At 36.2% G+C, this 168,174-nt stretch carries 195 protein-coding genes, 3 tRNA genes, 1 other RNA gene, 6 pseudogenes and 1 other annotated feature; of the genes and pseudogenes, 163 read left to right on the forward strand and 42 right to left on the reverse strand.

Features of this window, described 5'->3' with window-relative positions; all coding sequences use genetic code 11:
- The first annotated feature begins 55 nt into the window (after positions 1–55).
- The 4 genes from ACY9Z2_RS09925 to ACY9Z2_RS09940 all read left to right on the forward strand — a co-directional run bounded on the left by ACY9Z2_RS09925 (position 56) and on the right by ACY9Z2_RS09940 (position 899).
- Positions 56–130 (forward strand) — tRNA-Gly (locus ACY9Z2_RS09925).
- Positions 131–141: 11 nt separating this feature from the next.
- A tRNA-Cys gene (locus ACY9Z2_RS09930) sits at positions 142–215 on the forward strand.
- An 18-nt stretch (positions 216–233) separates the two neighbouring features.
- Positions 234–317, forward strand: a tRNA-Leu gene (locus ACY9Z2_RS09935).
- 264 nt (positions 318–581) lie between these two features.
- Positions 582–899, forward strand: a complete 318-nt coding sequence (locus tag ACY9Z2_RS09940) for a hypothetical protein (RefSeq protein ID WP_463609483.1) — start codon at positions 582–584, stop codon at positions 897–899.
- Between the two features lie 123 nt (positions 900–1,022).
- Here the strand turns inward: ACY9Z2_RS09940 and ACY9Z2_RS09945 are convergent, their stop codons facing one another.
- Positions 1,023–3,332: an ATP-dependent DNA helicase gene (locus ACY9Z2_RS09945; protein WP_463609484.1), complete on the reverse strand. Its 2,310-nt coding sequence runs from the start codon at positions 3,330–3,332 to the stop codon at positions 1,023–1,025.
- Between the two features lie 262 nt (positions 3,333–3,594).
- Between ACY9Z2_RS09945 and ACY9Z2_RS09950 the strand changes: the two genes are divergently transcribed.
- Together ACY9Z2_RS09950 and ACY9Z2_RS09955 are read left to right on the forward strand one after the other, a co-directional pair.
- Positions 3,595–4,047: a hypothetical protein gene (locus ACY9Z2_RS09950; protein WP_463609485.1), complete on the forward strand. Its 453-nt coding sequence runs from the start codon at positions 3,595–3,597 to the stop codon at positions 4,045–4,047.
- A gap of 127 nt (positions 4,048–4,174) precedes the next feature.
- Positions 4,175–5,248, forward strand: a complete 1,074-nt coding sequence (locus tag ACY9Z2_RS09955) for an aminoglycoside phosphotransferase family protein (protein WP_463609486.1) — start codon at positions 4,175–4,177, stop codon at positions 5,246–5,248.
- A gap of 281 nt (positions 5,249–5,529) precedes the next feature.
- Here ACY9Z2_RS09955 and ACY9Z2_RS09960 read toward each other — a convergent pair whose 3' ends face one another.
- A complete protein-coding gene (locus tag ACY9Z2_RS09960; protein ID WP_463609487.1) occupies positions 5,530–5,751 on the reverse strand; it encodes a hypothetical protein in 222 nt (73 codons plus the stop codon).
- A gap of 240 nt (positions 5,752–5,991) precedes the next feature.
- Between ACY9Z2_RS09960 and ACY9Z2_RS09965 the strand changes: the two genes are divergently transcribed.
- The 5 genes from ACY9Z2_RS09965 to ACY9Z2_RS09985 all read left to right on the forward strand — a co-directional run bounded on the left by ACY9Z2_RS09965 (position 5,992) and on the right by ACY9Z2_RS09985 (position 7,756).
- Positions 5,992–6,117: a hypothetical protein gene (locus tag ACY9Z2_RS09965; protein ID WP_463609488.1), complete on the forward strand. Its 126-nt coding sequence runs from the start codon at positions 5,992–5,994 to the stop codon at positions 6,115–6,117.
- Between the two features lie 214 nt (positions 6,118–6,331).
- Positions 6,332–6,688: a glyoxalase superfamily protein gene (locus ACY9Z2_RS09970; protein WP_463609489.1), complete on the forward strand. Its 357-nt coding sequence runs from the start codon at positions 6,332–6,334 to the stop codon at positions 6,686–6,688.
- Positions 6,689–6,837: 149 nt separating this feature from the next.
- On the forward strand, positions 6,838–7,089 hold the full coding sequence (locus ACY9Z2_RS09975; protein WP_463609490.1) for a hypothetical protein: 252 nt from the start codon (positions 6,838–6,840) through the stop codon (positions 7,087–7,089).
- 129 nt (positions 7,090–7,218) lie between these two features.
- Positions 7,219–7,404, forward strand: coding sequence for a DUF4083 family protein (locus ACY9Z2_RS09980; protein ID WP_463609491.1), 186 nt, complete (start codon positions 7,219–7,221; stop codon positions 7,402–7,404).
- Positions 7,405–7,549: 145 nt separating this feature from the next.
- Positions 7,550–7,756, forward strand: a complete 207-nt coding sequence (locus ACY9Z2_RS09985) for a hypothetical protein (RefSeq protein WP_463609492.1) — start codon at positions 7,550–7,552, stop codon at positions 7,754–7,756.
- A 306-nt stretch (positions 7,757–8,062) separates the two neighbouring features.
- On the opposite strand, the gene ACY9Z2_RS09990 is transcribed toward ACY9Z2_RS09985, so the two are convergent.
- On the reverse strand, positions 8,063–9,619 hold the full coding sequence (locus tag ACY9Z2_RS09990) for an ABC-F family ATP-binding cassette domain-containing protein (protein ID WP_463609493.1): 1,557 nt from the start codon (positions 9,617–9,619) through the stop codon (positions 8,063–8,065).
- A gap of 359 nt (positions 9,620–9,978) precedes the next feature.
- On the opposite strand from ACY9Z2_RS09990, the gene ACY9Z2_RS09995 reads away from it, so the two are divergent.
- The 16 genes from ACY9Z2_RS09995 to ACY9Z2_RS10070 all read left to right on the forward strand — a co-directional run bounded on the left by ACY9Z2_RS09995 (position 9,979) and on the right by ACY9Z2_RS10070 (position 22,228).
- Complete coding sequence (locus tag ACY9Z2_RS09995) at positions 9,979–10,680, forward strand: DUF4145 domain-containing protein (protein ID WP_463609494.1); 702 nt, start codon at positions 9,979–9,981, stop codon at positions 10,678–10,680.
- 13 nt (positions 10,681–10,693) lie between these two features.
- The gene (locus tag ACY9Z2_RS10000) at positions 10,694–10,819 is read left to right on the forward strand and encodes a hypothetical protein (RefSeq protein WP_463609495.1); all 126 of its coding nucleotides are present in this window, start codon (positions 10,694–10,696) and stop codon (positions 10,817–10,819) included.
- A gap of 329 nt (positions 10,820–11,148) precedes the next feature.
- Positions 11,149–11,841: a helix-turn-helix domain-containing protein gene (locus ACY9Z2_RS10005; protein WP_463609496.1), complete on the forward strand. Its 693-nt coding sequence runs from the start codon at positions 11,149–11,151 to the stop codon at positions 11,839–11,841.
- Positions 11,825–12,415: a PIN domain-containing protein gene (locus ACY9Z2_RS10010; protein ID WP_463609497.1), complete on the forward strand. Its 591-nt coding sequence runs from the start codon at positions 11,825–11,827 to the stop codon at positions 12,413–12,415. Before ACY9Z2_RS10005 ends, ACY9Z2_RS10010 begins: the two co-directional genes overlap by 17 nt.
- Positions 12,416–12,977: 562 nt before the next feature.
- Positions 12,978–14,018, forward strand: a complete 1,041-nt coding sequence (locus tag ACY9Z2_RS10015; protein ID WP_463609498.1) for a DUF3231 family protein — start codon at positions 12,978–12,980, stop codon at positions 14,016–14,018.
- 243 nt (positions 14,019–14,261) lie between these two features.
- Positions 14,262–15,053, forward strand: coding sequence for a hypothetical protein (locus ACY9Z2_RS10020; RefSeq protein ID WP_463609499.1), 792 nt, complete (start codon positions 14,262–14,264; stop codon positions 15,051–15,053).
- Between the two features lie 202 nt (positions 15,054–15,255).
- Entirely contained in the window at positions 15,256–15,699 is a 444-nt protein-coding gene (locus ACY9Z2_RS10025; RefSeq protein WP_463609500.1) for a DUF3888 domain-containing protein, read from the forward strand.
- Positions 15,700–16,248: 549 nt separating this feature from the next.
- Positions 16,249–16,602 (forward strand): YolC/YozM family protein, encoded by a 354-nt coding sequence (locus tag ACY9Z2_RS10030; RefSeq protein ID WP_463609501.1) that lies wholly within the window; start codon positions 16,249–16,251, stop codon positions 16,600–16,602.
- Positions 16,603–16,879: 277 nt separating this feature from the next.
- Entirely contained in the window at positions 16,880–17,083 is a 204-nt protein-coding gene (locus ACY9Z2_RS10035; protein WP_463609502.1) for a hypothetical protein, read from the forward strand.
- 421 nt (positions 17,084–17,504) lie between these two features.
- Positions 17,505–17,948 carry a carboxymuconolactone decarboxylase family protein gene (locus ACY9Z2_RS10040; protein WP_463609503.1) on the forward strand — a complete coding sequence of 148 codons (444 nt, stop codon included), beginning with the start codon at positions 17,505–17,507 and terminating at the stop codon, positions 17,946–17,948.
- Positions 17,949–18,069: 121 nt separating this feature from the next.
- Entirely contained in the window at positions 18,070–18,210 is a 141-nt protein-coding gene (locus ACY9Z2_RS10045) for an NUDIX hydrolase (RefSeq protein WP_463609504.1), read from the forward strand.
- 3 nt (positions 18,211–18,213) lie between these two features.
- Complete coding sequence (locus ACY9Z2_RS10050; RefSeq protein WP_463609505.1) at positions 18,214–18,723, forward strand: GNAT family N-acetyltransferase; 510 nt, start codon at positions 18,214–18,216, stop codon at positions 18,721–18,723.
- A gap of 323 nt (positions 18,724–19,046) precedes the next feature.
- Positions 19,047–19,736, forward strand: a complete 690-nt coding sequence (locus tag ACY9Z2_RS10055) for a class I SAM-dependent DNA methyltransferase (RefSeq protein WP_463609506.1) — start codon at positions 19,047–19,049, stop codon at positions 19,734–19,736.
- Between the two features lie 61 nt (positions 19,737–19,797).
- On the forward strand, positions 19,798–20,568 hold the full coding sequence (locus ACY9Z2_RS10060) for a class I SAM-dependent methyltransferase (RefSeq protein WP_463609507.1): 771 nt from the start codon (positions 19,798–19,800) through the stop codon (positions 20,566–20,568).
- A 135-nt stretch (positions 20,569–20,703) separates the two neighbouring features.
- Positions 20,704–21,288 (forward strand): hypothetical protein, encoded by a 585-nt coding sequence (locus tag ACY9Z2_RS10065; protein ID WP_463609508.1) that lies wholly within the window; start codon positions 20,704–20,706, stop codon positions 21,286–21,288.
- A gap of 139 nt (positions 21,289–21,427) precedes the next feature.
- A complete protein-coding gene (locus ACY9Z2_RS10070) occupies positions 21,428–22,228 on the forward strand; it encodes a toll/interleukin-1 receptor domain-containing protein (RefSeq protein ID WP_463609509.1) in 801 nt (266 codons plus the stop codon).
- A 262-nt stretch (positions 22,229–22,490) separates the two neighbouring features.
- Here ACY9Z2_RS10070 and ACY9Z2_RS10075 read toward each other — a convergent pair whose 3' ends face one another.
- Together ACY9Z2_RS10075 and ACY9Z2_RS10080 are read right to left on the reverse strand one after the other, a co-directional pair.
- Entirely contained in the window at positions 22,491–22,796 is a 306-nt protein-coding gene (locus tag ACY9Z2_RS10075) for a hypothetical protein (protein WP_463609510.1), read from the reverse strand.
- A gap of 146 nt (positions 22,797–22,942) precedes the next feature.
- Positions 22,943–23,236: pseudogene (locus ACY9Z2_RS10080) on the reverse strand (ATP-binding cassette domain-containing protein); the annotation flags it as partial.
- A gap of 222 nt (positions 23,237–23,458) precedes the next feature.
- On the opposite strand from ACY9Z2_RS10080, the gene ACY9Z2_RS10085 reads away from it, so the two are divergent.
- From ACY9Z2_RS10085 to ACY9Z2_RS10100, 4 genes are all read left to right on the forward strand, one after another.
- Complete coding sequence (locus ACY9Z2_RS10085) at positions 23,459–23,821, forward strand: GrpB family protein (RefSeq protein ID WP_463609511.1); 363 nt, start codon at positions 23,459–23,461, stop codon at positions 23,819–23,821.
- Positions 23,800–23,973 (forward strand): GrpB family protein, encoded by a 174-nt coding sequence (locus ACY9Z2_RS10090; protein ID WP_463609670.1) that lies wholly within the window; start codon positions 23,800–23,802, stop codon positions 23,971–23,973. The genes ACY9Z2_RS10085 and ACY9Z2_RS10090 overlap by 22 nt, the downstream gene beginning before the upstream one ends.
- 140 nt (positions 23,974–24,113) lie before the next feature.
- Positions 24,114–24,923, forward strand: a complete 810-nt coding sequence (locus ACY9Z2_RS10095) for a multinuclear nonheme iron-dependent oxidase (protein WP_463609512.1) — start codon at positions 24,114–24,116, stop codon at positions 24,921–24,923.
- A gap of 141 nt (positions 24,924–25,064) precedes the next feature.
- Entirely contained in the window at positions 25,065–25,301 is a 237-nt protein-coding gene (locus ACY9Z2_RS10100; protein WP_463609671.1) for a DUF3977 family protein, read from the forward strand.
- A 295-nt stretch (positions 25,302–25,596) separates the two neighbouring features.
- Here the strand turns inward: ACY9Z2_RS10100 and ACY9Z2_RS10105 are convergent, their stop codons facing one another.
- Positions 25,597–26,730 (reverse strand): DUF4179 domain-containing protein, encoded by a 1,134-nt coding sequence (locus ACY9Z2_RS10105; RefSeq protein ID WP_463609513.1) that lies wholly within the window; start codon positions 26,728–26,730, stop codon positions 25,597–25,599.
- An 11-nt stretch (positions 26,731–26,741) separates the two neighbouring features.
- Entirely contained in the window at positions 26,742–27,251 is a 510-nt protein-coding gene (locus ACY9Z2_RS10110; RefSeq protein ID WP_463609514.1) for an RNA polymerase sigma factor, read from the reverse strand.
- A 311-nt stretch (positions 27,252–27,562) separates the two neighbouring features.
- On the opposite strand from ACY9Z2_RS10110, the gene ACY9Z2_RS10115 reads away from it, so the two are divergent.
- Both ACY9Z2_RS10115 and ACY9Z2_RS10120 read left to right on the forward strand, forming a co-directional pair.
- Positions 27,563–27,901 carry a hypothetical protein gene (locus ACY9Z2_RS10115; RefSeq protein WP_463609515.1) on the forward strand — a complete coding sequence of 113 codons (339 nt, stop codon included), beginning with the start codon at positions 27,563–27,565 and terminating at the stop codon, positions 27,899–27,901.
- Between the two features lie 619 nt (positions 27,902–28,520).
- The gene (locus tag ACY9Z2_RS10120; RefSeq protein WP_463609516.1) at positions 28,521–29,579 is read left to right on the forward strand and encodes an HNH endonuclease; all 1,059 of its coding nucleotides are present in this window, start codon (positions 28,521–28,523) and stop codon (positions 29,577–29,579) included.
- A gap of 33 nt (positions 29,580–29,612) precedes the next feature.
- On the opposite strand, the gene ACY9Z2_RS10125 is transcribed toward ACY9Z2_RS10120, so the two are convergent.
- The 5 genes from ACY9Z2_RS10125 to ACY9Z2_RS10145 form a co-directional block, all read right to left on the reverse strand.
- Positions 29,613–30,554 carry a DNA cytosine methyltransferase gene (locus ACY9Z2_RS10125; RefSeq protein WP_463609517.1) on the reverse strand — a complete coding sequence of 314 codons (942 nt, stop codon included), beginning with the start codon at positions 30,552–30,554 and terminating at the stop codon, positions 29,613–29,615.
- Position 30,555: 1 nt separating this feature from the next.
- The gene (locus ACY9Z2_RS10130) at positions 30,556–31,515 is read right to left on the reverse strand and encodes a DNA cytosine methyltransferase (RefSeq protein WP_463609518.1); all 960 of its coding nucleotides are present in this window, start codon (positions 31,513–31,515) and stop codon (positions 30,556–30,558) included.
- A 326-nt stretch (positions 31,516–31,841) separates the two neighbouring features.
- Positions 31,842–32,384, reverse strand: coding sequence for a sigma-70 family RNA polymerase sigma factor (locus ACY9Z2_RS10135; RefSeq protein ID WP_463609519.1), 543 nt, complete (start codon positions 32,382–32,384; stop codon positions 31,842–31,844).
- A 55-nt stretch (positions 32,385–32,439) separates the two neighbouring features.
- Positions 32,440–32,682 (reverse strand): helix-turn-helix domain-containing protein, encoded by a 243-nt coding sequence (locus ACY9Z2_RS10140; RefSeq protein WP_463609520.1) that lies wholly within the window; start codon positions 32,680–32,682, stop codon positions 32,440–32,442.
- A 624-nt stretch (positions 32,683–33,306) separates the two neighbouring features.
- Positions 33,307–36,969 (reverse strand): ATP-dependent DNA helicase, encoded by a 3,663-nt coding sequence (locus tag ACY9Z2_RS10145; RefSeq protein WP_463609521.1) that lies wholly within the window; start codon positions 36,967–36,969, stop codon positions 33,307–33,309.
- 555 nt (positions 36,970–37,524) lie between these two features.
- Between ACY9Z2_RS10145 and ACY9Z2_RS10150 the strand changes: the two genes are divergently transcribed.
- A complete protein-coding gene (locus tag ACY9Z2_RS10150; RefSeq protein ID WP_463609522.1) occupies positions 37,525–38,631 on the forward strand; it encodes a hypothetical protein in 1,107 nt (368 codons plus the stop codon).
- Here ACY9Z2_RS10150 and ACY9Z2_RS10155 read toward each other — a convergent pair.
- The 3 genes from ACY9Z2_RS10155 to ACY9Z2_RS10165 form a co-directional block, all read right to left on the reverse strand.
- Positions 38,628–39,461, reverse strand: coding sequence for a DNA-methyltransferase (locus tag ACY9Z2_RS10155; RefSeq protein WP_463609523.1), 834 nt, complete (start codon positions 39,459–39,461; stop codon positions 38,628–38,630). The two genes, ACY9Z2_RS10150 and ACY9Z2_RS10155, sit on opposite strands and share 4 nt — an antisense overlap.
- 366 nt (positions 39,462–39,827) lie before the next feature.
- Positions 39,828–41,639 (reverse strand): UvrD-helicase domain-containing protein, encoded by a 1,812-nt coding sequence (locus ACY9Z2_RS10160; RefSeq protein WP_463609524.1) that lies wholly within the window; start codon positions 41,637–41,639, stop codon positions 39,828–39,830.
- Positions 41,633–43,777, reverse strand: coding sequence for an AAA family ATPase (locus tag ACY9Z2_RS10165; RefSeq protein ID WP_463609525.1), 2,145 nt, complete (start codon positions 43,775–43,777; stop codon positions 41,633–41,635). Before ACY9Z2_RS10165 ends, ACY9Z2_RS10160 begins: the two co-directional genes overlap by 7 nt.
- Before the next feature lie 442 nt (positions 43,778–44,219).
- Here ACY9Z2_RS10165 and ACY9Z2_RS10170 point away from each other — a divergent pair, with 442 nt between their 5' ends.
- From ACY9Z2_RS10170 to ACY9Z2_RS10200, 7 genes are all read left to right on the forward strand, one after another.
- Positions 44,220–44,402 carry a helix-turn-helix domain-containing protein gene (locus ACY9Z2_RS10170; RefSeq protein WP_463609526.1) on the forward strand — a complete coding sequence of 61 codons (183 nt, stop codon included), beginning with the start codon at positions 44,220–44,222 and terminating at the stop codon, positions 44,400–44,402.
- A 51-nt stretch (positions 44,403–44,453) separates the two neighbouring features.
- A complete protein-coding gene (locus tag ACY9Z2_RS10175; protein WP_463609527.1) occupies positions 44,454–45,200 on the forward strand; it encodes a DnaD domain-containing protein in 747 nt (248 codons plus the stop codon).
- Positions 45,197–45,532 carry a replicative helicase loader/inhibitor gene (locus ACY9Z2_RS10180; protein ID WP_463609528.1) on the forward strand — a complete coding sequence of 112 codons (336 nt, stop codon included), beginning with the start codon at positions 45,197–45,199 and terminating at the stop codon, positions 45,530–45,532. Before ACY9Z2_RS10175 ends, ACY9Z2_RS10180 begins: the two co-directional genes overlap by 4 nt.
- A complete protein-coding gene (gene dnaB / locus ACY9Z2_RS10185; protein ID WP_463609529.1) occupies positions 45,516–46,793 on the forward strand; it encodes a replicative DNA helicase in 1,278 nt (425 codons plus the stop codon). The genes ACY9Z2_RS10180 and dnaB overlap by 17 nt, the downstream gene beginning before the upstream one ends.
- Positions 46,794–46,967, forward strand: coding sequence for a hypothetical protein (locus tag ACY9Z2_RS10190; protein WP_463609530.1), 174 nt, complete (start codon positions 46,794–46,796; stop codon positions 46,965–46,967).
- Positions 46,968–47,064: 97 nt separating this feature from the next.
- Complete coding sequence (locus ACY9Z2_RS10195) at positions 47,065–47,454, forward strand: hypothetical protein (protein ID WP_463609531.1); 390 nt, start codon at positions 47,065–47,067, stop codon at positions 47,452–47,454.
- A gap of 124 nt (positions 47,455–47,578) precedes the next feature.
- Entirely contained in the window at positions 47,579–47,980 is a 402-nt protein-coding gene (locus tag ACY9Z2_RS10200) for a DUF4181 domain-containing protein (protein WP_463609532.1), read from the forward strand.
- 414 nt (positions 47,981–48,394) lie between these two features.
- Here ACY9Z2_RS10200 and ACY9Z2_RS10205 read toward each other — a convergent pair whose 3' ends face one another.
- Positions 48,395–49,402: a DUF3231 family protein gene (locus ACY9Z2_RS10205; RefSeq protein ID WP_463609533.1), complete on the reverse strand. Its 1,008-nt coding sequence runs from the start codon at positions 49,400–49,402 to the stop codon at positions 48,395–48,397.
- A gap of 322 nt (positions 49,403–49,724) precedes the next feature.
- A complete protein-coding gene (locus tag ACY9Z2_RS10210; RefSeq protein ID WP_463609534.1) occupies positions 49,725–50,102 on the reverse strand; it encodes a hypothetical protein in 378 nt (125 codons plus the stop codon).
- 96 nt (positions 50,103–50,198) lie between these two features.
- Here ACY9Z2_RS10210 and ACY9Z2_RS10215 point away from each other — a divergent pair.
- The 4 genes and pseudogenes from ACY9Z2_RS10215 to ACY9Z2_RS10230 form a co-directional block, all read left to right on the forward strand.
- Positions 50,199–50,297, forward strand: a pseudogene (locus ACY9Z2_RS10215) (RsbT co-antagonist protein RsbRB); the annotation flags it as partial.
- Positions 50,298–50,366: 69 nt separating this feature from the next.
- Entirely contained in the window at positions 50,367–51,005 is a 639-nt protein-coding gene (locus tag ACY9Z2_RS10220; RefSeq protein WP_463609535.1) for a YczE/YyaS/YitT family protein, read from the forward strand.
- Positions 51,006–51,205: 200 nt separating this feature from the next.
- Positions 51,206–52,663: a SulP family inorganic anion transporter gene (locus tag ACY9Z2_RS10225; RefSeq protein ID WP_463609536.1), complete on the forward strand. Its 1,458-nt coding sequence runs from the start codon at positions 51,206–51,208 to the stop codon at positions 52,661–52,663.
- A 50-nt stretch (positions 52,664–52,713) separates the two neighbouring features.
- Complete coding sequence (locus ACY9Z2_RS10230) at positions 52,714–53,136, forward strand: universal stress protein (RefSeq protein WP_463609537.1); 423 nt, start codon at positions 52,714–52,716, stop codon at positions 53,134–53,136.
- 318 nt (positions 53,137–53,454) lie between these two features.
- On the opposite strand, the gene ACY9Z2_RS10235 is transcribed toward ACY9Z2_RS10230, so the two are convergent.
- A complete protein-coding gene (locus tag ACY9Z2_RS10235) occupies positions 53,455–54,471 on the reverse strand; it encodes a DUF3231 family protein (RefSeq protein ID WP_463609538.1) in 1,017 nt (338 codons plus the stop codon).
- 509 nt (positions 54,472–54,980) lie between these two features.
- Between ACY9Z2_RS10235 and ACY9Z2_RS10240 the strand changes: the two genes are divergently transcribed.
- The 5 genes from ACY9Z2_RS10240 to ACY9Z2_RS10260 all read left to right on the forward strand — a co-directional run bounded on the left by ACY9Z2_RS10240 (position 54,981) and on the right by ACY9Z2_RS10260 (position 58,767).
- Positions 54,981–55,331 (forward strand): universal stress protein, encoded by a 351-nt coding sequence (locus ACY9Z2_RS10240; RefSeq protein ID WP_463609672.1) that lies wholly within the window; start codon positions 54,981–54,983, stop codon positions 55,329–55,331.
- Between the two features lie 253 nt (positions 55,332–55,584).
- Positions 55,585–55,971 (forward strand): hypothetical protein, encoded by a 387-nt coding sequence (locus ACY9Z2_RS10245; protein WP_463609539.1) that lies wholly within the window; start codon positions 55,585–55,587, stop codon positions 55,969–55,971.
- Between the two features lie 262 nt (positions 55,972–56,233).
- Complete coding sequence (locus ACY9Z2_RS10250) at positions 56,234–56,722, forward strand: DinB family protein (RefSeq protein ID WP_463609540.1); 489 nt, start codon at positions 56,234–56,236, stop codon at positions 56,720–56,722.
- A gap of 123 nt (positions 56,723–56,845) precedes the next feature.
- A complete protein-coding gene (locus tag ACY9Z2_RS10255) occupies positions 56,846–57,688 on the forward strand; it encodes a nucleotidyltransferase (RefSeq protein ID WP_463609541.1) in 843 nt (280 codons plus the stop codon).
- A 113-nt stretch (positions 57,689–57,801) separates the two neighbouring features.
- Complete coding sequence (locus tag ACY9Z2_RS10260) at positions 57,802–58,767, forward strand: ornithine cyclodeaminase family protein (protein ID WP_463609542.1); 966 nt, start codon at positions 57,802–57,804, stop codon at positions 58,765–58,767.
- Between the two features lie 124 nt (positions 58,768–58,891).
- Here ACY9Z2_RS10260 and ACY9Z2_RS10265 read toward each other — a convergent pair whose 3' ends face one another.
- Both ACY9Z2_RS10265 and ACY9Z2_RS10270 read right to left on the reverse strand, forming a co-directional pair.
- Positions 58,892–59,224, reverse strand: coding sequence for a hypothetical protein (locus ACY9Z2_RS10265; protein ID WP_463609543.1), 333 nt, complete (start codon positions 59,222–59,224; stop codon positions 58,892–58,894).
- A 12-nt stretch (positions 59,225–59,236) separates the two neighbouring features.
- On the reverse strand, positions 59,237–60,184 hold the full coding sequence (locus ACY9Z2_RS10270) for a helix-turn-helix transcriptional regulator (protein ID WP_463609544.1): 948 nt from the start codon (positions 60,182–60,184) through the stop codon (positions 59,237–59,239).
- Between the two features lie 110 nt (positions 60,185–60,294).
- Between ACY9Z2_RS10270 and ACY9Z2_RS10275 the strand changes: the two genes are divergently transcribed.
- The 9 genes and pseudogenes from ACY9Z2_RS10275 (at position 60,295) to ACY9Z2_RS10315 (ending at position 67,607) form a co-directional block, all read left to right on the forward strand.
- Positions 60,295–60,720: a hypothetical protein gene (locus ACY9Z2_RS10275; RefSeq protein ID WP_463609545.1), complete on the forward strand. Its 426-nt coding sequence runs from the start codon at positions 60,295–60,297 to the stop codon at positions 60,718–60,720.
- Between the two features lie 440 nt (positions 60,721–61,160).
- Positions 61,161–62,122 (forward strand): annotated as a pseudogene (locus ACY9Z2_RS10280) (helix-turn-helix transcriptional regulator).
- 75 nt (positions 62,123–62,197) lie between these two features.
- A pseudogene (locus tag ACY9Z2_RS10285) lies at positions 62,198–62,829 on the forward strand (type 1 glutamine amidotransferase family protein).
- 398 nt (positions 62,830–63,227) lie between these two features.
- Positions 63,228–63,749, forward strand: a complete 522-nt coding sequence (locus tag ACY9Z2_RS10290) for a cysteine hydrolase family protein (RefSeq protein WP_463609546.1) — start codon at positions 63,228–63,230, stop codon at positions 63,747–63,749.
- A 157-nt stretch (positions 63,750–63,906) separates the two neighbouring features.
- A complete protein-coding gene (locus ACY9Z2_RS10295) occupies positions 63,907–64,581 on the forward strand; it encodes a 5'-methylthioadenosine/S-adenosylhomocysteine nucleosidase family protein (protein WP_463609547.1) in 675 nt (224 codons plus the stop codon).
- A 141-nt stretch (positions 64,582–64,722) separates the two neighbouring features.
- A complete protein-coding gene (locus ACY9Z2_RS10300) occupies positions 64,723–65,271 on the forward strand; it encodes a hypothetical protein (RefSeq protein ID WP_463609548.1) in 549 nt (182 codons plus the stop codon).
- Between the two features lie 84 nt (positions 65,272–65,355).
- Positions 65,356–66,117: a GNAT family N-acetyltransferase gene (locus ACY9Z2_RS10305; protein ID WP_463609549.1), complete on the forward strand. Its 762-nt coding sequence runs from the start codon at positions 65,356–65,358 to the stop codon at positions 66,115–66,117.
- A 140-nt stretch (positions 66,118–66,257) separates the two neighbouring features.
- Positions 66,258–66,914: a Type 1 glutamine amidotransferase-like domain-containing protein gene (locus ACY9Z2_RS10310; protein ID WP_463609550.1), complete on the forward strand. Its 657-nt coding sequence runs from the start codon at positions 66,258–66,260 to the stop codon at positions 66,912–66,914.
- Positions 66,915–67,043: 129 nt separating this feature from the next.
- Complete coding sequence (locus ACY9Z2_RS10315) at positions 67,044–67,607, forward strand: DUF6434 domain-containing protein (RefSeq protein WP_463609551.1); 564 nt, start codon at positions 67,044–67,046, stop codon at positions 67,605–67,607.
- 60 nt (positions 67,608–67,667) lie between these two features.
- Here ACY9Z2_RS10315 and ACY9Z2_RS10320 read toward each other — a convergent pair whose 3' ends face one another.
- From ACY9Z2_RS10320 to ACY9Z2_RS10330, 3 genes are all read right to left on the reverse strand, one after another.
- The gene (locus ACY9Z2_RS10320) at positions 67,668–67,940 is read right to left on the reverse strand and encodes a hypothetical protein (RefSeq protein WP_463609552.1); all 273 of its coding nucleotides are present in this window, start codon (positions 67,938–67,940) and stop codon (positions 67,668–67,670) included.
- Positions 67,941–68,359: 419 nt separating this feature from the next.
- Positions 68,360–68,956, reverse strand: coding sequence for a hypothetical protein (locus ACY9Z2_RS10325; RefSeq protein ID WP_463609553.1), 597 nt, complete (start codon positions 68,954–68,956; stop codon positions 68,360–68,362).
- A 95-nt stretch (positions 68,957–69,051) separates the two neighbouring features.
- Positions 69,052–69,636: a GNAT family N-acetyltransferase gene (locus tag ACY9Z2_RS10330; protein ID WP_463609554.1), complete on the reverse strand. Its 585-nt coding sequence runs from the start codon at positions 69,634–69,636 to the stop codon at positions 69,052–69,054.
- Between the two features lie 533 nt (positions 69,637–70,169).
- Here ACY9Z2_RS10330 and ACY9Z2_RS10335 point away from each other — a divergent pair.
- The 21 genes from ACY9Z2_RS10335 to ACY9Z2_RS10435 all read left to right on the forward strand — a co-directional run bounded on the left by ACY9Z2_RS10335 (position 70,170) and on the right by ACY9Z2_RS10435 (position 87,020).
- Positions 70,170–70,430 carry a metal-sensitive transcriptional regulator gene (locus ACY9Z2_RS10335; protein WP_463609555.1) on the forward strand — a complete coding sequence of 87 codons (261 nt, stop codon included), beginning with the start codon at positions 70,170–70,172 and terminating at the stop codon, positions 70,428–70,430.
- Positions 70,431–70,605: 175 nt separating this feature from the next.
- On the forward strand, positions 70,606–70,905 hold the full coding sequence (locus tag ACY9Z2_RS10340) for a rhodanese-like domain-containing protein (protein ID WP_463609556.1): 300 nt from the start codon (positions 70,606–70,608) through the stop codon (positions 70,903–70,905).
- Positions 70,906–70,918: 13 nt separating this feature from the next.
- A complete protein-coding gene (locus ACY9Z2_RS10345) occupies positions 70,919–71,491 on the forward strand; it encodes a sulfurtransferase TusA family protein (protein WP_463609557.1) in 573 nt (190 codons plus the stop codon).
- A 33-nt stretch (positions 71,492–71,524) separates the two neighbouring features.
- The gene (locus tag ACY9Z2_RS10350) at positions 71,525–71,923 is read left to right on the forward strand and encodes a DsrE/DsrF/DrsH-like family protein (RefSeq protein WP_463609558.1); all 399 of its coding nucleotides are present in this window, start codon (positions 71,525–71,527) and stop codon (positions 71,921–71,923) included.
- A 15-nt stretch (positions 71,924–71,938) separates the two neighbouring features.
- Positions 71,939–73,072 (forward strand): MBL fold metallo-hydrolase, encoded by a 1,134-nt coding sequence (locus ACY9Z2_RS10355; RefSeq protein WP_463609559.1) that lies wholly within the window; start codon positions 71,939–71,941, stop codon positions 73,070–73,072.
- A 16-nt stretch (positions 73,073–73,088) separates the two neighbouring features.
- On the forward strand, positions 73,089–73,316 hold the full coding sequence (locus ACY9Z2_RS10360; RefSeq protein ID WP_463609560.1) for a sulfurtransferase TusA family protein: 228 nt from the start codon (positions 73,089–73,091) through the stop codon (positions 73,314–73,316).
- Between the two features lie 48 nt (positions 73,317–73,364).
- Positions 73,365–74,147: a sulfite exporter TauE/SafE family protein gene (locus ACY9Z2_RS10365; RefSeq protein ID WP_463609561.1), complete on the forward strand. Its 783-nt coding sequence runs from the start codon at positions 73,365–73,367 to the stop codon at positions 74,145–74,147.
- 30 nt (positions 74,148–74,177) lie between these two features.
- On the forward strand, positions 74,178–74,540 hold the full coding sequence (locus tag ACY9Z2_RS10370) for a rhodanese-like domain-containing protein (RefSeq protein WP_463609562.1): 363 nt from the start codon (positions 74,178–74,180) through the stop codon (positions 74,538–74,540).
- 12 nt (positions 74,541–74,552) lie between these two features.
- Positions 74,553–74,852 (forward strand): rhodanese-like domain-containing protein, encoded by a 300-nt coding sequence (locus ACY9Z2_RS10375; RefSeq protein WP_463609563.1) that lies wholly within the window; start codon positions 74,553–74,555, stop codon positions 74,850–74,852.
- 19 nt (positions 74,853–74,871) lie between these two features.
- Entirely contained in the window at positions 74,872–75,447 is a 576-nt protein-coding gene (locus ACY9Z2_RS10380) for a class I SAM-dependent methyltransferase (RefSeq protein WP_463609564.1), read from the forward strand.
- Positions 75,448–75,475: 28 nt separating this feature from the next.
- Positions 75,476–75,859 carry a DUF302 domain-containing protein gene (locus ACY9Z2_RS10385; protein ID WP_463609565.1) on the forward strand — a complete coding sequence of 128 codons (384 nt, stop codon included), beginning with the start codon at positions 75,476–75,478 and terminating at the stop codon, positions 75,857–75,859.
- An 822-nt stretch (positions 75,860–76,681) separates the two neighbouring features.
- Positions 76,682–77,326 carry a hypothetical protein gene (locus tag ACY9Z2_RS10390; protein ID WP_463609566.1) on the forward strand — a complete coding sequence of 215 codons (645 nt, stop codon included), beginning with the start codon at positions 76,682–76,684 and terminating at the stop codon, positions 77,324–77,326.
- A gap of 2 nt (positions 77,327–77,328) precedes the next feature.
- Entirely contained in the window at positions 77,329–78,087 is a 759-nt protein-coding gene (locus ACY9Z2_RS10395; protein ID WP_463609567.1) for a cytochrome c biogenesis CcdA family protein, read from the forward strand.
- 17 nt (positions 78,088–78,104) lie between these two features.
- Positions 78,105–78,695 (forward strand): peroxiredoxin family protein, encoded by a 591-nt coding sequence (locus ACY9Z2_RS10400; RefSeq protein WP_463609568.1) that lies wholly within the window; start codon positions 78,105–78,107, stop codon positions 78,693–78,695.
- A gap of 31 nt (positions 78,696–78,726) precedes the next feature.
- On the forward strand, positions 78,727–79,338 hold the full coding sequence (locus tag ACY9Z2_RS10405) for a redoxin domain-containing protein (RefSeq protein ID WP_463609569.1): 612 nt from the start codon (positions 78,727–78,729) through the stop codon (positions 79,336–79,338).
- Between the two features lie 39 nt (positions 79,339–79,377).
- Positions 79,378–80,061 carry a response regulator transcription factor gene (locus ACY9Z2_RS10410; protein WP_463609570.1) on the forward strand — a complete coding sequence of 228 codons (684 nt, stop codon included), beginning with the start codon at positions 79,378–79,380 and terminating at the stop codon, positions 80,059–80,061.
- Positions 80,051–81,130, forward strand: a complete 1,080-nt coding sequence (locus tag ACY9Z2_RS10415; protein WP_463609571.1) for a sensor histidine kinase — start codon at positions 80,051–80,053, stop codon at positions 81,128–81,130. The genes ACY9Z2_RS10410 and ACY9Z2_RS10415 overlap by 11 nt, the downstream gene beginning before the upstream one ends.
- A 215-nt stretch (positions 81,131–81,345) precedes the next feature.
- Positions 81,346–81,888 carry an RNA polymerase sigma factor gene (locus ACY9Z2_RS10420; RefSeq protein ID WP_463609572.1) on the forward strand — a complete coding sequence of 181 codons (543 nt, stop codon included), beginning with the start codon at positions 81,346–81,348 and terminating at the stop codon, positions 81,886–81,888.
- The gene (locus ACY9Z2_RS10425; RefSeq protein WP_463609573.1) at positions 81,875–83,044 is read left to right on the forward strand and encodes a hypothetical protein; all 1,170 of its coding nucleotides are present in this window, start codon (positions 81,875–81,877) and stop codon (positions 83,042–83,044) included. Before ACY9Z2_RS10420 ends, ACY9Z2_RS10425 begins: the two co-directional genes overlap by 14 nt.
- A 154-nt stretch (positions 83,045–83,198) precedes the next feature.
- Complete coding sequence (locus tag ACY9Z2_RS10430; RefSeq protein WP_463609574.1) at positions 83,199–83,507, forward strand: YolC/YozM family protein; 309 nt, start codon at positions 83,199–83,201, stop codon at positions 83,505–83,507.
- Between the two features lie 726 nt (positions 83,508–84,233).
- Positions 84,234–87,020, forward strand: a complete 2,787-nt coding sequence (locus ACY9Z2_RS10435; RefSeq protein ID WP_463609575.1) for a TrlF family AAA-like ATPase — start codon at positions 84,234–84,236, stop codon at positions 87,018–87,020.
- 713 nt (positions 87,021–87,733) lie between these two features.
- Here ACY9Z2_RS10435 and ACY9Z2_RS10440 read toward each other — a convergent pair.
- Positions 87,734–87,913 (reverse strand): hypothetical protein, encoded by a 180-nt coding sequence (locus ACY9Z2_RS10440; RefSeq protein ID WP_463609576.1) that lies wholly within the window; start codon positions 87,911–87,913, stop codon positions 87,734–87,736.
- 87 nt (positions 87,914–88,000) lie between these two features.
- Positions 88,001–89,116, reverse strand: coding sequence for an NAD(P)/FAD-dependent oxidoreductase (locus ACY9Z2_RS10445; RefSeq protein WP_463609577.1), 1,116 nt, complete (start codon positions 89,114–89,116; stop codon positions 88,001–88,003).
- A gap of 87 nt (positions 89,117–89,203) precedes the next feature.
- On the opposite strand from ACY9Z2_RS10445, the gene ACY9Z2_RS10450 reads away from it, so the two are divergent.
- Complete coding sequence (locus ACY9Z2_RS10450; RefSeq protein ID WP_463609578.1) at positions 89,204–89,716, forward strand: tetraspanin family protein; 513 nt, start codon at positions 89,204–89,206, stop codon at positions 89,714–89,716.
- A 24-nt stretch (positions 89,717–89,740) separates the two neighbouring features.
- Here ACY9Z2_RS10450 and ACY9Z2_RS10455 read toward each other — a convergent pair whose 3' ends face one another.
- Positions 89,741–91,243, reverse strand: a complete 1,503-nt coding sequence (locus tag ACY9Z2_RS10455) for an FAD-dependent oxidoreductase (protein ID WP_463609579.1) — start codon at positions 91,241–91,243, stop codon at positions 89,741–89,743.
- 160 nt (positions 91,244–91,403) lie between these two features.
- Here ACY9Z2_RS10455 and ACY9Z2_RS10460 point away from each other — a divergent pair, with 160 nt between their 5' ends.
- Complete coding sequence (locus ACY9Z2_RS10460) at positions 91,404–92,327, forward strand: manganese-dependent inorganic pyrophosphatase (protein WP_463609580.1); 924 nt, start codon at positions 91,404–91,406, stop codon at positions 92,325–92,327.
- 490 nt (positions 92,328–92,817) lie between these two features.
- On the opposite strand, the gene ACY9Z2_RS10465 is transcribed toward ACY9Z2_RS10460, so the two are convergent.
- Positions 92,818–93,018: a cold-shock protein gene (locus ACY9Z2_RS10465; RefSeq protein WP_463609581.1), complete on the reverse strand. Its 201-nt coding sequence runs from the start codon at positions 93,016–93,018 to the stop codon at positions 92,818–92,820.
- Positions 93,019–93,637: 619 nt separating this feature from the next.
- Between ACY9Z2_RS10465 and ACY9Z2_RS10470 the strand changes: the two genes are divergently transcribed.
- The 15 genes from ACY9Z2_RS10470 (at position 93,638) to ACY9Z2_RS10540 (ending at position 103,175) form a co-directional block, all read left to right on the forward strand.
- Positions 93,638–94,039 (forward strand): HIT family protein, encoded by a 402-nt coding sequence (locus ACY9Z2_RS10470; RefSeq protein ID WP_463609582.1) that lies wholly within the window; start codon positions 93,638–93,640, stop codon positions 94,037–94,039.
- Positions 94,040–94,110: 71 nt separating this feature from the next.
- Positions 94,111–95,448, forward strand: coding sequence for a dihydrolipoyl dehydrogenase family protein (locus ACY9Z2_RS10475; protein WP_463609583.1), 1,338 nt, complete (start codon positions 94,111–94,113; stop codon positions 95,446–95,448).
- A 72-nt stretch (positions 95,449–95,520) separates the two neighbouring features.
- Positions 95,521–95,886: a rhodanese-like domain-containing protein gene (locus tag ACY9Z2_RS10480; RefSeq protein ID WP_463609584.1), complete on the forward strand. Its 366-nt coding sequence runs from the start codon at positions 95,521–95,523 to the stop codon at positions 95,884–95,886.
- Positions 95,886–96,332, forward strand: a complete 447-nt coding sequence (locus ACY9Z2_RS10485) for an SgcJ/EcaC family oxidoreductase (RefSeq protein WP_463609585.1) — start codon at positions 95,886–95,888, stop codon at positions 96,330–96,332. Before ACY9Z2_RS10480 ends, ACY9Z2_RS10485 begins: the two co-directional genes overlap by 1 nt.
- A gap of 108 nt (positions 96,333–96,440) precedes the next feature.
- Positions 96,441–96,818, forward strand: coding sequence for a large conductance mechanosensitive channel protein MscL (gene mscL, locus ACY9Z2_RS10490; protein ID WP_463609586.1), 378 nt, complete (start codon positions 96,441–96,443; stop codon positions 96,816–96,818).
- Between the two features lie 52 nt (positions 96,819–96,870).
- The gene (locus ACY9Z2_RS10495) at positions 96,871–97,422 is read left to right on the forward strand and encodes an SLOG family protein (RefSeq protein WP_463609587.1); all 552 of its coding nucleotides are present in this window, start codon (positions 96,871–96,873) and stop codon (positions 97,420–97,422) included.
- A gap of 419 nt (positions 97,423–97,841) precedes the next feature.
- Positions 97,842–98,015 carry a hypothetical protein gene (locus tag ACY9Z2_RS10500; protein ID WP_463609588.1) on the forward strand — a complete coding sequence of 58 codons (174 nt, stop codon included), beginning with the start codon at positions 97,842–97,844 and terminating at the stop codon, positions 98,013–98,015.
- A 15-nt stretch (positions 98,016–98,030) separates the two neighbouring features.
- Complete coding sequence (locus ACY9Z2_RS10505; RefSeq protein WP_463609589.1) at positions 98,031–98,351, forward strand: hypothetical protein; 321 nt, start codon at positions 98,031–98,033, stop codon at positions 98,349–98,351.
- 18 nt (positions 98,352–98,369) lie between these two features.
- Entirely contained in the window at positions 98,370–98,972 is a 603-nt protein-coding gene (locus ACY9Z2_RS10510) for a hypothetical protein (RefSeq protein WP_463609590.1), read from the forward strand.
- Positions 98,973–98,987: 15 nt separating this feature from the next.
- On the forward strand, positions 98,988–99,428 hold the full coding sequence (locus ACY9Z2_RS10515) for a hypothetical protein (protein ID WP_463609591.1): 441 nt from the start codon (positions 98,988–98,990) through the stop codon (positions 99,426–99,428).
- A gap of 15 nt (positions 99,429–99,443) precedes the next feature.
- Entirely contained in the window at positions 99,444–99,830 is a 387-nt protein-coding gene (locus ACY9Z2_RS10520) for a DUF4440 domain-containing protein (RefSeq protein ID WP_463609592.1), read from the forward strand.
- 19 nt (positions 99,831–99,849) lie between these two features.
- Entirely contained in the window at positions 99,850–100,353 is a 504-nt protein-coding gene (locus ACY9Z2_RS10525; protein WP_463609593.1) for a hypothetical protein, read from the forward strand.
- Positions 100,353–100,955: a Dph6-related ATP pyrophosphatase gene (locus tag ACY9Z2_RS10530; protein WP_463609594.1), complete on the forward strand. Its 603-nt coding sequence runs from the start codon at positions 100,353–100,355 to the stop codon at positions 100,953–100,955. The genes ACY9Z2_RS10525 and ACY9Z2_RS10530 overlap by 1 nt, the downstream gene beginning before the upstream one ends.
- A 126-nt stretch (positions 100,956–101,081) precedes the next feature.
- Positions 101,082–102,326: an aminopeptidase P N-terminal domain-containing protein gene (locus ACY9Z2_RS10535; protein WP_463609595.1), complete on the forward strand. Its 1,245-nt coding sequence runs from the start codon at positions 101,082–101,084 to the stop codon at positions 102,324–102,326.
- Positions 102,327–102,719: 393 nt separating this feature from the next.
- Positions 102,720–103,175 carry a CPBP family intramembrane glutamic endopeptidase gene (locus ACY9Z2_RS10540; RefSeq protein ID WP_463609596.1) on the forward strand — a complete coding sequence of 152 codons (456 nt, stop codon included), beginning with the start codon at positions 102,720–102,722 and terminating at the stop codon, positions 103,173–103,175.
- Between the two features lie 537 nt (positions 103,176–103,712).
- Here ACY9Z2_RS10540 and ACY9Z2_RS10545 read toward each other — a convergent pair.
- The 3 genes from ACY9Z2_RS10545 to ACY9Z2_RS10555 form a co-directional block, all read right to left on the reverse strand.
- Positions 103,713–103,799 carry a putative holin-like toxin gene (locus ACY9Z2_RS10545; protein ID WP_390351090.1) on the reverse strand — a complete coding sequence of 29 codons (87 nt, stop codon included), beginning with the start codon at positions 103,797–103,799 and terminating at the stop codon, positions 103,713–103,715.
- A 552-nt stretch (positions 103,800–104,351) separates the two neighbouring features.
- Positions 104,352–104,783 (reverse strand): DUF6376 family protein, encoded by a 432-nt coding sequence (locus tag ACY9Z2_RS10550; RefSeq protein ID WP_463609597.1) that lies wholly within the window; start codon positions 104,781–104,783, stop codon positions 104,352–104,354.
- Between the two features lie 54 nt (positions 104,784–104,837).
- The gene (locus ACY9Z2_RS10555; protein WP_463609598.1) at positions 104,838–105,716 is read right to left on the reverse strand and encodes a phosphotransferase family protein; all 879 of its coding nucleotides are present in this window, start codon (positions 105,714–105,716) and stop codon (positions 104,838–104,840) included.
- Between the two features lie 116 nt (positions 105,717–105,832).
- Between ACY9Z2_RS10555 and ACY9Z2_RS10560 the strand changes: the two are divergent.
- The 7 genes and pseudogenes from ACY9Z2_RS10560 to ACY9Z2_RS10585 form a co-directional block, all read left to right on the forward strand.
- A pseudogene (locus ACY9Z2_RS10560) lies at positions 105,833–106,282 on the forward strand (GNAT family N-acetyltransferase); the annotation flags it as partial.
- Between the two features lie 30 nt (positions 106,283–106,312).
- Entirely contained in the window at positions 106,313–106,858 is a 546-nt protein-coding gene (locus ACY9Z2_RS10565; RefSeq protein ID WP_463609673.1) for a GNAT family N-acetyltransferase, read from the forward strand.
- Between the two features lie 80 nt (positions 106,859–106,938).
- Positions 106,939–107,040, forward strand: a complete 102-nt coding sequence (locus tag ACY9Z2_RS19645; protein WP_491737603.1) for a hypothetical protein — start codon at positions 106,939–106,941, stop codon at positions 107,038–107,040.
- 116 nt (positions 107,041–107,156) lie between these two features.
- Positions 107,157–108,032, forward strand: a complete 876-nt coding sequence (locus ACY9Z2_RS10570; RefSeq protein ID WP_463609599.1) for a DUF4037 domain-containing protein — start codon at positions 107,157–107,159, stop codon at positions 108,030–108,032.
- Entirely contained in the window at positions 108,022–108,279 is a 258-nt protein-coding gene (locus tag ACY9Z2_RS10575) for a hypothetical protein (RefSeq protein WP_463609600.1), read from the forward strand. The genes ACY9Z2_RS10570 and ACY9Z2_RS10575 overlap by 11 nt, the downstream gene beginning before the upstream one ends.
- Positions 108,280–108,363: 84 nt before the next feature.
- The gene (locus ACY9Z2_RS10580) at positions 108,364–108,834 is read left to right on the forward strand and encodes a GNAT family N-acetyltransferase (RefSeq protein ID WP_463609601.1); all 471 of its coding nucleotides are present in this window, start codon (positions 108,364–108,366) and stop codon (positions 108,832–108,834) included.
- 24 nt (positions 108,835–108,858) lie between these two features.
- Positions 108,859–109,665, forward strand: coding sequence for a helix-turn-helix domain-containing protein (locus ACY9Z2_RS10585; protein ID WP_463609602.1), 807 nt, complete (start codon positions 108,859–108,861; stop codon positions 109,663–109,665).
- Here the strand turns inward: ACY9Z2_RS10585 and ACY9Z2_RS10590 are convergent.
- Positions 109,606–110,838: an MFS transporter gene (locus ACY9Z2_RS10590; RefSeq protein WP_463609603.1), complete on the reverse strand. Its 1,233-nt coding sequence runs from the start codon at positions 110,836–110,838 to the stop codon at positions 109,606–109,608. The two genes, ACY9Z2_RS10585 and ACY9Z2_RS10590, sit on opposite strands and share 60 nt — an antisense overlap.
- 172 nt (positions 110,839–111,010) lie before the next feature.
- Here ACY9Z2_RS10590 and ACY9Z2_RS10595 point away from each other — a divergent pair, with 172 nt between their 5' ends.
- The 5 genes from ACY9Z2_RS10595 to ACY9Z2_RS10615 all read left to right on the forward strand — a co-directional run bounded on the left by ACY9Z2_RS10595 (position 111,011) and on the right by ACY9Z2_RS10615 (position 113,553).
- Positions 111,011–111,214 (forward strand): LytS/YhcK type 5TM receptor domain-containing protein, encoded by a 204-nt coding sequence (locus tag ACY9Z2_RS10595; protein WP_463609604.1) that lies wholly within the window; start codon positions 111,011–111,013, stop codon positions 111,212–111,214.
- A gap of 119 nt (positions 111,215–111,333) precedes the next feature.
- Entirely contained in the window at positions 111,334–112,788 is a 1,455-nt protein-coding gene (locus ACY9Z2_RS10600; protein WP_463609605.1) for an RNA-guided endonuclease InsQ/TnpB family protein, read from the forward strand.
- 63 nt (positions 112,789–112,851) lie between these two features.
- Positions 112,852–113,148 (forward strand): histidine kinase, encoded by a 297-nt coding sequence (locus ACY9Z2_RS10605; protein ID WP_463609606.1) that lies wholly within the window; start codon positions 112,852–112,854, stop codon positions 113,146–113,148.
- Entirely contained in the window at positions 113,114–113,323 is a 210-nt protein-coding gene (locus ACY9Z2_RS10610; RefSeq protein WP_463609607.1) for a histidine kinase, read from the forward strand. The genes ACY9Z2_RS10605 and ACY9Z2_RS10610 overlap by 35 nt, the downstream gene beginning before the upstream one ends.
- Positions 113,320–113,553, forward strand: coding sequence for an ATP-binding protein (locus ACY9Z2_RS10615; RefSeq protein ID WP_463609608.1), 234 nt, complete (start codon positions 113,320–113,322; stop codon positions 113,551–113,553). The genes ACY9Z2_RS10610 and ACY9Z2_RS10615 overlap by 4 nt, the downstream gene beginning before the upstream one ends.
- A 94-nt stretch (positions 113,554–113,647) precedes the next feature.
- On the opposite strand, the gene ACY9Z2_RS10620 is transcribed toward ACY9Z2_RS10615, so the two are convergent.
- Positions 113,648–114,190 carry a hypothetical protein gene (locus ACY9Z2_RS10620; RefSeq protein ID WP_463609609.1) on the reverse strand — a complete coding sequence of 181 codons (543 nt, stop codon included), beginning with the start codon at positions 114,188–114,190 and terminating at the stop codon, positions 113,648–113,650.
- A 330-nt stretch (positions 114,191–114,520) separates the two neighbouring features.
- On the opposite strand from ACY9Z2_RS10620, the gene ACY9Z2_RS10625 reads away from it, so the two are divergent.
- The 17 genes and pseudogenes from ACY9Z2_RS10625 to ACY9Z2_RS10705 all read left to right on the forward strand — a co-directional run bounded on the left by ACY9Z2_RS10625 (position 114,521) and on the right by ACY9Z2_RS10705 (position 124,439).
- Positions 114,521–115,018: a DinB family protein gene (locus tag ACY9Z2_RS10625; RefSeq protein WP_463609610.1), complete on the forward strand. Its 498-nt coding sequence runs from the start codon at positions 114,521–114,523 to the stop codon at positions 115,016–115,018.
- A 156-nt stretch (positions 115,019–115,174) separates the two neighbouring features.
- A complete protein-coding gene (locus ACY9Z2_RS10630) occupies positions 115,175–115,651 on the forward strand; it encodes a GNAT family N-acetyltransferase (protein ID WP_463609611.1) in 477 nt (158 codons plus the stop codon).
- A gap of 2 nt (positions 115,652–115,653) precedes the next feature.
- The gene (locus ACY9Z2_RS10635) at positions 115,654–116,088 is read left to right on the forward strand and encodes an NUDIX hydrolase (protein WP_463609612.1); all 435 of its coding nucleotides are present in this window, start codon (positions 115,654–115,656) and stop codon (positions 116,086–116,088) included.
- Entirely contained in the window at positions 116,085–116,621 is a 537-nt protein-coding gene (locus ACY9Z2_RS10640; protein ID WP_463609613.1) for a DUF1697 domain-containing protein, read from the forward strand. The genes ACY9Z2_RS10635 and ACY9Z2_RS10640 overlap by 4 nt, the downstream gene beginning before the upstream one ends.
- 11 nt (positions 116,622–116,632) lie before the next feature.
- Positions 116,633–117,145, forward strand: a complete 513-nt coding sequence (locus ACY9Z2_RS10645) for a DinB family protein (protein WP_463609614.1) — start codon at positions 116,633–116,635, stop codon at positions 117,143–117,145.
- Between the two features lie 302 nt (positions 117,146–117,447).
- On the forward strand, positions 117,448–118,014 hold the full coding sequence (locus tag ACY9Z2_RS10650; RefSeq protein ID WP_463609615.1) for a hypothetical protein: 567 nt from the start codon (positions 117,448–117,450) through the stop codon (positions 118,012–118,014).
- A 419-nt stretch (positions 118,015–118,433) separates the two neighbouring features.
- Positions 118,434–118,946: a phosphotransferase gene (locus ACY9Z2_RS10655; RefSeq protein ID WP_463609616.1), complete on the forward strand. Its 513-nt coding sequence runs from the start codon at positions 118,434–118,436 to the stop codon at positions 118,944–118,946.
- 103 nt (positions 118,947–119,049) lie between these two features.
- Entirely contained in the window at positions 119,050–119,478 is a 429-nt protein-coding gene (locus ACY9Z2_RS10660; protein WP_463609617.1) for a DUF3995 domain-containing protein, read from the forward strand.
- A gap of 291 nt (positions 119,479–119,769) precedes the next feature.
- Positions 119,770–120,201 (forward strand): annotated as a pseudogene (locus ACY9Z2_RS10665) (cytidine deaminase).
- Positions 120,202–120,488: 287 nt separating this feature from the next.
- A complete protein-coding gene (locus ACY9Z2_RS10670) occupies positions 120,489–120,941 on the forward strand; it encodes a VOC family protein (protein ID WP_463609618.1) in 453 nt (150 codons plus the stop codon).
- Between the two features lie 181 nt (positions 120,942–121,122).
- Entirely contained in the window at positions 121,123–121,338 is a 216-nt protein-coding gene (locus ACY9Z2_RS10675) for a PF20097 family protein (RefSeq protein ID WP_463609619.1), read from the forward strand.
- 113 nt (positions 121,339–121,451) lie between these two features.
- On the forward strand, positions 121,452–122,000 hold the full coding sequence (locus ACY9Z2_RS10680; protein ID WP_463609620.1) for a DUF4240 domain-containing protein: 549 nt from the start codon (positions 121,452–121,454) through the stop codon (positions 121,998–122,000).
- 79 nt (positions 122,001–122,079) lie between these two features.
- Positions 122,080–122,304: a hypothetical protein gene (locus ACY9Z2_RS10685; protein ID WP_463609621.1), complete on the forward strand. Its 225-nt coding sequence runs from the start codon at positions 122,080–122,082 to the stop codon at positions 122,302–122,304.
- Positions 122,305–122,417: 113 nt separating this feature from the next.
- Positions 122,418–122,849: an NUDIX domain-containing protein gene (locus ACY9Z2_RS10690; RefSeq protein ID WP_463609622.1), complete on the forward strand. Its 432-nt coding sequence runs from the start codon at positions 122,418–122,420 to the stop codon at positions 122,847–122,849.
- A gap of 81 nt (positions 122,850–122,930) precedes the next feature.
- The gene (locus ACY9Z2_RS10695; protein WP_463609623.1) at positions 122,931–123,554 is read left to right on the forward strand and encodes a DJ-1/PfpI family protein; all 624 of its coding nucleotides are present in this window, start codon (positions 122,931–122,933) and stop codon (positions 123,552–123,554) included.
- A 125-nt stretch (positions 123,555–123,679) separates the two neighbouring features.
- Positions 123,680–124,144 carry a GNAT family N-acetyltransferase gene (locus ACY9Z2_RS10700; protein ID WP_463609624.1) on the forward strand — a complete coding sequence of 155 codons (465 nt, stop codon included), beginning with the start codon at positions 123,680–123,682 and terminating at the stop codon, positions 124,142–124,144.
- 112 nt (positions 124,145–124,256) lie between these two features.
- The gene (locus ACY9Z2_RS10705) at positions 124,257–124,439 is read left to right on the forward strand and encodes a hypothetical protein (protein ID WP_463609625.1); all 183 of its coding nucleotides are present in this window, start codon (positions 124,257–124,259) and stop codon (positions 124,437–124,439) included.
- Between the two features lie 133 nt (positions 124,440–124,572).
- On the opposite strand, the gene ACY9Z2_RS10710 is transcribed toward ACY9Z2_RS10705, so the two are convergent.
- Entirely contained in the window at positions 124,573–125,001 is a 429-nt protein-coding gene (locus ACY9Z2_RS10710) for a DUF3888 domain-containing protein (RefSeq protein ID WP_463609626.1), read from the reverse strand.
- A 287-nt stretch (positions 125,002–125,288) separates the two neighbouring features.
- On the opposite strand from ACY9Z2_RS10710, the gene ACY9Z2_RS10715 reads away from it, so the two are divergent.
- The 11 genes from ACY9Z2_RS10715 (at position 125,289) to ACY9Z2_RS10765 (ending at position 130,839) form a co-directional block, all read left to right on the forward strand.
- Positions 125,289–125,435 carry a hypothetical protein gene (locus ACY9Z2_RS10715; protein ID WP_463609627.1) on the forward strand — a complete coding sequence of 49 codons (147 nt, stop codon included), beginning with the start codon at positions 125,289–125,291 and terminating at the stop codon, positions 125,433–125,435.
- 223 nt (positions 125,436–125,658) lie between these two features.
- Entirely contained in the window at positions 125,659–126,093 is a 435-nt protein-coding gene (locus ACY9Z2_RS10720) for a DUF4064 domain-containing protein (RefSeq protein WP_463609628.1), read from the forward strand.
- Positions 126,094–126,378: 285 nt separating this feature from the next.
- Positions 126,379–127,491 (forward strand): DNA polymerase III subunit beta, encoded by a 1,113-nt coding sequence (gene dnaN, locus ACY9Z2_RS10725; protein ID WP_463609629.1) that lies wholly within the window; start codon positions 126,379–126,381, stop codon positions 127,489–127,491.
- A gap of 12 nt (positions 127,492–127,503) precedes the next feature.
- Entirely contained in the window at positions 127,504–128,010 is a 507-nt protein-coding gene (locus ACY9Z2_RS10730; RefSeq protein WP_463609630.1) for a GNAT family N-acetyltransferase, read from the forward strand.
- Between the two features lie 86 nt (positions 128,011–128,096).
- Entirely contained in the window at positions 128,097–128,846 is a 750-nt protein-coding gene (locus ACY9Z2_RS10735; RefSeq protein WP_463609631.1) for a hypothetical protein, read from the forward strand.
- Positions 128,847–128,928: 82 nt separating this feature from the next.
- Positions 128,929–129,348, forward strand: coding sequence for a hypothetical protein (locus tag ACY9Z2_RS10740; protein ID WP_463609632.1), 420 nt, complete (start codon positions 128,929–128,931; stop codon positions 129,346–129,348).
- Entirely contained in the window at positions 129,345–129,611 is a 267-nt protein-coding gene (locus ACY9Z2_RS10745; RefSeq protein ID WP_463609633.1) for a DUF4190 domain-containing protein, read from the forward strand. Before ACY9Z2_RS10740 ends, ACY9Z2_RS10745 begins: the two co-directional genes overlap by 4 nt.
- A 25-nt stretch (positions 129,612–129,636) precedes the next feature.
- Positions 129,637–130,053: a VOC family protein gene (locus tag ACY9Z2_RS10750; protein WP_463609634.1), complete on the forward strand. Its 417-nt coding sequence runs from the start codon at positions 129,637–129,639 to the stop codon at positions 130,051–130,053.
- An 18-nt stretch (positions 130,054–130,071) separates the two neighbouring features.
- Positions 130,072–130,308: a hypothetical protein gene (locus ACY9Z2_RS10755; protein ID WP_463609635.1), complete on the forward strand. Its 237-nt coding sequence runs from the start codon at positions 130,072–130,074 to the stop codon at positions 130,306–130,308.
- A gap of 15 nt (positions 130,309–130,323) precedes the next feature.
- A complete protein-coding gene (locus ACY9Z2_RS10760; RefSeq protein WP_463609636.1) occupies positions 130,324–130,536 on the forward strand; it encodes a hypothetical protein in 213 nt (70 codons plus the stop codon).
- A 21-nt stretch (positions 130,537–130,557) separates the two neighbouring features.
- Positions 130,558–130,839 (forward strand): hypothetical protein, encoded by a 282-nt coding sequence (locus ACY9Z2_RS10765; protein WP_463609637.1) that lies wholly within the window; start codon positions 130,558–130,560, stop codon positions 130,837–130,839.
- 4 nt (positions 130,840–130,843) lie between these two features.
- Here ACY9Z2_RS10765 and ACY9Z2_RS10770 read toward each other — a convergent pair whose 3' ends face one another.
- The 3 genes from ACY9Z2_RS10770 to ACY9Z2_RS10780 are packed head-to-tail and all read right to left on the reverse strand — an operon-like array spanning position 130,844 to position 133,071.
- Entirely contained in the window at positions 130,844–131,302 is a 459-nt protein-coding gene (locus ACY9Z2_RS10770) for a GNAT family N-acetyltransferase (RefSeq protein ID WP_463609638.1), read from the reverse strand.
- A gap of 1 nt (position 131,303) precedes the next feature.
- Entirely contained in the window at positions 131,304–132,278 is a 975-nt protein-coding gene (locus tag ACY9Z2_RS10775; protein ID WP_463609639.1) for a quinone oxidoreductase family protein, read from the reverse strand.
- A gap of 19 nt (positions 132,279–132,297) precedes the next feature.
- Entirely contained in the window at positions 132,298–133,071 is a 774-nt protein-coding gene (locus ACY9Z2_RS10780) for a methyltransferase domain-containing protein (RefSeq protein WP_463609640.1), read from the reverse strand.
- Positions 133,072–133,609: 538 nt separating this feature from the next.
- Positions 133,610–133,861, forward strand: a binding site (T-box leader).
- Positions 133,862–133,928: 67 nt separating this feature from the next.
- Here ACY9Z2_RS10780 and ACY9Z2_RS10785 point away from each other — a divergent pair.
- From ACY9Z2_RS10785 to ACY9Z2_RS10830, 10 genes are all read left to right on the forward strand, one after another.
- Positions 133,929–135,143 (forward strand): MFS transporter, encoded by a 1,215-nt coding sequence (locus ACY9Z2_RS10785; protein WP_463609674.1) that lies wholly within the window; start codon positions 133,929–133,931, stop codon positions 135,141–135,143.
- 72 nt (positions 135,144–135,215) lie between these two features.
- On the forward strand, positions 135,216–135,773 hold the full coding sequence (locus ACY9Z2_RS10790; RefSeq protein ID WP_463609641.1) for a DUF6241 domain-containing protein: 558 nt from the start codon (positions 135,216–135,218) through the stop codon (positions 135,771–135,773).
- 266 nt (positions 135,774–136,039) lie between these two features.
- Positions 136,040–137,452, forward strand: coding sequence for an MDR family MFS transporter (locus ACY9Z2_RS10795; RefSeq protein WP_463609675.1), 1,413 nt, complete (start codon positions 136,040–136,042; stop codon positions 137,450–137,452).
- 440 nt (positions 137,453–137,892) lie between these two features.
- Positions 137,893–138,315, forward strand: a complete 423-nt coding sequence (locus ACY9Z2_RS10800) for a hypothetical protein (RefSeq protein ID WP_463609642.1) — start codon at positions 137,893–137,895, stop codon at positions 138,313–138,315.
- Positions 138,316–138,404: 89 nt separating this feature from the next.
- Positions 138,405–139,310, forward strand: a complete 906-nt coding sequence (locus ACY9Z2_RS10805; RefSeq protein ID WP_463609643.1) for a DUF4349 domain-containing protein — start codon at positions 138,405–138,407, stop codon at positions 139,308–139,310.
- Positions 139,311–139,409: 99 nt separating this feature from the next.
- On the forward strand, positions 139,410–140,144 hold the full coding sequence (locus ACY9Z2_RS10810; RefSeq protein ID WP_463609644.1) for a Bax inhibitor-1/YccA family protein: 735 nt from the start codon (positions 139,410–139,412) through the stop codon (positions 140,142–140,144).
- Positions 140,145–140,171: 27 nt separating this feature from the next.
- A complete protein-coding gene (locus ACY9Z2_RS10815) occupies positions 140,172–140,537 on the forward strand; it encodes a cupin (protein WP_463609645.1) in 366 nt (121 codons plus the stop codon).
- The gene (locus ACY9Z2_RS10820; protein WP_463609646.1) at positions 140,530–141,090 is read left to right on the forward strand and encodes a GNAT family N-acetyltransferase; all 561 of its coding nucleotides are present in this window, start codon (positions 140,530–140,532) and stop codon (positions 141,088–141,090) included. The genes ACY9Z2_RS10815 and ACY9Z2_RS10820 overlap by 8 nt, the downstream gene beginning before the upstream one ends.
- Complete coding sequence (locus ACY9Z2_RS10825) at positions 141,083–141,877, forward strand: class I SAM-dependent methyltransferase (protein WP_463609647.1); 795 nt, start codon at positions 141,083–141,085, stop codon at positions 141,875–141,877. The genes ACY9Z2_RS10820 and ACY9Z2_RS10825 overlap by 8 nt, the downstream gene beginning before the upstream one ends.
- Before the next feature lie 18 nt (positions 141,878–141,895).
- Positions 141,896–142,090, forward strand: a complete 195-nt coding sequence (locus ACY9Z2_RS10830) for a DUF3951 domain-containing protein (protein ID WP_463609648.1) — start codon at positions 141,896–141,898, stop codon at positions 142,088–142,090.
- 35 nt (positions 142,091–142,125) lie between these two features.
- On the opposite strand, the gene ACY9Z2_RS10835 is transcribed toward ACY9Z2_RS10830, so the two are convergent.
- Positions 142,126–143,097: a S8 family peptidase gene (locus ACY9Z2_RS10835; protein WP_463609649.1), complete on the reverse strand. Its 972-nt coding sequence runs from the start codon at positions 143,095–143,097 to the stop codon at positions 142,126–142,128.
- 165 nt (positions 143,098–143,262) lie between these two features.
- Here ACY9Z2_RS10835 and ACY9Z2_RS10840 point away from each other — a divergent pair, with 165 nt between their 5' ends.
- From ACY9Z2_RS10840 to ssrS, 6 genes are all read left to right on the forward strand, one after another.
- Positions 143,263–143,874: a 3'-5' exonuclease gene (locus ACY9Z2_RS10840; protein ID WP_463609650.1), complete on the forward strand. Its 612-nt coding sequence runs from the start codon at positions 143,263–143,265 to the stop codon at positions 143,872–143,874.
- A gap of 23 nt (positions 143,875–143,897) precedes the next feature.
- Complete coding sequence (locus tag ACY9Z2_RS10845; RefSeq protein WP_463609651.1) at positions 143,898–144,608, forward strand: YwaF family protein; 711 nt, start codon at positions 143,898–143,900, stop codon at positions 144,606–144,608.
- A 696-nt stretch (positions 144,609–145,304) separates the two neighbouring features.
- Positions 145,305–146,147, forward strand: coding sequence for a pyrroline-5-carboxylate reductase (gene proC, locus ACY9Z2_RS10850; protein ID WP_463609652.1), 843 nt, complete (start codon positions 145,305–145,307; stop codon positions 146,145–146,147).
- Between the two features lie 117 nt (positions 146,148–146,264).
- Entirely contained in the window at positions 146,265–147,860 is a 1,596-nt protein-coding gene (locus ACY9Z2_RS10855) for an acyl-CoA synthetase (protein ID WP_463609653.1), read from the forward strand.
- A 53-nt stretch (positions 147,861–147,913) separates the two neighbouring features.
- On the forward strand, positions 147,914–148,054 hold the full coding sequence (gene sspL / locus ACY9Z2_RS10860; RefSeq protein ID WP_463609654.1) for a small, acid-soluble spore protein L: 141 nt from the start codon (positions 147,914–147,916) through the stop codon (positions 148,052–148,054).
- A gap of 48 nt (positions 148,055–148,102) precedes the next feature.
- Positions 148,103–148,286, forward strand: a non-coding RNA gene (ssrS, locus tag ACY9Z2_RS10865) — 6S RNA.
- Positions 148,287–148,385: 99 nt separating this feature from the next.
- On the opposite strand, the gene ACY9Z2_RS10870 is transcribed toward ssrS, so the two are convergent.
- Positions 148,386–151,610 carry a M36 family metallopeptidase gene (locus ACY9Z2_RS10870; protein WP_463609655.1) on the reverse strand — a complete coding sequence of 1,075 codons (3,225 nt, stop codon included), beginning with the start codon at positions 151,608–151,610 and terminating at the stop codon, positions 148,386–148,388.
- 526 nt (positions 151,611–152,136) lie between these two features.
- Here ACY9Z2_RS10870 and ACY9Z2_RS10875 point away from each other — a divergent pair.
- The 4 genes from ACY9Z2_RS10875 (at position 152,137) to ACY9Z2_RS10890 (ending at position 156,752) form a co-directional block, all read left to right on the forward strand.
- Positions 152,137–153,957 (forward strand): GAF domain-containing sensor histidine kinase, encoded by a 1,821-nt coding sequence (locus ACY9Z2_RS10875; protein WP_463609656.1) that lies wholly within the window; start codon positions 152,137–152,139, stop codon positions 153,955–153,957.
- Positions 153,958–153,960: 3 nt separating this feature from the next.
- Positions 153,961–154,626, forward strand: a complete 666-nt coding sequence (locus ACY9Z2_RS10880; RefSeq protein WP_463609657.1) for a response regulator — start codon at positions 153,961–153,963, stop codon at positions 154,624–154,626.
- A 145-nt stretch (positions 154,627–154,771) separates the two neighbouring features.
- Complete coding sequence (locus tag ACY9Z2_RS10885) at positions 154,772–156,223, forward strand: S8 family peptidase (protein ID WP_463609658.1); 1,452 nt, start codon at positions 154,772–154,774, stop codon at positions 156,221–156,223.
- 157 nt (positions 156,224–156,380) lie between these two features.
- On the forward strand, positions 156,381–156,752 hold the full coding sequence (locus ACY9Z2_RS10890) for a VOC family protein (protein ID WP_463609659.1): 372 nt from the start codon (positions 156,381–156,383) through the stop codon (positions 156,750–156,752).
- Positions 156,753–156,794: 42 nt separating this feature from the next.
- On the opposite strand, the gene ACY9Z2_RS10895 is transcribed toward ACY9Z2_RS10890, so the two are convergent.
- Positions 156,795–157,409, reverse strand: coding sequence for a PH domain-containing protein (locus tag ACY9Z2_RS10895; RefSeq protein WP_463609660.1), 615 nt, complete (start codon positions 157,407–157,409; stop codon positions 156,795–156,797).
- 228 nt (positions 157,410–157,637) lie between these two features.
- On the opposite strand from ACY9Z2_RS10895, the gene ACY9Z2_RS10900 reads away from it, so the two are divergent.
- On the forward strand, positions 157,638–159,068 hold the full coding sequence (locus ACY9Z2_RS10900; protein ID WP_463609661.1) for an MDR family MFS transporter: 1,431 nt from the start codon (positions 157,638–157,640) through the stop codon (positions 159,066–159,068).
- 459 nt (positions 159,069–159,527) lie between these two features.
- Here ACY9Z2_RS10900 and ACY9Z2_RS10905 read toward each other — a convergent pair whose 3' ends face one another.
- Positions 159,528–160,481: a DMT family transporter gene (locus ACY9Z2_RS10905; RefSeq protein ID WP_463609662.1), complete on the reverse strand. Its 954-nt coding sequence runs from the start codon at positions 160,479–160,481 to the stop codon at positions 159,528–159,530.
- 360 nt (positions 160,482–160,841) lie between these two features.
- Here ACY9Z2_RS10905 and ACY9Z2_RS10910 point away from each other — a divergent pair, with 360 nt between their 5' ends.
- From ACY9Z2_RS10910 to ACY9Z2_RS10925, 4 genes are all read left to right on the forward strand, one after another.
- Positions 160,842–160,994, forward strand: coding sequence for a small acid-soluble spore protein P (locus tag ACY9Z2_RS10910; protein ID WP_463609663.1), 153 nt, complete (start codon positions 160,842–160,844; stop codon positions 160,992–160,994).
- A gap of 99 nt (positions 160,995–161,093) precedes the next feature.
- On the forward strand, positions 161,094–161,651 hold the full coding sequence (locus tag ACY9Z2_RS10915; protein WP_463609664.1) for a GNAT family N-acetyltransferase: 558 nt from the start codon (positions 161,094–161,096) through the stop codon (positions 161,649–161,651).
- A 202-nt stretch (positions 161,652–161,853) separates the two neighbouring features.
- Positions 161,854–163,320 (forward strand): RNA-guided endonuclease InsQ/TnpB family protein, encoded by a 1,467-nt coding sequence (locus ACY9Z2_RS10920; RefSeq protein ID WP_463609665.1) that lies wholly within the window; start codon positions 161,854–161,856, stop codon positions 163,318–163,320.
- Between the two features lie 357 nt (positions 163,321–163,677).
- A complete protein-coding gene (locus ACY9Z2_RS10925; RefSeq protein WP_463609666.1) occupies positions 163,678–163,851 on the forward strand; it encodes a hypothetical protein in 174 nt (57 codons plus the stop codon).
- Positions 163,852–163,873: 22 nt separating this feature from the next.
- Here the strand turns inward: ACY9Z2_RS10925 and ACY9Z2_RS10930 are convergent, their stop codons facing one another.
- Complete coding sequence (locus ACY9Z2_RS10930; protein ID WP_463609667.1) at positions 163,874–165,904, reverse strand: metallophosphoesterase family protein; 2,031 nt, start codon at positions 165,902–165,904, stop codon at positions 163,874–163,876.
- Positions 165,905–166,042: 138 nt separating this feature from the next.
- Here ACY9Z2_RS10930 and ACY9Z2_RS10935 point away from each other — a divergent pair, with 138 nt between their 5' ends.
- A complete protein-coding gene (locus ACY9Z2_RS10935) occupies positions 166,043–166,537 on the forward strand; it encodes a DUF4871 domain-containing protein (RefSeq protein ID WP_463609668.1) in 495 nt (164 codons plus the stop codon).
- A 329-nt stretch (positions 166,538–166,866) separates the two neighbouring features.
- On the opposite strand, the gene ACY9Z2_RS10940 is transcribed toward ACY9Z2_RS10935, so the two are convergent.
- Positions 166,867–167,802, reverse strand: coding sequence for an NADP-dependent oxidoreductase (locus tag ACY9Z2_RS10940; RefSeq protein ID WP_463609669.1), 936 nt, complete (start codon positions 167,800–167,802; stop codon positions 166,867–166,869).
- Positions 167,803–168,174 lie beyond the last annotated feature (372 nt).

Raw genomic sequence — 168,174 nt, forward strand, 5'->3', positions numbered from 1 at the left:
CAGCGGGTTTTGATCCCGTCATTCCCAGGTTCGAATCCTGGTAGCCCAGCCATTTGCGGAAGTAGTTCAGTGGTAGAACATCACCTTGCCAAGGTGGGGGTCGCGGGTTCGAATCCCGTCTTCCGCTCCATGACTTCATCCGGCGGCATAGCCAAGTGGTAAGGCACAGGTCTGCAACACCTTTATCACCGGTTCGAATCCGGTTGCCGCCTCCAATATTATATTTTCTACATGCCAGTGTGGCGGAATTGGCAGACGCGCGGGACTCAAAATCCCGTTCCTTCACGGGAGTGTCGGTTCGACCCCGACCACTGGTATCAATTTTATACACGAGTTAAACTCTCGTAAAAAAAGACAGGAAAACTCCTGTCTTTTTTTGTTATACATCCTTAAAAAATTACTTACATATTTGTCCTTTTATCAGCTTTAACATACTATTATGGTAACTTAATCAATCTGCTAGTATTCCACAAATAAATTTCGACAAAACTAGGTAAGCTACAGTGGATCAAAAATCTAGATTAAACTTCTTTTCAAAAACAACAATGGTATATATAATAGATGTAATTGGAGGTGAGATAATGGAACAATCAGGAATAAAGGAAATATTAAATGCTTTGGAGCTTCATTCGAGACAAATTGACAAAAAGTTGCACCAATACTTTGAGCAAAATGATGAAAATATGGAAGGTCTTAACACAAGGTTTGAAGGACTTGAAAACAGGTTTGAAGGGCTTGAAAACAAAGTCAACAATCTTGAAAAGAAGATGGACAACCGGTTTGACCGACTTGAGAAAAAGTTTGATGGGCTGGATGTAAGCTTGAGGGAAACACAAGAAACAGTCGACTTTCTTTCTAGTAAATATGTACAGCATGAGAAAAAACTTCGCAATATCTAACACGTACTATCAAAGGAGTTCCCCAAAAAACAGCTCTATTATTTTAAATTCCCAAAATGCTATAGTTAAACTTAAAACACTACTAAGCTATTAGCATAGTAGTGTTTTATCAATAGTTAAAAATTAACGAGGTGATTGCCTCCAGTGCTGCCACTCATAAGGAAGCATTGCCTGATATTTCGGCTGGAGGAAGCGGTCGTCGATAAGTGCGATGGTACCACGGTCTGTGTCGGTGCGGATGAGTCGGCCGCCTGCTTGTAGCACTTTGTTCATGCCAGGGTAGACGTATGCGTAATCGTAGCCATGGTGTCCGTTAGCTTGGAAGTAATCTTTGATAATGTCACGTTCCAATCCGATTTGGGGAAGCCCTATGCCAACGATGATTACGCCTTGTAGCCGGTTTCCTTTCAGATCGACACCTTCGGAAAAAATACCGCCAAGAACAGCGAAACCAACGAGACGCTCTTGCTGATCATCTTTTTCCTCGAATGCTTCCAGAAACACTTCTTTATCAATCTCAGACATTTGTGCATGTTGTACAATCGTCTGCACTTCTGGTGCAGTTTCGGCAAATCGCTCATATACCATCTTCATATAGGTATAGGACGAGAAAAATACTAGAAAATTACCTTGCCGTTTTGCCAGCAAATCCGTAATAAAAGTGACCATCGGCTCTAGCGTGCGTTCTCTGTCACGAAACCTTGTCGATAGTGGCTGGATGATCACCTCAGCATTCTCCCGCTCAAAAGGGGAGGGGATAGACAGAACATAGTCCTCTTCCTGCCCTCCAAGTAAATCCATATAATAGCCTGCAGGCGTCAGCGTTGCCGAAAAGAATATTTTCGAGCGGAAGCCTTTCCCCATACGTTTGAGCTGATGGGATGGATCAAGGCAAAACAGTTTTAGCGCAATATCGTCGTCGTCGACTGTCACGTAGCTCGTGAATCGTTTATCATACAAATCCGCAATTTTTACAAATGACTGTGCCGCGAAATACGTATTCAATAACAACTCATCAGCATCACCGCCACGTGCCAACTCTTCTTCCGCATCGTAAGCAAATGCATCAACTGCACGAACAAGCTTTCCATCTAGTTCTTTTTCTGGCATCTGGTTCTCTTTCTTTTTATCTACCAGACGATCACTTACAGCTTTAGCCGATTTGGCAATAACCTCTTTACTTCCTTTATATTCCTTATACAAGGCAAGAAAGTCCGCTTTATTCACTGTTGCAGAATACATCTCCCGCGCACGGTCTACCAGGTTATGCGCTTCATCTATTAGCAGTGCTGTCTTTTTCCTCTGTTCTTCAAACAGGCGCTGCAAGGAAACTCTTGGATCGAAAATATAATTATAATCACAGATAACGACATCCGCGGCATACGCTAGATCCAATGAAAATTCAAACGGACAAACCGTGTGCTTGCGGGCATACGCTTCGATCACGGGCCTTGTTAGTAGGGATTCGTGTTGCAAAATATCCAAAACAGCTCCGTTGATGCGGTCATAATAGCCATTAGCAAATGGACATTCCGCTTTATCACAGTTCACTTCATTCTGAAAACAAATCTTTTGCTTGGCTGTAATCGTCACGACCGTTAATTGAAGTCCTTTTTCCTGCAGAATCCGGAACGTTTCTTCAGCTGCAGTACGCGTGATTGTCTTGGCGGTCAAATAAAAAATTCGCTCCAGATGTCCTTCGCTAATCGCTTTTACAGCGGGGAAAACAGTTGAAATGGTTTTGCCGATGCCAGTCGATGCTTTGGCAAACAGTGTTTTTTTCTCTTGAATTGTTTTAAATACAGCACCAGCAAGTTTACGCTGACCCTCGCGGTAATTACTAAAAGGAAACGCCAAGTCTTTTGTGCTGGCATTCCTTTTTTCCAAAAGTTCCATGCGCAATTTTGCATAAGGCGTATATTGGGAAATCATATCCATCATGAAGTCAGCCAATTCTTGCCGCGTCATGTTTCGTTGGAACCTTTTTTGTTGTTCCGACTGAACGTGTACATATGTCAGTTGGATCGTGATGTTTTCTAGCTTGTTATCCGTCGTATAGATATAACCGTAAACACAGGCCTGGGCCCAGTGCACGGGATACGTTTCCTCCGTGATCAGGTCCAATGGTCCGGATGTCGATTTGATTTCATCAATAACAATGGAAGAACCGTCGTCATTTTTCAGCAGGCCATCACAGCGCCCGTCTATTTGAAAGGTGATATCTTCCGAGGTAATCTCCGTCTGCAAATAGACTTCTTTCTGATCGTTCTTCCCATAGGTTTTCTGGATTTTTTGATGTGCTTTGGTGCCATCTACCAGTGGTGTCGTCGAACGAAATCCTGTTTCGATACTGCCACTTCGAAATACATATTCCACAAGTCCTCTGGCAGACAGATGGAGGTGTTTCGCACTTTCTGTTTTTGGTTTATTCATATTGAAATTCATTCCCCAATCTATGTAAAGGGTAGTATGTGATTTTTCATTTTTTATAACTTATGGTAGACCTTATAAGATTCGCTATTAAGGAAGAGGTAAATGCCGAGTTTTTCTAAAAAGTGAGTTATCATTCGTGCCTGAAATTTTTCCTATTTCAAGTATAATATGTTTAGAGATATTTTTCACGTGAATGAGAACATTTGTTTCAAAGTCTGGAAAGAAAGTTAAATAAAGTAGTATAAGGAAAGAGGAATAGATGATGGTTTTTTTTCGCAAAAGGAAAGAGAAAAAGTGGTTTCATTATAAAGAAAAGTTAACGCACATAATGAATGAGGAGCTTGAATTGAAATCATGGTTGCAAGATATAATCATGTCGATCGTTGAAAAAGAAGAACAAAGACGTCCGAATGAGGAAATGGTAGTTTGGTTTAAAAACTGGGTGGATGAAGGTAGATTACCCAAGTTTTTAGAGGATGAGAAGTTACTAGCTGATATTTATTACAATCATACGAATTGGGTGGAAGAAACAGCGCAGTTTCATGTTGAAGTGCGGGATGCCGATGACGAAACGTTGGAGTCTTTAATTAACGGTTTTGGGGAACCGATGACAACCTTTACATTGAGCAATCAAAAAACCTACCTTGCCCTTTGGGGAGAAATTTTTAATGCGACCAGTCAGGTATTACCAGATCCTGGTAAAATTGATTGGTGATTTGACTGCTACCTGATAGCAACATTTATAAAAATAGGGGAATAAATTATCTAGATATTATGAAGAGCCTGCATAAACTCGGGTAACAGTTTGTTAGTTTCAAACTGTTTTAGAAGGGATAGTAAAAATGAAAAACAATGATCTCCATAATGCCATTAAAAAATTGAAAATAGAAAATGTAAAGATGAATCATATTTCAAGAATTGGTGAAGGTGCTTGGCACGATGTATACAGAATAGAGAGGGATTTTGAAGATGACATTGTGTTAAGAATAAAGAAGAAGAAAGCTTATGGTCAAATTCAAGAATATGATGAACTGGGCCTGATTACTGAATATGAATCTTCAAAAGCTTATTATCAACAGGCTAATCAGTGCTCTTTTGACATATGTCCCTCATTCTTTAAGTATTACATAGATGAAGCATTAGTATTTACAGTCGAAAGTTTTATGGGTGGGGGAAAAACACTTCAAAGTCTGACCAATTCTGAAGCATATACAATTGGAAAAAGGTTAGGTGAATTCTTTTTTGAAATGCATAGTAAAACCCCTGAAATAAAAGGGAGTGGTAATTTATTATGGAATGGTACACATCTTGAAGGTAATTTGCAACAAGACGCTGACCGAGTTTGGCAAAAGGATAACGATTTTTATGAGCGTGTCCTGAATAAATTAATTGCTACCGATTTAAAAATTGATAGAAACACAATAGTTGATAAGATACTAAACTTAATTGAAAACAGGCGAAATAAGCAACAAAATTTATCATTAGTAAATCAAGATGTAACGCCGGAAAACATCATCCTTAATCCGGATAACGTTTCTTTAGTTGATCCATTTCCAATGTTAGATTTCGATTTAAAATATGCTGGGTACTTTGTCTTTTGTTACAAATTTCTCCTTCCAGCTTATTCTACCGCACCAAGATACCGAAATAATGGTTATGATCAAAATAGTAACATTCTGAGTAAAATTGCAGATGGTTTTACTAATGGTTATATAGGTGATAATGAAAATTTGCTTAAATGTATAAAGAACGAATGTATCTTATGGACATTAGTAGAAACATATGACCACTATGAAATATTGAATAAGAATGAATTAAGCTATAAGACTATACAGCAAATGGGAAGTAAGAATATTATTAATAAAAGACTAACATTATGTTTAAAAGAGTTAGAAAATTTGTGTTCTACTATATAATCTGATTTGAATCCTACAGTTCAAATAGAAAGTCATTACCTCACCCTAATGAAGTGGCTAAAAAACTGGGGCTAAGTTGTCACTGCAGATGGCGGTTGGATGACTGGTTTTTAAACTTTTAGGCATGAATTATTTCCCTTAAGCCCTATGCCTTTGATTATACCCCGAAACAAAAAAACGTTGGATTCCTATTTAGTGGAATCCAACAATACCATGGCCTACTAAGCCATCATGTCTAGGAAAGGGGTAATTTAGCCAAATAATAGGTTTGGACAAATTGATTAATAATAGTAGCGTCGACATTTATTACATTTACAGCAACATCTTTTATTTTCATCTTCAGCAGCCAGTACTCGATTGTCTATACAGCGATTTACCGCACGGCAAAAATCCTCACCATCAATATATGAACGTACTGGAACCCTAAAGTCATAAGCCCCGGCAACGTCATTACAGTGACCTCTACGAGCACCTGCTACATTATTGTTTCGATAGCATCCCATAATAATCCTATCTCCTTTTCAATTAAATTGATCTTACGCTTTATACTACGTAAATAACAACAAGTTGCGTAATGAAATCTACTAGTTTATATCAAAAATATGCTAAGTGCTATGAATGATATAACTAGATGAGATGGTAAGGATAGTGAACCTGTCTCTATGATCCTCCTGGTTAAATAACAGAAGTAATATACCAAAAAACACGACTATATTGTTTCTGCGCAGGCGTTGGTGCTTTAATTGAAAAAGGTCTTCAACGATCAAGAGTACGGTAAGGCTGTGAAAGCCTCAGTTGAGGAAATGCAAATAGCTGTAATCGTTGCTTGTACAACGGTTGTCATGGTTAGTACAATTAATACTAATTGATATGCATAAGGGATATAGAGTTTATCAACGAAGTCTGAATTAAATCTTAATTATATTCTTCCGCAAAAGGTGCCTATCTTGAATAAGGTAGGTGTCTTATTTTTGTGAAAAACATTGAACTGGATTAATTGTTTTGGAATAATTGGTATTAGCAATAGGGTAGGATAATCCAGTTCATTGATTGGTAGTAAGACTTATATGAGGAGGCGTTCATTTGCAAAATGTGATTCCTGCATTACGCATAACTGATTATGCAGAAAGTAAAGCATTCTATGTGGAGGGGATGGGTTTTCAAATTGATTGGGAACACCGATTTGAACCGCAATTTCCTATTTTTGTTCAGATCAGCAAGGATGAATTGACTATTTATTTGACTGAACATACTGGAGATTGTCAGGTAGGTGGATTAGTCCACTTTTTTGTTCCCGATGTTGATAACTGGTACAGGAAATTAAAGAGCAAAAGAGAAATTCATAATATAGAACCCCCAAATGAGGACATCGAAGGGCTTCGCATGATGACAATCGTAGATCCTGATGAAAATCAATTACGCATATGTACTCGTTTATAAAAAGCTGATTGAGCTAATAGAGATCTTTTTGCAATAAGTGTAAAGCGCAGGTACTGGAAACTGAACTTTCGTTATAGGTCACATTTCTTGATTAAATAATCTTATTATTACTGTGAAATCGTATTATTGAAAAAAGGGAGTAAGATTTTTTGAAAGTATTACGAAAAATAAATTTAATCATTGTAATAGGAATCTTGTGTACAATTTTTTACCATTATTTTATTGATAGTATCGACTTGTCGATGACTGTAATCTATCCCTTTACAGCTTTAGTGTTTTTACAACTCGGAATAGAAAACGTTAAAGAGAAAGACGGTGACAAGAAACTCGGCTATGCCTACTTAATTGTTGCATTGACCTCTTTTAGTGTGCTGACATGGGAGTTATTTAAAATCCTTTAATTAATCAGGGCTGAACTTTATTTCACATTTAAATTTAATTGAATTTTTATTGCGTTATCGAACGCGAATGGAATAATAAAAGGACCAGCATTAGATAAAAGAGGCAAATCGCAAAAAGGAGAATTTATTATGTTGATAGCAGCTGTAGGTGGTATACACATAGGTGATTTGATCATTCAATTGATTTTTTTCTTGATTATAATTGGTCTTTCGATAGGAGTAGTATTACTGATTGTAATGTTAAGCAAAAAAAATAAACGAATGGATCGAATTGAAGAAAAGGTAGATAAGTTACTATCGAAGGAAGAAAAATAGAAGCGTGTGTATCTGTTAAGTAATACCAGCCAATACCACGGAACTTTATACCGCAATCGGGCGCAATTGTTGCATAACCACTATAACCGAATGAATCCAGATTGTTGAATGATTCTGGAAAGGTTTCTAGGAAGGTAGGAATAATATGGATGAAAGGTTAGAATCATTTCTGTACGGAATTTTAGGTGTAATTGTAGGAATATCAATTGTTAGTCTCATAAAAGATGGGGAAATTGATTGGAATCAAATTGGTTATACGCTTGGAATATCCTTTTTAATATTATTTTTTATCTTGGGATTCAGTTTGTATAAAAAAACAGGTAATGTTATTTCTTCTGCAATCTGGCGGTAGAGTAGAATAAAAATTATAAGTGAGGAGAAGCAATCTTCTTGATGGTCTCTTTTGCAAGTCTGATTGTAAACAATTCTGTCAAATCAAAAAAATAACCACCTTATGTTAGCTTTGAAGAGCACTTAGGGTAGTTATTTTATCTCTATACATGAGCCGCCCCTTTTAAGGGCTATTGCACTCAAGCTGAATGGTGTTAGTTGCACCGTTCAGTTTTATTAATTGTACTTCCAGTATATCTAATTCTTACTATTTTTGTTAAACAATTTACTCAATCATTAAAACTTGCCGAAAAACCCAATCCTCTATCTAAAAAACTCTAGTTGTCCAATCCTCACAATTCCAAACGTCTGTGACGATGTCTTGATAAAAGTCAGGCTCGTGTGATATTAGCAAGACACTGCCATTGTACTCTTTCAATGCATGTTTGAGTTCTGCTTTTGCGTCAACGTCCAGGTGGTTGGTTGGCTCATCAAGTATGAGTAAATTAGTCTCTTTGTTCAATAATTTACACAGGCGGACTTTTGCTTTTTCGCCTCCGCTCAATACGCGAACTTTACTTTCAATATGCTTCTTGGTGAGGCCACATTGGGCTAAGGAACGACGCACTTCTTGTTGTGTGAAGTGGGGGAAATCTTCCCATACTTCTTCAATACACGTTCTGTTGGTTGTTTCTTTTAATTCTTGTTCAAAATAACCGATGTGAAGGTGCTCGCCTAGTTTGACTGAACCAGAAACCGGCTTAATTTCTCCAAGAATACTTCGTAATAGGGTGGTTTTCCCGATTCCGTTCGCACCTGATAATGCTAACTTTTGGCCACGTTCCATGACCAGGTTAAGTTCTCTTGATAGTGGCTCCTCATATCCGATGACGAGGTCGTTTGTCTCGAACAAATACCTTCCAGCTGTCCGTGCTTCATGGAAATGAAATTTGGGTTTCGGTTTTTCTGAATCTAATTCGATGACATCCATCTTATCCAGCTTCTTTTGACGTGACATCGCCATTCTGCTCGTTGCCGCATTCGCTTTATTTTTTGCAACGAAGGTTTTCAAACTGGCGATTTCCTTTTGTTGCTTCTTAAATGCCGATTCAAGTTGTTGTTTTTTCATATCATAAACACGAAGAAATTCATTATAATCCCCTGGGTAACGGGTGAGTTCTTGGTTCTCCATATGATAGATCAAATTGACGACGCTATTTAGAAACGGTATGTCATGTGAGATCAGAATGAATGCATTTTCGTATTCTAGTAAATATTTCTTTAACCATTCGATATGTTCTACATCAAGGTAGTTAGTTGGTTCATCGAGCAGCAAAATATCAGGTTTCTCTAAAAGGAGTTTGGCAAGTAGGACTTTCGTGCGTTGCCCACCACTCAAATCGTGAACATCACGCTCTAAACCAATTTCATCCAGACCAAGTCCATTGGCAACCTCGTCAACTTTAGCATCGATGGTGTAAAAGTCATTGTTTGTTAAGGTATCTTGAAGCCGACCAGTTTCTTCCAGTAATTCTTCCAGTTCCTCTGGCCCAACTTCCCCCATTTTCGCAAAAAGTTCGTTCATTTCTGTTTCTATGTCAAATAGATATTTAAAAGCCGTCCGGAGTACATCGCGCATTGTCATGCCCTTGCTAAGATCGGCATGCTGGTCTAAGTAACCGATGCGTACGTTTTTAGCCCACGTGATCGTTCCCGCATCAGGCTCCAATTTCCCCGTAATGATATTCATAAAAGAGGACTTACCTTCACCATTAGCACCTATAAGCCCAATATGTTCACCCTTTAATAAACGAAAAGAAACATCCTCAAAAATAGCCCGATCACCGAAGCCATGGGTCAAATCTTTCACTGTTAGTAAGCTCATGTAAAACACCTTTTCTTTCGATAAGTTTCGCTTATCTATTATAAAGGTCTTTGGTGAAAAGTGATAGTAGGGAGGGGGTGATTCACCTTATATTTATTGTTTGTTCACTCTTGTCCTTACTACCAGTGGAATCCTAATATCTTCACAAACTTCAAGAACGGGATCAAGAAGGACAATAAAATGTTAGCGGCTATTTACCGATTACCGTAAAGGAATATGAAGCTAATGCCATGTTGAAAGGTTATAGAAATTAGTAAAAACAAATCTTGAAGAGCTTCTAAAGTAAGGCATATTTTTTATGTTACAAATACGACTGTCGTTCAAATATGAACATTGTAACATTTTTGATAGAATAGGAGATGAGAATTAATGATTATGGGGGTGTTAATATTACAAGAACGATAACTTACGGAGGAATTGTCCACCAAAAAAGTAGTCTTCAAGTAGATTCATATCCGAGTTATTGTGGATTATGCCATAAAAGCGTAGATCCCACTTTTATTGGTACGAATTTGATAAACATTTCAGTTATTCCCAGTAAAATAGAGGCAGCTTTCCAATGTACCAATAGTGAATGCAACAGTATTATTATAGGTTATTACAGGAGAGAATCAGTTAATAAAAGTTATAGCTTAATCGATTTTGCCCCAGTAGAACCAATAGAAAAAGAATTCCATGAAGAAATAGTTAAATTATCTCCTAACTTTATTGAGATATATAATCAATCATTTTATTCAGAGCAAAATAAACTACAGCTAATATCAGGAATCGGATATCGTAAGGCATTAGAATTTTTAGTCAAAGATTACTTGATATTTCTTAACCCAGATGATGAAGATAATATTCTTAATAAACCTCTTGGTCAATGTATCAATATGATTGATCACGAAAAGATTAAAGAGATTTCTAAAAGAGCAGTTTGGATTGGAAACGACGAAGCACATTACGTTAGAAAATGGGCTAATAAAGATGTTGAAGATTTAAAAAAGCTAATAGAAGTAACAGTTTTTTATATTACTATGGAATTAACCACAAGCAGGTATTTAGAAGAAATGCCTTAGAGTTTTTTTTAGAATGGCAACTAATAACACTTGTAAAAGTGTCGAGATACAAGAGGTAATAAAAGTTATTGTAACAGAAGGAGCGGGGTTATCTGATAAAGTTCCATACAAAGAAGTAACCCAATATTGGTCAAAATGATGGGAGCTGCTAAAAGATTAGTAGAGCCCTAAACTGTCCCCCTATAGAGTAGACACATAAAAAAAGTCTACCTATAGGCTCTTTTTTTATGTATTTAACCCACACAGAGATAAAACAGAACTTAATCTGAAGGGGGAATTGAAAATGAATAAGGAGCGATTAGAATGGTTGATTTAGCTTGGAACATTTAGAAGCTGCACGTATGTATTTTTTTATTAGTTTGTTCTAATAGGCTGTTATTATTTTTATTTAGTTATTTGTTAACCTTGTTGCGTTTGTTGATTATGTTGAATGGGGTGGGGTATAATAAATACAGGAGGTGAGATGCCATGACACACATTGTAAACCATGAACAAGATAAAATGTGGGAAGGTATTCATACGTTAGCTAAGATTGATGTAGAGCAAGCAAGATCGGTATTCAAGGCTGTTATTGAACGATCGCTACAGCAATTGGGTTTACGTACCCCTGTAATAGCTCAGATACATCTATCACTACCGAGCACAGATGATCTAATTCAACTTCAAAGCATCGATAAAAGTATGCGAAACGCTTTTTCGAATCAAGATGAGGAAAAAACCTACGAATTGTTAGTGGACTACATTGAATACCTCAGTCTGGTAGTGGACGATGACTCTCGTTCCATTCGAAAAAAATTGCTAGCCTCTTTGCTACTAGAAAGACATACAGTAAAGGAGTACCCTGAAATGTATCGTTTATCTACTATGAAGACAGCAGCCGTTAAACAAAATGTATCACTAAATCCTACTGTTCAAATAGAAAGCCACTACTTCACACCTAGTGAAGTGGCTAAAAAATTGGGGCTAAGTGGCCAAACCGTTCGAAGACTTTGTGATAAGGGGAAATTTGAAGGAGCCTATAAAACGGATGGTGGTCATTGGAAAATTCCCCAAGATGCTTTTATTACCACAAATGAACAAGATAAAAAAGCAGAATCTGTATTGAGGAATATTGATGCAAAAAATCAGGAAGCGGGGGAAGTTGATGAATTTGATTTATGACTCCCCATATCCGAAAAAAGTGTTCATTGATACAACTGTACTATGTGGCGCTTTACGGGTTGATGGTGTCAATAGAAAAATTCTTAAATCGGCTCGTTTTCCAAAATTGTTTCAACCTGTAATATCACGAGTTTGTTTGTTTGAATTCATTCGAAATGCTTCAAAAGGTCTTGGAAAAGGAAAAAATATGGTTATTTATAGCCAAGAAGAAATTGAAGCATTTCTGAATGAATTTTTATATCCTATTTTCGATCATTATTTACATCTTCCAGTTAATAGTTTAATAGGAAGATACAGTGTGGAAACTATTATTCGTGAGCATCTCCCTATTGGGGAAGTATTAGTAGAATTAAGCGGTTGTAACCATGAAGTTGCTCAAGAAATTGCATCAACTCAAGAAATGTCTGAACCACTAGGACGATTTGATCAAGACGACTTTCACGTGTGGATTACAGCTATAAAAGAAGAATGTGATTACATATTAACAACCAATCATCGTCGTTTCCCATTACTAATCGGAAATATTCAACGTATTCATCCAAGTGACTTTTATAAACACTTATTAATTCCTTAACCTATGTATTAAAGGAAAATCTAGCACAAACAAGAAGTGGACTTATCTAGATATAGTGTAGAAGAATTATCTGTTCTAAGTAGTCTTAGAAAAGTTTAATCAGTTGAGAAGAAAAATATTCGTGACTTATGCACGAGGAAATCGCCTTCCAAGCAACAACTGGAGGAGAAACCGTTCCATATAAATTAGCGAAAGAAATTTATTATTTATAGAGGGACAATAGGAACATGTCCGCTTGTCCCATTAGATACAAAGAGAAGGACTTCCCCAAAAGCTTACTGGTAGTCCTTCTCTTTTTGTTAAAATACTCTAGTTGTCCAATCTTCACAATTCCAAACGTATGTGACGATGTCTTGATAAAACTCTGGCTCGTGTGATATTAGCAAGACACTACCATTATATTCTTTCAATGCAGTTTTACATATCCATTATTCCAACCGTGATCTACTTCAGATTGTGGAAAAAATCCTGTGTAATTTTTGTAAGCGTGAATAATAAATGGGGTAATTACCATCTTACTAGTATGAAGAGATATGGCGATCGTAAGGAGAGAACTTATAAAATGACAAGTACGAATAGTGATGAAAAAGAAATAAAGGAACATAATATTCCACTAACTGCGGCGGAAATGGGTTTTCTTTGGACGCAATATATAAACGATAGTTTAGCTATTTGTGTCAATAAATATTTCAAAAACATTTGCGAAGATGAAGAAATTCTTCCTATTATTGAGAATTCATTAAGTATAGGAGAGAATAACAGAATAATTATTACGGATATTTTTACTAATGAAAATTTCCCTTTACCAGTAGGATTTACAGACCAAGACGTAAATGTGAACGCACCGAGGTTGTTTTCAGATGTATTTATCCTTTGGTACATACAAAAATTGCAGGTAATTGCAATAGCAGCTATTGGCATAGCTATAGGCCTTTCTGCACGTTCAGACGTAAGTAAATTTTTTCAAGACTTACTTGCTTCATCATCTGATTTACATGATAAAACAAGAAAGCTTTTATTATCAAAAGGGGTATATGTCCGTCCACCACAAATAGCACATCCTAAAAGCGTTGATTTTGTGGAAAAACAGGGATTCTTATTTGATTTTTTGGGAAAACATAAACGACCTTTATCGGTAATTGAAGCTACACAACTTTTTATGAACAACCAAACGAATGCAATGGGTAAAGCAATGATGATGGGGTTTGCACAAGTCTGTAAAAATGAAGATGTAAGAAAATATATTATACGAGGAAAAGAAATCGCACATAAACATATGAAGAAATTTGGTTCCATTCTAGTTGACAACGACCTTCCCGCACCCATGAGCTGGGATGGAGCTGTTATGAATAGCACCGTTGCCCCTTTTTCAGATAAATTAATGCTGTTTCATACTACTTTCCTAATTGGTATTGGAATAGGAAATTACGGAACCGCCGCGGGAACTAGTCAAAGAATGGATTTAAGTGCTACATATGTACGCCTTGCAGGTGAAATTGGTTTGTATGCGGAGGATGGGGCTAATCTTATGATTAAAAAAGGTTGGTTAGAACAACCACCGTTAACAACTGACCATAAGGGACTTGCGAAAAAGAGGAAGTAGCGGGTTAACATAAGGAATGCTGAAGAAGTTGAAACCGACAAATTAAATAACGTATACAAAAAGCTTTCTATTGAATTGTGAAGGAAGGAAATCTTAAAACAAATGATTATATACAATGATACAGAGACCAATAGATACGAGGCTTACATACAATGGTAAATAGAATAGAAGAACATTTTTTAGGATAATTGTACCTCTTTAGCGAATAATAACCCACATATTGATGTTAAGGAGGTAATATTCTTGAAGCAATCAGAACTACTAGGTAAATTAATTACCATTTTCGTAATTTTACTCGTAAGCATTAGCTCGGGTTTTAGTTCAACTGTTAGTGCAGCAGCAAAAGAAGATGCATTAAATGCTGTTATTCATTTTTTAAATGCCCAAAAGAATTGTAATGCCACTGAAATGATGAAAACCTCAGAGCATTCACAAAAAATAAGTAATATCAAAGAGTTCTATACTGGCTTTTGTAAAGAACATCCTTTAGAAAAGGCTAAAATTACTAACTTTAGTATGGTGAACGAGAATGTGGGTATAGTGTCTATTCAGTCCACTTATAATGATGTAATTCGTATTGGCACAATGCCTGTGGTTAATAAAAATGGACAGTGGAAAATTATCAGAGGTGTTGCAGGTTCTGGGTATGTTAAGTTTTTGGAAAACACAAACCAAAATTCGGAAGAAATTGCGATTCAAAAAGCAATCAATAATTTCTCAATGTCACTGAAATCAGGTGAACTAAATAAAGTGAAAAAAAATTTAAAACCATTGCCTGAAATGGATAGGAGCAAATTTGAAGGTTATCTTAGGGCACTAACTGAAGGACCAGCTCCAGAAGTTACTGCGCTTGGGGTAAGAATGTTATCTGATTCAGTGGCTATGGCTCAAATAGAAACCAAATATGATCACTTTAGTTCCACACAAAATCTTATCGTTTGTAAGGAAAATGAACAATGGAAGATTATTTTTGGCAGTCGTTTAGAGAATGCAGGCATTCCAAAAAGTGAAAAACCAGTAAAGGTAATAAAATAAAAGTGGTAGTAAATCAATATTTAGCTACCAGGCGCATATCCAAGGATAAGCGCCTATTTTTGTTTTAAAGTATATACTGAATAAATCTAAACAACCGGGCTCGATAATCTAATAAGAATCGTGCCATAAAAACCAATACTTGAATATCAAAAAACAAAAATGGAATACTAACCGGAAAATATGATATTTGAGGTGAAAATATATGCTGAAGAAGATTGTAGTATCCTTACTTGTTCCACTTATAATGCTGTCTAGCGGTGTCATGGTTAACGCAAAGGAGGATACTTCAGAAAAAGTTGATAAGTATTATTCAACTGAAGATATTTTATTGGCTCTGGTTGGTCCTAAGATACATCAAATTGTAAAAGATCAATATGGTAAAGAGATGATTGTCAATCCTCTCAATGTTATTGATGTTACCATGATTCAAAAAGTTGCCGATACAAAGGGGAAAGATGCTATTGAAGGTTGGTTCCAGTTGGACATGTTCATTTTAGTTGGTGACCCAAGTGAAGACCCGAAAATAGATAGAATAACCTTGAAAATAGATGCACCACATATAGGCGGAAGTGCCCCTCCACACCATTTAGTTAATGGTCAAATAGGTAATGTGGAAGTAGAATTAGTAAATTTTATAAAAGGTTAATTAAAGAGGTGTTACCCTTGAACAGTAGCACCCATAACTCTACGATAGGGCACACTTGTCAAAAAAACGCCCTTCTGAATTAAGCAAGATTGTGAAGTAATTGACTTAATTAGAATATAATAAGATTAACGCAGTAAGTCTACCTATGGGGATGGTAGTATGTTGCAAAAATATTTCTATGGTACATTAGCAATATTGGGTTTCATTGCTTTGTTCGTAGTTGATTTTACGATGTTTGTTCCACTAACCACAAACCCGATAATCGTTTCAGCCGTGGTATGTGTGTTCTACCTGTATCTTTTATATCTCATTATATTTCGAAAAATAGTTTAAGACAATCGAGTCCATTTCTGAAGGGAGAAATGGGCTCATTTTTTCATTTCTGACCCATATTGTGGTGTGGTATATGCTAAAATCGAAGTAAATAGGTTAATGTGATATAGCAATAAGATGGTGAAGTTGCGAAGTAAAAGTGGTTCCTATTTTGGTTCGTCGAACACATAATGAAATAATGCTTGTAATAAATAAACAAAAATGGAGGGTAGAAATATGAGTGTAAAGAGCAAGACTAGCATATTTGTTTTAGCGTGTGCTGTTATTGGGGTCGCAGCTTTTGGATATGGACAGACAAATTCGTATAAGTACAGTACGGGAGCAGTTGTTGATTCGCTATGGGATAATTATGAAGATGAAGTTCAAAGCACACAAGTGCCCAGTGAAGATTTCCCTGTTATTGACGTATCGGTATACGATAAAAAAGATATAACCGATGTTATAAATTATTTGGAAAGTAATTTATCCAAGAAAGATTTAGAACGATATAAGCTCAATGTATACCAGTATTCCTCAAACCCAATGGAATTTCGCGATAATGCACAAGAAAATTTAGATTCAGTCAGTTGATTTATTTCTAAGATAATTACGATGTTACTATTCTTCCAGAAAAGGCGCAAGAACGGAGCAATAATGTACCCTTATTAATTAATTGAATCCGATTGTTAGACAATAGAAAGTGATTATTTTAACCCAATTGATATAATTTTTGTAAAGAGAGGTGAATTTTCTGGGGAGGAAAAATCTGAAGATATTCACGAAAATTTCGTTCTTTACAGCTTTAGTTACAATTATTATCTTACCAACAACGTACATATACATATCATTAAGAACCTCGGATGATGGTGTGGAGCCTATCATATGTGTCTTTGCAAATCTAGCATTTTTTGTTTCCGTGTTTGGTATTCCTTTAAGCTTTGTTTCAATGTTCAGTAAAGAAAATTTAGCTAAAAGAATTTTTGCCTTAATTGTAAATTTATTACCTATGAGCCTTATTGTTTATGCTTTCCTTATGGAATTTATAAGAGAATTTTCAGAAACTCCACCTTAATGAAAAGAAACAAAATTCACGGGAAGCTCCTCAATTGAATCCTTCACGGACTTTGATATAAAGTGTAGTCTGCGGCGTCCGAGTGGAAGATATGGAGGAACCTCAAAAGTAAAGTAGGGTTATTTTATATGACGGAAATGTAACAGGGGAATTGTTCTATGGAGATGTATATAGCATGGGAATTGAGTTTTTAGCCCCAAGCTTGGTTAGTAAGATATTTAACTTAGTTATTCTAAATAGAGAATAATGTTCATCGCTCTTGCAATCGACTTCGTTTAACCATGTATCGGGAAAATGATTAGGGAAAACCACTAATACTACATTGTTACTCAATTGATACAGATTTGTGGAGCAAATCCGTATGTAAAGATTTCTTGTAAAGATATAATATTCTTATACTAAATCAAAGGAGTTTTGCTTTATGAGTCAAAGAGTTTCTTACTACGAAATTGCATCTGATGGTATGAAAATTATGATGGATATGGAAAAATACACAAAAACGACGACAATCGAACGAAAACTTCGTGAGCTTATTAAAATTCGTGTTTCCCAAATTAATGGCTGTGCATTTTGTTTGAATATGCATACAGCAGATGCACGAAAAATGGGTGAAACAGAACAAAGAATATACTGTGTTAATGCTTGGGGAGAGTGTGAATTTTATACAGAAGCAGAAAAAGTAGCCTTAGAGTTGGCAGAGCATATAACATTAATCCCGACAAAGCGTGTTCCAAATGAGCTCTATCAAAGAGTGCGTGAACACTATGATGAGAAACAGTATGTTGACCTTGTTCTGATAATCAATCAAATTAACAGTTGGAACAGAATTGCTATTTCAATGGGGAATATAGCAACTGAAAAGTAATTACTCTAAATTGTACTTTCAAAATTCAACAAACGGGCGCGATTATCTAATAAAAGATCGCGCCATTATTACTTATTAGGGCAATATCGTGGAAGAAAAATTTCAGTTTGGGGGAATATTAATGAAAAGTTGGTCAGGTCCAGCAGCAGTTTGTTTTAATGAAAATGATGAATTATTAATGGTAAGAACATTTGACTCGGATGAATGGGCGGTTCCTTCTGGAGGAATAGAAGCTGGTGAAACCCCAGAAAGGCTGGAATAAATCATGACAAAAAAAGAAGCACCGAAAATTCAAACAGAACGATTGGTTTTACGTCCGAGATCGGAAAAAGACATTCCCAATATGCTTAAAATGTTTAACAATGATGAAGTAAGAGAATTTCTTGGAATTAATCCCCCTCGTGATGAACACTCAATGTTAGAAATGGTTAGGAATCGTACTGAAACAAAATGGACTGTCGCATTAAAAGATACTGATGAATTTATCGGTGATGTAATGATTCCAGAAATAGCAGAAGGTTATCTTGGCGAAATTGGTTATCGCTTCATGAGGGAGCATTGGGGAGGCGGCTTTGCGTATGAAGCGGTTTCTGCGGTCATTGAGCATAGTAAAAGCACATTAAACCTTAAACGCCTATGCGCGACTATAGATAATAAAAATATGAAGTCAAAAAAGTTAATTGAAAGACTCGGATTTACTTTGGTAGCGGTGTTGCCTGAATCGCATTTACACGGCAGAGTTGCCGATGTAGCTTACTATTCTCGTAGAGTATAAGCATCCTTACGCTCTCTGAGAAAAATGAACAAACAAGTGAGTGTTAAATGGGGTATTTTTATGGTCAAGCGATATGATTTTAGTGAAGAGGATTAGGCGGGAAGATATTGAAAGAGTGATTAAACAACTAATAATAGATGGTGAATTTGAAAGAGTATTTAGTCGTTGTGAATTATAGGCTTGTTCCACTAACGGGCCATTATGTTGAACAATACATTAAAAAGTAACTCTGCTATTTATGCTAAGATATAGAAAAAGATTATATATACTGAAGTAGTAGGTTTATTTTTATTTAATAACCAAAATGAAAGGAAGATGGTTTAATGGTCTATCGTAATTCTGAATTTTACGATGATAAAATAGTTTTTGAAAAGTATATATCTCAAAGAAGAAGTGAAGACAATTTAAATGATTTGATTGAAAAGCCTGTTTTGGTAGAACTAATTGGTAATGTTAAAGGTAAGACAATTTTGGACTTAGGATGTGGTGATGGTGAAATTGGTTTTGACTTTTTAAATCAAGCTTGTTTAAGTTATACGGGTGTAGATGGTTCTCAGAATATGATAGATTTTGCAAACAATAACTTTGCTAACGTCAATAATGTAAAATTTGAAAGTTCAATGTTACAAGATTGGGATTTTCCAACGAAAAAATATGATTTGGTTATTTCAAGAATGAGTCTTCATTATCTATCGAACTTGTCTGAGTTATTCAAAAAGGTTTATGAATCCTTAGAAAACGGGGGGCAATTTATATTTTCAGTAGAACATCCTTTTTTCACATTTAATAATTACTCAAAAGATTATTATAACATTGGGGAGCAAGTATGCTATTGGCTTGAAAATAAAGTAGTAAAAAACCATAGAAAAATAGAAGATTACTTTAGTGATTTACAAGAGGCTGGTTTTAGTATTACTGGCCTACGTGAAAATCGTAATATGAATGAACTTAATGAACTCGAAGATAAAGAAAAGAAAATGCCTTTAGTTCTTTTTATGAAGGCGGAAAAATAATTTTATTGAACTATAACTGGATTATAAAAAACGACCATATGCGAAAATTAGGAGGCATTCAATGAAAAATTTATTTGGAAATGTTGCTAAAGATTTTATTAAATATCGTTCTGGTTACCCCAGTAAATTCTATAAGAAACTAGAAGACAATTACAATTTTGTGTTTCAAAACAAAAAAGTATTAGATATTGCTACATCCAATGGTTTGGCAGCTAGGGACTTAGCTGCCAAAGGATGTTTTGTAACTGGATTAGATAATTCTCCGGAGCTTATTGAAGAAGCCAAGAAAACAAATGATATTGAAAGATTAAACATAGATTATGTTATCGGGGACGTTACTAAATTGCCTTTTAGTGAAAGCTCCTTTGATATAATCACTGCAATCCATTGTTGGAAAGTCCTACCTAGTAATGAAACTAGCAAAGAAGTATTACGTGTTTTAAAAGAGGGTGGTAAGTTAATTATTGCTCAATTTGATCAACTATCTACAAAAAACAATATTGTATTTGAAACTGAGAAACTTGTTTCTAAATATAATCCTGCGTCGAGTCAAATGAACAGTTACGGTATTTACCCCCAATGGACAGAAGAAATTAATAATGTTGGTTTTTCAAATATTGAAACCTTTACATTTGATGTAACAATCACTTTTACTCCTGATGAATGGAGAGGGCGAATGAGAGCATCCACGGACATTGGAGGAAGTTTACCTCAGGAAAAGGTACTTGCTTTTGATCAGGAGTTAGCAAATCATTTAGAAAAACATTATACGGGAGAAATACTAGAAGTACCGCACCGAATGTTTTCTATTGTTTGTGAAAAAAATTCTTAATTTTGGACTAACCATAATGTTAGCAGTATTACTTAAACGGGCGCTGTTCCGGAATAAAAACAACGTCCAAAATGCCATTGCAGGGCCAGATTGCGAAAAATTAGACCAATTAAATTTAAAAGGGAGATAATTTTAATGATGGACAATCCAGAAGTAATGAAAGCAAGTGTGGAGCTTGGGAAATTTTTATTGCAAAATACTACCCAAACAATAATGGACAAGAAAAAGTTGGCTAAAACAAAAGGTAGTAATGAAGAAACAATTAATAATTTGGAAGAAATCATTAACACTTTGATTTCAGAGAAAAACCAACTAATTGAAATTGGTCAAGTATATGATGAGCACCTTGTAGCGCAGAAGGTATCAAAAGAAGATATCGAGTACATAACCACTAGTATTTTACCTTTACTAGAGAAGGTTCTTGAAAAGGATGACACAGAAAATGGTATGACAAATAAAGAAAACCTTGAAATGTTAAAGCCGCTTTTATCATCAGAAACTTTTAATATACTTCAACTTTTAGGTTTTAATTTTAAACACGCAATAGGTGAACCATTAACAAATTTGATTAATAGTTTAATTTCTTCCCAAATTCCTGATTCTTCGGGAAAAGCAGTAGAGCTTGAAATACTAACTGCCAAAAAGGAGATTGAATACTTTAAGATCCTACAAGACGAGGAGGCTTATCAAAGACTTTTAAATATTAATGGTACTGAATAAATTCTTTAAATGAAAAAGCTTCGATGAGTTACTGATTTATAAAGAAAATAGTTAAGCTACGAACGGGTGTTGAAAAGATTCGAGCCTGAATTGGCCAGATTACTAAAGAAAAAAATCTATCTAAAATGGGGGAGTATTCATGATTTTCATAAGCCATCAGCATAAAGATAAAGAATTTGTAGGAGATATTGCACAAACTTTAAGCGATATATTTGGTGAAGAAAAAGTATTCTTTGATGATTGGTCAATAAAGCCAGGGGAGAATATAGTTAATCGAATGAATACTGGATTAGAGGAATGTAAATATTTTTTCTTTTTTGTAACCCGTAATAGTCTTGCGAGTGAAATGGTTAATTTAGAATGGACATCTACATTAATAGCTAAGGCTAATCGTCAAATTGAATTTATACCTATTCGCGCCGATGATGTCAATATTCCTCAAATACTAAAGTCAATCAAATATCTTGATCTATATTCGAATGGAATGGATACAATTAAGACTCAAATTATAGAAATAATACAAGGGCAGGAAACGAAAAAAAAATATCCAACATATCAAAATCTAGAAGCGTACGTACTAAGGGAAAGTGAAGAAGAGTTAAAGTTCTTCATTAAAGCTAAAAGATTTTTTGAACCTAATGGTAAATTTGTTCTGGTAACTAAATTAGATGACACACAGGCAGAATTTAAACTTATTGGTGGAGGTATGACCCGTCAGTCTTTTAATCCAAATGCTGCACAATTAGGGGGAGAAAATGCTAATGTTTTCTTCCTGGAGATACCTGAAGGAGTAAAAAAGGGATTCAAAATTGGATTAAGCTTTATAAAAAAAGTTCCTAGTGATGTAGATATAGCATTATTTCATATGAAGACTGAAAGTAAATTCGAAAGAATACCCACAACTTTGATTAACTCTGAAACCGATATACCAACATCTTAAATTTATATAGCGAAGTTTATTCAACAATCTCCGCCAATAACAGAAAGGACTCTTCCATCGAGTGCGATTGTTGAACATCAAAAGCCTAATTCCTACTTGTTTTTGGAGAGGAATTAGGCTTTTATGTCCTTCGTAATTTTTGCAAGTCTGATTGTAATGCTTCTGTCAAATCAAAAAATAACCACCCTATGTTAGCCTTGACGACCAATTAGGGTAGTTATTTTATCTTTAAAAAGTAGACAGTTATGGTTCATTCTAGCCCTTACTCAACCAACGGAATCTTAATCTCTTCCCCAACTTCAAGAACGGTATCCTGACGATCCTTAACTGGAGCGAAAATCATGATATACTCATCAGGGTCACCCTCGACTTCACCCTTGCTAAAAATCGGAACAACTCTTTCGCCAACTGATTCTAAAAATATTCCAGATTTACCTTCATTTACGATATAGCCGAATTCTTTATCAACTTTTCTTGCGTTGAGAAATTGATGTTCCAGTTTACTCATCATTCTGTACGTGTTGCCCTGTTCATCTGTATGCAGTGAAATGTCGGATCCAGTAACCACAACCCTTGTTTCTAATCCAGAGAACTCTACTGTCTCAACCTTGTACGTTTCATTATTGAAAGTAATTCCTTATTTACTTCCATAGTCTCTCTGTCCGAAGTAGCGGATTTATCAAGTTTAAATTTAAAAATTTCATACATTTCCTATTCTATATCAAATAAATATTTGAAAGCCGTCCGGAGTACATCGCGCATTGTCATGCCCTGGCTAAGATCGGCGTGCTGGTCTAAGTAACCGATGCGTACGTTTTTAGCCCACGTAATCGTTCCCGCATCAGGCTCCAATTTTCCCGTAATGATATTCATGAAAGAGGACTTACCTTCACCGTTAGCACCTATAAGCCCAATATGTTCCCCCTTTAATAAACGAAAAGAAACGTCTTCAAAAATAGCCCGATCACCGAAGCCATGGGTCAAATCTTTCACTGTTAGTAAGCTCATGTAAAACACCTTTTCCTTCAATAAGTTTCGCTAACTATTATAAAGGTCTTTGGTGATACAATTAAATAAAAAGCCAGACGTATATTCAATTATGAATGTTATACTTGTTGTACGGATTTGATTGGTTTTAATAAGAACTGTATTCAACAAATGGGCCATTTAACGGAATAAAGCTAACAGAGACTTTTTAGATATAAATTTGGAAGATGACGGGGGAACGATATGGATAAACCAGTTATTATCGAAAATTATAATGCAACTTGGTCAAAGGAATATGAACAAGAGAAAAAGAAGTTACTAAAGGTACTGGACGGAAAGATTATAGAGCATATTGGCAGTACATCTGTTAAGGGATTAGGCGCAAAACCAATCTTGGATATTATGGTTGGTGTCGATGATTGGAAGAGGTTAATCACCTCATCATTCCCCTTGAAAAAATGGGGTATGAGCATGTTATCCATAAGGAATTTCCCAATAGAAGATTTTTCAGAAAGGGAGCATGGAGAGCAGGAACACACCATTTACAATTCTATAAATACAGAAGTGAAGAATGGAATAATTAAATTTTTTTTCGAGACTACTTAAAAGGGGATTCATTTCTTCGAAAGCAATATCATCAGTTAAAGAAAAAATTGGCAGAGGAATATAAATTCGATAGACCTGCTTACACAAAAGCAAAAGAGATGTTTATTCACGATATTATTGAAAAGGCAAAAGATGAAAAAGCTTATAAATAAAATGCCGCAATCGGGCGGGATTATCTAATAAAAGGTCACGCCATTATCGCATATTTGGACCATTTAATGAAATAAGAAACCAAAATAAACTGGATAAGTATTTATATTAAGAATTAGGTATACATACAAGGAGGAGTTTGATGAAGTATGCTGTAAATTATTCACCAGAAACATATAAGTTATTGAAGGATAACAGAATACAGATTGATTTGTTTAAATGCCCTGATTTTGATTGGAACCTTATTAAGACTGCACAAACGAGTAGGCCAGCTTATGTACACTTTAATTTGAATGCGGGCAGGGGAGATCTTGATACGGTTGACTGGGGAAGTATAGTCAACCTAGTAGAAAAAACAGATACACCTTATATTAATGTACACTTGGTAGCCTTTGCAAAGGATTACCCGCATATTGACATAAACACAAAAGATGTTAAGCAAATTAATGAAGTGGTTGAACGAGTAATAAATGATATTCATATTGTTACTGAACGTTTTGGTGCAGATCGAGTGATTGCCGAAAACGTGATATACAGAAGTTATGATGGTAATATGCTTAGACCTATTATTGACCCCGACATAATATCAGAAATAGTCAGGGAAACGAAATGCGGGTTTCTGTTAGATACGGCACATTCACAAATGACCTGTAAATATCTTGGAACGGATGTGTATGATTATATTAATAAGCTACCGCTTGATCGATTGAAGGAATTGCATATTACAGGAATACAGGAAGATGGTAACCAAAGATTAAGAGATAGTATGCCAATGACAGAAGAGGATTGGGATTTAGCGGATTGGGTGCTTAAAAATATCAAAGGCGATAACTGGTCAAAGCCTTGGGTAGCTTCGCTTGAATATGGTGGGGTCGGTCCAGGCTTTGAGTGGAGAACAGATTCTGAGATTCTGGCTTGTCAAGTTCCCAGGCTTGGGAACTTAATTGAATAGCATATCTTCTTAACTTAGCTATTTGATAAATGTTAAAACGATGGTTGCCAATTTAAGCAATCCACGCAGTTCTCGAATAAGAGTCGTACCTTGTGTGCTCATAAGGGCAAGAATGAGGAAGAAATGAAGAGAGATGACACTTTGAAATTTATTGAGTTTGGGATAGGAAACACTTGGCTTGTTAGGACTGAGACAGAGTTGGCAGATGGAACTGAATATGAGGAAAAAGGAATCGTAGGACCTATAAAGTGTCATTCTTTATATTTAAGGGTTTGGATTGGTAAAATTGTTCTGATAATAGACTCAAAAGAAGGCTTTAAACGAAGCAAAAAGAAGCGAAACGCAATTAAATTAATTTTCGGTTTGGCTAGTCGTTAAATTACCTTGTTCAATAAAAGGGCGCGATTGTTGTATAAGTAGTCACAATCGCCCTTTAATAATTAGGTGGAAACGGGTATATATATTCATTGATGCATGTATTCAATGAAAGAACATTGATTAATTCACATTTTTTATAAAAAGGTATTGTTAATTTTTTGATGATTTCTTTTGCAAGTCTGATTGTAACACTTCTGTCAAATCAAAAAAATAACCACCCTATGTTAGTCTTGACGACCAATTAGGGTAGTTATTTTATCTCTAAACAGTAGACAGTTATAGTTCACTTTTGCTCTTACTCAACCAACGGAATCTTAATATCTTCCCCAACTTCAAGAACGATATCCTGGCGATCCTTAACTGGAGCGAAAATCATGATATACTCATCAGGATCACCCTCGACTTCACCCTTACTAAAAATCGGAACAACTCTTTCGCCGGCTGATTCTAAAAATATTCCAGATTTACCTTCATTAACGATATAGCCGAGTTCTTCATCAACTTTTCTTGCATTGAGAAATTGATGTTCCAGTTTACTCATCTTTCTGTACGTGTTGCCCTGTTCATCTGTATGCAGTGAAATATCGGTTCCAGTAACCACAACCCTTGTTTCTAATCCAGAGAACTCTACCGTCTCAACTGTGTACGTTTCATTGTTGAAAGTAAATTCCTTATTTACTTTCATGGTTTCTCTGTCCGAAGTAGCAGATTTATCAAGCTTAAATTCAAGTGGCCACGTTGTCTCTACACTCTCCATGCCCTCATCCCAGATGGTTAAGTTTTTAATTTCCAGCCGGATTTCCTGTCCTTCGTATTCTTTGATGGACTCAAACGATAGGGCTTCTGCCTTTTTGTTTGTTTCACTATTGTAATAGTCACTTCCCCAACCTACATTATCCAGTTTCCGCGTTTCTCCATTTTCAGTAATCAGATGTATCGAACTAACACCCTCAAAAATGTCGATATAATAGTTCTTTAAATCTGTTGAATCACTTTGATAGGTTAAGAGGAGCTTCGTTTCCTTATCATCCGTCATGACGCTTTCAAAGTGGACCGTAATATCATGTTCCTTATCATAATAGGTTTGATCAATAAATTGACCTAGCCCCTTATCAATGGCGGTTGTCACACCAGCATCATCAATATGTTCATCTGAAAATATCTTGTCATATAACCCTTGAAGAGACGCTAATACCGGGGTGAATGAAATGGCCATAATACAAATTATACAGGCCACCGCAACGATCGATAATCGTTTGTACCGTTTTTTCTTTTTGTTTATCGCATTGTAGTTACGAGGTGTAACAAATTCTTCATGAGATCCAAGCTTTTCCGAATGATGCATCCTATTCTCAATTTCCTCCCAAACATCCGGGACTTGCTTTTCTAAAGCATTATCCAAATGCTTTTGTATTTTTTCTTTATCCATCAAAATTCCTCCTATCCTAAAGATTTTCTAAGCTTATTCAGTGCCACACGATATTTCCAAAGTACGGTTCCCAAAGGCATTTCCACAATTTCAGCAATTTCCTTGTGCTTCATCCCCGAAATATCCTTCAAAATGACAATCTGCCTCTCTCCGCTATCAAGTAATTCTAGGTATTTTGCCAACACCATTTTATCTAAAGGATCTTCCGACAAATATTCCATCCGTTCAAAATAATCAGCTTCAAAACCCGTTAACTCACGCTTCTTCTTTCGATACAAATCTAGTGCTGTATTTCTGGATACTGAAATTAGCCATGCTTTAACATTCGAAATCACATTGTTTTTCTTATACTGGAAAAGTTTGATATATACTTCCTGTAGCACATCTTCAGCTAACTCGAAGTCCCTAAGGATGGATAGTGCCATCGCAAATACATCTTTCTTATGTTTACAGAATAACTGTTTAAATTCTTCTATGTCGTTAATGGATTTATCTGATTGCTGAAAAATTGGATCGTTCATTTTGTGCCCCCTTTCATATAGTAGACGGTTGAATGTTTGGTTTTATTGGTGAAAATTTACTTTTTTCTATGAAAATAGTTAAACCAGTTTTTGTCAGTGTAATATAAAGATATAAAAAAGGAATAAAAAAGTATACAGTTCTAATTAATCGCGACAATTAACGTGGAAGTGATAGCATTGAAAGACTACCAAATGTTATTTGCGTATTTACCGTACTTCGAATAACTGTCTCGAGACAGCACTGGATTATCGGAAGAAGAAAACCCTTTTGTAAACGAATCGAACCCTCTGTATACTGAGTATTCAAAAAGATGATGGAGTTCGCTGAATGTGTCTATGAAGTATGCTTTGTTGATGCAGCTTACTCGAATACATTAGAGGAATTTGGTATTACAAATGTTGACGAAATGGATAGAATAATTCCAAAAGAGGATAAACAACTAATTAAAGCCATATTAACAAAAGTGATTAGGGATGAAAGGTTTACATCTGGTGCGTGGATATCCTATGCAAGAAATGGGCTGATAAAGTGCTTCGGCGGATTGGGGAGATTTATGGGATTGCTAATGATTGAAACAAGGGACGAGATGGCCAAGTTTCTTGTATCGAAAAAAGATGCATATTATTTTCGAATATACCAAACCCAATGACACTTTTTCCTAAGTACAGACGATAGTAATAGTACAACATCTTATATGTATACAATCGAATCTGAACTAGAATAGGTGTCAAAAAGCTTTAAAATGAGAAGTAATTCGCAATTCCTAAATATTACTATAGAACCAAACAATGTATTTACTAAAGGTTATTATAATATACTAACTAATCTAGTAGAGTAAAAGATAATTGCTAGATTTAGAGGTAAATGACGAGATTAGACGGTAAAGTAGCGGTTGTAACAGAGGCGGCACATGAAATGAGGAACTAGCGTAACAAATATCCCTATTATTGCATCTTCTTTTATTACTACCGCATACTGGAGGGTATCAAACTAGTGGGTAAGGCGTGAAAAATCCAAATGGAAAGACATACCTTCCAAATAAAAAAGGTAAGGTATCAGAGGGTTATACAGATGATATTAAAAAATTTATTCCAATGCTGTTGTAAATAAAACAACTGTCCAAAATGTTATGGATATTTTCACATATGACAGGACAGATAACCAATATGAATAATTAGAGTGTTGTATCATGATTATTTTGTTTGTTTATAAAAGAATAAGTTAAAAATGTGGTATAATTTATTGAGTTAGTAGTCGGAGGGATTCAAATGCATATTGAGGATAATGTCAGTAAACTTGAAAGTTTGCTTAATGAAGAACTTGGCGAAGAAGGTGAAAAAGAAAAGCTCTCAACTGGTGAAACTCAGTTAAAATGGAAATTATTCAATAAACAAAATATTAAAAACACATTGTTTTCAATATTTATAGAGGAAGATGGAAAGGTAAATTTCTTTCTTGATAGCACAAAAACTGTTATAAATAAAATCATTGAAGTATGTGAAGTCGTTGATTTAAATAATTCGATGCTAAAGATCGATGATAGGCAAATTAAATATAATAAGACATTAAACATTAATGAGGAGTTTCCTGTTTTATTTGGTGAATTCATAAAGTTCATTCAAAACACTTCAAATATTTTTGCGAATGACATAATTGTGGTACCTATTGATGGAAATGAATATGCATTTATTGAAAAAAGAGCAATCCATGCTTTTATGTTGCTGAAGGACTTAAGTTGGCATTCAAGAACAGAGCTAGAAGCAACAGGTGAGGATGGGGTTAGGAGATATGGTGATCCTAGCAGAACCATAACCGCTTTAGAGGAATGTGGATTTGGACTCCAAAGGGAATACACTGTAGAAAATGGTCAAAGGATGACCCAATACAGACTTGATAACTTAACACAAAGCAGAGATTCGATGAAGAAGAGGACAAATATAACTAAAAAAATGAAAAAACAAATTTATGAAAGGGATAATTACACTTGTGTTGCTTGTCAACAGCAATTTGAAGAACATGAGCTTGAACCAGATCATAAGGTTCCGATACAAATTGAAGCTGATCAATTAGATACTAGTACAAATGATTGGTTAGACAAACTACAAACAATGTGCAAAATTTGTAACGGAAGAAAAAGGGAAATATGTAAAAAGTGTACGCATTTTGATTGTGTAAATTGTCACTGGAGCGATCCGAAGAAATTCGGAAAGTATATTGTAAGAGTAGAAGATGATGTTTATTATGTTCTAAAAGAAAAGGCAGAAGAGTATGGTGTATCGATAGATGATTATGTTAATGAAGTGATACCTGGATACATTAAAAATTAAGTGTATTAATAAAATCCCCCAAAGGGGGGATTTTTAATTAACTACCAAGCTATTAATTTGAATGCCCTTAGCAACATGTTCTGCTAATTTGGGAGGAACTGCATTTCCAATTTGTCTATAAGCTGAAGTTTTTGACCCAATAAATTCGTGATTCAAAGGGAAGCTTTGAATAATTGCAACTTCTCTAACTGAAAGTCTTCTATGATTATTAGGATGATGATTAATAACCGCACCACCTTTATTATCCCCCCGGGCAGTTATAGTAGGAGAGGGCTTATCGGGATCTGTACGACGATGTCCTATATAACCATTGAATTTTAACCTGTATTGACTGTATTCATGATTAAATAGCTCATGTTCATCTTCTGGTTCTGGAATGTTAGCCAATGCCTGACCAATTGTAACCCATGGTTTATTATTTAAAATAATATTGGTTGGTGGTTGTGCATGTGTAGGATTTGGAAAATTATATTCCTCATTAACATCATTACGAATACCTACGATGAATACCCTTTCTCTTTTTTGCGGCACGCCGTAGTCTGCTGCATTTAAAAGTTGGTATTTAACTCTATACCCTGCTTCTTCAAAGTCACCAATGATTTTTTTAATTACTATCCCTTTTCCAAGACTTAGAATACCTTTAACATTTTCAGCTACAAAATATTTTGGTTGTTTATCTTTTATTACCCTAAGCATTTCTAAATATAAGGTATTCCTTTCGTCCTCAACTGTTCTTTTCATATTAGCAACTGAGAAACCTTGACAAGGAAAACCACCTATTACAATATCTCCGTTCGGTATATCATCACTTTTGATATTATTTAGATCTTCAAGATAAATATGATCTCCGATGTTTTTCCTATATGTCTCTACTGCCTCTTTATCAATATCATTAGCCCATATTATTTCATGCCCTGCCTTAATAAATCCCAGATCCATACCTCCTGCACCCGAAAACAACGATATTACCTTCATGTTATACAGTTTCCTCCTTTTCAACTTTAAATAGTTTTTTGGCTAACATGTTTGCAAATAAAGGCGGGACAGCATTTCCTATTTGTCTGTAGCATGATGTTCGAGACCCTTCAAAAATAAAATCCATAGGAAAAGTTTGAATTACAGCAGTTTCCCTTACTGACATTCGACGTTTATTACTTGGATGATGTATAACAACCACTCCTCCCTTTCCATTTCCTCTTGCAAGAATTGTAGGAGAGGGTTTATTAGGATCAACCATTCTATGCCCCGTAAAATTTTTATTTGTAACAACTTTATAGTTTGAATAAACATGATTTGGTATTGTAGAATCATCCGATGGTTCCGGAATACCTGTGAGAGCTTCGCTGATGGAAACCCATTTTTTAAGAGGAAACAACGATTCTTCAGGGTGTTGACTATGTGTTTCCTCTGGAAAATCTATATTTTCATCTATGTCTTTTCGAACACCAAGAAAGATAACTCGTTCCCTCTTTTGGGGAACACCATAATTAGCCATGTTAAATAGCTTATATTTAACTTTATATCCCGCTTTTTCAAAGTCCTTTAAAATCATTTCTACGACTTTGCCTTTACCTAAACTTAAAATACCTTTAACATTTTCAGCTAAAAAATATTTTGGTTTTTTTTCATTTATTACTCTGAATAATTCAAGATAAAGTTGATTTCTTTCATCATCTTCAGACCTTTTTGTATTAGCCATTGAGAATCCTTGACAAGGAAATCCGCCAATTACGATGTCACCATAAGGTATATTCTCACTACTAATATTTTTTATATCCTCTAAACAGATATGTCTTCCAATATTTATTTTGTAAGTTTCAACAGCATCTTTATCAATATCATTAGCCCAAATTATCTCATGTCCTGCTTGAATAAATCCGAGATCCATGCCTCCAGCACCTGAGAATAGAGATATAACCTTCACTTGAATCACCATACCTTACAATTAATCTTTAAGTAGTAGTCTACTAAATAATTATATCATACTTTCTGATAAGAACGTATGTTTTCACTTAGGATTATTTAGCTTGATACATCTTTGTTATAAGTTATGATATATGGTTTCAAAAGAATATACCTTCTGTATCTTCTAGAATCAATTATTTCATTGATTAGTTTGATTACTTCTTATGTATATCTTTCTGATAGGTTGCTTCAATAGTTCTCAAATTAAATTAAGCTGTATTATTCTTCGTCATCTTTATTCTAATAAATTGTTTAATAGATAAGGTGCATATACTGTTTATTAGCAAACCCTTTTAGTTATTTTTTGTCATTCATAGCCTCCAGGATCTGCTCCCGAAATTCACTATTCCGTAACTTTTTCCGAACCTGCTTAGACCAACCCTTTACCGCATCAACCGTAGTATTTTCCTGAGCAGCAAGATCTTTTAATGACATACCTTCCATCACAACAAAATATAGCCATTTCCGTTGATTAGAATTTAACTGTGATCGAATTTGTTTCCAAAGTAGCGAGTTGTCCATCAGGATGGGGTTTTCGAAATTGGTGGATGAAATTGAAGTTAATTCAGTGGTGTTTTCCTGGAGGTAGGTTTGTACTTTCTCTGCATATCGGTTTTGCTTTCGGATTAAATCGATGAGGCGATTGCGGATAGTGAAATTGAAGTAAGTAGAAAGTGGACCTTTATCGGGATTGTAGGTTTCATAAGCATTCCACATGGCACAAAGGCCTTCCTGGAAAAATTCCTGATGAGGGTCATGGATGTTCAGCTTATGAATTTGGTAATGGATGCGTCTTTCGTTTTGCTTGTAAATTTCTTCGAATGTAAACTGCTTTGTCACGTGGTATGACTCCTTTATGATTAGATAAAGGCGGGAGTGTGGGGTGTGTCGCTGTTTAGGCTTTCTTATTTTTGTAGAGTTGCTTCATTTCCTCATAGAAATCACAAGGGATATCTAACTGCACAGCCAGGTTCATAAACGTGTGAAGTGTTGTATTGTATTCACCACGTTCAATACGCCCCAGGTGATTCGGGCTTATTTCCACTTGCTCAGCTAATGCCTCGATAGTGAGCTCTTTTTCGTGTCGGTATTTTCTTAAGTGTTGTCCAATCAGTTGCTGAAGCTGCTTGTCTACCACACGAATCCCCCTTTTCAGAATTATTATCCATTCAAGGGGGACAAAGGTACACAACGTATATGTTGTATTTAGAAGATTAATATATTTAAGTTAGAAACCTGGTGATTACAGTCGCAAGAATGTACCATCACTGCCATGTGGTTTTACCGAAGGATGCCACCGAATTTACGACTTGAAGTAAATGACGTTTACAATGGAAAAGTTAAAAAGCCTAATCCTCCTTATTTTTACCGGAGAATTAGGCTTATGGTCTTTCGCAATAGCGTTCGATTGTTGGAGACCAATTTCTATTGAATAGTATCGTTGTGCTGGGCAGCAATGACCTTGTTTTAGATTTTCTTCTCGATTAAAGCTTTAATAATTTCGTTGAATAGCAGGGTAATATTCAACATCTGTCATTGCTTTTACAATTTTGCTTTTCCACTCAGCGGCTTCGTCAGTTATTTCAAGTTTATCTGACATACCTTATCCCTCATTCTTTTTCTTAGTGTTCGCATATACTATACCTTATGATTATCAAACTCGCTCCATCATTGTTACACACTACATGGCTCGATTTGATGAATTAGATAACAGGTATGAGGAACCTAGTGAGTTATCTAATTATGTGTTGTTGGAAATAAATCAACTATTTTTTATCCATGTTTGAATTTTACTCTCTATTAGTGTTGCATCCAAGCTTCCGTCTAATCCATCCTCTGTAATTATCAAGTTTCCATGAGTTTCCGAAATTCCCACGCTTTCATAATTTGTTCTTTTCTCGTCCCATTGCTTTTTATATGATTTATTGCTTAGCATTCCAAGATGCTCTAAATATGCAGTTTTTCCTTGGTAGCGTAAAGTAAAATCAGGAATATAGGTTTTACCATTAACATCTACTGAATCTTCATAGGTGTATTCAATTTTCATCTTATCAAGTATATTAGCCACAATTACTTCGGACTTTGATCTTACCATTTCACCACGAACCGTTTTATGGATTAGTTTTTCTTCAAAGTACCGTATTTGTTTACTAGACTCTATCTCAATGATGTTTGGAACTTCAAATAAGTCCGTATACCGTTGTTTGGTATCCGAATACCAGTCATTGGAATACTGAACTAATTCTTGAATTGATAAATCACTTAGTATAATTAGTTTTTCTTTTTGACGAGAAAATGCGGTGTACAAAAGTTCCTTAGTAACAAATGAACTTTTACCATTTATGACTACTATGGTTTTACCAAAGCTAGAACCTTGTGATTTGTGAACTGTAAGAGCATAAGCAAGTTCTAACTTAGAATCACTATTATCACCACCAAAGTCACCTTTAGTATATGAAAATACTTTTCCTTCAAATGAGCCGAAACGGAACTTATACCAACTAGTATTCTTATCATTTTTGCCATAGTGGCTTGGGTAATCTGCCATAATACCAATTTCACCATTTGCAATATATGCTTTCCCCAATGAACCATCCCAGTAATCCTTCTCACCATTTACATTAGATATGACTTTATCTCCGTATACGATGTTTTGAACAGATTGAGGACTGTTATTTGACCATGGATATGCATTCCATTTCTCAACTATGTCTTGACGGTATTTTTGGTGAAGTTGATTATTCAAATAATAGCTTCCTGCACCAATAAATTTAGTTGGAGATAAAATTTGCCAGTCTTCTATATGTTCACTAGTTAGATAATTTGTATATTTCCCTACAGTAGCTCCCAAACTTTTGTTGAAACCATCAATATCATCTTTATTTGTCATATTTGCAACTTCTATTACTTGTTCAGAGAACATTATTTCTAACTCGTCTAAATCAGTGTAATGAATATATTTAAGACGATTATCTGTTTGATTACTCTGAATACGGTAAATTACATCTTTATCGACTGCATTCGAATTAGAGAATACTTGAGCAAATGATAAATCATCACCACCTGCACCTTGTCTCATTTCAATCTTCAACGTTGACACCTTATCTGGATGGGAATTCTCTAAATAATTGATTAAATCAACAAAGGGGCGCCCTGCACCTATTGGAGGTAATTGATTTGGATCTCCTATAAAGATAATTCTCTCTGCATGAGAATCAACAAGCTTTAATATGCCAGCAAACATATCTTCAGTCAGCATTGAACTTTCATCGATAATAACAGTTTTAGCAATACTCGAACTAGGTTTGCTTGGCATCTTATAAGCCATTGTGTTCCAACTGAAACCCTTTGAACGAATTAAAAATTGTGCAACAGTCATAAACTCAGCTTCAACATTATTCTTCTTAACGGAATTCTCAAGTTGAACTCTTGCTTTCCCAGTGGGAGTTAATGCTAATACTCCACCAGCCTTAATTTCTTTTGAAGAAGCTAAAATCCCCAATGCTGATGTTTTACCTGTCCCGGCTCTTCCCAATAAGACAGATATTCTAGATGACTCAAGAATCGTTAACGCTGTCGCCTTTTCATCACGAGCCAATTGATCTTTTTCTTCATTACCTTCTTGAAGTTTTCCAAATTGGTCGTTAATAATTTTTTCCCAGTTTTGTTCACTCGATAAATTAGTTTCTAAACGGCTATTCACTATATCGACTACCAATTGTTTATAATCTTGATATTCTTTCAGCTTTATGTAAGTATTTTCCACATCAACATACAATTCACCATCCTGCAAAAACTCTATTACACCTTCAATTTTTTCAGTTTGAAAATCCGTTTTTTGATCTAATGGTAATTTGTTAATTTCTTCAACAATTTGATCATAGCTAAGTAAAGTATGGCCTTGATTTGCAGCTTGATCCAAAACAAATATCACCAATGCTCTAAATCGACGCTTATCGCCTTCAGTTCTCATTTTGGTTGGTTTATTTAGAGGATACCTATTTTCCATCAACGGATTCACAAACATTGCATTGTCGATTTGAGAGATAGTAACCTGATGTTCGTCCTTTTCTTTTCGTGTAAGTTCGAATAATCGGTATGGGTTTTCAACAATTTCAGAAGCATAACTTTTTAGGTGACCCCAAGCATAAATAGCTTGTTCAACAGAAAGATTCAATCGGGACAAAAGTTCGAAATACCGAGTCTTGATTTCATCTCTTAATAAACCAGTAAACTCATCCTCTTTCTCAGCCAAGCCTTCATCCAGTTTTTCGTTGCCAGTTTCTTTCTCCCCCGAAAAATATAACTTCAATTCAGTAATCAAGTTGTTTTCAGAAGTATCAACATGCTGAGCAACATCGAAACCATATCTAACACCGAAAGCTGATAAAATCGAACCTAAACCTGGGAAAATACCACGTTGATTCCAAACCCTTTTTAATTGATTATCAATATATTCAAGTTGAACATTAACCCATTCATGATTGGCTACTTTTAACTTGAGCTTAGCAATATTTTTCAATGCATTCTTGGCTTGATTTAGCACATCAATAGCCGCATCGTAGCTGACCCATTCAGCTGCATATGAAAATTCCGATCTAAAACCTGTCGCTTCAAACAAAGTGACACTCGACACATCAAAATCAGGATGCTTTTTAACATACTCGGAAATTTCATGATATGGCATTAAAAAGCCTTCTTTGCCATTAACTCTTATTGAATGAGCTGCATTTGTCTCCCAAATGTAGTTTTTTTCGTCGCTGCTTCCATCAGATTCATACTCATGAATTTCTACATTTGATACTATATTTCCTATTCCTGCAATTACACGCCGATTATCCTCGACAAACGGAACTTGTTTGTAATATGGAAATATCAATGAATTGTGTGGTTTAACTCCGGAAAAAAAGTAATCGAAAATTCCTTTTTGAGATTCGCCATGCGATACCCACGAACTTGACCAGCTCAGCATTTGTTCTGTTTTTTCTAAGTCAAAGTAGAAATTGTAATACTTTTGTTTTTCATTGGCATTATCCTTTAAAGTCCATGAAAAGGGGCGCAATAAGAATGAGTAGGGGTCCATATCAAAATTCGTTTCTTCAAAATGCTTAAACTTAGCATTTCCCTTTTTGTATGGATGGTTCATTTTAAGTTCAAGTTTTGTATCACTCATGAATGCAGCGTTCTCTGTAATCCAGCTTTGCATTCTTACTGACCCTACTTGTTCGTAACTTTTACCTTTATTCGTTTCTTCAAACTCCAAATCCCGTGTCGATGCAATGTTTGAGATTACTTGAGCAGCTACATTATACCTTGGGTTATTATCAATTCGTCCAGTATAATCGTTATCCTTCCACGGAATTCTTGTTGAAAAATGTTGTACATAGTTAGTTTGTGGTTTATCTTCCTCTTCTTTATCAATCATTTGCCATATCCTCCTAAATGTCTATCAATAGTACATGCCGTAAAATCGTTCTCCAGAAAAACACGTATATTTAAACTAATTATCTTTCAAAAGTCCTGTTGGTTTAAAGATTTAACCATAAACCGCAAACTCTTCTCGGAAGTATCTAGAAATGCCAGCTGAGCTTTATCGACAGTTTCTACTTTATTAAGTCTCTCATATATACTCATCGATATCAGTCTTTCAATCTTTCTACTATACCAGTAAACTTATTTTTCATTTTTTAGAATCTCGTCGATTTCACAAGAATTATTCGTCTAGGTTTGTTTTCTTAAATAGATTTTTTTATATGAAAGCAATTCAAGGATTAGTAAAGTACAAATACATTTTACACCATAATTATCCATACATCATCATTAATACAAAATACTAGTAATTCTAATAATTAAGTTGAAATAGTTTTCATATTGCTTTTTCCTTTACTAACCTTTATCCATCTTGTTTAAGCACATTATAAGCAATAGTATGCTCTTCCAATTTATTGTAAATAATACTTCCAAGGAGGGATTATCTCCAATGGTAGTTGGAAAAGCATACTTACAGGAAAGAGTTTTATATGAATATATGTACCATAAAAATAATAATGGTAAGCTTACTCTTAATTTAGTTGTTAAAGAAGGGAAAGTGCAATACAAACCTAAATCTTTCATCGTGGATGACGTAAATATAATAAATGGAAATTTCCCGGATGTTGAAAAGATTAAATTTAAACGAGATGCCACATATAAGGATGGGCGACAGGCAGAAGTTAAGTTTCTCACGTCAGAATTTAATTATCATAAAGAACCAAAATATGTAGAATCCTTTAAAGAGTTTTTCAAAGATGGCGGATGTATAATAGTTCTCAGACACGATAATCCACCAAAACATTTATTTGAAAATTATCCTATAGATGTTTATGAATTAGATTATGAGGACTTTAACAATTATGTAAAAGAAAACCATGATAGATTATTACACAAACAAATACTTGGTAGAAGCGGCAAGGCGCACAAAAATTGGCTCTTTAGTGCTACAAAGAAAAACTTTTATGGTAAGAAGATAAAGCATAATGATAAGATAATATTTCCTGCAATAGATTCACACATTTGGTGCCCTAAAAATCTTACTGACCCTTATGAAATTGCCCTAAAGGATAAAGTTATATTTGTAAGGTTTAGTGGCCCTCAGAGTACCCAAGCAGCAGTAAATAAATATTGGGAAAAAAACAATTTGATTCATCCAAAATGGATAATTAAAGAAATCTGGATATGTGAAGTAAGCTTGCCTTTAATGAGTCGTGATCAATATTGTGAACGAATAGGCGTTGATGTACGGGAGCCTCTATGGCCGAGTGAAATAGCAACTAAAAACGGTGTAAGAACTAAGTATTGGCCACAAGTTTTCGGATTTAATGTAACGAAAGTAATTGAGAAGGAAATAAATTTGGCAGATGCGTACGAAGAGCTTGGTGAATTGATATATCCAAAATTCTTCAATTTATTCATTCAACAACATGCTATTAATATTACTGATGTTGAATATATTAATTTTTTGGAATGGTTAATGACTTATAAGTCAGATTTAATATCACCTCATATAATTAACGATGATTTCACCGATCCCCCACAGCTAGAACATTAGCCATTTCTATAATACTTATAATCAGTACAATCCAGCTCATACTGATCAATGAATGGTTTTATATAATCGAAGTTTAGTTCATAACCAATTGAATTTCTCTTATTCTCACTTGCACCTATAAGTGTTGTTCCCGTTCCAACGAAGGGATCCAATACTGTTTCTCCTTGAAGGCTAAATATTTTAATTAGCCTGTTTACAATTTCTTTTGGAAAAGTGGCTTTATGTTTTCCTTTTCTGGGAGAATTTATGTGCCATACTGGTTTAAGCCAATCTTGTAACAGTTCTTTATCGAGTAAATTATACTTATTACTTTGTCGCTCTTCCAGTGTAGGGCGTTCTCTAATTCCTGGTTTTCGAAAAACTAATATATGTTCTGTTGTAAGATCTGTATATAGAAAAGGGGGTACAGCATAACCTTTATATTTATCCCTACAAACAGAACCGTGTATTTTCTTCTCCTTTTTAACACTGTGTTTTTCCCAGATAAAATGTTGATATAAATCGAAGTCCATTTCTTCAAAATATCGGATTATAGATGATTGAAGTGAATATATTCTAGGTCGTCCACTTTGTTTATAACTACCCGTTCTAACATCTCCAACATTTATACAGATAAATGAATCTACTTTTATTACCCGCATGCATTCTAAAAAGACTTTTTCCAATTCCTTTAGGAAATGTTTGTAAGTCAAATTTAAACCCGTCTGTTGTGGATGTTTATAGTCTTTTAAGTTCCAGTACGGTGGGCTAGTAATTATTAAGTCAATTGTTCCCGTTGCGATTTCTTCCATTCCTTTTGTTACATCTTTATGGTAAACATATATATTCATTTACATTGTCCCCCAGCTGTTTTGTAATTTAATCTATGTGGGAGATTGCTTGTCCTATTACCAGTACAAGAGAATTTTTTTTGGTTATTTTTTGTGTTTGTTACAAGTATTACGCGTGATTGAGGCTAGATCTTGACCAATAAGTAACAAAACTAAGAAGCAAGGCTATTATTCGGATAACAGAAAAAAGCAGAGAATCCGATTAGTTCTCTACTTTTTATATATTATCAAGGAAATAATATAAAATTCGGGTGCTTTACTTTTATTGCTTAAGAATACCTTCGCCATCCAATATTGAGTGTTTTTTAATAGGCAATTTGATCCCCGCAAAAGTACCATAAAAGGAATCAGGAATGATATTCATTTTTATAAGCTTGAAGTGCTATCGGCGTGATAATAGATTTTATCATAATGAAACCTAGTTTGTGCTAATTGCTCGTTTATTTTGTATTCAAATCCTGATTTTGCCTTTCTTCCTTGTTCAGCAAATAAATGCAAATTACTTTTTGCTCTTGAAGCAATCACATATAATAATTTTTTTGAAGCAGATTCTGAAATATAGTATGGTTGATCTATTATAGAACTCCAATGAGGAACATATCCCCATAGTAACCCGAATGCAATTACTGTTTCGAATTCTTCACCTTTAACACCATGACATGTATTTATGACAACGCCAGTTGAAGGCTTAAATATACTTTTGAAATAATGTACGTCATCGGGGGTTTCAATAAAATTAGCTGATTCGTATCTAGACTGAATACCATTAAAGAATAATTCCCATTGTTCGATTAGTACATAGTGGTCATTGATGTCTAGATTCAGTTTATTCAAGAAACCCTTAAAGGCTTCTTTCAAATAAAGTATGCCTATTGTTTCAGAAGGATTAATTGAATTTATTAACTTTAGATATCTGCGGCAATCTATATGTTCATTCCCTAAAGAGCCATTTGTGTAAGTGTTGAGTTCATCAATCACTTGACTCATCCATCTAAATCTACTCATAGATGTTTCAGGTGTAATTTCGGTTAAGAAAAGCCTTGATAATTTCCACCAAAAATTTTCTCTATTTGTAGGTAGTGGTGAAACTCCTGGTGCATCAAAAGGAACGTCTGGTAATAACGATTTTAATTTTTGTGCGAGCGGGGTAAGAAAATACCATTGTGGTGCAATAATACATATTTCACTTGGCTTTACACCGTTTTTTAGATTATGAGTAATAATATCGGCAAACTCTTTGTAAAGGTTATCTTTATTTGTTGATGTATCAAGTGTGATTAATCCATTTACATTTGCATTCTTACCAAACGCTTCAATGTTCACATTTGTAGACTGAAAATTTTTAAAAAAATCAACCATCCTTTGAGTTGAGCGATAGTTACCTGGTATATCTTTTAACTCTATTTCTTGATTACCAATTTCTACTTGTATTTCATATAAACTTTTAGGTATTCCTCCTAAGGAACCGTAAATTGCTTGATCGGGGTCACCTACAAGAAACAATTTACATTTATGGTTGGCTTCAGTAATGATTTGTCCAATAATAGCGTATTGAAGGTCTTGAGTGTCCTGAAATTCATCAACAAAAATATAAGAAAATAGATTCGCTAGATGTGAGCGTATTTTTCTATTATTTTTTAACATTTTATAAGAATAGTAAAGTAATAAATCAAAGTCTATTTCCTTATTTACTAGGATACTGTCATGAAACTCTTTTGCAATTAAATTATTGTTAGAGTCATAGTTCAGATATTCTCCTTCTCTGTTTAACGCAGTATTAATATTGTTATAATAAGAGAGTGAGTGCTTTTCATTAAGCTGCTTTAATATTTTTTTCTTTTTATTTTCATCAATTATGGAAAAACCGTTCAGTAATGATGGATCATAAGCCGCATATGGTTTAATAATCCACTGATAACAAAACGAATGAATTGTACCAGCCCAAAGTTGTTCTTGGGGAATTCCCATTTCGTCTAGTCTTCGTTGTATTTCCTCAGCTGCTCGATTAGTAAAAGTGAGGGCAACAATAAACTTCCTTTTACTTTCTAGCCTTTCCAACTCATAATTAATCTTTTGAGTTAGCACTCTTGTTTTTCCGCTTCCAGGACACGCTATTACGAGTGCATTTTTATTCGTTGTTACAGCATCTAATTGTTGGCTGTTTAAACCTCTTAACATAAGTGATACCTCTCATGTAGGTCGATAAATAATAAAAAATCGTCATTACTTTCCAAATATTCGCTAGTTAATTCTTCTAATTTACTATATGTTTTCTCTTCTTCATTCACTGCATCTAGATCCTCTATAAATTCATATAATTCGTCGTGATTGCAATGTTTTTCTACTCGGTATTTAGCCATTTTCTCAAAATGATTATAACCAATATGACCTGCAGCAAACGCAATAGCTTCTAAGATATATTCTGGAACAAACGTTTCAAATGTAATTTCTTCTGCAAGTGTAAGTGAAAACCATCCTTTACCAACCTTATTAGCTAAGCGAAGGGTCTCACAACCTATTTTAATTTCATCTCTTGACGATAATAATGCTTTTGAAGCGTCTATTGAATTTTGTGATTTGTAAATTTTGTTGAGTGTTTGTATTATTTCTGGTTCATTACTGTTTAAAACAAAATCAACTTCGAAAGTATAGCTTGCATAAAAGGCTTCAACCCAAGGATTACCTTTACAGTATGAATCAAGCTTTTGTCTTCTTTCCTCTCCTTTAATTTCAGAATTACGAGATTTTTTCTCTTCATCTGTGTCATTTGTTCCATTTTCTTTCAAGGGAATTAGTGATTTGTCATAATCGGTAATGATGGAACAATGTCGTCTTATTCTTTGATTATGGAATAAGTTTGCAATATGTTCAAATACCGTACTGTTCATATTTATTAAACTGATCCCAATTTCATCAAGACTTAAACCAAATACACTTTTGAAAAGAGTGGGTATAAGGATTAATTCCGCGTCGCCTTCAACTAAGATAACCCCTTTAGCAAATAATAATGTACTCCGCGTAGCATCAAGGTACCGTTCAATTTTGTTAGATTCCTTTTCATCAAGTCCAATGCTTGGATGACAGACGATAGTTTCATTATCCTCTTTACATAAAATATTTACCGACTTTATTTTATTTGCTGAGGAAATATGAGTCGAATGCGTTGTTGTAATAACCTGTGTGTTTTGAAACTTGTAATTATCAAACATCGTTTTCTGGATATGAGTATGGATGTGTGCTTCTGGCTCTTCGATTAATAGGAAATGAGCGGCTTTTTCTTCAGATGGTTGCTTGTACTCATATTCTAATAATTTTAATGTAATATAGATCAAATTTGCTCCACCTAAGCTTAAATCTTCTAATTTACCTTGATAACTTGCATCCTCACCATCTCCAACCCAAAGTGCTAACGATTGAAACAGTTTATTAATATCTTCAGGTAGCTCAGAACGGATACTTACATTTGGTGCATACGTAAAACCTATAGTAGAATCAATTGTCTTTTTCACCTTTTTAGCTAATTCCTTAATCTCTGAAAGGTTACTAATTGTTTCATTTAAATCTGTTACCTTGTTTGTAATATCTGTGGCTGCTGATACATGAATGTTATTAGCGCTTCCCCTTAATAAGCTTAACAACGGGCTTTGCCTTTTTTTGCGTAACTCAGACATTACATCTCGAAGAGCTTTGATATATGTACAAGTAATCTCTGATCGTACTAAAAAAATTTGGGATGTAGTAATACCCAATAAATCCTTTTTTTCATCATCAGGATTAGGGAAAATAATATTTTCAAAATCACCAACTAGTTCTTTATATATTGATTCATCAGAAAAATCAGCTGTGCCTCGAAAATGATATACACCCTCATAATCGTTTATTGTTATCTCATTTAAAATTTCGTTAAGCTTTTGCTGATTTTTATCATCGTCTAGAGAGAGCTCGTAAAGTTTCTTTCTATACTTTTTATTCGGTCGAAAATAAAAATGATAGGAACCGCTACTTACTGTTTCATCTATATGCTCAAGTTTATGCGCTAGTATATTTGCTCCTTCACTTGAATCTAAATCTTTAAATTGAAGCGATACAATAATCCAATGCCCCTGCCATCTAGTTAATTTTCTGTTAAAATCTGTTTCTATGAGCTTAGAAGCACTTATTGGTAACTTATTATCAATCATAATTCGTAAGGCAAAAAATGCATTTGTCTTTCCAGATCCATTCTCTCCTATAATAGTATTTACTCCTGGTTGGAATAAGAAGTTCTGTGAACAGAAGTTTCTGAAGTTTCTTATATACATTTTTGATATATACATAATCTACTTCCCTCCTACTTTTATTAGTTATTATTAACATTTTAACACTTTCATTACATAATAGTTGAACATTCGTAATTTAAAGATATTGAAAAGTGGATGAAAAACGTTCCATATCTGAAATGCAAACCATCAGAGAAGAATTTGAAAAAGTTAGCTGATTGTCAGGCGTATATGACTTAATTCACTTAATACTAAATTTATAAAGACAATACTTACTTTGCGAGATGGAATAAGTAATTATTTGGTGCCCAATCCTCGAAACTATTCTAAATTAGTTCAAGTGACGGGCATTTTTATTATCTTTAAGAAAATTTAAAATTTTTCCTACCACCATGCCACCAAACCGACCTCTCTATTCGATTATAGAGATAGAAAGTGTTTTACTCCGATAGAATTCGGTTAAATCCACTTTCATCTATCGAAATGGGAGGTTTTTCATATGGAACGGCAAACGTTAACGGTTAAAGAAGTTGCGAATTACCTGGGGGTTCATACCGATACCATTTATGCAATGGTTCATGCAAAAGAGATTCCGCATCTGAAGATTGGAAATCGCATTTTGTTTACGAAAGCTTCTATTGATTTATGGATACAAGATCAAGAATACACAAACCTACGTTAATTGCGTAGGTTTATTGTGCTTTTATTTTACATACCGGAGAGGGAAATGATGATGAATTATATTAAAGAACTAAATGCATTTAAGGATTGGGTGCAGGTTAATGAACTTTCGGCTAATGCAACACTCTTGTGGCACACGTTGATGATGATTAATAATACGACGGGATGGAAACATCAATTTAATGCGCCGAATGCTTTGGTGGGTAATTTGACAGGCTTGTCGGTACAAAGGATAAACGAGGCTCGAAAACAGCTTATGGAACATCGGTTAATCACTTGTGAAAACGGCAAAAAAGGGAAGGCGCCAGTATATGGAATGATTTCATTTTTTCATACAACGGAACAATCACTGGAACTTTATCCGGAACAATCACAGGAATCATTTCCGGAACCATTTCAGGAGCAATCCCGGAACATACGTAAACATAAAGAAAAAGAAAATAAAGTAAGAGGACGAGAAGAAACGCGTGAAGAACGACTTGTAACTATTTATGAAGAAAATATCGGAAAGCTAAGTCCACTGGCAAAGAGCGAATTGGTTAAGTGGTGCGATCAGCTTGGGGAGGAAGTAATCCTTGAGGCAATTAAGCTGATGACGAAGCATGATGGTCGAACGTTTCGATACTTGGAGAAAATTTTGCAGGAATGGGCAGGTGCTCATGTTGACTCCGTTGCGGCTGTTAAAACGTATGAAGATCAGAAAAGAAACATGGAGGAAAATACGGTTCCATTTCGAAAGCATCCTGCAGCGAGAAAGCTATCGGTATTTGATGAACTTAGAGCGGAGATGGGGCTATGAATAAACAAGAGGCAGTTCACGTACTGGAAACGATTTGTGATATTTATCCGAAGTTCGAAGTGTCCAAAAGGAAAGCGCACATGCTGATTTCACAGTTGGTTCAAATGGATTATGAAGCCGTGATGGAGAAATTGTCTGCATATGTTGGGACACATCCGTTTGCACCGACACTTGCAGAAATAGCTGCATATCCGCCAGTGTGCAACAACCATCTGGAAAACATCAGTATGTGGCGGGCTGAGGCGGCAAGCGTTTCAATCGAAGTGAAACAGGCTTTCCACAAGCAACTGACGAAATTATTAAGGGACAAGACCAATGATAGGCTTAGTTAATTTTGAAGCAGAAGTGTCGGTATTAGGATCGGTGCTGTTGGAAGGGTCACTGTTTAACGAATTAGAACTGCAGGAAGAGCATTTTTATCATGTGGAACATCAAGTGATTTACCGTGCTATGAAACAAGTTTCGGATGCTGCGAGTAGAATCGATCTGGTTTCTGTCGTAACGCAATTGGGAGATGCGCTAACACAGGTGGGGGGATCGAGCCGATTAGTGGAAATGGCAGAGTCTGTACCTAGCCTCGCGAGTTTGAAGCATCATGAACGGCTGATTTTCGATGCATACCGAAATCGCATGGCCAGAACGTGTGCATTACGATTTGCGGAAAATCCAACAGATGAGGAGCTTGATCTGTTGATTAGTCAGTTGGAAGGATACCGTGAACTTGGTGTAAGTAAGCAGGAGAAAACGACATATGATTATTTACTCGAAATCACCGATGAAATGTGCTTCCCAACAGATGAACAATCGGGTTTTAACACGACATTTCATGATTTGGACGATATGACGGGCGGACTACAGCGTGGCGAATTGATTATTGTTGCTGCACGACCATCTGTAGGAAAGACTGCATTTGCCCTGAATCTAGCAGCTGGGCATTCGAAAAACGGTGGATCATCATTGATTTTCAGTTTAGAGATGGGGACAAAGCAGTTATTGCAGCGAATGATCTCAGCAGAAGGATCCATCAACAGTCAGAAATGGCGCAGCATGATTTTTTCTGAAAAAGATTATGAGAATGCATTACAGGCGATTGGCACAATCTCAAACTGGAGTCTGCAGCTATATGATAATGTTCGAACCTCAGCTATGATTCGATCCACAGTTAGGCAAGCAGTTCGTGATAATCCAGGTGAGCGCCATGCTGTATTTATTGACTATTTACAGCTGATGACACCATCAAGTAAACAAGAGCGCAGGGATCTAGAGATTGGTGAAATAACGCGCGAGCTGAAACTGCTTGCGGTCGAACTAAATATTCCTATCGTGCTACTATCACAGCTGTCACGTGGGGTCGAGTCACGACAAGATAAACGCCCGCTCATGTCGGATCTGAGAGAGTCAGGAAACATCGAGCAGGATGCAGATGTTATTTCATTTCTTTATCGTGATAATTATTATAGTCGGGAGAGTGAAGAGATTACTAGAGTAGAAGTTATTATAGCCAAGCAGCGGAATGGTCCTACTGGAACGGTGGAGTTGGAGTTTGATAAGGAGTATGGGCGGTTTGGGAATAGGAAGAGGGAGATGGTCTAGATGGAAAATCAAGTGTTTGTGATGTTGAGAAATTGGTATGAAGAAAGTGGAGAAATTCTATCAATTGGAGAGTTGCAGAAGCAGTTGGCGGGGAAGTACGCAGTGGATTATGTGGTGGAAGGGGTTTATATGTTTGATGGGTATTTGGATGTGCGGAGAGGGAGTGTAGGATAGGCGAAATTTTAAAAAGTGATTGGATGAAGATTACTAGCTTGTCAAAGAAATGATTTGAATATAATATTAAACTCAGAAAATCAAACGAGGTGACAAAATGAAAAACATCCAACAATTCGCCAAACAATACAACCAAGAAATGAACTGGCATATGGATAAAGGAAGCGCAGAACAAACCAAATCCGCCTTATTAGGCAATTATATGCGTCTTACGACCGAAGTTGCCGAGGTAGCAGAGGAATTACGTAAAGGCTTCAATATGGCTAACACCTATATCAATGAAGGTATGGATGAAGAAGAGGCATTTGAAATAGCGATGGACTCTATTAGTGAAGATCTTGGAAAAGAGTTAGCTGATTGTCTTGCGTACATAACTAAATTCGCTAACTACTTTGATGTAGACTTAGAAGAGACATATTTTGCAAAGATGGAAGAAGTGAAGAATCGGAAAAATAAGGATGTCGCAATAATTGGTAAACACAATTAGATTTTAACAGAATATTGAAAGGTGTGCTTTGTCCTTCATCCAGGAAAAAAATGCTACTGAAGCTGCATGTGAGAGATAAAGAGATAGATGGATTGAAGGGTATTTATTCAGGAGGAACAACATAATGAATAGTTGGCTGGGATTGGAATTATTTGTCTTAGTGAAGTTAGTAATCTTAATATTTATTGTTTATATTTTAATTATTGGTTTTGAAAAATTACTAAGAAATCTACTGAAGGTTCAAAAAGAGAATAAATATAATCCTAAAGAGGGTCTTATTCGCTTAGTAAATATAGGACAAACAATCTTACTTTTAATATTCTTTGGATTTATTTTATATGGATATTCTACAAGAACAATAATAATATTACTTATTTCATTTACAGTGATCTTATATGGAACTCAGGCTTTCATACAATGGAAACTTCTTGTTAATTCAAGAGAGTATATAGTAAGTATCGGAACAGGATTTTTTGTACTCGCATTAATAACTATACTTGCTAAGTTTGACTTCTATTTGGTTTAGTTAAAATACCTCAAGTGAAGTTTACATTATGTTAGGGGGAACCGTCCCTTTGCTTCATGAAAAAGCCACTCCCATTAAGGTTGTGACTTTTTCTTAATACACGTCATAAATGAATACCCTAAAACAATACAAAAGATGAAATAAAATAAGGCATCCCACATTGCAAAAAAAATAAACAGGGTAAAACAGGAGCCATTGATAATTCGCTTGTTGCGTTGCATTTTCAGTTTATCCATGAAAACTTGGAAGTATGACCTCGTTAATATTCCCAAGTACATTTACCAGAAGCTCTAAAAAAGTCAATACAAGCCTTTCATATAGTTACCGTTTAATAATTGACCAAATCCAGGTAATGAGATGCTCCACATTAGTTTTCAAATGGACGCTTTTTCATTTGTACATATCCAAAGGTTTTTATGACTTATTTTTTGCAATTTCTTTTCTATTAGGAGCAAGTGGTGGTTGTTCTAGCCATTTATTTTGTACCATAAGATTAAACCATTTTTTTGTTACCGATATATTTTTTAGAATGATGCTTTCATAAGTTGCTACAAGGTCTGTTCGCATTGCTGATGCTAATCCTACCCCTTGATAGGCCTGTGCAGTTTGGAATAAGAAACCAATATGATATAACATTAACTTATCGGAAAATGGAGAATCCGTTGAAACTGTTACTTCTGTTTCCATTGACTTAGGAATTGGTAAATTATCTTTGTGCATTATGTTTGCAAGAGACTGTATTTGATTATCAGTCGTTTTCTCAGCATTCTCTAAAAACTTTCTTACTTCCTTTGACTGCGTAACCTGACTAAAAGCAATAGAAAGAGATTTAGCCATAATGCTTTTTTTAAGGTTGAAAGAGATACTGATGACTTCAGTGGCAGTTAAACGTCTGCCTTTTCCTAAAATACCATCCTTAAAGTCCTGAGTAGAAACAAATTCTGGCTTTTTTTCAGGATAAAATAGAGGGTCCCTTTGAAAAATTCCTTTCTCAAGCATTAACTCTATGGTTTGATGATACATTCTTTTACCGTCATTATCACATGAATCGTAAAAATCTCTTAAGTCCTTTCTGACAGAAACGCTTAATGAAGTTGTGTGACCTAACAACCCATGCAAAGTCATTACATGTAGATAATATAGACAAAATGCGTCAGTAAATAATCTTTCTGAACCTATATATATGTCAGATTCAGTAAATCCTATTGGAACTGGATATCCCTCATTCTTTATAAAAGTTGTTATTTGATTCTTTTGTTTTTCAAATGTCTTGATAGCGTCATCAAAAATACTTTTTATTGCATCATCTTCAATAATTGAATACATGTATCGATTTACCATATCTGTCATTGTACCGTTTACATACTCTCCCCATAACGAACCTATCTCGGAGGATGTTAGTTTTAATTTTTCCTTATCCACGTCATCACCTCTTTAATAAGATGCCAACTTTAATAAAAAATATGACTTTTTATTTCATTGACGAAAAGGATTCTAGTGCGAGCAAATACTTTCCGAAACAATACGTTATGCTAAACCAATTGGTAAATATGAAGGTAACAGTGGTAATCTCTATGGTAGTAACGGGTAAATAGAGATGACACAAGGGTACATTTCATTGAAAAAAAGCTTCGGAACGGTTCTTCTGCTTCATTTACAAGCAATTTCAACCTGAAAATTTATAATGGTTTATGTCAGGTAATATATCAAATGATGGAGTAGGTAGGAAGCAAGAGAACCGTCCCTATGCTTCTGACTTTTTCTTAATACACGTCATAAATGAATACCCTAAAACAATACAAAAGATGAAATAAAATGAAGGGGTTATCAGTTTCCCAACCCCCATATATGGAAATAATGAGATAATTGCAACCGGAACTGTGATAGTGAAAAATTGCGCCCAATTAAAGGTCAAATTGACCTTATCCTTTTTTCTATTAATAAGCATTTCCAAAACACTAAACAAACTTAAATACACCCCAATTAATAAAGGGAATATATATAGATAGATTCTCATTTTAGTTGGATCAAAGGTACGTTCCAAATCTGTTTTTAACCAGGCTTCAATCTCAAATCCAACTCTTAAAATAAGATATAACCCAATAACAAGTAATATATTCACCAAATATTTTTTTACCATCCTATTCCTCACCCTCCTCTAAATATGATATGTAAAAATTATACTATTTAGATTTTTTTATATAAAGATAAAGTTCACATAAGGTTAGAAATTGCACAAACGGCTGTTCAATTAGGGCTATCATTTGAAAAAGTTGCAATCGCTACTACCCTTAATCGAGCTATTAATCTGAAGTAAACAATTCTCTTGCATATCCTTCCAATATCCTGCACTATAATCATATTGCGATGAGAAAGAAGGATGCATATGCAAAAGACGATACGTTGGTCAACTTTTGTTATTGGCGTAATGTTTTTTAGTCTTGGTATCTCGATAACGATCAATGTTCAGCATTTAGGTATACACCCTTGGGACGTATTAAATGTTGGGCTATACGAGAAGTTTGGTTTTACCATTGGCACGTGGAACGTTACGTGTGGGATCGTTCTTATTATTATTTCTTATATCCTTGATAAAAGCTATATTCGGCTTGGCACCTTTCTTAATGCCTTTCTTGTAGGGGCATTTGTCGATTTGTATCTTTGGCTAGATATTTTGCCAACAGCAAGTCATTCGTGGATGGATATTGTTATTATTCTAATCGGTATCTTCTTTATGGGATTTGGTGGCGGCATGTATAATGCTGCGGGCGTAGGTTCAGGGCCGCGTGATGGGTTCATGCTGTCTATTTCAGACAAAACCGGAGCACCGATACGTCGGGTCAGAATAATTACCGAAACGAGTGTCCTAGTAATTGGCTTACTCCTAGGTGGACCAGTATTCATCTTTACATTTTTATTTACGTTCATCCAAAGTCCATTGTTTCAGTATTTTTACTTAAAAATAAAATTTCTTATCGAACATATAGAAAAGCCGATAGTAGAGAGACAGAATCGTTCGGCGTAATATTCGTAATCCGAGTAGCTCGTAGCTTACTCGGATTTTTGTATGAAAAATAGAGGAAATGCGCGTATTTTAAAGGATAATCCAAATGACCACGCTTACACGGCGTTTTCAGCATTCTCTGAAATATGGTATGATACAAAAGTTGTGTTCGGTTAAAGCCTTGTAGAAGGCTTAAAAAAATATAGAAAGAGGTATCGAGTTTGACTATAGAACAGTTAAAAAGAGAATGGTTTGGCAACATCAAGGGAGACATCCTTTCTGGGATGGTAGTGGCGATGGCACTTATTCCTGAAGCGATTGCGTTTTCGATTATCGCTGGTGTTGATCCAATGGTTGGTTTGTATGCATCGTTTTGTATCGCCATTGTGATTTCCATTGTTGGTGGTAGACCTGCGATGATTTCGGCAGCTACTGGGGCAATGGCATTACTAATGGTTACGCTGATAGCGGAGCATGGCTTACAATATTTATTGGCAGCGACGATTTTGACAGGTGTCATTCAAATTTTGTTTGGTGTGTTTAAGCTAGCGAGAGTGATGAAATTCGTACCACGTTCGGTGATGGTCGGTTTCGTTAATGCATTAGCAATACTAATTTTTACGGCACAGCTACAGCATTTTGTTGGAGAAACATGGGTGATGTATGCACTCGTTGCGTTAACTCTAGCAATTATTTACGTGTTTCCTAGATTTACAAAAGCGGTTCCGTCAACGTTAGTTGCAATCATCGTTATTTCGTTAATCACGGTATTTGGTGGAATCGATATTCGCACAGTTGGTGATTTGGGGAACCTTTCATCACAGCTGCCGGTATTTTTAATCCCATCTATTCCATTGACATGGGAAACATTGATGATTATATTTCCGTATTCCTTATCACTAGCAATTGTTGGGTTATTGGAAACACTACTAACTTCAAGTATTGTGGATGATATGACAGATACAGAGGGGAATAAGAATCGAGAGAGTAGCGGTCAAGGAATCGCGAATATTGTGGCAGGATTTTTCGGTGGAATGGCTGGATGCGCAATGATTGGTCAGTCCGTGATCAATGTGAAATCTGGCGGAAGAGGTAGACTTTCCACATTTGTCGCTGGTGCATTTTTGATGGTATTAATTATCGTACTTGGTAATGTAGTGGTTCAAATTCCAATGGCAGCATTAGTTGGTGTAATGTTTATGGTATCAATTGGTACTTTTGACTGGTCATCGGTTAGGAATTTGCACAAATTGCCAAGAACGGATGCAGTCGTGATGGTTACCACAGTTGGTATCGTTTTGATAACGCATGATCTGTCAAAGGGTGTTCTAGCTGGCGTACTATTGAGTGCAATTTTCTTTGCAGGTAAGATTTCAAAGGTAAAAGTGACGGAAAAAATCGTTACAAATGAAAAACGTATTTACTATGTACATGGGCAATTATTTTTTGCATCCGTTAGTGACTTTCCGAAGAAGTTTAATTTCCTTGATTCAGTGAAGGAAGTGGAGATTAACTTGAATAATGCTCACTTATGGGATGATTCCGCAATTGGTGCTTTAGATAAAATTGAAACGAAATTTGAACAACAAGGTATACACGTTACCTATACCGGATTAAATGAGGACAGTATGCATTTGAAAAATCGTATTGGTGGATTATCAAAAGCATCTGGACACTAAACGACCTTCTGGTATGATGAAAAGAAATTGGATTCGATAGGAGAGAGGTGTTGCGCTTGTTTAGTAAGATTTTGTTAGCAACAGACGGTTCTGAACACTCGTTACGTTCAACGAAACATGCAATTGAACTTGCTCAGAAATTTGAAGGTAACATCAAGGCTATCTATGTCGTAGATGGACAGACGTCAAAAGCAGATGTACTTCACCATGCAGATAAATTTGAGGTTGAAAAGAGTCGTATGGAAAAAATTCATCCTGTGGAGGAGTTGCTTCATCAAGCAGATGTTCCCTATGAAGTGGAAGTGCTTCATGGTGAAGCAGGTCCGACTATTGTCAAGTACGCAAACGATGGTGATTATGACTGTGTTGTAATTGGGAGTAGGGGATTGAATAATTTACAGACGTTTATTTTGGGCAGTGTTAGTCATAAGGTTGCTAAGCGTGTTAATTGCCCAGTGTTAATAATAAAGTAGTAGAAACCCGGGTCGGTTGATCCGGGTTTTAAATTTGTATTGGGGGATGGAGGTTGAATAAGGAGACAAGGTTATTATGGTCTATAGATGTAAAAATGTTAGATCTACTTTTTTACACTTAATAAGAATTAAATTAAGGTGAAAAAGATTTATTCCTATATGTTGATTCAATAAATTCATATTTTATTAGGTGTCATAAATGAGTAGTAGCAAAAAATATTGCTACTACTGGTATTTTGTAGCGCTACTATTAAATCATTGACTCAAAGTTAAACGTTGGTTAATCTACATGAACCTGTTTGAGAAACTATAACAAATCTAATATCCGTTTTCTTTTGCTAATTCTTTACGGTTCGGAGCCATAGGCGGCTGTTCTAACCACTTATTTTTAATCATGATATTAGCGCCATCCTCTGACACTTTCTGTATCTCAACTGATAATCTGTTATACATGACACCTAAATCTATTCTAGGACTTTGAGCAACACTCGTACCATAAAATCCAGTACTCAAAGCAATTAAAGCACTTGTATAATACATCATTAATTTATCGGAAAATGTATAGGTTGTACTTTTTGTTATATCTGCATCCCACGTCATTGGTGCAGGAAGATTACTTTCCTTTAATTTTTCTTCGAATAATGAAATGTGTTTTTGACCAACTTCTATACATCTTAGCATGAATTTTGTTACATTTTTTGATTGGGCAACTTGACTAAAACCCGTTATGGTAGCCGTGCCTATAGCGTTTCGTTGAATATTAGCATAAAGGTTAGACACTTCTTGTCCAATTAACGGTCTTTTTTCACCTAAAACGTCCCATAAAAAACCTTGCTTTTCTACAAAGTCAACTTCAGTGGGACTAGGTAAATATGGTGCTCTGACATACAACCCCTTTGCCAACAATAAATCTTTTGCCATCTCATACAATTCCATTGTCTCTGTTAGACATTCTTTATAGTAGGCAGTAATATCTGATCTTACTGAAAAGGACAAGCTAGATCCATATGTCGTAAGTCCGATTGCAGCCATTTGATGGATAAATGTTAATGCAAAACTGTCGGCGTATAATCTCGGGGCGGTTAAATCAACATCTTCCTCCACCTTAAAGCCATGAGGAACTTCATTTTTTTCCTCAATAAGTATAGTAGTAATTCTTTGTAAATGTGATTGTGATAACTTTAGAGCATGTTCAATGATTGGCTTTATTTCTGTATCCTCAGCCTTTTCCAGAAAAAAACTTAGTGAACATACACTTGCACTATCGTTCATGTATTGCATCCAAAGCTGTGTGATTTCACCCGAGGTTAGTCTGATCTGTTTTCCCTGTTCCATTTAAGAGCCTCCGTTATACAAAAGAATAAATTTCTTGTTAAATATTTTCTGTTATAATACGAAAAGTATGCAGGTTATGTATTTCAAGACATGTAAGCTTGTCCAATTGTTATTACATATAATTCTAGATGTAGGATTGCTAAATTCATTGAACCAACATCACTTAATTATTTTCATAAGTATCAATCTAATAAATTTTCGGAAAGAGAATTCCAACTGGTATAGACAAAAGTGGTAAATGATGAGGTTCAATTAAAACTGTTCAAATAGGAAGCTTGGTGGTAATTTTCCTCTACTGTTAGGAAATATGCAGAAGGAAGTAATAACTCTATCACTCGAAAAAAAATCACTTTTCTAATCAACTTTTAATCTTGTTTACAATGAAGTTTATCAAAAGCATCTGGACACTAAACTAGCTACCAGTGTGATGATTAGAGAGAGCTGTTGCTCTTTTTTGTAGGATTTTTTTAGCAACAGATGGTTCAGAACACCCATTATGATCACATGCAATTGAACTAGCTCAGAAATTTGAAGGTAACATTAAGGCTATCTATGTCGTAGATGGACAGACATCAAAGGCAGATGTACTGCATCATGCAGACAAATTTGAGGTTGAAAAGAGTCGCATGGAAAAAATTCATCCTGTGGAAGAGTTGCTTCATCAAGCAGATGTACCCTATGAAGTGGAAGTGCTTCATGGTGAAGCGGGTCCGACTATTGTCAAATATGCAAATGATGGTGATTATGACTGTGTTGTAATTGGGAGTAGGGGATTGAATAATTTACAGACGTTTATTTTGGGAAGTGTTAGTCATAAGGTGGCTAAGCGTGTGGATTGTCCAGTGTTGATAATAAAGTAGGTAAGCCCGAGTCGGTTGATCCGGGTTTTAGTTTTGTCTTGTGGGTTTGGGAGCAGAGTTGGATTAAGGAGGTAGGGTGATTTCAGCCAAAAATGTATCAATGTTGGCATACTTTTATCACCTAAATGTTATAATTGTTTGTAATATTCTGATCTATATTCGATTGGTAAATATTCAGCAATCGGACCATTTTGCGGAATAAAATATGTTAAATTCAATCAGAGTAGTTAACACGACAGGGGGGATGTTAAACGTGAAGAAACTAAGTCTTTTGCTCCTTATTTTTTTAGTGCCTACCAGTTTCATTGGTTGCCAAAGTAATAACCTTAATCTAACCAACGACATATCCAGTATAGAAGTATATGAGTGGGATAGTGATAAATTAGTTACAACTATTGACGATAATGAATTTATAGAGGAACTTGTAAAGAAATTAAACAGTGCCAGCACAGTTACAACAGCAGCAAATATGGATTATGTATTCCCTGATTACGAGTTAGTCTTTAAAAGTGTTGAGGATGAGGATATATTCAGTATTAGTTATTACAATAAAATAATGGATTTTGGAGTAAAAGGACGTTATTTGGATGCAGATGAAGGTGTAATGTATAAAGTTGAGCTTCAATTACCGACTGATTAAAAATCTATATTCAATTAACGGGCGCTATCCTTGAATAAAGGTAAACGCTCTTTTTTCTGTTTAGGGCCATTTTGCGGAATAAGCAGGAGTCTTCTGAGGGTTGTCGAAGTAGTATTTATAGCTGTTCTTTTTTGCGTCAAACAGTTTATTTTATTTTCTTAGGAAGGTAATAAGGAAGGTTCATCTTGAAATTGTAATTTATGCCAGTACAACACGCCGCAAATGATTTTTGATTAAAGGGATTAAATTGGAGGGTATAAAAATGGATGTAAGGACACTTTTGTTACAACAATGGGCAAGTTGCTTAGATGAAGAAGACTGGTTTCCACCACTTGAAAAAGTACTAGAGAATATTACTTTGGAACAGGCAATTTGGAAACCAGTTGAAGAGGCACATTCCATTTGGGAATTAGTTTGTCATTTACTTTTCTTTGAAAAGAGAATTCTGTTACGCTTTCTTGGTGAAACGGCAAATGAACCAGTGGCAGAAAATAATGACGCTACATATCGATTACCAACTGAGACCTTTCAAAATTGGAAGGAAACAAAACAAGAATACTTTTCTGTTCATCGTGAACTTGAAAAAATACTAGCAAAATCAGATATAGAAGATTTGTATAGACCGATTCCTGATGACAATCCATTAGTGCCAGAACTGAAGAGTTTAGCAATGCACGACGCATATCATATTGGGCAAATTGTATTCCTAAGTAAACTGCAAGGAGCTTGGCCAGGGAAACGCAGCTTCTAAAAAAGCCTCTTTAGCTTTACGTTATTCATTTAAAGGGCGCTTATCTCTAAGAGCATTGTACCGTGTTGCGGACTATATTTTTCGAATAAACATAATCAAAAAGGAAATGGGGGATTTTAGATAATGACCGAGATTAAAGAAATAGGATCCTTATGTTCTTTGGATGACAAAGGCTATATAATAAACGAGTCTGATTATGAAAAAATTAATCATAAATTTCTACAAGCAATCCAGCGAATAAAAAAGCGTTGCCTTTATGTTTTACCAAGGGAAACTCATAGTATTTATATAAGAGGATCTTTGCCAAGAGGATCAGAGATTGAAGGTGTATCTGATGTTGATGTAATAATAGTAACCTATTCGGATCCTCAGAATATTGACCTTAATTGGGTGGAAGAGGCTGAGCAACTCATTGATCAAGAGTTCCCTTTTATAAATGGAGTAGAATTAGGATTCTACCCTTTGAGTGAGGTAAAGGAAACCAAATATTGTTCCATGATTCCGTTTATTTTAAAGACCTATGGTATTTGCGTTTATGGTGATAGTCTAATAAGTGAACTTCCTGATTATAAACCCGACAGCTCCTTGGCAAACGAACATCTCATTCATTTATCATCTTTGATTGATAAAGCCAGGAATGATTTAACGGGAAATGACGACATTGAAGACATTAAGGATTGTTGTGCATGGATTATGAGAATTATCGTGAGGGCTGGGCTCGCGCTTGTAATTGTTCAAGAACAGTCGTACACAAGAGATCTATTTCCAGCTTTTAAACTATTTTCAAGACATTATCCTGAAAAAAAGCAAGAGATGAGAACAGCACTTTGGTACGCGATCAATCCCTTATCAAATTCGGAAGAAATACTGAAATACCTAGATAGCTTTGGAGATTGGATGGAGTCAGAAACGGAGAACTGGCTCAAGGTCTATAATCCAACAAAAGAAATACATCTTCCACTTTGATAGGGTGCCCACTATTCATTAAACGGGCGCGATGTAAAATAGATTGTTTTTCTTTTGTTGAAAGGCACAGACTATGGAATGATGAGACAAAACAGCAAAGGGAGAAAAAACAAATGACTTTATTGTTGAAAAATACGGAAATAAAAGGTCTACTTTCCCCACACGAACTAATTACTGAATTAAAAGATGGATTTGAAAAGTATTCCATAATGAGAAGCATTGATGGACAACGTGCAAATTCACCACTTCCGAATGATTTTTCAAGTTCTATGATTCTTTTTCCTGGATTGTTAAAAGATATACCCGCATATACCGTGAAAGTACATGCCAAGTTTCAAAATCAATCACCATCTATTAAAGGAGTAATCCATCTATATGATGTAAATAATGGTGACTTGCTTTCAATCATGGATTCACCTTATTTAACAGCTGTTCGAACCGGTTTATCTGGAGCACTTGGTACACATATACTTTCACGTTCGAACGCTAATAAAGTTACAATTATTGGTTGTGGAGTTCAAGGAGAGTTGCAACTAAGATCATTAACATATTTTCGTAACATCTCAGAGGTGTATGCTTTTGATTCAATCCCAGAAAAAGCCCATTTATTCGCCAATAAAATGGGTAAGGAATTAAATGTAGCGGTATTCGCTTCTGAAAGTTTAGAGGAAGCTACTAAACAAGCAGAGATTATTATTTCTGCAACTTGGTCTAAAGAACCCTTTCTATTTCCGGAAATGATACAGCCAGGTACACATTTAACCACGCTAGGAGCTGATCAACCTGGAAAGTGTGAAATCAGTGCTGACCTTATCCGACAATCTGTTATTATTTGTGATGATGTTTATCTTTCAGAAAAAATGGGTGCTATTGGTGGTGCTGGCTTGACAGTAAAAGATGTAAACGCATCTGAACTAGGAGAGGTTCTTGCTGGTCATCGAACTGGACGCACCAGTTCGGAAGAAATAACGGTTTTTGGTTCTGTTGGTTTAGCTTTTCAAGATCTCATTGCCGCATGGAATGTGTATCGAAGGGCAATTGAAAAGGGAATCGGAGACAGTATAAATTTTAAAATGTAAGAAGGTACGGATTTATCTTTGGTTGAGTTTTTAAAGTACACAACCTACTTCAAACGGAAGTATTAAAAGGTCAATCAGGAATTTTTATTCAGGTTGACCTTATATATTGAACCCATCAATATCACTAGGGGTGTTTAAGAATTTCTCCCTTAAAATAATCTGCGAATGAGGCAGCTATTGGCTCAATGAGTTTTAAATTCCATTCTGAACGCCTGTTGTCATGTATGTCAAGCCAGAATTTACTCTTTTGTGGCCAATAGGTGACTTCCATAATTCCCCTTTGGTTTCTTTTTTTGAAATGCCAATGATAGGACCCTTTTTTTGTACTTAAAGTGGTTTTTTGCGTGATTAATAAACCATATTCCTTTGCTAGTTTTTCAACATCCTCGCAAATTAGTTCTTCATCAAATGGTTTTACCTCATACAATCTTGATCTTACAACTTCATAAGTTAACAAATGAATCACTCCCTAATTAATATAGTTCATATATAACCTTTTTGATTTCTCAACCAGCTGTTCAATCATTTTTTTTGGTTCCTTTACCGTGGCATTTTCCCCGAGTTCCCATACCATTTCTGTGTAAAAAGGTAGTTTTTCTTTTTCAAACTCTGTAGCTATAATACCCGTTCCGTCTTCGTATTTAGTTAATGATTCTCGAAGCCACAAATTCCCTTCACATTTTCTTACACCTTCTTCAGTTAACGTTAATTTTAATGGATATGTTGGAACATTGCTTTGTTTCGGATAAAGCCATTCGTCCATGCTGATGTTAAGATTGTCTTTGGGCATGGACCCCGGTTGTCTTTCCGCTCTAGTTATCCTATCCAGCCTGAATAAGCGATAATCACGCCTTAAACAACAGAAAGCTGGACAAAACCAATAACCTTTATAGGAATAGATTCCAAGTGGGTAGATGTTTCTTTTCGTTGAACCGTGCAATGAATGGTAACGTATAATTACCTTATCCTGATTAATGGCAGAGTCTAGTAATACTCTGAGATAGTTTGAATTTTGTTCTATCGTTGGATGCCAATAAACAACCTTGTCTTTCATGAGATCAATTTTTGTTCTTACATCCTCAGGTAATATTGTGTAAAACTTATTTAAAGCAGTTGAGTTAGATTGTTCAAATGGTGTAGCCCCAAAATATTTTAATGATTCGCAGGCGAAGTAAATAGCCATTGCTTCATTTTCTGAAAGCATAACGGGGGGTAAAAGACGGTTATTTAATACACGATAGCCGCCTTTGCGCCCCAACTCAGAGTAAACTGGAAAGTTCAATTCGCTTAGATCTTGCAGGTCTCTGGCTATGGTTCGTTCCGAAACCTCATGTTCCAGTGCCAATTCTTTTATAGTGACTTGTGTTCTATTATTTAGGGTTAACATAAGGTCAATTAATCGTTTCGCTTTGGACATTTTTGATCTCCCTTAAAAAAATATCATAAAAGGATGACATTAGTTGTCATCTTTTTTTGGTATATTGATATTGTAATACAATTTGTTAGAAAATTTAAGGAGGAACTTACATGAAAAGTTTAGAATTTCAATCAGAAAATGGTCAGAAAATCGGAGGTTCATTAACTGTGAGCGATGAGGAATTGACTGCCCGGTTACTATCGGAATATCTTGTTAAAAAAGGTGTCGTTTATGAAAACGCAGGTTCATTTGAAACCAACAATTCATTTGTTATGACTCTGAAAAAAGTTGAGGATGAAGTACCTTATCAAGAAGTAGAAGTTAACAAAACTGGTAAGGCTCTCATAGAGTACAGAGTTTGGAATGATGACATTTCACAAAGGAGGATAGTGACAAAATTAGAATGTGAAAGTCTGGGGGAAACATTGCCAAAAGTGCTTTTGTCCAAGCCTCTTTCTGACAAGAAATCTTATAAGCATATGAGTCTGGAATATGACGAAGATCGAGACGTCTTTGTCATTTATATGGGCGAATAACTTATTTAAATCTTATGGGGCAGGGAATTAGCTAAACCAAATTTTGTTTGGTTTAGCTAATTCCGCATAAACGGTTTTCGCCGTTTAATATAGAGGTAACCTTTCGCGTTACCAAGGCAGACTTGAGAAAACCGCACCTTTCAACGGAAGAATGTGGCTTTTGACATTCTATATTAAACGACTTTATTTTCATTGAACATCAGGCTCAAGGGATAAGATATTATACATATTAATATTGCTGACTCTTAGAAATGATGTAAAGTTCCGTGGTAACAGTTTATAAAAAGTTGCACGGTTCTACCCCTTTGGATATAAAATGTCCAAAGGGGTGATTTTATGCTTAGAATAACATAACGATATTCCATTGACGGGCGCTGATTGTAGAATATCACTGTTAAACATACATAACGGAAACAAATTCCATGTAGAGGTGGAGCTGTATGCCTAAAATTGACAATATGCTAGCAATTCTATGGATGCTTCGTTCAGGTGAAAAAATCACTGCAAAACAAATTTCAGAAAAGTTAGAGATGAATATAAGAACTGTGTATCGTTATATTGATACACTTTCAACAAGTGGTGTACCTATAATTTCAGACACGGGACATTACGGTGGATACACTTTATTGAATAATTTTATTGAAGCTCCTCTTTTTTTCGATTTTGAGGAACAAACCTCACTATTTCACGCTGCTGTTTTTGCAGAAGAAGCCGGATATTATGGAGGTGAAGCGCTACATAGAGCTATTTCAAAGCTAAGCAACTATTCAAATCAAGAACAGGAAACAAAGATAAACCAACATTTAACCAGTCTTGAAGTAATAAATCGATTAAGTTCCTACTCTGTAGAACCTTTCTTAAAGGAGTTGGAGGAGGCCGTAGCTGATGGATGCTCTGTAAAAATGCTATACCATAAAAGTGGCGAAGAGCAATCAAAGTGTAGATTGGTTGATCCTTACAGAATTATCTATTGGAATAATAAGTGGTATGTGGTTGGATTTTGTCATCTTAGGAAGGATATTCGTAGTTTTAGAGTAGATCGAATGGAAAATCTAATGCTAACCGAAAATAAGTTTAACCGACCGGAAAATTTTTCAGCACGTGACTTTTTTATGAAAAACCTTCTCCCAACTATAGAAGATAAGGAGGGGATTATTTCTTTAGTTATTACTGGAAATACAAGAACGTTGGATAATCTTTGTCAACATTGGTTTTAGGACATTATTTACAAAAACGGACTTCAAATCAAGCAGTATTTCATCTTGAAAAAAATATGATGTATACATATGTACCTTATTTACTTTTGCCTTATGGTAAATCAATTCAAATTGTTGAGCCAATAAGTCTTAAGAAAAGACTTATTGAAGTTCTGTCAGATTTAATAAAATTTTATCAAAAATGATAACTTCCCTGACGTTAGCTGTCAGGGAAGTTATTTTATAATAGGCTATATCAATTGTAATGGGAGTGTTATTGAATGCAAGCAAAAAAAGTTTATCTTTATGTATTTGATTCAATGTCAGATTGGGAATACGGATATTTAATTGCTGAACTAAACTCAGGAAGATATTTCAAAAGGGATTTAGCACCTTTCAAAGTAATTACAGTAGGCGCTAATAAAGAAATCATTACTACGATGGGAGGACTGAACATAAAACCAGATATTTCCCTAAATGAGTGTACGCTTGAAAGTAAAGATCTTTTAGTTTTACCTGAAGGGAAAACTTGGGGAGAAGATATCCATCAACCTATCTTGAAAAAAGTAGGCAATGCTTTAAAGCTTGGGACTATTGTTGCTGCAATTTGTGGTGCAACTGAGGGACTAGCGAATTTTGGGTACCTAGATTCAAGAAAGCATACAAGCAATGATTTAGAGTATCTTAAAATGGTTTGTCTAATTATAAAGGAGAAAAATTTTATGAAATGAGACCTGCAGTATCTGGTGAGAATTTGGTTACTGCATCAGGAGTAGCCCCTCTGGAATTTACGATGGAAGTACTGGAAAAATTAGATGTATTCGCACCAGATACATTGCATTCATGGTATAACCTAAATAGAACGCATAAACCTGAATACTTCTTTCAGTTAATGAATTCAATAAACGGATGAGCTAAAAATTAACTTAGCAGATTATATTAGTTTAAAAAATTACCATGCTTTAGACGATGTCAAAGCATGGTTTTTGTACATTAGTTAAAAGTGTCTGGGAAGTAAAAACTTAGAAAGCACAGCATCCAGACTTTTAATTTTATTGAACAACGTTAGGCTTTTTTCTTTGATAATAATGATGGAACGATCTTCAGGAATTGGGCAAATAAAGTCAGGAATCCATAATCTCTTTCTGACAATGAAAGCACTTCTGTAGAAAACGCTGCTATATAGAAACAGATTATTTATGGAGTGAACAAATATAATCAATTTCTTTTTTTTCAAAACAATTTGGGAGGATTATGATAAAGAATGTCGAATACTTGTTCTATACTATTAATTGAAATGGAGAGGTAAAAATGAAAAACACTGCTTTATTGGTTATTGATGCACAAAACGAGATGTTTGACGAAGCTAACCCGGTATACAAGTGGAAAGAGCTACTGGAAAATCTTCAAAATTTAATTGAAAAGGCTCGTTCAGCTGATGTTTCAGTTGTTTTTGTCCAACATAATGATGGTGGACTTGTAAAGGGCACTAACTTCTGGGAAATCCATCCGTCTATTAGTCCGAAAGAAGGAGAAACCGTTATTCAAAAATGGACACCGGATTCATTTCATGAAACGAATCTTCATGACGAATTAAATATAAAGGAAATCCAAAATCTTGTTATTACCGGCAATCAAACCGAGTGTTGTGTAGATACTACGTGCCGCCGCGCGTTTAGTCTCGGCTACAAAGTTACACTTATCAAGGATGCCCACGGGACATGGGATTCCGATTCCCTAAGTGCGAAACAAATCATTGATCATCACAATAAAGTGTTGGGTAATAACTTTGCTGAGCTTAAAGAGACTAGAGAGATTCAGTTTTCTAATTAGAAGCTTTAAATAAATAATCGGGGGCTGAACGGAATAATAATCTGCGCCCGTCTTACATATTAGGGTCAGTTTGTTAATAATTTATATCGAGTGCGTTGAACGCTCCATAAGGAAATAAATGCATATGTGACAAATTTATTTGTAGGATGATAATTGGATGATTGGAATTAGCATTGCAACGAAGTGGGAATACGAAGCAACATTGGGCTACTTTAGTGTAAAGGATAACGAACGTTTCGATTATCCATATGGTGAGTATTTCATAAGAACAATTAATGATACTGAACTTGTTTTTTATAGTACCGGTGTAAGAAAAGTAAATGGTGTTGGTGGTAATCAGTATATGATTTCTAAATTTAATCTAACTAAAGTAATCGTTGCAGGAACATGTGCAGGAATAGATGATAAGTTTAGTAATTTAGATATTTTTGTACCCGATAAAGCCGTTCAATATGATTGCACAGTAAAAGAAGTTGAGCCTCTTATTAAACAATCCTTTATAGTCGATATTAATCTAGCAAAATACGGAAATGACTTTTATACTGGAACAATTGGTACCGCTGATAAAGCAGTAGTCATTTGGAAGGACTTTTTAGAACTTAAAGAAAACGAAATAACAATAGCCGATACAGAAGCGGGCGCAATTGCTTATATCTGCAAGAAAAATGATGTTGAATGCATCATCATTAAAGGGATATCTGATTTTCCAACGGAAGAAAGAAACGCTGGTAAATTACTCGAATCGAACCTGGAACAAATTAATGTTTATTTAGAAAACACCCCAAAAGTTATGAAAAAAATATTTGGCGAGTATTTAAATAGATTTATTTAAAAAGTAAAGGTTAATAGAAAGGTTATGATTTTTGTTGATATGAAATACCTCAATAAACGCCACTCCTAAAACCAATACTTTTACCATAAAGAGAGAGTGTGAAATGATTTGAGAATTAGTGTAGTAATGATATTCTGTACATTGTTTTTATTAGTAGCTTGTACAGATAAGGAGAATATAGATAGTGAAGTAGAAAACGATACTGAGAGAAAAATAATAGAAAAAGTAGAATATGAAGAGTACAATGGTGCTCCTCTTAAAATAGGAATTATAGGTGAAAAGCCAGATAAAAAATTTGTAAATGTGATGTTTTACTCGGAAAAACCAAGTGCATTAAAGGAAAATGGTAAGTATGATGCATTTTTTATTACAGAAAAATATTTCAAAGAATTATCGACTGATGGGTGGACATCTGTTTTTATGAATAGTGAAATCCCTGTATTTTTTATTAACCTTAATAAACAAAGTTTTATATTTAGAGTAGACAATATGGATTATGATGAAAACAGCCCAAATGCAACAGAACATACAAGAGGATTTGTTAGGACTGAAAAAAATGATATGGATAGTATAAAGGGGTGGGGTTATGGTGACCCAACAAAGTCAACGGATCCCAAAGATACCCCTGAATGGATTTATCATCATATATTTAAAGACATTCAAAAATATAATAAAGATAGAAACATCTAGTCATTTGAGAAAATTTGTGAACGTGCCCCCCGGTTAAGACGTAATTTGGGTGCAAACGACCGAAAGGAATGGGTAATGATGTTTATGACACAAAAAGAAATGCTCAACACTGTGCAATCCCAACTTGCAATTGACTTGAATTGCACGATTGATGATCTGAATGGCGAAAAGGATAGCATTATTTTTGTTGAAGCTAAAGAAAATCCCGGATGCAGGCCATTTTGGCGGAATTCACGTCACTTTGAAATTGTATCTATGGGGAAATCAATAGTGGTATCTGCAACGCCAGAACGGTTGTTAATTGCCAAGACTTGGATGAAAGGTAAGGACAGGGATACAATATTTTCTTTGCCATTTATCAGAGGTCTTTATTTGCATTTTCTGCCTGACATGAAAAAAATACGACCCATTTCACCACCTGGAAATTTTACAATTGAACTGATAGGACGAAGTGGTGAAGTGATCAGTTTGGCCAATTTACCTGAAGTTACAAAATTCAAAAATGCTATCATCAGTGATGGGAACCATCCTTGGCAGACTGACCTAGCTGTGCTTGTAAAGAAAGACGGTGAGATTGTTGGTGCGGCAGGAGCAGGTAAAACCTGTGCAAGATTATGGCAAATTGGCATAGATGTATTACCGGAATATCGTAACTTGGGATTGGCAAGTTATCTTGTGAACAAGCTAACCTTCGAAATATTGGAACGTGGAGATGTGCCAAGTTATGACGTAATTGCCAGTAACCTTGCCTCTCAAAGAGTAGCTCAACGATCTGGATATTTTCCCGCATGGGTGTCTGATTGGAAATGCAACTTTGAAGGATTAGAAGCTTTACCGTTAGAATGATTTTTTCTGCTCTACTATCTCTTTAACTCAAGAATAGAAAGATTTGCTGTAGAAGGAACCATATTGAAAGATTGTGTTAGCGACGAGAAAACAGAATGCGCAACGCAGAAAATTAATCTTACTTAGTAACGGAGGTACTTATGAAAATTCACTATTATTTAGGTTGGTTTACTAATTTTTTACCAGAGAATCTGGTCAGGATGTTACAGGATGATATAACTGATAGAAAATCACTTGTTATGATTAGCGCGAATCCATTTTCTTATGAAGAAGATGGGACCACTGAACGCTCTTGGCTTGACCAGGCAGGCATTAACTTTGATGAATATCATGTAATCAATTATTCCATGCAAAAGGAAGATGCCTATACGTTAATTCAACATGCTTCAGTCATTTTCTTGCTGGGTGGACATACGCTTAAACAAAATGACCTTTTGATGGAATATGAATTGTCTGATTTGATTAAAAGAAGTAGAGCTGTTGTAATGGGGGCAAGCGCTGGTGCGATTAATATGTCCGCTAAGTGGTTATGCTCAAAAAACTTTGGAGATGAAGTTGAAGGAAGCTCTGTTTACGAAGGAATCGGCCTTGACGAGTTTTCCGTATTAGCTCATTTTGATCTTGAAAATAACATGGAGCTTGTTCATAGAGAACTGTCTCCCTTATCGGAAGAAATGAATATTTATGCGTCGAACAAAGACTGCGCTGTACGTAAAAAGGGAAACAAAATCGACATTATTGGCAATGTATATTTAATCTCTCATTCAAAGATTCATAAATTGGATGAGACGCTTTAGTTGTGGTGGAGGAAGCGAGAGAACCAATCAATAGCTTCAGGGAACAAAGAGATGGCAAAATTTCTTAGTAATGATAGCAGACATAAGTATACATTAAATTAATGATAGCTTTGAACGGAGAGAGAATAATTGAGATCTGAACTAACAAAAAATTTGAATGTAAACGATTTTCATGATTATTATTGGTTAAAAGAGGAATTGCAAACTTTTTGCAGGGAAAATGGAATAAGTGCTTCTGGATCTAAAATAGAAATTACGGATAGGATAGCAGTGTTTCTTGAAACAGGAAAGATACAAAATTCAATGAGAAAAAGAAGTTCTTCCTCGAAAAAAGTAAAATTGATGGACTTAAGCTTGGATACGTTTATTACAGAAAACCATCGTTGTAGTCAGGTAGTTAGGGCTTTCTTTGAATCGGTGATTCCAAAATTTCACTTCTCAACCTATATCCAAAATTACTTTAAAGAAAACGTAGGAAAAACATATCGGGACGTTGTTGATGCGTGGTATGAGGAAGAAGAAAGAAAAAAAGACCCTTCCTATAAAAAACAAATAGGTTCCCAATTTGAATACAATCAATTTACTAGAGATTATTTTGCAGATCCCAAAAACAAAGGTAAAAAAAGAGAAGATCTAATTAAAGCTTGGAAAGAAATTAAAGCCCTGCCTGGTAACAATAAATATAAAGGATAAATATTTTACACTTGCCTTAAAACACTACTGGAAAAGGAATTCTATGTTGCGATCATAAAACTATTTTGGATTTATAAACCACCAAAGTTCTATTGCTGATATACCTAAAGCAATAATTGTAACTATAGAATACAAGATTGCATCTTTTCTTTTCTTTAAAACTAAACTTTCAACAAATCGAATCGCATAACTTAATCCTAAGGAAAAGGTCATAGCAAATAATAAAAATCCTGGAAAATTATCTGAGTAATTTTTACTTTCTAAAGCATGTTTGGAAATAAGTAATACTTGAACAGCAAAATAGATCGTCGATAGCGTAAAAAGAACATCCAAAGCTAAAAAATACTTATTCCTTTCTTTGGCTTTTTTTGAATCTTACTAATTAAATTCACTTTATTTTCCCCCTGTATTTCAGATAAGCGACCGATTGCGATATTAATATAATGGTTCATCTTTATCGCTCAATTTAATACGAAAAAGAAGAAAAGGAACGAATATAAGACTAAGATAACCTAATCTAAATAGTCTTTGGGTTTCTGCAGAAATGTATTGTCTATGTCCGCAATTAGGACAGTCTTTTTCATTCTTTGAAAACCCAAGAGTCATTATATCTTTAACTTTTCAATTGTAATTACAGTTAGTACAACGTGGCATAAAATCCTCTCCTATGTCCTTTAACAATACAGCCCAATTAGCGCAAACTTTTATTCTGGATTCGCACCTGATAATAGAAAAAATCTCAACTTTTCCTATTACTCTATGTATTGTATACCTACATCGACAAGTTTTTCGAATAGTTCATCATTCATATAGACTAATGCAGACGTTGAGAAACCAAAATCATCTGCTCGTTCATAAACTAACCACTCTTTACCTAATACATCTGTAAATCTATCTGATCCAATATCGTTATAAGTATCTTTCGAGTACTTATACGATAAACTTGGTTTTTCCATATCTTCATAAGGCTCAATATACATTTCTGTTTTAATTGATGTTAACTCATTATTAGTATCTGCTTTAAATGCCAAATCAGTGATCAGTATTGTATAAATAACATTATCATTCATTTTACTTATCTCAGATTCAAAGATCAGAGTTAGTTCTCCATTTGAGAATCTATAATCTCTAAGTAAATCCATGTCATCATCATATGTTTCTAATAAGTGGTCTCCTACCTCACTACTTTGACTAAATATTCCATTTAAATTTGGTATAATAGGAATAAACAAAGCGATTACAGCAGTTATTAATAATAAGTTACGAAATGTTCTTTTTTCTTTGTTCCTCCAATTTTTAACAATAATTATAATAATAATAATCTCAAATAATACTAATACTTCAACCACCAGAATTCCTCCTAAAGATAGATACTGTTATTATGAACCCGTATTAGCGTCACTCCTTATTAGTGAATTGCGACCTATTCTGGAAGCTTATGCTGTTAGAATTCATCTGTATCTGAACGATTGACGGCATTTAGGAAAAAATGTGGCGCACGAGCAGTCTCAAGTTTTTCAAAATCAGACCGCGGCATATATTTCTGTAATATGGGCAAGCACTCGTCTAAATCATTTTGTCTGTTGCCTATCACAGGATCTGATAACAAGCAAAACCCGAAATCAGAATATAGTTTAATTGCTCGGTAACTTGATGGTTGGGTATGAAGAAATATCGGATATTCGTCTTCAGATATGCTCTTCATAACTATTGAAAGTAACGCTCTACCTATACCTTTTCCCTCATACTCTTTTAAAACTTTAAACCAATGTAAAGTCCATATTGCGTTGTACGCTTTCCATAGAAAACAAGTCCCGATTGGCTTATCGTACTGATCACAGACAAATATACAACTTTGGTAAAACAAATCTCCTTTTGGCAAGTACACATCATTAAAGTATTCTGTCATAAAGTCATAATATTCCGCTGCTAATTCAGTAGTATCAAAGTGCATTGCCTTTCCATGTATATAACTCATTTTTCTTGCAATTACGCACATAAAAGCCTTTCGATAATTCATTTGTTGCATCGTTTTCTAATTTACGACACATCATAAATAAATTCTTATCTGGTATTTGTTCTTCCATCTTATAGTCAGTCCTTTTTATACAACTGTATTCCGCAAAATGACTCGCTTCAGAAGGGTGCGCTTATTCGATAGCGCGCCAAATTCAATTTTTGTTGAGATTCTTCCTCCATTATGGCCCGATTACAAAACTGCATAATTCATCTTGTCAATGTAATTGTATCAAACATTTTAATGAATTCCGGACTTTATTATAAATATCAAACTTTTATTTTGAGACTACATGCCCGACCAGCGGTAGCCTTCACTTATCATACTACGTAACACAATGAATACAGTTGTATAAATAAAAAAATATCACTCATTTGACAAAATACCTATAGGGGTATAATATATAACTCATAGTTCATATAGTTAGAAAGAAGAGGTGGTATATGTTTATACTAGAATGAAATGAATTAGACGTGTACACGTATTAAAAATGGTACCAGCGATGATTTACAAATATAAAGAATTTATTAAATGGAGCGATTAATATGAAATACGATGCCCAAACGAAAAATAGATTGAAGCGTGTTGAAGGACAAATTAGAGGATTACTAAAAATGATGGAGGAAGAAAAAGATTGTCGCGATGTTGTGACACAAATGTCAGCTGTCAGAACTGCAATCGATCGTACTGCAGCGTTGATTGTTAGTAAGAATCTAGAAGAATGCATTCGTGAGGAAAAGGAAAATGGTAGATCATCAGAGGAACTAATTCAAGAAGCAGTAAACTTACTTGTTAGAAGCAGATAAGAGACCTTGGCTTATTAGCGATTTCCTATAAAAAGCGGGTTAAACAGTTAACCCATTTTTAAACGATAAAATAATACCCCAACCCGTATAAATATGGTTTGGAATAATTTTTTACCAATTTTAATACCCCTACCAGTATTGGTATATACGATGGTGAGATTTGGAGGAAGTAGTAATGAAGGAAATAACAGCAAAAGCACTCGAAATGAAATGTAAAGATGGAGAAGCGTTGAGCATTATCGATGTTCGAGAAGACGAGGAGGTAGCACAAGGGAAAATACCTGGTGCTCTTCATATTCCGCTAGGTCAATTACCTGATCGTCTTGATGAACTAGACAAAAGCCAGCAACATTATCTCGTTTGTCGTTCTGGCGGTCGAAGTGGAAATGCTTGTGTATTCCTAAGTGGTCATGACTATGACGTTACCAACATGGTTGGCGGCATGTTGGATTGGGAAGGCGAAGTAGAGAAATAAAGGAGGAACCTAAATGAGCATTACAGCAAACGAAACGCTTGATGCAAAGGGATTAGCCTGCCCAATGCCGATTGTAAAAACCAAAAAAGCAATCGCAAATCTGCAACCAGGTCAGGTAATAGAAGTTCAAGCAACCGATAAGGGATCAACTACAGACATTCAGGCATGGGCACACAATACTGGACATCAGTATCTTGGGACTTTGGAAGCAGAAGATGTCTTGAAGCATTATTTGAGAAAAGCATCCTATGAGGAAACAAAGGATGAGACGAAGCATGAGGATGTCATTCATTTAGAAGAATTACAAAGAAAAATAAAAGAGGAAGAACCTATAACCATACTTGACGTTCGGGAACCTGCTGAATTCGCATTTGGCCACATAGCTGGAGCTGTAAATATACCCCTTGGGGATCTAGATGCAAGGTTTTCCGAAATCGATAAAGATAAAGAAATTCTTGTCATTTGCCGTACTGGCAATCGCAGTGATTTGGCTGCGCAAAGGTTAACGGAAAAAGGTTATAAAAATGTAAAAAATGTTATACCTGGTATGACGAAATGGCAAGGTTCAACGGAAAAAAACAAGTAAAATACGTTATGAAAAATTAGGAGGAAATGAAAAATGGCAAACACAAAAGTAGCAATTATTGCGGCGAACGGAACTTTATTTGATGCGTATAAGGTATTTAATGTAGCAACTGCAGCAGCGGCGTCTGATGCGGAGGTAGGAATTTTCTTTACATTTGAAGGGTTGAATTTGATCCATAAAGAAGCACACAAAAATCTAGCCTTACCAGAAGGAAAAGAACATTTTGCAGAAGGTTTTAAACAAGCAAATGTCCCATCTATTGAAGAATTAGTCGGGATTGCACAAGAACTAGGAATTAAGTTGATTGGCTGTCAAATGACAATGGACGTTATGAGCTTGGAAAAGGATACCTTTGTCGATGGTATCGAAGTCGGTGGTGCAGCAACATTTATTGACTATGCCAAAGATGCCACTATCACATTATCATTTTAAGTTGGAGGGTAAATGATGTCTAAAGCAATTACAACGAAGGATTTGGCAAAAAAAATCATTAACCAAGAAGAAATTTTAATTTTAGACGTACGTAATAATGACGAATTTGATAATTGGAAAATTGAAGGCGGGAAGGTTGAAATCATTAACGAGCCCTATTTTAACCTGCTGGATGGCATTGATCCAGTTGCTGACGAGTTAAAGAAAGACCAGGAAATTATTGTGGTTTGTGCGAAAGGCGGTTCATCCGATATGATTGCTGATTTCCTTGAGGAAGCAGGTTTTACCACTGTTTATAATTTGGAAGGTGGCATGAAAGCATGGAGTGAACACCTGGAGCCAGTTAAAATTGGTGATTTACGTGATGGGGGAAGTATTTATCAATTTGTCCGTCTTGGTAAAGGCTGTCTATCCTATTTTATTATGTCAAATGGGGAAGCGGCGATTGTGGATGCAAACCGTATGACGGATGTTTATGAAAGGTTGGCTGAGGAGCAAGGGGTGCAGATTAAGCACGCAATTGACACGCATTTACACGCGGATCACATTTCCGGTGGACGAAAATTGGCTGAAAAAAAAGAGGGAAGAACGTATCACTTACCAGAAAAAGATGCAACAGAAGTGACGTTTGATTATACACCGCTAGAAGAAGGTAGGGATATTATCGTGGGAAATACCTCCGTGCAGGTACAGCCCGTATATTCTCCAGGTCATACGATTGGAAGCACGTCATTTATTGTTGATGACACCTATCTATTAACAGGTGATATTCTTTTTGTGAAATCAATTGGACGCCCAGACTTAGCTGGAAAAGCGGAAGACTGGGTGGGAGACCTTCGTCACACGCTTTACTCACGATATAAGGAATTGTCCGAGGATTTAATTGTACTGCCTGCACATTATTCCTTTGCAGAGGAACTAGGCGAGGGTGGTAAAATATCGGCGCGATTAGGTGATCTTTACGAACGCAATGCTGGTTTACAAGTAACGAATGAAAGCAAATTTAAAAAAATGGTAACGGAAAACCTTCCGCCACAACCTAATGCGTATGAAGACATTCGTCAAACAAATATGGGTAAAATCATGCCTGATGTAGACGAACAAAAAGAAATGGAAATAGGGCCGAATCGCTGTGCGGTCGAGGGATAAAGAAAGGATGAATAAAATGGAAACGAAAAAAGTTTTGGATGCAAAAGGGTTGGCATGCCCAATGCCGATTGTTAAAACAAAGAAAGCGATGGATGAAATAAATTCTGGGGAAGTTTTAGAAGTCCATGCAACAGACAAAGGTGCCAAAAGTGATCTAACTGCATGGGCAAAATCTGGTGGCCATGAAATTTTAAAAAATGTGGACGAAGATGGAGTTCTGAAGTTTTGGATCAAAAAGGCATAAAGGTGACCCATTTGCTTTGGGTCCCCTCTTATCAAGGGGATAACGTATATGGAAATTAGTCTAATAGCTATTGTTACTATTTTTATCATTGGTTTTGTTGGTTCATTTATTTCTGGAATGGTAGGAATAGGTGGGGCAATAATCAATTATCCAATGTTACTCTATATCCCTGCTGCCTTAGGAATCGCCAGCTTCAGTGCATATGAAGTTTCCGGTATTACAGCAATACAGGTATTTTTTGCGACAATCGGTGGTGTATGGGCGTATCGCAAAGGTGGTTTTTTAAACAAAACAATTATTGGCTACATGGGCATTAGTATACTAATTGGTAGTTTTGCGGGTGGCTTTTTTTCAGGAAATATGACTGAAGAAGGCGTTAACATTGTTTATGGCGTTCTAGCTTTACTTGCCGTAATCATGATGTTTATGCCTAAAAAGGAAAGCGATGAAACAAGTTTTAATACCGCGAATTTTAATAAATGGATTGCCTCACTACTTGCACTACTAGTTGGAGTTGGCGCTGGCATTGTTGGTGCGGGAGGAGCGTTTTTGTTAGTTCCGATCATGCTTGTTGTATTGAAGATACCAACTAGGATTACCATTGCGTCGTCTTTGGCCATAACGTTTATTTCATCCATCGGAGCAACATCGGGTAAATTGATGACTGGTCAAGTTTTGTTTATACCAGCTTTAATTATGATAATTGCTAGTCTACTAGCTTCCCCTTTAGGCGCTAAAGTAGGAAAAAGGGTAGATACAAAGGTTTTGCAATGGATATTGGCAGTTTTAATATTGGGCACTGCAATAAAAATTTGGCTGGATATTTTTTAAAAATTGATAGATAGATAGGGAGAGCAAACAATGGAAACAATTATTCAATGGATTCTAATTATTGGTGTAGCATGGTTTGTCATCAGCCGTTTCCTGCCTGTAAGAGGAGTTTCGAATATAACTACACAGGATGCAAAAAATAAAGTTAACGATAAAAAAGTACAGTTTATCGATGTGAGAACCCCTGGTGAATATAAAGTAAATCACCAGAAACCGTTTATAAATATCCCATTAGCGCAATTGGCAAAACAATCAAAAAAGCTGAAGAAAAATCAGGAAGTAGTTGTCATTTGCCAAAGTGGAATGCGGAGTATGAAGGCGGCCAAAATATTGAAAAAGCAGGGCTTTGAACAAGTATCAAATGTAAAAGGCGGTATGGGCGCATGGGTTTAGGAGGTTGAATGGTTGACCAAGCAAATTACACCGGAAGAAGTAGCAAAACGGATTAAACATGGAGATAGTATAAATATAATTGATGTCCGTGAAGGTGGGGAGGTTGCCAAAGGGAAGATCCCTGGTGCAAAGCCAATACCACTTGGACAGCTTGCAATACGGAAAGATGAATTAGATGAAGATATGACATATGTAGTTGTTTGCCAGTCGGGAAACCGCAGTAAAGCAGCTTGTGGCATTTTAGATGTATTTGGTTTTACTGCATGGGATATGATTGGTGGTATGAATGAATGGAAAGGCGAACTAGAGTAGAGGAAGGGGCCCGAAGAATATGACAGACAAACGATTTAATCACGAAAAGGCACAAATACTATTGAGCGCGGACCGGAAAAAATTGTTACCACCAGATGAAATAATTGATTATTTACATGTGACACAGAACGATAGTGTTGCTGATCTTGGCGCTGGTAATGGTTATTTTGCAATACCAATAGCAAAGCGTACGAAAAAGACAGTTTACGCAGTTGATATAGAACCGAAAATGTTGGAAATGTTGAAAGAAAATGCGAATGATGAACATCTCGAGAATCTTCATTATGTTGAAAGTGACTTAGACCAGATTCAGCTTGCTGATCATTCCGTAAATAAGGTGATGATTGCCTTTGTGGTGCATGAAGTTCCGAATATAGACAGAACGCTTAGTGAAATAAAACGAATTTTAAAACCTGGTGGACAGATGCTTTTATTGGAATGGAAGGCTGTTCAAACAGAATCTGGTCCTCCAGTAGACCACCGAATTCCATCTGAAGAAATGGTACGAATTTTGGAAGTGAATGGTTTCGATGCAGAACTCATTCCGTTGAATCAAGCAAACTATGCTGTCAAAGCTATACCAAATGGAAGTTAAACTCAAATTTTAAAAGGAGATGATCGTAATGTTTCATTATACGGTTGAAACAGATAAATCAATTGAAGAGGCAATAGAATCACTTGAACTTAATTTGAAGGAAGAAAAATTTGGGGTTTTATGGCACTTTGACATTAAAGATACGTTGCAGAAAAAGGGGTTTGATTTTAATCAACCTTACCGTGTGCTAGAAGTTTGTAATCCTGAAGAAGCGAATCGAGTATTGTCACAGAATCAATTGGTAGGTTATTTTCTGCCATGTAAAATTGTTGTTTACGGTGATGGAAGAAAAACGAAGATTGGTCTACCAAAGCCAACTACTTTAATTGAAATGGTAGGCGATGATTCATTAGCGGCTATTGCGAATGATATTGAAAAGAGATTGATTGCTTGTATTGATCGGAGTATATAGTTGTTATAAATTTTTAATACAAAATTTAGATGGTAGCTCACCGCTACGGAAAAAACATTACGCTTTCCGCGGGCAACGCTTCAGCCTCCTCGGAAGCAAAGAACGCTCCCTGTGGGGTCTTCAGCTGTTGCTTTTCCCGCAGGAGTCTCCATGTTTTTCCTCCGCTAGCGTTGAGTTTCATGATCCACTAGTTTTATACGTTATTGATAAAAATCATAAGTCATCTTCTTTTTGTTCAGTTGAGTGGAGCGGAGGGTAGTCGGTTCCTTGAAAAAGAAATTCACTTTTTCTACCTGATGCTTTTTCGGGGAAAATTCCCTTGTCCTGAGGGATGGCATAGGTGAGATACCGGGTCACTGGAAAAGTGGTGGATTTGAAAAAATTTTATTTTTCACCTTAACCTAGCATCTTGAATATACGAGACTCCTGCGGGAAGCGAGAGATCGGCGAGACCCCGGAGGACGGCAGTCCGAGGAGGCTCGACACTCGCCCGCGGAAAGCGAAGTATATTCAAGATGCGATAATAGATCCACATTTTTTGTGCTATATTTTACTTTTTCAGTGGCCACTGCATACTGTCGTCCGCAGCGGAAATAAACCTAGCAGTTACTTGATAGTTACTTGATAATTTACTTCTACTTTGAAAAAATATAGCAACAAAATTCACTAATAAAAACTTGAAATGGACAATGACGGTAAAAGTGTTTCCTTCATTGTCCTTTTTATTTGTTCTATGATGTATACAAATGTCTTATTTTCATCAAATTTTCACATTCAACCGGTATTATATGATTTGGTAGCAACGGATGGAGGAGACACCTCATGTTAATAGCAAGCAAATTAATGTCAATCGGCATTATCGTTTTGAGTATAATTGTAGGGCTTATTTCCTTCTACATAATGAGCGATTTGCCAAAACAACAAAAAAAGAAACAACTAGAAGAATTGACATCACAACTGATAAATTTCATTATCTTCATTTGGATTGGAAAAATAATATTGAATTTTTCTGTTTTTATAAAGGATCCACTTGCAATATTAGCCTATCCGAGTAATTCGGAGGCATTTTACTTAGCTGTACTATTCAGTGGAATCGTACTAGTTTATAAATCTATACGCAAAAAAATAGATCTCTTTGCATTTACAGAGTCTTTCCTGATTGTATTTTTGACAGGGTCATTTCTGTATGAATTCATTCAATTTGTTTGGGGTGGCCATACATATACTTTTGGATACTTGATATTACTAACTGTTCTACTAATTACATTCTTTTTCATACGCGACCGTGTAACAAGCACGACGCTAATTATCGTGACGGTGATTGGATGGTCTGCAGGGATGTTCGTTTTAACTATTTTTCAGCCGTTTGTAACAGTATTTGGTTATATCATCGTCCCATGGTTTGTCGGATTGTTTTTCATAACTAGTATTTCGACTATTATTTTTGAACAAAGAAAGAGGGGTTAACTATGGGTGGAATCGAAGCAGATACAATGCTAGTTGTCGGAATGTTTTTAGCGATAGGGGCTGGAGCATTATCGTTCTTGTCACCTTGTGTACTACCAATTTTTCCTGCTTATATGTCCTATATCACTGGTATAAGTGTAAAAGAGTTACAAGGCAATCAGAATGCTAAAATTCGTCGTCAGTTGCTAAGTCATTCTTTGTTCTTTTTGCTGGCGGTATCATTGGTTTTTATCAGTTTAGGTGCTAGTGCATCGTTTCTAGGGCAGTGGGCACAAAGTCTTTTTCTTGGTGAATCCGGCCTGTTTATTCAACGCATTGCAGGGATCTTCATCATTGTGATGGGACTGTTTGTTGCGGGATGGATTAACATTCCAGCGTTAATGAAGGAAAGGCGTTTTCATTATTCGAAAAAGCCAGCTGGGTATGTGGGAACATTTTTTATTGGCCTTGGATTTGCTGCAGGATGGACGCCATGTATCGGTCCTATTTTTGGATCTATTCTACTTCTGGCTGCAAGTAATCCTGGCCAAGGTGTATTTTACACCGTGATGTATGTGGTTGGTTTTTCTCTACCATTTCTTGTGTTGACTTTTTTCCTTGGATCAACGAGGTGGATAGTTCGACATAGTCAGGTGATTATGAAGGTGGGCGCAGTAATTATGATTATTATGGGATTGGTTTTATTTTTCGGTTTGATGCCACGTATTACAGGATTTCTGCTTGATTTGGTACAAGATACCTGGTTATCAAAATTAGGATAGTACAGAGGTGAAAGGCAATGAAAAAAGCGATACTTATTGTGATTGTAATAGGGATGTTCGGCTGGGCTGTGTATGATTTTATAAGTTCATCTGACAAAACTGTCGTTGAAAATAACAGTGGTGGGGCTACAATTACGTCACCAGCACCTACCAATGATGATGGTGAGGTAGAGGAGTCTGAAGAAATCGGGCTAACGAAAGGGAAAATTGCGCCTGATTTTGAACTGACAACACTTCAGGGTAAAACGGTACGTCTATCTGATTACCGAGGAAAACGTGTCATCGTTAACTTTTGGGCTACATGGTGTCCACCGTGCAGAGCAGAAATCCCCGATTTACAAAAGCTTTACGAGAAGAAAGACGTTGTTATTTTAGCAGTGAATTTAACTAACACGGAAGAGAGCAAAGAAAAAGTCGCCGATTTTGTTAAGAAATATGGGATGACATTTCCAGTACTAATGGATGTAAACGCTGATGTTGCAACTACCTATCGGGTTCAAGCATATCCGACCTCCTATATGATAGATTCAAGTGGACATATTCAATTCGCAGCATTGGGTGCCATGAATTATGATCTGATGGTACGTGAATTGGCAAAGATAGAATAACTGCAATACGGATGAAAAGGGAGGTAGATATATGAAGAAAGCAATTGTTTTCGTTGTGATTATTGGAATGCTCGGATGGGCTGTGTATGACTTTGCTCTTCAAGAAAATGATGGGGCAAGTTCGAAGACGAGTAATGGCGAGCAGCAAGAAACAAAACCTGTCACCAATCAGGAAGAGAAAACTACTGATGAAAGAACGGAAACGCAAAAGGAGGCAACGATTGGCTTAAACGTAGGAAATACCGCACCTGATTTTCAACTAGAGACACTGAAAGGTGAACAGGTAAAACTATCGGATTACCGAGGTAAGCGTGTTATGATCAACTTCTGGGCCACGTGGTGTCCGCCTTGTCGTGCTGAAATGCCAGATATTGAAAAATTTCATCAAAGTAAAGATGTCGTTATATTGGCAGTTAATTTGACACAAACAGAGCCTAATACACAACAAATTAAAGATTTTGTAAACGAATATAACTTAACGTTCCCCATTTTGCTAGATAAACAAATTCAAGTGGCAAACACCTATGGCATACGTCCGATTCCAACATCTTTTATGATTGATTCGAATGGTCTTATTCAACACAAAACGTTCGGTCCGATGACATACGAGAGTATGGTAGAGCAATTTGAAAAAATTGAGTAATTCGCTTCGTATAGTATACTAGTTTGAGAGGTGAACGGGATGAAGCAAAGCCTATTGGTGGTAGAGGATGATCGGATGATTCGCGAACTTGTTAGCATCTATTTAAAAAACGCTGGTTATGAAGTGGTGGAGGCATCGGATGGAGAAGTCGCAAAGGAAGTGTTTCTTAAGAATCATCCATGCTTGATAATTCTTGATCTGATGCTCCCAAAACTAAGCGGAGAGGAATTTTGCAAGTGGGTTCGGGAACAGGAGCGGAATGAGGTATCTATTATAATGCTATCGGCGAAAGCGCGTACAGATGATAAAATCAATGGATTGAAAATTGGCGCCGATGATTATTTGGTGAAGCCGTTTGATCCGGATGAACTTGTTGCGCATGTAGAAGCTGTTTTGCGGCGGACGGGACAGTTTTGCCAAAAGATTGCCTACGATGGCTTATGTATAAAACCCCGAAAAGGTGAAGTATTGCTGTTGGATAAACAATTAAAGCTGACAAAGCATGAGTTTAACCTGCTTTATCACTTCATGGAGAATCCGAATGTGGTAGTTTCAAGAGAGGATCTCATCCACCAACTATATCCGTATGCCGATAAAACCGTGCTAGACCGTACCATCGATGCCCATATAAAAAAACTACGAGCAAAAGTCGAGAATAATCCCGCTTCCCCTACACGAATTACAACTGTTCGAGGAATGGGGTATAAATTTGTTGCGGAGTAAATCTACAAAGTCACTTCTTCCAAAGCGGTTTTTAGTGCGGTTAACGTTTATCAATATACTTGTTATTGCCTCGTTTGTCGTACTAAGTAGCTGGGCGATCTATAACACAGCATGTTTTCTAGCAGATGGAATGGGAACGATGAATAGTCAAAAACAAGCGCAGTTCGACGCAACGCTTTTTAACTATTTATTGATATTTAGCATATCTACTATCTTAATTGGTAGTTTGATTCATTTTTATTTAACCAAAAAATTGATGCGTCCATTAAGATCGTTGATTGAATCTACTAAAGTGATGAAACAAGGACAATATCCTCGTCCGATTGAAGGGAAAACCGAGGATGAGATCGGACAACTGATTGATCATTTCAATGATTTGGTCCAACAATTGAAAGATAACCAACAGCATCGGCAAAAGCTTGTGTCAGATTTATCCCACGAAATTCGCACCCCATTGTCAAACTTGAATGGGTATTTAAACGCATTAAATAAAGGCGTCATTGAAGGTGACCAAAAATTGTATCAATCCCTTCACCAGGAATCGAAACGGCTTATCGACATGGTTGAACAGATTGAGCAGTTAAAGGAATGGGATTATGTGTCCCAAACATTTTTAGAAAAAGAGCCGATAGATATGGAAGTGTTGGTCGAGCAATCAGTGGCGATGTTTCGTTGGTCGTTGAATAGAGAAGGTATGGAAGTCAACGTTCAAGTAGAACCCGGGAGTGTACATGTGAATAGGAGCGGAATCTCACAAGTTATTAGTAATTTAATCGATAATGCCATTCGATACTACCAAGGATCAGGACCAATCATAATAGAAGGTAAAAGATTAGCGTCAGCATACATGCTCTCCGTAACTGGACCTAGTCAAATGATTATGGAAGCAGAACAGGAAAAAATCTTTGAGCGGTTCTATCGGATAGATCCATCGCGGGCACGGAATACAGGGGGAACAGGATTGGGGCTTGCTATTTCAAAAGAAATTATTGAACGACATAAGGGGGAAATTGGGGTAGAGTCAGAGGGTGAGTATCATAAATTTTGGTTTACACTGCCGCTTCGTTAGATGAAAAATCATCGTGTGGCAATTGGAATTGTCCATATGCAGAAGAATCACCATGCCTTACTTGTAATGCGAGTTAATTAAAGAAGTCACTATTTACTGAGATAGTGGCTTCTTTAATTTTCTATTCAATATGGATGGAGAAAAATATAGTGAAAGTGCAACTTTTATTATATTTGTACGTCTATACAATAAATTTAGTGAAAAGGAGGTTTACTTTGCAAAGTTTGATGAAAAAGCAAGAGGAAAATAATAATTTAATTATTCAATGGTATGACCTATATAGTAGCGGGATATTCAAGTATATACATAAAATGGTGAGGGATGCTCACCAGGCTGAAGATTTAACTCATGATACTTTTATTAAGGCACATCAATATGTTTCTCTTGAAAAAAGTATAGATTACCCAAAATCTTTTCTTTTTAAAACGGCACATAATCTGACGGTTGATCATATAAGAAAAAGTGCGCCTCTTAATATGGTAAAAGATATATTTATAAATAACAATAAACAGCAAGAATCAATTGAATCGATGGTAGAAATTAAGGAGGAAGCTAAAGAGATTTATTTAGCGCTTCAGAAACTAAAAATCTCGTATCGACAAGTAATTATTTTACGTAAAATTGAAGGTTTCTCTATTCGCGAAACTGCCCATATTTTAGGTTGGTCAGAGAGTAAAGTGAAATCAACATTGTTTCGTGCAATTCCAAAATTGGAAAATGAACTCATTAAGGGAGGTTTTATTAATGAACCATCATGAGGATTCATTTCTTGATAATACTTTAAGGAACTTAGATAACAAAATAACTTGGAATGAAAATAGCAAACAAAAAGTACGTAAAAACATTATTTCTAAAATAAATAAAGAAAAAAACGTTAAATCAACAAAGTTAATACATACTATGAAAAATGCTGTTATTCCTGTATTTGCATTACTATTGTTGGCAGGTTTATCACTTCCACTTGTATTCAATCAGATAAACTTGGATGATCCGAAAACTGACCAACCATCCCAAACGATGCAAGCTGGAGTTGATTCTGAATCCAATCAATTTCATACTAAATATACCCTAACTCAAGAGCAACTATCTAAATTAAATGATATTAAAAATACCGGTTTTGATATTAGGTTACCAGAAAATTCAATAGACAAAAATGTAGTTGTTTCAAATATTGTAAAAAGAAAGGCTGGTTCTGGTGAGCATATAGAAATTACATATAGTCTAGGAGGCAAGGCGGTATATCAGTATCAGCAGGAATCCATTGGAAATACTAATGAGAAGACAATTGACGATGCTCTCAATAGAATTAAAGACTCGTCTTATAAAGAAATAAATATAAGTGGTAGTACGGGTTATTTAGCAAAGAGTGAAATGAGCGAAAAATTATCCCTATATATTCCGACAAGCAATTACGGATTTATGTTAACATCTAGCTATTTAACCAGTGATGAGCTAGTTAATATAGCAAGTTCAATTAATTTAACAGGAAATCAGGAATCAAAAGAGGAAGATTTAAAAGATAAGGAAGTTCCTTTTGAAAGTATTCCAGCAAAAGACGTAGTAAATAGTTTAAACATTCCAGTGAATGCACATGAAAAAATTCCGTTTCTAAAAGGAGAACCAAATGTAATTGCTACAGATACACCAGAAGGTAAAGTAGTAACGCTAACTTATTCAGCAGATGAAGGTCGGTTTTTAATTGGGGAATCTGAACATAAAATGGGAGAAAATGCGTTTAATGATGTGAAAAATTGGTATAAGGAATATGAAGTAATGAAAATCAAAGGTAAAGACGCTATTTACAATGAAAGAAAAGGAACTCTTCACGTTGTAACAAAAGAAAAGATATTTACTTATGATGGTCCTAAAAAAGATATATTAATCCAATTAGCTAACTTGACTAAGTTTAATTAAATAAATAGAGTATGAGACAACGTTTATCATAAGGTAAACAGAAATATTGTTCCTTTTACTTAATTAGGGGAGTACAAGTGATTTCTACTTTGGTTCATTTAACACTTTCATGGGATAATGCCTGTAACAATTAAAAAACAGTGGAGGGAAGAAAATGGTTATGAAGAGCAAGATCGGCATATTTGTTTTATCGTGTGCAGTCATAGGGATTACGCTATTTGGAATTCTGCAAAAAGAACCGTACAGTACAGAGAAGGTGATGGACTCCTTATGGAATAAGCATGATGTTCAAAGTACAATTATAGGTGAGACTGACTCTGTTCTTGACGTATCAGTTTACGACGAAAAAGATATAAACGTAGTTAAGGGTTATTTGAAAAGTAACTTATCCGAGGAAGATTTAAAACACTATGAACTCAATGTGTATGTATACTCTTCAAATCCAGAGGGGTTTCCTCAATAATGCACAAGAAAGTTTAGGTTCAGATGATTTAAATCTAAATACAGTCAAATTAAAAGTCTTTCGGAGCTAAGTCACATTTTAACTTCCTTTCTGTTAGTTATTTCTTCTTTTTAAACATAAAGAGTATTTATTTTAAACTCATTACTCGCAATCTCAAATAATGTTAATAAGTCTTTATTTTTACACAGTAAAAGAGTTTAAGAAGCATATGTAATGACGATAAAGTTATTTAATTCTGAATCCCAAAACACATTACACCGTCCTCGAATGAGGGCGGTGTAAAAATAATCTTGTTGATTATTTTTTTTATAATTGCTGAATTACACCTCATAAACACAACAGTAAAGCTGTTTAAATTGATAGTTGTTCCACAAACGCGCCCGATTGTTAAATATCGTTCTGTTTTGTCGCTTATTAAATGCATTCCTTATTATTACACCTTTCAACTCTAATCGTAACCTTTTTGCACTGTAATACTCCGTGGAATTGGACATTTATATTATTTTAAAACTAAATATACTTTAAATTTTGGCTGTAGTTTTAGAACCCACTCAACATTTTAAGCTCTTTGACTTAACAAAAGTTGTTGTTTCATAATTTAAAAGTTTTCAAGTTTTCCTAGTAACTCTTACTATCAAACGTGTCTGTTTGGGTTGAATGTTGTATAATGACAGCATGGTTTATGGTAAATACTCCCTAGTAACCTATTAAAAATGGAGGTGTAGTATGGATTTTAGAGGAAACAAATGGTATAAATGCGACTTACATTTGCATACACCTGAAAGCAAATGTTTCCCCAATAAAGAAGTTAGCGCAAAAGAATGGGTCCAAGCTTGCTTGGATAGGGAACTAGAAGTAGTCGCTGTCACTGACCACAATAGTGGTAATTACATTGATCAGATTATTGAAGCTGCCCAAGAAACGGATTTAACAGTTTTTCCTGGTGTGGAAATTACTTGTGATACTTCAAAAGTTCATCTATTAATTTTGTTTGATAAGGATATGCGTTCAAGTGACATCAATGAATTTCTTCATTATTGTGGAGTTCAAGACCATAAGTTCGCAGAACAAGATGCGACAACGAAGGAAACAGAAACTATATTTACCGTTGCAGAAAAGGCTAATAATCGTGGAGCCCTTGTTATCCCAGCCCATATAGATGAGTATAGTGGCATCTCTGAAACCAGTTTCCAAACAATGCAAAGATTCTTAGATAAGTCTTATATTAATGGCGTTCAAGTTGTTAACGAGGAACTGTATAACTACGGAAATTACTCCCCTCAAGAGCGTCTCGAAGCACTTACTGAAAGATATTCCAACGTTAACGAGGAACTTATAAGAAAGTGGAGTAATGCAGTGAAGCAATCTCAGGAAAGAAACAAAGCGATTCTTACTTTTTCAGATAATCCAAGTGGTCCAAAACAGACTACTCATGGTCTTTGGGGAATCGGAAATAGATATACTTGGATCAAAATGGAAGAGGAAGTATCCTTGGAGAGTCTGAGGCACGCTTTATTAATGCCACATCAAAAAATAAAGAACGATTTTGATTATCAGTCCAACCCTTATACTAAACCAGATCTACTTATTAAAGGCATAGTAATTCAAAAAACCGTTTTAAACATGGAAAATCCTATAGAAATTCAATTTAACCCCCAATTGAATACCATCATCGGTGGGCGTGGAACTGGTAAATCTGCTATAAACCGAATCATCCGTGGACTTTTAGATTATAATAATGACCTACTTGATTTTGATGAACTACTCAAAGAACAAACAAATTTCTTTAAACAATTTGAAGCAGCTAGAGTGGAAGAAGAAAAAAAAGGGATTTTGACGAATGATACGGAAATAGAGCTCTATTTAGAAAGATTAGGACGTACATACAAAATTGTTTACTCCAACTTTCAAGGAGATCAATTTACTAAAACCTCTTACAAATTGAATGACAAAGGAATTTTCGAGGAGTTAACAGATTCAGTTTTAGGACTATTTCGTGCTGAAATTTATTCTCAAAAGCAAATCTATCACATTGCTACACGCCCTAATGCTCTAAGAGAAAAAATTGACCAATCTATAGATTCATTAGATGAACACTTGATTACATTAGAAGAAATGAAGGATAAATATTTTGTGACAACTGCTAAAATAAGAACCATACAAAATCGAATTAATAAAAAGGGGAGACTTGAATTAGAGAAAAACGATATTAAAGAAAGACTTTTAGAGTTCGAAGAAAAGGGCTATCAAACCATTTTAAAAAAACAGAAGACAGCTGAAGCTGATTATTCCCTTCTGCAAAATATAGTAACTGATCTAGAGCAAAAAGAAAGTAGACTTGGAGAATTTATGGAAGAATTCACTTACCTAGATTTTGATACATATGAATTCACTCCAGATGCAGAAGAAGAATTAAAAGTGATCTTAGCTAGAAACACTACAGAATTCCAAGAAGTAATTACAAAACTAGCAGAAGTAAGCACAGCTTTAACTAAAACAAAGGAATCTTTGAATCAAGCGATTAATACTTCAACTTGGAATCAGCATTACGAAGAAGTTAAAAAGGATTATAAAGCATTACAAGAAGAACTGACTTCAGAAGAATTAAACGATTTAGGTAATATAGAAACCCTTTCAAATCAGTTAATTGAAAAAGAAAACGAACTTGAAGATATTGAAAAAAGTCAAAAAGAATTAGATTCTCTATCAGTAGAGTTAAACAGTATTTCAGACTCTTATCTAGAATCAAGAAAACAGGTCACATCTTTTCGAAGAGAGTTTCTACAAACGGTACTTGCTGGTACACCAAATATAAAAATTGAAGTTAAGCCGTTTCGTGATTCTGAAAATTATGAAACCGAGTTAAGAAAGATTCTTCAAAAACCAGATACATTTGCAGATGATTTCCTAACAATAAATTCTATAGTTTTTAATGGTCAAGTAGAGCGAAAAATTCAAGATTTACGAGAGTTGGTAACCTCTGTTAGAGACACGAAAGAAGATGAAGAAATGTTCACTAAGAGATTCAATACCTTAATCCAAGGTTTAAATGATGAACAAATGGATAAGATTAGACTTCTCTATCCAGAAGATAAAATTGAAGTTCAATACAAAGCAAATGATGCGTCAGGATTTAAATCTATCTCTAACGCTTCAGCTGGCCAAAAAACGTCAGCAATACTCACGTTTCTTTTATCTTATGGATCTTCTCCTCTTTTATTGGATCAGCCAGAGGATGATTTAGATAACCAACTTATCTATGACTTAATTGTAAATCGTTTAACCAATTCTAAAAACAATCGCCAGATTATAGCTGTTACTCATAATGCGAACATTCCAGTTAACGGGGACTCCGAGTGGGTGGTAGCAATGAATTCCGAGAGCAAGGATATAGAAGTCCTTTATGAAGGTTCTATTGAAAACCGGAGAGTTAAAGACTCAATATGTAACATAATGGAAGGTGGAAGAGAGGCTTTTCAACTGCGTGCCAAACGTTACAAATTAGAAATTTAAATTTTTTTCTGTTGTATGTAAGAACTGGTTCCTTTTACCAAACATGCCTTCCAGCAAGTACTATCTAAAAAACAGACTACTTTTCTTTATGTAGTCTGTTTTTTTATCTTCCTTCTTAATAAGTTGATTTTTGCCCCAATTATAAGAATAAAACACCATCTTTCATCTCATCAAACCCTCTATTTATTTTTACATAGTTATCTAGTTATTTTAAATAGTTCTTCCATAATCAATTTGCCTGATTGTGGCATAGTCACAATCACACAATCCAAACATTAACGTATTTGTACCAAATTTTTTAACACCTTTATTGCAAATGTAACACTTTTATTGTCATAACGCTTAAGAAACAACATGTATATGTTAGTCATGACTAATAAAGATAGAATCAAATTTTATTAAGACTTTTATATTTAGTCTTGAAAATGTCCACTGCATGATGATTTTTTTCGCCATGTAAGAAACGTCTGGAACGACCCTTGTAATCTAAAATTTATTTTAGATAGTAGTATAGAAATCAGCTATAAAGTCATTTGTTTAAGATGTATGTAAAAGCTTAACTTTATATAATAGAACTATCATAATAGATTGGCTTCATACGAGGGTTTAGTAGTACTGTCGATCTGCCATTAGTCTTAATTGGAGACTTCCAAGGAGAAGTTTTACCTATGGACATTCTTAGTACGCTAACGCTCATGATATCCTTCGGGATGTTAATAGCGTTCATCGTTTTTAATAATAACCATAAAAAATAATCCCTCATGCACTCTAGCAGGTATGTGAGGGATTATTTTTATCTCGCTACCTACCCCTCTTGTCGGGTTCGGTCTATTTCGACCGTTCCATGTATCAGCACGTGCGGTCTTATAATCTTTCTGTGCTAAATTAGACAACGATATCAATGCTTATACATATTTTTTTACTTCTTTGCTTCTCCAACATCATTTTAGCCAGTTCAATATGTTAATAGAAAAAGTAGCTTATACAATCGCCTGTGAAACAGAATAGTCCTCTAAAGCAACATCCGTTGGTTGCTCTAGAACAATGTTCGCAAGTTGCTTTCCGATAAATGGACCCATTGTAAGACCTGACGCACCTAAACCGTTCCCGATAATTAACTTATCGAACCTAGGTACTTGACCGAATACGGGTAAAAAGCCAGGAGTAAACGGGCGAAATCCGACACGCGTTTCTAGCATCGTACTTTCTGCTAGTGCTGGTGTAATATCCAGTGCTTTAGCTAAAATCTCATGAACTCCACCTGCAGTAACCCTAGTGTCAAAACCTACATTGTCCTCATGGGTAGCTCCAAGAACGATTCGGTTATCGGCTAGCGTTAGCATATATTGGTTTGTTGGTGGCATGATTACTGGCCATTTTGACGAATCCATACCTGGAAGCTGTACATGAATAATTTGTGCTTTTTGAGTCGTGACATCGACGTTAATTCCAATCGGCTTTAGTAGTTCAGGCATCCATACGCCGTTTGTGGCAATAACTGTATCTGCGTGGATCGTTTCGTCCTCAACCTGAATGCCTGTAATTGCGTTACCTTCTTGAATAATGGATGCGCTTCCTTCAAGTACTGTTGCACCATGTTTTTTCGCACCATTTAGTAATGATATGCAAAGCTTTCGACCATCTACACGAGCTGCGCCACTAACATGAACAGCTTGATAGGTGCTTTCTAATAGTGGGAAAAATTCTTTTGCTTGTTGGTGGTCAAGTAATGTTACCTCTCCAATTTCGGGTGCATCTTCACGCCTTTTTAATGCGCGTGTTTTCATCGCTTCTAATTTTTCGACGGATGTATGAATGCTTAACGCACCAACCCGGTCGTACCCGGTATCCATTTCGCCATCTTTTCTCAACGACGCGATTAATTCGGGGTAAATTCCCGCTCCGCCTTTTGCAAGCTGATACCATTTTTTGTTTCGGCGCTGGGAAAGCCAAGGGCAAATAATCCCTGCTGCTGCGTCTGTTGCTTTTCCAGGGTCTTTTCGATCAATTACGGTAACGTCAACGTTATTTTTCGATAGATAATAGGCAGTGGAAGCGCCTAATATTCCACCGCCAATGATAATTACTTTTTTCATAGTAAAAAATCCTTTTCTAGTATAATCTAATATTACTATAACGTTTTTCGTGTCATGTGTCATAATAAACAGAAGGTGGTGGGTGAGATGTATGAAAATAAGGTTGCAAAAATTTTATTTATAATAGGGGTTGCACTAATCACAGTTGGAATTTTAGGTGGTTTAGCCTATGCATTTCAGGCGGCAGACTATGTGAACGCATTTCGATGGGGAACATTTCTTTTATGGACGGTTGGTGGTATTACAATTGGCATGCTTTTTATTGGCTTTGCTGAAAACATCAACTTATTGCACCGTATCTATTTCAGAATGCTTGGAGAAGAGGTAGAACTGGACGAAGAAATAGTAGAAGAAAGTCCTGCTCCTCTCCATGACTGGTTTTTACCAGGTGAAGATCGTGAAAAAATTGAACAGTATTATCAACATGAAACGATTCTCGATATTACACCTTCAAATATGGAAGGCTATTGTATTGTTAAATTAGAATATGATGCAACTGAATATGTTCGGGTGGTCGATATTCATGGATTTGGCGTTCGTGAGGTTCAAAATGAAGAACTTCGAGGCACCATTATTACTTGGTACAATAATCAGCCCTGATCTATGAAGAACAGGGCTGCTTCGTTATTTTTCAACTTTTTCTAATGCTTCAAGTGCCGGGCCTTCAATGACATCGCCTGTTGCGTTAAAGCGTGATCCGTGACATGGACAGTCCCATGTCTGGTCACCATCATTCCAAGCAACACCACATCCCATATGCGTACAGGATATATCTAATAGGTGAAGCTTACCATTCGTATCTCGGTAGGCACCGACATCATCACCGTTTAATTCAACAACGGCACCTTGTCCATTTGCTAAATCCTCTGGCTTGGATGCTGCGTTAGCTTCACTGTTCTCTTGGGAATTTGTAACCTCTTCTTGGTCGACTTCTTTCATCTCTCGAAAGGGTGAAAACAATGCAGTGTATGCGTTAAATTTTCCTAAGATTAAATCGGTTATTACTTCTGCACCAATGGTTGCACTCGATAGACCCCATTTACCAAATCCTGTAGCTGTATAGATATTTTCTTTATCCATGAACATTTTTCCGATAAATGGAATTCGATCTGGTGTATAGAGGTCATGTGACGACCAGTGATCAACGATTTCTTTTACGCCAAAAAGTTCGTCAGCGTATTCTACAAGATCTTCGTATCGTTCTTGACTTGATTTGCCATCTCCTGTGCCATGGCTTTCTCCGCCGACAAGAATATAATTTTCACCTTGAGACGTCATTCCACGCATGGTTCTTTTTGGCGAATCGGTATTTATATACATACCTCCTGGATAGGATTTTTCAGCTTTAATGGTTAAGGTATAAGAGCTTTCAGGCTGAATATTCCCAGAGTAAAAATCATCCGGCTCGTACGTTGGCGCATGTGTAGCCATGACGACATTTTCACATGTAATTTCATATTCTTGGTCGGTTTTACATACAAGTTTATCTTTTTCGTCTATATCCATAACCGCTGTATTTTCAAAAATTTTTCCGCCGTTTTTTTCAATTGATTTTAATAAGCCATGCAAGTATTTAATAGGGTGAAACTGAGCCTGTTTCCGCATGACGATTGCAGACGTAACATCCAGATTAAGCGGGATACTAGTAACTAAATCACCATCAATCCCAAGTGTTTGATATGCTTGAAATTCTTTTTCTATTTTCTTCTTCCATTTGTCTGATTGCGTATACACATAAGCATCTGATTCTTCGAGTTCACAGTCCATTCCTTCCTCAGCCTGAAATTTTTTAACAAGAGCCAGAGCTTCCATATTAGCCTGATAATATTTTTTTGCAGTATCTTCACCATATGTTTGAATTAGATCATCATAAATTAGGTTGTGTTGAGCAGTTAGCTTAGAAGTGGTAAAGCCGGTTGTACCACTAGCAAGTTTTCTAGCCTCAACGAGTGCAACCTTCTTTCCTTTTTTGGAGAGCATATACGCTGTTGTAATCCCGGCGATTCCACCACCTGCCACAACTACATCGACATTTACGTTTTTGTTTAACGGAGTATAGGTTGGTAGCTTTTCTGTATTTCTCCAGAAAGATGATGGCGCTTTTTGTAATGCTTGTCTCGTTACCATTTAGAATCCTCCTTTTTGAAAATTATCTAGTTATATTTCCTTTCCTTCTTTTATTTCGTTCTAAACAAGGGAACATTTTTTCTTTTGCATTTCACGACAATAATTGATATAAATAGGGAGGATATAAAAACATTTACATAATGGATAGAGGAGAGGTACGATGGCTAAAACATTTATTTTCGGACATAAAAATCCTGATACAGATACAATAACTGCAGCACTTGCGACATCTCATTTAAAAAATAAACTTGGACAAGATACCGAAGCTGTTCGTTTGGGAGAGGTAAATAAAGAAACTCAATACGCATTGGATTATTTTAATGTGGAAAAGCCACAATTAATTGATCGTGTTCCTGACGAAGTGAAGGAAGTTATTCTCGTTGACCATAACGAGTTCCAACAAAGCGTTGAAAATATTAAGGACGTGCGAATCGTTGAAGTAATTGACCATCACCGAATTGCAAACTTTGAAACAAAAGAACCACTATATTTTCGAGTAGAGCCTGTTGGATGTACAGCAACCATTTTGAAAAAGATGTACGAAGAAAATAATGTTGAAATTACGAAAGAAATCGCAGGATTACTAGTGTCGGCAATTATTTCTGATTCGTTATTGTTAAAATCACCAACATGTACACAAGAAGATGTTGACGCAGCACGTGAACTATCAGAAATTGCAGGTGTAGACTTAGAGGAATATGGCCTAAAGATGTTGGAAGCTGGAGCAGATCTTAGTGATAAATCAATCAATGACTTAATCACAATGGATGCAAAAGAGTTCGAAATGAATGGATCAAAAGTAGAAATCGCACAAGTTAATGCGGTAGATACGAGCAAAATACTTAACCTTCAAGCAGAATTGGAAAATGAAATTAATGCAACTATAGCTGATAAAAAACTGGATTTATTTTTATTCGTTGTAACGGATATTATTAATAACGATTCAGAAGTAATCGCACTTGGACAAGCAAAAGATAATGTGGAAAAAGCATTTAATGTAAGTCTGGAAAACAATCGTGCGTTACTAAAAGGCGTAGTATCACGTAAAAAGCAAATCGTTACTAATTTAACGGATACGTTTTAATTAGAGGAACCCTCACAGTTGTGAGGGTTTTTTCGTGGATCATTTTTGGAGTTTGAACAGAGGTAGTAGTATTAGACAGGATCCGCATTCGAAGTAAGGTACTCCGCTCCGGGGTTGCATATACATACTCAATTTTCTAGTGCCGCTTTGCATGGGCAATCCAGGTGTAGAATTGCGGTAAGCGGACACCAGAGCCCTTATTTGTGCAAAATAGGCAAAATGCGACTGTTCGCGGACACAGGATACCTTATACAGTCAAAAAGTAGTAAATTCAACGTGTTTTCACATAAATAAGGTATCCTGTGTCCTCCTAACTCATAAAACATGCCCTAAATGTAGAAATAGCGGATCCTGTGTCCGCTACCGATCAGTTTTCTCAAGGAGAAAGACTTCGCCGCAGTATATTTTTTAATGGACGCTGGAATTGCGATATTTTCGTGTCAATAAAAAAACACTTCTCACAAAATGAGAAGTGTTTTTAAAAGGTTACTTACGCTTTAACAACGTTAGTAGCTTGTGGTCCACGGTTACCTTCTTCAACGTCGAAAGTTACTGCTTGACCTTCTTCTAAAGTTTTGAATCCTTCGCCTTGGATTGCTGAGAAGTGTACGAATACATCGTCTCCACCTTCAACTTCGATGAAACCGAAGCCTTTGTCTGCGTTAAACCATTTTACTGTACCGTTATTCATTAAAAATTCCTCCATGTGCTTATAGCACGTTATTACTATTCTTGCTCTTCATCATAATTCAAGACGAGAATCACTATAAAGTTGGTTCTGCAATCCTTAATTTACTACCGAACAACAATAATTAAACTTAGTATATCACGTAGATTGCTAACAAGCAACTTTTTAATGAAAATAAATTTTTTTCGTAGTTAAGGTTGTTATTTTTGAATGGAAAACCTCTGTAAACTGCGAACCGAACGTGGTTGCCAGGCACTACTCGGTATCGGACACAGAAGCCCTTATTTTTATTTTTTGGGTATGTTTTATCGGTTAAGCGGACTCAGGATGCCTTATTAGGTTAAAACAGGTTGAAATCAGGCTTTTTTTACTAAATAAGGCATCCTGTGTCCGTGAACAAGCCCATTTACCCTAATTTTGTGCAAATAAGGTATCTGGTGTCCACTAATTTCCATTCCGCTAATAGTGCTTTCATTAACTAGTTTTTCTCAATATCTGTAGACTGCTGAACTACTGAAAATTCATGCTTATGGTAACAGAAAGATCTTAACAAACTTTACCAAAATAGCCATTTCAATAAAACCTAGATATAATAAGCACTATATCACAAGGGGGAGATAATATGAATGAAGAAAGTAAATGTCTTTTATGTGCACCATTTACCGGAGAACAAAAAGTAATTTTTGAAACAGAAACTTGCTTTTACATACAAACCGAATCCGAACAAACAGTTTTACAAGGTAGTGGGTTAATTATTCCTAAAAAACATTTCGTTACTGTTTTTGACCTGCCTGAACAGGAATGGATTGAAACGAGGTTATTATTAACGAAAGCAAAACAGTTACTTGATGAAACACTAGCACCTGAAGGCTACAGTGTTGGTTGGAATACTGGAAAAGTTGGTGGTCAATCGATCCCACACGTTCATTTACATATTATTCCACGATTCAAGGATGAGCCGTATGCTGGAAAAGGAATCAGGCACTGGATTAAGCAGCCGGAAAATAAACGGCCGACATTATAAAATAGGCTGAACTTGTTTATTCATAATTCGCAGTGGGAAGAGTTTTTATGGATATACAAGGAGGGAAAGCAATGGTGGAAAAATTCGACTTAATTGTAATCGGCGCAGGCACTGGAGGAGCAAGTGTAGCTTCAAAATGTGCTCAAGCAGGTTGGAATGTTGCGATTGTGGAGAATCGTGATTATGGTGGAACGTGTCCACTACGAGGCTGCGATCCTAAAAAGGTTTTAGTAGGTGCGGCTGAATTAATTGATCGGAATAAACGCATGAACGGCAACGGAATAGTTTCCGTATCGAAAATCGATTGGGAGGATTTAGTTCAATATAAACGTACATTTACAGAGCCTGTACCAGATGCTGTTGAAAAAAGCTTATCTAAGTCTGGTGTTACAACATTACATGGAACGGCTACATTTGCCGGTGAAAATAAAATTAGGATAGATAATCAAATCTACACAGGTGAAAAAATTGTGATTGCAACGGGGGCGACACCAGTACCTCTTCCCATTGACGGTGCAGAACACCTAGCCACTAGTGATGAGTTTCTAGAATTAGACACACTTCCGAAGCGCATCGTATTCGTTGGTGGTGGTTATATTTCCTTCGAATTTGCTCATATTGCAGCTCGTGCTGGTTCAGAAGTACACATTGTTCACCGCAGTGATCAACCATTGAAAGCTTTTGATCAAGATTTGGTATACAAGGTGCTTGAAAAGTCGAAGGAACTTGGCGTTCATGTTCACGTAAATTCACCAGTTACAGCGATTGAAAAAAGCGGAAAAGGCTATAAGGTTAGTTCTGAAGAAGAATCGTGGAAAACGGATTTGGTTGTTCATGGTGCGGGAAGAGCACCAGCAATAGAGAAATTGGAACTAGAAAATGGAAATGTTGCCAGTGAAAAAGCAGGCATTACCGTTAATGAATTTTTACAAAGTACGTCAAATGAACATGTATATGCAATTGGAGATGTAGCAGATACAGATGGACCTCCATTAACACCTGTTTCTACTATTGAATCGAGTGCGGTTATTCGTAATTTACTCAAAGGAAATCAAAAGAAAGCTGTTTATAAGGGTATACCATCTGTGACGTTTACGGTACCAAAGCTAGCGATGGTTGGATTGACTGAGAGTGAAGCGCGAAAAACAGAAAGAAATATTGACGTAAATACCGTTGATACATCAGGTTGGTTTACGTATAAAAGAACGAATGAAACCCATGCGGAGGCAAAAATTATCACGGATAAAGAGAGTGGACGTTTAGTTGGTGCCCATTTACTTAGTGATGAAGCAGATGAACTCATTAACTTCTTTGCCATGGCGATACAGTTGGATCTAACAATTGAACAGTTAAAGGGCATCACTTTTGCTTATCCTACAAGTGCATCTGACATTGGTTCACTTATCTAATCCTTTGACAAGAGGCGCTGTTTGCGGTAGTTTTCCTATTAGTGGACTATCTTAATTAGGAGTTGTATTTTTATGGAAACAATACTTATCGCTATTATGGCTGTAATCTTTTATTTATTCCTCAAACAGTTAATGCCAGTAGTTGGTGTTAGACATAAAACACCTTCTGAATTGAAAGGACGAATGCGAGACAAAGATATTCAATTTATTGATGTCCGTGCTCAAGATGGTTCGATAATTGATTCTATTCGTGGATTTGAAAACATCCCGTTGAAAGAGTTATCAGGGAGCATTCAAAAACTAAAAAGAAGTAACGAGATTGTACTAATTAGCGATAAAGCTAGGGAAATGAAGAAAGCGAGTGCGAAGCTGAAAAGACGTGGTTTTCGATATGTGACAACTGTTCGTGGTGGCGTACAGGCATGGAGGAATGGGTAATGTCGGACTCGAATTTCAGTGCGGTTCAAAAACTTTATGAGAAATTAATTGAGGCATGGAACAAACGAGACGCGAGTGGGATGTCCAATTGCTTTACTGATGAAGGAGAAATGATTGGATTCGACGGGAGTTTAGCAAGTGGGAAAACAGAAATATTTTCTCATTTACAACCGATCTTTGAGGAACACCCAACACCTCCTTTTGTAAGTAAGGTAAAGCAAATTCGGCAATTAGAAACAGGTATAGTAATTGTAAGAGCAATAGCGGGTATGGTTCCACCTAAAGAAACAGCTATTGATCCTAGTTTGAATACACATCATACGCTAGTGGCTTCGAAAAAAAGTGACAAATGGTTAATAGAACTTTTCCAAAATACACCAGCACAATATCACGGTAGACCAGAATTAGTGGAACAGATGACAAATGAATTGAAAAAAATCCAATGAACTTTCTGTAATGGAAAGTTTATTTTTTTTGCTTAAAGAAAATGATTAGCTATTATAATAATATTTCCCCTTGTCCCACGTATATATAGAAGTGATGGGGGTGGCTTTATGTGGAAAGAATTCAAAGCATTTGCCGTACAAGGCAATGTTCTCGATTTAGCAATTGCAGTAGTTATCGGTGCAGCGTTTGGTAATATTGTCACTTCACTTGTTGACAATATTATTATGCCATTACTAGGAATTCTGCTAAATGGAATAAATTTCTCCAATTTAATGTACAAGATTGGCCGTGCAGAGGTAACATATGGCGTGTTTATTCAATCGATTATCGACTTTGTCATCATCTCTTTTACGATCTTTTTATCCGTGCGATTTTTAATGAGGTTTCAGGATAAGGAAGAAGAAAAGGAAGAAACGGAGCCGAAGTTAGACAAAAAAGAAGAATTACTTATTGAAATTCGAGATTTATTACAGGATAAGAAATAATTATGGCACACCTGTAGAGGATGATATAATCAACGAAAGGTGGTAACTATAGATGAAGATTTTAACAATAACAGGGTATAAATCAATGGAATTAAACATTTTTAAGGCAGATGATCACAAAATAGCTTTTATTAAAGCGGCGATTAAAAAAAGACTCTTAAACTTTATTGAAGAAGGTTTAGAATGGGTTTTGATTTCAGGTCAAATGGGTGTTGAATTATGGGCTGGAGAAGTAGTGCTGGAGTTAAAAGAAGATTACGATATAAAACTTGGTGTATTTCCACCATTCGAGAATCATGATAATAGGTGGCCAGAACAGATACAAGAGGCCTATCAATCACTTATTATGGAGGCTGATTTTCACCAGACCCTTTACCAGGGAGAATATAAAGGAGCTTTTCAATTTCAAGCGAAAGATGAGTGGTTTATCACTAAAAGTGATGGATGTCTTATATTGCAAGACGACGAGTTTCCTGGTAGCACGCGTTTTTTTCATGAAAAGGCAAAACGAGCGGAGAATTATCCAATATACACTATTACCCCTGCGGATTTAGAAGATGTGGTAGAGGAAATAAGGATGGCGGACCCAGATTTTTGGAATTAAAAAAGACGATGACAGTGCCACTGCCTTAAAGGCATTTTTTTACCAAAGAAATTTCAGCATTTCGTTATAATATAAATCCGTGTCGAGTGAACATTGTTCAGCCATAATTGCATATTGCCAACCAAAGTGTAAGCCCTTTCTACTCAAGTACATATTGGCTTCTTGTAAATTATGATAACAACGTAAGCAATGCAGATTCAACTAGATAAATTGATTCAATATCTCCGAATAACGACACTTCTTCTGTTCGACTAATTGCTTCCTGTATTCTTCAACTCCTTCTTTAAAAAGGACATTTTTTCCAAATATTAGCTGTCAGCTGGATAGATAAATGATACAATACTGAATATATAGAAAATTACCAAAGGAAAATGCTATCTTACAGCTTTATATACTTTAAGCAATAGGGGAGGTGTAAAATGGAAACTATTTTTATTGTACCAATACTATTCAATTTATTACTTTTGGTAGCTTTTGTATTTGTTCTATATCTCGTTATCCAGGCTGCAGTCCGTAATGGGATAAATTCATCCATCATTGGAAAACAAATGAAAAAAGAAGAAAATTCAAACCTAATAGATAAAAAAGAATGATAGAAGGGGATCTTAGTGAAAAAATTTGGTCTTATTTTGGTCGTGTTGTTAGTGGAAACAGTTGTTTTATGGATTGTATCACGTGTATTTACTTGGGGTTTGATGGATGTTTTGTTCTTAGGCAGTATAGGGATATTCGCAATTGTATGGTTATTGCTCTTATCAATCAACCAGTCAAATAATACTTATAATGCCCATGAGAAAGGTTGGACCGGCCAGGATGCTGGTGGAGTAAAACAGTTCCACGTTAATTTCAATCCTGTAATGGTAGGTATGGTGTTGTATATTGTAATCAGTTTAGTATTGACAATCGTTTACTATGCCGAGTATTTATAAGAAGAATAGAGGCACTTTATGATACATATTTCAATAATATTTGGATGGATAGGGATTTTACTATTTATTGTATTAGCTACTACATTTCAGAAATTAGCTAATCGGAATGAATTTGGGTTTATTCACCTTATCATGGCTTTCATGTACGCAATGTGGTTACCGTTACCAATTGCATTAGCCGCCATTTTAAACAAAGATTTTCTGGCGGTTGGAACCTTGTTCGGAGAAGTTTACATGGTGATGATTATTATCACGATGACCTTCCAAACTGGACATCTGGTACATTTGGCAAAAAATAGCCAGAATACTGCGTTAAAAGAGGAACGTGTTGATTGGCTGATGGATACATTGACTAGTCCCTATGAGGTTTTGGCAAATATGTTTAAATGTGTTTGGGCATTTTTTCTTGGCGTTGCTTTTTGGATGGAAGGATACAGCTTATTCGCGCTTATTATGATGCTATTCGGGCTGTTAATCGTCTACTTCTTTATCATTCTTCTTAATTTCAGCTTGGTGCATCCAATAAAATTACTAGAAAAAATAAAACCGAACCCATTTTTATTTAATATTGAAATGATTTTATTCTATTTGACACTCGTTATTTTCATTTCGATTTATTAAGAGGAGGTATAAGGGATGAAAAAGGGATTTATTGTTTTACTAGTTTGTGTGATTACACTACTTGCGGGATGTTCCGAGGGGATTAATGTAAATGGACAAAAGCAGATTCACTTTTCCTTTACGCAAAAAGGGGAAAATGAAAATTGGAAAGTCACGGATGAAGTATCAGGTGTCTATTTCAACAAGGAGAAATTGATTCAAGGAAAACATGTCTTGAAAATAGTCCCAATTAAAAATAGCGAACTTGAAAAGGTAACGGTATCTATCAAAGTGGGAGATGAACGATTGAAACTAAATCAAAAAAGTTCCTTTGTTGTTGAACAGAACGAGAATGGTGAATTTATTCTCAAGCAAGATGGATTTACACGATTCGATGATAACAAAAAGTTTTTTGATGAAAAAACTACACTAATTATTCAATACGGTGACAATAAAGAAAAAATAGAGTTACAGTAGTGGAGGGATGGCTAAGTGAATAAGCAGGAGTTCAGTGTATTTCATGACCAGTTTTTACAAGAATGGAAGAAAACGATGGAAACTGGAAAGACGGAAAACGTTGAGAAAATGGCAACTGATTATTATGTAACGTTCTTTACAGATGCTGAAAAGCCAACTTTTTTCGACCGGTTTGAAGCAATTGAAGGATTAAGAGAGTCGGTCGGTAAATCGGAAGGTCGTATTACCAAAAAGTTTGAGAATCGTGTGATTCGGATGAGAAGTGAAGACAATGCGGTTGTTTTTTACGAGCAAGTACTGATGCAGATGAATGAGGAAAAAGCGCGCTTATTTACGATTGAGAATTGGAAGTGTGTTGATGGTGAATGGCTTTTAATGAGGGAAGTAGAAGAGAAGATATAATTAATTAGTGGAGGTTCCTATGATCCTATTTATTATTTTTTATCTAATCATTATCCCTCTTTCAACATTATTGCATGAACTGGGTCATGCGTTAGGTTTAGTTTTGGTATCAAAGGAAAGAGCGGTTGTTTATTTAGGACTAGATAATGAGTCAAACAAAGAAAATTTTCGAATCGGAAGGATTCATTTTCACATTAAATGGGCGTTCTTTGGTTTTTGTGGCTATAAAAGTGAAAACATTTTGCTTAAGCCATATCAACAGTTTTCATTCTCTATTGGTGAACCTCTTGTATCACTATCTATTGCTTTAATTACATATGGAATTACGTTTACAGGTATCGACGGTGCTTTGTATAGCCTTGTTCTCGGAACTGCGATATTTAACATGTGGATGTTTATTTGCACAATTATCCCGATACGCTATCCAAGATGGTGGAAGCCATACAGCGGAATGACTTCAGATGGTTATACAATGCTTCAAGCAATAAAAAGTATGAAAAACTGGAAAGGAGCGGAGAAATAGTGTCTAAAAAAGTTGCATTATCATTCAGTGGTGGAAAAGATAGCTGCCTTGCTTTGTACCGATTACAACAACAACACATCGAAGTAGCTTGTTTGATCACCACAATATGGAAAAAAAGCAAGCAAACAGTGGCGCATGATGAAAAGCATGAAACTATCGTGAATCAAGCAAATAGTATTGGTATTCCGGTACATTTCATGGAGACCGATTTTGATTCGTATACAGAGGACTTTGTAGACAATTTGGAAGAACTTCGAAAAGAATACGACTTGGATGGCGTAGCTTTTGGTGATATTTATTTGGACGGGCATCGTGAGTGGGGGGAACAGGTGGCTGAAAAAGCTGGACTAGAGCCTGTCTACCCGATCTGGACAGAGCGAGAACATGTACAGGAATTACTCGTTGAATTAGTAGATGTTGGATTTAAGGCAAGGGTAATCAAGGTTGATGAAGAGGAGCTGCCAAAGGAGTGGGTTGGTCGAATGGTGGACAAATCGTTCATTCACGCTATTTTGCAAACAAATGCTTGTTCGCTAGGCGAATCTGGGGAGTACCATACTTTCGTTTATGATGGACCAATATTTCAGCGGGCTGTTGAGTAGCTATATAAATTTTTTATTCTCAAAGCAAGGGTCAGGTTTAAAAAAGTAGATAAATTGAAACAACATCCTTAGAGTTGTATGCTGAATAATGGGACAAGTTGGAAAGTAACTTAGGAGGAGAAGCAGATGAAGACATCATTTTTTGTACATAATAGAGAAAGATTAGCAGAAACATTGCAGGATCAATCATTGGTGATTTTGTTCGCTGGTAAGGCACCCCAAAAATCGGCGGATGAACAGTATCCATTTACGATTAACCGAAATTTTTATTATTTAACAGGGATCGATGAACAGAACGTCATCCTTGTATTGAAAAAAGTAAATGGAAAGCTGGAAGAACAGTTATTTATCGAAAAGGCTAATCCAGTCATGGAGAAGTGGGTTGGAAAAACGATTTCGAATGAGGAAGCAAAAGAAATCTCAGGAATTAACAAAATTAATTATCTTGAACAATTCGAGTCTCATATAGTTAACTTTCTTTTAATGGAAGGGGTGGACTACCTCTACCTTGATCTCGAGAGAAGAGAATGGGATACAAACGCAACAGCAGCTCAATCATTTGCGGATAAAATACAGCGAAATTACCCTGCATTGTCTATTAAAAATATCTACCCTGAAATTTGTGAGTTGCGTGTTTATAAAACACCTGAAGAAATAGAAAAAATTAAGCAAGCAATTGAGATCACATTCGAAGGTCTCAAAAATTTGATGAGCCATGCAAAACCGGGATTAATGGAATACCAGCTCGAAGCACATTTTGACTACGTACTAAAATCATCTGGTGTCACAGACTTTGCTTTTAAAACAATCACCGCCAGCGGCAAAAATGCGACGGTTCTGCATTATGAAGATAATAATGCAGAGGTCAATGATGGTGATCTCGTTTTACTTGATTTCGGTGCGCAATATCAAAAATATAATGCAGATATTAGCTATACCTTTCCGGTAAATGGGAAGTTTACGGATAGGCAAAAGGTTTTTTACAACATCGTTCTTGATGCGCTTAGAGAAGTAACGGCACTTATCGAACCAGGGAGAAAGTTTGCCGAGTTAAACGAACATGCGAAGAAAATACTCGCCGACGGGTGTAAAAAGGTAGGACTTATTGAAAAAGATGAGGAAATAAGTAACTACTATTACCACGGTGTCAGTCACTTTCTTGGATTGGACACCCATGATGTTGGTACGTATAAAGATCGTACTTTAGAGCCTGGCATGGTTGTGACAGTTGAGCCAGGGCTATACATTGCGGAAGAAAATATTGGTATTCGGATTGAGGATGATATTTTGGTAACCGAAACAGGGTATGAAAACTTATCTAAAGCTATTTTTCGATCAGTAGAAGACATTGAAGCGTTTATGAAAAAGTAAGACTCGTAAAAACTGCACTTTCAATGAGTGCAGTTTTTTAAAATTATAAGTAGACAACTTAGGCTTCTGATTTTTATAAAAGTATCCCAGATATAAAAGGCTAAGAACACAAGAAAAGTTCTTCAAGAATAGGGCGCTAATCTTTAATAAGAATTAGCGCCAATATCGCATATAAGGGCCAAAATCTTGAATGAATGTTTATGGCGTGATGATGAAATTTCAGTCTCTGGTCTGAAGAACCTAAATTCAAATAATAGTATAATTCATTCAGACCTATCTATTTAAAGGTGTGGATTAATATAAAAGAGAAAAAGACGTTGAAAAGCCCACTGATAAGTTTTGTTGTTACATCTTATGTAACTTTTTTTGTGTTTTTATGGTAATCGGTTAAGTATGGTTTTAGATGCACCCGAAAGTATCACAAACATTTTGCAAATCATCTCTGCATGGTCTTCAACCTTTGCATTTGTTCTTTTATTTAAAAGGATCTATCCGGGATTAAGGTTAAAAGAATTTGTGAAAGAGCAGTTTTCTCCAAAAATTAGGCCATCAGTTCTTAGCATCGCAGTGATTATTCAAGTTATAATCACCGCTGTGACTATATTTCTTCTTTCTATTACAAACGATACTCAAAACTTGGCATTGTCATTTACAGGTCTTGGATTATTGTTTTTTGCATTCTTAGATACTTTAGTAAGAGGACCCTTAGGCGAGGAATTAGGTTGGAGAGGATATGCTTTAAATGAACTTCAAAAGAAGTATTCTCCTTTGAAGTCAGCCTTATTAGTAGGTGTGTTATGGGGATTTTGGCACACTCCACTATGGTTTGCCTCGGGCTATACGGGGTGAATTTAATCAATTACATTGTGCTTTTTATGATTGGAATTATATCTTTTTCGATTATTGTGACGCTGTTCTACAACCTAAATAAGAACCTGGTTATACCGATTATTATTCATCAACTATTTAATTTTTCTCTAGTGTTAATTAAAGGAGATTTATTAGATATTTTGGTGTATGTTATGCTTAGTTATTTTGTTGTCGCAATTATATTAATTGTTATAAATCCTAAGGAAATTCTATACCAAAAAATGTATGGAAATAATGTTAAAAAACAAAAGTAAAATTTTTTTGATTTCTTCAAGTATCGGGCGCTCTAATCGAATAAGAAGATTTTTTTGATAACAAAAGGTAAAAATAAATAAAATGTGTACAAACATTGATTTAGTGGTATAATTAACATAGAAAGATAATAAGTGCATACACTAATAAAGACCGCCCATGCTAGTGCATGGACAGTCGCAATAGACTGAACCCCATCAAGAGGGGCTAGGCAGCTTATTGGAAAAATAATCCCTCAGCGCCCGCAAAAACGCTTATGAGGGGTTATTTTTTATGGTTATTATCAGAAACGATAAACGCTACTAGCATCCCGAAGGAAATCATAAGCGTTAGCGCACTAACAGTGTCCATAGGCTACACCTCCCTCCCCGGGAAGTCTCCCACCGAAGACTACCGACGAGCGACAGTGCTGCCAAACCCCTCATGCGAAGCCAATCTATTGTTTTTATTATAACATATTGCTATCATTTATACTGCAATTACTAAATAACTTTTTGTTATCAAACAAGTCATTAGTTTAATACATAATATAGACTATTGTTCCATGAAAGGGCGCTTTTCTGTAATAAGGATTAGCGCCTTTATTGCACATAAGGGCCAAATTGTTGAACAAGAAATAAATTATATAAGAGGTGAGATTAAATGAATATCAGACTCGTTGAAGCAAAAGACATTAAACAGTTAATCAAAATGAGATGGGATAATACCATTGAATTTGATGATAGCAAAAAAACGAGTCTATTAAGAGGCTAAGTGATGAAGCCATTAAAGGCTTATTTAGGAAATGAAGTTAATACCTTGAGAGGGTCATTAATTCATTAATAAATAAAAATAATAAGTGAATAAGGTCTCATTAGTTCTATCATTAAAATAACAGCCGCCTCAAAGCGAAGCGGCTGTTTGTTATGAACCTATTTGTTCAATTTGATTCATCAAGTTAGTAATATCAGTGATTGTTTGATACAGCTCTGAATTTTGTAGTTGATCGACTGCAAGTTCACCGTTTTGCAATACTTGGTTTACGGTTTCTTCTAACTGCTCGTTTTTGGCTGCTAATTCCTGATGAATATCTTCAGCAATGGCTGGTACTTCAACGCCATTATACGCTTCTATCGTTTCTTTCAGTGAGTTCAATTGTGCTTCCAATTCAGCTTTTGCCTCTGAATTATTAACTGCTTCTGTAACTAAAGATGAGGTGTCTTCTGCAAATTGGCTAACTTCATTAATGTATTCTGTCGTTTCATTTACATAATTCAAGGAGTTATTGGCTTCTTCCAAAAATGAACAGCCCGTTAGTGCTAAACTTATCAGTAACAAGGAAACTAATCGCTTCATATAATTCTCCTTTCCTAATATATGTAGCATACCATGGAATGAATCTGAGGCGTGTTATTTTGTCTTTTTTAATTGTAAAAATTTTGTGAAGGCTGTTTCCCGATTTATCACCTTTTTCTCTCGTACTGCATGTAATAATTGATGAAAAATCGGTTGAATTCCATAAAAATCCTTCACTCGTTTGAATATAGCTTCTTTTGGTTCAGTTCCCTGGTAATGAGATAATACTTGCCACGTGAATGCTGGCCCAAAATCCCAATAAAATCCTGCAAAGTCATAGGCAGGATCACCGATATGTGCATCCGTAAAATCAATTACACCAGATACTTTTTCAGAAAGTGGATCAAAAATTATGTTTGTAGAAGAAAGGTCACCATGAATTACAGTTGTTACCTTAGAATAGGTAGCGAAATTATCTAAAAACCTAGTAAATGTATCGTTAATTTCATCTTGTTGATAGTTGTTTAGATATGGAAAAACTTCTGTCTTGAGCGAATTATAAAGATCTTTCCAAAAGCTATATGAATGATTGGAAGTTAGTTCGGTTAATTTTACTAGACCATGGAGCGTTGTTAAAAAGTTTCCGAGTAATGCAGCATTTTCTTCGCGCTTAGAAAAAGTATCCATCTCATTTAATGGGATACCATTCATATATGGATAATAAACACAAACTAACTGACCTTTTTCATCAAAGAGAGGACGATAATTTGGAGTGTCAACAACTGGATTCTGTTTTTGGAGTTTATCCAATAATAGTGTTTCACGTAACACATTTGCAGCTATTTTCTTCGTTTTGGGAAAGCGAAATACCAATTCTTGATTAATGATGAATAGATCGTTGTCCCAACCGTTCGTAATTCTTTGTAGTTGTTTGATAGTTACATTTGGTAACGCGTTTTCAATGAATTTTAATCTTGTATCATCCTTATTCATAATAAAGCTCCTAATCATTAATCACTTCATTCTATCATATTCGCCTGGAGTTGCAGGAGTTCGGTTCATTGCCGTCGAATAATAAATAATACTTGTAGGGAGTGGAATTAGGTATGATGGAAGTTGAAAAGTTAATGAAAACGGATGAAGCACCGATGGACTTACTGTTGCTAGCTGATCCATCTGAAACATTGGTAAAGGAATACTTGAAAACAGGTGATTGTTACATAGCAAAACAGCAGGATGAAATTGTTGGTGTGTATGTTTTATTACCGATTAACCCAAGTAAAGTTGAGTTGATTAATATTGCTGTATCAGAAACTGCTCAAGGTAAAGGGATCGGAAAACAATTAATCCATCACGCGATTGAAATTGCAAGACAACAGGGTTTTGAAACAATAGAAATTGGAACAGGCAATTCAAGTATTGGTCAATTGGCACTTTATCAAAAGTGTGGATTTCGGATTATCGGAATTGATATGGACTTTTTCACAAAAAATTACCCAGAACCTATTTTTGAAAATGGTATTCAGTGTAGGGATATGGTGAGGCTAGAAATAAATTTAACAAAAACTAATGGATTGGCAGGGGATATGATGGATTTTCCTACATTTGAAACAGAACGAATTCGTTTAACACATATTGACCACTCGTATGATCAGGCTTTTTTTGAGATTATGTCTAATGATAATGTAACGAAATATTACGGAATGGATAGTCTGAAAGAAATGGACCAGGCGGCTAAAATAATTGATTCCTTTCAAGATATATATGAGAAAAAACGAGGGATGCGTTGGGGAATCATTTGGAAAGAGACTAACTCCTTCATCGGTACGATTGGGTTGAATAACTTAAACTACTGGAGTAACCGCGCTGAAATTGGATATGAGTTGCATCCAAATTATTGGAGGAAGGGGATTGGAACAGAGGCAGTCAATAAAATATTGAACTATTCGTTTAAGGATCTTGGACTATTTCGTATGGGTGCCGTAACGTTTCCAGCTAACTCGGCTTCTAACAGTATGTTGGAGAAAATTGGCTTTAAAAGAGAAGGGACATTGCGAGGTTACTTGTTCCAAGGCAATAAATCACATGATGCCTTTGTATTCTCCATTTTAAAAAATGAATGGCTTGTCGATTAGTGTTTAAACTATAAAGAAAACGGAAACATAATAAGTAAGGAAAATATGTACAAGCCATTTCAAAGATGGAGGAATAATGGATGAAAAAGCTTATAAAGGCTCTTATTAAATATGGTCCGGTTGTCTATCCGATGATTAAAAAATTTCGTAATAAACGCCGGAATAAGACAGTGAATCAATAACGCAATGCCGCAGATGGTCAAAACCATTCTGCGGCATTTTTGTGTGGAAATAGTATGACATTTTTTGATATGATAGGCATGGATAGCATCCGTAACTTTTCAACAAGGAGTACATTATGCGCAAAATTACCTTAACTAATAGTGCGAACTTACATACAAAAGCACAAGAAATCGCGGCAATCTATAAACAAAATCCTAAGGTTGAAGCAGTTTTACTAGGTGGATCTGTAGCGAGAGAATGGAATGATCACTATTCGGATATAGAATTATTTGTTTTATGGGAAACATCACCAACTGATCAGGATAGAAAGGCTGTTATTGAAGCTACTCAAGGAACGATCATCGACTTTTATCCTTATGAAGACGAAGAATGGTCTGAATCTTATATAACAGAAAATATAAAACTAGAAATCAGTAGTTTTTTAACATCGACCATCGAAAAGGTGATATATGATGTAGTTAAAGATGGTGACACGGATTTTGACAAACAATGTCTAGTCTCAACTTTACATGATTGTAAATCGTTGGAAGGTGAAGCAATAGTAGTCGATTTGAAAAAACAAACACTGAATTATCCTGATGAACTTCAGCTTGCAATGATCCGTGAAAATATGGAGCTAGGTAACCGCTGGAATAATCGTGCGGCATTGCAATACCGGGAAGATTGGCTGATGCTTTATAAAGTAATGGCAGATGTCCAAACGAATGTAATGGGAATGTTGTTCGGCTTGAATCGAATTTATGTACATCACCCGGCTTTTAAGTGGCAACAGCATACGCTAGACATGATGCAGATAAAACCAAAAAATATAGTGGAACGAATGAAAAATGTATTTTTAAGTAGTCCACGTGATGGAATAGTAGAATTAGAATCAATAATAGAAGACGTTTATCAGCTAATTGAAATAGAAGTTCCTAAAGTTGTTTTAACTGACGCAGTAAATCGTTCACAATTTCTAAGACCAATGCAAAAAGAGGTGCATGACAATTAAGAAGTATACAGTGGTAGGAAATATATTATTTTATATAGGGTTACTTATATTCATCTTTGGACTAAGTATGAATGAAAACATTGGCTGGAAAAAGTATTATCCAGAACATTTCACAGCTTATTCAACACCTATAATGATTTTTGCGATCGTTATTATACTAACAACTAACTTCTTCAGAAAAAAGAAGAGCAATCAGTCAGAAACGAACAATTCCAGTAATAAAGACGAAAATAATAAAGATGAATAGGCTATTTCTAAATTAGGTCGCAGTTTAATCAGGTTTACTAGCTACTACATTTACAAAAAAAGCTTACATAAATGAGGGAATAGTATGCGTTTGTTGAAACATAAAATGAACAAGGATTATGCAGTTGGAATATTGCAATGGGAATACGAAAAGCCATACGACTTGTACAATAACGAGTTAAATCAAGAATCGATTGATGAAATGCTACAAAATGATTATTTTACGGTTGTAAATGAGGATAATGATTTGATTGGTTACTATTGTGCAGGAAAAGCTGCGCAAGTTCCCGTCGGTAATAAAATAAATGCATACGAAGAAGCGAGGATTGACATTGGTCTAGGGATGAAACCTAATTTAACTGGAAAGGGATTTGGAAGTACATTCTTTTCTTTTGTTTTACGTAATATTCAGGATGCACACCCAAATATAACAACACGTTTAACGGTAGCAACATTTAACAAACGAGCAATTCGGCTTTACGAAAAATTTGGGTTTATTGAACAGAAAAGGTTTGACTCAGATGTCACAGAGTTCATGACAATGATACGAGAGTAATGGAAGGTTAGGAGTGCGTGCTTCATGATACTAGACAATCAAAACGGATTGCTCCTTATGCGAAATGACCACCTTGGTGAGAGAGAATGGCGTAGTGATGATTGCTACAAAATGATTTTTTCTCCAGTAGGAAAAGGAACATTTCAAACGAAACGGTCTGATTTAACTATTGATACAAATGAATATGCGATCGTTAACCCGAATGAAGAACATAAACAACTGCATATTACGGAAGAAAAGTTTCTAGTAGAAATTAATCAGTCGTTAATAAGGGAAATTGCGACTGATTTGAAACTACCAGTCCATGAACCGGAGTTTGCTTTGCTCTCCTTTAAACATCCACAGATTTCAACGTGGGTCGATTTTGTGCATCAATTTATGCAAATAAATGATAATGCTTCGGACAAGATGAAACAGTTATTTCTCGAAAACGCACTTGCGCAATTAACCATTTTAATGTTGCGTTACGGAGCAGGGTCACACCTGGATGAACTGCCGACCATTAATGCGAATAAAGAAATTCAACAAGTGATTCATGCATTAAAAGAAAGCTATGAAGTAGATTGGAACCTTGATGATATGGCCACGCTTTCAGGATTGAATAAATATCAATTTTCCCATCTATTCAAGCAAACTACAGGTTTATCACCATACGCATGGCTACAGCTGTATCGATTAATAAAAAGCCAATATCTACTAGCACATACCAAATCTTCCATTCTAGCAATAGCCCTCCAGGTAGGGTTTAAGAGTGTCGGATCATACAATCAATTATTTAAGAAAGTTTTCGGAAAAACGCCTACCATCTTTCGAAAACTTTATCATCAATAATAATCCTATCAAGCTCACCAATAGAATAAGTGCTCCACTACTGATCATTAAAATTTGGATAGGAATTATTGTTGCTAGAAGACCGAAAATAGCTAAGGAAACGGTATTTGATAAATATAGTAACACTGCGTTTGAGCTGAATGCACGACCCAGTTTATTTTCCGGTACATTATCCTGAATTAGAAAGACTCGAACAAGACTAGAAATCGGTAACCCGATACCAACTAGTATTGCACCAATAAAAAAGTGATCAATGCCATAAAATAGACCATAATAAAGAATACCTATTCCCCAAATACTTGCCCCTAATAAATAGATGGAAAGATTCATTCTCTTAATAAAATATGGCACACATAAATTAGTTATAATTACAGTAATACCAAAAACGCCTTGGATTAAACTGTATATTTCCTCGCTTTTCTTCGTTATGTCACTTAGCGAAAGTAGCAACCCAACCTCCCATACCCATGTGTTAAAAAAGACAACTACAAAGGTGAGCAGATATAAATATTTTAGTGTAATCTGATCCTTTAACCATCCAAAGAATTCCCCAATCGATAAAAAGACATTTTTAATCGACTTTTCATGCTGCTGTTTCTGTTCTGTAAAATTAACCTGTGATAGACAAATCACACTTACTACATATGTCAGTGCATCAACAACAAAGAAGTATATGGCACCATAACTTAGTAACCAGACAGAAATGATTGGACTTAGAACCGTAACACCCCGACTAACGGTATTATGTAAGCTATTAGCTACTGCTCGAGTTTCCTTACTCGTAATTAGTGGTAAAACTGCACGATGTGTAGGATTAAAGAAGCAACCTATACTTTGAATAAAAAAGCTAACGAATAGTAAATAGACGTAACTTAGCATATCGAAGTGATACATGACGACAATGGAAAATACCAAGGGAATACGAATGTAATCAAGCACGATTAATAATTTTTTCCGTGGTAACCAGTCAGCCGCTACGCCACCAATCAGTCCAAATAATAGATAGGGCACTGTTTCTGCAATAGCCATTCCAGTTGTATGAACTGCTGAACCGGTTAAATCATAAGCCAAAAATAAAAACGCCATTCCTGACAGTACATCCCCGAGTCGAGATATCCCTCCACCAAGTAAATAGAATCGTATATTTTTTTCACGTAAAATAGTTTTATACATAGAAATCACCTCACGTTTAACCATATATTTGTTGTGAGAACATTTCTCTTCAAAAATTGCTAAAAAACGTAACAATATTTGATTACAATATTTCTCTTAGAAGCGGCTTTGAATTATAATGAGTTAAGATATATCGGAGGTGAGCGTACACGTGTGGGAGTTACTATTATTGATGTTAGAAAGAATAGGGATTATTGTAACGGTGGCTTTTTTAATGACACGGGTGCGTTATTTCCGATCTGTTATTCATCAACAAGATGTAACGGATAGGCAACGCCTTCCTGTTATGATCATGTTCGGGTTGTTCGGGATTCTTGGAACATATACAGGATTAGTCGTAAATACAGATGCATTGGGATTATCAAAAATGGCGTAAAACCCCTGCATTTATGTATGGGGTTATAAGCCGTGGTGGTTTAAACTAGCTATCGGTTCTTGTATGAGGTATACTAACAATATAGTTGGGGAACAAATGTTCTGAAACGGAGTGATACCATGTATAGTGCCTATAAGATCGAAATTCATGAAAACCATGAACTCTTTTCCTATTTCGATGCATTGTGTTTTCAAGCGAAAAATTTGTACAACACGACGAATTTCTACTATAGACAGGTGTTCACAGCCATGCGAAACGGGACATCGAATGCCAATCAAAAAGAAGTCATGGATGCAATCACCCACTATCTTCCGTCGATGAATGCGATAAAACAGGCGAATTTCGAGAAAAGGAAAGCGAAAAGCCCAGACGATGAGTCAGTAAAGCTTCATTTGTTCAGCCCACCATCCGAAAAGAAGAAGACGCTTGGCTACGGTCTTTTGGATGGGCTTTTCAAATCTATGAAACAGCCTGACTACCGCGCACTTCCAGCACAAACGAATCAGCACGTCATCAAAAAGGTATTGGAAGACTGGTCCTCGTTCTATGAAGCGATCAAGGATTACAACTTGCATCCGGAGAAGTACACAGGACGGCCGAAAATTCCCCGCTATAAGAACAAAGATGGACGGACGGTGTGTGTGCTGACAAACCAAACCGCTAGAATAGCCCCCAATCACACATTGAAGCTGCCAAAGACCAAAAAGCGGCTCCATATTGGAAAATTAGCTGACACAGAAGGCCGTTTCCAACAAGTTCGCATCGTGCCGTTCTACGGACGCTATGTGGTTGAATTGATATACAAGAAAACGGATGAAAAGGCGTTGGCACGGCCAAAGGATAAGAAAAACGATTTTCTTTTCCCCCCGAAACGAATCATGGGAGTAGATATTGGCGTTGATAACCTTGCAGCCATTGCAGATAATACAGGCGGGCAGCCTGTCATCGTCAAGGGCAAGGTATTGAAATCCATCAACCACCAGTACAACAAGAAACGCGCGCAAATGGTTCGGATCTTACGGAACGGACTGCAGGAGAAGGAAGGTCAACACATGACCCAGAAACTGAAGAACCTTGACCGTAAAAGAGCGGACCGCGTTACCGACTACATGCACAAGGCAAGCCGGGCGATTGTTAACATTGCGATCGAACGAGGAATCGACACGATTATCATCGGCAAGAGCGACAAATGGAAGGCAAAGGTCAAAATGCGTAAAGCTGACAAGCAGACGTTCATCCAGCTTCCATTCATGAAGCTGATTACAATGATTACGTATAAAGCGGAATCGGTTGGCATTCAAGTCGTGACGCGGGAAGAAAGCTACACGTCGAAAGCCTGTTTCTTAAGCGTAGACCCGATTCCCATCTATAACGGCGAGAAAAACACATTCACCTTTTCGGGAAGACGTATTTGTCGTGCCTTCTATCGGGTGAAAGGAACGAACATTCAGATCAATGCGGATGTTAACGCTGCGTTTAATATCCTGCGGAAGCATTGCGGCATTAACAACCCATTTGGCACATTAGGACGGAAAGATTTCCTTCTGTCACCAAAACGAGTACGCATCCAATAAGCAAAGCTGAAGGCTATACAGCCTGATGTGTAAGGGGGCTTGTGGTCGCTCCTCAGTCGGACAATGCAAGGGCACTATCTGTATTCCACTGAAACCCCTGGATTTATCCATGGGGAGTATCATTTTCAAGATGAAAAGGATATTTCGTCGGTAACGATTGAATTTTTAAAAGGGTTGTCTTCTTTGTTAAGCTTATCGCAACTAACGAAGGAAGCAGAAGTCAAGGCGTTACAAGCCCAAGTAAGTCCTCATTTTCTTTTTAATGCACTTAATACGTTTGTTTCGTTTGTAAGAATTGATCCAGATAAAGCACGGAAATTATTAATTGCTTTATCTCGGTTACTTCAGAAAAAATCTTGAAAGCTCAACTAATTCGACAACGACACTATCGCAAGAGTTTGAACATGTTCATGCTTATTTGTCAATTGAAAAAGAACGATTTGTGGAAGTAGAAAATGATGAATTAATGAACTGTAAAATTCCAACCATGACACTACAACCGATAATAGAAAATGCTTTAAAAAACACGGCATGAAAGGTCAGTCAATGAAAAGCAGTATTACCATTTCTGTTCAACAACAAGCACACAATGTCGTGATAACAGTAGAGGATAATGGCAAAGGTATGAATCAAGAACGGTTGAATGAGCTTCTTCATACACCAATAACATCTGAAACAGGTACTGGAATTGAGCTCTACAATGTGAATCGACGCTTGGAAATGATGTTTGGTAAAGAATCGTCCTTGCGTATTCAATCAAAGTAGAATTCCAAGTTCGCTATAATAATGTTTAACTAAAGCTACTTATCTTTGATTTAGAAATAACAAATGTTGGTTGTTAGTCAATCACCTTTACATTTTATTCCTGCAATGCTTCCCATAAACCTTCGTTACCTATTAACATAACAGCTATTCGTCCGTTTTCGTTCATATTTGCTTCGCCAGTTACAATAGCTACCTTTTTGTCGTTCCCTTCTCTTTGATATTCTACTTCCAATGAAAAGTCATAAATAGTATCTACTTCTGATCGTTCAACTTTGATATTTTTGGCATTTAGCTGATAGTCATTCCAATACGCAGCTTTCAGAAAGGTAAAACCAAATGAAGCGATATATTCCCTATAGCCATCTTCCGTAAAATAAGATTTAAACTTCTCTTTTGAATATGAATTCATTGCTTTTAAAGATGATTCGACATCCTCAATACCATCGCTTTCAATGGTACTCCAAATATCTTTCAATTCCTGCTCTGGCCCTGTGAAAGTACGTTCTAAAACCGTTTCAATGGTGGTAATATTTTCATCCTTTGGTTCAGTTTCCATATTTGGAGTACAAGCAACGATGAATAAAGGAATTCCAAACAAGATAATAGTTCCAATCAGTTTAGAAATGTTATTCTTCATAATAACTTCTCCCCTTTTAGATAAATACGTGCAAGAAGTACTATTGGTTTCAAACTGTACTTAATATATGCTCATTCATACTCGCGTGACTTGCAATCGCTACAAAAAATACTACACTCTCCACGGGTTTAAGCTGATTCCCTTCGTGATAAAGCCACCATAATGGCTGTTATGTCTACTGATTTTATGAAAAACAACATTCCTATAGAAAGCAGCCTTTTTAAAATATTTTCGCGAAACATTTCCACAAATAGGCCATCAAGCAGGAAATATGTAAATAGAAATCGAATTGTTAAAGGGGGAATGAATAAATAAAAGTAGGTGATTTTTTTGGAAAATACGCGCGAAAAAATTGATGAATTAGAGGATTATACGACCTGGTTAGAAACATTGAAAAAACACGATCAGGATATATTTTTTAAACCAATTAAAGAGGGCAAATGGTCGGTCGCCGAAATTATATCACACATTATGTTTTGGGATTGCTACATAGTGGAAGAAACACTTCCGAAGATGAAGGAAGGTGCGGACATAGAGAGTATTGAATTTCAGCTGCTGAACGATAAGGCTTCAGCCTATGCACTATCAGGAGTAGCGATGCTTGATTTGATTGATGAGGCAAAGCAAAGTCGAGAAAAGTTAGTAGCAGAACTGAGAAATAAATCTGAGGATCAGTTTTTTGAGAAGTTTAGATTGAATGGAGAAGAAATCGACGAATATTCAGGATTTCCCCATACATTATACAATTATGTGTGTTCGTTCATTTGGCACGACAATCATCATAAGGAACAAGTAGAAGAATTTTTTTCGCAGTTTGACGGGCAGTAATACCCCCACTTCAAAAATTAAGTAGATCCGAGGAATTTTAAGTGGGGGATATAACTGCCCGTACAAGCCCGATTGGTTCAACTACCATTCAGTAGGGGGAGGAACGCCCCCCACTGAATGAAGTTTCACTTTATCCTAAATACAGGAGGAATCGCGATGACGGTTACATTAATACCAATGACGCAGGATGATTTTGCCCACTATACATCAAAAAGCATTCAACTTTATGCCGATGAAAAAGTGGCGGCGGGTACGTGGACGAAAGAGGAAGCACTAGATAAGTCTGAGAAAGAATATGAACGGTTATTACCAGAAGGTCTGGATAGTGAACATCAACACTTATATGCAATTACGAAAATTGAAGACAAAGTAAAAGTAGGATGGTTATGGTATAAGTTCGATCCAAGTCATCCGCAAAAGGAATCATTCATATTTGATTTCCTCGTTTTTGATGAATTTCAGGGTCAAGGATATGGAAAAGCGGCTTTAAAAGCATTAGACGATCATGCCCTAGCAAATGGAATTGAAAAATTATCGTTACATGTATTTGCACATAACAAACGTGCTATTAATCTATACGAAAAGCTAGATTATCATCCAGTAGGTATGATTATGTCGAAAGGCTTGAAGTAGTAATGAACCCGATAAAGAAAGCTTTTGGTTATGTGACACGTGTTAAAAATGAACAACCTCAAGTGCTTGTGTTCCAACACCCGGTTGAAGAAGCGGGAATCCAAATTCCTAAGGGTACAGTGGAAGAAGGGGAAGATCCGTACGATGCTGTTATTCGGGAAATGAATGAAGAAACTGGGTTGGTAGACTTAGAGGTTGAAACGTTACTAGGACAAGATATCTGGGAATTTGATGGTAGGTTATATGAACGTTATTTTTACAAAATTGTGGTAGACGAGAAACGAGATTCATGGGATCACGAACCAACTGGTGGCGGGGAAGAAGATGAGATGGTCTTCTCGTTCTTCTGGATTTCGGACAACGATCAAGTTGAACTAGGACCAGGACACGAGGACTATTTAGATCTAATTTTTACAAGCAGTGAGGTGAAAGAATGACAACATACATAGCCCTTTTACGTGCAATTAATTTGGGGAAACGAAACAAAGTGAAAATGGCAGATTTGAGACAACTACTAGAATCACTTGGGTTGAAAAATGTTCAGACATACATTCAAAGCGGGAACGTGATTTTTGATTCTGACAAGGATTCCGAGTTTCTTACGGATTTACTGGAACGAGAAATCCAATCAAAATTTGGATTTCCAGTTCCTGTGATTTTGCGGACAGCAAGTGAGTGGAAAGAAGTCATGCAGCGAAGTCCGTATGTGTTTGGAGAGATGAATGAGAATGAAAGCTTACATGTATCTTTTTTATCCGAGAAACCATCACAACAAGGGTTGGAGAAGTTAGATAACTTTCAAAATGGAAAGGATAAGTACCAAATTATAGATAAAGAGATTTACATATTATTTGGGCAAAACTTTCATAAATCCAATCTTCCAACACATCTTCAAAAGTTAGGTGTTTCCGCAACGTTGCGAAATTGGAAAACGGTAATGAAGTTGGATGAAATGATAGAGGGAAGGTAAGGGACATTTAAATGGAATTCAAAATAAAAGAGCTGGAAAACTATACGCCAACCATCAGTCATTTAGTTCGTATGATGGAATATGCTAGATTGACAACATTACAGGCTGTGCAAGGGCTGACTGTAGAACAGCTAGATTATGTACATGCGGATCATGCTAATTCAATCGGTGCACTTCTTTTTCACATTGCAGCCGTAGAGTTCGGCTTTCAGCTTGATACATTTGATAAAAGAAGACCAAATGAACAAGAAGCCCTTGAGTGGGGCGCGGGCTATGAATTAGGTGATAAAGGAAGAAGAGAAATTAAAGGCAACCATCTGGAATTTTATCTGGAGAAATTACAGACTGTCCGAAATAGAACGCTTCGTGAATTTCAAAAACGTGATGATGAATGGTTATTTTCTAATTGCATGTGGGCTGACCATCCATCAAATCATTATTTTATCTGGTTTCATTCGTTTGAGGATGAAATCAATCATCGTGGACAGATTCGGATTCAGCGGAAGATGTTGCCGGAGTTTTAAAGCTGCTACTTATATTGAGATCAGGAGTAACCATCTCAAATGTAGTTCCAATACTAGAATGGGTTACAAAGGTTATACTCCCTTGAGTAATGCTATATTGGATTATAAGAATTACTAAAAATATTGAGAAAAAGTAAGTTACACATTTTCACAATTAGGACGTAAGAACGGAATAAAACATGACCGATTTTATCTTGTTGAGTAACTAATTATTTTATGGATAAATATGATGCTTGGATTACCAAAACGGAGGTTTTTTAGTGGACTGAAGATTGACCAAAGGTAAGGGGACAGGAAAGGGGATGTTGAACATAAAAACTGTAAAAGTACCTGTTCTTTTTCATGATATATTTGGAAAGCGAATTGCTTTATTGGATCTGTGGCTCACGATTTTGTTTAGTATTGGAATGACAGTATTGCTATTAACGCTTACCTACTCCGATTGGCAGGAACTTGCTATTTGGCGAGTCGTTATACTTATCGTTTTCATTGTAGACATTACAGGCGGTGTGCTTGCCAACTTTTCATTTTCGACCAATCTCCACTATAAAACAAATGCCCGTGGCCGATTTGTTTTCATTGCGATTCATGTACAGCCTATTATTTTTTCTTGGTTGTTTGTTGGTTACTGGGGGAGTGGTATCATCGTATGGGGCTATACAATCGTATCGGCTCTTATTGTGAACGCACTCATCAAATATCCGGGCCAACGTATTATTGGCGTGTTTTTAGCCGTTTCAGGAGTGAGTTTACTTCTGTTGTTTGCGGATATCCCAAAAATATTACTAGCTGTTTTTTCTTTATACATGTTTAAGGTCATTTTCGGTTTTGCTGTTGACCATGATTCGAAAAATGTGGCTTTTGATTGATTGTACAGAGCATTATGATAATTGTTCCACCAATAAAATTTACGTAAAAGCTACCAGGGAGGGATTATAGATGACCGAGAAGATGCATACTGATGAGTTGGAAATTGATGAACGACTTGTGCGGCGTTTGCTTGTCGAACAGTTTCCTCACTGGGCAGAGTTGCCCCTGCGTAAGGTCGAGCCAGTTGGAACGGTAAATGCCATTTTCCGACTTGGAGACGAATATTCCATTCGGCTAGCGAGAAGGGAAGGACCGACGACACCAGGAGGGCGCGAGTTCTTATGGCTACCAAAACTCGCGCCATCAGTTCCACTTGAAATTCCTGTGCCTATCGCTCAGGGGCGACCCAATAAAGAATATCCATGGTTTTGGGAGATACATTCGTGGCTGCGGGGTGAGACGGTGCCGATAGAGGCGATTGACGAAACGCGATCTTGCAGCGTTTGTCGTAGCACTGCAACAAGTCGATTCATCGGGAGGGCCATTAGGACGCGGCATCCCTTTGGCCCAACGTGACAAGGACTTCCGATATTGGCTAGCACGATTTAATGGCGATCCCGCGGTGTCTGATGTGTGGGAGTCGGCTCTTGCTGCGCCACCATGGAACGGCCCTCCTGTTTGGCATCACGGCGATCTAGATGTGCGTAACTGGCTCGTACGAGATAAACGTATCAGCGGTGTGATTGATTGGGAAACAATGGGCATCGGAGATCCTGCGTGTGATGTGATGGTCGCGTGGAAGTTGCACTCGCCAGAGGCGCGCGATGCGTTCCTTGATGCTCTTCGAACGGACGACGCTACAAGGGCAAGAGCCCGCGGATGGGTTGTATCACAAGCAGTTGCAATCCTTGCCTACTATACACCGCAAAACAATCCGATTTTGTACAATGAGGCAAAATCCTGGCTAGACCTAGTGTTAGTTCAAGAATAATTCAGTTTTTTTGATTGAGACGTATATTAGTTATTCATTCAACGTCCGCGCTTAAAGATATCGAGGGGGGATTCCAATAGAGAGGAGTTATTGGTTCATAGTTTTGGGTATTGTTTGGTCTATTATTTTTATTTGTATTAGCTTTTATTGGGCAATGGGTGGATTACTTGGTGTTAGATCTCTAGGAGGGTCTATTTTTGAGATGTCTCAAAACCCTTCTCCCTCGTTCGTTATGATAGTTTGGTTTACCAGTTTTATTAAACTACTTGGGTTAATATTATTGTTGATGCTTCTTGTTGAATGGAAGAAACCTATAATAAATAGAATGCTTTACTGCATCACTAAAATTATTGGAGCTTTATTGTTCTTGTATGGCTTACTGAATTTCATTACGATTTCCCTGAGTATGTTAAACGTTTTTGAATTTGACTTAGATTCTTATGCAACGTTTTGGAGGTTAGCTTTTTGGGAACCTTTCTGGATGGCTGGCGGGGTGTTTTACTTTTTTTCCGTTAAAAAGAGTACGATATAGTTACCAGGAACTATTTGTTTAATAAGGGGTTTGAAATGATCTTCCAGAAACGGGCGCCATTCTTACAGATAAGGGCCAGGATATTGAGGGTCAGCAGAAAGCTACTGGTATAGAAATTGAAAATAAGAAGATAAGATTAGGATATTGTTCCTCAAATAAACAATCAGGCGCAAGAATCGAATTGAACAAAGCTAGGCTACTTCTGATATAGGGGTCGTTTTTAAGCAAGTTATTATATGGAAAAATGAATTCTATCTGTATGACAAAAAAGAAATATCGGGGGGAGAAAATATGTTAAAAGTAAGACCTTTAGAAAGTCGGGACTATGATTTGATTCGGGAGGCAGAAAAAGTAATTGAAAAGAATTATAGGTATGGACGACACCACATTGGTTCAGCGGTAAGAACAACATCGGGAAATGTTTTTGCAGCAGTACACGTTGAAGCGAATGTTGGGAGAATAACCGTATGTGGGGAAGCAATGGCAATCGGAAAATCAATATCAGAAGGGGATCACGAATTTGAAACGATTGTAGCAGTCGCTCATCCTCATCCACACGAAGATATAGAAAAATGTTGGATAGTTGCTCCATGTGGTATGTGTCGGGAGTAAATAAGTGATTATGGAAAAGACACTGATGTAATTATTGCTTATAATGGTGAATTGGTTAAGTGCAAAGTGATAGAGCTATTACCGGAAAAATATACAAGTGAAATTGAATAAATACTTCTAATTAATTGGAATGTGTTCTTTACTCCAATTAAGGCGCATTTCTGGAATAAAGGTCTGCGCCATGTATTGTAAAATCGGGCATTTAATGGAGTACAGGGCAGTAATAATTTATTGGGAAGTTGAAGTTGTCTTTTAAAAAGCAACTATGGTATCGAATTTTTGGATCTATTTGAAAGATGTTATATATACATAAAATCCAATTTCACATTTTCCAATCCTATTAAATTGTTTTTTGTTAGGAAGAGATTTGTAATTTTTACACATAAGGAGATAAAACTATGGCAGAAAACAAATTACTAAGAATGGACAATGTCGGCATCGTCGTGGAATCCCTGGATGACGCAATCTCTTTTTTCGAGGAGATTGGCTTGAACCTTGAAGGGCGAACCACTGTCGAAGGTGAATGGGCTGGTCGAGTAACCGGATTGGGTACGCAGTGCGTAGAGATTGCTATGATGGTAACCCCAGATGGCCACAGCCGAATTGAACTTTCGAAATTTCTCACCCCACCCACTATATCAGATCACCGGACTGCCCCTGTAAACGCCCTCGGTTATCTACGCGTCATGTTCACCGTTGAAGACATTGACGAAATGGTATCCAGACTCACCAAGTTTGGGGCTCAACTCGTTGGTGAAGTGGTTCAATACGAGGACTCGTATCGGCTCTGCTACATTCGTGGAATCGAAGGTCTTCTAATCGGTTTGGCGGAACAACTCGGTAATAAATAAGTAAGTGACGTTTTATAAAAATCTTTTACTGAAGTATACATTTCTGAAGTAAAAATTGTTAGAGAAAAGCAGTGTGAAATGAATATATCCAAGCCTGATGGTCATAGATAATCTAGTGTTAGATTAAGAAAACAGTAATGGTCTACCCGATAAAAGATTATGATGAAAGGAGATGCTACTTATGGAGAATTCAACTATAAAATGTCCTGAATGTAATAGTAAGGTAAGGCAAGGATTTATTTTCTCTCCTCGTCGAATTTGTTGGTCAGAATCAGGTGATTCGGTTATACATGCGTATGATAGCGAAGTATCAGTAAATGATGCTTTTTTAAAATTACATAAAAATCCAGCATATAGATGTGAAACGTGTAAATTAGTAATCTTTACATATAAATAATCAAAGATCTATGAGGCGAGTCTTTAAAGATCCGCCTTATTATGCAGACGATGCGAAAAGAAATAAGGACTGTAAGTGAACAAAACTTAATTAATAGATATGGAGTGTATTAAGTGGATAAAAAAGAATTTTGGGGGTTAATCGAAGAGTCAAAAGGATTTAATGTACAGGCTGAGTGGTTAACAGAAGTACTATCTGAAAAGAAATTAAAGGAAGTGTTGGAATACGAATGTATTTTTCAAGGACTAATGAATGCAAGTTATCAGTCTACTTTATGGGCAGCAGCCTATGTTGTAATGGGTGGATGCTCTGATGACACTTTTGATTATTTTAGGGGCTGGCTGATTGGTCAGGGTGAAGATATATATTATAAGGTAGTTAATAACCATGAATTTTTAGCAGAGTACATTAGTGAAGATAATCTTGATGCTGAGGGAGTTCCTGAAAATGAAGAAATGCTATCAGTTGGATTAGACGCTTACACTCTAATAAAGACTGGTTACACTGAGTGGGATGATGATATATATGATGAAATGTTAGAAGGGCTCGAAAAAATGGGGTTACAGACGGAAGAAGATATAGAATTAGATTGGGAAGAGGATGATTTAGAAGAATTATTCCCAATTTTGTGGGAGAGGTTTGGGGATGATCCTTTAGGTTAAAACTTAGGGTTTTCGTTGAAGAGAGGAAGGCATTATGTAGACTTGACTAGAGTTTTCTCAGCAATATCTCAAACAATTATTGGATGATCAACAAAACATGGAAGAAATTTTAAGAAATAAGTACACGTTTTTCGAGGGAATGAAAGATAACCATATTAATAATAAAAAGATGGCTTTAAAAGAAAAAGATCAATCAATAATTAATACTATGCACTTTTCCAGAATAGGGTCAGAATGTCAGAACAGTACATTTATTGCATCTACTGATTTTGCAAAAAGTAAAAGTCCCTATTTATTTTTATGATTAGATAATAATCTTTTTGAACTACACACAGTAACATTGGATAAAAGGTTATCCTACTATTATGTGGATGGTAATAAGTAAGTTTAAATAAAGATATGAATGGAGTTTTATTATTGTCAAATAAATTAATGGGCTCTGCATCAATTATTACTGATTCAGAAGGAAAAATTTTGTTGGTAAGGCACAGTTATGGAAAGAAAAATTGGGAACTCCCAGGTGGAAAAGCTGAAATAAAAGAATCTGCACAGGAGACTGCAAAAAGAGAAGTACTAGAAGAAACAGGGCTCTGTGTCAAAATAGGGGATTTAACTGGTGTATATTATGACCCGATTTTTGATATGCATCACTTTGCGTTTATATCCGACAATTTAAATAATGAAATGCCAAAACCCAGTTCACCGGAAATTTTAGAGTGTAGATATTTCTCGTTTGGTGACCTACCAAAACCAATAAGTGACTTTACTATTAAAAGAATTGAAGATGCACTAAATAAAAATAATAATGATATGTTTCACGTTATCGGACCAAGACAATGGGAGGAATAACAATTTAATTCTGTTATATTTCATTTTTAAATCAGTTTCCATATGGAAATTTCAAACGTGTCACTAATACGGGGGAATTAGATGAAAAGAAGAAAAGTAGGCATTTTACTTTATAATTATGTAGATATTCTAGATTTTACTGGTCCCGCAGAAGTATTATCACTAACTTCTCACAATAAAGCCGACCAGGCAATTAATCTTTATAAAAAAGACTTATTACCGACCAATCCATTTGACGTAATTACTATTACAGAATTAGGAAAGCAAATAAGGACTCACTCGGGAATAAAAGTTGAACCAGACTTCAGTATTGATAATTCTCCCAAAATAGATATTCTTATAATTCCAGGCGGACCACTAAGGGCGGTACAATCTATGGCCAAGAAACAGAAGATAATAGATTGGATTATGAAACAAAACAATATTGAATACATATGTTCAGTATGCACTGGAGCATATATCTTAGGAGCAACTGGATTGTTGGATGGAAAAGAGGCAACCACCCATCATTTGGCTTTGAAAGGTCTACAAGAAAAACACCCTGACATCCAGGTTTTATCGAACTGTAGAGTAGTCCATAATCAAAATCTCGTAACTTCTGGCGGAGTTTCTTCTGGAATTAACATGGCACTGTATCTTGTTGAGCAAATTTTGGGAAAAGCTACTGCTGAAAGAACAGCTAAAACTATTGAATTTATATATTAAATATTTTATTCCGTTAACGAGCGCCCTTTTTTAACAAGAAGATGCTTTATCTGAACTGGTTCATTCACTTGAGCGAGTTCAAATTCAATATAGAAAAATATATCACATCACAAAGGGAGATCAGAATGCATATTGATTTTTTATTAAATCATCCCAAAAAGATAAAAGAAGTTTCTGAAATGATTTATAAGGAGTTTGTAGTAAAAGCGGGTAGTAGTATGAAATTTGAAGATGTTGTTAAACACTTCTCAAATACAAATGATAACGCATTTCCGATAACACTCGTTGCTTTAGAGAACGGAGAATGTTTAGGAACTGTATCAATCTTTGAAAACGATCTAAAAATAAGAGATAGGTATAAACCTTGGCTTGCATCTCTATATACGAAACCTGAGTATCGTGGTAGAGGGATAGGACAAAAGTTAATAACCAAAACCATAGATGTAGTCAAAGAATTAGGATTTAAGGAACTTTATTTAAGAACAGAAGATACGTCTGACTATTATAGAAATAAAGGATGGACTTATATAGGAACTGTTTCCGATGATAAATACGATAAAATTGATGTATTTAAATTAAAGTGTATTTGATTTAACGAAGGATAATCTTTGCCCCTTCTTGCCAACTAAATTGTAAAATGTGCATTGAAAATAAGAGATGATAAGATAGGAGAACTAGTTTATTGATAAGGAGTGATATTAAATGGAATCTTTAATTGTATGGTTATTAATATTAGTTTTCGGTGGACTTGGTGGAATAGGCATTTGTAGTGCTTTTGAGGGAAATGAAGTATTTTCCGGATACGCCGCAATGATGGGGATGATTGTAGCTTTGTTAAGTGCGATTTTCTTCCAATTAAACTTAATGCAAAAAGACAGTGACTAGATGTTACGCAAACGAAAGCAAGAATCGAGTAAGATAGGCATCAATAATGCCGCTTTCTGTTCAGTTTGTTCAAATAAATGGCAAGAATGTCTGCAAATGAAAAGTATTAACCATATATAAAACATAAATGTCCTTATCTAACAATGTGTTGCCAGTGAGAGGGTAATTCCTCAGTCTTTATATGGCTGAACTTTACAAGTTTTACATCTGAACTACCGATTTTAAAAGTCATTTTGTCCACCCCAACTGAAATATGTGGACCAATGACGGGAATAACTTTGAGTGTTATTGAAAACATGAAGCTACGGAAGTCTTCCAATCGTTTGGTGTTTTCGACATAAACCATATATGGGTATACGTTAGGGTTCTCAATAAACATAGTTGAGTAATATTTATTGATTTGTTTTTGAATACGTGGCAAAAGCATTGAAATAACAATATCATGATATAATAATATTTCTGACGGTTTACTGGTGCTAATGTTTTCTGCTGAAGTAACAAGAGGTTGAAGGGGAATTGAAATTCCAATTGTTAAACAAATTGCTACAATGATTTTTTTCATAGATCTTTTCCTCTACACTTTTTGTTTAATATTCCTTTTACCAAAATATTTATGTACGAATGATCAATGTGTCATTATCGGACGCGTTTATCGAGCAGGTCGCCCTTCCAAATAGAGACAGATTATGGAGCAACACATATTGGATCTAATCAACCTGCCATAGCATAAGTAAACCAAGTGCAAGCGCAACTCTATCTGACTAGTTTCATCTTCTTTTAGTAATTTTTTAGCTTATCCAAGAATAAACTAAAATTAAAAGAACGTGTTTGCTATGGGAGGGTGAGGCCATGAGGTTTGATCAGGGGGTAATAGCGTTTGTCGGCTGTATGTTCCTTGGGATAGGGCTTGGCTTATTATTTGGAAATGCAGCAGTTGGTACATTAATCGGTATGGGTGCTGGCTTACTAGTGATGTTTTTCAGCAAAAAAGCATGATAATAAATACCCCTCTGCGGAACGAATTCCAACGAGGGGTATTAAAATTAGAAAATAGATTTAGGTAATGTTTTATTTTAATCCTTCAAGATTATCTATATGAAACAAAATTCGTGTCATTTATCGTATCAATTTTTAATCTAAATAATTGGCAAAAGATGTGAACAAAAATGAAACTTCATAACCGATTCACACGTATAATAAACTGAAGGAGGTTACATAAATGAAACGAACTGGGGAAATTGTGTTAAGTATCATTGGAATTATATTTTATGGATTTATGGCTGCAATTGGTGGATTTCTAATTTGGATGGAAAATAATAAAGATGCCATCCGACAATTTGTTCAAGATGCAGCAGAGCAAAATCCAGAGGCTCCAGCAGTAACTATGGAAGATTTTAATATGGTAATGGATATGGCTGGAACTAGTGGAATGTTTTTATTTATTGTATCAATAATCGCAATGATCGTAGGTATTATTGCTGTTGTATTTTTAAAGGGGAACAAAAAACCAAAAGCTGCAGGAATTTTATTAATCATCACTGCTGTTGTGGTAGCAATTATTACGATTGGCGGTGGAATTTTTAGCGGAATTCTATATTTAATTGCAGGTATTATGTGTTTGGCAAGAAAACCACAAAAAATTAATTATGAATAATAGGAAAGCTAGCACTCTATCAATGTTGCCAAGAGTGCTAGTTTTCTTCTTATGGAACAAAAATTGTCGGATTAACATATAGTTATGAGAAGCGTCGCTGTTTACAATCGTGTGGACAGTGGCGTTTTTGTATTACTGATAGGAAAGCGTATGTTTAAGGATACCAGTAGGCAACCAAGACTTTCGCTATTAATGCTTGGCGATAAGCGAGATTTCCATGCAGGATTTCCGTAGATAATGTCGAATAGTATTCTGTAAAGTAATAGCAAATAAGGCGGTTTTGCAATGGAGATTTATATAAATAAAAAATATCTTTACGACGCAATTTCGAGTGTAACGCATATTGCGTCAAGCAAGAATGACCTTCCCCCTGGAATAAAAATTGTTGCTAAACAGGAAGGCATAACGTTAACAGGTAGTAACGCTGACATTATTGTTGAAAAATTTCTACCGGTGACTAGCGAAGTGCAAATCATTCAGGCAGGAAGTATTGTTGTATCAGCGAAATACTTAAGTAATATTGTCAAAAAATTGCCCAATGAAATACATATGAAGGTAGATAGTAACCAATCCGTGCGAATTGAGGCTGGAGATATTGTCACAAATTTGAATGGATTTAATCCTGAAGAATATTCAAGTCTACCAGAAGTAAACGTAGATAATTGGATAACGTTACCTTTAAACGAGCTTGTAAAATTGGTTAACCAGACTAGTTTTGCAGTAGCTACTAATGATTCTAGACCAGTTTTAACAGGAGTAAATATGAGGTTTAGTAAAGGTAATCTTACTTGTATTGCAACCAATTCACATCGTTTAGTATTAAAGGAAATAGGCATAGATTCGTCTTTGGAAGGATCAATTGTGGTGCCGTCCAAGAGTTTGAAAGAACTTATAAGACTAGTGAAGGATGATCATTCATCTGTCACACTCACTTTCTCAGATAACTATATTATTTTTAATGGAAATAATTTCAAACTTTACTCACGACTGATTGAAGGAAATTACCCAGAAGTATCAAGGTTAATCCCTAAGGAAAGTTTAACACGAATTTCACTTGATAAGATGCACTTTGAACAAGGGATTGAACGTGCGCTTCTTTTTGCAAATGATACGAGAAACAATCATGTTCGAATCGAAACACTTGACGGAACTACCTTAAAAATTTCATCGAACACCGCTGAAATGGGTAGTATCGAGGAAACTCAAACCATACGAAGCATACAAGGTGAGACGCAATTCAATTTATCGTTGGATGGTATTTTTCTAAAGGATGCTGTCCATGCAATTACCAATTCTGAAGTTGTTGTGAAAATAAGTGGGTCAATGAATCCAATCATAATCGAACCATTTGAAGATCCAACATATATTCAATTAATATCACCAGTACGAACGAATTAGGAGGAGTTAACTTTGGAAATTAGGCAACTTACAGCAGAAGATGCGGAAAATTATTGGAAATTAAGACTAGAGGCACTAAAGCAGAGTCCAGAGGCATTTGCTACGAGTTATGAAGAAGCGGTTAAAAGAAAGAATCCGATTGAACAAGTAGCAGCCAATATGTCTGGTGAAGGTAGCTATACGTTTGGGGCATGGGACGGTAATGAACTTTTTGGAATGGTTACACTTATGCTAGAGAGACACCAAAAATTAAGTCATCGCGCTAATATTTTTGCGATGTATGTCACACCGAATAAACAAGGTAATGGAGCAGGAAGTTTACTAGTTAAAGAGGTTATTGAGACAGCAAAATCGATAAAAGGAATGGAAAAACTAAATCTAACAGTGGTAAGTACAAATGAAAAAGCAAAAAATTTGTATGCAAAGTTTGGCTTTAAATCGTTTGGTTTAGAGAAAAACGCCTTGAAAATTGGTGATACATACTACGATGAAGAATACATGGATTTAAAAATTAATTAAATCGTAATCTGGTCATTTGTCCCCAATAACGATTAGATGCATAGGATATTACAGCAACATGCATCAAAAGGGGTTGAAAAGTACAGATGGGATTATTTATTAATAATGGTAAGCACGATGACATTTATAAAAATGAAGGAACGATCAATGAACCTAATCAGAGTTTCTACAAGCGAAATCATTTCGAAGAACTAGTAAAGAATCAGTTGAAAGTAAATGAAACATTGCAGCACTCTGTTCAAGGGCTAAAATTTTTGTACGAAAAACAAGATAATGCTCAGACGAGTAAGTGGAAAGAAATAGGTAACAGACTAAATGAGCTAAAGGAAATGAATAAACAGGATCAAGACTTTGTAGCAAGTCGATTAAGAAAACTGGAAGCAGATAATAGTGAGATTAAAATGGTTATGGAAAATGACCGATTAACGGAGAAAGATTTAGTAGAACAAGTTAATGGTTTACAGCAATCAAACCAAGAAATTTTAGATCAACTAGAAGTATATTGTTTGGAAAATGAAGAATTCAAATCGAAGTTTGATGAACAAAATGAGATTCAAAAGCAGCTTTCCGTTCAAATTTCCAAGCAAGATAAGACGCAGGATGAAGTTTTAAGTAGAATGGAAAATCAAGAAGCTTTGACAGAGAAAATTACTAGGCAAATTGATTATTTTCGCTCCATCCTTTTTGAACGCACGAACTACCTTGCTGAAAAAATTGAAAATGGCTACAATTATACGTCTTCTTATCTAGCAAACTTAATTAATGGCTCTGATCAAACTTCAAGAGAATTTAGGCTGGAACAAAAAAAGAGTGAAGAAGAAAAAGTGCATAAGTGAAATTGAGGAAAGGAGTTTTCCTTTCCTTTTTAATGAAGGAAAAAGTACTCATACATAGAATTAAATATATAGAATATAAGGGGTGAGAACGATTGGCAAAAACGTTACTTACTATGGTCTAGTTAGTTTAGGAATGATTCTTCTGCTATTTCTAATGACGGAAACATATAAGGAGTTAGAAATTGCAGGGAAAAGGGCGCAAGGATATGTAGTTCCTTTCATCAAAATGACAGGGTTTGGAGTGTTATTTGGTGTTCTTTTGGAAGGGAAAAAAATAATGGCAATGGTTAAACAAGGGATTGGAGTAAACTGGCTAATCCTTCCGACGCTAATTATCGGTTCAATTACTTTTATACCAAATATTTATTGGGTTGAGTGGTTTGGGGTTGGTGAACCTTTTTATATTGTAATGTTCTTATATCCTGAAACACATATGGCTTTGTCAGTTCTGACCGGTGTACTTTTAGTTAGATCCTTGGAAAAAAGGGGGGCTAATAATTGAACGCAAATAATAATGCAATCGTAGCACTGGTGCTAGGGATTTTGTCCATCATGATACCAGTTTTAGGTCTAGTTCTTGGCATTATTGGACTTGTGTACGCAAGTCGCTATTCTGTTGGAGGAGATGGCGAAACAGAAGAATATAAGAAATATGCAATTGCGGGGAAGGTTTGCAGTATTGTCGGTATATGTATACAAGCTTTTACCATTATCGTTGTGATCGTCGGATTTATAATCTTTTACCTATTTGCCCAAGCTTACTAACTTTAAATGAAAAGGAATGAGACGAATGAGTGAACTTCTTTATCGGGTCGGTACGATTTACATACCAGTTTCAAATCCAGAGCAAGCTTCTAAGTGGTACCAAGAAAATGTAGGTGCTAAAGAAAATTATCGAAATGAAGAAAAAGCAATCATGGATTTAGCAAACCTTAGTGTATTTTTAGTTAAAGCAAGTGGAGAAGAAAAGTTACAATTCAAGGACCACAATGATAACGATCATTTCGTTGTTACTTTTGAGGTTGATGGGTTAGCGGGATTGCAACAATTACATAAAACTCTTGAGTCAAAGGGAGTACACGTAGGTGATATTGAGAATAGGGGACATGCGGGTCGGAATTTTGTTTTTCAAGACCTTGATGGAAATAAGTTTGATGTATGGAGTGAACTGAGTCCGGATTTTAAAAAGAGGTACCATATTGAATAAAAGAGAAGCGGTGCTGTGATGAAATGGAAATTAAGAATTCCAATAATCGTATTCGTTTTCGGAGTTACTGCAGTATTCTATGAATATTTAGATATACAAAGTACGTATCTATTAAGAAGTCTATTGTATCTAGGCTCGGTTGCAGTAATCATTTGGTTTTTAGAAAAAACACTAATTAATGAGAAGAAAGTTCATTTTTCTATCGGTATTATGCTAATATTGGCAGGCTTTTTTGCTGATTATTTTATTCCATAATCTAGGGGGGATTTGATGAAAGAGCAAAATGAGGAGACACATCATGATCATCCAGAGAAACCATTTAACGATGCAATCGATCATATGAACAAAATTGAGGGTGGACCGATAAATACGGATACAAAGATGGACCAGCTTCCGAGACCAATTCGGTTTATAGGATATTTTATCGTTGTTTGTATGGTGTTATTTACTGTAGCTGCTCTTGTTGGTAATATGCTTAACTAAAATGAAATGGAGAGTGTACGAATGAAGGAAAGTTTTGTGTTAGGATTAGCATTGTTTGTAACGGGAGCTTTATTATTAGGTATGATGCAAATAGCAGTAATGGTATACATTCCAGGAATGACTGAGTGGAACACTGGCAGAAAATTTTCCTCTGCACTTTCTCAAACAGCTGGGTGGTTCCCTTATGTAATTAGCATTTTATTAATGATTGTTGGTACAATTATATTAATCATTCATTTCCTTCCACAAATTAATGCTTTTTTGGATAAAGAAGTACCAGTTGATTCCAAAAAAGTGCTATAAGGTATCATCCCAATAACTCTTTCTTAAAATGAACCTGTTCTTCCAACTGAAAATCAAAGCTATAACCATTGTTTTTATAAAATGCTATAGCGCTATCCCAATTTTGATTTGTTTCAAGAACTATTTTTGAATAGCCTTTCTTTAAAGCGTAATGCTCTAAATGATGAAGCATTATTTTGGCGAAACCATTCCGGCGAAGTGCTTGTTTTACGGACATCCGTTCAATTCTAGCAGTGTAGGTATCTTCCATACTAAATGCTCCAGTACAGATGAGTACGTCATCTAAGAATCCAACGAAAAAAGCATGTCCATCCTTAGAGTAACGATTGCAAATGTTATTAAGATCCGGATTTAACGAATAATCGATAAATCCGAATCGTTCTTTCATTCCACTAAGTATCAAGTGTTTTGCTTCTTTTTGAAATTCCTCGGTTATCGGTTTGATGGCAAGTGAATGCTGCATACTAGTAATTTCCCACTTTCAATAATATCTTACCTGTACTTTTTCTTGACTCAATTAGCCGATGCGCTTCTTTGGCATCTGCCAATGCGAACTCGTGTCCAACATGGATTTTAAGCTTTTGTTCAGCAATATAATGAAATACCTGATCAGCAGTCTCTTTCAATAGGTCTGGTCGTTCTTTTCGAGTTGTCCCAAGACTAAAGCCTAAAACGGATCGGCAGCTTGCATGGAGTTGTTTTGTTTCAAATCGACCAATTTCTCCGCTTGAATTTCCAAAGTGTACGAGTCTTCCGTATAATGCCAAACATTTCATGCTCTCTTCTGATAGTTTACCAGAAATTGAATCCAAAATAATGTTGACTCCTAATCCATTCGTGATTTGATTTACTTTTTCCGAGAAGTCGGAATACGTAATCACGTGGTCAGCACCAACGCGATAGGCAGTAGCAAATTTATCTTCACTACTCACAGTACCGATAACAGTACTAGCACCGAAAAGTTTCGCTAATTGTATTGCAGTAGTTCCAACACCACCAGCCGCTGCGTGAACAAGAACGGTTTCACCTTTACGGATTCTTGCAATATCCTGTAATAGTTTATGCGATAAAAAAGAAACTGTTGGACAAGCGGCTGCTGTTGTAAAATCAACATTATCTGGAATGGCAAACGTTAAGGATTCCGGTGCTACCACATATTCTGCGTACGACCCTTTAGGAGGGAATGCAATGACACGCTGCCCAGGTGAAAAATTCTTAACATTATTTCCGACTTGTTCAACTGTGCCGGCGCAGTCCAACCCTGGAATAAATGGAGTATTCCCAGCTTTCGTTCCCATCCGCTTTTTTACGTCTGCAAAATTTACACTCGTTTTTGCTACTTTTATTAAAATAGCTTCAGGTCCAATCGTTGGAATATCTATTTCTTTTAGTTCTAAAACGTCCGGCCCGCCAAATTTTTCGACAACAATTGCTTTCACTTCATTCAACTCCCATCTATTATTCTTTTATTGCCTTCCAAACTGTCCATCGATCTTTTTCTACTATTTTTTCATCTTTAATTTTACTTTCGATAAATGCAACAAGTTGGTGAAGTTCCTCATTGTCTAGCTCATGTAAAATGGATCGGCCAACACGTGAACGGAGATCCTTCAGTAATTCTTTCTTTGTAGAATATGTTTTTCTTGTCTCCCATAGTTTAACTTCTTCAACCTTGCTAAAACCAGCTGCTTTTAAACCATTTATTACTTGCTCACTATCATGTCGTCTTTCAATTTCTGTTTTTGTTAGATGTGGGAATCTGGAAAAAATATATCCTCTTATATGCTCATTTGTTCCTTCGAGTAAACAATCAGAGGGAGTACGATCTTGAATAATCAATGTACCTTTAGGATTTAAAATGCGGTGTGCTTCTTGAAAACATGCAGTTAGATTATCCAAGTGATGAATCAATGCTCGTTCTAGTACCAAATCAAATTTTTCACTAGATAAACCTGTAGGTAATGCATTCCCAACTTTAAAACGTATTTGTCCGTAGTTCTTACAGTTTTCCTTAGCACCCTCAATCATTGCTTCTGAAAAATCTACTCCGGTTATGGAAGGGATCCCCATATCAGCTAACGCTTTGGAATAAATACCTCCACCACATCCAATGTCTACCGCGTTGTTTATTGGATTTTCAATAAGCTTTCTTATCAATTTAGTCCAGTTCGAGTCAGCACTTCTAGTGGTGTAACTTTTTCTATTCCCATGATCGTGAAAATCGATTGACATCATCTCCTGTCAAGAGTAAGTGTATCTCAAAATCAGCAGCAAGAATAATACCAGTTTCCAATCATTTACTATAACCAAAGATTATACGACTGTTTCACATGGCTCTTCTCTTCTAATGCCGAGTGGTTAGAGCTTTTTGGGGGAAGGTTCGTAAGCTACTAACTTTCGATTGCTACGGACAAGCCTAGTAAAAGTAATTTTCGAGCGTACTGGAATGATTGCGATTAGGGTGAGGATGGCGGCTAGCGGACACACGATTCCTTATTGGTGAAATATAAGGGTAAATGCTGTTGTTATCGGACTCAGGATTCCTTATTGGGGTAAAAACAGTTGAAAATCATGGTTTTTTGTTAGATAAGGCATCGTGTGTCCGTTAATCTTTAAAATAAAGGTAAAAATGGTAAATAAGGTATCCTCAGTCCGATATCGAGCAGTGTCCTTGCCATACATGCAATAAAGTTTAAAAAAACAGCCTGTCCAACTGAAAATAATTCTTTACTTTTAATAATGCGTCTGATAATCTAATTTCTAACTTAAAACAAACGCTATGAAGAGAAGAGTACAGTTGGCATTCTTTAAAGAGAGCTCCTGGTTGGTGAAAAGGAGTAAGAATAAAGATTGGAAGCAAGCCTCTGAGCGGCACATAGGATCCCATTGGTGATGATGTGACAGGTGCTCCTGTTATAGAGCTAGGGTATACGTATGGCAATCATACCGTACCTGATAAGGATAATATGGTGACATATTATTAAACTGGGGTGGCACCACGGCGCTAAAACTCGTCCTCAAGACTATTGTCTTGGGGGTGAGTTTTTTTATTGGTCAAAACTGTTTTTTAAGGAGGAATTAACTTGCGTATACGTAAAACACTAGCGTCATGGAAGTACCCACTTATCTTATTAGTTGGAGTTGGTGTCGCGAATGTTGGGGCGTGGATCTATTTAATAGCTTTAAATTTGATTGTATTCGATATGACAGGATCGGCTCTTGCTGTTGCTGGACTTTACGTAATTAAACCGCTAGCAGCTATCGTAACGAATAGCTGGTCAGGTAGTATCATCGATCGGCTAAACAAACGAAATTTCATGATTTGTCTTGATTTATCACGAGCAATTATGATTGCATTACTTCCTGCCTTTTCAGATCTTTGGGCAATCTATTTATTGGTTTTCATTATTAGTATGGGGAACGCTGTGTTTACTCCTACATCTATGACGTATATAACAATGCTTATACCTAGTGAACAGCGGAAACGATTTAATTCACTCCGAAGCTTAATTGACTCTGGTGGATTTCTGATTGGTCCAGCGATTGCAGGTTTGTTGTTTATCATCGGTTCACCAAGCTTTGCCATTTATATGAATGCCGTCGCTTTACTGTTGTCAGGGATGGTGACGTTATTGATGCCGAATTTAGAAAAGAATCGAGTCAAAGAATCGGAAATGGAGAAATTATCATTCGATGTTTTGAAAAAGGACTGGAAAATTGTCTGGAACTTTAGTCATAAACGTGTGTATATCATGATTATTTATTTTTTATTTTCATGCGTAATGGTGATGACTGCGGCTATTGATTCATTAGAAGCAGCATTTTCAAAGGAAGTTTTGTCATTATCTAATACCACTTATGGATTTCTCGTAAGTATTGCTGGAGCGGGGATAGCTGTTGGGGCAATCGTTAATACAGTTATCGTGAAAAAACTCCCGACTTCGCTGTTAATCGGAGGAGGATCAATACTGCTTTCCATTGGTTATATCACCTACGCTTTTTCTCAGGATTTTACTGGAGCTGCCATTGGTTTTTTTCTACTTTCTTTTGCTTTAGCATTCGCCGATACTGGCTTTCAAACATTTTGCCAAAATCATATTCCTGTGGATATGATGGGGCGGATCGTAAGTATTTATGGCATTATTGAGGCAATGTTAGTTATTCTATCAACCATTATAGTTGGCCTAATCGCACAATTACTTTCAATTCAATTTGTTGTTATATGTGGAGCGCTACTCATGTTGGTGCTAGCTGTAATCTTATATGCATACAATGTAATGCCATCGAAGTCTGAATTTTATTGAATAAGATAAAGGAATTATTATCCATTAGGTCGAATTACTACTATATAGATACGAATAAGTCAGGGGGATTGCATGAAAAGAGCTATTATCATTGTATTGAGTTCGGTAGTAGTTTTAGGTGCAGTAGCGTGGGGAACGTATAGCTGGTTATCAAACTTTGATGAAAGCAAAGCGAATGGTTCAGCTGAAGAGGAAAAGATAGAAGAAAAACTAATTGAAAATAGTGAAGAAATACAAGGAACGATTTCAGAAGAAGATTTGGCAGTCTTCCAGGATAAAAATTTAAATCCATTTGGTGAGAACACAAAACAGAGTGAACTAACTGATTTTATTTATCAAGAATACATCCATGGAATGTCTCATCAAAAGGTAGAAGCAAGTAAAAAATGGGGATTTTATGAAATACACCCTAGTAGAATTAACTGGCTATTAAGTGGTTTGGAGAAGGTCGAGTTAGAGCATGAAAATGTGTATAAGGAAATACTGGAAAAATGGAGTAACGGGAATTTTACCAGTGCAGATGAAGATCATAACGCAATTTGGAATTTACAAGATGGTACGGTTGGATATGCAACAGGCATTTTAAGTGCAGAAGAAGAACAGGCTTACATTAACAATAATTCAGATTGATTGTTAGAAGTTATAAAGAAACGATTGGATGAAAAACTATCCAATCGTTTTTTCAATATTGACTTCTTTGCATTCTGGCTGACATTCAAAAATCGCCAATCCTATTTCTTTTCGTTGCTATCTTGTTATGATAAAATGGCTTCTTGTAAATGTTACAATTTCGGAAGATACCATATATATAAATTTTCTCTTTTAAATAGGTAAAGTCTTGCCGCGATGACGATAATGTAACAAATTCTGGTGTGAAGAAAGAAGGAAATTTGAAAATGGTTGAAAATCATTCAACAAACCATGAAGAGCCAACCTTTAATAAATGGCCAATCTTAATCGTATTAATCTCAGGTGCTTTTGTTGCTATCTTAAATCAGACTTTATTGGCTACAGCATTACCTCATATAATGACTGATTTAAATTTAGATGCAAACACGGCACAATGGTTACAGTCTATTTTTATGTTGGTCAATGGAATTATGATACCTGTTACAGCATTTTTGATAGGGCGATTTACTACTAGAGGATTGTTTCTCTCAGCGATGGGAATTTTTGCAATAGGTACGATAATTTGTAGCCTTGCACCAAATTTCGCAATTTTAATGGTGGGGAGAGTAGCTCAGGCAGCGGGTGCGGGTATCATTATGCCACTAATGCAAACTATTTTATTCCTCATTTTCCCTGTTGAAAAACGCGGTTCAGCAATGGGGATGTTCGGCCTAGTAATTGCGTTTGCACCAGCAATTGGTCCAACGTTATCTGGGTGGTTAGTAGAGAACTTCCCATGGAGAAGTTTATTCTATGTAATCCTACCTATCATTATTGTCGATATTATGGTTGCGTATTTCATTCTTAAAAATGTTACGAAACAAACATTTCCAAAAGTTGATATTTTATCAATCATCTTATCATCATTTGGGTTTGGTGGATTGTTATATGGATTTAGTGTTGCAGGAGAAGGATGGGGAAGTAGTCAAGTTATCATTTCCATGGCAATTGGAGCTGTTGCACTGACTTGGTTCATATTTAGACAATTGAAGCTTGCAGAACCTATACTTGAATTTCGGGTGTTTAAAAATAAAATTTTCACATTAACAACTATTCTTGGTATGGTCGTATTTATTGCCATGATTGGTGGAGCAGTTATTCTACCATTGCTTATGCAAAATATGTTAGGGTTCACTGCGTTAGAGTCAGGTCTAATGTTATTACCAGGCGCATTACTTATGGGATTCATGAACCCCATTACGGGGAGACTATTTGATAAATTTGGCGCAAAGTGGTTGTCTATAATCGGAATGACAATCATAACGGTTACAACATTTATGTTTACAAATCTTGATGCTGGGACAACATTTATTTATTTAACGGTAGTTAATGCTGTACGCATGTTTGGTGTTGCAATGGTAATGATGCCAGTAACAACAGCTGGTTTAAATCAGCTGCCGAATCAATTAATACCACATGGAACAGCAATGAACAATACGATGCGACAGGTTGCCGGTGCAGTTGGAACAGCCTTATTAGTAACAGTCATGTCAAACAATATGTTGCCTGAACAAGGTATCGATGGTCTGGTACATGGCGTAAATGTTTCATTCATTGTAGCGGGAATCTTTGCGATCATCGGACTTGTTTTATCCTTTTTCATTAAAAACTCCAGACCAGGCGTGGCTGCGACCAAATAATAAAAAGCAAGAAATCAATCATAGCGGTTTCTTGCTTTTTCGCATTGGTAAGGAGTAAGGATATCAGTATAAGGGTAATCAGGCTTTTTAATCACTAGTTAGCAGGGATTTGTGCCAATATGTCGAATAATAAAATAAGCTTAAATTTAGTGGTGATAGTAATACAAGCAACATAAGCATATAGTAGATGTTCAAAAAGTCCGGTAAAAATGACGCATCGAATTTCTTCGTTGGCTTGCTTCTCCGTTTCTCACGTATTAACTACATACGTTTCGATACTCAAAGCTACGCCGCCTCGAACTTCGACGCACAGGACGTGCTAATATCGGCGTTGCAACAGGACGTTGCGACCTTAGCCGATGACGGTCCTTTTTATCCTCCTTTTTGAACCCACATTTATAACAATCAAATTTATTATATGCAGGGAGAGACTAAATAAAATGAATCGATTACTTTATTATCTTGTACTGTCAGTGACATTTATCTTCATCATTAATTTTGGCTTTCGATTACAGTTGGTGGTCGCTGAGCAGTCCCAAATCAATTTTGAATTAATTCCTTACCTTGTATTTTCAACTATCTTTCCGATTATTATTGGTATCCTTTTTGCAACTCCTGGGTTAATTAACCGAGTAAAACAAGGGTTCAAGTCAAGATATGATTGGTCTAAATTTCTTGGACTAGGAATTCCAACTTTCGTCATTGCATTACTACCAATTATGTATTTTTGGGAAATTACTGCACCATTTGCGAACTTGATTTTATCTTCCGGGTTGTTAGCAACATCTTTTACTTCTATTTTTGGTGTTGTATTTGGTTATGTACTAGTAGATTGCTTTCATAATAGTAGAGAAGTCGATTGACGTAACCTTTTTGTGTTTACTTCCGTCTGTATATTTAACAGTGTTTAACTTCATTAGATGTTGAAGTTAAACAGAATGGGGTGGTCAATTTGAAAAAATGGCTGATCATGTTAGTGATAGTGAGTTGTAGCCTACTTTTCACCGCATGTAGCGGTGGGGAAGAATCTTCTGATCATGCAAGCATGAGTTCAGAAAAAAGTGCTTCATCAGGAGGTGAGTCAGCTGATATTGGAGAAAGTGAGAATTTAGCTGACCAGGGAAAAGCGGAAGGTGAACAAACAAAACAGATAGAAACGGATCGGATTGATCGAAAAATTATCTACACCGCAAACCTAATTATTGAAGTGAAAAACTACAATCAGGCAATGAATGAAATTCAAAAAAGAGTAAGTGAACGTGGTGGGTATATTGTCGAGTCTAATACGAGTGGTGATGACGCAGAGGAAGGTTCAACGAATGGGATGATAACTGCCCGAATTCCAAAAGAATACTTTCGTGAATTTATTACGTTTGTAGAAGAAGGAAGCAGTGATGTTCTGCAAAGTTCTATCTCGGGCCAAGATGTTACAGAAGAATATATCGATCTCGAGTCGCGCTTAAAAGCGAAGCAAGTTGTAGAGAAGCGATTACTTTCCTTTATGGAACAGGCTAAGAAAACGGAGGATTTATTAGCGATATCGGAAGATCTAGCCAAGGTTCAAGAAGAAATTGAAGGAATAACTGGTCGCATGAATTATTTACAAAATAAATCAGATCTTGCAACAGTTACGATACAGATTCAAGAAAACAATGTGAAACTTTCTGGTATTAATGATGAGGAATTAAATACGTGGGATAAAACGAAGCAACAATTTCTAAAGAGTATTAATTTCCTTACTGCTACATTTTCTAGTTTATTTGTATTTTTTATCGGTAGTTTACCGATTTTAATTCTACTGGGTATTATTGGAGTAGCAGTATTTTTTATCGTTAAAAAGTATAAAAAGGAAAATTGATTGAAACATTTCTGTTTGATTAATCGTAAATATGGATAAGGTTAAAAATTTCGAGAAACGCGTCTAATGGCGCGTTTTCACGATTATTGGAGTGATTTGATGAGAACAGCTAACCCTGCCTTAACTAATAAATCTTTTCGCGTGAAAAATGGCCATGCCTCTTCGTCGATGACAATGCATGGTACAGTCAATAAATCGTTTATCCTACTTTTTGCGCTCTTTATTTCTGCATACTACGCATGGAATCAGTATTTTAGCGGGAATGAGTCAGTTGTGACGGGACTGTTGATTTTGGGGCTAATTGCTGGATTAATCCTAGCAATGATAACTATTTTTGTGCCAAAAGTGGCGCCGTATACTTCCATACCATATGCACTAGCTGAAGGGCTTGTCATTGGTGGTGTATCTGCCATGTACGAATCGCAACTCAGTGGGATTACTATACAAGCAGCATTATTAACATTTGGTGTTTTGTTGGCCATGTTAATCGCATTTAAAACTAGAATAATAAAGGTTACAAAAAAATTCAGAATGGGTGTTATTTGTGCTACAGGGGCTATACTTCTTGCATATCTCGCAACCTTTATTATGCAGTTGTTTGGCGTAGGGGATGTATTGTATTTGCATAGCAGTGGTCCAATCGGATTACTGATAAGTATTGGCATTGTTATCGTGGCCGCTTTGAATTTAGTACTTGACTTTGATTTCATTGAAAAAGGAACAAGGAATCATGCACCAAAATATATGGAGTGGTACGGTGCATTTGGATTAACCGTAACGTTAGTATGGTTATACCTTGAAATCCTCCGGTTGATAGCTAAACTTAGACGGTAATGTTTTAATCCAGAAGGGGGAGTATTAGTGAAAATATACAATTTCTCAAAAGAAGTAGGTAAACAGATCTCACAGTTTGATTCTAATTTCATTATGTCGCGTATAGTACAAACGGAACATCCGGCACATATAGGTTTTATGCATTTAGAAGAACAAGGGAAAATAGGTTATCATGAAGCGGTTGTACCCCAATTATTACTCATCGTCAGTGGGGAAGGTACTGTTTGTGGCGAGGATAAACGATTTGTCGACGTTCAAAAGGGTGATGCTGTTTTTTGGAAAAAGGGTGAATTACACGAGACTAACTCAAAAAAAGGGTTAACGGCAATTGTTATTGAAGGCGAAAATTTGAAACCAATAATGCCGAAAAAAGGTGCTCCAAACAATGTCTAATTTAAGCCACATACAACAGTTTTCGTATAACGACATGGATGTAGAGACACTCGCATCTATATATTGCGATGCTTTTATTGGCAAAAAGTATTCATCTAAGGATGTTGAAGATGCTATTCAGACAATTACGAAGCATGCAACATATCCAGGATTTAAAGGAGTAACATACGTAAATAACTCCAATGAAATTGTCGGTTTTGCTTATGGATATACATCAACGCCTGGACAATTTTATCGAGAAAAATTAGAAAATCAACTAAGTGTTGAAGAACAAGTGGAATGGCTTACTAGTTGTTTTGAATTTGTGGAGCTTGCAGTTTATTCTTCATACAGGAAAAAAGGAATTGGTCGTTTATTGCATGATGCGTTACTGAGCTGCATAAATCATGATACTTCCATCCTAACAACTTCTGTTGATAATAAGCTCGCCATTAACCTATATCGCAAAAATAACTGGCAAATCATCAGGGACAATACCGTTGTTATCGAGGGAATCAAACCGCAAGTAATCTTAGGGAAGAAATTGGTGAGAAAAGATGACCAAAATGAGTAAATATGGTGATAACTTATTCAAAGGTGCAGCTACTTATTATTCGAAATACAGACCTATGTATCCATCTACCTTAATTCGATATTTAGTTAATAGATTTGACCTGTATGGAGAAGGACGTTTACTTGACCTTGGTTGCGGAACAGGCCAATTAACGATACGATTCTCAGACTGGTGTAATGAGATTGTTGGGATAGATGTGGAGAAAGAAATGATTGAAGAAGCCATTCGTATGCACAAAGAACTCCGATTCGGGAATATAGAATGGTTTAATACGGATCTTGAGAATTACAAAAATATTTCGGCTAAAAAGTTTCAGCTTGTCACTATTGCAAAAGCCTTTCACTGGATGGACCGGCAGAAGACACTAGAGGATGTATATGAAATGGTTTCTTCAGGTGGTGGTGTTGCGATAATTGATAATTACGAACCTGACAAGCAATTGATGGATTGGCAAGAGGCGTTCAATGAAGTTGTGGAAAAGTGGTATGGTAGCGAGCGAAGAGCTGGAAAATTAATATATCAACATCCAAAAGAAAGTCATGAAGAAATGATTAATCGATCAAAATTTGATGTAGAAGTTCATCATTTGCCTACTTATTGTATAGAATGGACCATTGAATCTATACTTGGTAATCATTACTCAACCTCATATGGGGCTAAGCGGTTTTTAGGTGAAAATGTAGCATTATTTGAACAAGATGTACGAAATGAACTATTAACAATCAATGAAAATGGCGTATTCCATGAAAAATTTAATGTATCTGTTAAACTAGGGTTGAAAGATTAAATGGATTGAGGTGAAAAAATGGAACTTTTGCCATATTCATCAGCGATCTTTATATTTGTAATGGTGATTTTGATCGGTATTGTTGCATACAAAATATTCGTTAAAAAAGTTCGTCCAGATAATTCTTATACACCTTTCGATTTCATCACCGGTCAATCAGATGACGAATTCCATGAAGAACAAGAAGAACAGGAAAAAAAAGACCATAAATAATAATAAAAGCAGGCTGCTATATGGCCTGCTTTTATCTATTGTAACGCATTCATGACAGATGTTTTTAGTTCTTGGTCAAATATCTTTGCCAAGTATTTTGGTGCGGTTAAATATAAGAGTCCATTTCCCTCCAGCATAGGAGATATGCCTAGTGGTACGGTTCGTTTTATTAATTGAGCATAAAGTTCAGGTTCCGAAAGCTTTCGTTCAAAATAATGGTTTGTGAGGACTTTGATAAGGGCCAGTGCACCAGATACATGAGGCGCCGACATTGAAGTCCCGCTTAATGTAGCGTATTTTCCATTTAAATAGGTTGATAAAATCTCCTCACCAGGTGTTACTAGATCGACTTCATTATTAGAATTGCTAAAATCTGATGAGCGTCTTTGGAAGTCAATTGCTCCGACACTAATTACTTCATTATAACTTCCTGGATAGGCAAATTCATCTGTTGAAAAATTACCGTCTCCTTCGTTGCCTGCAGCACAAACTACTAAAATATTGTTTTGAACTGCTTGCTTGATAGCATCATAGAGCTCAGGCTGGTCTGTCGGACCTCCAAGGGACATGGATATAATATCTACTTTTTGTTCAATAGCATAGTGTATACCATTAATAATCCAATCGTACTGACCTGATCCGTTTTTATCCAAAACTTTTACAATTTGTAAGCTGGCTTTCGGGGCAACCCCAGTAACCCCTGCATTATTAAGGCTAGCTGCAATTGTTCCAGCTACATGTGTACCATGTCCTGCATAGTCTGCGTAGATATCCGGATCACCACCATCATCGGAAGTAAAGTTTTTCCCTCCAATGATTCGCTCGGTTAAGTCAGGGTGGTCAACATCACATCCGGTATCAAGAATCGCTACAGTAATGCCTTCACCTTTTGTGTCAGTCCAAATAGTGGGAGCTTGAATTAATTCCACTCCTTTGGGAATCTCATTTTCGACTTGATCCATTTGTTGTAAGACTTGATAGGGAAGTACCTGCATACACTCCTTCATTTTATCATCTCCTACGAATGGTATGGAATAATTGTAAATATTCTAGCACCTTTGTCCAACTAATAACAGGTTCATAAGTAATAGGAAATATTACCGCGAATGAATGAGTTGATTCTGCTATAATGGGATTAATTGATTCATATATAAATAGAGTGGAGGTATATGATGAATTTTGTTTCGATTGATTTTGAGACAGCAAACGAAAAACGTCACAGTCCATGTGCCATTGGAATTGTTGTGGCAAATGAAACGGGAATCGTTGATGAATATTATAGTTTAATAAATCCATTAACAGACTTCAATTCATTCAATACGAGCGTACATGGTATTACAGAAGAAGATGTGTTAGACGCTCCAACATTCCCAGAGCTTTGGCCGAAATTTCAATCCTATATCCAGGATAATATCGTAATCGCACACAATGCTAGTTTTGATATGAGTGTATTGCGGAAAACATTGGATCATTATAATCTTACATATCCAAATTTGGAATATTTGTGTACAGTGGAAATTTCAAAGCGTATTTGGCCAGATATGATGAATCACCGGTTAAATACGGTAGCAGCCTTTCATAACATTCGATTTGAACATCACCATGCATTAGAGGATGCACGTGTAGCTGCACTGATTTTAGTTGAGGCAATTAAAGAATACAAAGCCGGTAATATAGCTGAATTTGTAAAGATTTGCAGCATGAAGAAAGGGAAAGTTTATGAGCGAGGGTATGTGACGCCTAAAATTAATGTCACTAAACGTAAGAAAAGAATGTATTTCTAATTCTGACGTAGAGGGTGATTAAAATGACAAATAACTATTTTAGTTATAACTATGAAGGCACACCGTTTGCTTTATTTTCCACGTCACACTTCATTATGTTAGTGATTACGCTGCTATGTATCCTATCGCTTTATTATCTAAGAAATAATAAAAACATCACGCTCCTAAAGTTATTCATTCTTTTTGGTTTAATTGCTTCAGAATTCACACTAAACATTTGGTATGTAGTCAATGGGGTTTGGGATATGGAGTATAGTCTCCCGTTACAACTATGCTCCATTTCTCTATATTTGAGTATTTTTATGTTACTGACAGAAAAATACCGCCTGTTTGAAGTTACATTTTTCTTAGGAATTGGTGGTGCAATACAGGCATTAATAACTCCTGAGCTCTATTACGATTTTCCTCATTACCGCTATTTTCACTTTTTTATTGCACATATTTCGATCATTTTAGCTTCTTTATATATGGTATTTGTAAATAAGTACAAACCAACATTCAGGTCGATTTGGAAATCAATGATAGTCGTAAACGTGATTGCATGTATTGTATTTTTTATAAATAAACTCACTGGTGGAAATTATATGTTTTTAGCAAGAAAACCAACTAATGCTAGCCTAATTGACCTTTTAGGGGACTACCCATGGTATTTGCTTTCGTTAGAATTAATAGCATTCATGATGTTTGTCATTATTTATTTACCATTCATCGTAAGGAAAAAGCTTTTTTCTTAGTATTTCTCCCTTTAGGACTGTTGCTTCATTAGCCTGATCAGATGGAAAGCAGAATGAACAGCACCTTTTTGCGCAATCGTTTTTCAGAAAAGCATTTAATTGCTTTGGTGAAACCCAACAAGCAACGATTTTACCGTTTGTAGCGATGATGACGGACACAGGGTGCGCTATTGGTATAAAAAATAGAGGATTTCCGACATTTACGGACACCAGATACCTTATTTTAATTAAAACCAGTGATTCTACTGAGTTTTTCTGGGATTAAGGTATCTGGTGTCCGTTTCGTTGTTAAAAAAGAGTGATTTGGATAAAATAACGGATTCTGAGTCCGCATACTGACGTGGGATGTTATTCTACGCACATGCATCAGTCCATTTCTAATGGCACTAAATATTCGGTGCATCCACTCGGGATTATAATCAACAGATTTTTCAATAGAAAAAGAAATGACAATCCAAGTGAGTATTTTAAAGCTCCCTGTTTTGATAAAAATTAGTCCTCCATTTAGAGCGATATAAACAGATTAAAAGCGATGAGAAGTGATTTGGTGGGTCTTATTACGAAATGGAACCGCTTTCGCTCACTAATTGGAGCATATACATATCAATTTCTAGAAACCCCTTGAAACTTAATTCACAGATGTTAAGATACAAAGGTTGAATGATTGAACGAAAGCAAAAAATAGGAGTGATTTACATGTTAAAACATAAAACAATCGCTTTTTTAGGTGCGGGGAATATGGCAGAGGCAATGATTTCTGGCATGATTCAAACGGAAAAAGTACCTGCAAACCAAATTATTGTGACGAATAAATGTAATAAAGTGCGTTTGTATGAACTTGAAACTAAATATGGTGTAAAAACAATGCCGATTGATGAATTACCGTATGCTGAAATTGATTATCTTATTTTAGCAATGAAGCCAAAGGGTGCGGAAGATACACTTTTAACTATTAAAGATAAGTTAACAGATAAGCAGGTTGTTACTTCAGTATTGGCAGGAATATCAACCACCTATATGGAAGAAAGATTAAATGACGGTCAGCAGGTTGTGCGAGTAATGCCAAATACTTCAAGTATGATTCAAGAGTCGGCTACGGCTATGTCATTAGGTAAGAACACCAAAAAAGGTGAAGCTGATATGGTGAAGGAACTACTTGAATGCATGGGTAAAGTTTACATTATTGATGAGGATCAAATGGATGTATTTACTGGAATTGCTGGAAGTGGTCCTGCCTATTTCTATTACCTAATGGAGCAAATGGAGAATGTCGGGAAAGTTAACGGAATGGATAATGAGACTGCTCGAAAAATTGCAGCACAAACTGTGTATGGAGCAGCAAAAATGGTTATGGAAAAAGAAGAAACCCCTTCTGAATTAATCGATAATATTGTGTCACCAAATGGCACAACTGCAGCGGGGCTAGAGGCACTAAAAGAAAACAATGGTGGCGAGGCTATTTCAGAAGCCGTTAATCATGCAGCGAAACGTTCAAAAGAAATAAGTGAAGAGCTTGATAAAGTACTTATTCACTCATAACAGTATCCGGATATAAGTTTTACTACTTATATCCGGATTTTTTATTGCTTATTCCAGTTATCTGAAATAAACTAAAAGAGAGAAAATTCAATGTAATCTTATGGAGGAGTGGTTAGAATGAACATGCAGACAAATGATCATGAAGCACTTTCCAACATGTTAGAACGAGCACGAAGAAATACTTTAGGGGATTTATTGGCTAGAACACGAGAACGATATCCTGATAAGCTTGCCATAACGTATAAAGAACAACGACTTACATATGCAGACTTGGATAATGTCGTGAATCAAACAGCACATGCTTTTTTAGAACGTGGAATGCAGAAGGGCGATATGATTACAGTGATGTCTAAAAACAGCTTGGACTTTGTTGTTGTTAATTTTGCCTTAGCACGTATCGGCGCGGTTATGATTCCTATAAACTACATGCTTTCCATAGAAGACGTCCAATACATTGTTGCACATGCTGAAGTAAATGGTTTTATTGCTTCAGAGGAATATGCACTAGTTTTGGATAAATCGGAAGGAAAACGGAAAGTGAAACATCGCTACGTGATGGACACAAAAAATAATGATTTGGCCAACTGGGAGCTACTAGATACCCTGAAAAAGGGACAACCAATAGATTTTGTTGATGCTGAGATCGTCGATGACGATTTAGCACATGTTTTGTATACAAGTGGGACTGAATCGCGGCCCAAAGGCGTCATGCTTACTCATAAAAACTTAGTAAGTGAATATGTAAGTTGTATTGTTGATGGAAGAATGGAAGCGCATGATATCGCTATACATGCACTTCCGCTCTATCATAGTGCGCAGCTTCATGTATTTCTAGGGCCAAGTGTCTATGTAGGATCAAGTGGCATCATTCTTGGAGCTGCTAGTCCCGAAATTATTTTGAAAACAATTGAGGAAGAGGGGGCAACGCAGCTATTCTGTCCGCCTACTGTATGGATAGCCTTGTTACGTCACCCAGATTTTGATAAAAGAGACCTTTCTACATTGGAGAAGTGTTACTATGGAGCAGCTATAATGCCGCGGGAAATTTTAAAGGAGCTAGCGGAGCGACTTCCCAATGCGAAGTTCTGGAATTTCTACGGACAAACAGAAGTTGCGCCTTTGGCAACTGCGCTTCAACCGGAAGACCAGCTTCGAAAATTAGGTTCAGCTGGTAAAGCGTCGTTAAATGTTCAAACTAAAATAGTTGATGAGGAAGATAAAGAAGTACCACGTAACGAAATTGGTGAAATTGTTCATCGTACTCCACATGCGATGAAAGGGTATTTGCACGATCCGGAAAAGACTGCGGCAGCGTTTCGCGGTGGATGGTTTCACAGTGGAGATTTGGGTGTAATGGATGAGGAAGGTTACATTACGATTGTTGATCGAAAAAAAGACATGATTAATACTGGTGGTGTCAATGTTTCTAGTAGAGAAGTTGAGGAAACAATTTATCAGCTAGAGGGTGTTTCAGAAGTTGCTGTTGTTAGTATTCCAGATGCATATTGGATTGAGGCAGTAACGGCTATTATTGTAAGAAAAGAAGGGGCTCACTTAACAAAAGAGGATGTAATCGGCTATTGTAAGACGAAGCTATCGACTTTCAAGGTGCCAAAATATGTTGATTTTACGGATAGTTTACCTAAGAACCCGAGTGGCAAGGTTTTGAAACGAGCTTTACGTGATGAATACGAAGACCTAAGTTCGAAATAAGATCTGTATAAGGAATCATTGTTTTTGAAACACTAGTAATGGAGGTGTTTCGAATGAGTGAGAAAAACAAACTGTATAATAAAAATAAGGTCAATTCAAGTGTGAATCCTCAAGGGCAAACGGAGGATGAAGCAAGTAATAGACCACAATCAAAGCTTGAACACCGAGCAAAAAAGACAAATACAAAACGATAATGGGTAAATTTACTATTGCTATTTAATGTAGTAAGTTGTAAGATAATAAATAAGCTACAGTGTACGTATTAATTTAAGTTTTAACCTCTAACGTTGTAATAGGGAGTTTTACATTAAAGCTGAAATGTCGTGCCTCCACTGAGAGGAAGACAGGAAGGTTTTTGCAAACACCCACTTTGAGGAGTGGTGGTTTAAAACTTTTTATTGAATATACGGCAATTGTGGCTTTTAACTTTACTAATTAGCAGACCAGTTTCTTTTATGAGGCTGGTCTTTTTGTATAATAGAAAAAATGGACTGACTCGGAAAAAACGAGTCAGTCCATTTTTAATTATTCATACGGGCTAGTTGCTGTAAGTGTAAACGGTATGTTAGCTCCAGTATATAGACCAACATATACATATTTCGTTCCACCTGGAATCACACCGACTTCATCACCGCTTGCTGTTGCGATGTTGCCGATGAGCTCAAAGTTTTCATTGTAAAAGAAAACGTCAAGATCATAGGATCCGTCTCCAGGTCCAGCTACTTTAACATTGTGAATACCATCGCCAAATCTTTTTGGAATCGTTACGACATAACCATCGACCCCTTGTGAAGCTGGTTCTGGGTTCTGTGTTGTCACAAATTCATTTTGTGTTACTGCAAGTGTTGCATCTACTCCTGCAAGCAATCCGACACCAGTTCCAGGATTGCCTGCTTGGATGGTACCTTCTGCAGTAAAAGGTTCAGTTGGCTCAATGTCAAGCGGTTCAACCTTTGCTCTTTTATCTGAAAATACTTGAACTTCAGCCACTTGAACATAGCCTAATGAGTCGTCCTGTGCATGTTCTGCGACAAACTTAATGTAGTTTGCTTTGACAGGTGTTTCAGCGTTCCAGCTCTTATAGTTAAGGTCTGGAGCTGCTGGACGAGGTTTTCCTGCTTCAAAAGTACCATCCGCGATTTCCGTCCATTCTTGCCCGTCTTTAGAAGCAAATACCTTAAAGTCTTTTAATGCTGCAAAACGTGCTTTGGAAACATCCTTAAATGCACTTACTTGAACTTGAGAGACTTCTACAGGTTTGTTTCCTGCAAGGTCAATGATGAATTGTTCACCATCAAATTCGCCTTCCGTTTGTCGTGATGCATATACGCTAGCTTCCGTATCATCAATCACGTTTTTAACCGGATTACTACTTGATTCACTTGAAACAGAGTCGATTTCAGCACCGTTTGCAGAAGATGCAAGATTCGGTTCAAGCGCAATTTTTACAGTTTGATCTTCACCAGCAGTTATTTCAATATCCTCTAGTTTTCTTACCCCATAGCCACGTGTTTGGATGATCATATCATATGTGCCTTCAACCATTGGAATGGCGAAGTAACCTTGATCACTTGTGGTAGCAGTAGGGCTGATGCGTGCTTCAAACTCACTAACTAGTACACGAGCGTCTGGGATTGGTTTTCCAGTATCAGCGTTTACAACTTGTGCTGCAAAAGTTCCGTTTAGAGCGTCATCAGGATGATCAAATCCTGGATTAGGATCTGTATCATTTCCACCTTGAGAAGCAGCACTATATCCTAACCCACGTTGGGCAAAAGCTTTCCAGATAAGATCATAATGGTCACCGTTATAACGTAAAACATCTGATGCTAAGATCGCTGTTCGCATATCAACCATTGACGGATTCGGCGGAGAAATAGGCATTGCGTCGATTACAATTTGCTCGACAACTTTTGCACCCTTTTCTTCACCAAGCTCGCTTACCAATGCTTCACGTAGATGCCAGAGAATAGCTGCCCAAATTTCTCCATCAGCATGCACTTCGGGTCCAGTAATGTCATAACCAATATCACCATAGTTTAACGGGTTTTCATCAAGTGCCCAGTTGCGGATTCCCCGCTCATAGTTACCTGTTACATAAGCACCGACAATTGGCTCTTTTTGCAAGTCATTGGAAATTAAGTAATGCATCCCATAGAAGTCGCCCCAAGCTTCACCCATGGAACCAGATTGATGGCTACCGAGCGATTCTCCACCTGCAACGAGTCTTGAACTTAACGCATGTGTGTACTCATGATAAATAATCCCTGCATCATAGTCACCGTCTGCATACGCGCCTTCAAATGCTCCTGGAATTGGCTCCCAAAGAAACATTCCACTCCAGGAAGCAATACCATCTGGTAATGTTAACATGTAAGCATTGTCGCGCCCGGTGTAAGTCGGCTCTCCGCCAGATGTTGCTCCAGCTTGAGCAAGACCAAGTATTGGATCTCCTCCCATACCACCTTTTCCAAAGTTATTTACCTGCAAGTTTCCAGCAGGTTCTGTCCATCCAAGATTATAGAAATAGTCATGGAATAAGTTGTGTTGGTAAAATAAATTGGTAACTGCTGAATTGACATCTTCAGCATATGACGGTGGGACTGTTTGCCCTTCCGTACGTTGCCAAGCGTTTGAAAAAGCATAATTAAAATGACCCAATGGATCGATCGGTCGGATCAATCCTTCGCCTTCTGGAACAAGAAAGTTGCTCCAATTGGCATACGTATTAGCATTGTTTCCTTGCGTTGTGACTCCTAGTTCTTTTAATGGAAATACCCATCCGTTCGGAGATGCATTTGGATCTCCTTCGAACGATTTAATGACATGATCGGCGTGTGGTGCACCAGGATAGTTTTCAAAAATTAAACCTTCTGGACCTGCATAATCCACGAGTGAACGCTGGTAAAGCTTTTCGCCAGTAATTGCATTGATCACAACCTCAGATCCTACATCCAGTTCTTCAATAAAAAGGACTCGATAAGCAGGAATAGCTTCTGTAGATGTTAAAAAAACACTTTTTTTGACATATTGATCTGTTGGAAGAATATCGTTACCAGCGAATACTTTCCAACCGTTTTTATCCCCATCTAATTCCGGTGTGAAGTCAAGATTTGGTGCTAGCATAGAAGAAACAGTGGATAGGGCATCGGCAGCTGATAGCTTATATTCACCTGTAAGTTCTGTAGATCGCTGAACATTTCCTGCAACAGATAAGATTCTACCGTCTTTTGCGACAGAAACGATAAGACGTCCACCAAAGGCAGATTCGATTCCCTCAACCGTTTGCTGAAATGTGACCGGATGAAGTCCTGTTTCCTTCATCGCGTAATCACGTCGAACAGAGAGAGAATTGATATCCGCTTTCGTTAGGCCAAAAAGTGCTGCGTTTTCTTTTAGCCAATTTTTTGCAATATCAACCGCTTCACCTTCTGTTTTTTTTGTTAAATAACCTTCTTCTTTAACAATCATTGAAGGTGTACCAAAAGTATGATTCCAATTAATTTTCAACCCTAGACCGACATTCTGGACTAGCACATTTGCAGCATCTAGTTGTTTCTTAGTGGGTTGAACAAATTGATCTGTACGAATATCAAAGACAGTCTCATTCTCGTGTTGGTGACCTTTCACATTGGTTTCAGCAACGGGACCATTATCCTTACTTGTAACTGCTTGTGTTGTTATACTAGGGATAACGAGCATAGTTGCCATAAGAATTGCATAGGCTTTCTTACGATGCTTTTTCCGCATATTTTTCCTCCTTTAAGAATTTTGTGGACTTTAAGTCATCACATATTATTGCAGTTGATTTCTACAAGTGGAAACTTGGAAGTCCATTTTCGTAAAATTTAAAACTATTAATCATTTGAAGTGTACCACTGTGAAACCGCCACGTTAATGGATTCTGATCAAATTACTTCTTAAGTTGTAGCCAAAACTAACCTAAGATATAGTTAGATTAAGTAGGTACTAGAGTACATGTATGTAGAGGTGCCAGGCACTTTATCCAGCTGCTAGGAAAAGTGCTAGGCACCTCTTATCTTAGATCGGTTAATTTAGTACTTTAGAACTATTCCATTACCCCATTTAGGTAATGGAATTTCTAGTTAATTTTTGAGAGTATAGGAATACAAACTATTTCAGTTTGTGGTCTGGATTGGTCAGTGTTTAGCATTAGACCAATCCAGTTTTTTTATATAAATTATTCATACTATTGGAAATAAACGCAAACATAGAATAAAATAAATAAAACAAATGTAACGGCAGGAGAGTTCCTATGGATCAACAACTAAAAAGAAAAGAATGGAATGCTAAAATTTTTATGGCTGCTATTTCCCTAGTAGGCATGGTACTTATTCTTGTTTATACATTAAAGTTACCGACTCCCCACGCACCGGTTATTTTATTATTATTTGCTGTATTTCTTGGCATCTGTGAATACTACCCAATTCCTGTTTGGAAGGGACATACAACGATAAGTTTTCCAATAGTTTTTACATTGTATCTAGTTTTCGATCTACCATATACATTGGTTATTTATGCACTTGTTGTATTACTCGTTAATCTAATTAGCCATCGTCCTTCTCGTATCGTCTTTTTCAACGCTGCTCAATTAGTACTTAGCTTTTATGTATCTGTTAATCTAGTAAACAGATTGGACAATTATCTTTCTTTCCACTCGGAGATTCTGAATGACTTTATTAGCTATGGACTACTTTTAGCTTTATATCAATTGATAAACAACTTGATCGTTGACATTGTTTTATGGCTTAGGCCACAAGCCTACCCATTTCAATCTTGGAAACAGAAGACAGTTACAGAATTCAATAGTGCATTAATATCGCTGCTATATGGTTTCATGTTGTTCTTACTCGGCAGCCAAAATCGTGGCCAAATTGATTTTTTTTCCTTCTTCTTTTTCTTTTCACCACTCGTAGGATTATCACTCTTAAGTGCTGTTATTTTCCGGTTGAGAAAGGAGAAAAGCAGATTGAAAGCACTTTTCTCTATTACTTCAGAATTAAATGCGATGGTGCCAACCGATGACTGGCTAGACAGGGTAAAATCTAGTTTTCATACATTTGTAGATGTAGATGCTAGCGTTTTGTGGGTGAAGGAAAAAGGGAAATGGAGCAAAAGATACGCCGAGGGTGGCGTAAGAGAAAGTGATTCAATTTCTGAAAAGGAACTGGAATTATTTGAAGAAATGAATGAACCACTAGTTTATGATAATCGGAAACTTAATAGTGGTCCGGCGATAGACTGTTTCGATGAGTATATTAAATCGTTTGTTTATGCGCCACTTTTAATTGAAAAGGAATTAATCGGGGTATTCATTGTTGGAAGAAGTCGTACCAAAAGCTTTGGAGAAGACGATATTAGTTCCACAGCGACATTTGCTAATCAATTAGCAATATCAATAAAGACAAGAGTATTGATAAAAGAGCAGGAGAAACGATTAATACTTGAGGAACGTAATCGCATAGCTAGGGAAATCCATGATGGCGTTGCCCAGTCGTTAGCGGGAGCTGTCATGAGCCTGGAAACTGCCGAACGTAAATTTCATACGAAACCAGAGGATACGTTGAAGCTTATTTCTGGCAGTGTTTCAAAGTTAAGAGGCAGCTTAAAGGAAGTTCGTGAATCTATTTATGCGTTAAGACCTTATCCGACGGAACGTATTGGACTAATCCCTGCAATTACTAAAAAAGTAGAAAACGTGATTAATGAACACCAACTAAGGATTAACTTCGAGGTACGAGGAGATGAATGTAATTTAAGTTCCATGACTGAAAAAGTGATGTTTGATGTTTTTCAAGAGAGCATGGCGAACAGTCTTAAGCACAGTCAAACGGAACGAATACATGTCTTACTCAGTTATCAATCCCAACAAATTTTATTACGTATAAAGGATTATGGAATCGGTTTTTCATTATTTCATGCAATGATAAAGGCAAAAGACCAATCACATTTCGGTATTTTAAATATGAACGAATCGATTGAAAAAATTAATGGATCGTTACAAATCGAAAGTAGTGAGGGAAAAGGAACGGAAATCTCGATAACCATACCAAGAATGGGATTAGAAGGAGACTAAAAAATGATAAAAATAATGTTAGTTGATGACCATGCAGTGTTACGTGATGGTCTTAAAAATATCATTGAATTAGAGAACGATATTCAAGTGGTTGGTGAAGCTATTTCTGGGGCTGATGTTTTGGCACAAGTAGATGATATACAACCTGATATTATATTGATGGATATAAATTTACCTAACAAAAATGGAATCGAAGTGACGAGTGTATTAAAAGAAAAGTATCCTAAAGTTAAAATTTGTATCTTAACGATGTACAGTCATGACGAATACTTTATGTCTGCAATTCGTGAAGGAGCTGATGGGTATTTGTTAAAGGATGCACCATCAGAACAGGTAATAGATGCAATTCGTACGATTGCTAAAGGAGAATCGGTCATTCATCCTTCCATGACTAAAAAGCTACTATCCCTTCATCAAGAGAAAAGTGGAGCAGAAATGGAGAATTCAACCGAATTAAGCGAGCGAGAAAAGGAAGTGCTGGTTTGTTTGGTTGAAGGTCTAAGCAATAAAGAAATTGCCTCAAAATTGTTTATTAGTGATAAGACAGTAAAAGTACATGTTAGCAAGATATTTAAGAAATTGGATGTGAAAAGTAGATCTCAGGTTATTATTTATGCCGTGCAAAACCAACTGGTCTCTATTCCATTTATGCGGAAGGACAAGGAATAAAGTCGTACCACTGTACTACTTTTGGATGATTGAAAATAATACCTCCAATAAACTTTTTACAACCATTGCTCAATAGATAATATTCCCACTCCGTTTTACAATTAATATATTGTTAGAAAATTTAATTTTTCAGGAGGAGAAGCAATTGAAAAAGTTTATTCATCTAGTGTTAATAGTTGGATTAGTGTTTCCGCTTGTATTTACTGGAGTACCTAAAGCAAGCGCAGTCACCTCTTACTCAGTGGCAATTGATCCGTTGTTACAACAAGCAATAGAAAACGGTGAGAATCAATTCCAAGTAATTATAACGTTCTATGGCGATGGAAAACCTACATTCCAAAATGTGAACCTTTTAGAGCAGGTAGGTATAACAAAGGGAATTACACTTAAATCGTTACCGATGGTTGGTGCGATTGTTTCCAAACAACAGATTGAAATATTGAAAGAAAAGGATTCTATACGTTCTATTTATCTAAATCGTCAACTTTCGTATTTTAATGCAGAGGCAACTGAAGTAACTGGAGTAGACAAGGTACGTACCGACGATGAAATGAGAAAACAAAATGGCGGTCTCCCTCTAACTGGTAGTGGAATTGGAGTAGTTGTCAACGATAGTGGTGTAGACGGAACACATCCAGATATTGAATATGGAAGTCACCTCGTTCAAAACGTAATGGCAAGTGTGAACTTAAATAGTCTATCATCGGGTCTCTTGCCAATTACCTACGTAGAAAATGTTCCAAATACAGATACGAATTCCGGTCATGGTACCCACGTTGCTGGTACAGTTGGAGGAACTGGTGAAATGTCTGGAGGGATGTATGAAGGTGTTGCTCCGGGTGCTGATTTAATTGGCTATGGTTCAGGGGCCGCATTATTCATTTTGGATGGTATCGGTGGATTTGATTATGCGATAACCCATCAATCTGAATACAATATCCGTGTAATCACAAATTCTTGGGGCTCTTCTGGAGAGTTTGATCCCGATCACCCTATAAATATAGCGAGTAAAGTGGCGTATGATCGTGGTATTACGGTTCTATTTGCTGCTGGAAATGCTGGACCGGAAGAAAACACGCATAATCCTTATGCAAAAGCACCTTGGGTAATTTCAGTTGCAGCAGGTTTAAAAGATGGCAAGACACTAGCTGACTTTTCATCTCGTGGTACAGAAGGAAAAGGTGGTACGTTTGAAATTGATGGAGAAACGTGGACTTGGGTAGATCAGCCGACGGTAACTGCACCAGGTGTAGACATTATTTCAACTAGAACATTGTCACCTATTCCGGTTTTAAGTGCAACCAAAGATGCAGAATTAATTGAACCAGCATATTTACCTTATTACACGACATTAAGTGGAACTTCTATGGCGACACCACATGTAGCAGGAATTGTTGCGTTAATGCTAGAAGCAAACCCATTATTATCTCCTGCCGAAGTAAAAGATATCATTCAACAGACAGCTACTGAAATGCCAGGATATGAAAGGTGGGAAGTTGGAGCTGGGTATGTAGATGCTTATGAAGCAGTTAATCAGGCCTTTGAAGCGGATCAACAAACGGCAAGTCATAAAAAAGCTCATCCTGTAAAAAATTAATGGAGGCTTAATATATCACATAAGAGATCAGTTTCTAAACAGAAACTGATCTCTTATGTGTAAATGTATAAGTAAAACTTAACATACATGATTATAAAATAGTATTATCCTTAAATCCTTTTATAAGCTATGATTTGACTGGAGGGAGGATAAATAAATGACATACCATTTCGAAGTCATTGATCACGTTCAGTTAGCGGCACCAGTAGGGGGAGAAGATAAAGCAAGAGAGTTTTTTGCTGCGTTACTTGGCTTTGGGGAAATAGAAAAACCAGAAGAACTGAAGAAAAATGGTGGGATATGGTTTGAAGCTGGTTCCATTCAATTACATATCGGAATAGAGAAAGAATTTACTCCAGCTAAAAAAGCGCATCCTGCATTTCGAGTTAAAAACATTGACGCCTTTAAGGAATATTTGCTTAGTAAGGAAGTAGACGTGATGGAAGATGACCGTCTGCCAGGTGCTAAACGATTTTATGTAAATGACCCATTCGGGAATCGGTTAGAGTTTTTAGAGTGGGTGAAATAATTCAAATTAGATACCCCGTCAAATGGTGACGGGGTACGTCTTTTAGTTATTTATATAACGCTCGAAAATGTAGCCGAAGTCTTTTACACTATATTTATCTTTATTTTCCACTAGCCAAGAAAAGGCAGCTTCGTTGATCTCTTTAAATTCATCAGATAGCTTGCTTTCATTACTTCTACTATGACTTAGCGTACTTGAGGCGAAATCTAAACTTTGTCTTGAATAGTTAATATACGTTTCGTTATTTCTAGTAGTCTCTGCGATCATAAGTAATGCTTTGTATAAATCTTTTAGATCATCTAGGTGGTCCTTATGAACGTCAATACTATGTACACTATTCCCCATTTTGAACTGGATTTCAACATCTCTGTCTAATGTTCCTGCTGTCTCAAGAACTACGTCTGAGATAGTGTTATGGCGATAATCAAAACGACGAAGGGTACGTTTTTTACTTGCAGCACTTGTACCATCCACATGAATTAGAGCTTTATTTGTAAAGCAATATTCATCTGATCGCGATTTAATCAAAAAGAATATTTTTTCGTCATCTTCGTGCATTACATAATCATCTGAATCCACTTTGTCATAATCTACAGGTTTAATTACCTTTCCGACATCACTAATCCCAAGTACATCTGATGCTACTTTTCCAAACATAAAATCATTCCTCTCCTTCAAATAATCTATACATATGCTAGCTACTTTCATTGTAACACAAGAGATAAAATTTCTTTGTAAATAAATTGTATATTTAGAATGGTTTGTTTTATGTTGTTGTCTGATTAGAAGCTCCTACAATTGACATTGAGGTTGTTACTTCCATATAATGAATGCTTACTACAACGAATTTTTTTCCATATAGATGAGTGGCGAGAAGGAGAAAAAATGAAAAAAAATTACACGGAGAATGTAGAACAAATAAATAAACTTCCGATCGTTGCTGTGTTACTCACCGGTGCTTTTGTAGCGATACTTAACCAATTGCTTTTAGCTACAGCAATTCCTCATATAATGGAGGATTTGCATCTTACGGAAAACACTGCCCAATGGGTTACTACTATTTTCATGCTAGTAAATGGAATCATGATACCCATAACAGCTTTTTTAGTGGAAACCTTTACGACACGCAGGTTGTTTTTAACGGCAATGATTATTTTTGCGATTGGAACATTGATTTGTGCACTATCACCTAATTTTGCTGTATTAATGATAGGCAGAGTTGTGCAAGCCTCAGGTGCAGGCATTATGTTGCCACTAATGATGACCATATTCTTATTAATTTTCCCTGTTGAGAAACGTGGTTCTGCAATGGGAATGGTAGGTTTAGTTATTTCTTTCGCACCAGCGCTTGGACCGACAATTTCCGGCTGGGTTGTGCAACATTATCCTTGGAGGTACTTATTTTATATTATTTTGCCAATCGCAATTATCGATATCATCGTAGCTTATTTTGTTATGAAAAATGTAACTACTAGAACATTTCCAAAGGTTGATTATTTATCGATTGTATTATCCACATTTGGTTTTGGAGGATTACTGTACGGGTTTAGTAGTGCAGGGAACTACGGGTGGACAAACAAGTATGTCATACTCTCATTATTAGTAGGTGCGGTGACATTAATGCTGTTTATTCTAAGGCAGTTTAAATTGAAGCAACCAATCTTGGAATTCCGGGTTTTTAAATACAATGTATTTACCATTACTACGATTATTGGAATGATCGTCTTCATTGGTCTTATTGGGGCAGAAACAATTCTACCTATCTATATGCAAAATATGGCTGGGTTTACTGCTCTTGAATCAGGAATTATGATGATGCCAGGTGCGCTGCTTATGGGATTCATGTCTCCAGTAACAGGAAGAATTTTTGATAAAATTGGTGCACGATGGTTAGTAATTACGGGATTATCGATTGTAACTATAACTACATTTTTGTTTACAGACTTAAGTGCGGAAACATCATTAATGTATCTGACAATAGTATTTGCTGTTCGAATGTTTGGAATCTCGATGGTCATGATGCCTGCGACTACTGCAGGGTTAAATCAGCTGCCGAATCGTCTCATACCACATGGAACAGCGATGAATAATACAATGCGGCAGGTTGCAGCATCCATTGGAACTGCCATTCTAATTACTATAATGACTGCAGCTGCATTAACAGATGATCCGAGCGGACTGATTCATGGTGTTAATATAACGTTTTACGTGACTACTGGAATAACAATTATAGCGTTAATATTGTCCTTTTTTATTAAGGGAACTACCCCTGCTGAAGAAAGAGAAGCACTGGCACGCGCAGAAGGAAATAGCTAAAAAAACTGTTATGCGGATTTGCATAACAGTTTTTTTAAATCTAGGTGACATATAGGCTCGCAGTCGAAGGAATTGGCGAACTAGTGAAAATTTAAATTTAGCTTCGACCGCTACGGAAAGCGACTGTCTGGAGCGGAAATCAACATAGCACTTACTTAGTTCGCAGTATACGGATACTGGGAACAAACATTTTATCATTACTACTATAAAAATTAAATTAAGCGGACACCAGATACCTTATTTGCATAAAATTAGGGCAAAAGTGTATGTTAGCGGACACAGGATACCTTATTTAGCAAAAGAGCCTGATTTCAACTCGTATTTACCTAAATAAGGTCTCCTGAGTCCGCTTGACCCATAAAACACGTCCAAAAAGTGAAAATAAGGGCTTCTGTGTCCGCTACTGACTAGTCTCGCCGGCTCGATCTAGTTCGCGGTTTTATATAAATGATCCGATTCTCATTCCCCAGATACTTTCTTATAAACAAGCATCTTTTTACGATTTCCAAGAGAAGATACAACACTATGTAGGATCATTCCAATCACGACTAAAGCCATACCAGCAAATGATACCAAGCTTGGAAGTGGGGCACTTAAAAATATAAGTTCCCCGAATAAAGCAAAAACGACTTCTCCTGATTGTGTGGCTTCGATTGCAGCAAGTTTGTGATTATCATGACTCACAAGTTCTGTAGCATAGAAAAATAATACCGTAGCAATAATCCCCGATGAGACAGCAACAATTAATGTTTGGAATACCTGATTTGAAGTTGGCGCACCTTGTGTTGTCATTCCATAAATAGACAATAGAATCCAGAATGGCATACTAGTAATAGTCATCCCTAGTATACGCTGAAATGTGTTTAATTCACCGTTAACGATTTGCATCATCTTCCGATTGCCAAGTGGGTATGAAAATGCAGAAATGATAATTGGCAATATACTTAACACAACATTGATAAATGGAACAGAGGATGCATGTTCAGCTTGCATGAGAAAAATACCAGCTAGTATAATGAACGATATAAAAATGCTTCGAACAGGAATACGCTGTTTTTTACCTTTACTTAACAAAGGAACTAATAATGACCCAGCTATAATCGTAATTTGGAATGTAGATGCAACGAGCCATCCAGGACCATAAATAGTAGCAAATGTAAGTGGAGCATAAAAAAATCCAAACCCAACTGTACTCCAAATGATCCATGGTAAGGGTTGAGCCCTGATATGGCGTATAACAGGTTTAACGTTTCGTTTATAACCAACAATGATAAGTAATAATGGCAGCATAAAGAAGAAACGAAGCGTAGCACTCCAAACCCAACTACCTCCGTCAAGCTCCATCGATCGATTTAAAACAAATGTTACGGAGAAAAACAATGCAGAAAGTATACCAATTATCGTTGCCTTCATCATCTCACCTCTAAGTAAACCAATATACGTATCATATCAAATCAAAGCCTGTATAGGAAAGATATTTTTACCCGCCTTAACGAGCATTAAAATCCATTCTTCAAGTTCCGATTCAGTGGGAGAAGAAAACCCACTGAATGAAGTTTCACTTTATCCCGCCATAACGTACAGTAAAATCCCTTCTTCAAGATGACGCAGAAAATTGGTAAACATTAAGAAGGGATTCAACTGCACGTATTGGTCCGATTCTGTTCAACTAACATTCAGTGGGAGAAGAACCCCCCACTGAATGATGTTTCACTTTATGCATAAATTGCTATTGTCTTTCAGAAACTATTAGTTAGAAAGGAGCGTATATATATGTCTAAAAATCCTAAAGGTCCAAAGCAACAAGAACAACCGAATTTACCAAAAAGTCCAAAGCAACCTTACGGCGAACCGCTAAGTGGCTCCCATAAGGTGAAAAATAGAAATCATTCTAGACAGAAACATAACGAATCACATGATATGTAGTAGGTGAATGCCTGGTACTTTTTCTGGAAAACTGGAGAAGGTATCGGGCTTCTTCATGTTATAATAGGTGAAAAATGGAAGTATAGGGGATTGAACGTAATGGATAAAAAGAATTATTTCCCGGAATTCGAAACATCTAGACTGATACTTAGGGAGTTCCGAATGGACGATAAGGATTTTGTCTATGATCATTTTTCAAATGAGGATGTTTGTAGATATTTGTATGATGAAGAAACGTTTACAAAGATGGATCAAGCTGTTGAACTAATTGATTTCTTTTCGAAACCTGGAGAGAAAACCTACAATCGTTGGGGATTGGAACGAAAAGATAATGGTCAATTAATAGGGACGTGTGGCTTCCATCTGTGGGATAAGCGCAACAATATAGTTGAAATTGGATACGATTTAAGTCCTGATCATTGGGGACAGGGTTATATGGAAGAAGCGTTGAATCCAGCATTAGTTAATGCGTTTGAAAATATGGGTCTAAACAGAATACAGGCCTTTGTTGCAGTGGATAACAGTAGCTCGACAAAGCTGCTAGAGAAATTAGGCTTCAAAAATGAAGGGATTATTCGTGATAAACACCTTTATCATGGAAAATATTATGATCATTTCTGCTTTTCGTTGTTAAAAAGGGATTGGAATAAGGACTGATGAATAGATGACAGCAAAATTAAACGGTTTAGACCCAATCATTTCAGATAACCCCAAAGTATTGATTCTCGGGTCTATCCTTTAATTCAAAAGGACTCCTTTTTCACATTTTCGTGTAAAAATTAAGTGGGAGGTGAATTGGCGGTTCGCGATTTTTTGTTAGGTTTCTTAACGCATCTGTGGTATTATTATATACAAACGTATGTTCGGAGGTGAAAATACATTGAAAGAAAATAAAAATTATAAAACCATGCAAATTTGGGTAAAAAAAGGACATCGTATGCATGCCTATTTCCAAGAAATGTGTCAGAACTCCAAAAATATACACAACACCACGAACTTTTATATCCGCCAAGTGTTCACTGGATTAACACAAAACAAACAGTCATTACACCCCTTGCAAAAAGAAGTATTAGAATCCATTCACGAACACTTGCCAAAAATCAACGAGAATCAACGTTTGGTGTATCATAAAAAACGAATAAAAGAAAAAACAAAAGCGATGGATATACAAAAAGAATTCCAATGCAATTTGTTTGAAGCACCAACTACACAAAAACCATACGTTGACTATACCTTTCTAGATGCACTTTTTAAGTCCATGAGTCAAAAAGATTACCGTGCTTTACCAATACAATCTAGCCAAAGTGTAATGAAAACAGTTTTTCAAAACTGGAAATCGTTTTATGGTAGTTTAAGAGAATTCAAGGCTAATCCTTCAAAATTTAAATCAAAACCTAAAATACCTGGCTATTGTCGTTCAAAAGAAAAAGAAATTTCTTTTTCGAATCAAGATTGCGTGATAAAAGAAAACAGGTTTTTAAAATTCCCAAAGATTAAGGAACGGCTTAACATTGGGAAATTGGGTTATACAGATGGAAAACTAAAACAAGTTCGCGTAAATCCAAGGTATGGACATTATGTCGTTGAACTGATTTTTGAGATAAAAACGGCAGAGAAAACAAGAACAACGAACAATCGCATTATGTCAATTGATTTAGGGATTGATAACCTTGCAACCATTGTCACAAACACAGGACGAAGACCTGTATTAGTGAAGGGCAAAAATATTAAATCGATAAATCAACGATATAACCAACTTAGAGCGCGGTATGTTGGCATTATTCGCTGCGGAAAAAATGCAAAAGAAGGGCTGTTTACATCAAAAAGGTTAGAAAAAATCAACAACAAACGCCATAGCCAGCTAAAAGATTTGTTTCATAAGGCAAGTCATCAAATTGAAAAGATTGCAGTGAAAGAAGATATTGATACGATTGTAATCGGTCAAAACAAAGAGTGGAAACAACACACCAATATGGGTAAGAAAAACAATCAATCGTTCACTAGCATCCCGCATAGCCATTTCATTCAAATGATCACCTATAAAGCGGAACGTCATGGTATTCAAGTGATTGTAACCGAAGAATCCTATACCTCAAAGGCTAGCCTTCTTGATAATGATGACATGCCCGTTTACGGAAAAAGTGATACAAATAAAACATTTTCCGGTAAGCGTATTACACGTGGCATTTATCGCTCGAAAAACGGAGCAATCGTTAACGCAGACGTAAACGGTTCTGGAAATATCATGAGAAAAGTATTCGCGAATGCTATTGAAGAAGTATGCCATAAAACATTATTACAACCAACAACGTTGGTGTTGAAGTAAAAAAAGTAATCCCAAAGGCAGGACCAATGGGGTAGCGGGGTTGGGTGTTTTTAGCACACCAATGTGTCAACTCCACTGGTGGTTAATCGTCGGTTAAAGTCGAAACCCCAGAAACCCCCACTTCAAGTTTTGTGAGAAATGAAGTGGTGGGAGTATTCATGCCAAGTGCCTTGTCTATCAAAAACCAACAATATTATGGAAACCACGAAATCATTTTTGGGGAATTTTATTCGAACTATTTAATCAGAAACCACTCGATAACTATCAAGATAAGATTGCCTTTATCAATCAATTAGCCTTATGGGATGTAATTGGTGCTTGTTATCGTGAAGGAAATTTAGGTAGTAGTTATTACAGATGAAGAACCGAACGATATTACAGGGCTACTTAATCAGTACCCATTCATTCAGCTCATTGCTTGTAATGGAACAAAATCCTACCAAACATTCGATTTTGGAAGTGGATGTAATAGAACTTCCTTCAACTAGTCCGATTCCGGGTAAATATAAAAAGTCATTTGTGGGGAGATAGTGGAATGGAGTCAGATATTGGATTATTTAGCTTGTTTGTAGGTGAGTTCTTTTGTCTGGTTTCCGTTATATAATAACAACCGATTCGTAACAGATTCAGTACCTACTGAAATTAAACCAATATTATTGTTAGTTTCAATAATGGAACCATTAGATGAAGTCAAGTAGTTGATTTTTTCTCGCCATTTATGTTTCTGAAGGATTTTCTCGTTCTTCAGAAGATTATTATGCTGATCACAAGATCGGTAAATCGCCTGTTCTTTTCTTTTCCTCGAGTTGAACCAAACTGTACGTTTAATTAACCATCCCCATAGTCCTGAGAAACTCATATTATGAATTGGGCTACTAGTAAATTGATGGATTGTGAGCGTTTGTTTATTATCAAATTCTACGTTGGATTTTACCACACCTGCATAATGAACATCGCCAGATAAAATAAAACATTGACTTGGCCTCCATTCTGCCAACTGTTGCAAAAATTGGTTAAACCCTTTACCGTTATATTTCCATGCTTCAAAATCAAATGAATACCTCATCGGTAATCCAAGAATTCGTAATGGATAAACATAATCTTGCAGAAAAGATTCAATAACACCGATCCCGTATAATGGTGTAGGTGAAACAATTGCTAATCTTTCACCTTGCTTCCGGCCACTTTTTTCTATACTTCCAGCTATTTTTTTCCAACTATTTTTGCTGATTAGTTGCGGAGCATTAACGTCTTCGGCAACAGTACAACCAAACCGAATTGGCTCAGGAATTAGATCATACGCACGCATTGTTCTTGTATCTAGAAATAATGTTTTTGGATTGGTTGGTGTAACAAAATACCAGGATTGAAAAGTAAGTATGCTTTCTTTTGATTTCTGTCCTTTTACCATCTTGAGAAAATCGTTATGGAATGCAGTTGGATTGTTTCCCCATCCCTGAAATAAAAAATATGCCTCTAAGCCATTTGAAATAACCTCCCTTCCTAATGGTTCTCCATAAACTTGACTCCGCCATTCTGCTGAAATATTCCAGTCATCCGTAATATCATGGTCATCGAAAATCATGTAGGTAGGTATATTGGCAAGAACCCGCCTAACATGAGGCAATGTTTGGATGAATTTTTGTAGCTTTTTCGTCTGAACATGATAGCGAAACTCGTGGTTTTCGTATTCCTCAGCTCGTTGATGATGAAAAGAAGGTCCGTTCGGATACATAAAATAAAATTTATCATCTATCATTAATTGCTCGAATGTCGATAGGTCACTCCATAACGATGGTCCAAATGCTAACAGATAATGAACAGCATATTCACTAAATCGCATCATATGATTAGCGGCATTACGTGATGTGAAATGACAAAAATGTTCCATAATAAACTGTCTTCCATGAATTTGATCAATGGCTGATTGAAAAGATTGTTTTGTTAATCGTTCATCGGTATCAGATAAATCTTCATATTTATCTCCCATAAGCGTCTTACTCCATGAATTTATCATGTGAAACAACGGATCAGCTACGTCATCTGCATAAATTTGATCCCCCATAAGAAATAAATTGTTTGGTCTATTTTTCACATCATTTTTTTCAATAGCATGGTCCACACTTACGAAGGAACTTTCACCTTCTCCATGGGCTTTTCTGCATGATCCGTATAAGATATTACACGAGTTCTTTTCCTGGATAGAAAATGTAGGATAGGAAAGGTTGCCATAAACAATTGATGCTGAATTATCAGGATTTAGAAGGTTGAAGCTGGATAGATCAAATTGGTTATTATTATATTTTAGGTAAAGATTATATCCAATTAAGGCATCCGTTGGAAAAGTTTTTTTAACAGGATTGATTTTCACTAAATGGACGTACATATTTTCTCCAGCCTGTATTGTATTCACCTCAGAAAAAGTATCAATTAATTCATACTTGGGACTGCTTTTATCATTAAATATTATATGATAGAAAGTAGCATTCAAGTCGAAGTTCTTACTCGTAGCAAGCCAAATATATACGCTTGTTGGCTCAACACGACGCACAATTGGACCTGATAGAATAGCTAGAATCTCCATATTAGCCCCTCCGTTTTCTAATGAATTTTTTCTGTATTTTATTCAAGGAAGGGATTCCTGTTCGTCGAAAAAAGGATATTGTGTAGTTCTGTGGAATTTATAGTTAGGACAATTCTATGGTTAAAGGAGATGGTTGAAATGAAAAAGATAATTCAGCTATTATGTTTCATGAGTCTGATATTGATAGTAGGGTGTACTGTTCAAAATGAATATGAAAAGATTACCTTTCCTGAAGATATCCCAGACTTTGTTCAGAAACAGGATCTTGCATCAATTGATTGGGAAAGAAAAGCTACGAAGTTTGGCGATAGAGATATTATTGGAAATGAGAACAAATCAGGGGTTATTGGAATGGATATGCCGAGTTTAGATCGTCAAAAGTGGATGTGGCATCTATGGGGGGTTAATAATCCTCAAAAAAAAGAGTTAACCGTAGTAGGCTTTCATAAAAAGTCTGAAACAGTACATCAAATTCTTGTGAGTGGTTGGACAATAACATTAGGGGGAGAAAATAACGGTGCTGATGCGCACGTTCCTTCAAGTGTTCATATACCGAAACCAGGAGAGTGGGCGTTTTTGCTTTACAATGATGAAAAATTGTTCGATATTTTGGTGTATGAAATCAATGAGTAGTCAAAAAGTCTAAAAAGCAAATAATGCTTGATAACTCCAAGCATTTGCTTGTTAAAGGACACTGAGCCCCTTATTTTCACTTTTCACATTGTTTTATGGGTTAAGAGGACTCATGGTGCCTTATTTAGGAAAAAATCAGGTTGAAATCGAGCTTTTTGTACTAAATAAGGTACCTGTGTCCGATTATTATTTTAGTAGTAATCTTAAATGTTTTTTCTCAGTATAAGGTATAAATGGACATAGTAATAACTAGGTTTTTCTTATAACGTCAGAAAGCATTATGTTAGACTTTATCGTGTCTTCCAAAGCGCTTGCGCTTTTCTTAATTACTATTTAATTTTAATTACAATTTTTCCTTTTGCATGATGGCTTTCACTTAATTTATGAGCATCACGTAAACCGGTTTGACTAAACGGAAAAGTGTGACCGACGTTTGTATTCACATGTTCCCGCTTGATTAAATTACCAAGCTCAGCAAGCTGTTTTCCACTTGGTTCTAACCAATGAAATCCTGCGGTAACATTCTTTGAATTAGCAACCTCTTCATCTGGAGGCTGAACAACAGAAACCAATTTTCCGCCTTTTTTCAACACGTCAAAGCTCTTTTCTTGAACATCTCCACCAATTGTATCGAGGACGATATCGTAATCATTTATTACATCTTCAAAATTTTGTTCTTTGTAGTTAATAAATTCATCAACGCCTAATTCTTTAAGAAACGCTTCATTTTTTTCACTTGCGGTAGATGCCACGTAAGCCCCGAAGCTTTTGGCAATTTGAATGGCGAAACTACCAACCCCACCTGAACCTGCATGAATCAATACTTTATCTCCTGATTTTATTTTGGAAAAGTCAACAAGGCATTGCCATGCAGTCAGACCTGCTAATGGTACAGATGCTGCTTCTTCAAACGTAAGGTTTTCAGGCATTTTGGCTAAAAGTTCTTCGTCGATAGCAGTATATTCTGCATACGTACCATTCGCAGTTGTTTCAGGTCTGGCGAAAACACGATCACCAATTTGAAAATTGGTAACGTTTGAACCAACATCACAAATAACACCTGCAGCGTCCCAACCTAAAATGATAGGGAAATGAAATGGAAGCATTTCCTGTAGATATCCCTCTCTAAGCTTCCAGTCTATTGGATTGATGGAAGTCGCATACAATTCCACGAGTACTTGATTGTCTTCTATTGATGGTGTTGGAACTTCTTTTTCAACTAATTGATCAGAGGAACCGTATGCCTCAATAACTATTGCATTCATGTTACAATTCCTTCTTTCTGTATTATAACTTTTAAAAGTTGGGTATGGTTTATTAATTACCTATACATGTGATGATAAACCTATAAAGTGTACGATCCAAATAATTTGTTTAGTGGATGCAACAATTGTCGAAATATGATGATTCAATTATGACAATCGTGTATAATAGAAGAAAGAATTGATTAATTAGGGAATTATGCTATATAATTATCTTGATTTCAAGATAATTAAATGAAAAGTTGGTTGTTTTTTGAAAGTGTAAAGAATAGAATAACAAAGTGAGGCGGAGAAAGGGGGTCGTAAGTTGCAGCTTACGACCCCAGGACAGGTATCCGCGAGGCGATACGACTTTATGTCGGGATTGAAAAAAGT

The sequence above is a fragment of the Virgibacillus sp. GM2-2 genome, from assembly GCF_055329585.1.

Excerpts from the sequence above, each read along its gene's own strand:
- ACY9Z2_RS10110 (WP_463609514.1), bottom strand. The coding sequence starts at position 27,251 with ATGAACGATCCAATTTTTCAGCAATCAGATAAATCCATTAACGACATA.
- ACY9Z2_RS10600 (WP_463609605.1), top strand. The coding sequence starts at position 111,334 with ATGTATAGTGCCTATAAGATCGAAATTCATGAAAACCATGAACTCTTT.
- ACY9Z2_RS09940 (WP_463609483.1), top strand. The coding sequence starts at position 582 with ATGGAACAATCAGGAATAAAGGAAATATTAAATGCTTTGGAGCTTCAT.
- ACY9Z2_RS10495 (WP_463609587.1), top strand. The coding sequence starts at position 96,871 with ATGAAGATTTTAACAATAACAGGGTATAAATCAATGGAATTAAACATT.
- ACY9Z2_RS10835 (WP_463609649.1), bottom strand. The coding sequence starts at position 143,097 with ATGAAGGAGTGTATGCAGGTACTTCCCTATCAAGTCTTACAACAAATG.
- ACY9Z2_RS10550 (WP_463609597.1), bottom strand. The coding sequence starts at position 104,783 with ATGAAGCGATTAGTTTCCTTGTTACTGATAAGTTTAGCACTAACGGGC.
- ACY9Z2_RS10895 (WP_463609660.1), bottom strand. The coding sequence starts at position 157,409 with ATGTTTGGAAAAGTAGCATCAGATGTACTTGGGATTAGTGATGTCGGA.
- dnaB (WP_463609529.1), top strand. The coding sequence starts at position 45,516 with ATGATAGGCTTAGTTAATTTTGAAGCAGAAGTGTCGGTATTAGGATCG.
- ACY9Z2_RS10310 (WP_463609550.1), top strand. The coding sequence starts at position 66,258 with ATGAAAATTCACTATTATTTAGGTTGGTTTACTAATTTTTTACCAGAG.
- ACY9Z2_RS10120 (WP_463609516.1), top strand. The coding sequence starts at position 28,521 with ATGCATATTGAGGATAATGTCAGTAAACTTGAAAGTTTGCTTAATGAA.
- ACY9Z2_RS10015 (WP_463609498.1), top strand. The coding sequence starts at position 12,978 with ATGACAAGTACGAATAGTGATGAAAAAGAAATAAAGGAACATAATATT.
- ACY9Z2_RS10175 (WP_463609527.1), top strand. The coding sequence starts at position 44,454 with ATGAATTATATTAAAGAACTAAATGCATTTAAGGATTGGGTGCAGGTT.
- ACY9Z2_RS10250 (WP_463609540.1), top strand. The coding sequence starts at position 56,234 with ATGGATGTAAGGACACTTTTGTTACAACAATGGGCAAGTTGCTTAGAT.
- ACY9Z2_RS10005 (WP_463609496.1), top strand. The coding sequence starts at position 11,149 with ATGACACACATTGTAAACCATGAACAAGATAAAATGTGGGAAGGTATT.
- ACY9Z2_RS10290 (WP_463609546.1), top strand. The coding sequence starts at position 63,228 with ATGAAAAACACTGCTTTATTGGTTATTGATGCACAAAACGAGATGTTT.
- ACY9Z2_RS10425 (WP_463609573.1), top strand. The coding sequence starts at position 81,875 with ATGAACCATCATGAGGATTCATTTCTTGATAATACTTTAAGGAACTTA.
- ACY9Z2_RS10650 (WP_463609615.1), top strand. The coding sequence starts at position 117,448 with ATGTTGAACATAAAAACTGTAAAAGTACCTGTTCTTTTTCATGATATA.
- ACY9Z2_RS10475 (WP_463609583.1), top strand. The coding sequence starts at position 94,111 with ATGGTGGAAAAATTCGACTTAATTGTAATCGGCGCAGGCACTGGAGGA.
- ACY9Z2_RS10095 (WP_463609512.1), top strand. The coding sequence starts at position 24,114 with ATGAAGTATGCTGTAAATTATTCACCAGAAACATATAAGTTATTGAAG.
- ACY9Z2_RS10195 (WP_463609531.1), top strand. The coding sequence starts at position 47,065 with ATGAAAAACATCCAACAATTCGCCAAACAATACAACCAAGAAATGAAC.
- ACY9Z2_RS10500 (WP_463609588.1), top strand. The coding sequence starts at position 97,842 with ATGGAAACTATTTTTATTGTACCAATACTATTCAATTTATTACTTTTG.
- ACY9Z2_RS10445 (WP_463609577.1), bottom strand. The coding sequence starts at position 89,116 with ATGAAAAAAGTAATTATCATTGGCGGTGGAATATTAGGCGCTTCCACT.
- ACY9Z2_RS10350 (WP_463609558.1), top strand. The coding sequence starts at position 71,525 with ATGGCAAACACAAAAGTAGCAATTATTGCGGCGAACGGAACTTTATTT.
- ACY9Z2_RS09960 (WP_463609487.1), bottom strand. The coding sequence starts at position 5,751 with ATGGGATGCTATCGAAACAATAATGTAGCAGGTGCTCGTAGAGGTCAC.
- ACY9Z2_RS10640 (WP_463609613.1), top strand. The coding sequence starts at position 116,085 with ATGACAACATACATAGCCCTTTTACGTGCAATTAATTTGGGGAAACGA.
- ACY9Z2_RS10070 (WP_463609509.1), top strand. The coding sequence starts at position 21,428 with ATGATTTTCATAAGCCATCAGCATAAAGATAAAGAATTTGTAGGAGAT.
- ACY9Z2_RS10830 (WP_463609648.1), top strand. The coding sequence starts at position 141,896 with ATGGAACTTTTGCCATATTCATCAGCGATCTTTATATTTGTAATGGTG.
- ACY9Z2_RS10825 (WP_463609647.1), top strand. The coding sequence starts at position 141,083 with ATGAGTAAATATGGTGATAACTTATTCAAAGGTGCAGCTACTTATTAT.
- ACY9Z2_RS10270 (WP_463609544.1), bottom strand. The coding sequence starts at position 60,184 with ATGTCCAAAGCGAAACGATTAATTGACCTTATGTTAACCCTAAATAAT.
- ACY9Z2_RS10145 (WP_463609521.1), bottom strand. The coding sequence starts at position 36,969 with ATGATTGATAAAGAAGAGGAAGATAAACCACAAACTAACTATGTACAA.
- ACY9Z2_RS10675 (WP_463609619.1), top strand. The coding sequence starts at position 121,123 with ATGGAGAATTCAACTATAAAATGTCCTGAATGTAATAGTAAGGTAAGG.
- ACY9Z2_RS10360 (WP_463609560.1), top strand. The coding sequence starts at position 73,089 with ATGGAAACGAAAAAAGTTTTGGATGCAAAAGGGTTGGCATGCCCAATG.
- ACY9Z2_RS10395 (WP_463609567.1), top strand. The coding sequence starts at position 77,329 with ATGGGTGGAATCGAAGCAGATACAATGCTAGTTGTCGGAATGTTTTTA.
- ACY9Z2_RS10365 (WP_463609561.1), top strand. The coding sequence starts at position 73,365 with ATGGAAATTAGTCTAATAGCTATTGTTACTATTTTTATCATTGGTTTT.
- ACY9Z2_RS10155 (WP_463609523.1), bottom strand. The coding sequence starts at position 39,461 with ATGAATATATATGTTTACCATAAAGATGTAACAAAAGGAATGGAAGAA.
- ACY9Z2_RS10720 (WP_463609628.1), top strand. The coding sequence starts at position 125,659 with ATGAAACGAACTGGGGAAATTGTGTTAAGTATCATTGGAATTATATTT.
- ACY9Z2_RS10525 (WP_463609593.1), top strand. The coding sequence starts at position 99,850 with ATGATCCTATTTATTATTTTTTATCTAATCATTATCCCTCTTTCAACA.
- ACY9Z2_RS10580 (WP_463609601.1), top strand. The coding sequence starts at position 108,364 with ATGCGTTTGTTGAAACATAAAATGAACAAGGATTATGCAGTTGGAATA.
- ACY9Z2_RS10330 (WP_463609554.1), bottom strand. The coding sequence starts at position 69,636 with ATGCAACAAATGAATTATCGAAAGGCTTTTATGTGCGTAATTGCAAGA.
- ACY9Z2_RS10840 (WP_463609650.1), top strand. The coding sequence starts at position 143,263 with ATGAATTTTGTTTCGATTGATTTTGAGACAGCAAACGAAAAACGTCAC.
- ACY9Z2_RS10820 (WP_463609646.1), top strand. The coding sequence starts at position 140,530 with ATGTCTAATTTAAGCCACATACAACAGTTTTCGTATAACGACATGGAT.
- ACY9Z2_RS10705 (WP_463609625.1), top strand. The coding sequence starts at position 124,257 with ATGGAATCTTTAATTGTATGGTTATTAATATTAGTTTTCGGTGGACTT.
- ACY9Z2_RS09990 (WP_463609493.1), bottom strand. The coding sequence starts at position 9,619 with ATGAGCTTACTAACAGTGAAAGATTTGACCCATGGCTTCGGTGATCGG.
- ACY9Z2_RS10570 (WP_463609599.1), top strand. The coding sequence starts at position 107,157 with ATGCGCAAAATTACCTTAACTAATAGTGCGAACTTACATACAAAAGCA.
- ACY9Z2_RS10450 (WP_463609578.1), top strand. The coding sequence starts at position 89,204 with ATGTATGAAAATAAGGTTGCAAAAATTTTATTTATAATAGGGGTTGCA.
- ACY9Z2_RS10930 (WP_463609667.1), bottom strand. The coding sequence starts at position 165,904 with ATGGAGATTCTAGCTATTCTATCAGGTCCAATTGTGCGTCGTGTTGAG.
- ACY9Z2_RS10370 (WP_463609562.1), top strand. The coding sequence starts at position 74,178 with ATGGAAACAATTATTCAATGGATTCTAATTATTGGTGTAGCATGGTTT.
- ACY9Z2_RS10670 (WP_463609618.1), top strand. The coding sequence starts at position 120,489 with ATGGCAGAAAACAAATTACTAAGAATGGACAATGTCGGCATCGTCGTG.
- ACY9Z2_RS10515 (WP_463609591.1), top strand. The coding sequence starts at position 98,988 with ATGAAAAAGGGATTTATTGTTTTACTAGTTTGTGTGATTACACTACTT.
- ACY9Z2_RS10460 (WP_463609580.1), top strand. The coding sequence starts at position 91,404 with ATGGCTAAAACATTTATTTTCGGACATAAAAATCCTGATACAGATACA.
- ACY9Z2_RS09945 (WP_463609484.1), bottom strand. The coding sequence starts at position 3,332 with ATGAATAAACCAAAAACAGAAAGTGCGAAACACCTCCATCTGTCTGCC.
- ACY9Z2_RS10755 (WP_463609635.1), top strand. The coding sequence starts at position 130,072 with ATGAAATGGAAATTAAGAATTCCAATAATCGTATTCGTTTTCGGAGTT.
- ACY9Z2_RS10635 (WP_463609612.1), top strand. The coding sequence starts at position 115,654 with ATGAACCCGATAAAGAAAGCTTTTGGTTATGTGACACGTGTTAAAAAT.
- ACY9Z2_RS10900 (WP_463609661.1), top strand. The coding sequence starts at position 157,638 with ATGAAAAAAAATTACACGGAGAATGTAGAACAAATAAATAAACTTCCG.
- ACY9Z2_RS10380 (WP_463609564.1), top strand. The coding sequence starts at position 74,872 with ATGACAGACAAACGATTTAATCACGAAAAGGCACAAATACTATTGAGC.
- ACY9Z2_RS19645 (WP_491737603.1), top strand. The coding sequence starts at position 106,939 with ATGAAAAAGCTTATAAAGGCTCTTATTAAATATGGTCCGGTTGTCTAT.
- ACY9Z2_RS09985 (WP_463609492.1), top strand. The coding sequence starts at position 7,550 with ATGGATGAAAGGTTAGAATCATTTCTGTACGGAATTTTAGGTGTAATT.
- ACY9Z2_RS10695 (WP_463609623.1), top strand. The coding sequence starts at position 122,931 with ATGAAAAGAAGAAAAGTAGGCATTTTACTTTATAATTATGTAGATATT.
- ACY9Z2_RS10605 (WP_463609606.1), top strand. The coding sequence starts at position 112,852 with ATGCAAGGGCACTATCTGTATTCCACTGAAACCCCTGGATTTATCCAT.
- ACY9Z2_RS10935 (WP_463609668.1), top strand. The coding sequence starts at position 166,043 with ATGAAAAAGATAATTCAGCTATTATGTTTCATGAGTCTGATATTGATA.
- ACY9Z2_RS10160 (WP_463609524.1), bottom strand. The coding sequence starts at position 41,639 with ATGTTAAGAGGTTTAAACAGCCAACAATTAGATGCTGTAACAACGAAT.
- ACY9Z2_RS10545 (WP_390351090.1), bottom strand. The coding sequence starts at position 103,799 with ATGGACACTGTTAGTGCGCTAACGCTTATGATTTCCTTCGGGATGCTA.
- ACY9Z2_RS10465 (WP_463609581.1), bottom strand. The coding sequence starts at position 93,018 with ATGAATAACGGTACAGTAAAATGGTTTAACGCAGACAAAGGCTTCGGT.
- ACY9Z2_RS10915 (WP_463609664.1), top strand. The coding sequence starts at position 161,094 with ATGGATAAAAAGAATTATTTCCCGGAATTCGAAACATCTAGACTGATA.
- ACY9Z2_RS10590 (WP_463609603.1), bottom strand. The coding sequence starts at position 110,838 with ATGTATAAAACTATTTTACGTGAAAAAAATATACGATTCTATTTACTT.
- ACY9Z2_RS10925 (WP_463609666.1), top strand. The coding sequence starts at position 163,678 with ATGAAGAACCGAACGATATTACAGGGCTACTTAATCAGTACCCATTCA.
- ACY9Z2_RS10620 (WP_463609609.1), bottom strand. The coding sequence starts at position 114,190 with ATGAAGAATAACATTTCTAAACTGATTGGAACTATTATCTTGTTTGGA.
- ACY9Z2_RS10030 (WP_463609501.1), top strand. The coding sequence starts at position 16,249 with ATGAGTGTAAAGAGCAAGACTAGCATATTTGTTTTAGCGTGTGCTGTT.
- ACY9Z2_RS10905 (WP_463609662.1), bottom strand. The coding sequence starts at position 160,481 with ATGAAGGCAACGATAATTGGTATACTTTCTGCATTGTTTTTCTCCGTA.
- ACY9Z2_RS10335 (WP_463609555.1), top strand. The coding sequence starts at position 70,170 with ATGAAATACGATGCCCAAACGAAAAATAGATTGAAGCGTGTTGAAGGA.
- ACY9Z2_RS10040 (WP_463609503.1), top strand. The coding sequence starts at position 17,505 with ATGAGTCAAAGAGTTTCTTACTACGAAATTGCATCTGATGGTATGAAA.
- ACY9Z2_RS10060 (WP_463609507.1), top strand. The coding sequence starts at position 19,798 with ATGAAAAATTTATTTGGAAATGTTGCTAAAGATTTTATTAAATATCGT.
- ACY9Z2_RS10000 (WP_463609495.1), top strand. The coding sequence starts at position 10,694 with ATGGCAACTAATAACACTTGTAAAAGTGTCGAGATACAAGAGGTAATA.
- ACY9Z2_RS10790 (WP_463609641.1), top strand. The coding sequence starts at position 135,216 with ATGAAAAGAGCTATTATCATTGTATTGAGTTCGGTAGTAGTTTTAGGT.
- ACY9Z2_RS10630 (WP_463609611.1), top strand. The coding sequence starts at position 115,175 with ATGACGGTTACATTAATACCAATGACGCAGGATGATTTTGCCCACTAT.
- sspL (WP_463609654.1), top strand. The coding sequence starts at position 147,914 with ATGAGTGAGAAAAACAAACTGTATAATAAAAATAAGGTCAATTCAAGT.
- ACY9Z2_RS10800 (WP_463609642.1), top strand. The coding sequence starts at position 137,893 with ATGAATCGATTACTTTATTATCTTGTACTGTCAGTGACATTTATCTTC.
- ACY9Z2_RS10340 (WP_463609556.1), top strand. The coding sequence starts at position 70,606 with ATGAAGGAAATAACAGCAAAAGCACTCGAAATGAAATGTAAAGATGGA.
- ACY9Z2_RS10275 (WP_463609545.1), top strand. The coding sequence starts at position 60,295 with ATGAAAAGTTTAGAATTTCAATCAGAAAATGGTCAGAAAATCGGAGGT.
- ACY9Z2_RS09980 (WP_463609491.1), top strand. The coding sequence starts at position 7,219 with ATGTTGATAGCAGCTGTAGGTGGTATACACATAGGTGATTTGATCATT.
- ACY9Z2_RS10750 (WP_463609634.1), top strand. The coding sequence starts at position 129,637 with ATGAGTGAACTTCTTTATCGGGTCGGTACGATTTACATACCAGTTTCA.
- ACY9Z2_RS10390 (WP_463609566.1), top strand. The coding sequence starts at position 76,682 with ATGTTAATAGCAAGCAAATTAATGTCAATCGGCATTATCGTTTTGAGT.
- ACY9Z2_RS10875 (WP_463609656.1), top strand. The coding sequence starts at position 152,137 with ATGGATCAACAACTAAAAAGAAAAGAATGGAATGCTAAAATTTTTATG.
- ACY9Z2_RS10455 (WP_463609579.1), bottom strand. The coding sequence starts at position 91,243 with ATGGTAACGAGACAAGCATTACAAAAAGCGCCATCATCTTTCTGGAGA.
- ACY9Z2_RS10085 (WP_463609511.1), top strand. The coding sequence starts at position 23,459 with ATGGATAAACCAGTTATTATCGAAAATTATAATGCAACTTGGTCAAAG.
- ACY9Z2_RS10910 (WP_463609663.1), top strand. The coding sequence starts at position 160,842 with ATGTCTAAAAATCCTAAAGGTCCAAAGCAACAAGAACAACCGAATTTA.
- ACY9Z2_RS10065 (WP_463609508.1), top strand. The coding sequence starts at position 20,704 with ATGATGGACAATCCAGAAGTAATGAAAGCAAGTGTGGAGCTTGGGAAA.
- ACY9Z2_RS10150 (WP_463609522.1), top strand. The coding sequence starts at position 37,525 with ATGGTAGTTGGAAAAGCATACTTACAGGAAAGAGTTTTATATGAATAT.
- ACY9Z2_RS10485 (WP_463609585.1), top strand. The coding sequence starts at position 95,886 with ATGTCGGACTCGAATTTCAGTGCGGTTCAAAAACTTTATGAGAAATTA.
- ACY9Z2_RS10700 (WP_463609624.1), top strand. The coding sequence starts at position 123,680 with ATGCATATTGATTTTTTATTAAATCATCCCAAAAAGATAAAAGAAGTT.
- ACY9Z2_RS10125 (WP_463609517.1), bottom strand. The coding sequence starts at position 30,554 with ATGAAGGTAATATCGTTGTTTTCGGGTGCAGGAGGTATGGATCTGGGA.
- ACY9Z2_RS10940 (WP_463609669.1), bottom strand. The coding sequence starts at position 167,802 with ATGAATGCAATAGTTATTGAGGCATACGGTTCCTCTGATCAATTAGTT.
- ACY9Z2_RS10220 (WP_463609535.1), top strand. The coding sequence starts at position 50,367 with ATGCAAAAGACGATACGTTGGTCAACTTTTGTTATTGGCGTAATGTTT.
- mscL (WP_463609586.1), top strand. The coding sequence starts at position 96,441 with ATGTGGAAAGAATTCAAAGCATTTGCCGTACAAGGCAATGTTCTCGAT.
- ACY9Z2_RS10430 (WP_463609574.1), top strand. The coding sequence starts at position 83,199 with ATGGTTATGAAGAGCAAGATCGGCATATTTGTTTTATCGTGTGCAGTC.
- ACY9Z2_RS09995 (WP_463609494.1), top strand. The coding sequence starts at position 9,979 with ATGAGAATTAATGATTATGGGGGTGTTAATATTACAAGAACGATAACT.
- ACY9Z2_RS10400 (WP_463609568.1), top strand. The coding sequence starts at position 78,105 with ATGAAAAAAGCGATACTTATTGTGATTGTAATAGGGATGTTCGGCTGG.
- ACY9Z2_RS10510 (WP_463609590.1), top strand. The coding sequence starts at position 98,370 with ATGATACATATTTCAATAATATTTGGATGGATAGGGATTTTACTATTT.
- ACY9Z2_RS10105 (WP_463609513.1), bottom strand. The coding sequence starts at position 26,730 with ATGGATAAAGAAAAAATACAAAAGCATTTGGATAATGCTTTAGAAAAG.
- ACY9Z2_RS10765 (WP_463609637.1), top strand. The coding sequence starts at position 130,558 with ATGAAGGAAAGTTTTGTGTTAGGATTAGCATTGTTTGTAACGGGAGCT.
- ACY9Z2_RS10180 (WP_463609528.1), top strand. The coding sequence starts at position 45,197 with ATGAATAAACAAGAGGCAGTTCACGTACTGGAAACGATTTGTGATATT.
- ACY9Z2_RS09955 (WP_463609486.1), top strand. The coding sequence starts at position 4,175 with ATGAAAAACAATGATCTCCATAATGCCATTAAAAAATTGAAAATAGAA.
- ACY9Z2_RS10890 (WP_463609659.1), top strand. The coding sequence starts at position 156,381 with ATGACATACCATTTCGAAGTCATTGATCACGTTCAGTTAGCGGCACCA.
- ACY9Z2_RS10575 (WP_463609600.1), top strand. The coding sequence starts at position 108,022 with ATGACAATTAAGAAGTATACAGTGGTAGGAAATATATTATTTTATATA.
- ACY9Z2_RS10305 (WP_463609549.1), top strand. The coding sequence starts at position 65,356 with ATGACACAAAAAGAAATGCTCAACACTGTGCAATCCCAACTTGCAATT.
- ACY9Z2_RS10845 (WP_463609651.1), top strand. The coding sequence starts at position 143,898 with ATGACAAATAACTATTTTAGTTATAACTATGAAGGCACACCGTTTGCT.
- ACY9Z2_RS10770 (WP_463609638.1), bottom strand. The coding sequence starts at position 131,302 with ATGCAGCATTCACTTGCCATCAAACCGATAACCGAGGAATTTCAAAAA.
- ACY9Z2_RS10010 (WP_463609497.1), top strand. The coding sequence starts at position 11,825 with ATGAATTTGATTTATGACTCCCCATATCCGAAAAAAGTGTTCATTGAT.
- ACY9Z2_RS10715 (WP_463609627.1), top strand. The coding sequence starts at position 125,289 with ATGAGGTTTGATCAGGGGGTAATAGCGTTTGTCGGCTGTATGTTCCTT.
- ACY9Z2_RS10615 (WP_463609608.1), top strand. The coding sequence starts at position 113,320 with ATGAAAGGTCAGTCAATGAAAAGCAGTATTACCATTTCTGTTCAACAA.
- ACY9Z2_RS10535 (WP_463609595.1), top strand. The coding sequence starts at position 101,082 with ATGAAGACATCATTTTTTGTACATAATAGAGAAAGATTAGCAGAAACA.
- ACY9Z2_RS09950 (WP_463609485.1), top strand. The coding sequence starts at position 3,595 with ATGGTTTTTTTTCGCAAAAGGAAAGAGAAAAAGTGGTTTCATTATAAA.
- ACY9Z2_RS10870 (WP_463609655.1), bottom strand. The coding sequence starts at position 151,610 with ATGCGGAAAAAGCATCGTAAGAAAGCCTATGCAATTCTTATGGCAACT.
- ACY9Z2_RS10880 (WP_463609657.1), top strand. The coding sequence starts at position 153,961 with ATGATAAAAATAATGTTAGTTGATGACCATGCAGTGTTACGTGATGGT.
- ACY9Z2_RS10295 (WP_463609547.1), top strand. The coding sequence starts at position 63,907 with ATGATTGGAATTAGCATTGCAACGAAGTGGGAATACGAAGCAACATTG.
- ACY9Z2_RS10780 (WP_463609640.1), bottom strand. The coding sequence starts at position 133,071 with ATGTCAATCGATTTTCACGATCATGGGAATAGAAAAAGTTACACCACT.
- ACY9Z2_RS10735 (WP_463609631.1), top strand. The coding sequence starts at position 128,097 with ATGGGATTATTTATTAATAATGGTAAGCACGATGACATTTATAAAAAT.
- ACY9Z2_RS10235 (WP_463609538.1), bottom strand. The coding sequence starts at position 54,471 with ATGGAACAGGGAAAACAGATCAGACTAACCTCGGGTGAAATCACACAG.
- ACY9Z2_RS10385 (WP_463609565.1), top strand. The coding sequence starts at position 75,476 with ATGTTTCATTATACGGTTGAAACAGATAAATCAATTGAAGAGGCAATA.
- ACY9Z2_RS10920 (WP_463609665.1), top strand. The coding sequence starts at position 161,854 with ATGTTCGGAGGTGAAAATACATTGAAAGAAAATAAAAATTATAAAACC.
- ACY9Z2_RS10565 (WP_463609673.1), top strand. The coding sequence starts at position 106,313 with ATGGATTTTCCTACATTTGAAACAGAACGAATTCGTTTAACACATATT.
- ACY9Z2_RS10050 (WP_463609505.1), top strand. The coding sequence starts at position 18,214 with ATGACAAAAAAAGAAGCACCGAAAATTCAAACAGAACGATTGGTTTTA.
- ACY9Z2_RS10480 (WP_463609584.1), top strand. The coding sequence starts at position 95,521 with ATGGAAACAATACTTATCGCTATTATGGCTGTAATCTTTTATTTATTC.
- ACY9Z2_RS10045 (WP_463609504.1), top strand. The coding sequence starts at position 18,070 with ATGAAAAGTTGGTCAGGTCCAGCAGCAGTTTGTTTTAATGAAAATGAT.
- ACY9Z2_RS10585 (WP_463609602.1), top strand. The coding sequence starts at position 108,859 with ATGATACTAGACAATCAAAACGGATTGCTCCTTATGCGAAATGACCAC.
- ACY9Z2_RS10410 (WP_463609570.1), top strand. The coding sequence starts at position 79,378 with ATGAAGCAAAGCCTATTGGTGGTAGAGGATGATCGGATGATTCGCGAA.
- ACY9Z2_RS10435 (WP_463609575.1), top strand. The coding sequence starts at position 84,234 with ATGGATTTTAGAGGAAACAAATGGTATAAATGCGACTTACATTTGCAT.
- dnaN (WP_463609629.1), top strand. The coding sequence starts at position 126,379 with ATGGAGATTTATATAAATAAAAAATATCTTTACGACGCAATTTCGAGT.
- ACY9Z2_RS10855 (WP_463609653.1), top strand. The coding sequence starts at position 146,265 with ATGAACATGCAGACAAATGATCATGAAGCACTTTCCAACATGTTAGAA.
- ACY9Z2_RS10170 (WP_463609526.1), top strand. The coding sequence starts at position 44,220 with ATGGAACGGCAAACGTTAACGGTTAAAGAAGTTGCGAATTACCTGGGG.
- ACY9Z2_RS10810 (WP_463609644.1), top strand. The coding sequence starts at position 139,410 with ATGAGAACAGCTAACCCTGCCTTAACTAATAAATCTTTTCGCGTGAAA.
- ACY9Z2_RS10200 (WP_463609532.1), top strand. The coding sequence starts at position 47,579 with ATGAATAGTTGGCTGGGATTGGAATTATTTGTCTTAGTGAAGTTAGTA.
- ACY9Z2_RS10795 (WP_463609675.1), top strand. The coding sequence starts at position 136,040 with ATGGTTGAAAATCATTCAACAAACCATGAAGAGCCAACCTTTAATAAA.
- ACY9Z2_RS10025 (WP_463609500.1), top strand. The coding sequence starts at position 15,256 with ATGCTGAAGAAGATTGTAGTATCCTTACTTGTTCCACTTATAATGCTG.
- ACY9Z2_RS10595 (WP_463609604.1), top strand. The coding sequence starts at position 111,011 with ATGTTAGAAAGAATAGGGATTATTGTAACGGTGGCTTTTTTAATGACA.
- ACY9Z2_RS10165 (WP_463609525.1), bottom strand. The coding sequence starts at position 43,777 with ATGTATATATCAAAAATGTATATAAGAAACTTCAGAAACTTCTGTTCA.
- ACY9Z2_RS10190 (WP_463609530.1), top strand. The coding sequence starts at position 46,794 with ATGGAAAATCAAGTGTTTGTGATGTTGAGAAATTGGTATGAAGAAAGT.
- proC (WP_463609652.1), top strand. The coding sequence starts at position 145,305 with ATGTTAAAACATAAAACAATCGCTTTTTTAGGTGCGGGGAATATGGCA.
- ACY9Z2_RS10405 (WP_463609569.1), top strand. The coding sequence starts at position 78,727 with ATGAAGAAAGCAATTGTTTTCGTTGTGATTATTGGAATGCTCGGATGG.
- ACY9Z2_RS10355 (WP_463609559.1), top strand. The coding sequence starts at position 71,939 with ATGTCTAAAGCAATTACAACGAAGGATTTGGCAAAAAAAATCATTAAC.
- ACY9Z2_RS10345 (WP_463609557.1), top strand. The coding sequence starts at position 70,919 with ATGAGCATTACAGCAAACGAAACGCTTGATGCAAAGGGATTAGCCTGC.
- ACY9Z2_RS10710 (WP_463609626.1), bottom strand. The coding sequence starts at position 125,001 with ATGAAAAAAATCATTGTAGCAATTTGTTTAACAATTGGAATTTCAATT.
- ACY9Z2_RS10260 (WP_463609542.1), top strand. The coding sequence starts at position 57,802 with ATGACTTTATTGTTGAAAAATACGGAAATAAAAGGTCTACTTTCCCCA.
- ACY9Z2_RS10255 (WP_463609541.1), top strand. The coding sequence starts at position 56,846 with ATGACCGAGATTAAAGAAATAGGATCCTTATGTTCTTTGGATGACAAA.
- ACY9Z2_RS10555 (WP_463609598.1), bottom strand. The coding sequence starts at position 105,716 with ATGAATAAGGATGATACAAGATTAAAATTCATTGAAAACGCGTTACCA.
- ACY9Z2_RS10540 (WP_463609596.1), top strand. The coding sequence starts at position 102,720 with ATGGTTTTAGATGCACCCGAAAGTATCACAAACATTTTGCAAATCATC.
- ACY9Z2_RS10645 (WP_463609614.1), top strand. The coding sequence starts at position 116,633 with ATGGAATTCAAAATAAAAGAGCTGGAAAACTATACGCCAACCATCAGT.
- ACY9Z2_RS10115 (WP_463609515.1), top strand. The coding sequence starts at position 27,563 with ATGATGGAGTTCGCTGAATGTGTCTATGAAGTATGCTTTGTTGATGCA.
- ACY9Z2_RS10130 (WP_463609518.1), bottom strand. The coding sequence starts at position 31,515 with ATGGTGATTCAAGTGAAGGTTATATCTCTATTCTCAGGTGCTGGAGGC.
- ACY9Z2_RS10055 (WP_463609506.1), top strand. The coding sequence starts at position 19,047 with ATGGTCTATCGTAATTCTGAATTTTACGATGATAAAATAGTTTTTGAA.
- ACY9Z2_RS10760 (WP_463609636.1), top strand. The coding sequence starts at position 130,324 with ATGAAAGAGCAAAATGAGGAGACACATCATGATCATCCAGAGAAACCA.
- ACY9Z2_RS10470 (WP_463609582.1), top strand. The coding sequence starts at position 93,638 with ATGAATGAAGAAAGTAAATGTCTTTTATGTGCACCATTTACCGGAGAA.